Source organism: Azorhizobium sp. AG788 (genome assembly GCF_004364705.1).
GTDB lineage: Bacteria > Pseudomonadota > Alphaproteobacteria > Rhizobiales > Xanthobacteraceae > Azorhizobium > Azorhizobium caulinodans.
Genome location: NZ_SOBM01000003.1, coordinates 331673 through 559894 on the forward strand (window position 1 = coordinate 331673; position 228222 = coordinate 559894).

At 67.2% G+C, this 228222-nt stretch carries 200 protein-coding genes, 3 tRNA genes, 1 other RNA gene, 3 pseudogenes and 1 riboswitch (1 of these 208 running past the window's edge); of the genes and pseudogenes, 96 read left to right on the plus strand and 111 right to left on the minus strand.

Features of this window, described 5'->3' with window-relative positions:
* Positions 1-389, minus strand: the beginning of a protein-coding gene (locus DFO45_RS09350) for a DMT family transporter (RefSeq protein ID WP_133864626.1). The gene continues 472 nt to the left of window position 1, outside the view; only the first 389 of its 861 coding nucleotides appear in the window; it begins with the start codon at positions 387-389; its stop codon lies off the left edge, out of view.
* A gap of 153 nt (positions 390-542) precedes the next feature.
* Here DFO45_RS09350 and DFO45_RS09355 point away from each other — a divergent pair, with 153 nt between their 5' ends.
* Positions 543-1889, plus strand: a complete 1347-nt coding sequence (locus DFO45_RS09355; RefSeq protein WP_133864841.1) for a PLP-dependent aminotransferase family protein — start codon at positions 543-545, stop codon at positions 1887-1889.
* A 2-nt stretch (positions 1890-1891) separates the two neighbouring features.
* Here DFO45_RS09355 and DFO45_RS09360 read toward each other — a convergent pair whose 3' ends face one another.
* Positions 1892-2779 (minus strand): LysR family transcriptional regulator, encoded by an 888-nt coding sequence (locus DFO45_RS09360; protein ID WP_133864627.1) that lies wholly within the window; start codon positions 2777-2779, stop codon positions 1892-1894.
* An 83-nt stretch (positions 2780-2862) separates the two neighbouring features.
* On the opposite strand from DFO45_RS09360, the gene DFO45_RS09365 reads away from it, so the two are divergent.
* Positions 2863-3612, plus strand: a complete 750-nt coding sequence (locus DFO45_RS09365) for a sulfite exporter TauE/SafE family protein (protein WP_133864628.1) — start codon at positions 2863-2865, stop codon at positions 3610-3612.
* Positions 3613-3742: 130 nt separating this feature from the next.
* Here DFO45_RS09365 and DFO45_RS09370 read toward each other — a convergent pair whose 3' ends face one another.
* The 3 genes from DFO45_RS09370 to DFO45_RS09380 all read right to left on the minus strand — a co-directional run bounded on the left by DFO45_RS09370 (position 3743) and on the right by DFO45_RS09380 (position 6981).
* Positions 3743-4894, minus strand: coding sequence for a patatin-like phospholipase family protein (locus DFO45_RS09370; RefSeq protein WP_012168820.1), 1152 nt, complete (start codon positions 4892-4894; stop codon positions 3743-3745).
* Between the two features lie 183 nt (positions 4895-5077).
* The gene (locus DFO45_RS09375) at positions 5078-5824 is read right to left on the minus strand and encodes an acetoacetate decarboxylase (RefSeq protein WP_012168819.1); all 747 of its coding nucleotides are present in this window, start codon (positions 5822-5824) and stop codon (positions 5078-5080) included.
* Positions 5825-5985: 161 nt separating this feature from the next.
* Entirely contained in the window at positions 5986-6981 is a 996-nt protein-coding gene (locus DFO45_RS09380) for a hypothetical protein (protein ID WP_012168818.1), read from the minus strand.
* A 135-nt stretch (positions 6982-7116) separates the two neighbouring features.
* On the opposite strand from DFO45_RS09380, the gene hrpB reads away from it, so the two are divergent.
* Entirely contained in the window at positions 7117-9612 is a 2496-nt protein-coding gene (hrpB, locus tag DFO45_RS09385; protein ID WP_208299767.1) for an ATP-dependent helicase HrpB, read from the plus strand.
* Positions 9613-9837: 225 nt separating this feature from the next.
* The gene (locus tag DFO45_RS09390; RefSeq protein WP_133864629.1) at positions 9838-11337 is read left to right on the plus strand and encodes a phosphomannomutase/phosphoglucomutase; all 1500 of its coding nucleotides are present in this window, start codon (positions 9838-9840) and stop codon (positions 11335-11337) included.
* 78 nt (positions 11338-11415) lie between these two features.
* On the opposite strand, the gene DFO45_RS09395 is transcribed toward DFO45_RS09390, so the two are convergent.
* Positions 11416-12591 carry an MFS transporter gene (locus DFO45_RS09395; protein ID WP_133864630.1) on the minus strand — a complete coding sequence of 392 codons (1176 nt, stop codon included), beginning with the start codon at positions 12589-12591 and terminating at the stop codon, positions 11416-11418.
* A 150-nt stretch (positions 12592-12741) separates the two neighbouring features.
* Here DFO45_RS09395 and DFO45_RS09400 point away from each other — a divergent pair, with 150 nt between their 5' ends.
* The 5 genes from DFO45_RS09400 (at position 12742) to DFO45_RS09420 (ending at position 16893) form a co-directional block, all read left to right on the plus strand.
* Positions 12742-13701 (plus strand): LysR family transcriptional regulator, encoded by a 960-nt coding sequence (locus tag DFO45_RS09400; protein WP_012168814.1) that lies wholly within the window; start codon positions 12742-12744, stop codon positions 13699-13701.
* Between the two features lie 200 nt (positions 13702-13901).
* On the plus strand, positions 13902-14066 hold the full coding sequence (locus tag DFO45_RS09405) for a Flp family type IVb pilin (RefSeq protein ID WP_012168813.1): 165 nt from the start codon (positions 13902-13904) through the stop codon (positions 14064-14066).
* 11 nt (positions 14067-14077) lie between these two features.
* Positions 14078-14545: a prepilin peptidase gene (locus DFO45_RS09410; protein WP_133864631.1), complete on the plus strand. Its 468-nt coding sequence runs from the start codon at positions 14078-14080 to the stop codon at positions 14543-14545.
* 145 nt (positions 14546-14690) lie between these two features.
* A complete protein-coding gene (locus DFO45_RS09415) occupies positions 14691-16046 on the plus strand; it encodes a leucyl aminopeptidase family protein (protein WP_133864632.1) in 1356 nt (451 codons plus the stop codon).
* Complete coding sequence (locus DFO45_RS09420; protein WP_133864633.1) at positions 16039-16893, plus strand: NlpC/P60 family protein; 855 nt, start codon at positions 16039-16041, stop codon at positions 16891-16893. The genes DFO45_RS09415 and DFO45_RS09420 overlap by 8 nt, the downstream gene beginning before the upstream one ends.
* Positions 16894-16917: 24 nt before the next feature.
* On the opposite strand, the gene DFO45_RS09425 is transcribed toward DFO45_RS09420, so the two are convergent.
* Positions 16918-18522 carry a GGDEF domain-containing protein gene (locus DFO45_RS09425; protein ID WP_166657084.1) on the minus strand — a complete coding sequence of 535 codons (1605 nt, stop codon included), beginning with the start codon at positions 18520-18522 and terminating at the stop codon, positions 16918-16920.
* Between the two features lie 178 nt (positions 18523-18700).
* Between DFO45_RS09425 and DFO45_RS09430 the strand changes: the two genes are divergently transcribed.
* From DFO45_RS09430 to DFO45_RS09440, 3 genes are all read left to right on the plus strand, one after another.
* On the plus strand, positions 18701-19417 hold the full coding sequence (locus DFO45_RS09430; RefSeq protein ID WP_133864635.1) for a YggS family pyridoxal phosphate-dependent enzyme: 717 nt from the start codon (positions 18701-18703) through the stop codon (positions 19415-19417).
* 115 nt (positions 19418-19532) lie between these two features.
* Positions 19533-19608: transfer RNA gene (locus DFO45_RS09435), tRNA-Glu, on the plus strand.
* A gap of 67 nt (positions 19609-19675) precedes the next feature.
* Complete coding sequence (locus DFO45_RS09440) at positions 19676-21313, plus strand: tyrosine-type recombinase/integrase (protein WP_133864636.1); 1638 nt, start codon at positions 19676-19678, stop codon at positions 21311-21313.
* Positions 21314-22568: 1255 nt separating this feature from the next.
* Here the strand turns inward: DFO45_RS09440 and DFO45_RS09445 are convergent.
* On the minus strand, positions 22569-23420 hold the full coding sequence (locus DFO45_RS09445; RefSeq protein ID WP_133864637.1) for a hypothetical protein: 852 nt from the start codon (positions 23418-23420) through the stop codon (positions 22569-22571).
* Between the two features lie 72 nt (positions 23421-23492).
* Between DFO45_RS09445 and DFO45_RS09450 the strand changes: the two genes are divergently transcribed.
* The 5 genes and pseudogenes from DFO45_RS09450 to DFO45_RS09470 all read left to right on the plus strand — a co-directional run bounded on the left by DFO45_RS09450 (position 23493) and on the right by DFO45_RS09470 (position 27592).
* Positions 23493-24110, plus strand: coding sequence for a hypothetical protein (locus DFO45_RS09450; protein ID WP_133864638.1), 618 nt, complete (start codon positions 23493-23495; stop codon positions 24108-24110).
* A gap of 182 nt (positions 24111-24292) precedes the next feature.
* Positions 24293-24610: a hypothetical protein gene (locus DFO45_RS09455; RefSeq protein ID WP_133864639.1), complete on the plus strand. Its 318-nt coding sequence runs from the start codon at positions 24293-24295 to the stop codon at positions 24608-24610.
* A gap of 9 nt (positions 24611-24619) precedes the next feature.
* Positions 24620-25876, plus strand: a complete 1257-nt coding sequence (locus tag DFO45_RS09460; RefSeq protein WP_133864640.1) for a plasmid recombination protein — start codon at positions 24620-24622, stop codon at positions 25874-25876.
* Between the two features lie 788 nt (positions 25877-26664).
* Positions 26665-26829: pseudogene (locus DFO45_RS09465) on the plus strand (IS1595 family transposase); the annotation flags it as partial.
* Between the two features lie 52 nt (positions 26830-26881).
* Positions 26882-27592, plus strand: a complete 711-nt coding sequence (locus DFO45_RS09470; RefSeq protein ID WP_166657085.1) for a hypothetical protein — start codon at positions 26882-26884, stop codon at positions 27590-27592.
* On the opposite strand, the gene dcm is transcribed toward DFO45_RS09470, so the two are convergent.
* Positions 27534-28757 carry a DNA (cytosine-5-)-methyltransferase gene (gene dcm, locus DFO45_RS09475; protein WP_133864642.1) on the minus strand — a complete coding sequence of 408 codons (1224 nt, stop codon included), beginning with the start codon at positions 28755-28757 and terminating at the stop codon, positions 27534-27536. The genes DFO45_RS09470 and dcm overlap by 59 nt on opposite strands.
* A 1382-nt stretch (positions 28758-30139) precedes the next feature.
* On the opposite strand from dcm, the gene DFO45_RS09480 reads away from it, so the two are divergent.
* From DFO45_RS09480 to DFO45_RS09490, 3 genes are all read left to right on the plus strand, one after another.
* The gene (locus tag DFO45_RS09480) at positions 30140-31147 is read left to right on the plus strand and encodes a hypothetical protein (protein ID WP_133864643.1); all 1008 of its coding nucleotides are present in this window, start codon (positions 30140-30142) and stop codon (positions 31145-31147) included.
* A gap of 665 nt (positions 31148-31812) precedes the next feature.
* Positions 31813-32289: a type VI secretion system tube protein Hcp gene (locus DFO45_RS09485; RefSeq protein WP_133864644.1), complete on the plus strand. Its 477-nt coding sequence runs from the start codon at positions 31813-31815 to the stop codon at positions 32287-32289.
* 345 nt (positions 32290-32634) lie between these two features.
* The gene (locus DFO45_RS09490; protein ID WP_133864645.1) at positions 32635-34407 is read left to right on the plus strand and encodes a hypothetical protein; all 1773 of its coding nucleotides are present in this window, start codon (positions 32635-32637) and stop codon (positions 34405-34407) included.
* 192 nt (positions 34408-34599) lie between these two features.
* Here DFO45_RS09490 and DFO45_RS09495 read toward each other — a convergent pair whose 3' ends face one another.
* The 3 genes from DFO45_RS09495 to DFO45_RS09505 form a co-directional block, all read right to left on the minus strand.
* On the minus strand, positions 34600-35505 hold the full coding sequence (locus DFO45_RS09495) for an AEC family transporter (RefSeq protein ID WP_133864646.1): 906 nt from the start codon (positions 35503-35505) through the stop codon (positions 34600-34602).
* Between the two features lie 93 nt (positions 35506-35598).
* Positions 35599-36810 carry a lytic murein transglycosylase gene (locus tag DFO45_RS09500; protein ID WP_245518024.1) on the minus strand — a complete coding sequence of 404 codons (1212 nt, stop codon included), beginning with the start codon at positions 36808-36810 and terminating at the stop codon, positions 35599-35601.
* 89 nt (positions 36811-36899) lie between these two features.
* On the minus strand, positions 36900-37874 hold the full coding sequence (locus tag DFO45_RS09505; protein ID WP_012168802.1) for a LysR family transcriptional regulator: 975 nt from the start codon (positions 37872-37874) through the stop codon (positions 36900-36902).
* Between the two features lie 83 nt (positions 37875-37957).
* Here DFO45_RS09505 and DFO45_RS09510 point away from each other — a divergent pair, with 83 nt between their 5' ends.
* The 3 genes from DFO45_RS09510 (at position 37958) to DFO45_RS09520 (ending at position 39512) form a co-directional block, all read left to right on the plus strand.
* Positions 37958-38575, plus strand: a complete 618-nt coding sequence (locus tag DFO45_RS09510; RefSeq protein ID WP_133864648.1) for an NAD(P)-binding domain-containing protein — start codon at positions 37958-37960, stop codon at positions 38573-38575.
* A 128-nt stretch (positions 38576-38703) separates the two neighbouring features.
* On the plus strand, positions 38704-38985 hold the full coding sequence (locus tag DFO45_RS09515; protein WP_133864649.1) for a hypothetical protein: 282 nt from the start codon (positions 38704-38706) through the stop codon (positions 38983-38985).
* A gap of 224 nt (positions 38986-39209) precedes the next feature.
* Entirely contained in the window at positions 39210-39512 is a 303-nt protein-coding gene (locus DFO45_RS09520) for a hypothetical protein (protein ID WP_133864650.1), read from the plus strand.
* A 310-nt stretch (positions 39513-39822) separates the two neighbouring features.
* Here DFO45_RS09520 and DFO45_RS09525 read toward each other — a convergent pair whose 3' ends face one another.
* Complete coding sequence (locus DFO45_RS09525) at positions 39823-40839, minus strand: 1-aminocyclopropane-1-carboxylate deaminase (RefSeq protein WP_133864651.1); 1017 nt, start codon at positions 40837-40839, stop codon at positions 39823-39825.
* 159 nt (positions 40840-40998) lie between these two features.
* Between DFO45_RS09525 and DFO45_RS09530 the strand changes: the two genes are divergently transcribed.
* Complete coding sequence (locus tag DFO45_RS09530; protein WP_012168797.1) at positions 40999-41463, plus strand: Lrp/AsnC ligand binding domain-containing protein; 465 nt, start codon at positions 40999-41001, stop codon at positions 41461-41463.
* A gap of 57 nt (positions 41464-41520) precedes the next feature.
* On the opposite strand, the gene DFO45_RS09535 is transcribed toward DFO45_RS09530, so the two are convergent.
* On the minus strand, positions 41521-41934 hold the full coding sequence (locus DFO45_RS09535; protein WP_133864652.1) for an EVE domain-containing protein: 414 nt from the start codon (positions 41932-41934) through the stop codon (positions 41521-41523).
* A gap of 198 nt (positions 41935-42132) precedes the next feature.
* Here DFO45_RS09535 and DFO45_RS09540 point away from each other — a divergent pair, with 198 nt between their 5' ends.
* Positions 42133-42432 carry an antibiotic biosynthesis monooxygenase family protein gene (locus DFO45_RS09540; protein ID WP_012168795.1) on the plus strand — a complete coding sequence of 100 codons (300 nt, stop codon included), beginning with the start codon at positions 42133-42135 and terminating at the stop codon, positions 42430-42432.
* Between the two features lie 61 nt (positions 42433-42493).
* On the opposite strand, the gene DFO45_RS09545 is transcribed toward DFO45_RS09540, so the two are convergent.
* Together DFO45_RS09545 and tsaD are read right to left on the minus strand one after the other, a co-directional pair.
* Positions 42494-43480 carry an NAD(P)H-dependent glycerol-3-phosphate dehydrogenase gene (locus tag DFO45_RS09545; RefSeq protein ID WP_133864653.1) on the minus strand — a complete coding sequence of 329 codons (987 nt, stop codon included), beginning with the start codon at positions 43478-43480 and terminating at the stop codon, positions 42494-42496.
* A gap of 22 nt (positions 43481-43502) precedes the next feature.
* Positions 43503-44564 (minus strand): tRNA (adenosine(37)-N6)-threonylcarbamoyltransferase complex transferase subunit TsaD, encoded by a 1062-nt coding sequence (tsaD, locus tag DFO45_RS09550; protein WP_133864654.1) that lies wholly within the window; start codon positions 44562-44564, stop codon positions 43503-43505.
* Between the two features lie 244 nt (positions 44565-44808).
* Between tsaD and hemC the strand changes: the two genes are divergently transcribed.
* From hemC to DFO45_RS09580, 6 genes are all read left to right on the plus strand, one after another.
* Entirely contained in the window at positions 44809-45750 is a 942-nt protein-coding gene (gene hemC / locus DFO45_RS09555; protein ID WP_133864655.1) for a hydroxymethylbilane synthase, read from the plus strand.
* Between the two features lie 3 nt (positions 45751-45753).
* Positions 45754-46449 (plus strand): uroporphyrinogen-III synthase, encoded by a 696-nt coding sequence (locus DFO45_RS09560; RefSeq protein WP_133864656.1) that lies wholly within the window; start codon positions 45754-45756, stop codon positions 46447-46449.
* A gap of 143 nt (positions 46450-46592) precedes the next feature.
* Positions 46593-47861 (plus strand): hypothetical protein, encoded by a 1269-nt coding sequence (locus tag DFO45_RS09565; RefSeq protein ID WP_133864657.1) that lies wholly within the window; start codon positions 46593-46595, stop codon positions 47859-47861.
* Complete coding sequence (locus DFO45_RS09570) at positions 47858-49456, plus strand: heme biosynthesis HemY N-terminal domain-containing protein (RefSeq protein WP_133864658.1); 1599 nt, start codon at positions 47858-47860, stop codon at positions 49454-49456. The genes DFO45_RS09565 and DFO45_RS09570 overlap by 4 nt, the downstream gene beginning before the upstream one ends.
* A gap of 127 nt (positions 49457-49583) precedes the next feature.
* Complete coding sequence (gene lepA, locus DFO45_RS09575) at positions 49584-51389, plus strand: translation elongation factor 4 (RefSeq protein ID WP_043878746.1); 1806 nt, start codon at positions 49584-49586, stop codon at positions 51387-51389.
* A 165-nt stretch (positions 51390-51554) separates the two neighbouring features.
* Positions 51555-52268, plus strand: a complete 714-nt coding sequence (locus DFO45_RS09580) for a VIT family protein (protein WP_208299768.1) — start codon at positions 51555-51557, stop codon at positions 52266-52268.
* A gap of 57 nt (positions 52269-52325) precedes the next feature.
* Here the strand turns inward: DFO45_RS09580 and DFO45_RS09585 are convergent, their stop codons facing one another.
* The 3 genes from DFO45_RS09585 to DFO45_RS09595 form a co-directional block, all read right to left on the minus strand.
* Positions 52326-53831 (minus strand): DASS family sodium-coupled anion symporter, encoded by a 1506-nt coding sequence (locus tag DFO45_RS09585; RefSeq protein ID WP_043879901.1) that lies wholly within the window; start codon positions 53829-53831, stop codon positions 52326-52328.
* A gap of 187 nt (positions 53832-54018) precedes the next feature.
* Positions 54019-56211, minus strand: coding sequence for a methyl-accepting chemotaxis protein (locus DFO45_RS09590; RefSeq protein WP_133864659.1), 2193 nt, complete (start codon positions 56209-56211; stop codon positions 54019-54021).
* 365 nt (positions 56212-56576) lie between these two features.
* On the minus strand, positions 56577-57986 hold the full coding sequence (locus DFO45_RS09595) for an FAD-binding oxidoreductase (protein WP_133864660.1): 1410 nt from the start codon (positions 57984-57986) through the stop codon (positions 56577-56579).
* 164 nt (positions 57987-58150) lie between these two features.
* On the opposite strand from DFO45_RS09595, the gene DFO45_RS09600 reads away from it, so the two are divergent.
* Positions 58151-58561 (plus strand): hypothetical protein, encoded by a 411-nt coding sequence (locus DFO45_RS09600; protein WP_133864661.1) that lies wholly within the window; start codon positions 58151-58153, stop codon positions 58559-58561.
* 3 nt (positions 58562-58564) lie between these two features.
* Here DFO45_RS09600 and DFO45_RS09605 read toward each other — a convergent pair.
* From DFO45_RS09605 to ybaK, 4 genes and pseudogenes are all read right to left on the minus strand, one after another.
* Positions 58565-59146: pseudogene (locus DFO45_RS09605) on the minus strand (UdgX family uracil-DNA binding protein); the annotation flags it as partial.
* A gap of 8 nt (positions 59147-59154) precedes the next feature.
* The gene (locus DFO45_RS09610) at positions 59155-60102 is read right to left on the minus strand and encodes a DUF72 domain-containing protein (RefSeq protein WP_133864662.1); all 948 of its coding nucleotides are present in this window, start codon (positions 60100-60102) and stop codon (positions 59155-59157) included.
* A complete protein-coding gene (locus DFO45_RS09615) occupies positions 60102-60374 on the minus strand; it encodes a DUF2934 domain-containing protein (protein ID WP_133864663.1) in 273 nt (90 codons plus the stop codon). Before DFO45_RS09615 ends, DFO45_RS09610 begins: the two co-directional genes overlap by 1 nt.
* Before the next feature lie 54 nt (positions 60375-60428).
* Positions 60429-60902 carry a Cys-tRNA(Pro) deacylase gene (gene ybaK / locus DFO45_RS09620; protein ID WP_133864664.1) on the minus strand — a complete coding sequence of 158 codons (474 nt, stop codon included), beginning with the start codon at positions 60900-60902 and terminating at the stop codon, positions 60429-60431.
* A gap of 188 nt (positions 60903-61090) precedes the next feature.
* Here ybaK and DFO45_RS09625 point away from each other — a divergent pair, with 188 nt between their 5' ends.
* Positions 61091-61792, plus strand: a complete 702-nt coding sequence (locus DFO45_RS09625; RefSeq protein ID WP_133864665.1) for a glutathione binding-like protein — start codon at positions 61091-61093, stop codon at positions 61790-61792.
* A gap of 255 nt (positions 61793-62047) precedes the next feature.
* Here the strand turns inward: DFO45_RS09625 and DFO45_RS09630 are convergent, their stop codons facing one another.
* The 3 genes from DFO45_RS09630 to DFO45_RS09640 form a co-directional block, all read right to left on the minus strand.
* Positions 62048-63016: a LysR family transcriptional regulator gene (locus DFO45_RS09630; RefSeq protein WP_133864666.1), complete on the minus strand. Its 969-nt coding sequence runs from the start codon at positions 63014-63016 to the stop codon at positions 62048-62050.
* Positions 63017-63127: 111 nt separating this feature from the next.
* A complete protein-coding gene (locus tag DFO45_RS09635; protein ID WP_133864667.1) occupies positions 63128-63565 on the minus strand; it encodes a DoxX family protein in 438 nt (145 codons plus the stop codon).
* Between the two features lie 59 nt (positions 63566-63624).
* Positions 63625-63852 (minus strand): hypothetical protein, encoded by a 228-nt coding sequence (locus DFO45_RS09640; protein ID WP_133864668.1) that lies wholly within the window; start codon positions 63850-63852, stop codon positions 63625-63627.
* Here DFO45_RS09640 and DFO45_RS09645 point away from each other — a divergent pair.
* Both DFO45_RS09645 and DFO45_RS09650 read left to right on the plus strand, forming a co-directional pair.
* Complete coding sequence (locus tag DFO45_RS09645) at positions 63851-64780, plus strand: ring-cleaving dioxygenase (protein WP_133864669.1); 930 nt, start codon at positions 63851-63853, stop codon at positions 64778-64780. The two genes, DFO45_RS09640 and DFO45_RS09645, sit on opposite strands and share 2 nt — an antisense overlap.
* 56 nt (positions 64781-64836) lie before the next feature.
* Positions 64837-65454, plus strand: coding sequence for an alpha/beta hydrolase (locus tag DFO45_RS09650; RefSeq protein ID WP_133864670.1), 618 nt, complete (start codon positions 64837-64839; stop codon positions 65452-65454).
* Positions 65455-65505: 51 nt separating this feature from the next.
* Here DFO45_RS09650 and DFO45_RS09655 read toward each other — a convergent pair whose 3' ends face one another.
* Entirely contained in the window at positions 65506-66297 is a 792-nt protein-coding gene (locus tag DFO45_RS09655) for a transporter substrate-binding domain-containing protein (RefSeq protein ID WP_133864671.1), read from the minus strand.
* An 86-nt stretch (positions 66298-66383) separates the two neighbouring features.
* Positions 66384-66854 carry an Lrp/AsnC family transcriptional regulator gene (locus DFO45_RS09660; protein ID WP_012168772.1) on the minus strand — a complete coding sequence of 157 codons (471 nt, stop codon included), beginning with the start codon at positions 66852-66854 and terminating at the stop codon, positions 66384-66386.
* A 311-nt stretch (positions 66855-67165) separates the two neighbouring features.
* Between DFO45_RS09660 and DFO45_RS09665 the strand changes: the two genes are divergently transcribed.
* The 3 genes from DFO45_RS09665 (at position 67166) to DFO45_RS09675 (ending at position 69565) form a co-directional block, all read left to right on the plus strand.
* Positions 67166-68086 (plus strand): ABC transporter ATP-binding protein, encoded by a 921-nt coding sequence (locus DFO45_RS09665; protein WP_133864672.1) that lies wholly within the window; start codon positions 67166-67168, stop codon positions 68084-68086.
* 90 nt (positions 68087-68176) lie between these two features.
* On the plus strand, positions 68177-68938 hold the full coding sequence (locus DFO45_RS09670) for an ABC transporter permease (RefSeq protein ID WP_012168770.1): 762 nt from the start codon (positions 68177-68179) through the stop codon (positions 68936-68938).
* Between the two features lie 153 nt (positions 68939-69091).
* Positions 69092-69565, plus strand: coding sequence for a MucR family transcriptional regulator (locus tag DFO45_RS09675; RefSeq protein ID WP_133864673.1), 474 nt, complete (start codon positions 69092-69094; stop codon positions 69563-69565).
* Between the two features lie 139 nt (positions 69566-69704).
* On the opposite strand, the gene DFO45_RS09680 is transcribed toward DFO45_RS09675, so the two are convergent.
* Positions 69705-70187, minus strand: a complete 483-nt coding sequence (locus tag DFO45_RS09680; protein WP_245518025.1) for an SH3 domain-containing protein — start codon at positions 70185-70187, stop codon at positions 69705-69707.
* A 359-nt stretch (positions 70188-70546) separates the two neighbouring features.
* Between DFO45_RS09680 and DFO45_RS09685 the strand changes: the two genes are divergently transcribed.
* Positions 70547-71548 carry a D-glycerate dehydrogenase gene (locus DFO45_RS09685; RefSeq protein WP_043879897.1) on the plus strand — a complete coding sequence of 334 codons (1002 nt, stop codon included), beginning with the start codon at positions 70547-70549 and terminating at the stop codon, positions 71546-71548.
* A 25-nt stretch (positions 71549-71573) separates the two neighbouring features.
* Here DFO45_RS09685 and DFO45_RS09690 read toward each other — a convergent pair whose 3' ends face one another.
* Positions 71574-72386: a HesA/MoeB/ThiF family protein gene (locus DFO45_RS09690; RefSeq protein WP_133864675.1), complete on the minus strand. Its 813-nt coding sequence runs from the start codon at positions 72384-72386 to the stop codon at positions 71574-71576.
* A 68-nt stretch (positions 72387-72454) separates the two neighbouring features.
* A complete protein-coding gene (cysG, locus tag DFO45_RS09695) occupies positions 72455-73954 on the minus strand; it encodes a siroheme synthase CysG (protein ID WP_133864676.1) in 1500 nt (499 codons plus the stop codon).
* Positions 73955-74230: 276 nt separating this feature from the next.
* On the opposite strand from cysG, the gene DFO45_RS09700 reads away from it, so the two are divergent.
* Positions 74231-74638: a hypothetical protein gene (locus tag DFO45_RS09700; protein ID WP_133864677.1), complete on the plus strand. Its 408-nt coding sequence runs from the start codon at positions 74231-74233 to the stop codon at positions 74636-74638.
* A 67-nt stretch (positions 74639-74705) separates the two neighbouring features.
* On the opposite strand, the gene fdxA is transcribed toward DFO45_RS09700, so the two are convergent.
* The 3 genes from fdxA to DFO45_RS09715 all read right to left on the minus strand — a co-directional run bounded on the left by fdxA (position 74706) and on the right by DFO45_RS09715 (position 78688).
* The gene (gene fdxA, locus DFO45_RS09705) at positions 74706-75041 is read right to left on the minus strand and encodes a ferredoxin FdxA (RefSeq protein WP_012168763.1); all 336 of its coding nucleotides are present in this window, start codon (positions 75039-75041) and stop codon (positions 74706-74708) included.
* A gap of 77 nt (positions 75042-75118) precedes the next feature.
* Positions 75119-75400, minus strand: a complete 282-nt coding sequence (locus DFO45_RS09710; RefSeq protein ID WP_133864678.1) for a S4 domain-containing protein — start codon at positions 75398-75400, stop codon at positions 75119-75121.
* A 27-nt stretch (positions 75401-75427) separates the two neighbouring features.
* Complete coding sequence (locus DFO45_RS09715) at positions 75428-78688, minus strand: helicase-related protein (RefSeq protein WP_133864679.1); 3261 nt, start codon at positions 78686-78688, stop codon at positions 75428-75430.
* A 371-nt stretch (positions 78689-79059) separates the two neighbouring features.
* Here DFO45_RS09715 and DFO45_RS24910 point away from each other — a divergent pair, with 371 nt between their 5' ends.
* The 3 genes from DFO45_RS24910 to metW all read left to right on the plus strand — a co-directional run bounded on the left by DFO45_RS24910 (position 79060) and on the right by metW (position 81323).
* Positions 79060-79368: a hypothetical protein gene (locus DFO45_RS24910; protein ID WP_166657086.1), complete on the plus strand. Its 309-nt coding sequence runs from the start codon at positions 79060-79062 to the stop codon at positions 79366-79368.
* Between the two features lie 89 nt (positions 79369-79457).
* The gene (locus DFO45_RS09725) at positions 79458-80669 is read left to right on the plus strand and encodes a homoserine O-acetyltransferase (RefSeq protein ID WP_133864681.1); all 1212 of its coding nucleotides are present in this window, start codon (positions 79458-79460) and stop codon (positions 80667-80669) included.
* A 3-nt stretch (positions 80670-80672) separates the two neighbouring features.
* The gene (gene metW / locus DFO45_RS09730) at positions 80673-81323 is read left to right on the plus strand and encodes a methionine biosynthesis protein MetW (protein WP_012168759.1); all 651 of its coding nucleotides are present in this window, start codon (positions 80673-80675) and stop codon (positions 81321-81323) included.
* Positions 81324-81357: 34 nt separating this feature from the next.
* On the opposite strand, the gene DFO45_RS09735 is transcribed toward metW, so the two are convergent.
* The gene (locus tag DFO45_RS09735) at positions 81358-81756 is read right to left on the minus strand and encodes a RidA family protein (protein ID WP_133864682.1); all 399 of its coding nucleotides are present in this window, start codon (positions 81754-81756) and stop codon (positions 81358-81360) included.
* Between the two features lie 183 nt (positions 81757-81939).
* Between DFO45_RS09735 and DFO45_RS09740 the strand changes: the two genes are divergently transcribed.
* The gene (locus DFO45_RS09740; protein ID WP_133864683.1) at positions 81940-82548 is read left to right on the plus strand and encodes a TetR/AcrR family transcriptional regulator; all 609 of its coding nucleotides are present in this window, start codon (positions 81940-81942) and stop codon (positions 82546-82548) included.
* 7 nt (positions 82549-82555) lie between these two features.
* On the opposite strand, the gene DFO45_RS09745 is transcribed toward DFO45_RS09740, so the two are convergent.
* Positions 82556-83302, minus strand: a complete 747-nt coding sequence (locus DFO45_RS09745) for a methyltransferase domain-containing protein (RefSeq protein ID WP_012168756.1) — start codon at positions 83300-83302, stop codon at positions 82556-82558.
* Between the two features lie 155 nt (positions 83303-83457).
* Here DFO45_RS09745 and gloB point away from each other — a divergent pair, with 155 nt between their 5' ends.
* The 4 genes from gloB to hslU all read left to right on the plus strand — a co-directional run bounded on the left by gloB (position 83458) and on the right by hslU (position 86687).
* Positions 83458-84231 carry a hydroxyacylglutathione hydrolase gene (gene gloB, locus DFO45_RS09750; protein WP_012168755.1) on the plus strand — a complete coding sequence of 258 codons (774 nt, stop codon included), beginning with the start codon at positions 83458-83460 and terminating at the stop codon, positions 84229-84231.
* A complete protein-coding gene (locus tag DFO45_RS09755; protein WP_133864684.1) occupies positions 84232-84678 on the plus strand; it encodes a cupin domain-containing protein in 447 nt (148 codons plus the stop codon).
* A 69-nt stretch (positions 84679-84747) separates the two neighbouring features.
* Positions 84748-85290, plus strand: coding sequence for an ATP-dependent protease subunit HslV (gene hslV / locus DFO45_RS09760; protein WP_043878735.1), 543 nt, complete (start codon positions 84748-84750; stop codon positions 85288-85290).
* Positions 85291-85379: 89 nt separating this feature from the next.
* Positions 85380-86687 (plus strand): ATP-dependent protease ATPase subunit HslU, encoded by a 1308-nt coding sequence (gene hslU / locus DFO45_RS09765; RefSeq protein ID WP_133864685.1) that lies wholly within the window; start codon positions 85380-85382, stop codon positions 86685-86687.
* Positions 86688-86851: 164 nt separating this feature from the next.
* Here hslU and DFO45_RS09770 read toward each other — a convergent pair whose 3' ends face one another.
* The 3 genes from DFO45_RS09770 to DFO45_RS09780 form a co-directional block, all read right to left on the minus strand.
* Positions 86852-88663 carry a hypothetical protein gene (locus DFO45_RS09770; RefSeq protein WP_133864686.1) on the minus strand — a complete coding sequence of 604 codons (1812 nt, stop codon included), beginning with the start codon at positions 88661-88663 and terminating at the stop codon, positions 86852-86854.
* A 455-nt stretch (positions 88664-89118) separates the two neighbouring features.
* On the minus strand, positions 89119-89271 hold the full coding sequence (locus DFO45_RS09775) for a DUF3309 family protein (RefSeq protein WP_012168750.1): 153 nt from the start codon (positions 89269-89271) through the stop codon (positions 89119-89121).
* 107 nt (positions 89272-89378) lie between these two features.
* Complete coding sequence (locus DFO45_RS09780) at positions 89379-91247, minus strand: aminopeptidase P family protein (protein WP_133864687.1); 1869 nt, start codon at positions 91245-91247, stop codon at positions 89379-89381.
* Between the two features lie 324 nt (positions 91248-91571).
* On the opposite strand from DFO45_RS09780, the gene DFO45_RS09785 reads away from it, so the two are divergent.
* Positions 91572-91646, plus strand: a tRNA-Gly gene (locus DFO45_RS09785).
* Between the two features lie 278 nt (positions 91647-91924).
* On the opposite strand, the gene DFO45_RS09790 is transcribed toward DFO45_RS09785, so the two are convergent.
* The 4 genes from DFO45_RS09790 to DFO45_RS09805 form a co-directional block, all read right to left on the minus strand.
* Positions 91925-92014 (minus strand) — tRNA-Ser (locus DFO45_RS09790).
* Between the two features lie 302 nt (positions 92015-92316).
* The gene (gene dapD, locus DFO45_RS09795; protein WP_133864688.1) at positions 92317-93183 is read right to left on the minus strand and encodes a 2,3,4,5-tetrahydropyridine-2,6-dicarboxylate N-succinyltransferase; all 867 of its coding nucleotides are present in this window, start codon (positions 93181-93183) and stop codon (positions 92317-92319) included.
* Positions 93184-93273: 90 nt separating this feature from the next.
* Positions 93274-94884 carry a peptide chain release factor 3 gene (locus DFO45_RS09800; protein ID WP_133864689.1) on the minus strand — a complete coding sequence of 537 codons (1611 nt, stop codon included), beginning with the start codon at positions 94882-94884 and terminating at the stop codon, positions 93274-93276.
* A gap of 203 nt (positions 94885-95087) precedes the next feature.
* A complete protein-coding gene (locus tag DFO45_RS09805; protein ID WP_133864690.1) occupies positions 95088-96737 on the minus strand; it encodes an AAA family ATPase in 1650 nt (549 codons plus the stop codon).
* 273 nt (positions 96738-97010) lie between these two features.
* Between DFO45_RS09805 and DFO45_RS09810 the strand changes: the two genes are divergently transcribed.
* Complete coding sequence (locus DFO45_RS09810; RefSeq protein WP_133864691.1) at positions 97011-98108, plus strand: choloylglycine hydrolase family protein; 1098 nt, start codon at positions 97011-97013, stop codon at positions 98106-98108.
* A 9-nt stretch (positions 98109-98117) separates the two neighbouring features.
* On the opposite strand, the gene DFO45_RS09815 is transcribed toward DFO45_RS09810, so the two are convergent.
* The 3 genes from DFO45_RS09815 to DFO45_RS09825 form a co-directional block, all read right to left on the minus strand.
* Positions 98118-98327 (minus strand): hypothetical protein, encoded by a 210-nt coding sequence (locus DFO45_RS09815; protein WP_133864692.1) that lies wholly within the window; start codon positions 98325-98327, stop codon positions 98118-98120.
* 113 nt (positions 98328-98440) lie between these two features.
* Complete coding sequence (locus DFO45_RS09820; RefSeq protein ID WP_133864693.1) at positions 98441-99157, minus strand: isochorismatase family protein; 717 nt, start codon at positions 99155-99157, stop codon at positions 98441-98443.
* A gap of 214 nt (positions 99158-99371) precedes the next feature.
* Complete coding sequence (locus DFO45_RS09825) at positions 99372-100385, minus strand: zinc-binding alcohol dehydrogenase family protein (protein ID WP_133864694.1); 1014 nt, start codon at positions 100383-100385, stop codon at positions 99372-99374.
* Between the two features lie 119 nt (positions 100386-100504).
* On the opposite strand from DFO45_RS09825, the gene DFO45_RS09830 reads away from it, so the two are divergent.
* Positions 100505-100891 carry a helix-turn-helix domain-containing protein gene (locus DFO45_RS09830; RefSeq protein ID WP_133864695.1) on the plus strand — a complete coding sequence of 129 codons (387 nt, stop codon included), beginning with the start codon at positions 100505-100507 and terminating at the stop codon, positions 100889-100891.
* A 42-nt stretch (positions 100892-100933) separates the two neighbouring features.
* On the opposite strand, the gene DFO45_RS09835 is transcribed toward DFO45_RS09830, so the two are convergent.
* Positions 100934-101668, minus strand: a complete 735-nt coding sequence (locus tag DFO45_RS09835) for an SDR family oxidoreductase (protein WP_166657087.1) — start codon at positions 101666-101668, stop codon at positions 100934-100936.
* A gap of 84 nt (positions 101669-101752) precedes the next feature.
* Between DFO45_RS09835 and DFO45_RS09840 the strand changes: the two genes are divergently transcribed.
* Positions 101753-102178, plus strand: a complete 426-nt coding sequence (locus DFO45_RS09840; protein ID WP_245518012.1) for a helix-turn-helix domain-containing protein — start codon at positions 101753-101755, stop codon at positions 102176-102178.
* 23 nt (positions 102179-102201) lie between these two features.
* On the opposite strand, the gene DFO45_RS09845 is transcribed toward DFO45_RS09840, so the two are convergent.
* From DFO45_RS09845 to DFO45_RS09880, 8 genes are all read right to left on the minus strand, one after another.
* Positions 102202-103152, minus strand: a complete 951-nt coding sequence (locus DFO45_RS09845; RefSeq protein WP_012168735.1) for a LysR family transcriptional regulator — start codon at positions 103150-103152, stop codon at positions 102202-102204.
* A gap of 89 nt (positions 103153-103241) precedes the next feature.
* Positions 103242-103916 (minus strand): DUF1028 domain-containing protein, encoded by a 675-nt coding sequence (locus DFO45_RS09850; protein ID WP_012168734.1) that lies wholly within the window; start codon positions 103914-103916, stop codon positions 103242-103244.
* A gap of 10 nt (positions 103917-103926) precedes the next feature.
* A complete protein-coding gene (locus tag DFO45_RS09855; RefSeq protein ID WP_012168733.1) occupies positions 103927-104340 on the minus strand; it encodes a RidA family protein in 414 nt (137 codons plus the stop codon).
* A gap of 82 nt (positions 104341-104422) precedes the next feature.
* Positions 104423-105571, minus strand: coding sequence for an acetylornithine deacetylase (argE, locus tag DFO45_RS09860; protein WP_133864697.1), 1149 nt, complete (start codon positions 105569-105571; stop codon positions 104423-104425).
* Positions 105568-106266, minus strand: coding sequence for an ABC transporter ATP-binding protein (locus DFO45_RS09865; RefSeq protein ID WP_133864698.1), 699 nt, complete (start codon positions 106264-106266; stop codon positions 105568-105570). Before DFO45_RS09865 ends, argE begins: the two co-directional genes overlap by 4 nt.
* Positions 106253-107065, minus strand: coding sequence for an ABC transporter ATP-binding protein (locus DFO45_RS09870; protein ID WP_133864699.1), 813 nt, complete (start codon positions 107063-107065; stop codon positions 106253-106255). The genes DFO45_RS09865 and DFO45_RS09870 overlap by 14 nt, the downstream gene beginning before the upstream one ends.
* A gap of 3 nt (positions 107066-107068) precedes the next feature.
* Positions 107069-108244 (minus strand): branched-chain amino acid ABC transporter permease, encoded by a 1176-nt coding sequence (locus DFO45_RS09875; RefSeq protein WP_133864700.1) that lies wholly within the window; start codon positions 108242-108244, stop codon positions 107069-107071.
* Entirely contained in the window at positions 108244-109161 is a 918-nt protein-coding gene (locus DFO45_RS09880; protein WP_133864701.1) for a branched-chain amino acid ABC transporter permease, read from the minus strand. The genes DFO45_RS09875 and DFO45_RS09880 overlap by 1 nt, the downstream gene beginning before the upstream one ends.
* A 363-nt stretch (positions 109162-109524) precedes the next feature.
* Here DFO45_RS09880 and DFO45_RS09885 point away from each other — a divergent pair, with 363 nt between their 5' ends.
* Together DFO45_RS09885 and DFO45_RS09890 are read left to right on the plus strand one after the other, a co-directional pair.
* Entirely contained in the window at positions 109525-110673 is a 1149-nt protein-coding gene (locus DFO45_RS09885) for a branched-chain amino acid ABC transporter substrate-binding protein (RefSeq protein WP_133864702.1), read from the plus strand.
* A gap of 177 nt (positions 110674-110850) precedes the next feature.
* Positions 110851-112170, plus strand: a complete 1320-nt coding sequence (locus tag DFO45_RS09890) for an NAD(P)/FAD-dependent oxidoreductase (protein ID WP_133864703.1) — start codon at positions 110851-110853, stop codon at positions 112168-112170.
* A gap of 186 nt (positions 112171-112356) precedes the next feature.
* On the opposite strand, the gene DFO45_RS09895 is transcribed toward DFO45_RS09890, so the two are convergent.
* The 4 genes from DFO45_RS09895 to DFO45_RS09910 all read right to left on the minus strand — a co-directional run bounded on the left by DFO45_RS09895 (position 112357) and on the right by DFO45_RS09910 (position 117578).
* Complete coding sequence (locus DFO45_RS09895; RefSeq protein ID WP_133864704.1) at positions 112357-113001, minus strand: response regulator; 645 nt, start codon at positions 112999-113001, stop codon at positions 112357-112359.
* Complete coding sequence (locus DFO45_RS09900; RefSeq protein ID WP_208299770.1) at positions 112998-114074, minus strand: ATP-binding protein; 1077 nt, start codon at positions 114072-114074, stop codon at positions 112998-113000. Before DFO45_RS09900 ends, DFO45_RS09895 begins: the two co-directional genes overlap by 4 nt.
* Positions 114075-114274: 200 nt before the next feature.
* A complete protein-coding gene (gene mgtA / locus DFO45_RS09905; protein ID WP_133864705.1) occupies positions 114275-116989 on the minus strand; it encodes a magnesium-translocating P-type ATPase in 2715 nt (904 codons plus the stop codon).
* A 271-nt stretch (positions 116990-117260) separates the two neighbouring features.
* On the minus strand, positions 117261-117578 hold the full coding sequence (locus tag DFO45_RS09910; protein ID WP_133864706.1) for a hypothetical protein: 318 nt from the start codon (positions 117576-117578) through the stop codon (positions 117261-117263).
* A 490-nt stretch (positions 117579-118068) separates the two neighbouring features.
* Here DFO45_RS09910 and DFO45_RS25405 point away from each other — a divergent pair, with 490 nt between their 5' ends.
* The gene (locus tag DFO45_RS25405; RefSeq protein ID WP_280960280.1) at positions 118069-118200 is read left to right on the plus strand and encodes a hypothetical protein; all 132 of its coding nucleotides are present in this window, start codon (positions 118069-118071) and stop codon (positions 118198-118200) included.
* Between the two features lie 204 nt (positions 118201-118404).
* Here the strand turns inward: DFO45_RS25405 and DFO45_RS09915 are convergent, their stop codons facing one another.
* From DFO45_RS09915 to DFO45_RS09960, 9 genes are all read right to left on the minus strand, one after another.
* The gene (locus DFO45_RS09915; protein ID WP_133864707.1) at positions 118405-121005 is read right to left on the minus strand and encodes a plasma-membrane proton-efflux P-type ATPase; all 2601 of its coding nucleotides are present in this window, start codon (positions 121003-121005) and stop codon (positions 118405-118407) included.
* A gap of 122 nt (positions 121006-121127) precedes the next feature.
* Entirely contained in the window at positions 121128-122309 is a 1182-nt protein-coding gene (locus DFO45_RS09920; protein ID WP_166657088.1) for an acetate/propionate family kinase, read from the minus strand.
* A 39-nt stretch (positions 122310-122348) separates the two neighbouring features.
* Positions 122349-123710 (minus strand): bifunctional enoyl-CoA hydratase/phosphate acetyltransferase, encoded by a 1362-nt coding sequence (locus DFO45_RS09925; RefSeq protein ID WP_133864709.1) that lies wholly within the window; start codon positions 123708-123710, stop codon positions 122349-122351.
* A 137-nt stretch (positions 123711-123847) separates the two neighbouring features.
* Entirely contained in the window at positions 123848-126187 is a 2340-nt protein-coding gene (locus DFO45_RS09930) for a DUF3141 domain-containing protein (RefSeq protein ID WP_133864710.1), read from the minus strand.
* 915 nt (positions 126188-127102) lie between these two features.
* Entirely contained in the window at positions 127103-127993 is an 891-nt protein-coding gene (locus DFO45_RS09940; RefSeq protein ID WP_133864712.1) for a MurR/RpiR family transcriptional regulator, read from the minus strand.
* 96 nt (positions 127994-128089) lie between these two features.
* Positions 128090-129064, minus strand: coding sequence for an ABC transporter substrate-binding protein (locus tag DFO45_RS09945; RefSeq protein WP_133864713.1), 975 nt, complete (start codon positions 129062-129064; stop codon positions 128090-128092).
* 14 nt (positions 129065-129078) lie between these two features.
* Positions 129079-130122, minus strand: a complete 1044-nt coding sequence (locus DFO45_RS09950; RefSeq protein WP_133864714.1) for an iron ABC transporter permease — start codon at positions 130120-130122, stop codon at positions 129079-129081.
* Positions 130122-131174 carry an iron ABC transporter permease gene (locus tag DFO45_RS09955; RefSeq protein ID WP_208299771.1) on the minus strand — a complete coding sequence of 351 codons (1053 nt, stop codon included), beginning with the start codon at positions 131172-131174 and terminating at the stop codon, positions 130122-130124. Before DFO45_RS09955 ends, DFO45_RS09950 begins: the two co-directional genes overlap by 1 nt.
* Complete coding sequence (locus DFO45_RS09960; RefSeq protein WP_133864715.1) at positions 131171-132028, minus strand: ABC transporter ATP-binding protein; 858 nt, start codon at positions 132026-132028, stop codon at positions 131171-131173. The genes DFO45_RS09955 and DFO45_RS09960 overlap by 4 nt, the downstream gene beginning before the upstream one ends.
* 466 nt (positions 132029-132494) lie before the next feature.
* Between DFO45_RS09960 and DFO45_RS09965 the strand changes: the two genes are divergently transcribed.
* On the plus strand, positions 132495-134684 hold the full coding sequence (locus DFO45_RS09965; protein ID WP_133864716.1) for a TonB-dependent siderophore receptor: 2190 nt from the start codon (positions 132495-132497) through the stop codon (positions 134682-134684).
* A 9-nt stretch (positions 134685-134693) separates the two neighbouring features.
* Here DFO45_RS09965 and DFO45_RS09970 read toward each other — a convergent pair.
* Positions 134694-134972, minus strand: a pseudogene (locus DFO45_RS09970) (transposase); the annotation flags it as partial.
* A gap of 74 nt (positions 134973-135046) precedes the next feature.
* On the opposite strand from DFO45_RS09970, the gene DFO45_RS25205 reads away from it, so the two are divergent.
* Positions 135047-135223: a hypothetical protein gene (locus tag DFO45_RS25205; protein ID WP_245518013.1), complete on the plus strand. Its 177-nt coding sequence runs from the start codon at positions 135047-135049 to the stop codon at positions 135221-135223.
* Positions 135224-135469: 246 nt separating this feature from the next.
* Here DFO45_RS25205 and DFO45_RS09980 read toward each other — a convergent pair whose 3' ends face one another.
* The 11 genes from DFO45_RS09980 to DFO45_RS10030 form a co-directional block, all read right to left on the minus strand.
* Positions 135470-136447, minus strand: coding sequence for a hydroxyacid dehydrogenase (locus DFO45_RS09980; protein ID WP_133864717.1), 978 nt, complete (start codon positions 136445-136447; stop codon positions 135470-135472).
* Positions 136448-136470: 23 nt separating this feature from the next.
* Complete coding sequence (locus DFO45_RS09985; RefSeq protein ID WP_244421773.1) at positions 136471-137787, minus strand: MFS transporter; 1317 nt, start codon at positions 137785-137787, stop codon at positions 136471-136473.
* Positions 137788-137836: 49 nt separating this feature from the next.
* Positions 137837-138727 carry a dihydrodipicolinate synthase family protein gene (locus DFO45_RS09990; RefSeq protein WP_133864718.1) on the minus strand — a complete coding sequence of 297 codons (891 nt, stop codon included), beginning with the start codon at positions 138725-138727 and terminating at the stop codon, positions 137837-137839.
* A 35-nt stretch (positions 138728-138762) separates the two neighbouring features.
* Entirely contained in the window at positions 138763-139893 is a 1131-nt protein-coding gene (locus DFO45_RS09995; RefSeq protein WP_133864719.1) for an iron-containing alcohol dehydrogenase, read from the minus strand.
* A gap of 81 nt (positions 139894-139974) precedes the next feature.
* Positions 139975-141000 (minus strand): 4-hydroxythreonine-4-phosphate dehydrogenase PdxA, encoded by a 1026-nt coding sequence (pdxA, locus tag DFO45_RS10000; protein ID WP_133864720.1) that lies wholly within the window; start codon positions 140998-141000, stop codon positions 139975-139977.
* Positions 140997-142103, minus strand: coding sequence for a four-carbon acid sugar kinase family protein (locus DFO45_RS10005; protein ID WP_133864721.1), 1107 nt, complete (start codon positions 142101-142103; stop codon positions 140997-140999). The genes pdxA and DFO45_RS10005 overlap by 4 nt, the downstream gene beginning before the upstream one ends.
* 393 nt (positions 142104-142496) lie before the next feature.
* Positions 142497-142910: a hypothetical protein gene (locus tag DFO45_RS10010; RefSeq protein WP_133864722.1), complete on the minus strand. Its 414-nt coding sequence runs from the start codon at positions 142908-142910 to the stop codon at positions 142497-142499.
* Between the two features lie 162 nt (positions 142911-143072).
* Positions 143073-143642 carry a winged helix DNA-binding protein gene (locus DFO45_RS10015; protein WP_081433857.1) on the minus strand — a complete coding sequence of 190 codons (570 nt, stop codon included), beginning with the start codon at positions 143640-143642 and terminating at the stop codon, positions 143073-143075.
* A gap of 105 nt (positions 143643-143747) precedes the next feature.
* The gene (locus tag DFO45_RS10020) at positions 143748-144737 is read right to left on the minus strand and encodes a TRAP transporter substrate-binding protein (RefSeq protein ID WP_012168702.1); all 990 of its coding nucleotides are present in this window, start codon (positions 144735-144737) and stop codon (positions 143748-143750) included.
* Between the two features lie 33 nt (positions 144738-144770).
* Complete coding sequence (locus DFO45_RS10025) at positions 144771-146087, minus strand: TRAP transporter large permease subunit (protein ID WP_133864723.1); 1317 nt, start codon at positions 146085-146087, stop codon at positions 144771-144773.
* A gap of 2 nt (positions 146088-146089) precedes the next feature.
* Positions 146090-146638 (minus strand): TRAP transporter small permease, encoded by a 549-nt coding sequence (locus tag DFO45_RS10030; RefSeq protein WP_133864724.1) that lies wholly within the window; start codon positions 146636-146638, stop codon positions 146090-146092.
* Positions 146639-146923: 285 nt separating this feature from the next.
* On the opposite strand from DFO45_RS10030, the gene DFO45_RS10035 reads away from it, so the two are divergent.
* Together DFO45_RS10035 and DFO45_RS10040 are read left to right on the plus strand one after the other, a co-directional pair.
* On the plus strand, positions 146924-150568 hold the full coding sequence (locus tag DFO45_RS10035; protein WP_133864725.1) for a hydantoinase B/oxoprolinase family protein: 3645 nt from the start codon (positions 146924-146926) through the stop codon (positions 150566-150568).
* A 118-nt stretch (positions 150569-150686) separates the two neighbouring features.
* Positions 150687-151643, plus strand: a complete 957-nt coding sequence (locus tag DFO45_RS10040; RefSeq protein ID WP_133864726.1) for an FkbM family methyltransferase — start codon at positions 150687-150689, stop codon at positions 151641-151643.
* Positions 151644-151938: 295 nt separating this feature from the next.
* On the opposite strand, the gene DFO45_RS10045 is transcribed toward DFO45_RS10040, so the two are convergent.
* Complete coding sequence (locus DFO45_RS10045; RefSeq protein WP_166657090.1) at positions 151939-152220, minus strand: cysteine rich repeat-containing protein; 282 nt, start codon at positions 152218-152220, stop codon at positions 151939-151941.
* Between the two features lie 210 nt (positions 152221-152430).
* Between DFO45_RS10045 and DFO45_RS10050 the strand changes: the two genes are divergently transcribed.
* Positions 152431-153168: a response regulator gene (locus tag DFO45_RS10050; protein ID WP_133864728.1), complete on the plus strand. Its 738-nt coding sequence runs from the start codon at positions 152431-152433 to the stop codon at positions 153166-153168.
* Positions 153165-154517 (plus strand): ATP-binding protein, encoded by a 1353-nt coding sequence (locus tag DFO45_RS10055; protein ID WP_133864729.1) that lies wholly within the window; start codon positions 153165-153167, stop codon positions 154515-154517. Before DFO45_RS10050 ends, DFO45_RS10055 begins: the two co-directional genes overlap by 4 nt.
* A 12-nt stretch (positions 154518-154529) precedes the next feature.
* Here DFO45_RS10055 and DFO45_RS10060 read toward each other — a convergent pair whose 3' ends face one another.
* Both DFO45_RS10060 and galE read right to left on the minus strand, forming a co-directional pair.
* A complete protein-coding gene (locus DFO45_RS10060) occupies positions 154530-155888 on the minus strand; it encodes a lytic murein transglycosylase (RefSeq protein ID WP_133864730.1) in 1359 nt (452 codons plus the stop codon).
* Between the two features lie 176 nt (positions 155889-156064).
* Complete coding sequence (gene galE, locus DFO45_RS10065) at positions 156065-157057, minus strand: UDP-glucose 4-epimerase GalE (RefSeq protein ID WP_012168694.1); 993 nt, start codon at positions 157055-157057, stop codon at positions 156065-156067.
* Between the two features lie 197 nt (positions 157058-157254).
* Between galE and galU the strand changes: the two genes are divergently transcribed.
* The 7 genes from galU (at position 157255) to DFO45_RS10100 (ending at position 162538) form a co-directional block, all read left to right on the plus strand.
* On the plus strand, positions 157255-158142 hold the full coding sequence (gene galU, locus DFO45_RS10070; RefSeq protein WP_043878721.1) for a UTP--glucose-1-phosphate uridylyltransferase GalU: 888 nt from the start codon (positions 157255-157257) through the stop codon (positions 158140-158142).
* 115 nt (positions 158143-158257) lie between these two features.
* Entirely contained in the window at positions 158258-158866 is a 609-nt protein-coding gene (locus DFO45_RS10075) for an rRNA adenine N-6-methyltransferase family protein (protein WP_133864731.1), read from the plus strand.
* A 73-nt stretch (positions 158867-158939) separates the two neighbouring features.
* On the plus strand, positions 158940-159515 hold the full coding sequence (locus DFO45_RS10080; RefSeq protein ID WP_133864732.1) for a histidine phosphatase family protein: 576 nt from the start codon (positions 158940-158942) through the stop codon (positions 159513-159515).
* Entirely contained in the window at positions 159508-160227 is a 720-nt protein-coding gene (gene pyrF / locus DFO45_RS10085; protein WP_043879880.1) for an orotidine-5'-phosphate decarboxylase, read from the plus strand. Before DFO45_RS10080 ends, pyrF begins: the two co-directional genes overlap by 8 nt.
* A gap of 30 nt (positions 160228-160257) precedes the next feature.
* Positions 160258-160893 (plus strand): DUF1330 domain-containing protein, encoded by a 636-nt coding sequence (locus DFO45_RS25490; RefSeq protein WP_012168689.1) that lies wholly within the window; start codon positions 160258-160260, stop codon positions 160891-160893.
* An 81-nt stretch (positions 160894-160974) separates the two neighbouring features.
* Positions 160975-161787 (plus strand): 4-hydroxy-tetrahydrodipicolinate reductase, encoded by an 813-nt coding sequence (dapB, locus tag DFO45_RS10095; RefSeq protein ID WP_133864733.1) that lies wholly within the window; start codon positions 160975-160977, stop codon positions 161785-161787.
* 130 nt (positions 161788-161917) lie between these two features.
* Positions 161918-162538 (plus strand): 2,3-bisphosphoglycerate-dependent phosphoglycerate mutase, encoded by a 621-nt coding sequence (locus DFO45_RS10100; RefSeq protein WP_133864734.1) that lies wholly within the window; start codon positions 161918-161920, stop codon positions 162536-162538.
* Between the two features lie 62 nt (positions 162539-162600).
* On the opposite strand, the gene DFO45_RS10105 is transcribed toward DFO45_RS10100, so the two are convergent.
* Genes DFO45_RS10105 through DFO45_RS10120 form a run of 4 tightly spaced genes read right to left on the minus strand, consistent with a single transcriptional unit; the run spans position 162601 to position 165975 of the window.
* On the minus strand, positions 162601-163374 hold the full coding sequence (locus DFO45_RS10105) for an SGNH/GDSL hydrolase family protein (protein ID WP_166657091.1): 774 nt from the start codon (positions 163372-163374) through the stop codon (positions 162601-162603).
* Between the two features lie 13 nt (positions 163375-163387).
* Positions 163388-164173 carry an SGNH/GDSL hydrolase family protein gene (locus tag DFO45_RS10110; protein ID WP_133864736.1) on the minus strand — a complete coding sequence of 262 codons (786 nt, stop codon included), beginning with the start codon at positions 164171-164173 and terminating at the stop codon, positions 163388-163390.
* Positions 164170-165381, minus strand: coding sequence for an OpgC domain-containing protein (locus DFO45_RS10115; protein WP_012168684.1), 1212 nt, complete (start codon positions 165379-165381; stop codon positions 164170-164172). The genes DFO45_RS10110 and DFO45_RS10115 overlap by 4 nt, the downstream gene beginning before the upstream one ends.
* Positions 165382-165384: 3 nt before the next feature.
* Complete coding sequence (locus tag DFO45_RS10120; protein WP_043878719.1) at positions 165385-165975, minus strand: HdeD family acid-resistance protein; 591 nt, start codon at positions 165973-165975, stop codon at positions 165385-165387.
* Positions 165976-166101: 126 nt separating this feature from the next.
* Here DFO45_RS10120 and DFO45_RS10125 point away from each other — a divergent pair, with 126 nt between their 5' ends.
* Positions 166102-166779 (plus strand): DUF1345 domain-containing protein, encoded by a 678-nt coding sequence (locus tag DFO45_RS10125; protein WP_043879877.1) that lies wholly within the window; start codon positions 166102-166104, stop codon positions 166777-166779.
* Positions 166780-166803: 24 nt separating this feature from the next.
* Here DFO45_RS10125 and DFO45_RS10130 read toward each other — a convergent pair whose 3' ends face one another.
* Positions 166804-168753, minus strand: a complete 1950-nt coding sequence (locus DFO45_RS10130) for a cytochrome c (RefSeq protein ID WP_133864737.1) — start codon at positions 168751-168753, stop codon at positions 166804-166806.
* A gap of 113 nt (positions 168754-168866) precedes the next feature.
* Here DFO45_RS10130 and ligA point away from each other — a divergent pair, with 113 nt between their 5' ends.
* Positions 168867-171086, plus strand: a complete 2220-nt coding sequence (ligA, locus tag DFO45_RS10135; RefSeq protein WP_133864738.1) for an NAD-dependent DNA ligase LigA — start codon at positions 168867-168869, stop codon at positions 171084-171086.
* Positions 171087-171131: 45 nt separating this feature from the next.
* Positions 171132-171326: riboswitch (cobalamin riboswitch) on the plus strand.
* 121 nt (positions 171327-171447) lie between these two features.
* Positions 171448-172104 (plus strand): energy-coupling factor ABC transporter permease, encoded by a 657-nt coding sequence (locus tag DFO45_RS10140; RefSeq protein ID WP_133864739.1) that lies wholly within the window; start codon positions 171448-171450, stop codon positions 172102-172104.
* 60 nt (positions 172105-172164) lie between these two features.
* On the opposite strand, the gene recR is transcribed toward DFO45_RS10140, so the two are convergent.
* Positions 172165-172770: a recombination mediator RecR gene (gene recR / locus DFO45_RS10145; RefSeq protein ID WP_012168678.1), complete on the minus strand. Its 606-nt coding sequence runs from the start codon at positions 172768-172770 to the stop codon at positions 172165-172167.
* Positions 172771-172946: 176 nt separating this feature from the next.
* On the opposite strand from recR, the gene DFO45_RS10150 reads away from it, so the two are divergent.
* Positions 172947-174107 (plus strand): HPP family protein, encoded by a 1161-nt coding sequence (locus DFO45_RS10150; RefSeq protein ID WP_133864740.1) that lies wholly within the window; start codon positions 172947-172949, stop codon positions 174105-174107.
* Positions 174107-174481: a group III truncated hemoglobin gene (locus DFO45_RS10155; protein WP_133864741.1), complete on the plus strand. Its 375-nt coding sequence runs from the start codon at positions 174107-174109 to the stop codon at positions 174479-174481. The genes DFO45_RS10150 and DFO45_RS10155 overlap by 1 nt, the downstream gene beginning before the upstream one ends.
* A gap of 6 nt (positions 174482-174487) precedes the next feature.
* Here DFO45_RS10155 and DFO45_RS10160 read toward each other — a convergent pair whose 3' ends face one another.
* The 5 genes from DFO45_RS10160 to ffs all read right to left on the minus strand — a co-directional run bounded on the left by DFO45_RS10160 (position 174488) and on the right by ffs (position 178266).
* A complete protein-coding gene (locus tag DFO45_RS10160) occupies positions 174488-174808 on the minus strand; it encodes a YbaB/EbfC family nucleoid-associated protein (RefSeq protein ID WP_012168675.1) in 321 nt (106 codons plus the stop codon).
* 96 nt (positions 174809-174904) lie between these two features.
* Entirely contained in the window at positions 174905-175999 is a 1095-nt protein-coding gene (locus DFO45_RS10165) for a tetratricopeptide repeat protein (RefSeq protein ID WP_133864742.1), read from the minus strand.
* A 55-nt stretch (positions 176000-176054) separates the two neighbouring features.
* Positions 176055-177896 (minus strand): DNA polymerase III subunit gamma/tau, encoded by a 1842-nt coding sequence (locus tag DFO45_RS10170; protein ID WP_133864743.1) that lies wholly within the window; start codon positions 177894-177896, stop codon positions 176055-176057.
* 52 nt (positions 177897-177948) lie between these two features.
* A complete protein-coding gene (locus DFO45_RS10175; RefSeq protein ID WP_043878717.1) occupies positions 177949-178146 on the minus strand; it encodes a hypothetical protein in 198 nt (65 codons plus the stop codon).
* A 21-nt stretch (positions 178147-178167) separates the two neighbouring features.
* An RNA gene (gene ffs, locus DFO45_RS10180) (signal recognition particle sRNA small type) lies at positions 178168-178266 on the minus strand.
* Positions 178267-178343: 77 nt separating this feature from the next.
* On the opposite strand from ffs, the gene DFO45_RS10185 reads away from it, so the two are divergent.
* The 3 genes from DFO45_RS10185 (at position 178344) to DFO45_RS10195 (ending at position 181612) form a co-directional block, all read left to right on the plus strand.
* Positions 178344-178760, plus strand: coding sequence for an HIT family protein (locus DFO45_RS10185; protein WP_133864744.1), 417 nt, complete (start codon positions 178344-178346; stop codon positions 178758-178760).
* A 70-nt stretch (positions 178761-178830) separates the two neighbouring features.
* Positions 178831-179769 (plus strand): NAD(+) diphosphatase, encoded by a 939-nt coding sequence (nudC, locus tag DFO45_RS10190; protein WP_133864745.1) that lies wholly within the window; start codon positions 178831-178833, stop codon positions 179767-179769.
* Positions 179770-179809: 40 nt separating this feature from the next.
* Positions 179810-181612 carry a solute carrier family 23 protein gene (locus tag DFO45_RS10195; RefSeq protein WP_133864746.1) on the plus strand — a complete coding sequence of 601 codons (1803 nt, stop codon included), beginning with the start codon at positions 179810-179812 and terminating at the stop codon, positions 181610-181612.
* A gap of 15 nt (positions 181613-181627) precedes the next feature.
* On the opposite strand, the gene DFO45_RS10200 is transcribed toward DFO45_RS10195, so the two are convergent.
* The gene (locus DFO45_RS10200) at positions 181628-182485 is read right to left on the minus strand and encodes a prephenate dehydratase (RefSeq protein ID WP_012168669.1); all 858 of its coding nucleotides are present in this window, start codon (positions 182483-182485) and stop codon (positions 181628-181630) included.
* A gap of 10 nt (positions 182486-182495) precedes the next feature.
* Positions 182496-183248 carry a 3-deoxy-manno-octulosonate cytidylyltransferase gene (locus DFO45_RS10205; RefSeq protein WP_133864747.1) on the minus strand — a complete coding sequence of 251 codons (753 nt, stop codon included), beginning with the start codon at positions 183246-183248 and terminating at the stop codon, positions 182496-182498.
* A 190-nt stretch (positions 183249-183438) separates the two neighbouring features.
* Between DFO45_RS10205 and DFO45_RS10210 the strand changes: the two genes are divergently transcribed.
* The 9 genes from DFO45_RS10210 (at position 183439) to DFO45_RS10250 (ending at position 193367) form a co-directional block, all read left to right on the plus strand.
* Complete coding sequence (locus DFO45_RS10210) at positions 183439-184002, plus strand: cytochrome c family protein (RefSeq protein ID WP_133864748.1); 564 nt, start codon at positions 183439-183441, stop codon at positions 184000-184002.
* Between the two features lie 238 nt (positions 184003-184240).
* Positions 184241-186100 carry an extracellular solute-binding protein gene (locus tag DFO45_RS10215; RefSeq protein ID WP_133864749.1) on the plus strand — a complete coding sequence of 620 codons (1860 nt, stop codon included), beginning with the start codon at positions 184241-184243 and terminating at the stop codon, positions 186098-186100.
* Complete coding sequence (locus DFO45_RS10220) at positions 186097-188046, plus strand: extracellular solute-binding protein (RefSeq protein ID WP_245518014.1); 1950 nt, start codon at positions 186097-186099, stop codon at positions 188044-188046. Before DFO45_RS10215 ends, DFO45_RS10220 begins: the two co-directional genes overlap by 4 nt.
* Before the next feature lie 47 nt (positions 188047-188093).
* Positions 188094-189206 (plus strand): microcin C ABC transporter permease YejB, encoded by a 1113-nt coding sequence (locus DFO45_RS10225; protein WP_012168664.1) that lies wholly within the window; start codon positions 188094-188096, stop codon positions 189204-189206.
* Between the two features lie 5 nt (positions 189207-189211).
* Positions 189212-190369 carry an ABC transporter permease gene (locus DFO45_RS10230; RefSeq protein ID WP_133864750.1) on the plus strand — a complete coding sequence of 386 codons (1158 nt, stop codon included), beginning with the start codon at positions 189212-189214 and terminating at the stop codon, positions 190367-190369.
* A 31-nt stretch (positions 190370-190400) separates the two neighbouring features.
* Entirely contained in the window at positions 190401-190646 is a 246-nt protein-coding gene (locus DFO45_RS10235) for a hypothetical protein (protein ID WP_133864751.1), read from the plus strand.
* Positions 190643-191092, plus strand: coding sequence for a PIN domain-containing protein (locus DFO45_RS10240; protein ID WP_166657092.1), 450 nt, complete (start codon positions 190643-190645; stop codon positions 191090-191092). Before DFO45_RS10235 ends, DFO45_RS10240 begins: the two co-directional genes overlap by 4 nt.
* Entirely contained in the window at positions 191089-192726 is a 1638-nt protein-coding gene (locus tag DFO45_RS10245) for an ABC transporter ATP-binding protein (RefSeq protein ID WP_133864753.1), read from the plus strand. Before DFO45_RS10240 ends, DFO45_RS10245 begins: the two co-directional genes overlap by 4 nt.
* Positions 192723-193367, plus strand: coding sequence for an NUDIX hydrolase (locus DFO45_RS10250; RefSeq protein WP_133864754.1), 645 nt, complete (start codon positions 192723-192725; stop codon positions 193365-193367). Before DFO45_RS10245 ends, DFO45_RS10250 begins: the two co-directional genes overlap by 4 nt.
* A 21-nt stretch (positions 193368-193388) precedes the next feature.
* Here DFO45_RS10250 and DFO45_RS10255 read toward each other — a convergent pair whose 3' ends face one another.
* From DFO45_RS10255 to DFO45_RS10270, 4 genes are read right to left on the minus strand one after another with little or no spacing between them, the layout of a single operon-like run.
* On the minus strand, positions 193389-194285 hold the full coding sequence (locus DFO45_RS10255; RefSeq protein ID WP_133864755.1) for a LysR family transcriptional regulator: 897 nt from the start codon (positions 194283-194285) through the stop codon (positions 193389-193391).
* Between the two features lie 36 nt (positions 194286-194321).
* On the minus strand, positions 194322-195650 hold the full coding sequence (locus DFO45_RS10260) for a sigma-54 dependent transcriptional regulator (RefSeq protein ID WP_133864756.1): 1329 nt from the start codon (positions 195648-195650) through the stop codon (positions 194322-194324).
* Complete coding sequence (locus tag DFO45_RS10265; protein ID WP_166657093.1) at positions 195643-197604, minus strand: ATP-binding protein; 1962 nt, start codon at positions 197602-197604, stop codon at positions 195643-195645. The genes DFO45_RS10260 and DFO45_RS10265 overlap by 8 nt, the downstream gene beginning before the upstream one ends.
* A 58-nt stretch (positions 197605-197662) precedes the next feature.
* A complete protein-coding gene (locus DFO45_RS10270) occupies positions 197663-198604 on the minus strand; it encodes an AEC family transporter (protein WP_133864758.1) in 942 nt (313 codons plus the stop codon).
* Positions 198605-199029: 425 nt separating this feature from the next.
* Here DFO45_RS10270 and DFO45_RS10275 point away from each other — a divergent pair, with 425 nt between their 5' ends.
* The 3 genes from DFO45_RS10275 to DFO45_RS10285 are packed head-to-tail and all read left to right on the plus strand — an operon-like array spanning position 199030 to position 202566.
* Positions 199030-199689, plus strand: coding sequence for a 4Fe-4S dicluster domain-containing protein (locus DFO45_RS10275; RefSeq protein ID WP_043878711.1), 660 nt, complete (start codon positions 199030-199032; stop codon positions 199687-199689).
* Positions 199690-199693: 4 nt separating this feature from the next.
* Positions 199694-201316 carry an FAD-binding protein gene (locus tag DFO45_RS10280; protein WP_012168653.1) on the plus strand — a complete coding sequence of 541 codons (1623 nt, stop codon included), beginning with the start codon at positions 199694-199696 and terminating at the stop codon, positions 201314-201316.
* Positions 201313-202566 carry an NADH-ubiquinone oxidoreductase-F iron-sulfur binding region domain-containing protein gene (locus DFO45_RS10285; RefSeq protein ID WP_012168652.1) on the plus strand — a complete coding sequence of 418 codons (1254 nt, stop codon included), beginning with the start codon at positions 201313-201315 and terminating at the stop codon, positions 202564-202566. The genes DFO45_RS10280 and DFO45_RS10285 overlap by 4 nt, the downstream gene beginning before the upstream one ends.
* Before the next feature lie 409 nt (positions 202567-202975).
* Here DFO45_RS10285 and aspT read toward each other — a convergent pair whose 3' ends face one another.
* The 3 genes from aspT to DFO45_RS10300 all read right to left on the minus strand — a co-directional run bounded on the left by aspT (position 202976) and on the right by DFO45_RS10300 (position 207517).
* The gene (gene aspT, locus DFO45_RS10290) at positions 202976-204652 is read right to left on the minus strand and encodes an aspartate-alanine antiporter (protein ID WP_012168651.1); all 1677 of its coding nucleotides are present in this window, start codon (positions 204650-204652) and stop codon (positions 202976-202978) included.
* 100 nt (positions 204653-204752) lie between these two features.
* Positions 204753-206414: an NAD-dependent malic enzyme gene (locus DFO45_RS10295; RefSeq protein ID WP_133864759.1), complete on the minus strand. Its 1662-nt coding sequence runs from the start codon at positions 206412-206414 to the stop codon at positions 204753-204755.
* 722 nt (positions 206415-207136) lie between these two features.
* Complete coding sequence (locus DFO45_RS10300) at positions 207137-207517, minus strand: response regulator (protein WP_348633840.1); 381 nt, start codon at positions 207515-207517, stop codon at positions 207137-207139.
* Between the two features lie 334 nt (positions 207518-207851).
* Here DFO45_RS10300 and DFO45_RS10305 point away from each other — a divergent pair, with 334 nt between their 5' ends.
* A complete protein-coding gene (locus tag DFO45_RS10305) occupies positions 207852-211268 on the plus strand; it encodes an autotransporter domain-containing protein (protein ID WP_133864761.1) in 3417 nt (1138 codons plus the stop codon).
* A gap of 291 nt (positions 211269-211559) precedes the next feature.
* A complete protein-coding gene (locus tag DFO45_RS10310) occupies positions 211560-212051 on the plus strand; it encodes a MarR family winged helix-turn-helix transcriptional regulator (protein WP_133864762.1) in 492 nt (163 codons plus the stop codon).
* Positions 212052-212071: 20 nt separating this feature from the next.
* Here DFO45_RS10310 and pdeM read toward each other — a convergent pair whose 3' ends face one another.
* A complete protein-coding gene (gene pdeM, locus DFO45_RS10315; RefSeq protein WP_133864763.1) occupies positions 212072-212773 on the minus strand; it encodes a ligase-associated DNA damage response endonuclease PdeM in 702 nt (233 codons plus the stop codon).
* Between the two features lie 322 nt (positions 212774-213095).
* Positions 213096-214199 carry an NADH:flavin oxidoreductase/NADH oxidase gene (locus tag DFO45_RS10320; RefSeq protein WP_133864764.1) on the minus strand — a complete coding sequence of 368 codons (1104 nt, stop codon included), beginning with the start codon at positions 214197-214199 and terminating at the stop codon, positions 213096-213098.
* Positions 214200-214593: 394 nt separating this feature from the next.
* Between DFO45_RS10320 and DFO45_RS24915 the strand changes: the two genes are divergently transcribed.
* Together DFO45_RS24915 and DFO45_RS10325 are read left to right on the plus strand one after the other, a co-directional pair.
* Positions 214594-214770 (plus strand): hypothetical protein, encoded by a 177-nt coding sequence (locus DFO45_RS24915; RefSeq protein WP_166657095.1) that lies wholly within the window; start codon positions 214594-214596, stop codon positions 214768-214770.
* The gene (locus DFO45_RS10325; RefSeq protein ID WP_133864765.1) at positions 214771-215526 is read left to right on the plus strand and encodes a class I SAM-dependent methyltransferase; all 756 of its coding nucleotides are present in this window, start codon (positions 214771-214773) and stop codon (positions 215524-215526) included. It abuts the gene before it with no gap.
* A gap of 206 nt (positions 215527-215732) precedes the next feature.
* On the opposite strand, the gene DFO45_RS10330 is transcribed toward DFO45_RS10325, so the two are convergent.
* The 3 genes from DFO45_RS10330 to DFO45_RS10340 all read right to left on the minus strand — a co-directional run bounded on the left by DFO45_RS10330 (position 215733) and on the right by DFO45_RS10340 (position 219264).
* Complete coding sequence (locus DFO45_RS10330) at positions 215733-216047, minus strand: hypothetical protein (protein WP_133864766.1); 315 nt, start codon at positions 216045-216047, stop codon at positions 215733-215735.
* Between the two features lie 70 nt (positions 216048-216117).
* On the minus strand, positions 216118-218715 hold the full coding sequence (locus tag DFO45_RS10335) for a ligase-associated DNA damage response DEXH box helicase (protein ID WP_133864767.1): 2598 nt from the start codon (positions 218713-218715) through the stop codon (positions 216118-216120).
* A gap of 51 nt (positions 218716-218766) precedes the next feature.
* Entirely contained in the window at positions 218767-219264 is a 498-nt protein-coding gene (locus tag DFO45_RS10340) for a peptide deformylase (RefSeq protein WP_133864768.1), read from the minus strand.
* Positions 219265-219402: 138 nt separating this feature from the next.
* Here DFO45_RS10340 and DFO45_RS10345 point away from each other — a divergent pair, with 138 nt between their 5' ends.
* From DFO45_RS10345 to fghA, 4 genes are all read left to right on the plus strand, one after another.
* On the plus strand, positions 219403-220668 hold the full coding sequence (locus tag DFO45_RS10345; RefSeq protein ID WP_133864769.1) for an MFS transporter: 1266 nt from the start codon (positions 219403-219405) through the stop codon (positions 220666-220668).
* A 119-nt stretch (positions 220669-220787) separates the two neighbouring features.
* Entirely contained in the window at positions 220788-222314 is a 1527-nt protein-coding gene (locus DFO45_RS10350; RefSeq protein WP_133864770.1) for an ATP-binding protein, read from the plus strand.
* Positions 222315-222385: 71 nt separating this feature from the next.
* On the plus strand, positions 222386-223498 hold the full coding sequence (locus DFO45_RS10355) for an S-(hydroxymethyl)glutathione dehydrogenase/class III alcohol dehydrogenase (RefSeq protein WP_133864771.1): 1113 nt from the start codon (positions 222386-222388) through the stop codon (positions 223496-223498).
* Positions 223498-224334: an S-formylglutathione hydrolase gene (fghA, locus tag DFO45_RS10360; protein ID WP_133864772.1), complete on the plus strand. Its 837-nt coding sequence runs from the start codon at positions 223498-223500 to the stop codon at positions 224332-224334. The genes DFO45_RS10355 and fghA overlap by 1 nt, the downstream gene beginning before the upstream one ends.
* Positions 224335-224495: 161 nt before the next feature.
* On the opposite strand, the gene DFO45_RS10365 is transcribed toward fghA, so the two are convergent.
* The 3 genes from DFO45_RS10365 to DFO45_RS10375 all read right to left on the minus strand — a co-directional run bounded on the left by DFO45_RS10365 (position 224496) and on the right by DFO45_RS10375 (position 228135).
* The gene (locus DFO45_RS10365) at positions 224496-225194 is read right to left on the minus strand and encodes an aspartate/glutamate racemase family protein (RefSeq protein ID WP_133864773.1); all 699 of its coding nucleotides are present in this window, start codon (positions 225192-225194) and stop codon (positions 224496-224498) included.
* Between the two features lie 109 nt (positions 225195-225303).
* Positions 225304-225735 (minus strand): VOC family protein, encoded by a 432-nt coding sequence (locus DFO45_RS10370; RefSeq protein ID WP_133864774.1) that lies wholly within the window; start codon positions 225733-225735, stop codon positions 225304-225306.
* 54 nt (positions 225736-225789) lie between these two features.
* The gene (locus tag DFO45_RS10375) at positions 225790-228135 is read right to left on the minus strand and encodes a Tex family protein (protein WP_133864775.1); all 2346 of its coding nucleotides are present in this window, start codon (positions 228133-228135) and stop codon (positions 225790-225792) included.
* Between the last annotated feature and the right edge of the window lie 87 nt (positions 228136-228222).

Sequence of the window (228222 nt, forward strand, 5' to 3'; positions counted from 1 at the left end):
CCGAGCAAGGAGAACAGCCAGAAGGCGGGCTTCGGCCGCTCCCCGCCGCGCAGCACCGCGAAAAGAGCGGTCGCGAGCGGCAGAAGCCCGATGAACACGATGGAGCGGGCCGAGGTGATGTGCTGGAGGGCAAGCGCAGTGAGCAGCGGAAAGCCGACCACCACGCCGAGCGCCACCAGCACCAGCGGCCCGAGATCGGCGGCAGCCGGGCGCTTCTGCCGGAAGGCCATCAGCAGCAGCGCGCCAAGGCCCGCGGCGATGACCGCGCGGGCGCAAGTGAGAAAGAGCGGCGAGAAACCCTCCACCGCCACCCGCGTTGCCGGCAGCGAGCCGCTGAAGATGATGACGCCGATGAGGCCACTGCCCCACCCTTCCGTTCCGCGGTCCATGATGTGCGCTCCGTCCCCCGGTCTTCGAGATAGCGTGGACCGGGTTGCGCGCACAGGAACGGAGCCATACGGTTGAGCCGAACAGTATGGACATCCGGAACCACACAGTTGGCGGAAGCCGAGACCAGCAGTGCGCCCCGCACCGAGGCGGTGATGGCCGAGATCCGTCGGCGCATCACCGGCCGCGCCCTCACCGGCGGCGAGAAGTTGCCGTCCATCCGGCGCCTCGCCGGCGACCTCAAGGTGTCGCCGTCCACGGTGGTGGAAGCCTATGAGCGCTTGGTGGCGGAAGGGCTGGTGCGCGCCCGTCCCGGCTCTGGCTTCTATGTGGCGGGCAGCCTGCCGGTGGTGGCCCTGCGCGAAGTGGCCCCCAAGCTCGACCGGGCCATCGATCCGCTCTGGGTCTCCCGCCAGTCGCTGGATGCGGGCGCGGACATGCTGCGGCCCGGCTGCGGCTGGCTGCCGGCGGACTGGATGCCCAATGCCGCCATCCGGCGCAGCCTGCGGGCGCTGGCGCGGGCGGAGGACGGCATCCTGTCCGATTATGGCGGCACGCGCGGTTCGCTGGCGCTGCGGGGCCATCTCGCGCGCCAGTTCGCGGCGGAAGGCATCGAGGCCGGCGCCGACCAGATCCTGCTCACGCCCTCCGGCTCACGGGCCATGGACCTGCTCTGCCGCTTCCTGCTGAAGCCGGGCGATACGGTGCTGGTGGACGATCCCTGCTATTTCAATTTCCAGGCGCTGCTGCGCGCCCACCAGATCCGGATCGTCAGCGTGCCCTATACGCCCACCGGGCCGGACATCGACCTTTTCGGGCAGGTGCTCGCCGCCGAGCGGCCGCGCCTCTACATCACCAACGCGGCGCTCCATAACCCCACGGGCGCCACCCTCTCGCCCCGCACCGCCCATCAGGTGCTGACGCTGGCCGCCGCTCACGACCTCACCATCGTGGAGGACGAAATCTTCGCCGAATTCGAGCCCGAGCCCTCGCCACGGCTGGCGGCGCTGGACGGCCTTGCCCGCGTCATCCGGGTGGGAAGCTTCTCCAAGACCCTCTCGGCCTCCGCCCGCTGCGGCTATATCGTCGCCCGGCCGGAGTGGATCGAGGGACTGGTGGACCTGCAGGTGGCCACCAATTTCGGCGGCCCGAGCCCCATCGCCGCGGAACTCGTCTTCGGCACGCTGAGCGACGGCAGCTACCGCAAGCATCTGGCCGACCTGCGCACCCGCCTTGCCCGCCGCCGGCGCGAGATGCTGGCGGAGCTGGGCAAGCTCGGCATCACGCCTTGGACGCTGCCGCGCGGCGGCTTCTGCCTCTGGTGCCGCCTGCCGGACGGGCGCGATGCGGCCGCCGTCGCGCAGGCGGCCCTGCGCGAGCGGGTGGTGCTGGCGCCGGGCAATGTCTTCAGCGTCACCCAGTCGGCTGGCGACCTGATGCGCTTCAACGTGGCGCAGATGAACGGCGAGGTGCTGGGCGTGCTGGGGAACGCGCTGCGCTGAAATCAGCCCGCGCCCGCGAGCATGTCGAAGGCCTGACGGGCAAATTCCGGCAGCGCCTCGCGGTTGCGCACGGCCACCACCACCTTGCGGCGCGCCCAGGCATCGGGCAGCGGAAACAGCGACACCGCCATCCGCTCCGCCACCCGCCGGGCATCGGCGGTCGGAAGGACGGAGACGCCGACGCCCGCCTGCACCAGTTCACCCACCGCATCGATGCGGTTCACCCGCACCCGGTATTTCAGCGGCAGGCCGAGGCCAATGGCGGCATGCTCGATGAGATGCTGGATGGCGTTGCCGGGAGTGAGGCCCACATAGGGCTGGGCGGCCACGTCCGCGAAGGTCGGCCGCCCGCGACCGGCCAGCGGATGGTCCACGGGCAGAACCGCCATCAACACATCCTCACAATAGGGTCGCGTCTCGAACCCGGTGACATCGGCCGCATCGGCGAGAAGCCCGATATGGATGAGCCCCGCCCGCAGGGCCGGCGCGGTCTCCCGGCTCGGCCGCTCCTCAAGGTCCACGTCCACGTCAGGATGGCGAGCGAGGAAACGGGCGAGATCCCCGGGGAGTTGCGCGGAGAGGGCCGCCGTGCTGGTCCAGAGGCGCACATGCCCCTTCAGCCCCCGTCCGTAGCGCGAGAGCTCGCCGCGCATCCGCTCGGACTGCTGGAGGATGAGGCGGGCGTGATGGGCCAGGGCATCGCCGGCCGGCGTCGGCGTTGCGCCGCTGCGACCGCGCACGAGGAGCGGCGTGCCCGCCACCTCCTCCATCCCACGCACCCGCGCGCTCGCCGAGGGCAGGGCGAGGTTCGCCCGCTCGGCTCCGGCCGTGATGCTGCCGGTTTCCAATATGGCGAGGAAGAGCTTGAGATCGACGCTGTCGAAGCGCACGGATTGATCCTTCGGATTATGCGAAGGATATGGCCGGATAATCCACATTGCCGCAAGATGGGGCGTAGGCCAGCCTGCGGCGCATGACCGCACTGACCCTCACCCTCATCGCTCTCATCCTCATCCTCGCCGGCCTCGTGAAGGGCGTCACCGCCATGGGCCTGCCGACGCTGGGCATGGCCCTGCTGAGCCTCCTCATGCCGCCGGCGGAAGCTGCCGCGATCCTGCTGGCGCCGACCTTGCTCACCAATGTGCTGCAATTCGCCACCGGGCCGCGCCTCCTGCCGGTCCTCATCCGCTTCTGGCCCATGGGGCTCGCCACCTTCGGCGCCACGCTGGTGAGCGGATTTTGGCTTGAGGGGCTGGATTCCCATCTCGCCCCGGCGGTGCTCGGCGGCACGCTGCTGATCTACGGCCTCATGGGGCTCGGGCGCTTCCATTTCACCACGCCGGCCTGGATCGAGCCCTGGCTGTCCCCGCTCATGGGCTTTGCCTCCGGCCTGCTCACCGGCACCACGGGTGTCACGGTGATGCCGGCGGCCCCCTATCTGCAATCGCTGTCTCTCCATCGGGAGGACCTGGTGCAGGCCATGGGGCTCGCCTTCACCAGCGGCTCCATCGGCCTTGCAATCGCTCTGTCCGCCAAGGGGGCCCCGCTCGCCTCGCCGCACGCGCTGCTTGTGACGGGCGCGGCGCTCATTCCGGCCTTCGCGGGCATGGAGATCGGCCGGCGCATCCGCCTCGCCATCTCGCAGCAGGCCTTCCGCGCCTGCTTCTTCTCCGGCCTCGCCTTGCTGGGCGCCAACACCATGTTCCGAGCCCTGCCGCTGTGAGGGGAAGGTCTCTGGCTTCACCCGAAGGCGCACGGGATGGAAGGCGTTTCACCCCCCTCCCAACCCTCCCCCGCAAGGGGGGAGGGCTAATGGCCCTCGCCATTTGGGGCGGGAGAAGCGGTGACGCGGCCTATTCCGCCAGACGGTGCACGTCGTGAATGACGATACCATCGCTCTTGTCGGGCTTCTCCAGCCACTGACGATGGCGCAGGGTCTTCATCGTGTCTTCGATGCCCGACTGCCAGTGATCGCGCATGGACGAGCCGGAGAACTCGTAGTCCTTGAAGTCCCGCTCGTAGCTCTTCTCCTGATAGATCAGGTGGCAGATGTTGACCGGACCGGACTTTTCGTAGTCGGAGAGCACCTGGAGGTCGTCTTCCGTCCGCAATTGCTCGGGAATGCGCATGACCGCCTCCGCATGGGCGGTGCGCATGAGCTGGACGCGCCGGAAGAGGTCCGTCGTGTAGCGGGTGCGGCTCGAATAGCCGATGTCCTTCTGGCGCTCGATCACGCCGAACATGTCACGGGGAAGCTCGCCGCGGGCGGAGAACAGATCCACCTGGAAGACGAGGGCGGACGGGTGGTCGGGCTGGTCCAGCAGCCATTGCAGCGGCGTGTTCGAGACGACGCCGCCGTCCCAGTAATATTCGCCGTCGATGCGGATAGCCGGGAAGGCCGGCGGCAATGCGCCGGAGGCCATGATGTGCTCGGGCGCGATGTGATGCGTCGTATTGTCGAAATAGATGAAGTTGCCGGTGCGCACATTGGCGGCCCCGACCGAGAAACGGATGCTGCCGCTGTTGATGAGATCGAAGTCCACGAGCCGCAGAAGCGTCTCCCGCAGCGGCGAGGTGTCATAAAGGCTGGTGGCGTTGGACGCGCCGGTGGGCAGCAGCCAGGGGTTGGGGAAACGCGGCTTGAAGAAGCCCGGCTGCCCCATGTTCATGGTCGTCCAGGCACTCAGCTGGTTGCGCATGGTGCGGTAGACGTCGCCTTCGGGCGTGAAGGCCCAGATCTTGCGGCCCGACACCGTGTTCCAGAACTCGTGCAGGCGGGCGACCCGGTTTTCCGGCAGGTTGCCGGCGATGATGGCCGAGTTGATCGCGCCGATGGAGACGCCCGACACCCAGTTGGGCTCGAGGCCCGCCTTGTCCAGCGCCTCATAGACGCCCGCCTGATAGGCGCCAAGCGCCCCGCCGCCCTGGAAGACGAGGGCCACGCGATCGTACTCGGAAACGACATCCTTGATGTCGCAGGGCACTTCACTTCGCAGCGTGCTCATGTCTCACCCATGCACGGGAACCGCGCCGCGCGCGGAACCGAAGAACGACGGCCCGGTCATGAACGCCCGCCACGCCCGGACATGAAGCCGGGGCGGCACGGCGCCGCCCCGGCTGGTTCAGCATGACCGCAGCACGGCACGCGGGCAATCGGCCCGCGTGCCCGTTGACCGCGTATCAGCGGATCATTTCTGGTCCTTGAGATAGTCGAACACCACCTCGCCCATGCCGAGGGTGAGGTCGGCGCGCAGGTGGAGCGCCGAAACCACTTCCAGCACCGGAAGCTTGGCCACATCGGCGATGGCGTGGGGGAAGAGGCCGAGGGCGGCCGGGCCCGTCCAGCATTCCTTGAGGACGATGTCCTCCAGATAGTAGCGCACCAGTTCGCAGATGCGCGGCGTGGCGTCCACATGGGGAATGATCTTGATGAGGAAGCTCGGCGTCTTCAGCGCCGCGAGCACCGCATCCTTGTCCGCCGCCTTGTGCTTGTAGCCCATGGAGGCATCGACGCAGAGGGTCTTGCCATAGTGGAGGCGCCCGGTGAGGACGTCCTTCTCCACTTCCATCTTCGGGTGCGCGTACTTCTTGGGGAAGCCCCAGAGCTCGCGGCCGCCGGCGATGGGCGCCTCGTCATCGAGATACATGGAGTGGACATAGCCACCCTCCACGCCCTCATACTTCACCGGAATGACCTGTCCGGTTTCGGTATAGTCGCCGAAGCCGGTGGAATCGGGCATCCGGATGAATTCGTACTTCACCAGCGGCTCGTAAACCTCGAGCGGCTCGGGCACGACACGGCGGAGCGCCTCGATGTCGGTCCGGTAGGTGATGATCATGAACTCGCGATCGAAGAAGCGATACGGCCCCGGCGGATAGGCCGGGTTGGTCAGCGGCATCGAGTAGGCGGTACGGCGAACGTCTTCGATCTTCATGAGGCAGCTCCGACCGGACGACAGTGCTTCGCATTTGCGAAGCAACCGGAGGTTATCGGATAACCCGCCGCCGTGACAGGCCCGCGACGCGACCCGCGAGCCCCAAATGCAAGCCTCGCTTCAGCAATCGGGCTTGGCGGCCACGCTTCAACGGCCGAGCTTCAGAAGGTGACGATGCCGGCGCTGCCGTTTGCGGTGCCGAAGGCCACGGCCCCGCCATCCGCCCGCCAGCCGGTGGCGGTGACGGGCGAGCCGTCCGGCGCGCGCAGCAGGATCTCGGCGCCATCCGAGATGCGCGCCATCAGCACCATGCCGTCCTCATAGCCCACCGCCACCACCGGATCCTTGGGGTGGCAGGCGACCGAAGAGACGCGCGCGGTGGAGGAGGGTGCGATCATGGAGGGCTGCTTGCCCATAGGCCCCTCCTTGGACGCGAAGGGCCACAGGATGACTTCCGAGGAGCCGGAGGTGGCGAGCCACTTGCCATCGGCCGAGAAGTTGAACGATTTCACCCGCGCCGGATAGCCGGTCATGCGCATGTGGCCGCCGTCCGAGACGCGCCAGCCGTGCAGCGCCGCCTCCTGCATGGTGGTGACGAGGAAGCGCCCGTCAGGGCTGAAGGCGACGCCGAGATGCGATCCTTTCCAGCCGAAAAGATCGGGCTTGGCGTCCACGAGGTTGGGATACCAGAGCGTCACGCCGCCATAGTGCGCCACCGCGAGCCGCAGGCCTTTCGGTGCAAAGGAAAGTCCGCCTACCGTGGAGGCCACCTCAAGGCTGCGCGCCTCACCTTTCGCCGGCAAAACATAAGCCGTCTTGCCAGCGGAATAGGCGACCGCGCCATCAGGCCCGAGCGCAACGCGGTCGATCCAGCGGCCCTTGTGCTCGGCCCGCACCTGGACCTCGCCCTCGGCTGAGAGTTCCACCACCCGGCCATCGTCGCCGCCGGAGACGAGACGCTTGCCGTCACCCCGCACGTCGAGCACGCCGCCGTCATGAAGCGTGAACCGCGTCTCGGCCTCACCCTCTATGCGCAGCGCCTCGCCCATGCCGCCGATCAGGATGGCGGCCTTCTTCTGGAAGGCGACGGCGACGACGGCGCCCTCGACGCTGAAGGACTGGGCCTTGTCGGTGAGGCTGGACGGAACGCTGGACATGGAGACACGGCTCCTGAAACGGGAATCTGAACGTGCCGCTTACATAAGCCACGCCGGTCGGAATGTCCTCCCATGCCGCAAGCGGGGACGCCGGGATGGATTTCCGGCCCCCCGATGGCCTATGTGCTGGCACGCATGACGACCCAAGGTTCCATGTTCGACACCCGCCTGCCCATTGACGACGCCCTGCCGGCCCTGACCGCCACGCTGCGCGATCACGTCGCGGCCGTGCTGGTGGCGCCGCCCGGCGCCGGCAAGACCACGCGCGTGCCGCTGGCGCTGCTGAACGAGCCGTGGGTGAAGGGCGGCAAGATCCTCGTGCTGGAGCCCCGCCGCCTCGCCGCCCGCGCCGCCGCGCACCGCATGGCACAGACGCTGAAGGAAAAGGTGGGCGAGACGGTGGGCTATCGGGTGCGCTTGCGCTCGGAGGTCTCCCGCCGCACCCGCATCGAGGTCATCACCGAAGGCGTCTTCACTCGCATGGTGCTGGACGATCCGGAGCTCAGCGGCATCGCCGCCGTGCTGTTCGACGAATATCACGAGCGCTCGCTGGACGCCGACCTCGGCCTCGCGCTGGCGCTGGAAACCCAGCGCGGCCTGCGGGACGACCTGCGCCTGCTCGCCATGTCCGCGACCCTCGACGGTGCCCGCGTGGCGGCGCTGCTGGGCGAAGGCGCGCCCGTCCCGGTCGTGGAAAGCGAAGGCCGCGCCTTTCCCGTGGACACGCGCTATCTCGGCCGCGATCCGCGTGCGCCCATCGAGCGGCAGGTGGCGGATGCGGTGCTCAAGGCGCTTTCCGCCGAGCGCGGCTCGGTGCTCGCCTTTTTGCCCGGCGCCGCCGAAATCCGCCGCACGCAGACCCATCTCCTGGCCGATGTGCGCGACCGGGACACGGACATCGTGGCCCTTTTCGGCGCGCTCGATGCCGCCGAGCAGGACCGCGCGGTCCTCCCCGCCCCGCCCGGCAGGCGCAAGGTGGTGCTGGCCACCTCCATCGCGGAAACCTCGCTCACCATCGAGGGCGTGCGGGTGGTGGTGGATTGTGGTCTCGCCCGCGTGCCCCGCTTCGAGCCGGACGTGGGACTGACACGACTGGAAACCGTGCGCGTCTCCCGCGCCGCCGCCGACCAGCGGCGGGGCCGCGCCGGCCGCACCGAGCCGGGGGTGTGCTATCGCCTGTGGGGCGAGGGCGAGACGCAGAGCCTGCCCGCCTTCGCAACCCCGGAAATCCTCGCCGCCGACCTCTCCGGCCTCGTGCTTGATCTCGCGAGCGCCGGCGTGCGTGACCCCCGCGCCCTGCCCTTCCTCGATCCCCCGCCCCTGCCCGCCGTCACCGAGGCGAAGAACCTGCTGCGGGTGCTGGAGGCCATCGACGCGGACGGCGCGGTGACGCCGCTCGGCGCCCGCATGGCCCGCCTGCCTCTGCCGCCGCGCCTCGCCCATATGGTGGTGCGCGGCTCGGACCTCGGCGCGGGCGAGAGCGCGGCGGACATCGCGGCTTTGCTTACCGAGCGGGGGCTCGGCGGCGACAGTCCGGACCTTGCTCATCGGCTGGAAGACTTCCGCCGCGAGCGCTCCCGCCGGGCGGAGGATGCCCGCCGCCTTGCCGGCCGTTGGGCGGAACTGGCGCGCGAAGGCCATCCGCCCAAGGCGGGCGAGACGCCTTCTCCGGCGGCCCTGCTGGCGCTCGCCTATCCTGATCGTGTCGCCAAGGCGCGGGGGGATGGCACGCGCATTCTCCTCGCCAATGGTCGTGGCGCGGTGGTGGACCCGGCCTCCTCGCTCGCCCGCGCGCCCTATCTGGCGGTGGCGGAGATCAGCGGACGAGCCGATGCCGCCCGCGTGCAGCTCGCCTCAGCGCTCTCCGGCGAAGAGATCGAGCGCCTGTTCGCCGAGGCCATCACCTCCGGCCTCGAAGTCGCTTTCGATCCGGCCACCGCCTCGGTGCGGGCGCGCGAGACGCGGCGTCTGGGCGCGCTGACCCTCGCCGACCGGCCGCAGCCGGTGCCCAACACGCCGGAGACCGCCGCCGCGCTGGCGGAGGGGCTCGTGGGCCTCGGCATCGAGCGGCTGCCCTGGACACCCGCCCTCACCCAGTGGCGCGACCGGGTGCGCTTTCTCCATCAGGCGGAAGGCGCGCCGTGGCCGGACCTTTCCGACACCACCCTTGCCGCCACCGCCGCTGACTGGCTGGCGCCTTTCCTCACCGGGCGCACCTCGCTCGGTCAGGTGAGCGCGGGGGATCTGGGCAATGCGCTCCACGCCCTTCTGCCCTATGAGCTGACCCATCGGCTGGAAACGGAGGCCCCGAGCCACTTCACCGCACCGACGGGCTCCAACCTGCCCATCGACTATGCGGCCGAGGGCGGGCCGCTGCTGCCGGTGCGGGTGCAGGAACTGTTCGGCCTCACCCGCCATCCAGCCATCGCGGGGGGCAAGGTGCCGCTCACGCTGGCCCTGCTGTCCCCCGCCCATCGGCCCATTCAGGTGACGAAGGATCTGCCACAATTCTGGCAGGGCTCGTGGCGGGATGTGCGAGCCGAGATGCGCGGGCGCTACCCCAAGCACCCCTGGCCGGAAGATCCGGCGAACGCCCCGCCCACCAATCGGGCGAAGCCGCGCGGCACGTGAGGGACCGTGCAAGCCAAGCCGGCTCAAGGCTTCCGCTCGGAGAGGTGGCTTCGCCAAGGGGAACCACGGGCTTTGCCACGACGTTGATCCGTCCGGCGGCGCGCAGGCGTGGCCCGGCCAGATTTGGCCAGCGCCATACAGCTGCGCTTCAGATTAGACAGGTCACAATTTCGTGCTATCGGGCGTTCCTGCCCGGAATGCACTCCGCGCCGAGAGAGGCTTTTCATGTTCCCGACGCCGAAGCCCGCACTGACGCCGAACACCTACGCCTATGAATCCGAGCCCATGGTGAAGCCCACCGGGTTCCGCGAGTATGACGCCCGCTGGTTGTTCCAGAAGGAAATCAACCTCATGGGCATCCAGGCGCTGGGCATGGGCCTCGGCACGCTGATGCACGAAATGGGTATCAAGCCGGAAATCGTCACCGGCCATGATTTCCGCGGCTATTCCTCCTCCATCAAATATGCCCTGGTCTCCGGCCTGATGGCCGCCGGCATCAAGGTGCACGACATTGGCCTCGCCATGTCGCCCATGGCCTATTTCGCCCAGTTCGCGCTGGACGTGCCGGCGGTCGCCATGGTCACCGCCTCGCACAATGACAATGGCTGGACCGGCGTGAAGATGGGCGTCAACCGCCCGCTCACCTTCGGCCCCGACGAGATGACCCGCCTCAAGGAAATCGTCCTCGGCGCCAAGTTCGACCTGAAGGGTGGCGGCGCCTACCACTTCGTCGAGAATTTCCCCGAAATCTATATCAAGGACCTCACCGACCGGCCCAAGCTCAAGCACCCCATCAAGGCGGTGGTGGCCTGCGGCAACGGCACGGCCGGCGCCTTCGCCCCGCGCATCCTGGAGGCGCTGGGCGTCGAGGTCGTGCCGCTGGATACGGAGCTGGACCACTCCTTCCCCAAGTACAATCCCAACCCCGAAGACATGGAAATGCTCCATGCCATGCGCGACGCGGTGCTGGCCTCCGGCGCTGACGTGGCTTTGGGCTTCGACGGCGACGGCGACCGCTGCGGCGTGGTGGACAATGAGGGCGAGGAGATCTTCGCCGACAAGATGGGCGTGATGCTGGCCCGCGATCTGGCCAAGATCTACCCCAACCCAACCATCGTGGTGGACGTGAAGTCCACCGGCCTGTTCGCCACCGATCCCGAGCTGATCAAGCTCGGCGTGAAGGCGGATTATTGGAAGACCGGCCATTCCTACATGAAGCGCCGCGTCAACGAGACCGGCGCTCTGGTTGGCTTCGAGAAGTCCGGCCACTATTTCTTCAACAAGCCCATCGGCCGCGGCTATGACGACGGCCTCGTCTCGGCCATCGCCGTGCTGGACATGCTGGATCGCAATCCGGGCAAGAAGCTCTCCGAACTGCGCCTCGCGCTGCCCAAGACCTGGTCGTCGCCCACCATGTCGCCCCACTGCGCGGACGAGGCCAAGTACGGCATCGTCGAGCAGGTGGTGAAGCACTATCAGAAGCTTCAGGCCGAAGGCGCGAAGGTGACGGGTCAGGCGATCCGCGACCTCGTGACGGTCAACGGCGTGCGCGTCACCACCGAGGACGGCTCCTGGGGGCTGGTGCGCGCCTCCTCCAACAAGCCCGAGCTGGTGGTGGTGGTGGAAAGCCCCGTCTCCGAGGCCCGCATGCGCGAGATGTTCGCCGAAGTGGACAGCGTGCTGCGCACCCACCCGGAAGTGGGCGAGTACAACCAGAAGATCTGACGCGCGGACAATCCGCCTCATAAAGGAAAGCCCGCGCTCGGTGTCCCGTGCGCGGGCTTTCTGTTTTTGCGCTCCGTCCTATTCGGCGGCGACGGGGTTGAGCGCGCGACCGGCCTCCAGCCGCCCGGCCCACCAGGCCACGGGCACAGCGGCGAGGGGCACGAGGGCGGCCACCCACGGCACGGCACCGAGGCCGAGCCCGTGATCGATCACCACCCCACCCAGCCAGGCGCCGATGGCATTGCCCAGATTGAAGGCGGCGATGTTGAACGAGGATGCGAGGCTCTGGCCGGCGCCCTGCGCCTTCTCCAGCACCCACATCTGGAGCGGCGCCACGGTCGCGAAGGCCACCGCGCCGAGCAGGCCGACAAAGATCACCGCCGCAATGGCGTTTTGGAGAGCGAAGGTGAGCGCGCCCAGCACCACGGCGAGCACCACCAGCGAACCATAGACGGTCGGCACGAGCCAGCGGTCCGCGAGGCGACCGCCGGCAAGATTGCCCACCACGAGACCGGCGCCGAACACCAGAAGGATGGGCGACACCGCGCTCTCCGCAAAGCCGGTGATCTTGGTCAGCATGGGCGCGATGTAGGTGAAGGCCGCGAACACGCCGACCCAGCTCAGTACCGTGGTGAGAAGGCCGAGCAGCAGCGGGGCGCGGGTGAGCACCGCGAGGTCCTTCTTCAGATTGCTCGCCTCGGGCTTGGCGGCGTTTGCCGGCACCAGCAGCGCGATGACCGCGAAGGCCAGCACGCCCACCAGGGTCACCGCCCAGAAGGTGGAGCGCCAGCCATAATGCTGGCCGAGCCAGGTGCCGAACGGCACGCCGAGGATGTTCGCGACCGTGAGACCCGTGAACATGATGGCGATGGCGGAGGCCTTCTTGTTGGCCGGCACGAGCCCCGTCGCCACCACGGAGCCGACACCGAAGAAGGTCGCGTGGGCGAAGGCGGTGAGCACGCGGGCGGCCATCAGCAGTTCGTAGTCCGGCGCCAGCGCGCAGGCGAGGTTGCCGAGGGTGAAGACGGCCATCAGGCCGAGCAGCACCGCCTTGCGCGGCCAGCGGGCGGTGAGGATGGTGAGCACCGGCGCGCCGACTACGACGCCCAGCGCATAGCCGGAAATGAGCAGACCCGCCGCCGAGAGCGAGACGCCGAGATCGGCGCCCACATCGAGCAGCAGGCCCATGATGACAAATTCGGTGACGCCGATGCCGAAGGCACCGGCGGCAAGGGCATAGAGAGCAACAGGCATGGCGGACATCCTGAGGGGCCGGCCGAAGGCCGGAGAACGGGTTAAACCCGCATCAACGCGACAGCGCATGCGGCGTTGCAGCAAAATGGACGCACCGCCGCGGATGAACTAGAAGCAGTAAATTCAATTCATCTGTGATGTGATTTCCAAATGGCCCGGCTCGACGTCAACCGCACGGCGGAGATGGAGGTGTTCGTGCGCGTGGTGGATGCTGGTGGCTTCTCGGCCGCCGCCCGCGCCCTGCATCTCACGCCCTCCGCGGTCAGCAAGCTCATCACCCGGCTCGAACTGCGCCTCGGTGCGCGCCTCATCAACCGCAACACCCGGCGCCTCCAGCTCACAGCCGAGGGTGCCGCCTTCTATGAGCGCGCCGTCACGCTGCTGGCCGATCTCGAGGAGGCCGAGCGCAGTGTCGCCCGCAGCGAGGTGCCGAGCGGGCGCCTGCGGGTGAATGCCAATGTGCCCTTCGGCACCCTCTATCTCCTGCCCGCACTGCCGGAATTCCTCGCGCGCTATCCCGCGGTGACGCTGGATGTGGTGCTCACCGACAAGGTGGTGGACCTGATGGAGGAGCGCATGGATGTGGCCGTGCGCGCCGGGCCGCTGAAGAGCTCCCAGCTCGTCGCCCGCAAGCTGGGCGACACCCGCATGGTGATCGTCGCCTCGCCCGAGTATCTCGCGCGCCATGGCACGCCGCGCGGGCCCGCCGATCTCGATGCCCATCGCTGCATCGGCTTCTGCTATCTGCGGCAGGTGGAAGGCTGGCCGCTCAAGGCGGAGGAGGGTCGCGAGGCCACGGTGTTCCGCCCGCAGGGTCATGTCCTAGCCAGCGACGGCGAGACGCTGCGCCATATGGTGCTGGCGGGAACGGGCATCGCCCGTCTCGGCACCTTCCATGTGGCGGCGGACCTCCTGGCCGGTCGCCTCGTGCCCCTGCTGGAGGACTTCAACCCCGGTGATACCGACCCCATGCATGCGGTCTATCTCGGCCAGGGCGGCCACATGCCGGCGCGCGTGCGCGCCTATCTCGACTTCCTTGTGGAGGTGGTGGCGCCCCGCTTCCGCCGGGCCGCCGCGCTGGAGCCCGCCCGGCTGCTGCAAAACGCCTGAGCCGCTCCCAGCCTGAACGGAAAGGCGAAACAGGGTTAACGAAACCTTGCAGCCGATGAGAGCTTGTTAACCCTTTTGGCAAGCCGGACGGCGCGACGGTATCTCGTTCTGCCGCCTTTACCAGCCCGCAAGGGGTCGGGCCTAGCGTCCGGCAAGACGGCGGCCGGGGGGCCTGCCGCGCGAAGCTGCCGGGTGCGCGCATGAAGGTTCTGCTGCAGAGGTTCGTCAAGGAAGAGCACGGCTCGACGGCCCTTGAATACGGGCTGATCGCTGCCGGTCTCTCCATTGCCATTGTCACCGTGCTGACGCAGGTGGGCCTGACCCTGAGCCGCCTGAAGGCGGCCTCCGCCTCGGCCGGGAACTGACCGGCGCCGCCATGTCACCGGTCCTGCTCGCGGAAGCCTTCGCCTCCATTCTCGTGCCCGTAGCACTGGTGGCCGCGCTTGCCAGCGATCTCTCCCGCCGCACCATTCCCAACATCGTCGTGCTGGCCCTCCTGCTCGGTTTCGCCGCGCTCGCTTTCCTCGGCTATGTGGACGACCTGCCCCTGCGCCTCGTGCTGGCGGGAGCCGTGCTCTGTGTCGGCTTTGCGCTGTTCAGCGAGGACGTGATCGGTGCCGGGGACGCCAAGCTCGCCGCCGCCACCGCCTTGTGGCTCGATCCGACGCAATTCCCCCTCTACGTGCTGCTCTGCGGCGCCATGGGCGCGGTTCTGGTGGCCGCGGCAACGGTCGCCCGCCAGCAGGGCTGGGGCGGCCGCCTCGCCCGCGGCCTGCCCTATGGCGTAGCGCTCGCCACGGCCGGTCTCGCCCTCTTCCCCTATTCCAGTCTCGCCCTCGCCTGAGGCGCACACGGAACCCGAACCGTGCTACGGCAAGGCTGACGGTCGCCGGCCGCGGCCATGAATCAACCCGCTTTTGCGCGCTTTTCGGGGCGCACCGCCGGGCGCGATTCGTTGTGGCTGGCACCAGTTCGTTCGGAGTGAAGCAATGTCGTCCTGTTTCGCCGCGGCCGATGCGCCGAGCCTGCCCATCTGGTGCGTGACCCCCGACAGCTTCGCGGCCGCCGCCATTCCGGAGAGCGCGCGCCGTTTCGCCACCGGCACCGGCTTCACCGGCGAGGCGGGCAAGCTCGTGGCCGTGCCCGGCGCCGACGGGGCGCTCGCGGGCTATCTCTTCGGCTTCGGGCCGGACAGCGATCCCTTCGCCGCTGGCGGCCTGCCGGGCCAGCTCGCGGCCGGCACCTATCGCTTCGAGGGCGCCGTACCGGCCCTCGCGCCCCTCGCCTTCGGCCTCGGCACCTATCGCTTCGAGCGCTACCGCAGCCGCGCCGCCCGCGCCGTCTGCCTCGTGCCGCCTGCCGGCGTTGACGTCGCCGCGCTGACCCGCACGCTGGAGGCGGTGACGCTGGTGCGCGACCTCGTGAACACCCCGGCCAATGATCTTGGCCCGGCCGAAATCGAGGACGCCGCGCGTGCGCTGGCCGCCCGTTTCGACGCCGCGCTCAACGTGGTGGTGGGCGAGGCGCTGCTGGAAGAGAATTTCCCGATGATCCACGCGGTGGGCCGCGCCGCCACCCGTGCGCCGCGCCTCATCGACCTCACCTGGGGGCCGGAGGACGCGCCGAAGGTGACGCTGGTGGGCAAGGGCGTCGCCTTCGACACCGGCGGCCTCGACATCAAGACCTCCGCCGGCATGCTCCTGATGAAGAAGGACATGGGCGGCGCCGCCTCGGCGCTGGGCCTCGCCCAGATGATCATGGGGCGCGGCCTCAAGGTGCGCCTGCGCGTCCTCATCCCGGCGGTGGAAAATGCCATTGCCGGCAACGCCTTCCGCCCCGGCGACGTGCTGAAGAGCCGCAAGGGCCTCTCGGTGGAGATCGGCAATACGGACGCAGAAGGCCGCCTGGTGCTCGCCGACGCGCTGACACTGGCCGATGCGGAAGCGCCCGACCTCCTCATCGATTTCGCCACCCTCACCGGTGCCGCCCGCGTCGCCCTCGGCCCTCAACTGCCGCCGGCCTATACGGACGACGAGGGGCTCGCTGCCGATCTCGCCCGCCATGCGCAGGCCGAGCACGATCCGCTGTGGCGCATGCCGCTCTGGGCGCCGTACGCCGCCATGCTCGACAGCAAGATCGCGGACATCAACAACGCCGGCTCCGGCGGCTTTGCCGGCTCGATCACCGCGGCCCTGTTCCTGAAGCGCTTCGTGGGTGCGGCGAAATCCTGGCTGCACCTCGATATCTATGCCTGGAACCCCTCCACCCGCCCCGGCCGGCCGGAAGGCGGCGAGGCGCAGACCATCCGCGCCCTCGATGCGCTGCTGGCCGAACGCTATGGCTGAGCTGGACCGCCGCCTCACACCCGTGCGGCCGGACCTTGCCGCATCGAGCCTCAAGGGCGTGGTGGATGCCTCGCGCTTTGTGGAGGGCGAGGTGCGCCGGGTGTTCGCGGACGTGGCGCCCCTGCGCCGCGCCCCACGCCCGGACGCCATGCTCGATACCGAGGCCCTCTACGGTGAGACCGTTACGGCGTTCGAGGACGACATGGAGGGCTGGTCCTGGGTCCAACTCGGCCGCGACGGCTATGTGGGCTACATGCCCACCATCGCCATCGGCCCGCTCGGCCCCGCGCCCACGCATCGGGTGAGCGCGCCGCGCACCTTCCTGTTCCCCGGCCTCGACATCAAGCTGCCGCCGGTGGCGACGCTCGTCACCGGCGCCCTCCTCCATGTGCGGGACGTGCGCGGAAAATTTGCCGTGACCGATCGCGGTGCCGTGCCCGTGCGCCATATCCTGCCCCTTGATGCCGCAGAGCCGGATTTCGTAACCGTGGCCGCCAGCCTCCTCGGCACGCCCTATCTGTGGGGCGGCTGCTCCAGCCTCGGCATCGACTGTTCCGGCCTCGTCCAGACGGCGCTCGGCATCGCCGGGATCTCGGCCCCCCGCGACAGCGACATGCAGGAGGCCGCCCTCGGCGCCAGCGTCGACCTTTCCGGCCCGTTCCGGCGGGGCGACCTGCTGTTCTGGCCGGGGCATGTGGGCATTGTGGAGGACGCGGTGACCCTGCTCCACGCCAATGCCTTCCACATGGCGGTGGCCCGCGAGCCGCTTGGCCCGGCGCTTCTCCGCATCGCAGAAGCGGCCGGACCGCTGCGGACGGTGCGGCGGCTCGAGAACGGCGTCGGCTGAACGCCCTATAGGGCGCTTCCCGCCTCAGCGCTTGCGGGCGCCCTCCGAGACGGCGCTCGCCGCCATCACCACCCGGTTGCGGCCGGCGGCCTTGGCCTCATAGAGCGCCTGATCCGCCGCCGCCAGAAGGGCGTCCGGCGAATCCCCCTCCAGCGGCATGGCTACCGCCACACCCACGCTGACGGTGAGGCGGCGATAGGCGGCGGAAGGATGGACGATCTCCAGCGTCTCCACGAGGCGGCGGACATCCTGCGCGACGGCCTCGGCGGCATCCCGGCCGGCGCCGGGCATCAGCACCACGAATTCCTCGCCGCCATAGCGGGCGACCAGATAGGGCGTGCCGGCCACCGCCGCGATGAGCATGCGCGCCACCGCCCGCAGGGCTTCGTCGCCGGCAAGATGGCCGAGCGTGTCGTTATAGGGCTTGAAGTGGTCCACATCGATCATGAGCACGCCGAGCGGCTGGCCGGTCTCGCGGGTGCGGACCCAGTCCTCGGAGAGCTGCACGTCGAAGGTGCGGCGGTTGGCGAGCCCGGTGAGGCCATCCGTGCGGGCGAGTGCCGTGAGACGCCCATTGAGCATGCGCAGGGCTTCCGTGCGCTCGTTGAGGCGCCGGCCGAGATCGCCGAAGGCGCGCACCAGCGGCGCGAACTCCTGCACGCCCACATCGTGCAGCGCCTCCGGCTGGAGCGAGGCCTCCGGCCCGTCGCCGGCGCCAAGCGACGAGACCTGCTGCGCGAGACGGCGGATCGGCAGCACCACGAGCCGGTCGGCGGCGAACCACGAGATGACCAGCACCGCAAGCACCACGGAGAAGTGCAGGAGCACCGAGGAGAGGATCTCCCGATCGATGGGCGCGAGGATCGCCGCCTCGTCCATGCCGAGCACGATGCGCACATCGGTGCCGCCGAAGCGCGCGAAGGCCACATAGCGCCGCACGCCGTCGAGGCCTTCCACCCGCGCATGCCCTTCGTCGCGCCCCACCGTCGCCCGCACCAGCGGGGCATCGGCGAAATTCCGGCCCACGATGTCGGGGCTCGGCGGGTAGCGCACCAGGGAGGTGCCGGCCGAATCGATGACATCCACCGTCACGCCCGCCGACGCGCCCGTCTCGGCGGCGATGCGGGAGAGCCATTGCAGGTCGAGCCCTGCCGCCACCACGGCGATGACGCGCTGGTTGTCGTCGCGCTCGGCCTTGGACAGCACCAGCGAGGCGAGGAGGGAGCTGCCCCGGAAGAGGTCGCTCAGCACCGGCTGGCGGCTGGCGAGCGCCCGCTGGAAGTAAGGCCGCTCAGAGACGTTGCGGCCGACGGTGGCGCGGGAGCTGGCGCAGACCACCCGCCCGTCCGGCGCGGCCAGATAGAGCCCCTGCACGCCGCTCACCTCGCTGTTGAGGCGCTCCATGAGGCGCTGGCAGGCGGCCGGATCGGCCAGAAGCCAATCCGCCTGACGGCTCAGCACCTCCAGCATGGCGCTGGCCGAGACCAGCACTTCCTGCTGCGCCAGCGCCGCGCGCACGGCCATGTCGTGCAACATGGTTTGCGTATCCATGATACGCTCGGCCCGATCAGCCATGAGGCTCAGCACCCGCTCCACCGAAACGGGCACGGTAATGAGCAGAATCAGCAAGACGATGCGCAGCCGGATGCTGCCGCCCCGCGCCGGTTTTGCGGGCGGATCAACAGTGTTGTCCGCGAGGCCTGAGGGCCGATCGTTGCCACGCCAACGCAAAAGCTGCGGTTCTCCTTCCGTCCCGCCCGATCTCAGTGCAAAAGGGGGATCGATTGCAACGTATAAGGAGGCGGTGATGAACAGAAGCGGTGCGAACGCACAATCAGCTTCGATCACGCACAGCGAGGCGCCCGCCCGGCTCGCCGGCATACAGTCCGCCATTGAACAGGCCTGCCGCGACGCGAACCGCGCACGCGAGGCCGTCACTCTCATAGCGGTCTCCAAAACGTTTGGCGCCGAAGAAATCTGGCCCGTTATCGCCGCCGGCCAGCGGGTGTTCGGCGAGAACCGCGTGCAGGAGAGCCAGGCCAAATGGCCGGAGCTGCGCGCCCGGCAGGCCGGCCTCGAGCTCCATCTCATCGGGCCGCTGCAATCCAACAAGGCGGCGGACGCCGTGGCCCTGTTCGACGTTATCCACACCGTGGACCGGCCCAAGATCGCCTATGCCCTGGCCGAGGAAATGTCCCGCCAGGGCCGGCGCCTGCCGGTCTTCATCCAGGTGAACACGGGCGCCGAGCCGCAGAAGGCGGGTGTCCTGCCGGAAGCGGCCGACGCCTTCATCGCCGAATGCCGCGAGAAGGCGGGGCTCGATGTCCGCGGCCTCATGTGCATTCCGCCAGCGGAAGACGTGCCCGCGCCGCATTTCGCCCTGCTGGCGGAAATCGCCCGCCGCAACGACCTGCCCGGCCTTTCCATGGGAATGAGCGCGGATTTCGAGGTGGCCATCCACCAGGGCGCCACCCATGTGCGGGTGGGCAGCGCGCTGTTCGGCAGCCGCCCGCGCCCGGCCTGACGCCCGCCCCTGTGGCGCGCCCGGACAGGGCGTCATCCACAGGCTATACAAGATGTCACCCGACAGGGCTTGATGCGCCGCCGGGTTGCGGATATGTAGAGCGCCTTCCGCGCACGCTCCCATCGTCTAGCGGTCTAGGACGTCGCCCTCTCACGGCGAAAACAGGGGTTCGAGTCCCCTTGGGAGCGCCAGCGCTATCTCATTGAAATTAATGACAAATTCGGTGTGCAGCCCTGTGATCTACACAGAGGTCTACACATGCCCCGCTATCTCTGGTGCCGGCCATCGGGATGGGTCTTCCAGGTCAGTGTTCCGAAAGCCTCGCGCCATCTTGGCGTGTCCCCATTCCGAATCGGGCTTGGTCGCCTCACGGCAATCGAGGCTCGCTGGCGCGCCCGCATCCTGGCGGGATGGGCAGCCGTGGCGATGGAGAGAGAAGTGTCCCGGGAAGAGGTCTCACGCGGACTGATCGCCTTGGCAAGGGAGCTCGCGAACGTTCGGAGAGAGGCGTTCGGCGCAGGCATCCGGATGCTCAATGCACAGACGGTATGGTCGGAAGAAGCCGCCAACGGCGAAACGGCCGATCCGGATATCGTTCGTCATTTCCAGAAGGCCGAGGCAAAGCATCGGGAACGACGGGATGCCTTGCGCAGGATGCAGGTTCGGCTCGACCTGATCGGCTCGGAAATCAAGCGAGACGGAGAGGACTGGGCCATCGAGAGGGCGACTTACGAGCGAACGCTCGATCGCCTTTCCACCATGCGAGGACAATCGCAGCCGGACATTCCCCACCTGTCCATCATCGCCGAAGAGATCATAGGAGCGAAGGAGCAGGCGATCGGAGGGCGGTCGGGATACCCGGCGCGGCTGCGCCGCGCGGTCCGGTCTTTCATCCTTATCGTCGGTGACAAGACCGTGGATCAATACATGCCGCTCGATCTCCAGCGTTACGTCTCCATCATCGGCGCGCTGCCATCGACGTGGACGTCAGATAAACGCTTGCGCAATCTGACGCCGATCGAAGCCATCGAACGAGCCAAGACGATCAAGGGTCTGAAGCCAATCTCCAAGACAACCGTTGCAGAATACCTTGCTGAATTCCGCTCAGTCTGGATGGTGGTGCGGGCCACCTATCCCGACCACGCGCGTGCCCTCGGCCACGAGGACGTCCGTCTCACGCTTCCCCGTTCCGCCGCTCGCCCGGTTGAACGTGAAGGGTTGCCCATTAAGGCGATCAACACATGGCTCGCGAATGCCGCGCGGGAACGGCGTCCCGACGACAAGTACTTGCCCCTTCTCGGAGCACTCACCGGCGCTCGATTGGGCGAGCTCGTGGGGCTTCAGGTCGAAGACTTGCATCGATTTGAAGACCATTGGACGCTCTCTCTGGTGGAGGACGTTGAGGACGAGGACGGCGAGACGCACGAACGTCAGGTCAAGACAGAGCAGTCTCGTCGCGTCATAGCCCTACCCGATGCAATCGCTGACACCGGCTTTATCCAGTGGGCAGGAGGCCTCCGAATTGGCCCGCTTTGGCCTCAACTTCTCCGCAGCGTGCGGCCCCACGCAACGGCGTCGAAGCGGATGATGAGGGTGATGAAGCAACTTGGAATTCATGGCCCCGGGCAGACCTTTCATTCGCTCCGGCATGGATACAAGGATTACCTCAGAGTCATGAAGGTCGATAAGCGAACGATAAACCAGCAAGTGGGACACGCGCACGATAGCGTTGGCGAAGGGTATGGTGCCAAGACGCTGCGGCCCGACGAGATCCGGCTGATCGCCACTCTGGCATTGCCTGACGGCCTCGATTTGAAACCCTACTCCGAGGTTGGTGCAGCCCCAATACTTCGCCGAACCGGGCGCCCCCGTAAGGACGCAACCCGCGCTGGGTGAGCGTCGGCGTAGCCGGCGCGACTCGAGCGTACCGCGTCGCTCCCGCGAGAGGCGTGGGGGCCCCTACAGGGGGCGGAGTCCGGCCATGGCCCGGCGGATATGGCTTTCTCATTGCCATAATAGTGTTGTCGCTCCAATTTCGTGCGTCACGAAATTGGAGCGACAGATGGCCGACATCAGCACGATTCCCCCGAAGCGTGGGCGAGGCCGGCCCCCAAAGGGAAAGAAGGCCATGACTGCTGTTGAACGATCCCGCTTGCGGCGTGATCGGGCCGCAGCAATCCGCGCTCAATGCGACTTGGCCCGGCACCACGCGGAAGTTGGTTTAACCAGATTGGCGGCCATCACCGAGAGCACTGAAGCGGACAGAGATCGTTATGCCCTCATCTGGGCTGACCTTAGAGATGTAGCCCGAGAACTCCGGCAGATAGCCGGACTCCTTTCCGAGCGCGGCATAAAGGATTCGGTCCAGTGGCAACGCTACGCACGGGGAGAGACGAGGGGGTTTCATCCGGCGGACTGAAGCCTCGGAGGCTTGACGCCGGCGATCCCCTGCTCCCGGCCACGTAAGATCGGTCGCCTTCGGAAGGCATGAGCCTGCGTCGGCCGGCCCGGAGGGCTGACCGCGGACGGAGCGGGAGGGCCGTCAAGCGGAATTGCGCCGGGTGGTGCGGGCGCAGGATCGGAGTGCCGCGGCGCTCCGATCCGAGCCTCGGCCGGTGCCATTCCGCTTGATGGAACGGACGCGACCCCAACCTCCTGCGCCCGGGTGAGGACGTGACGAAGGGCCAAAGGCCCGAAGGCATGCCCTCACCCGGACTAGCCCCGCGGCAATGAGCGGGGGGTGAAGGGGGCAACGCCCCATGGGGTTGGGGCTGGGTTGGGCCAATCGAGATGGAGGCGTGTCGGCGTTTGACCTATGCACCGTCTGCCCACACCATGAAAAGGAAGGCCGCCCGGTCATCGTCCTGGCAGGGACTCGCGGGCGGCGTGTGAACGAGGTCATGATGATCGCCGGCATCGCGCATAGCAATCCTGCCCGCCACATCGGCGGGTGATCCCGGGGCTGGCATACCCTGCCAGCCGATCGACAGCCTCCCCTGCTCCAGAACGTCAACAGATTTTGCCTCACCGTCCGGTTCCGGGCGGCCTCGCCGCTCGGGCGCAGTCATGCGTCCAAGCACGTGGCTCGGCCCCCGGCACGGGGGCGGCGAAGGACGCCGCGGGGCGCCTGCGGATATTCGACGGCGCACCGTCACCATGCATCGCGATCGATCCCCATGTCGCGACGTCGTCGGCCGGCGCGAGGAGCGACGTCGCCAGCCTGGCCGGAAGGCCGGGCCTTGTCAGTAGAGGTGCTGCGTTTCTCCCTGTCCTCGACGACGAGGAAGCAGGGCATGGGCAGGGCGAGGAGGAAGCCGCCGAATGCCCGCTTACGACGACGAGAGGTCGGTACGATCTTCGCCATGGCATCGCTCGTCTTCTTCGTCCAGAAGACGGAACCCGAGGACCGGCAGTATGCGGATGCGGCCGGGCTGGGCATGAGGTTGACGATGTCGCCGTTCATCTTTCCGGCGAAGGCCGGGCCTACGCGACCGGCGTCTATCGGTGCGACTCTGCCGTCCTCTGTCCAACCTGCGTGCCAAGCCGAGCGTTCCAGATACAGCAGCGCCTCACCCGTGCCGTGAAGGCCTGCGTCGAGATGGGGGGATCGGTCTGGTTCGTGACGCCTACCGTTCGTCGTATCAAGGATGCCTCCTTGGCCGCAATGCGGCAGGGCTTCCAGGAAGCCTTCAGGGAAGCGCGGCAGGGGGCTGGCTGGGTGGGACCGTCCCGGCAAGCTGGCGTACTTGGCGTATCGGGAGTCATCGAGGCTCCCTGGAGTCCTGTTACCGGCTGGGGGCTTCACGGCCATTACCTGGTCTTCTTCGATCATCAGGATTCGCAAAGGGCCCAGGCTGCCTGCCAACTTCTCATCGGCCGTTTCCTCCGCCTGCTGCCGGATCACGGTCTCACCGGCACGTGGTCCGCGCAGGATGCAGAGGAATGCGTTGATGCCACGAAGGCTGCCCGATACTGCGGCAAGCTCGCATCCGAGTTGGCGCATGGATGGGTCAAGACCGGTAGGAAGAGGGGCTCCACCTCCGTCCACGCCTTTGCCCTCGCGGCGAAGGGGACAATGCAGGTCGACGTCGAAGGACTCGATCGTGTTTCCCGGAAGCGGTGCCGCGAGCTCTGGCAGGAATACGCTGGGGCCATGAAAGGCATCCGGCTTGGCGTCGTGTCCCATCATCTTGCGCGGAAGCTGGGCATCGTTGCCGAGGCCGACGACGAGCAGCCCGGTGTTCGCCAGCTCCTCGAGCTCGAACGGGTAGGCACGATCGAGGCACCGACGTGGGACGGGCTTGTCGGCCGGGGTCGGGTTGGCGAACTGCTTTCCCGAGTTGAGGGCTTCGTGCGGAGGATCGAGTTCGACGACGACGATGTCGAACCGGAATATGACGGCTGGCGGGATGTGCTGGCATGGGCGCTGGATGCAGGCCGAGAGGATAACGAGGGCGACGACGACTTCCTGCGCCGAGATGCAGGCCGCCCAGATCGACCATCGCCGTCGCCGGCGGAAGTGAAGGCGTCAGTCGACGCTGATCGCATGATGGCCCGCCGCCGGGTCCGGGCGAGCCTCAACGCGGCGACCGGAGCGGGCACGTTCGCCCGGCTACGGAGAGCCATCGCCGATGATGCCGCTGCGCATCCGGGTATCTTACTGACCGAGGCCGAGGTCCTGATGGCCGCGTGACGGAATGCCTGGTGGGGCGCTGGGCGTGACGGGTTCATCCCGATGGAGGCCGCGCATCCTGCGTGAACCCTCGGAGAGCCGACGGCTATGGAGCGCAGCGCAATAGCGGTAGTCGGTCACTACGACTTCCGCCGGCAGCGTTCTGGGCTCACGCTCTCTGTGACTCGCAGGAGAACATCCACATGACGAAACTCATTGACCATCCCGGCATCGGGCATCCAGACATCTACCCAAGGCTCACAGTGCTAACACGCTGTGGCGAGAGTCGGATGGAAATCGTCGCGGCGGGTACCGCGCTGAGACCGGACGGTACTCCGGTTCGTTTTTGGGTGCCTATCTTTTTTGGTTCGGAGAACGACAGCGCTCACTGCCCAGGCCTAGTCTGCACAGATGCTGCGCTCGGCGTGCGCGATGCGGTGGGCGAGGTCGAGCGGCAGATCGGAATAATCGCCCGCCAGGCCATCAGCCGCAGCGGCGACGAAGTTCCTCCTCTGGAGTGAATTGTCGTCATGGCCTACCAGTTCGTGCACCTCGAAGCTTACAGCCGGAAATCGGATTCGAAAGGCCGATCGGTTGGGTGGGTGATCTCTGAGGCCGCGCGCGAGCCGGGGGCGAGCCCGCATGTGCCGCAGCCCTTGCCACCGCAGGTCATCCATGGTGTCGATCTCGACGAGGTCCGTCGCCGGCACGATGCAGCGTGCGAGGGCGCGCGCACGACGCTCGCGAACGGCAAGAGCCGCGCCGTCCGCAAGGACCAGAAAAGCTTGTTGACAGTCGTTGCGTCGCACCCCGTGCCCATGGATCAGGCCCGTGCCAACACCGCCACGGCCGCCGACGTCGCGGCTTGGGAGGTTCGCACCGTGGCATGGCTCCGGCAGCAATACGGCGACGGCCTGCTGTCGGTTGTCAGGCACACCGATGAGAGCCATCCGCACGTCCATGCTTACGTCCTGCCCGACGATCTCCGCGCCGCTCGACTGCATCCCGGCACCGAGGCCAAGCGTCTCGTCGTCGCCGGGGGAGCGGCCGAGGGCGAGGATGCGAAGACGCTGAATAAGCGTGGTGACGTCGCCTACAAGCGGGCAATGAGGGAGTGGCAAGATTCCTATCATCGGCACGTCGGCATCCCCTCCGGTCTCGCTCGCCTCGGTCCCGGACGGCGGCGACTGAGCCGGGAAGAATGGCAGGTCGAAAAGACCGCGGCCTTGGCGGCGAAGACAGCCCTCGATCGTGCCTCCAGGATCGAGGGTCGCACCCGAGAACACGTCGCCTCCGTGAAGGCCAAGGCCGCTTCCGTGATTGCCAAGGCGCAGGAAAGGGCTGCCGCCACGGAGCAGCAAGCGGCGGCAGCGGCAGCCCTACAGGCGGCAGCCGAAACCAAGGAAAGGAAGGCCGCCGCGACGCTCGCTCGCGCCGGCAGCGTGGCCGAGCAGATCGTCGCCAAAGCGGAGCAACGGGCATCACGAATGAATTCGTGGGGTGGCCGTCTCCGGGCTCTTTGGGATGGCCTACGTCGGTCTTCGATCATGGCCGCGGCACGCCTCGACGCGGCTCGGGAGATCGCACGCGAGCGAGCCCGGGCGGACGATGCTGCTCGGCGCGCTCTCGACGAATCCACGCGGAGGCAAGAAGCGGAGCGGCGAGCCCGAGTGGCCACAGCCTCCGTACAGGTAACGGCGCGCGAAAGGGATCAGGCCCGTCAAGAACTGCTGGCGCTGCGGCCAGCGGCGTCAGCAATCAACGCAGGCAGGAGAATGGGAAGATGACGAAGCAAGAATTTCGTGCGTCACGAAAACGTAAGTCCTGCTCGGGGGTGGCCTCCGCCCGTGCCCGACATAGACGCGCACGCGCCGAGGGAACATCGCCTATGAAAGGGGAGATTCTGTTCGGCGTAACCTGGATCTCGTCATTCATGGCGGCGATGTCCGTGGCTCCCTTTGTTTGGACTGCGGCATGGCTGCGGCCGTGGATGCCGAAACGCGATGCTGAACCACCGCACGAGCCTCATCCGCGGGAGCTTGGAGTTCCCGGACCACTGCGACCGGGAACACGCGGTGTGATGCATGGCCGGTATCGGTCAGTGCCGTCGATGTCGTTGATCATGCGCGACCTGAAGCGCCCGGTCGCGCACGACGCCGCGCGGGCCGCTCTGATGGCCCGGCTCGGTAGCGATCCCGCTACTCGCAAGTGGGCAGCGGCTCAGATCGATGGCGACGAGATGCGGCGGCTGGCTCTGCATGTCCGTCCCGGGCGATCCGACGTCGACGTGATGGCAGCGTGGTGCGCCGAGGCGGCAGCCGAACGTGCTGCCTCCGAGGCTGAGGTAGCGGCGGCCATGCGTGCGAGGACCGGCGCAGCGAACGCGGTCGCCCAAGACGGTAGCGAGGGAGACCGCGGTGCGCCGGCGGCGCCTCGTATTCGATGATGGATCACCCACGACGCCTCGCTTTCATCGCTGCACGGCCTCGCAGCGCCCCTGCCTGATCGCTCTCATTCGCCAGGCGCTTCTGTCGGCCTGCGGTTGAACCGCCTTCTTGGTGGTTGATGCGATCACATCAGCGGCCCCTATCTTGAGGCTTATTCCGCTGAAATGGCGTGGCGTGAGGATCATCGCCGCGTTAGCAATGGGGAGCAGTACCTGATGACGGCCAGCGCGGCGTTGGCACCCCCAGATAGCCGGGTGTGGAAGAGCTATTGGCAGCGGGGCAACATAGCTTGATCTTCACGACTTGAGCCGATCAATATGCAGCCCACGCATTCGGGGGATGGTTATGGCGCGGTCAACGATTGTCGCTCAAGATGATGCTCGTGAGAACAGATTGGTAGATATTTTCAATCTTGTTCGTCCCGCCAATAGAGTCAGGCACGGAACTGACGCGATATTGCTGGTGGATGGGCATGAATTGGAGTTCGAGCTAAAATCAGTGACATCCGCTGGCGGAAGCGTAAGCACTGTGCGCGATCTTGGGCCGGATCATATCGCAAAGTGGCGAAATAAACATTGGATAATCGCTAAATTTGATGGATTAGACTTAGCCGAATGTAGATACGGAACCCCGGATGACATGGCTGCATGGATTTCTAAAATATGGGAGTATGTGCGCGTCGATTTCGAGGCTGCGGATCTTGTGCCGGGATTGGTTGACAATTCAACTATGCATCGACTTTTGGGAAAAAAGGAAAAATATTCATACGATGAAGCCAAGAGATTACAAAAAAATCAACTAAATTCAAAAGAATACAAGGCGATGATGGATGCTGGAGATGGATACTCGGAAGAGCGAATGCTCGAATTATTTAGAGGACGCGTAAAATATTTAATAAATCGAGGATCAACACTCAACAACCCTCATATCCCTGCGGAATATTTCAAAAGCTGGACTCTTATAGAGCGGGACCATGCCGCAATTTTAAGAGAGACAGCTAGGAACTGGCTTTCGACAAAGCCACCTGTATTGATGCCGCCAAATGATACGCCATAGGTGGTGCGACCGAGTTTCCGATTAGCCCAAGTGCCGCATAAACAGTTTGGCCAACAGGCCAGTCCGCAGGAAACCCTTGGAGCACCAAACAATCCGGGACCGACAACCGAAAATGACCGTTCTTGGTCACATATTGGCTCGCCCTATCCCTGTCGAGCGCGACGCCGTTAGGCCAAATTTGGAGCGCTTCCCACGCCCGCTGGGCAGAAACGGAGTTCAATACGCTGGTGGTGTGGCGAGGGCCAGTGAACCCGCTACGGATCGTTGGAGCCAGCCCGTCGATACCGATGTCTGCAAGCCCGAGAGCCTCTCTCGTCCCCATCGTTGGCTTAAGACCTGCTGGGGTGCCCCCACCATCAAGGTGGGCAGCGGAGTATGTCGGCTTTGGCGGATGGAATGACAACGCTGCATTTTTATTTCTGAATCCAACGAAAAACACACGACGGCGCTTCTGCGGAACGCCGAAATCCGCAGCTTCCAACGTAAACATCGATATTTCGTACGTACTCGACAGAGGTTCATATATATTTTTCTGTATATATTCAGAAAAACGCTTAGTTGCGAGTCCAGTTACATTTTCGCAGACGAAAACAGGAGGCTCAGACAATTTTACAGCGCGCACCAGTTCGGGGATGAGGTCACGCTCATCAGCGGCCCCGTTGCGCCGGCCAGCCTGACTGAATGGTTGGCAGGGAGGTCCGCCGTGCAAGACATCAACCTTTCCTCGGTATGCTCTCCAATCTACCTGCTTAACGTCGCCATCCGACCCACTGTGGACTGTCCATGACGGGCGCGCGCGCCGCAGGGTATCTCCAGCGACTGATAGGATTTCATAGCTCGCTATGTGCAAATAGCCGGCGCGATCGAAACCAAGATCCATGCCGCCTCCGCCGCTGAACAACGACAAGGTGCGCAACCCATTACCGCGTTTTTTGGGCATAAGCTTAAGAGGATCTAGACGCGGAACATTCACCGGGTGTTTAGGCTGGACGCATTCTCCGTTTTCCGCGCGGCGCTTCGCGTCCTGAGCCGCCAATGTCGTTAGGCGGAACGACTCGCGCTCGGCATCGGTCAGTTGCCGGGCGTGATACCAAGGCGCATCAGTTCCCCGTGCGGACCGGCGCTTTTGACTTCCAACCGAAGTGGTCCAGCCAGCGTCATTCATGGGATCTCTCGCGCCGGGAACGGATGAACGATCATAGATTCAGAGGGTACGCCAAGCGTCAAGTGAGTTGAAATGTACAAGGTGTCCCAGATCCCGAGAAATCCATTGATGTCATGGATTTAGCGAAAAACCACAGCACCCAAAATAGCTGTGAGGAGGCCACTCCGCGTGATTGTAACCAGGATTCGCCGTGCACCGCAGATTGGCCGGCGCAGCTCGAATACCCCTCTCACCGGCCGCGCTGGTCGCCAGTATGAAGCCGAGTGGTGCCCTCCACCCGGATCACGGCTCCTCCTTTGACGATCATGACCGTGATCGCGGGACCGGCGGCGGCGGTCGTCCCCGAGAGCCGCTGAGAACTTACCGAAGTCGTATCGAGTCTGCACGCGACCCCGTTCGCATCCATCCGATCGGCGACCACACGCTGAATGGCGTATCCTGAGCGACCGGGGGAGATGGCGATTCAGCATTCGACGTCTCGTCCGCACTCTCCGGCCCACTCCCCAACCCAACCCAACAATCCCGTACCGTCGCAGGCGTCGCTGCCAGCACGATATAGTTCATCACGAATCCTCCCCATTCAGCCGCGAAGATGCCTTGAGAAGGGGGAAGGCACAATTGTTGACACCCGCAGGATTCAAGCCTACACGGCCCTCAGCACAGGGTGCGCCGGATATGTGCCTTATTTCAGTGACTTAAGTAAAAATCGGCATCTCAGTCCCCTTGGGAGCGCCACCTTCCCTTATATTTCAATGCGTTGTGACCCGGTGATACACGGGGGTCATACACATTGGCGGGTTGGCCGCGGCGCTTCCCCCATATTGAAACCGCGAAGCACGGTGTTTTTCGCTATCGCAGACGCGCGCCCGGCCACCTGATCAGCACCGCCGACAAGCGCGCGGTGCTGACGATGGATGCCCGCCCAATATCTTCGCTGCACCCCCAAGCGACCGCGTTTGAACCCCTTGCCGCAACGGGGCGGATGTCTCGTGCCAAGTTGGCGCCGCACCCGACCCGGCGGGTGAGACCCAAGGTGCTGCCTCCGGGGACGATGGGCGCCCGTCCCAGAAGGCGGCGCGCCCGAGGCCCCACCCGATATTCCCGCGCCGGGAAACGCCGAGCAGTTATCGCGCCCCAACCCGACCCGGCCCGAAACGATCCGACTCAGCCGCGCGCCCGGCCGGAAAGGAAAGACGGTCCGACACGAGCATCCGGGGGTACGCACCTTGGAAACCGGGCCTTGATTTGTTAAGGTTCCCCTTAAGTCAGGGATCATTTCTGACTATTTTAATATTTATTCATGGACCGACATGATGTCGGCCTTTCGTGAACCCGCGCGCATATGACGTGATTGCGCGGCTTCTCTCCGTGGGGAGGGAAAGATGGTTTCGAGCATTGGTGCATCCTATAACGTGCTGTCCCTGTTTCGGAGCAGCACGAGCCCGCAGTCCTCCGCCAGCAGCGAGGCCGTTGAGTCAATCATAGAAAAAGCGCGGCAGATGCGCGCCGACGTGAAGCCCTCCTACATGCAGGGCGTGAGCCTCGGCACGGCGGCCTGGATGTCTCAGGCGGAGACGGCCGGGAACTATATCTACGTCAAGGATCTGGATCTCACGAAGCTTCGAGCCCAGTTCGGCAGCGACGACGAATTCAGTCGGTTTACGCAGAGATTGGCGGAGAACACGACGGGGTATTGGCCGACATACAATGATTTTAACGAGGCGGTCACCGTTTTCCGTGCCGATTACAAGATAATGCAGGAGTATCAGCAAAAAGAATCTGCCTACACCTCCCGCGTGGAGGCGACCGGGTCAGAAACCCTTAAAAAGATGCTCGAGATTCGGAGCAGTGAACCGCTCACCATGGCTTCTGCGATCCGCAGCTACAATGCGCAGCATCTGATCGCCCAGGACGGATATAAGTTTGTCGAGGAGCAGCAGAAAAGGCTCGAGACGGCGACGCAACCCGATGATATCGCAAAGATCAAAGACGGCATTATGCTGGCAAATGATTATATAGAGAGATACGAGAAGGTATCTGAAATATTTGATACCTATCTCGCATATTTCGACATGGAGTGGAATTCACGCGCTTATGAAGTCGTCGGCGAGCTCTATCACAAGAATGATGACGGGACCTATGCCATCGGGGCGTTCCAGATCCAGACAAAAGACGAAAATCTCGTCTACTGGTCTTCCGACGGCAGCGGCATAGCCAAGATGTATTATGCCATGGGCGGCTACGACGAGGTCGATCTCGCGTTCAGCTATATGCCGCCGAACCCCATTGATACGATGGCAAAGCGCATCGACCATCTCCAGAGCCTGCCCTACAGGGCGGTCACGGCGGATGGACAGATGGCGTTCTCCGCCAGGCCCCTTCCCTTCTGAACAAGGGAAAGCTCCGACGCCACAAGCCGGAGGGTAGAGCCGCATCCCATGACATAGACCGCCGCACGCGGGAGCGGCGCCCGGGCGACTGCGGCATGCCCACTGCGTCTTGTGTGCGGAGCGGCGCCCCGCTCAATCTGATCCCGCGCAGGCTGGCGGCGGCGGATATCGGCACCGCTGCCGTCTGCACATCGGGTCTTAAAACATCAGAGCAGGAAGACGCCGCCCCGGTGGTGGCGGTGCAGACGCAAGGCGGTGCGTTTCTCCCAAACGATGGATGCGACCGACAGCGCCCGGGAAGGAGTTTTCCCGACGCACAAATGGAGCCCCGACGGGGAAAGCCCCCGCCACCGTGCGGGGCTTTCGTCTGTCTGCCGCCCCCCCCTCCAAAAACCGACGCTTGGCACGCCGGACGCGCGACCGACACGCTCAAAACACCCGGCGCGTTCCCCGACATGCCGCAATGCAAAAAGGGAGGAAACAAGGTATCCGCGGGACCGGATATAAGGTTTCACGATATAGCGTATCGGGCGCGCGATGATCTTCTATATCTTCACATGCTTGTAAAGGCGATCACACAGTCGCCACAAACAAGTACACGGAACGCCAAAGACGGCCCCTACCACTCTACCCGGTTCGAAACCGAGAAAGTCTAGGGGATCATCATGGCTATCTATGTGAACTACGACGGTATCCAGGGCGAAGCCACGCAGCAGGACCACAAGAAGTGGATCGACGCTCTCTCGCTCACCTGGGGCGTGGGGCGCGGCATCTCGACGGTCGCCGGCTCGGGCAACAACCGCGAGGCCTCCGAGCCGTCCGTGAGTGAAGTCTCGATCGTGAAGGCCTTCGACGCCGCCTCTCCCAAGCTCTTCACCGAATCCTGCACCGGCAATGTCGGCAAGACGGTGAAGATCGACCTCGTGAGCACGGGCAACCCCGGCGTCACCTACTGCACCTATACGCTGACCAACGCGCTGATCTCGTCCTATTCGGTCTCCTCCGGTGGCGATCGCCCGACGGAGTCCGTCTCCATCAGCTTCACGAAGCTCGAATTCAAGTTCACGCCCTATGACGACAAAAACAAGGCTGGTACCCCGGTGACGGTGTCCTACGACCTCGCGACCACCAAGAGCTCGTGATACGCATAAAGCCAAGCTTATGATCTTACCGCGCGCCGCCCGGCGCGCGGTCGTTATCTGACACGTTAAGCGGCAGCCGCCCGCGCCGGAGGTTTGGGAATGGGACGATTGAATTCTACGCCCAATGAAAGACGGCTCGGACGGACTGGCCGCGCCGAAGCGATGTCATTCCGGCTCCCAGATCGATGGTTCCTGCGCCCTTCATTTCCGAATGACGATGGGCACGCTCACGTTTAGCGGCCTGCACTTACACCCGAGTTGGGCCACGATACCTTTTGAAAGCAGAGACCTTCCCCCTCTGATGTAAGCCGTCATCGATCATCACGACATACAAAGGAAATGAAAATGACGAGCACCGAGGAATTCACCAAACTTGTCGAAAAAGCGATGAATAAAAAGATCTTCAAACAGGTCTACGCCTCGAAGCCCTCGATGCAACTCATCGACCAATACGGCCCCCTTTGCGACAAGATCACAAAGAAGAGGTCAATTGAATCTGCAATATACTTATGGAACAAATATCGAAAAGATCCATCGTTTATCGAATCACTTAATCGTATCACAACAAAAATTGACGTACTGCCCGTATCCGTGACAACAAGCACCATCATATCCCAATCTTCGCTAGCTTCACTCATCCAACGTTTCGATTCCATCATGAATTCTGTTTTAGGCACCGTAAACGGAGATCGGGACAGGCTCGCGCCCATTATTGCGGCCACAATGGACTTACAGGTCGCGAACGCGCTTTCCAGCGTGCCAAAGATCGGTCCGGTCGCAGGCATGATGGTTCAAGGGATTACAATCGCACTCACCCGCTTTTTGTCTTCTGATCAGGACATAAGGGACGCCTCAGTGAAGGGGCTCCCGTCATTGTTTTTGGCACTCGCAGATCGAAACAGGAAGATTAAGGAAGAAGACATTGTTGCGCACGCCCAGGTAAATTCGTTTGGTAGACTTTTTCAATCTTCACTCCAATCGATAAATCAAGAAATATCCAGCATGCCACAGGATACGAGATATATAAGAATAAAATCTCAGGAATGCCTGCGCATTGTCAATGAATATGCAAATTATTCCATTAACGAGAAGCAGACTATAAATTCTTTTAAAAATAAAACATCGCGAATGTATAAAATGTGTACAGTTTTATTTGAAGATATAATAGGATCAGGCATAGAGTATGCATTTTCAGACGCGACCGAAAAACTTTTCGATCTTGAAAAAGATAATATGCTTGATGTAACACGAAGCCAGCGAATTGGCCTTATATTGATGGGATATTATTACAGCAAGGACTGGGAACGAGTCAAATTACCAAAAATTGAACGAGCTATGGCAATAGATAGTAAAAATGTTGAACTAAGAAAATCAATTCTAAACAATCAAGCAGAAAACCCTGAGGAAACTCAGAAGGAGATCGAAGAAAACGAAAATATCAGTAGAGCACTTATTTATGGTCACCCCTACCAGAAATTTTGGGGGCATGAAAATATCGAAAAATTTCCCACTGCTTACCGGCATTACCAAGCTGCAAAAATACTTTCGACCAAAAAGGGATTCTCCAATGATGAAAAAATGGCTCCCCCATTCTCTGCAATAGCCACGCGCGGCTTGGAATACCTGAGTATCCTTAAGGGCACGCTCGTGTCAGATATTACAAGCAGTATGGTTGATTTCGCTAAAAATGTTGATGATAAAGAACTAATACGGATGTGGAAACTTTACATTGGATCAAATCTAGTTGTAAATGAGGCCATTCGCAATTCAATTCTCGGAAAAAATTCAAGGAAAGGCATGGAGGTGAATAATGAATATGTGAAAATGATTGAAGATGCTGGTTTTATACATACACACAACAAGCTCACAATAAACAACGAAGAAAAAATCAAAATGGCAGAAGCGGGCAAAATGCGATGGAGAAAGTCGGCATTCGGCTCACCTAGCGCGAGCGAGAGAGCAATGCTGATCGCATTTTGTGCGGCTATCACATTCTCGCTCGATATCGGAAGGCTGTCCTTGGGCTTGGCAGATTGGAAAGACACTGAGGCATCGATCCATAAGCTGTGTCGCGACATTTCCCTCCTATTTGCCGATGATCAATTGGCGCTGAATTAACGCAAATGGAGGAGATATGGGAGTTCGCCATCGGTCTTAGCGTCCTTCCGAAACCGATTCTAAGCGCACGTAGGCCGCCAGATCCGAGCGAGCTTCGCGGATACATGCATCGATGGTGTTTAAAACCAGAAAAACGCGCCACCCGAAGCGCCCCAACGTCGCCCGCCCTCCGGCGGGCGACGCCCCTTCCGCTCAGAGCGCGGAGATCACCGTCCACCAGCCCCAGGCGGTGAGCATGGAGAGCGGCACGCCGATGCCGATGAGCGAGGCGATGAGGTCCGGCTCCAGATCATTGTCCATGGCGATGACGCTCGCCCCCAGCATGGGCGGCATGGCCATCTCCAGCATGGCGACCTTGGCCACCATGTCGCCGGTCTGGCCGAGCAGCGTGTAGAGCCCGATCAGAAGCAGCGGCGCGACGCCGAGCCGGTAGACGAGGCCGACGCCCAGCGGTGCGAGGCGGCTCGCCACCTGATCGAGCCGCAGCGCATAGCCCACAGCGGCCAGCGCCAGCGGGGTCAGCGTGCCAGCAAGCGCGGTGACGAGCTGGTCCAGCCATTCCGGCCGCGCCATGTGGTTGGTGGCAAACGCGATCAGGATGGCGATGAAGGGCGGGAAGGTGACGATGCGCTTGCCCACCGCCTTCAGATCGAGCCGCCCTTCGCTCGCCACCGCCGCAATGGCCAGGCCGAGGGTGGAGAGGGCGAGATAGGAGCCGAACAGATCGATGACGATGCCGAGCCCCAGCCACTGGCTGCCGGCGAAGGCGGCGATCATGGGCAGGCCCACGAAGGAGGTGTTGCCCCAGCCGGCGACAAGAATGAGCGCCCCGGCCCGCCCGCGCGACCAGCCGAGCGCCCGGCACAGCGGCACCATCACCAGCACGGAGACGACGACGCCGATCCAGGGCGTGGCGGCGGCGAACCACCAGTCCGGCCGCGTCTCAAGGCCGTGCATGCTCTCCAGCGCCGCCGCCGGCAGCGCGACATTGATGACCCAGCCGGAAAGCACCTTGGCCGCATTGTCCGGCAGCTTCCCGCTCCAGCGCAGCACGACGCCGATGACGAGGCAAAGAACGATCATCACGATCTGCTGCACGCACACACTCCCCGGCCCGCCCGCATGACGGCATCAGGGTAGGATGGCGGGACGAGCTATGGCTAGGCCGTTTCGATCATTTCTGTCGGCCCGTCAGCGTGCTGCGCCCATGGATTGCAGCACGCCCTCGCTCGGCCAGCAGTCCACCTTCAGCCCGGCGGACTTCTGATAGGCCCCCACCGCCGCGCGCGTGAGCATGCCCGCCTTGCCGTCGATCTTGTCGCCATAGAGGCCGAGCCGGGCGAGATGCTTCTGCATCGCCTCCACGGAGGCGGTGCGCAGTTGCGTCGAGGCGGCCCAGGGCGTGGCGAAGGGCTGCGGATTGGTCATCCGGTCTGAGAGATGGCCGACGAACAGCACGTAGAGATCGGAGAAATTGTATTCCTTGATCACGAAGTAGTTCTTCGTGGTGAGGAAGGACGGGCCGTAGATGCCCTCGGGCTGGAGCAGCGAGGCCGGCTGCGCCAGTTCCGCCGCCGACAGCCGGACGCCGATGGGCTGGAAGCCGGCGCGGACCCAGTCCCCGATGGGCCGCTGCACCTCGGGCACGCCCAGCGTGCAGTCCGCATTGGCCGGCGCGCGCACCTCATAGGCCCAGCGCAGGCCGGGCTGCCAGCCCTTGTCCGCCAGTTGCTTGGCGGCGGAGGCGAGCGCGTCCGGCACGGAGCGCCAGATGTCGGGATGGGCGTTGCCCTCCAGCGAAACGCCGTGGGCGAAGTAATCGGAGGGCAGGAACTGCGTCAGCCCCGTCGCCCCGGCCCAGGACGCGCGAAACGCCTTGCGGGGCACGACACCCTCATCGAGGATCCTGAGGGCCAGGATGAACTCGGTGCGATACTGCGCCTTGCGCCGGCCTGCGTAGGCCTGCGTCGCCATCACCCGCAGCGCATCGTGCGGCTCGGTATAGCGGCCGAAGTCCGTCTCCCGCCCCCAGATGGCCAGCACCACCGGCCCCGGCACGCCGAACTGCCGTTCGATCTGGGCGAGCACGGGCTGATACTTCTGCATCAGCCGCCGGCCCTCGGCGGCGAGGCGCTCGATGGTCGCCTCGCGCACGTAATCGGCGGGCACCTGCACGAATTCCGCCTGCTTTCCCGCGCCCGTCGCGGGCCGGCCCGGAAGGGCCAGGTCCGGCAGCTTGTAATCGGGCTCAAGGCCCCGCGTCTCGCGCTCGAACGTCTCCCGCGAGACGCCCGCAGCCTGCGCCTCCGGCCAGAGGGAGGCGATGAACTGGGTGAAGGCGGCATCGGCGCGGGCGGGCGCGGAGGCGAGCAGGAGCAGTAGCGTGCCCAGAAGGCCGCGCAGGAAGAGATGCAGCTTGCCGTTCACCGATCGAATCTCCCTGTCACGACGGCCGACGCTAGCACGCCGGACGCCGATAGAAGGGCGCTCCCTTAAACTGCGGCCGGCACCGGCTGGCGCGGCGGCCATTCGCCCCGCGCCTCGATCTCGTCGGCATACTCCGCAACCATGCGCCGGATCAGAGCCTCCAGCCACTCATAGCCGCCGTCGGGGACGCCCGCGCGGCGCACGCTCACGATGGGAAAACCGGGCACGGCGATGGGCATGGGCAGGCGGGCGAGGCCAAAGGTCTCGGCATGCCGTTCGCAGAGTGAATAGGGCACGGCCGCCACCGCATCGCTCTGCGCCACGGCATCGAACACGGAGAGGAACAGAGGGAAGGAGGCAACGACCCGGCGGGCAAGGCCAAGCGGTTGCAGCACCCGGTCCACCACGCCGGTGAAGCGGCCCGAGAAGGAGACGAGCACGTGGTCGGCGGCGAGATAGCCGGCAAGGTCCAGCGGCGGGAAGCGCGGATGTCCCTTGCGGGCGATGGCGACGAATTCCTCCTCCCAGAGGGTGGAAGCGGCAAATCCGCGCGGTACGCTGGGGAAATGGCCGATGGCCATGTCGATCTCGCCCCGCCGCAGCGCTTCAAGCGCCGCGGCCCCGACGATGAAGCCGAAGGAGAGGCGGGCGTTCGGCGCGTGCTGGGCAAAGCGGTGCGCCAGCGGCCCGGCCAGCACGGTGGAGACGATGTCCGGACCTGCGATGCGGAAGTGCCGCGTGGAGGCGGCAGGATCGAATTCGCCCGGCTCGCCCTTCAGCGCCTGAGAGAGCCGCAGCATCTCCACCACGATGGGCAGCAGCTCGTGGGCGCGGGGCGTCGGGGTCAGGCCGTCCGGCCGGCGCTGGAACAGCGGATCGCCGGTGAGGTCGCGCAGGCGGCGCAGCGCATGGCTCACCGTAGATTGCGTGAGGCCGAGGCGGCGCGCGGCGGCGGTGGTCTGGCCCGTCGCCATCAGCTCCCGGAAGACCAGCAGCAGCGCCCCGTCAAAGCGGCGGATATGGTTGAGATCGATATCCATTCAGCGAGTAATTTCATTAGCCCACATATCGGGGCTTGGCCATAGTCCGCCGCGACGGATCGCAACGGGCGCGGTGGGGCATCATGGACATCGCCATTCTGGGAGCAGGTCATCTGGCGCGGCTGGCCGGCGCGCGCTGGCTGCGCGCGGGGCACACCGTGCGCTTCGGCCTCGCGGACCCGGCCTCTGCCGACGTCCCGGCCGGCGAAGCACCCGCCCTTCCCTTCGCGGCCGCGGCGGCCGGGGCGCGCGTGCTGCTTCTGGCCCTGCCCTGGTGGGACGTGGAGGGAGCGCTTTCCGCCTGTGCGCCCCACGGTGGCCGGATCATCATCGATGCCACGCACCCGTTGCGCATCGGCGCTACGGGGCCTGAACTGGCCCTCGATGCCGCCACATCCGGGGCCGAGGTCGTTCAGGCGCTGGCGCCCGACGCGGTGGTCTTCAAGTCGCTTAACGCGCTCAGCGGGCCGGCGCTCGGCCGCATCTCCCACCTGCGGCCCGTGGTGCCGGTGGCCGGCCCGGAGACGCCGGAGCTCGAAACTTTGCGCGCGCTCATCATGGATCTCGGCGGCGACCCGCGCCATGCCGGCGATCTCTCGGTCGCCGCCCTGCTGGAAGCGCCCATGCTGGTGCGCCTGCGCCTCGTGCTGGCGGGCCAGCCGCCGGAGGAGGCGGCCCGGACGCTAGCAACCGCCGCCTGATTATCGACGTTTACGGGATAATCATTGCCGAAAAAGCTGCATTATCCCGCGAACGCTGCGGCGCTATCTCTCCTGCATCAAACGGGGCGCCACCAAGGACGCTCCGCCACAGATCAAGGAGACATCCCATGCGTACGATTTCTGCTACCGCCCTCGCCCTTGTTGCCGGCCTTGCCTTCGCTGGCGCCGCCTCGGCCGATGAATATCTCACCAACGCCAATCGCGAGAATTATGCGTCGAGCGCCCAGGGCTTCATCCCGAGCCTGACCGCCCAGCGCGCCGCCAACGAGGCCCTTCTGCCGGCCTCCGCCCAGGGCACGGTGCGCGTGCAGGCTCAGGCTGCCTCCGTCAGCCAGAGCCTGGATCCCCACTGGGGCCCGGCCCTCGAAGGCACGCCCTCCCAGCTCTGAGCGCTGTCCGCTGACCGCCCACTTCTGAGCTGACGGTCATCCATCAATGACGCGGTGCCGCCGTTGGCGCGGCACCGCCCGGCCTCCCGCCTCGCCGCGCCGGGAGCACCGGCCGCCCCGCGGAGCGACGACAGCTCCGTTCTTCTCTTCAGCGCGGCTTTCCTTCCGAACATCCGTTCCGGCCGCCGGCACCGCCGCCCGGACCCGACCATCAGGAGATCATCATGCGTTACGTCAACACGGCAGCCCTCGCCCTTCTCGCCAGCCTCACCTTCGCCGGCGCCGCCTCGGCCGATGAATATCTGACCCGCTCCGTCCGCGAGAATTATGCGGTGAGCGCGCAGGGCTTCATCCCCGGCGTGACCGCCCCGGCCGCCAACACCGCCCGCTCCGCAGAAGCCCTGCTGCCCGCCGCAGCCCAGGCGACCTCCGCTCCCAAGGCCGGCTTCCAGATCCTGAACATCCAGGGCCAGTTCAACAGTCCCGCGGCTGACCAGGATCCCCACTGGGGCCCGGCGCAGGCTTGAGGCGAGGCCGGAATTTCGCTCCCGCCTGTGAGGGCAGCGGGAAACCCGGCCTCACCCTGCGGTGAGGCCGGAACGCCCACGGCGGCGGAGCGGTCCTCTCCCCGCTCCGCCGCCGATGTCCGACAGGCAGAACGACAAAGGGCGCACGGCATCAGCCGTGCGCCCTTTCCGTTTGGGATCGCGGACACTGTCCCCCCGGACGATGCCGTCGTGCCGCCGGTCCGGCCGGAACCGGAACCGGAACCGGGCGGGAAGCACGAGCGCCAGCGCCGCAATCCCGAATGCCGGAAGAGACTTCCGGTTGAAGGCGTCAGCCGTTGCGGAAGGCGTAGGCGTAGCCGTTGAGGGCCGGGGCGCCGCCGAGGTGGGCGTAGAGCACCTTGGAGCCTTCCGGGAAGTAGCCCTTCTTCACGAGATCGATCATGCCCTGCATGGACTTGCCCTCGTAAACGGGGTCCGTGATCATGCCTTCGAGCTTGGCCGCGAGGCGGATCGCCTCCTTGGTCTCCTCGGAGGGGACGCCATAGGCCGGATAGGCATAGTCCTCGACCAGCACCACATCGTCGGAGGTCAGATCCTGGCCGAGTTCCACCAGATCAGCGGTGCGGCGGGCGATCTCCAGCACCTGCGCCTTGGTCTGGGCGGGAGTGAAGGAACCGTCGATGCCGATCACGTTGCGGGCGCGGCCGTCAGCGGCAAAGCCGACAAGCATGCCCGCATGGGTGGAGCCGGTGACGGTGCAGACCACGATATAGTCGAACTTGAAGCCGAGCTCGGCCTCCTGGGCGCGCACTTCCTCGGCGAAGCCCACGTAGCCGAGGCCGCCGAACTTGTGCACGGAGGCGCCCGCCGGGATCGGATAGGGCTTGCCGCCCTTGGCCTTCACGTCGGCGATGGCGTCTTCCCAGCTCTTGCGGATGCCGATGTCGAAGCCGTCGTCGCACATCTGCACGTCCGCGCCCATGATGCGCGAGAGCATGATGTTGCCCACCCGGTCATAGACCGCGTCCTCGTGCGGCACCCAGGCTTCCTGCACCAGACGGCACTTGAAGCCGATCTTCGCCGCCACTGCCGCGATCATGCGGGTGTGGTTGGACTGCACGCCGCCGATGGACACCAGCGTATCGGCATTGGAAGCAATCGCATCGGGAATGATGTATTCGAGCTTGCGCAGCTTGTTGCCGCCATAAGCGAGGCCGGAGTTGCAGTCCTCGCGCTTGGCATAGAGCTCCACCTTGCCGCCGAGATGGTCGGTGAGGCGCGAGAGCTTCTCGATGTGGGTCGGGCCGAAGGTGAGGGGATAGCGCTCGAATTTCTTGAGGTTCATGGCAGGTCGTCCGGAAGGAAATTTATGGCCGGAACTCTAGCCGAGACAGGCTGAGAGGTGCTTTCAAAGTTGATGGCGGAACTACCGCATCTGACTTGCCAGATCGGCCATCTCGTGGAATTTCTTCAGCTCTGACGCAATTTTCCGGAAGATCCTTCCATGGACGAAACGCTCGACCGGATCGACCTCAAGATCCTGCGCCTGCTGCAGGCGAACGGGCGCATGTCCAATGCGGATCTCGCCGAGGCCGTGGCCGTGAGCCCCGCCACCTGCCACCGCCGCACCCAGCGCCTGTTCGAGCAGGGCTATCTCTCCGGGGTGCGGGCGCAGGTGAACCCGCACAAGGTGGAACGCGGCACACTGGTGATGGTGGGCGTGGTGCTGGACCGCTCGACGCCCGAAAGCTTCGGCGAGTTCGAGCGCGCGGTGGCGAAGCTGAAATTCGTGCTCGACTGCCATCTGGTGGCGGGCGACTTCGACTATTTCCTCAAGATCCGGGTGGGCGACATGGCGGACTTCAACCGCATCCACGCCCAGCAGCTCATCGCTCTGCCCAGCGTGCGCCAGACCCGCACCTTCTTCGTCATGAAAGAGGTCGTGGACAATGCGCCGCTGGAGTTTTGAGCCGGCCCGCCCTCTTCGCCGCACAGGCCCAGAACACCGATGAAGCGGGAGGCCCGCTCACCCCTCCGCCAGTGACAGCACGATGTCCCATTCCTCGTCGGTCACCGGCTGGACCGAGAGGCGGGAGAACTTGATCAGTGCCATGTTCTCGAGGCGCGGCTCGGCCTTGATGGTGGCGAGCGTCACGGGCTTCTTCAGCGCCCGCACGGCTTTGAGATCCACCATGCCGAACTTGCCGGTGGCATCGGAGGGGTCGGGATAGAATTCGCGGATCACCTCCACGATGCCGACGATCTCCTTGCCCTCGTTCGAGTGGTAGAAGAAGCCCTGGTCGCCCAGCTTCATGGCCTGCAACTGCTGCTTGGCGAGATGGTTGCGCACGCCATCCCAGTGGGTGCCCTTGGCGCCCGCCTTCGCCTGCTGGTCCCAGGACCATTTGAAGGGTTCGGACTTGTAGAGCCAGTGGGCCATGGGCGATCTCCGGAGCGAACCTTTCCGCTCTAGCTGCGCCGGGGCGACCTTGGCAAGCGGGGGACACGATCGCGCACCGGCAGCTTTCGCGCCGCCCGCCGCCCCTCTATGGTCACGCCGTCCGCAGGGAGGGCGTATGGCCCGCCATCGCCGGCCGCCGCCGGCAAGGCCCGCCTTCCGCATGAAGGAGACGTTCCGATGGTTTATGAGTTGGCGGTCCTGCGCATCCACGAGGGCAAGCAGGCCGAGTTCGAGGCCGCCGCGCGGCAGGCGATCCCGCTGTTCCAGCGCGCCAAGGGCTGCTCCGGCATGGAAATCCGCCACTCGGTGGAAACGCCCACCGAATACCACCTCATCGTGAAGTGGGCGACGCTGGAGAACCACACGGTGGATTTCCGCGGCTCGGAGGACTTCCAGTCCTGGCGCGCGCTGGTCGGCCCCTTCTTCGCGCAGCCACCGGAAGTGCAGCATCTGGAAAGCACCTTCGTCGGCTTCTGAGGATCGCCGCCTTACGCTTTCAAGATCACGGCCCTCCCCGCCGCCGGGGAGGGCTCCCGCCTCAGGCTTCTGCGCGCTGGGGGCGGGCCATAAGGGCCTCGATGGCGCCGTCCACCGAGAGGCGTCCGGAGAGCACCGCATCCACCGCCGCGCAGATTGGCATCTCGACGCGCCGCCCAGCCGCCATGGCCACCAGCGCACTCGCCGTGAAGGCGCCTTCCGCCAGCTTGCCGCCCTGCGGCACCTCTCCCGTCTGGCCCAGCGCAAGGCCGAAGGCGAAGTTGCGCGATTGCGGGCCACCCGCCGTCAGAATCAGATCTCCGAGGCCGGAGAGCCCGGTGAGCGTATCGGGCTGCGCGCCGAAGGCCCGGCCGAAGCGCTGAAGCTCCGCAAAGCCCCGCGCCGTGAGCGCCGCGCCCGCGCTGGCCCCGAGCCGGCGGCCGGCGACAATGCCGGCAGCGATAGCGAGCACATTCTTCGCCGCGCCGCCGATCTCCACCCCACGCACGTCACTGGAATGATAGAGCCGGAAGGTGGAGGAGCCGAGCGCCGCCGCCAGCGTTTCCGCCAGCATCGCATCTTCCCCCGCCAGCGTCACGGCGGTGGGCAGGCCGCGGGCCACGTCGTCCGCGAAGCTCGGGCCAGAGAGCACCATGGGCCGGGCGGCGGGAGCGGCGGCGCGGATCACGTCGGTCATGAAGGCGGCGGTGCCGCGCTCGATGCCCTTGGCGCAGGAGACGAGCGGCGTGCCCGCCGCAAGCAGCGGCGCCAGTTCGCCGGACACCGCCCGGCACACCTGCGCCGGCACCACCAGCAGCACGGCTTCACAGGCGGCCGCCTCGCGCAGATCGGCGGTGGGCGTGACGCCCGCCTCCAGCGCAATGCCCGGCAGGCCGCGCGCATTCTCGCGCCGGGCCGCCATCTCGGCCACCTGCGCGGGATCGCGGCCCCACAGCCTCACTGCGCGGCCGGCGCGGGCCGCCACATTGGCGAGCGCCGTGCCCCAGGCGCCCGCGCCCACGACACCGATGCGGTCGAACGCACTCATGCTTCACTCGGGAGGTTCATCATCAGGCGCGGGGCGTGATGGGCGCAGGATCGAGCGGCCAGCGGGCGCGCGGACTCAGGTCCAGCGGATCGGTGAGGCCACGCGACAGGCGCTCGGCCCCGGCCCAGGCGATCATCGCCCCATTGTCCGTGCACAGGACGGGCGGCGGCACGGCGAGCCGGGTGCCGATGTCGGACGCGGTCTTGTTGAGGGCATTGCGGATGGCGCCATTGGCCGCGACGCCGCCCGCCACCACAAGCGCGGTGGGCCCGGAGCCGAGCCGCTCGCGGAAGAAGCGGGCGCCGGCCTTCACCCGGTCCATGATCACGTCCACCACCGCCGCCTGGAAGCTGGCGCAGAGATCGGCCACGTCCTGATCGGAGAGCGGGGCGAGGCGGTCCGCTTCCAGCCTTACAGCGGTCTTGAGGCCGGAGAGCGAGAAGTCCGGCTCGCGCCGGCCGGCCATCGGGCGGGGAAAAGCGAAGCGCTGCGGATCACCGAGGGCCGCCTGCCGCTCTACCTCCGGGCCGCCGGGATACGGCAGGCTCAGCATCTTCGCTACCTTGTCGAAGGCTTCGCCAATGGCGTCGTCCAGCGTGGTGCCGATGCGGCGATACTTGCCCACATCCTCCACCGCGAGGAGCTGGGTGTGGCCGCCGGAGACCAGCAGCAGCAGATAGGGAAAGGCCACGCCGTCCGTGAGGCGGGCGGTGAGTGCATGGGCTTCCAGATGGTTCACCGCCACCAGCGGACGGCGGGCGGCGAGCGAGATGGACTTGGCGGTGGTCAGACCGACGATGACGCCGCCGATGAGGCCAGGGCCGGCGGCCGCGGCGATGCCGGAAAGGTCGGAGAAGGCGACACCCGCGTCCGCCATGGCCTGGGCGATCACATGGTCCAGCACCTCCACATGGGCACGCGCGGCAATCTCGGGCACCACGCCGCCATAAGGCGAGTGGTCCTCGATCTGTGAGCGCACCACATTGGAGAGGATGTCGCCCGCGCCCGAGGGCGAGCGCGACACCACCGCCGCCGCGGTCTCGTCGCACGTGGTCTCGATGCCGAGCACCAGAAGATCAGCCACGCTCTCTCGCCTCCTTGCGGCCGGGACCACCGGCACATCTCTTGTCGTCTCGGGAGACAGGGCACTGCGGCATCGGCCGTTTACCCCCTCCGGCAGAACCCGGACTGGACCCGCCGCGCACCCGCCCTTACATGGACCCTGAACCTGCGCGTGCAAGCCAAACGCCGGACCGCCGCGCTATCCCGTTGCGATTCCGGCTATCATTGTACGCGCCCCCGACACAAGACGCGATGCCGCAAGCCTGATGCCCGATCCGAACGCCTCCTTCGCCCCCCGTCTCGCCATCGGCACGCGCGGCAGCCCGCTCGCGCTCTGGCAGGCCCATGCGGTGCGCGATGCCCTCGCCGCCGCGTTGGCGCGCCCCGTGGAGAGCATCTCCATCACGGTCATCCGCACCTCGGGCGACAGCATCCAGGACCGCGCCCTCTCGGAAGCTGGCGGCAAGGGCCTGTTCACCAAGGAGATCGAAGAACAGCTCCTCGACGGGCGCATCGACCTCGCGGTCCATTCCGCCAAGGACATGGCGACTGCTCTGCCGGACGGCCTGTTCCTCTCCGGCTTCCTGCCGCGCGCCGATGTGCGCGACGCTTTGATCCTGCGCGAGGGCAAGAGCCTCGCGGACCTGCCCGCCGGCGCGCGCATCGGCACCGCCTCGCTCCGGCGCGAAGCCCAGTTGCGGCGGCTGCGGCCCGACCTCGACGTGTCGCTGCTGCGGGGCAATGTCCACACGCGCCTCGCCAAGGTGCGCGAAGGCACGTTCGACGGCACGCTGCTGGCGCTCGCCGGCCTCACCCGCCTCGGCCTCGCCCATGAGGCGAGCGCAGTTCTGGACACGGACGCTTTCCTGCCCGCCGTGGGCCAGGGGGCGGTGGCCATCGAGAGCCGCGTGGGGGATGAGGCCACCAACGGCGCCATCGCCGCCATCGCCTGCCGCGCCACCGGCATCGCGCTCGCGGCCGAGCGGGCGCTGCTGACCGCGCTGGATGGCTCCTGCCGCACGCCCATCGGCGGGCTCGCCACCGTGGAGGGCGAAATGGTCCGCCTGCGCGGCCTCATCCTCTCGCCCGATGGGCGGGATGCCGCCGAGGCGGACGAGACGGCCCCGGTCTCCGACGCCGCCCGACTGGGCGCGGACATGGGCGCGCGGTTGCGCGCAACGGCTCCCGCCCGCGCGCTGGGGCTCTAGGGCGTGCGGCTGCTCGTGACCCGCCCGCAACCGGGCGCCGGCGACACCGCCCGGCGCCTCGCGGCGCTGGGTCACGATGCGATCGTGGACCCCATGCTGCGGGTGGCGCAAACCCACGCGCCTTTGCCCACCGGCGATTTCACCGCCATCGCCTTCACCAGCGTGAATGGCGTGAAGGCGCTTGACGGCCACGCGGAGAAGACCCGTGTACGGCATCTGCCCGCCTTCGCCGTGGGCACCCGCACCGCCCAGGCCGCCCGCGCAGCCGGCTTCGCGGACGTGACCGACTGCGCCGGCGATGTGATCGCGCTCGGTGTAGCGCTCAAGGCCCTGCCGCCGGGCAGCCGCGTGCTCCATGCGGCGGGCGCGGAGCGGGCGGGCGATCTGGAAGGCGACCTCGCGCCGGCCGGCATCAGCCTCGCCCTTGCGGTTCTCTACCGCACCCTCCCGGCTGATCAGCTCGCGCCGGAGACGATCACCGCCCTCAAGAGCGGCGCGGTCGCGGCCGCGCTCCATTATTCCGCCCGCACGGTGGAGAGCCTGCTGGAGGCCACCGCACGCGGGGACGTGACCGGACCCTTTCTTGCCCTGCGGCAGTTATGCCTGTCCCATGCGGTGGCGGCCCCGCTGCGGGCGCTGGGGGCGACAACAGAGGTCTCACAAACTCCCGATGAGGACGCGCTGCTGACTTTGCTATAAGGCTTCTAGGAAACGTGCCGTTCGCTCAGCGAAGGCGGATGAAACAAGGTGGTGAGCGGGCGCCGGCCGCCCCGAAGCCGCCTGAATCAGAGCGACGGATCAGCTTTCCGGCGGTCCGGACCCAACTGGCGGCGAGGAGGCCCATGGCGAGCAAGAACCCCACCTCCAAGGCAGCGGCGGAGGCTTCCTCCAAGGCGGACGATGCGCCGAAGGCGCCGCAGCCGGAGACCACGGCGCCCGAAACCGCAGCCGCCCCCGTTTCCACGCCGGAGCCCGTGACGCTGGAGGAAACCCCCGCGCCCGACACGCCCCCCAAAGTGGAAGCCGCGGCGTCCGCCGAAGCCGCTTCCTCCGCGAGCGCACCCGTCAGCCCCGCCGAGGCCGCAGCGCGCGACACGGTGGTCGAGCCCGACGCCTATGAGGAGGCCGACGCCGCCGAACCGCCGATCCCGGTTGTGCGCGCGCCCCGCCCCTCGCCCTTCGTACCCATTCTCTCGGGCGCGCTCGCCGGCGCCGTGGTTGCGGTAGCCGCCGCGTGGGTCTTTACCCATTACGTGCCTCCGCCCGCGCAGGGCGTCTCCGGCGGCCGGCTGGATGCGCTGGAAATCGACGTGGCGCGCGACCGCGCCGCGGCGACGCAGCGGATCGAGAAGATCGAAGCTGCGCTGCGCGCCCAGCCCCCGGCGCAGGATCTCCAGCCCATCGCCTCCGGCCTCGCCAAGGCCACCAGCGATATCGCCGCGCTCCGGGCCGAACAGCAGAAGCTCGCGACCGCCCTCCAGTCGGGCGTCGATGCGGCGAAGGCGCAGGCGGGCGATCTGCGCGCGGCTGTGGATGCCACGCAGAAGAAGCTTGAGACGCTCGCCACCACAACGCAGGCGCTCGACCGCGCGTCCGCCTCGGTGGCGGTGCTCGCCGTGCTGCGCGACGCCATCGTCTCCGGCCGTCCCTTCGCCACCGAGCTGGAGGCCGCACGTGCGGTCGCCGGACCGAAGGCGACAACGCTCGATCCCTTCGCGAATGCTGCCGGCCGGGGCTACGGCTCCACCGCCGCCCTCGCCAAGCGTCTCTCTGATGAGGGCGCGACCGCGCTCGCGGGCGAAGCCTCCACTGGCCCCACGGGCAGCGGTGTCGTGAACCGCCTGCTCTCGGGCGCGGAAAGCCTCGTGCGGGTCACGCCGCCCGGCGGCACCAGCGCTGCCCCTTCCGAGGAGACGCTCCAGAAGGCGGTGGTCGCTCTTCAGGCCGGCGATGCCGATGGTGCGCTCGCCACGCTCGCCACCCTGCCCGAAGGCGCGCGCCAGAAGCTCCAGCCGGTGGTGAGTGCCATCCAAGGCCGGCGGGATGCCGCCAATGCCGCTTCCGCCCTGTTCCAGCAGGCGCTCGCCGCCATTTCCGGGAAGACGCCGTGATTCGCCTCGTTCTCTTCCTCATCGTCCTTGCCGCCATCGCGTTTGGCGCCTCCTGGCTCGCGGACCGGCCGGGCGAGATGCTCGTGGTCTGGCAGGGCTGGCGCATCGAGACCACGGTGCCCGTGGCGCTGGCCGCGCTCGCCGCCTTCAGCGTGGCGCTGCTCATCGTCTGGCACCTCGGTGCCCTCCTGCTGCGTTCGCCGCGCATGATCGCGACATTCTCCCGCCGCCGCCGGCGCGAGAAGGGCTGGGCGGCCGTCTCGCGCGGGCTCGTCGCCATCGGCTCGGGTGATCTGGAGGCCGCCCGCCGCGCCCGCGCCGAGGCGCTGCGCTATCTGCCGAAGGAGCCGCTGACCCAGTTGCTCGCTGCCCAGTCGGCGCAGGCCACGGGCCATCAGGACGATGCGCTGCGCACCTTCCGCACCATGCTGGATACGCCGGACACCCGCCTGCTCGGCCTGCGTGGCCTGCACATGGAGGCCCGCCGCTCCGGCGATGTCGCCGCCGCCCGCATGCTGGCCGAGGAGGCCGCCAACCAGTCGCCCGCGCTCACCTGGGCGGCGGATGCGGTGATCGAGGCCCGCTGCGGCGAAGGCGATTATGCCGGCGCCCGCGAGGTGCTGGAAAAGCAGATGGCCCATCGGGGCATCGACAAGCTCCAGTATCGCCGCCGCCGCGCCGTGCTGCTGGCCGCAGAGGCGCTGGCGCTGGAACAGACCGACCCGCCGGTCGCCCGCGAGCGCGCGGTGGAGGCGGTGCGCCTCGCCCCGACGCTGGTGCCCGCCGCTGCCGTCGCCGGCCGCCTGCTGGGCGCCAATGGCGAGCTGCGCAAGGCCACCAAGATCGTCGAGACCGCTTATGCGTCAACGCCCCATCCGGAGCTGGCGCAGGTCGCCGCGCACCTGCGCCCCGGCGATGCCGCCCTCGACCGGCTGAAGCGCATCCGCACCTTGGCGGCCAAGGCGCCCGATCATGCGGAAAGCCTGATCGCGCTTGCGCACGCCACCATCGATGCCAACGAGTTCGCCGAGGCTCGCGCCCTGCTCCAGCGCCTTTCCGCCGAGCCGACCCAGCGGGTGTGCCTGCTGATGGCGGAGCTGGAAGCCTCCGAGCATGAGGACGTGGGCAAGGCCCGCGAATGGGCCGCCCGCGCCCTGCGCGCCCCGCGCGATCCGGCCTGGATTGCGGACGGGCGGGTGTTCGATGCCTGGGCGCCGGTCTCCCCCGTCACCGGCAAGCTCGACGCCTTCGTCTGGGCGGTGCCGCCGGGCGTCTCCGCAACGCCGGTTCTGGAGCACGAGGCCGAGCGTGTGCGTCTCGCCATTGCGGCCATCCGCGAGAAGGAGGAGGCCCGCCGGGAACTCGCCCGCGCCGCCGAGCTGGAGAAGCTCGCCGCCAGCGAGGCCGTGGCCGAGGCGGACGCCAAGCGGCGCATGGCGGAGACCGAAGCCGCCGCTGCCGAGCTCAAGACGCCGGAGAAGCCCGACGCCCCGCCGGTGATCGCACTGCCCCCGCTCCCCGACGACCCCGGCCCCACCGGCGAGCCGGACCCGGTGGCCGCTGCCCCGGTGCGCAAGCGCATGTTCGGGCTCTGACGGTTCCGGCGCGGCGGGCTCCGCCGCGCCACGCCCTGCGCCGGAATGGCACAGGTTTGACCGGCCGCGGGGCTGCAGCGCCGGTTGCAGCCTTGTGGCGCCTGACGCCCGATGCTATGCGGCGCCCATGACCGCGACCGCTCAGAAGAACATCCGCAACTTTTCCATCGTCGCCCATATCGACCATGGGAAATCGACCCTCGCCGACCGCCTGATCCAGCTCACGGGCGGGCTCTCCGAGCGCGAGATGTCGGACCAGGTGCTCGACAATATGGACATCGAGCGCGAGCGCGGCATCACCATCAAGGCCCAGACCGTGCGCCTCTCCTACAAGGCGCAGGACGGCGAGACCTATACGCTCAACCTCATCGACACCCCCGGGCACGTGGACTTCGCCTATGAGGTGAGCCGTTCGCTCGCCGCCGTGGAAGGCTCGCTGCTGGTGGTGGACGCCTCGCAGGGCGTGGAGGCGCAGACGCTCGCCAACGTCTATCAGGCCATCGACAACAATCACGACATCGTCCCGGTCCTCAACAAGATCGACCTGCCGGCGGCCGAGCCGGAGAAGGTGAAGAGCCAGATCGAGGACGTGATCGGCCTCGATGCCTCCAACGCCATCGGCATCTCGGCCAAGACCGGCCTCAACATCGACCAGGTGCTGGAAGCCATCGTCACCCGCCTGCCCGCCCCCGTGGGTGACCGCGAGGCGCCGCTGAAGGCGCTGCTGGTGGACTCCTGGTACGACACCTATCTCGGCGTCGTCGTGCTGGTGCGCATCATCGACGGCGTGCTGAAGAAGGGCATGCGCATCAAGATGATGGGCGCGGATGCCGTCTATGACGTGGACCGCGTCGGCGTGTTCACGCCCAAGATGGTGGCCATGGAGAGCCTCGGCCCCGGCGAGATCGGCTTCCTCAACGGCTCCATCAAGGAAGTGGCGGATACCCGCGTCGGCGACACCATCACCGACGACAAGCGCCCAACGAGCGAGGCGCTGCCGGGCTTCAAGCCCGCCCAGCCGGTGGTGTTCTGCGGCCTCTTCCCCGTGGACGCGGCGGACTTCGAGGACCTGCGCGCCGCCATGGGCAAGCTGCGCCTCAACGACGCCAGCTTCTCCTTCGAGATGGAAACCTCGGCGGCGCTGGGCTTCGGCTTCCGCTGCGGGTTCCTCGGACTGCTGCATCTGGAGATCATCCAGGAGCGCCTGTCGCGCGAGTTCAACCTCGACCTTATCGCCACCGCGCCGTCGGTCATCTACCAGATGGAGCTGACGGACGGCTCGACCATCGATCTGCACAACCCGGCCGACATGCCGGACGTGGTGAAGATCGAGGAAATCCGCGAGCCCTGGATCCGCGCCACCATCATGACGCCGGACGATTATCTCGGCGCGGTGCTGAAGCTCTGCCAGGACCGGCGCGGCAACCAGATCGAGCTGACCTATGTGGGCGCGCGCGCCATGGTCACCTACGACCTGCCGCTGAACGAAGTGGTGTTCGACTTCTACGACAAGCTGAAGTCAATCTCGAAGGGCTACGCCTCCTTCGACTACAACATCACCGACTATCGCCCCGGCGAACTGGTGAAGATGTCCATCCTCGTCAACGGCGAGCCGGTGGACGCGCTCTCCATGCTGGTCCACCGCACGCGGGCGGAGTTCCGTGGCCGGGCCATGTGCGAGAAGCTGAAGGACCTCATCCCGCAGCACCTGTTCAACATCCCGATCCAGGCTGCCATCGGCGCCAAGGTGATCGCGCGCGAGACCATCAAGGCCCTGCGCAAGGATGTGACCGCGAAGTGCTACGGTGGCGACGTCTCGCGCAAGCGCAAGCTTCTGGACAAGCAGAAGGAAGGCAAGAAGAAGATGCGCCAGTTCGGCAAGGTGGAGATTCCGCAGGAAGCCTTCATCGCCGCGCTGAAGATGGACGACTGAGGCTTGGTCTCGGTCAGCGGATCTCGCCCTTCGCGGTTCCGTCATCTGAGCTCGTTACCATCGGCGCGCTTGGTGCTGGGCCGGTTCGCGGCTTAAGCTCGGGCCTGCGGGCGGCGGGGGCGGCGGCCGACGCCGCGATGCGCCTTGCCGCCGGCCCGAGGCTCCATGCCCAGAACCCTGTCCCTGCGCGAGCTGCATGCGGAAACCCATCTCGTCTCGCGCATCGGCTGGCTGCGCGCCGCCGTGCTCGGCGCCAATGACGGCATCGTCTCCACCGCCAGCCTGATCGTCGGTGTCGCCGCCGCGTCTGCCGGGCGCAACGAGATTCTGCTGGCCGGCCTCGCGGGCCTCGTGGCGGGCGCCATGTCCATGGCGGCGGGCGAATATGTCTCCGTCTCCTCCCAGTCCGACACCGAGGCGGCTGAACTCGCCCGCGAGCGGCGGGAGCTGGCGGCCGATTTCCAGGGCGAGGTCGGGGAGCTGGCCAGCATCTATGAGGAGCGCGGCGTCGAATCCGCGCTGGCCCGGCAGGTGGCCGAGCAGCTCATGAAGAAGGACGCGCTCGTCGCCCATGCCCGCGACGAGCTGGGCATCTCGGAACTCACCACCGCCCGGCCCATCCAGGCGGCGGTCGCCTCGGCGGCCTGCTTCAGCATCGGCGCCGTGCTGCCGCTGCTGCTCGCCATGCTCGCCCCGGCTTCCGTGCGGGTGGCGCTGGTCTCGGGCGGCTCGCTGGTGTTCCTCGCCGTGCTCGGCGTGATCGCGGCGAAGGCCGGCGGCGCGCCGGTGCTGAAAGCCACCCTGCGCGTCACCGTCTGGGGGGCGCTGGCCATGGCGGCGACCGCCGGCATCGGCGTGCTGTTCGGCGTCGCCGCCTGAAATCGGTGCGATTGAAAGGTCACGGCGCAGCCGCGGCAGGCGGCTGTGCCGCGCTTCTCACCAGAGGCCCAGCACCTTCCACCAGAGATTGCCGACCACCGCATAGATCAGCAGCTCGATCACGCACATGACGAAACCGACCCGCCACCACAGGCCGAGGCCCACATAGCCCGAGCCGAAGATGATGGGCGAGGTGCCGGTGGCATAATGGGTGAGCGTCATCATGATGGCCGAGCCCGACGCCATCATCAGCAGGAAGGGGATGTGAAAGTCGGGCGGCACGATCTGCAGGCCCACCGTGAGGAAGGCCAGCATCATGGCGCTGATGTGCGCGGTCGTGCTGGCAAAGAAGTAGTGCGAGAAGACGAAGCACAGCACCAGCAGCGCAGCCGCCGGCTGCCAGCCCATGCCGGACGCCAGGATGCCGCTCTTCAGCAGGTTGGAGAACCAGGCGATGACGCCGGTCTTGTTGAGCTGCTCGGCCATCATCACCAGCGCGCCGAACCAGATCAGCGTGTCCCATGCGCTCTTCTCGGAGAGCACGTCGTCCCAGTCGATGGTGCCGGTGATGATGAGCGCGAACAGGCCGAGGAAGGCGACGGCGGTCGGGTCGAGCTCGAAGGCCTTGCCGAAGATCATGGCCGGCACGTTCGCCCACAGCACCAGCAGCAGCAGGAAGGTGCCGATCATCACCCACTCGCCGCCAGAGAGCGCGCCCATGCGCTTCAGCTCGCCGCGGGCATAATCCACCGCGTCGGGGGTCGCCTTCACCTCCGGCGGGGACAGGAGGGCGATGGCGAGCGGCATCAGCAGCAGGCAGACGAGACCCGGCAGCAGCATGTAGAGCGCCCAGGACGTCCAGGTGAGATGGAAGCTCTGGTTCGTGACCTTCGCCACATAGTCCACCACCAGCGGATTGGGCGCGGTGGCGGTGATGAACATGCCCGAGGTGATGGGATTGGCATGCATGTTCACCAGCGCCAGATAGGTGCCCATCTTGCGCTCGGTGCCCTTGGCCGGGTCGGAGCCGAAGGCGCCGGCGATGGACTTCATGATCGGGTGGACGATGCCGCCGCCGCGCGCCGTGTTGCTGGGCGTGAAGGGCGCAAGCACCAGTTCGCAGACCGCAAGGCCATACCCGATGCCGATGGTCCGCCGCCCCAGCAGCGCAATGAAAAGGAGGCCGATGCGGCTGCCCAGCCCCGTCTTCTTGAGCCCCCGCGAAATGAAGATGGCCACCACGATCAGCCAGATGAGCGGATTGGAGAGGCTCGCCAGCGCATCGGCGATGGCCGCCTTGGAGGAGGTGGCGGTGACCTGCGAGAGCGCCACGATGGTCATGGCCATCATCGCCATGACGCCGATGGGCATCACCTTGAGGATGATGGCGACGATGGTGGTGAGGAAGATGGCCACCAGCGCCCACGCCTTCGGCGTCAGGCCGGCCGGAACGGGCAGCAGCAGCAGGGTGAAGAGCACCAGCGTGGTGATGATGGCCGGCTTGATGCGGAAGGGCACCACCCTGGCAAAATAGGCAAACAGACCACGCACGCGTTCGATCATCTCAAAACCCCGGCACATCGCGCGCCGATGATCGGCAACGCTCGTTGCAGTCTCAGGTTTTCATCTCTCACGGCGGGGCGCCAAGGCCTGCGTCAATTTTCACAGCGCAAACCATGCAATTCATGCACGGCAGCCGCGCGCGGAGCCCGGAGGCCCTGCGCACGGCGGTTGGAAGGCGTCCGTCCGATCAGGCGGCGCGGACCGTGCCGAGGAATTCGGCCATCACCCGGCGCAGCGTCTGCGTCTGGGTGGCGAGGCTCGCGGCCGCATCCTGCACCTGAGCGGCGGCGGAGGAGGTGTCGGCGGCCGCGCCGTTGATGCCCGAGATGTTCACGGACACCTGCTGCGTGCCCTGCGAGGCGCGGGCCACATTGTGGGCGATCTCGCGGGTCGCGACGCCCTGCTGGTCCACGGCGGCTGCGATGGAGCCGGCAATGCGGTTGATCTCCTCGATGACGCCGGTGATGCCGACGATGGCCTGCGAGGAGGCGCGGGTGGAGCCCTGGATCTCCTCGATCTGCGCCTCGATCTCGGCGGTGGCCTTGGAGGTCTGGTCGGCCAGTTGCTTCACCTCGGCCGCCACCACCGCGAAGCCCTTGCCCGCGTCACCGGCCCGGGCCGCCTCGATGGTGGCGTTGAGGGCGAGCAGGTTGGTCTGTCCGGCAATGTTGCGGATGAGGTCCACTACCTTGCCGATCTTCTCGGCGGAGTTGGACAGTTCCTGCACCTGCGCCGCGGTGTTGCCGGCCTCGGCCACAGCGGCATTGGCGATGCGCGCGCTCTCGTCCACCTGCCGCTTGATCTCGATGATGGAGGACGCCAGTTCCTCCGCCGCCGAGGCGACCGTCTGCACATTGTTGGAGGCTTCTTCCGAGGCCCCGGCGGCGGTGTGGGATTCGTCCGCCACCTTGCGGGTGGCGGAGGTCATGGTGGACGCGGCACCTCCCAGCTTGTCGGAAGCGACGCCCACATTCTCGACCACCTGGCCCATGGCCTGCTCGAAGCCGTTGGCGAGGTTCTGCATGGTGGCGCGGCGCTCCTCTTCCTGGCGGACCCGATTGGCCTCGGCTTCCTTGGCCTTGCGCGCCGCCTCTTCCTCGACGCCGATACGGATCTGGTCCACGGCGCGGGAGATGTCGCCGATCTCGTCCTTGCGGTTGGCGCCCGCGATCTCCGCCACCTGCTCGCCCGCCGCGAGGCGCCGCAGGGCAAGGGTGAGGCGGGTGATGGGGTTGGAGATGCCGCGGGCGACCAGCGCCATGGCCACCAGGGCCGCCGCCGTCACCACCGCCGCAGCGACCATCTGCCAGAAGGTATCGGCGCGGCTCCGCTCGGCCAGGGAGGCGCCGAGCTTGTCGGCATCGGCCATGACGACTGCGCGCGGCACGGTGATGATGACCGACCATGCTCCGCCGGTCCGGCCGAGGGCCACGGGAGCGAAGACCTTGATGGCGTCCTTGGCGGTGTCCAGCTTCACCGCTTCCTCGCCCTTGCGCAGGGTGTCCATGTCCTGCTCGGCCTGCGGCTCGATGGCCTTGTAGGGCCCGCCAATGCTGCGGGGATCGGCGCTGGAGGCGACGACGAGGCCGGCATTGGTGACGATGGAAACCGTGCCCTGCCCCTTGTAGATGGAGCGGTCCACCTTCTCCGCGAGGCTCTGCACGAAGGAGAGGTCGAAGTCGGCGCCCGCGACGCCGGCGAACCTGCCGCCGACCATGATCGGAACCGACATGGTGGCGAGATAGACCGACTTGCCCTGCACCACATAAGGCAGGGGGGCGAGGATGCTCTCCTTGCCGGTGGTCTGCGGGCCGATAAACCAGCCGCCCTTCATGACGCCGTTCGGATGCAGGTCGCGGCTGTCGTACTCGACCAGCGGCTGAAGGGCGATGTTCCCCGCCGCGTCCCGCGTCCAGTAGGGCAGCGCGCGACCCGTGGCGTCCGAGCCGATGTCCTTGCGCCCGATGTTCAGCGGATCGGCGCCGTCGAGGGCGTCGGGCATCCAGGCGCTGTACGTGCCGTTGAAGCGGGCATTGTCCTTCAGCACGCTGAGCAGAAGCGCATTGAGCTGGCCCCGCCGCTGGTCGCGGGCGCTGCCGACGCCGTCATTCTCGGCCACGATCTCCAGCGCGCGCGCCATGACGCGGGCGGCATCGAACGCGGAATCGATCTCGGTGCGGATGGCCGCGGCCTGCACGGAGGCCAGGCGCTGGAGGGAGTCGCGGCTCGTACTGTCGAGCAGATCGCCGACGCTCTCCGTCACGTAGCGCGACGTCTGGGACGCCGCATAGAGCCCGTATCCGAGCAGCGCACCGGCCACCGTGACGACGCACAGTGCCGAGAGCGCGATGATCCTGATCTTGATCGAATGAATGTTCATGTCCGCCACCACCACAACCTAAGGTAAATACCGGGCTAGGTGCCGGAGCTTGCGCGGGGCTGGCGGATTTCACGCGTATTTTTTGATTTAGATCAAATGGCAGTTTCCCGAATACATCCGAAAACGGAGCAGTTTTCTAGGCCGGTGAGCAGCGGGAGGAAGTGCCAAGTCTAAGTCACTGGAATCCAATGCAAGCGATCTAAGCCCTTTGGCGGGGGCGACGGATCATTCGTCCAGCAACGGTCGTTACTACTTTGGCGCGCATAAAGTAGGGGTGCGGGGGTTGGCCGCAGGCGGCAGATGGCTGCAACAAGCGATGTCGCTCCACCACCGCACCACGTGGGCGCGCTCATCCGGCGGATGGGCTACCGCACCACCTTCCCCGGATTGAGGATGTTCTTCGGGTCCACCGCTGTCTTGATGGCCCGCATGAGGGCGATCTTGGCAGGATTGCCGTAGCGGTCCAGCAGATCGAGCTTCACCCGGCCGATCCCGTATTCGGCACCAAATGATCCGCCCATGGCCACGGCCAGATCATAGATGCGGGGCGAGACCTCGCGCTCGAACCATGCCTTGTAGGTGGCCGGCACGGCACCCACGGGCGCAACCACGTTGAAGTGCACATTGCCATCGCCCACGTGACCATAGATGGACAGGCGGCCGCCCTCCGAATGCGCCTCCACCAGCGCGGAGGCCTCTTTCACGAAGGCCGGCAGGCGGGAGGTGGTGACCGAGACATCGTGCTTCACCGAGCCGCCGTTCGCCACTTCCGCCTCGGGAATGTGCTCGCGCAGCACCCAGAGCGCATCGCGCTGCGCGCCGCCGGAGGCGAGCGTGCCGTCGGTGACGAGGCCGTCTTCCATGAGCTGCTCCAGAAGCCGGTTCACCGCTTCCTCCAGCGGGAAGACGGGCGAGGCGGTCTGGGCTTCCAGCAGCACATAATGGGGGTTGGGCGCCGTCAGCGGGTGGCGTAACTCGCTCCTGGCGGCCAGCAGCATCCGGAGCGAATGATCGGAGACATATTCGAACGAGGTGATGCACTCGCCGGTATAGGCCTGCGCCCGCGCCAGGATCTGCGTGAGGGCCTCGATCTCCGGAATGGCAAGGAAGGCCGTGACGGTCTGCACGCTCTTGCGCACCAGCTTCAGCGACACCGCCGTGATGATGCCCAGCGTGCCCTCCGCACCCAGCAGAAGCTGCTTCACATCATAGCCGGTGTTGTTCTTGCGCAGGGGCTGGAGCACGTCGAGCAGTTGTCCGTCCGGCAGCACCGCCTCGAGGCCCAGCACGAGATCGCGGGCCATGCCGTACTTCAGCACGGAGACGCCGCCGGCATTGGTGGAGAGATTGCCGCCGATCTGGCAGGACTGGCGGGAGCCGAGGTCCAGCGGCAGCATGAGGCCCGCGGCATCCGCCGTCTCCTGAAGGACGCTCAGCACGCAGCCAGCTTCGGCGGTGAGGGACAGGTTGGCGGCATCCACCTCGCGGATGGCGTTCAGCCGCTCCAGGCTCAGCACCAGTTCGTCTCCCGCAACGCCCGGGGTGGCGGCCGCGCAATAGGAGGTGTTGCCACCCTGGGGCACCAGCGGCACCCCATGCTCCGCGCACAGCGCCACGATGCGGCGCACCTCTCCGGTGGTCCGGGGGCGCAGCACGGCGCGGGAGGCGCCGGTCATGTATTTGCGGAAGTCCGTGAGATAGCGCGCCACCACGTCCTGATCGGTGGTGACGAGGTCCTCCGGCACAGCTTTGAGAACGGTGTCGATCCTGTCCATGCCTGCCTCCGCGCATCTGGAGGCTTCATAGCAAGCCGGCACGAAGAATGGTGCGGCATCAGCCAGATCCCGCGCAACTTTATGCCGGCTCGCCCACCGGCAGGGATTGCCTTCCGCAGCCGCCCGCCCTTTCCTGCCTCAGGACAGAGGCGAGGAGAGAAGCCATGGCGCGCGCGGCAGGAAGGTTCGGGAACACATCCCGTTCGGGCCCGCGCCTTGGCGCACTGCTGACCCTGCTTGTCCCGGCAGCCGCCGGCGCCGCCCCGCCCGCCGAGGCCCCAAACGTGGTCATCATCGCGGTGGCGGCTGTGCAGGAGCCGGACGGCGCAACCGACTGCACGGAGAAGGGGCAGGTGCGGCAGGTGGAAAAGGGCACGCGCCTCGCCATCGGCCAGAACGTCACCCTCACCGTGCCCTGCCGCCGGGCCGGCGCCAAGGCGCGCAGCGGCACGCCGGACAGCGCCACCCTCTCCGCCGCGCCTTACGGGCGCGTGCAACTCGACACCACCGGCACACTGCTGCGCGCGCCCTATGAGCCGCTGGCCGATGCCCCGCCCCCGCCGCCCTCGGAGTGAGGGTCAGGCCGCCTCCCGCGCCACCACGAGATCCGCCACCAAAGCATCGAAGGCCCTGGCCCGCGCTTCAGCGTCCGGCACACGCAGGATGGCGGAGGGATGGGTCGTCACCAGCAGGCGCACGTCGCCCGATGCCTCCATCACCCGGCCGCGCGTCCGCGAGATGGTGACCGCGCGGCCGAGCAGCGCATGGGCGGCGCTGGCGCCCAGCGCCACGACGAGCGACGGCCGCACGAGCGCCAGTTCCCGGTCCAGCCACCAGCGACAGGCGGCGATCTCGCCCGCATTCGGCCCCTTGTGCAGCCGGCGCTTGCCCCGCTGCTCGAACTTGAAGTGCTTCACCGCATTGGTGACATAGACCGCGCCGCGCGCGATGCCCGCCGCCTCCAGCGCCCGGTCCAGAACGCCACCGGCCGGGCCGACGAAGGGATGCCCCCTCCGGTCCTCCTGGTCGCCCGGCTGCTCGCCCACAAGCATCAGCGGCGCCTCGGCTGCCCCCTCTCCGAACACCGTCTGCGTGGCATCTCGATAGAGCGGACAGCGTGTGCAGTCCGCCGCATCTCGGGCGAGCGCCGCCAGCGCCTCCGGGCCGCTCACGGGTGCGCCTCCGCTGCCCCGATCTTCCGGCGGCGCCGCACCGGCACGTCCGGGCGGCCCGGCGCCTGGCCGAGGCGAGTCATGAGGGCGCGGGCATCGTCGGGGGCGTGCAGCTTGTCCGTATTGTCGAAATAGACGAACACGTCGCGCGGGCGCTTCGGCACGCTGCGGGCGTCGATGAAGGCGCCGTCGGTCATGGCCTTGCCCTCCCGCCAGCGGCCCACGCGCGCCGCCCAGCGGTCCAGCTCTTCCGGCGGATAGGCGCTGCGATAAAGTTCCTGCGAGCCGTGCAGGCGCACATAGATGAAGTCGGCGGTCGCATCCATGAGCAGTGGCCACTCGGCCGTATCGGCGCAGACGAGCGCGACGCCGTGATGCCGCAGCAGGTCCGTGAAGGCGTGCGTGCGATAACTGTCGTGGCGGATTTCCAGCGCATGGCGCAGTGGACCGTCCGTCTCGGCCTCCACCGCTGCCCGCCCTTCAAGGCGCGCATCGTGCCGCCGGGCCAACTCCGATGCCGTCGCCATGTTGCGGGGCAGGAGGGACAGGAAGGCGTCGAGCCGTGCCTCGTCGAAGGGAAAGGACGCCGGCAATTGCCACAGCACCGGCCCGAGCTTGCGGCCGAGCTTCAGGACGCCGGAGGCAAAGAAATTGGCGAGGGGCGCCTCCACCTCCTTCAGCCGCTTCATATGGGTGATGAAGCGCGGCCCTTTGACCGCGAAGAGGAAATCGTCGGGCGTTTCAGCCGCCCAGCGGGCAAAGACCTCCGGCTTCTGGAGGCCATAGAAGGTGCCGTTCACCTCCAGCGAGCGGAAGACTTGCGCCGCATAGGCCAGTTCCCGCTTCGCGCCGAGGCCCTCGGGATAGAAGGCGCCCCGCCACGGCGCATAGGTCCATCCCGAGACGCCGATGCGCACATCGGCTGGCGGATGGCGGGCCGCCATTATTCCTCCGGCACGGCCTTGCGGCTCGGAGGCACCTGCTCGCCCTGGTCGGTCAGGGTCGGGAATTCACCGAGATTGTTCTGGATATCGGCCGGCTCCTCGGGCGGACCGTCCTCCGTGGGCACGGGGCGCAAGGTGGCAGGATAATTCTCCGTCTGCGCCACGAGTTCGGTGGCCATGTCCCAATGGATCTCGGCGCGGCCTTCCGGCTGCCCTTCCTCGATCCAGATCTGATAGGCGAGTTCGCGGATCTTCTCGTCGTGAGCGTCCATGATGCGTCCTTCCGTCTTTGAGAGGAGAACGGCGGGACACGGACGCTGTTCCTGTCAGGCGATGAGCGGCGCCGCCTTCGCATTCAGCGCGGCACAGGCGGCTTTCGGGTCCACCTCCACCTGAAGCCCGCGCTGGCCGCCATTGAGGAACACGGCCGGAAAGGCGAGCGCGGTCTCCTCCATGGCGGTCGGCACCTGCCGCTTCTGGCCGAATGGGCTGATGCCGCCCACGTGGTAGCCGGTGAGGCGCTCGGCATCCGCCGGCTTCATCATGTGCGCCGACTTGCCGCCGAAGGCCGCCGCCAGCTTCTTCATGCTCACCTCGCGGTCGGAGGGGATGACCGCGCACACCGGCTTGCCGTCCACCTCGGCCATCAGCGTCTTCAGCACCCGGCCCGGCTCGGCGCCGATGGCCTCCGCCGCCTGAAGGCCGACGCGCGGCGCGTCCGGATCATAGTCATAGGAGACGGCGGTGAAGGCGATACCGGCCTTCTGGAGGGCCTGCGTGGCGCGGGTGGTCTTGGACATGGCAGGGGCCGGAGATCAAGAAAACGAGGCCCGATCTCTGGTCCCGCACGGGGCGCGGCGTCAAGCGCATGTCACGGCGGAGTGATCCGCTGCGAGGGTGGTTTCATGCCGCACGCGAATGGGCCAATCTGCCGCCACCGTTGCGTCGCCGGACCATTCCCGAGCGGCGCCCCACCCGGAGACCCGGCATGATCGACCTGCACTACTGGCCGACCCCCAACGGCCACAAGATCACCCTCTTCCTCGAAGAGACCGGCCTGCCCTACACCATCCACCCGGTGAACATTTCCGCCGGCGACCAGTTCAAGCCCGACTTCCTCAAGATCGCGCCGAACAACCGCATGCCGGCCATCGTGGACCATGATCCGCCGGGCGGCGGGGCGCCGGTCTCGGTGTTCGAATCGGGCGCCATCCTGCTCTATCTCGCCGAGAAGACCGGCCAGTTCCTGCCCAAGGATCTGCGCGGGCGCTATCAGGTGCTCCAGTGGCTATTCTGGCAGATGGGCGGCCTCGGCCCCATGGCCGGGCAAAACCACCATTTCGTGCAGTATGCGCCCGAGAAGATCCCCTACGCCATGGAGCGCTACGTGAAGGAGACGAACCGTCTCTACGGCGTGCTGAACCGGCGCCTCGAAGGCCGCGACTTCATCGACGACGAGGGCTACTCCATCGCCGATATGGCGGCCTATCCCTGGATCGTCCCCCACGAGCGCCAGCAGCAGAATCTGGACGACTTCCCGCACCTCAAGCGATGGTTCGAGGCCATCAAGGCCCGTCCCGCCACCGAGCGCGCCTATGAGAAGGGCAAGCAGGTGAACACGACCCCGACCGTGAACGAGAACAGCCGCTCGGTCCTGTTCGGCCAGACATCCGCCAACGTGAAGGCGTGAGGTGACGAGGCGCCGCGCGGCTCGGGCTGCGGGGCGCTTCTTTTTGAGGGCGCGTTAGGTAGACAGGGTCCGAATGCCCCCTCCCCTGCCCTCCCCCGCAAGCGGGAGAGGGAGCTATGGCGCACGTAATCGGGCGGTTCCGCTCACGGAATGCAGTGCAGGCTCCCCGCCCCCCGGAACGCAGTCCCCTCTCCCGCCTGCGGGGGAGGGATAGGGAGGGGGCAGAGGCGTGCCCTCAACAGGGGTCCAGCGGTCCTAACCCTCCCCCGCCTCCTCTGAGGCCAGCGCCTGTTCAGAACCGGCGTCGCCCCCCTCGGCCGCGCCTTCGAGAAACGCGCGGTATCTGGCGATCTCGCCGGCCATGAAATCGAGAAAAACGCGCACGCGGGCGGCGTGGCGCAGGTCGGGATGGGTCAGAAGCCAGAGATCGGCCGCATAGGCGGGCTCGGGCGGGGCGAGGCGCACGAGGGCCGGGCGCGGATCGGCGATGAAGCAAGGCGCATAGCCGATGCCGAGCCCCGCCTCGATGGCCTCCGCGAGGCCGAACACCGTGTTGACGCGATAGGCGATCCGCTCCGGGGGGATGCGCGCAAGGGTGTCCTTGACCACCTTCATGCCGCCGAAGCCATCGCCCAGCGACACCCAGTCCTCGGCCGCCGGGTCCATCTGCGCGACGGCGTCCGCGCTGGGAAACCGCCGTGCCAGTCCATAGAGCGCCCAACCGATGCGCGCCACGCGGCGGCCCACCAGATTGTCCGGCGGCGTGTCGCTGGCGCGGATCGCCACATCGGCATCGCGCTTGGAGAGATTGAGCGCCTGATTGCCCAGCACCACGTCCAGCCGCACGCTCGGGCAGGCTTCGCGGAAGCGGGCAAGCATGGGCATCAGCAGATGCACCAGCAGGCTGTCGTTGGTGGTGACGCGCAGTTCGCCCGCCGGCGCCAGCTCCCGCCCGGCGATCTTGCGGGTGACGGAGGTGATGTCCGCATCCACCCTTTCTGCCAGCGCCACCACTTCCTCGCCGGCGGGGGTGAGGGCATAGCCGGTGCGGTGGCGCACGAACAAGGCGACGCCGAGCGCCTCCTCGATCTGCTTCAGGCGGCGGAAGACGGTGGAGTGGTTTACCCCCATCTGCACCGCCGCCGCCGGCAGGCTGCGCGCATCGGCCACCGCCTTGATGAGCCGGAAATCATCCCACGCCAGATTATTGAAGGGCTCCGCCACCCGCATTCCTCCGCACCACACGCGCCGAAGAAACCACAAACCGGCGCCGGACGGAAACGGCAAAGGCCGCGCTCAAGGCGCGGCCCGGTGCCGATGACTGGCGGGAGGAGATCAGGCGGCGCGGGGCGTCGCCTTGGTGCCGATCAGCTCGGAGAGCGTCACAGACTTCAGGGCGAAGGCGCCGTCGCCGAGCAGGCCCTGCGCAAAGGCTGCCATGGCGAGGAAAGCGGGATATTCCCAGCCGCCGCCGGCCACATTGAACACCCATCCGTTCGGGGCATGGACCATGAGGGCGCCGACGAGCAGCGGGATCAGCGCCAGGGAGACGACGCGGCCGTAGAAGCCGACGAGGATGGCGGTGCCGCCGATGAACTCGCCGAGGATGATCGGCCAGGCGAGGAAGGTGGGAAGGCCCTGGGCGGCGAGATAGCCCTCGAAGCCGGGGACCGTGAAGATCGCGAACTTCAGATAGGCGTGGGAGATGAACATCAGGCCGAGCGTGATGCGCAGGGCGGTGGCGCCATAAGCGGCGGTGCGAAGGTCAAGCATGGGAAGTCTCCATCCGTGTGGACCCCGAGAGGCCCGGAAAGCTGCTGGAACGGCACGCCTCAGTGCGGTCCGCCCTTGAGCCGCTTCGGTTTGTGACCGCCACGGCTCAGGTGATGGACAGACAATCGGCCCATCATCGACGCAAGGCAATTCCAGATTTCGCAGAGTTTGAATTGCATCAATGCAATCGAAATGCCGTGGCGCCGGGGCCGATCAGCGCTATCTGTGGAGCCAAGCCAGCCGCTGATCCGGCGCTTCCAGACACCTTCCACGGAGGTCACGACCATGTCCCACGGTATTCACCACATCACCGCCATCGCCGGCCCCGCCCAGCGCAATCTCGACTTCTACACCCGCGTCCTCGGGCTGCGGCTGGTGAAGAAGACGGTCAATTTCGACGATCCCGGCACCTATCATTTCTATTTCGGCGATGAGGCCGGCGCGCCCGGCACCATCCTCACCTTCTTTCCCTGGGCCCATGTGGCGCCCGGCCGCCTCGGCCTCGGCGAGACGGAAGAGACCGTCTTCCGCATTCCCGAGGGCGCGGTCGGCTACTGGCTGCACCGGCTCATCGAGAATGGCATCGCCCATCAGCCGCCGGAGGAGCGCTTCGGCGACAAGGTGATCTCCTTCAAGGACGTGGACGGCATGCGCCTCGCCCTCGTCGGCGTACCCGGCATCGAGGCCGAACCGGCCTGGACCGGCAGCGACGTCCCGGCGGAGATGGCCATCCGCGGCTTCCATTCGGCGAAGCTCCTCATTGAGGACACCGCCCGCACCGGCGCCATCCTCACCGACGTGCTGGGCTTCAAGGAAGTGGCGCGCGCCGGCTCGCTGGTGCGCTATCAGGCGCCCGGCACCACCATCGGCGGCATCGTGGACCTGCACGGAGCCGGCGGCTTCCTGCCCGCCCGCCTCGGTGGCGGCTCCGTGCACCACATCGCCTTCCGCGCCAAGGATGACGCGGAAGAGATGGAGATGGTGAAGAAGCTGGCGGAGAACCACGGCATCCGCGCCACCGAGCAGAAGGACCGCAATTACTTCCGCTCAGTCTACTTCCGCGAGCCCGGCCACGTGCTGTTCGAGATCGCCACCGACATCCCCGGCTTCGCCGTGGACGAGCCGGCGGCGAGCCTCGGCCAGGCGCTGAAGCTGCCGTCCTTCCTCGAGCCGCGCCGCGCGGCCATCGAGGACGTGCTCCCGGTCCTCGCCTGAACCCACATCGCCGGCCCGCGCCTCTGCGCGGGCCGAGCCCCCAGAAGGAGGGTCCCATGACCCGGACTGACACGCTGTCCTTCGTCCATCGCTTCGAGCCGGCCACCGTGCCCGGCCGCGCGCCGCTGCTCCTGCTGCACGGCACCGGCGGCGATGAAAACGATCTGCTGCCTCTCGGCCGGGCGGTCGCGCCGGGTGCCGCCTTGCTCTCGCCGCGTGGCCAGGTGCTGGAAGGCGGCATGCCGCGCTTCTTCCGGCGTCTGGCAGAAGGCGTCTTCGATGAAGCCGACGTGCGCCGCCGCGCCGACGATCTCGCCGCCTTCATCACCGAGGCGCGAGCAGCTTACGGCCTGCCGGCGCCCATCGCGCTCGGCTTCTCCAATGGTGCCAACATCGCGGCTGCGGTGATGCAGCTCCATCCCGGCGTGCTCGCCGGCGGCGTGCTGCTGCGGGCCATGGTGCCATTGCAGGAGGCGTCTGTAGCGGACCTCTCCGGCACCCGCATCCTGATGGTCTCGGGCGCCATGGACCCCATCGTGCCGGAAGCCAATGCCCGCACGCTGGCGGCCACCTTCGCCGGCATGAAGGCGGATGTGCGCCATGAGGTTCTGCCCGTGGGCCATGGCCTCTCGCAGGCCGATCTCACCCTCGCCCAGCGCTGGCTGGGGCAATGAAAAACCCCGGCCCGCAGACGGGCCGGGGTTCTTTTTCCGGCGGAGGACGACTCAGAGCGGCAGGTCGCCAGCCTCGCGGCCGAGCCACTTCTTCGACATGGCGTCGATGGTGCCGTCCTTCTTCGCCTCGGCGATGATGGCGTTCACCTTGGCCTTCAGCGTGTCCTCGCCTTTGGCGATGCCGATGAAGCAGGGGGACTCCTTGATGAGGAACTTGAACTCGGTGTTGGTCTGCGGGTTCTTCATCATGATGGTGCCCGCCGCCGCCGAGGAAATGGCCACCAGTTCCGTCTGCCCGGCCACATAGGCGGCGGCGGTGGCGGCATTGTCCTCATAGCGCTTCACGGTGACGCCCGGCGGTGTCACCTTTTCCAGCTCCTGGTCCTCCATGGCGCCGCGGGTGACGGCCACCGAATGGCCGGCCATGTCACCAGGCGCCTTCACCGGCACCGACTTGCCGCCGAACACCGCCTGATAGAAGGGCGCGTAGGCGGAGCTGAAGTCGATGACCTTCTCGCGCTCGGCATTCTTGCCCAGCGTGGAGATGACGAGGTCCACCTTGCCGGTCTGGAGATAGGGAATGCGGTTGGCGCTGGAGACCGGCACCAGTTCCACCTTGACGCCCATCTTCTTGCCGATGAGCTCGGCCATGTCGATGTCGAGGCCCTGCGGCTTCAGGTCCGGACCGACGAAACCATAGGGCGGATAGTCGGTCGGCACCGCGATGCGCACGGCCTTGCGCGACTGGATGGCCTCGAGCGCATCTTCCGCATGGGCTGCGGGCGCGGCGAGGCCGAGCATGGCCGAGACGCACAGCAGGGACAGGATGGACCTGCGATCCATGAAACTCTCCTCGGGATCAGCCGGCCCGCCGATACGCGCCGGCCGGAACGGGACACGCCGAATGCACAAGCCGTGCCGGACGGCCGTCAGGATGCGGCTACCGGCAGGGCGATAGAATACTTCACCTGCCCCAGCGCGAAACTGGATTCGATGGAGGCGACGCCATCCAGCCGGGTGAGCTTGGTCTTGAGGAAGGTCTCGTAAGCGGCAAGGTCCGGCACCACCACCCGCAGGAGATAATCGCGCGGGCCGGTCATGAGGTAGCACTCCAGAACTTCCGGCCAGGTGGAGATGGACCGCGCGAAGCGGTCGAGATCCTCTTCCTTCTGCCGTTCCAGCTTGATGGAAATGAACACGCTCACCGGCAACCCCACCGCCGCCTGGTCCACGAGGGCCACATGCCGGGTGATGACGCCCCGCTCTTCCAGCAGGCGGACACGGCGATGACAGGGCGAGGCGGAAAGGCCCACCCGGTCCGCCAGTTCCTGCATGGTGATGCGGCAATCCTGCTGCAGGATCGAGAGGATCTTGCGGTCGATGGCGTCGAGCAGGGCCATGGGGTGCGGGGTCCGTCCGGATTCGATCGGCCCAGCCTAACCGAACCACGCCCGTTTTCGAGGCATCCGAGTCCAATTCATGGTCAGCGATGCGTGGGTCGGCCCCGGCACCCGCATGCCAGGGCCGACCCCGACGCCCGGGGGGTCGTGGCGCCGCGGCTCAAAGAGCCACCATGCGTGTTAGAGGTGGGAACTTGCATGAGGATGGCTTCCTTGTAGCTTCGGCGCCCGACGCAGATGGTCACCTTGCCGCATGCCCCCACACGCGCAGGGTGCCGCACAGTTCTTATGCACTCCAGAACAGGTCTCCCATGCAGCCGATCCTCTCGCTCCGAGGCGTATCGAAGACCTATGCCTCGGGCCACAGCGCGCTGAAGAACGTCTCTCTGGACATCCGCAAGGGCGAGATCTTCGCCCTCCTCGGCCCGAACGGCGCGGGCAAGACGACCCTCATCAGCATCATCTGCGGTCTGGTGCGGGCATCCTCCGGCAGCATCGAGGCCGCCGGGCACGACATCGTCAGCGGCTACCGCGCCGCCCGCAGCCTCATCGGCCTCGTGCCGCAGGAGCTGACCACCGACGCCTTCGAGACGGTGACGGCCACCGTGCGCCTGAGCCGGGGCCTGTTCGGCAAGAAGCCGGACCCGGCCCTCATCGAACGGCTGCTGAAGGACCTCTCCCTCTGGGACAAGCGCGACGCCAAGATCATGACGCTCTCCGGCGGCATGAAGCGGCGCGTGATGATCGCCAAGGCGCTTTCCCACGAACCGCAGATCCTCTTCCTCGACGAGCCGACCGCCGGCGTCGATGTGGAACTGCGGCGGGACATGTGGCGCCTCATCCGCGACCTCAGGGAAGCGGGGGTGACCATCATCCTCACCACCCATTACATCGAGGAAGCCGAGGAGATGGCCGATCGCATCGGGGTCATCCGGGCGGGCGAGCTCATTCTCGTCGAGCGCAAGGAAGACCTGATGCGCAAGCTCGGTCGGAAGGAGTTGACGCTGCATCTTCCGGCGCCGCTGGCGGCGGTCCCGCCGGCCCTTGCCGCCCATCCCGTGACGCTGGCACCCGACGGCCTCAGCCTCACCTATACCTATGACGCGGCCGCAGGCCCGGAAGCCATCGCCGCCTTCCTGAAGCAGGTGGCCGCCGCCGACGTGGCCTTCTCCGATCTCGAGACGCGGCAGACCTCGCTGGAAGAGATCTTCGTCAGCCTCGTCCATGCCTGAGCGGTCGCCGCACCGGCCGCCGCGCCCGATCCCCACGGGCATGCCCACACGTGACGCCTCGCCCCATGTTTGCCTACGAACGGATCCGCCATGAACCTCAATGCCATCCGCGCGATCTATGTCTTCGAGATGGCGCGCACACGTCGCACTCTGCTCCAGAGCATCGTGTCGCCCGTCCTGTCCACTTCGCTTTACTTTGTGGTTTTCGGCTCGGCCATCGGCGGCCACATGGGCGAGATCGGTGCGGTCAGCTACGGCTCCTTCATCGTTCCGGGGCTGATCATGCTGTCGATCCTGACGCAGAGCATCTCCAATGCGTCCTTCGCCATCTACTTCCCGCGATTCGTGGGCACGATATATGAAATACTGTCGGCACCGATTTCGGCAGTGGAGATCGTCGTCGGCTACGTCGGAGCGGCCGCAACCAAATCGGTCATACTCGGTCTGATCACGCTCGGCACGGCCGCTCTGTTTGTAGAGGTGCGGATCGAACATCCCTTCTGGATGCTCGGTTTCCTCGTGCTCACCGCGATCACCTTCAGCCTTTTCGGTTTCGTCATCGGCATCTGGGCGGACAGCTTTGAAAAGCTCCAGATGATACCACTTCTGATCGTGACACCTTTGACGTTTCTCGGCGGCAGCTTCTACTCCATCGACATGCTCCCGCCCTTCTGGCGCAACCTGAGCTTGTTCAATCCGGTAGTATATCTTGTGAGCTGCTTCCGCTGGAGCTTCTACGGGAATGCCGATGTGCATGTCGGGATCAGCGTAGCTATGACCTTCATGTTCCTCGGCTTTTGTCTTCTGGCCGTGGGCTGGATCTTCAAGACCGGCTATCGGTTGAAGACATGATTGTGCCACAAGTCTGGCCGCAACGTAGCGTCAAACGATCCGATTCTATTGTCGGTCGGTGCAAAATGTCCGATTTGGCACCTTTCGAGCGTGCCACCGCTTGAATTAAAGGTCGGCCTGCTGCAATAAACACTTACTCTCGGAGGATTCGCAGTGGACGATCAAGATTCGAACGACTTCCTGGCAGAGAACGCCGCGCAGATCGTCAGTGCGTTCGTCGCCCACAACAGCATCAGCGCGGCCGAACTGCCAAACCTCATCCAGACCGTGCATGCAACCCTTGCGGCGCTCACCGGTCAGAAGCCGGTTGAAGCCGCTCCGAAGCAGCTGGTGCCCGCGGTGAGCGTGAAGCGTTCCATCACGCCCGATTACATCATCTGCCTTGAGGACGGACTGAAGTTCAAATCGCTCAAGCGTCACCTGATGTCTAAGTATGGCCTGACGCCGGACGAGTATCGCAAGAAGTGGGACCTGCCCTACGACTATCCGATGGTTGCGCCGAACTATGCGCTGACCCGCTCGGCCATGGCGAAGGAAATCGGGCTCGGCCGCGCCAAGAGCGCGCCCGCCAAGGCGCCCGAGGCCAAGGACGCTCCGGCCCGCAAGCCTCGCGCCAAGAAGGCGTGATCCAGAAGGCCTGAGCGGCGCGCTTGCGCCAGCCGCGGCAGGACACATGAAAAAGGCCCGGTCGCCATGCGCGCCGGGCCTTTTTCATGTCCGTTGCCTCTCCGGAGGCGCGGGGGCAGCCTCGAGGCACCAAGGATCGTCAGTCCACCTTCTCGTTCGGATAGACGCCCCAGAGCTTGTTCTGCTCCACATAGCCGTCGAAGCCGTCGCCGAGGATACGGCACCACTTGCCGTCGCAGGACTTGATGGTGCCGAGCACATTGGCCTCCAGCCGCGCCACGGCCCGCGCATTGGCATCGGGCTTGTCGCGCAGGGTGATGGTCGTGTCCTTGCTCCAGGGCGCGACGAGGGCGGTGCGCCGCCCTGACAGCATGGAGTGATAGACCCAGCCTTCCGCACCGTCGGCGTCGCGGATGCGCCGCCACGTCTCGAACTCGGCGGTGATCTCCACCGGCAGGCCGGCGCGGGTGAAGATCCAGGCCACGTCCTGATCCCGGTTCGGACCGTTGCGCACGTTCACGCGGTCCGCCTTCAGCGAGACGAAGCGGGGCACGGGCAGACCGGTGCCGGCCGCCTTGTCGTCATCCGCCGCGAGCGCCATGCCCGGAAGCATCGTCACCATGAGCAGGGCCATGAGCGCCCGCCGCGCCTGGGAGAGATGCCGCCACGTGATCCGCATGTCTGCTCGTCCTTTCGCACGTCTGAGCCGGTCTGGACTGGATAGATGCCCCAGAACCATGAATGCGGCTCTAACGCCGGTGCATCATGGGAGCGGGGAGCCCCCCGCGTGCCGGGGGCCGGCACTTGCGACCGATCGTTGCGCCCCGGCTCGCGGACATTGCTGCACTTGCGAGCCGTTGCGGGTGTGAAGTGCGCCGGACGGCGCCGCCCGTCAAGGCCGCGATGCGCACGGCGCCTTGTCTTTCCGCGCCTGTCTGCTAGACCGAACGAAAGCTGGGGAAACGCAGAACGGGGATGGAAATGGCGCGTCGCAAGCCGCTCGTCGTCGTCACAAGGAAGCTGCCGGATGTCGTCGAGACCCGGATGCGCGAACTTTTTGACGCCGAATTGAACGTGGATGACGTGCCCATGGACCAGGCTGCCCTTGTGGAAGCCGTCAAGCGCGCCGACGTCCTCGTCCCGACCCTGACCGACCGCATCGACACGGCCGTGCTCTCGCAGGCCGGCGAGAACCTGCGCCTCATCGCCAGCTTCTCGAACGGCGTCGACCACATCGACGTCGCCACCGCGCTCGCCCGCGGCATCACCGTCACCAACACGCCCGGCGTCCTCACCGAGGACACCGCCGACTTCACCATGGCGCTGATCCTCGCCTTGCCCCGCCGCGTCACCGAAGGCGCGCAGGTGCTGACGGGCGATCAGGATGACTGGGCGGGCTGGTCGCCCACATGGATGCTTGGCCGGCGCATCTGGGGCAAGCGCCTCGGCATCATCGGCATGGGCCGCATCGGCCAGGCGGTGGCGCGCCGCGCCAAGGCGTTCGGCCTCCAGATCCACTATCACAACCGCCGCCGCCTGCCCGGCGCCATCGAGGATGCGCTGGAGGCAACCTACTGGGACAGCCTCGACCAGATGCTGGCCCGCATGGACATCGTGTCGGTGAACTGCCCGCACACCCCCGCCACCTTCCACCTGCTCTCCGCCCGCCGCCTCAAGCTGCTGAAGCGCGAGGCCTATGTGGTGAACACGGCGCGCGGCGAGATCATCGACGAGAATGCGCTCGCCCGCATGCTGGAGGCCGATGAGCTGGGCGGCGCGGGCCTCGACGTGTTCGAGCAGGAGCCGGCGGTGAACCCGAAGCTCGTGCGTCTCGCCCGTCAGGGCAAGGTGGTTCTGATGCCGCACATGGGCTCGGCGACGCTCGAAGGCCGCATCGACATGGGCGAGAAGGTGATCGTGAACATCCGCACCTTCATGGACGGGCACCGTCCACCGGACCGCGTCCTGCCCTCCATGCTCTGATCCAGATATTCCGAAAGGCCGCCGTTCAGGCGGCCTTTTCATGTGCGGAGAGGTCGGTGATCCGGGCACCCGTGCCGGTGAGCGGATTGTCTTCGTCCCAGCCGTAGCTCAGCGTCTCGAAGCGCATGGACCGGGCGTCCATCATCAGCAGCTTGCCCACCAGCCCCTCGCCGAAGCCGACAATGGCGCGGATGGCTTCCAGCGCCGCCATGGAGCCGGCGATGCCCGCGAGCGCCCCCAGCACGCCCGCTTCCGCGCAGGGCGCTACCGTGCCGGGCGGCGGCGGTTCGGGGAACAGGCAGCGATAGGTTGGGTTGGGTGTGCCGTCCGGCCCCGTCTCATGGGCGCGGATGGTGGTGAGCGTCGCATCGAAGGTGCCGAGTGCTGCCGTCACCAGCGTCTTCTTCGCCAGCACACAGGCATCCGAGACGAGATAGCGGGTAGCGAAATTGTCGGAGCCGTCCAGCACCACATCGGCCCTGGAGATGAGATCGAGCGCATTGGCGGGCGTCAGGCGCACGGCATGCGTCTCCACCTCCACATGCGGATTGAGGGCCTCGACGGCCTCTTTGGCGCTGTCCGTCTTGGGGCGGCCGATGTCGGCGGTGCGGTGGATGACCTGCCGCTGGAGATTGGAGAGCGACACGGCGTCGTCATCGACGACGATCAGCCGGCCGACGCCCGCCGCCGCAAGATAGAGCAGCGCCGGGGCGCCGAGCCCGCCGGCGCCGACCACCAGCACTTTCGCGGCCTTCAGCTTCTGCTGTCCCGGCCCGCCCACGTCATACAGCACGATGTGGCGGGCGTAGCGTTCGATCTCGTCGGCGGAAAAAGCCATGAAAGGGTGTCCTGGGGCCTGACGGTTCAGGCTCTGAGAGGCGCGACCCTGAGGGCGCGAGGGATCACTCAGATCTGGGCAGTCCGGGGCGCGGGGTCAAGCAGCGCCTCCGCCCCTTCGGCGGCGGACAGGGCATGGCCATAGAGGATGAGACAGGGGCCGGACGCGCCCTCGTCCACGGCGGCGGCGACGGCGGCCACAAGGCCGCCGAGCGGCGACCAGACCATCTGCTCGTCCGCCCGCGTCACGGAGAACACCGCGACCGCCGGGGTCGCGAGATCGACGCCGGCGGCGGTCAGCTCGGCCACGAGATCGGGCAGCGTCCGGCGGGGCATGTAGACGACGGTGGTCGCCGCCTTGTCGGAGAGGGCCTTGAAGTCGAGGTCGCGCGGCAGCTTGCCGTCGCGGGCATGGGCGGTGACGAACTGCAGCCGCCGCGCATGGTCGCGATGGGTGAGGGAAGCCACGAGCCGGCTCGCCGCGCCCTGCGGCGCCGAAATGCCGGGCACCACCTCCACCCGCACCCCGGCGGCGCGGCAGGCGGAAATCTCTTCGCCCGCGCGACCGAAGATCATCGGCTCGCCGCCCTTGAGACGCACCACCCGCCGGCCTTCGCGGGCGAGTTGCACCATCAAGGCGTTGATGTCGTCCTGCTTGCAGGACGGGCCATAGCCGGTCTTGCCCACCAGCATCTTCTTGGCTTCGCGCCGGGCAAAATCGAGCACCGCGTCGGAGACGAGATCGTCATAGAGTACGACATCGGCGCTCTGGAGCGCGCGCACGGCCTTCAGCGTCAGGAGTTCCGGGTCGCCCGGCCCCGCGCCCACAAGCACCACGGAGCCGACTTCGGGGAGCCCCTGCCCCGCCTCGGCCACGGCCACCAGGGCGTCGCGGTCAGCATCCTCCGGCGGGCGGTTGGGTTCGGCCATGGCACGGGCGGCGAAACTCTCCCAGAAGCGGCGGCGGCCCTGAAAGCTGAGGCCGAGGGCGGAGACCGCACCGCGCCAGCTCTGCGCCGCCTGCGCCCACGCCTTGAAGCCTTGCGGCAGCAGCGCCTCGATCTTAGCCCGGATGGCCTGCCCGAAGACGGGCGCCGCCCCATCGGTGGAAATACCCACCACGAGGGGCGAACGGTTGACGATGGCACCGAAGGCGAAATCGCAGAAAGCCGGCTTGTCGACCACGTTCACGGGCACGCCGACGGCGCGGGCGGCGGCGGCGAAGGCTTCCGCCTCGGCGTCGTCCTCGGCATCCGCAATGGCGATGGCGGCGCCCGGCAGGTCGTCCGGCGACCAGCGGCGCTTGTGAATGGCAATGGGACCACCCGGCGCGGCCGCCGCGAGGTGCCACATCTCCTCGCAAACGTCGGGGGCGATCACCTCCACCCGCGCACCTGCGGCAGAGAGCAGTTCGGCCTTCCACACCGCCGGCTCGCGTCCGCCCGCCACCAGAACCCGGCGCCCCTGAAGCGCGAAGAACACCGGCAGGCGCGCCAGTTTCTCCATGCGCCCGCCCTCGCGCTGGCGAGGGGCGCGGCCGGTCTCGGAAGGCGTGCGTTCGGCGCTCATGGGGTCGGCATCTCCTCGGTCGGCACCGCGCGATCTCAAATTGTCTTCCCCTACGCTCCTCTTGCCAAGAGTTGCATCGACGCCGGGGAGGGCACATCGCGCGGCCGAGCGCGTCATATGCCGCAGCATCGCGCCCCATTCAACGGAAATGATCCGCCTTTTGATGAAATCACACCATCAGGATGGATAATGTCCGGCGCGCCGATTTGCCTCCGCCCCTGCCCTTGCGCCGCCACGCTCACGCCCTTGAATGGGAGCGATACAGGGGAAGCCCGCATGAGCCGGACGTTCAGTCTCGCCGGAATGGTGAGCGCGGTGGTGGTAGCCGGTCTGGTCACGCCTGCCCAGGCGCTGTTGCCGCCGAAATATTACGATCAGGCCCGCCGGCAGGCGGCCAACATCATCGTGCTGGAGGTGGCCGCCGTCGCCGAGCCCGCCGAACCGTTCGGCACCTGCGCGGTGTCCGGCCACGTGCGCAAGGTGGAGCGCGGCAAGCTCTATGCGCCGGGAGCCGCCGTCACGGTGGGCGTGCCCTGTCGCAAGCCCGGCGCCCAGCCGCCGCTCGGCGGGACCATTTATGCGGACGTGGGCGCGTTGCGTGCGGCACCTTACGGGCGGGCCTATCTGGATGCGAAGGGCAATCTCCTGCTCTCGCAATACCAGATGCTCGCCACCGCGCCCTGACCGGCGCGGAAAAGACAAACGGCCCGGAGGGCGTCCAGGCCGTCTCATCTGCACACCGAAAGGCGGATCAGTCGCCGGTGCCGGGCTCGGCGGAGAACTTGTCTTCCTTGCCGGGCTTGCCATCCCATTCCTTGGCGTCCGGCAGGGCGTCGCGCTTCAGGGTGATGTTCGGCCAGGTCTTGGCATATTCGGCGTTCAGCGAGAGCCACTTCTCAAGGCCCGGCTCGGTGTCGGGCTTGATGGCTTCCGCCGGGCATTCGGGCTCGCACACGCCGCAGTCGATGCACTCGTCGGGATGGATGACGAGCATGTTCTCACCCTCGTAGAAACAGTCCACGGGGCACACCGCAACGCAGTCCGTGTACTTGCAGAGGATGCAGTTCTCGGTGACGACATAGGCCATGACAGATCCCTTTCGCGCGCCGCACTAGAACATGAGCCCGGAGGGCGCAAGAGGTTCCGGCCGGCTGCACGCGCTATTTACCGACTTTCGTCTGTGATATCATCCAATAAGTCGGCGACGGATGTAGCATCTCCCCGCCGCTCCGCAAAGCCGCGTACCCGCAGCACGCGCACCCCTGCATTGAGCGAAACGGTGAGCACCTGTCCAAGTTTCACCGGATGTGCCGCACCGGTGATCCGCTGGCCGTCGAGCCGCACATGGCCCGAACGCACGAGGTCAGCAGCCGCCGCGCGGGTGCGCACCACCCGCGCGTGCCAGAGCCAGCGGTCCAGCCGCTGACGATCCTCGTCAGCGGCCAAGGGACGCGAGCCTCAGGCGCGGGCGCCTCACTTGCCCTTCTTCTCCGCCTCCAGCCGCGCCTTCAGGGCGGCGAGGGCAGCGAACGGGCTGTCAGGATCGGCCTGCTTCTCGCGGCGGCGATCCTGCTGCTGCGGGGCACCGCCGCCATGGCGTTCGGGACGCGGCCCGCGGGGCGCGTCGCCCTGCGGCACGCGGAAGCGCTCGCTGCGCGGCGGGCGGTTGCCCTGCCGCTCGCCCTGCGCCGCCGCCTCGCCCTCGCCTTCCGGACGCGGCGGACGGTGGCCCTGGCCGGGGCGATCGCCGGGAGGCCCGTTGCGGCGCTGGCCACCGGGGCGACCGTCGCGGCGTTCACCGCCACGATTGTCCCCGCGACCCTCGCGCTTCTGGCCCGGCGCGCCTTCGCGGCGCGGCGCACCCGGCGGACGGCCCGGACGCCACACCTCGATGAGGGCCGGCTCTTCGGGGTTCGCCTCGCCGGCCACGGCTTCCGCCGCCTCGGCGGGGGTCGCGTCGCCAGCGGCAGGGGCTTCCACGGCGCCGACTTCCTCTGCGCTCTCGGCAGCGGTGGGATCGGCGCTCTCCGCGATCACCGCCTCGGTCTCGGCGGCTTCCGCCACCTCTTCGACCGGCGCGTCGTGCTCTTCGTGCGGGGCGTCCTCATGGGGCACATCTTCATGCGCCTCAACCGGAGCGGGCGCCTCGGAGGCCTCGAACAGCAGGTCCGCTTCGATGGCGCCTTCCGGCGCCGGCGTCAGCGGCTCGGCCGCTTCCGGCGCGGGCGCAGCCTCGGTCACAGCGGCGGTCTCGGCCTCCGGCGGCGGGGCCGCGCGGCGCTCCATGCGATAGCCGAGCGACTTCAGGATCGAGGCGAAATCCTCACCCGAGCAGCCGGCGAGCGAAGTCATGCCCACCGTCACGGTGAAGCCGCGACCGTCCACGGCACCCGGCGGCTTCGGGCCGGGGGAGTTCGGCCGCCAGGCCAGCGCCGGGCGGATGAGGTCGGCGAGACGCTCCAGGATGTCCACGCGCACCGCCCGCTCGCCGCAGACGCGGAAGCCGACGGCCCGGTAGAGGCCCTTCTGGATCTCGTGATCCACGGGAATGGAGGTGCGCCCGCTCGCCGCCAGATGCGGCAGCTCGTCGAGGCCCTTCTGCTGCAGGCCGCCGTGCTTCAGCGCATAGAGCTGCGCCGCCAGCGTGCGCGGGGCCGGCTTCAGGAGCGCGGGCAGATAGATGTGATGGGCACCGAACCGCACGCCATAGCCGCGCAGCGTGGCGCGGGCGGTCTGGTCGAGGGTCTTCATCTCCTCGGCCACCTTGGTGCGCTCCAGCACGCCGAGGGACTCGACGATCTGGAAGGCGATGCCGCGGGCGATGCCGGTGATGTCCTCGGCGGTGGCGAGCTTGTTCAGGGAGCCGAGCAGCTTCTCGATGTGGGCGTTCACCCACAGCGTGAGGCGCGCCTCCACCTGATCGCGGGCGGGGCCGGTCAGATGCTCGTCGGCGATGATCTTGAAGCGGGGCTTCAGCACCTCGTCGCCGGGGATGAGCTTGGCCACCGGCTCACCCGTCCAGCGGACGGTGCCGTCATGGCTGAGCACGAACGCCTCGTCCACCGCCTGCGACAGGCGGTTGGCGCGGGTCTCGATCTCCCCGGCCAGTGCCTTCTGCGCGGCGGCGCGCAGGGCCTTGGCCTCTTCCCCGCCGGCGGTGGGGTCTGGTGCGAACTGGAATCCCTGGAGATGGCCGATCACATGGCCTTCCACGGTAACATCGCCGGTCTTGCTGATCTCAGTCTCGAGCATCGTGTTCTCTCGCAGGCGTCGCATGAGCATGCTGGTCCGGCGGTCCACGAAACGTTGTGCCAATCGTTCGTGAAGCGCGTCGGACAGCTTGTCTTCGACCCCTCTTGTGACGCCTTGCCAGTGCTCCGGGTCCCCTAGCCAATCGGGCCGGTTGGCTACGAAGGTGAGGGTTCTCACCTGCGCGATCCGGCTCGACAGCGTGTCGATGTCTCCTTCCGCGCGATCGGTCAAGGCGATTTGACGCGCGAACCAGTCGTCGGGGATGCGACCACCGGTCCCGACATACTGAAAAAGCGTGGAAATCAGCTCCGCATGGGCGCCTGGGGAAACTTTCCGATAGTCGGGCACCTGGCAGACGTCCCACAGCCGCTCCACCACCGCAGGTGAGGTCACGCGGGCCGTCACGTCCGCGTCGCGGCTCATGATTTCCAGCACCTGCACGTCGTCGCCGGTGGGTGCGCGGGTCAGCCCCTCCTCCCGCGGCGGGAGCGCGAGGCTGTCCGTCAGCGTGCGGATGGTCCGGTAGTCCGGCACGGCGTTGCGCCACTGCAACACCCGTGCGTTCTCGAAATCGTGAGCCTCCAGCCGCTCCACCAATTCCTGGTCGAGGGGCGGACAGCGGCCCGTGGTGCCGAAGGTGCCATCGCGCATGGCCCGGCCGGCGCGGCCCGCGATCTGCGCCATCTCCATGGGGTTGAGGCGGCGGAACTGCCAGCCGTCGAACTTCCGGTCCGAGGCGAAGGCCACATGGTCCACGTCGAGATTGAGGCCCATGCCGATGGCATCGGTGGCGATGAGATAATCCACATCGCCGTTCTGGTAGAGTTCCACCTGCGCATTGCGGGTGCGGGGCGAGAGCGCCCCCATCACCACAGCCGCCCCGCCCCGCTGGCGGCGGATGAATTCGGCGATGGAATAGACCTCCTCCGCCGAGAAGGCGACGATGGCCGAGCGGCGCGGCAGGCGGGAAATCTTCTTCTCGCCGGCAAACATCAGGGTCGAGAGGCGGGGCCGCTCCACCATGGTGACGCCGGGCATGAGCTTCTGGATCAGCGGCCGCATGGTGGCCGAGCCCAGCAGCATGGTCTCGAAGCGGCCGCGCCGGTTCAGCAGCCGGTTGGTGAAGACATGGCCGCGATCGAGATCGGTGGCGAGTTGCACCTCGTCGATGGCAACGAAGGCCACATCCACGTCGCGCGGCATGGCCTCGACGGTGGCCACCCAGTAGCGCGGGTTCTTCGGCTTGATCTTCTCTTCACCGGTGATGAGCGCCACGTTTTTGGCGCCCACCCGCTCCACCACCCGCTGATAGACCTCGCGCGCCAGCAGCCGGAGCGGCAGGCCGATGAGGCCGCTCTCGTGTCCCAGCATGCGCTCGATGGCGAGGTGGGTCTTGCCGGTGTTGGTGGGGCCGAGCACGGCCGTGACGCCCCGCGCCCTGATGGACGGCGGCAGCACGGCAAGCTTGGTGACGTCATCCATTCGGTCGGCGGGGTCCGGCAGCTCGGGGGACAGCTCTGTACCATATCGGGACGCAAAGGCGACACGTCCAGTGCTGCCGCCCGAATGGCCGGAACAGGGGCGGGACGAAGGGCGCCCGAATCGGACGAGGGCGCCGGTGCCGGTTTCGTTCCCCTCCGCCCTGCCCGTCCCGAAACGGGACAGCCGGCGCAAGCCCCACGAACACGACGCGAACAAAGCCCGTCCGAATCGGAGCGCCGCCCCGGATCGCACTCTGTTCTGCGTTCCTCGCGGCCGGCTGCCGAACTTTGGCAGGAACAAGGCACGCCCGTCCCCGTTGGTCTGGCAGGGCGCGCCGTCGACCAGACGCGCCGGCGAGACGGGAGGACGACATGCGGCACGGAAGCATCCTGATCATCGGCCTCGTGGCCGGCGCGCTCGCGGCGGCGAGTGCGGGCCATTCCGCCAGCGCCCAGACAACGGGCGGCGTGACACAGACCAGTCCTTCCGGCGGGGCGGTGCGGACCTATTCCAACGGGGTGCGCGTGCCAGTGCCGCAGAACCCGTCGGCGGCGCAAGAACGCGAAGACGGCGACGTGACCGGCTCCGTCGCCAGCCGGGAGCGGCGCGTGCCAGATCCCAACACCACCCGCAACGCGCTGGGCTGTCCGCAGATCGATCCGCTCTGCCAGGGGCAGTGACGGTGCGCCGTTAAGGCTGCCGCGCGGACCGCTCCGTTCCGGAGGCGAGGCGGCTTGACAGGGGACCCTCCGCGTCGCTTGGTGGCGGCATGGGAGAAACGGTCAAAATCGAGACGGGACGCCAGACGGCGGAAGATGTGAAGGCACGCCGGGAAGCGGATGAGCCCCATTCGCCGCTCGTGCGCTTCGGAGCCGACAAGCCGCTGCGGCTGGACGCGGGCGTCGAACTGCGCGGGCTTCAGGTCGCCTATCAGACCTATGGCGAGCCGAACGCCGACCGCTCCAACGCCATTCTCGTCTGCCACGCCCTCACCGGCGACCAGCACGTGGCCAACATCAATCCGGTGACGGGCAAGCCCGGCTGGTGGGAGACCATGGTCGGCCCCGGCAAGCCCATCGATACCGAGCGCTTCTTCGTGATCTGCGCCAACGTGCTCGGCGGCTGCATGGGCACCACCGGGCCCTCCTCCACCAATCCGGCCACCGGGCGGGCCTACGGGCTGGAGATGCCCGTGGTGACCATCCGCGACATGGTGAATGCGCAGGCCATGCTGCTCGATCATCTGGGCATCGAGCGCCTGTTCTGCGTGGCCGGCGGTTCCATGGGCGGCATGCAGGTGCTGCAATGGGCGGCGAGCTATCCCGAGCGGGTCTTCTGTGCCCTGCCCATCGCCACCGCCGCGCGCCATTCGGCGCAGAACATCGCCTTTGGCGAGGTGGGCCGGCAGGCGGTGATGGCCGACCCCGACTGGCGTGGCGGCGACTATCTCAACCAGGGCGTCGCCCCCCATCGCGGGCTCTCGGTGGCGCGCATGGCCGCGCACATCACCTACATGTCCGATCAGGCGCTGCACCGGAAATTCGGCCGGCGGCTGCAGAACCGCATCCTGCCCACCTTCGGCTTCGATGCCGACTTCCAGGTGGAAAGCTATCTGCGCCATCAGGGCGAGAGTTTCGTGCAGCGTTTCGACGCCAATTCCTATCTCTACGTCACCCGCGCCATGGATTATTTCGACCTCGCGGCGGATTATGACGGCGTGCTCGCCAACGCCTTCCGCAGTTCCAAGACGCGCTTCTGCGTCGTCTCCTTCACCTCGGACTGGCTGTTCACCACGCAGGATTCCCGCGCCATCGTCCACGCCCTCAACGCCTCCGGCGCCAGCGTCTCCTATGCGGAGATCGAGAGCGACAAGGGCCATGACGCCTTCCTGCTGGAGGAGCCGGAGCTGTTCGACATCTCGCGCGGCTTCCTCGACAGCGCCGCCCGCGCGGCGGGCCTGCCTCCGGCGAGGACGCGCTAGACCATGGCCTATCGGGACCGGACGCTGGATGAGAGCGCGGTGCGCTCGCAGGGCGGGCGCGTCGATCTTGTGGTGGTGGCCGAGATGGTCGCCCCCGGCTCGCGCGTGCTCGATGTGGGCTCGGGTGACGGCGAACTGCTCGACCTTCTCGCCACCACGCGCGGCTGCGACGCGCGCGGCATCGAACTCTCGCGGGAGGGCGTGAATGCCGGCGTCGCCCGCGGTCTTGCCATCGTGCAGGGCGACGCGGACGTGGACCTCGCCCATTATCCGGACGACAGCTTCGATTACGTGATCCTGTCGCAGACCATCCAGGCCACCCGCCGTCCGCGCTGGGTGCTGGAGCAGATGCTGCGCATCGGCCGACACGCCATCGTCTCCTTCCCGAACTTCGGCCACTGGCGCTCGCGGTTCGACCTGCTCGTCTATGGGCGGATGCCGGTCACCGACAACATGCCCTATGCCTGGTACGAGACGCCGAACATCCATTTCTGCACCATCCGCGACTTCGTGGCCCTTGCGGAGACGCTGGACGCGCGGATGGAGCAGGCGGTGGCGCTCGATTCCTCCGGCCACCGGGTGCGGGTGAACATGCCCTGGTGGGTGTGGAACCTGCTCGGCGAACAGGCCGTGTTCCTGCTCTCCCGCAAGTGAGCTGCGCGGGGAGCCGCGCCGCCGCCTGACAGGATCAGGCTGCCTGCGGCACGCGGGCGATGACCTTGATCTCGAAATCGAAGCCGGCCAGCCAAGTCACGCCCACCGCCGTCCAGTTGGGATAGGGCGCCTGCGGGAAGGCCTTCGTCCTTACGGCCGTGACCGCCTCGAACTGCCGCTCCGGGTCGGTATGGAAGGTCGTGACATCCACGATGTCGTCGAAGGTGCAGCCTGCGACCTTGAGCACGGCATTGAGATTGTCGAAGGCGCGTTGGACCTGCGCCTCGAACTCCGGCTCGGGCGAGCCGTCGGAGCGGCTGCCCACCTGCCCCGAAACGAACAGGAGATCCCCGGAACGGATCGCCGCCGAATAGCGGTTGATCTCGTAGAGGGCCTGCCGGCCGGCAGGAAAGAGGGCTTCGGACGTGCGCATGGCGGGTCTCCAGGCATGGAAGGGCGTTCGCTCCGGTGGGAGCGTTGCGGAGTAACGGATAGGCATCCGGCGGCGGGGTGCGTGGCAGCACATTGAAATACGCGCCGTATGCGAACATATTCCGACATACGGTGCGCATGTCAAGTTCACATACGGTCCGTATGTATTTTGAGCGAGGGTGACATGGCTTCCGGCAAGCGCGCGCAGATGATGGAGGAGACCAGGGCCAAGCTCATCGGCGCGGCCCGCAAGGCCTTCGCTGAGAAGGGCTATGCCGCGGCATCCATGGACGAGCTGACCGCCGAGGTCGGCCTGACGCGGGGCGCGCTCTATCACAATTTCGGAGACAAGAAGGGTCTGCTGCAGGCGGTCATCGACCAGATGGACGCCGAGATGCTGGTGCGGATGCAGGCCGCGCAACAGAGCGCGCCGAGTCCGTGGCTGGCCTTCGAAGCCGAGGGCGTCGCCTATATCGAGATGTCGCTGGAGCCGGAGATTCAGCGCATCATGCTGCTCGACGGCCCGGCGGTGCTCGGCGATCCCTCGCAGTGGCCCAACCAGACGGCCTGCCTGCGGCGCACCACCGCGACGATCGAGACCCTGATCGCGGCGGGCACGATCCGCCCCATGGATGCCGAAGCAGCGGCCCGGCTCGTCAATGGCGCGGCGCTCAACGCGGCACTCTGGATCGCGGCGGCGGATGATCCGCACGCCGTGCTGAAGAAGGCGGTGGAGGCCTTCCGGTATCTGGTCTCGGGCCTGCGCAGGCCCGTTTCCGTCGGCGCATCGTGACCTCGCCCTACCCCGTCCGGCCGTAGCCTCCCGGCACCGCCACGGGCACAAGGCCGGGCTCCAGCGCCGGGGCGAGGCGCACGCGCTTCACCGGGGCGGGGCGGTAGAGCTGCTTCGTTGCCTCCACCACGTGCACGCCGGCGAACGGGAGCGACAGACGCCCACCCGCCCGTTCCCAGGCGATGGCGGTGCGCAGCAGCCATTTGCTGGAGACCGGCGGCACATAGAGCGCCTCGCCCCAGCCGACCGGCGTGAACAGCGCCTCCCGCAGCAGGCGCACCACCTGCCCGCGCGAGAAGGGGCTGCCGTTGCCAAAGGGGGTGGTGTCGAGCCGCGCCCAGACGCTGCGGCGGTTTGGCACGATAGCGAGCAGCCGCCCGCCGGGGGCCAGCACGCGCCACACCTCCCGCAGCACGTCCGCCGCATTGGGCGTCATCTCGAGGAGATGGACGGCGATCACCCGGTCCATGGAGGAGGTGGGCAATGGCAGTTCGAGCTCGTCGGAAAGGGCGGCGAGCGTCGGGGCGGTGGAGGGCCAGCGCACCACGCCTTGCGCGGCGGGCATGACGGCGATGCAGCGCTCCGCCTCCTCCCGGAATACGCCGAGGTAGGGCGTCGCGTAACCAAGCCCGAGGATGGACAGGCCGGTGACATCAGGAAAGCGGGCGCGGATGGAGCGCGCGATCAGCCGCCGGGTCACGAGGCCGAGCGGCTGGGCATAGAAGCTACGCAAATCCACAACGTCCAGGAACATCATCCGCCTCCTGCGAACGTCTTATAGCAGACCATGCCCGGACAGGCGGAAGCTCTGCGCCAGTTCCGCCATGTTCCGGTTGTCACGTGGAACGAGGTGGTTTGCGCGCGGCGGCGTGCTACTCAGGGACGCGCCGCAGCAGGAGGAGATGAAACATGCCGCTGGATATCCGCGTCATCCCGTGCCTGAGCGACAATTACGCCGTCCTCCTGCACGATCCCCTCACCGAGGCGACCGCCGTGGTGGACGCGCCCGAGCCCGGCCCGATCATGGACGCGCTGGAGCTGGAAGGCTGGGACCTCACCCACATCCTCATCACCCATCACCATGCCGACCATGTGGACGGCGTGCTGGCGCTGAAGGCGCAATATGGCGCCACCGTCGTCGGCCCGAAGGCCGAGGCCGCCACCATTCCGGCCCTCGATGTGGAGGTGGTGGATGCCGATCCCGTGGGTCTCGGCTCGGCCATCGGTCGGGTGATCGAGACCCCGGGCCACACGGCGGGCCACATCTCCTTCGTCTTCCCGGAAGAGAAGCTGCTGTTTGCCGGCGACACGCTGTTCGTCATGGGCTGCGGCCGGGCGCTGGAATGCGACCCGCCGGTGCTGTGGCACTCGCTCCAGCGCCTGCGCACCCTGCCCGATGATTTCTCGCTCTATTGCGGGCACGAATACACGGTGGCCAACGGCCGGTTCGCGCTCAGCGTGGATCCCGACAACGGCGCCCTGCGTGCCCGCGTCGCCGACGCCGAGGCGGCGCGGCGGGAGGGCAAGCCCACGATTCCGGCGCTGCTCGGCGACGAGCGTCTCACCAATCCCTTCCTGCGGGCGGACGATCCCGACATGGCCGAACGCCTCGGCCTTGCCGGCGCCGATCCCGCTGCCGTCTTCACCGAACTGCGTGCCCGCAAGAATGTGTTCCGGGGCTGAATGATGTCCGACCTCTCCCGCCTGTCCGCCGCCGAAATCATCGCAAAACTGGATCTCAAGCCGCATCCGGAAGGCGGCCATTATCGCGAGACCTTCCGCGACATGGCGCCGGAAGGCACCCGCGCCGCATCCACCGCCATCTATTTCCTGTTGCAGGCCGGCGAGCGCTCCCACTGGCACCGCGTGGATGCCAGCGAGACCTGGCACTATTACGCCGGCGCGCCGCTCAGCCTTCATCTCGCGCCCGAGGGCGAGGCGACCCGCACCCTCACGCTCGGCACGGATCTCGCAGCCGGACAGGAGCCGCAGGGCGTGGTGCCGCCCTTCGTCTGGCAGGCGGCGGAGAGCCTCGGTGCCTGGACGTTGGTGGGCTGCACGGTGGCCCCGGCCTTCCTGTTCTCCGGCTTCCAGCTCGCCCCGCCGGACTGGAAACCGGACTGGGCATGAGGCCGCAAGCGGCAGACATTGCACCGGCGGCGGAAGGTCTTAAGTAAGGCCCCGTCAGCGGAGCCTTACATGCATTCCCCAGATACCATTTACGGAACGACCATCGTCACGGTGCGCAAGGGCAATCGCGTCGCGATCGCCGGCGACGGGCAGGTGACCCTGGGCCAGACCGTCCTCAAGGCCAATGCGCGCAAGGTGCGCCGTCTGGGCAAGGGCGACGTGATCGGCGGCTTCGCCGGCGCCACCGCCGACGCCTTCACGCTGTTCGAGCGGCTGGAGGCGAAGCTGGAGCAGTATCCCGGCCAGCTCCAGCGCGCGGCGGTGGAACTCGCCAAGGACTGGCGCACGGACCGCTATCTGCGCCGGCTGGAAGCCATGATGATTGTGGCGGATGCCAACGTCTCCCTCGTGCTCACCGGCACCGGCGACGTGCTGGAGCCGGAGGCGGGCGTTGCAGGCATCGGCTCGGGCGGCATGTATGCGCTCGCCGCAGCACGCGCCCTGCTCGACCGCGAGGATGCACCGGAAGCCATCGTGCGCCGCTCGCTGGAGATCGCCGCCGACATCTGCGTCTATACCAATCGCAACATCATCGTTGAGACCATCGGCTGACCCTGAAGCCCGCGTGAGCGTTTCAGGCGGCCGGTGCCTCACCGCATCCCCCTGGGCTGATCCGCGCCGGGACACGAAAGACGAACGAGATGAGTGACTTTTCCCCCCGCGAGATCGTCTCCGAGCTCGACCGCCACATCGTCGGCCAGGGCAAGGCCAAGCGCGCCGTGGCCATCGCCTTGCGCAACCGCTGGCGGCGTCAGCAGCTTCAGGGCCACATGCGCGAGGAGGTTCTGCCCAAGAACATCCTGATGATCGGCCCGACCGGCGTCGGCAAGACCGAGATTTCCCGCCGCCTCGCGCGCCTCGCGGGCGCGCCGTTCCTGAAGGTGGAGGCCACCAAGTTCACCGAAGTCGGCTATGTGGGCCGCGACGTGGAGCAGATCATCCGCGATCTCGTGGAGGTGGGCATCGGCCTCGTGCGCGAGCAGAAGCGCAAGGATGTGCAGGCCCGCGCCCATCTCGCCGCCGAGGAGCGGGTCCTGGACGCGCTGGTGGGCGCCAACTCCTCTTCGACCACTCGCGATGCCTTCCGCAAGAAGCTGCGGGCCGGCGAGCTGGACGAGAAGGAAGTGGAGATCGAGGTGCAGCAGGGCGGACAGGGGATGCCCATGTTCGAGATCCCCGGCATGCCCGGCGCCCAGATGGGCGCGGTCTCGCTGGGCGACATGCTGGGCAAGGCGTTCGGCGGCCGCACCAAGGCCCGCCGCGTGCTGGTGAAGGATGCCCATCCCCTCCTCCTCACCGAGGAAGCCGACAAGCTCATCGACCAGGAGGCCACCACCCAGGAGGCCATCTATGCCGTGGAGAACAACGGCATCGTCTTCCTCGACGAGATCGACAAGATCGCCCAGCGCGAGGGCCGCTCCGGCGCCGACGTCTCCCGCGAGGGCGTGCAGCGCGACCTGCTGCCGCTGATCGAGGGTACCACCGTCTCCACCAAGCACGGCCCGGTGAAGACCGACCACATCCTGTTCATCGCCTCCGGCGCCTTCCACGTCTCCAAGCCCTCCGACCTGTTGCCGGAGCTTCAGGGCCGCCTGCCCATCCGCGTGGAGCTGGAAGCCCTCACCCGCGCCGATTTCGTGCGCATCCTCACCGAGACGGAGGCGAGCCTCGTCAAGCAGTCCGTCGCCCTCATGGGCACGGAGGGTGTGACGCTGGACATCACCCCCGACGCTGTCGAGGCCATTGCGGACGTGGCTGTGGAGGTGAATTCGACCGTGGAGAATATCGGCGCCCGCCGGCTCCAGACGGTGATGGAGCGCGTGCTGGACGAACTGTCCTTCACCGCCCCCGACCGCTCGGGCGAGACGGTGAGCATCGATGCCGCCTATGTCCGCGAGCGCGTGGCCGACCTCGCCAAGAACGCCGATCTCAGCCGCTTCATCCTGTGAGATCCGAGGGCGCGCCTCCGCCTCGCCTTCGGGCAGGCGGCGGCGTGCCGCTCAGAGTACGCGCCGATCGGATTGCATCGCCATCTGATCGGATCACGCGTTCTCTTTCTTGAGGTCAGCGGGCGATTCACCGAGCGGATTGATACAATCCGCTCGGATCGCGCTCAGCCCCGCGTGGAGCCGGCCGAGACCGCCCGCGGGCCGAGGCCCGCCTGCTCCAGCTCGGAGAGCACCGGCTCGGCCGTGTCCGCATAAGGCAGCATGGTGTGGACCACCCGGCGCACGCCGGCGGCGCCGTCCGGCGTCTCCCGCACCAGGGCCATCACCACCTCGTGCTCCTGCTCGGTCCGCCCCAGCGCCTTCAGCGCCAGCGCGAGGCCGATGCGCGTCTGCGGCGAAGGATGCAGTTGCAGCGGGGCGAGCACGCCGGCCGCCGCATGGGCGTCCTCCCGGAGGAAGGCGGAGATGGCGATGAAGGCGTCCTGCATGGGGGTGCGCAGCGCGCCATGGGCGCGGGCGAAATTCAGCAGCGCCTCGCCCTGCTCGGGCTGGCCGAGGCCGATACGTACCATGCCCACGTCCGCCGCTACGTCATAGTCGAGCGGATTGAGCGCCAGCGCCCGTTCGGCCGCCGCCAGCGCGGCATCCCGCTCGCCGCGCATATAGTCCACCTTGGCCAGGACCTTGGAGGCATAGGCGCTGGTGGGGGCGAGATCGGCGGCGAGCTCCGCATTGCGCAGCATCTGCGCCAGCATGTCCGGATCTGCGGGCGCGGCGGGATTGCGCCGGATCTCGTCCAGCGCGATCTGTGCCGTCACCGCATGGGCGAGCCCGAAGCCGGTGTGCTGCCGCGCCTCGCGGGCGAGACACTCGCGCACCCCTTGCGGGGTTTCCGCCTCCGAGCCGCGCGACAGGGAATAGACCTGCGCGATGCAGCCGAAGCCTGAGGGACTGGCATCCGCCCGCGCCTGCGACCGCGCCCGCGTCGGCAGCACGCCATAGGACTGCATGAGCGCGACGGCGATGTCGCGCACCACCCGCTGCTCGGTGGCCGGCATGTCGGAGCCCCGGCGCAGGCCCTCGAAATCGGCGGACCAGACGATCGTGCCCTCGCACCGGTCCGACAGGCGCACCAGCAAGGAGAAGGTGCCGTCCTCCCGGCCCTCTGCGAGCCCCGACAAGGCGAACACTGAGCGCGGCGGCGGATCGCGGCATTCCCGCACCGAGGCCTCCTGCCCCGGCTCCATCACGTCCACGAAATCGAAGCGGGCGAACGCATCCCGCAGGCGGGCCTCGATGGCGTGGGTCTCGGCCTGCGTGGGCGCACGGCTGCCCACCGTCTCGAAGGGGCGCACGTCGATGATCGGCATGCCGAGCCGGTCGGCAAGATCACGCGGCCCTTCGGCTTGCGCGAACAGGCTCGCGAACGGCCAGGCACCCGAGACGGCACGCACGCCCAGCGTGCCCAGCATCAGCAGGAGGACCAGCACCACCGCCGGAACGCCCCAGCGCCGCAGGCCGCTTCCGGCGACTTGCGGCGCAACGACGGGGATGGCGTCCTCGCCGGTCGGACGCTGCGCCTCTTCGGGCAGCACATCGGCAGCGGCACCGCGCGGCCGGAAATGCGGCACATAGCTGCCCTTGGGGATGACGATCTCCATTTCGTCATCCACACCCGCGCCGGAATAGTGCCGCTCCAGCGCGCGGCGCAGGCGGGTGGCCTCCACCCGCACGATGGGGTCGCTCTGCGGATCGAAGGAAGCCGGCCGCCCGAGCGCCTCGACGGCGATGGTATAGCCCTTGATCTCCTCCGCCCGCCCGCCGAGCTTGGCCTCCACCACAAAGCGCAGGAAGTCCGCGAGGCGGGGCGAGGACGAGAACTCATCCGAGGCGAGCACCCGTGCAAGCGCGGCGCGCACGCGGGCGGCTTCGCCGTCCTCTTCCCCCGGCGGGGGTGTATCGAGGATCGCGTCCATGTCAGCGCCGCAGGCCGAACGCGCGCGCCCGTCCGCGCCCGCTGGAACGCGGACCCGGCAGACGCACGGACGCTATGGACAACTGACGTACGGTCATAGCCCTCTTTTCGGCCAGCACGCGCCGGGGCGCAAGGGGGCGGCGCCACGCCGGCCGCCGCGCAGGCGTGGAAGATGGGGGCAGTGAACGTCCTGCGGCCATCCTGTTTCCTGCACGTGCGCTACCTCCTCATCCGTCAAGCTTATCCGGCCGCGGGACGGGCGCCACAACCTCGGCCTGCCCCAAGTGCGACCGGCGGATGCGGCGGATGTGAGGCCCAGCCACATCGCGGCGCCATCCGCATACGAAAAAGGCCGGGGAGCGGCGCTCCCCGGCCCGATGACACATCCCGTTTCCCGTCAGCGCCCACCGAGCGGATTGATCCAATCCCCTCGGTTCGCGCTCCAGGTGCGAGGGATCATATGCGGCCTGTCAAAGCCAGAACGATCACCACGATCAGCAGGACGCCGACGATGCCGCCGGGCCCATAACCCCAGCTGCTGCTGTATCCCCAAGTCGGAAGGGCGCCGACCAGAATAAGCACCAAGATGATGATCAGAATAGTTGACATGACGTCTCGTCCCTCTGTCGCCTCTGCTTCCCAAACGCAGGGTTGCGGCAAAGGTTCCGCAGTGCGACCGCCCGACCATCGCGAAGCCAGGCGGCGGAGACGTCACCTCAAGACTTGAGCGGAGCGGTAGCGGCCGCGAGCCAGGCCTGTTCGTCGCCATCGAGCGCCGGCCCCACCTCCCGCGCCACACGGGCGTGATAGGCGTCCATCCAGGCGGTCTCCTCGGCTGTCAGGAGGTCTGTGTCGATCAGCCGCCGGTCGATGGGGGCGAGGGTCAGCGTCTCGAAGCCGAAGAAGCTCTTCTCCGCCCCGGCGATCGCACGCGGCTCCACCAGGATAAGGTTCTCGATGCGGATGCCATAGGCGCCCGTGCGGTAATAGCCGGGCTCGTTGGAGAGGATCATCCCCTCCTCCAGCGCCACGTGGCCGAGCTTGGAGATGCGCGCCGGCCCTTCATGCACGGAGAGCCCCGCCCCGACCCCGTGTCCGGTGCCGTGCTCGAAATCGAGTCCCGCCGCCCACAGGAACTGACGCGCCAGCGTATCGAGCTGCGCCCCCGTGGTGCCCTTCGGGAAGAGGGCGCGGGAGAGGGCGATATGGCCCTTGAGCACAAGCGTGAAATGCGCGCGCATATCCGCCGTCGGCGTGCCCACCGCCAGCGTGCGCGTCACATCCGTCGTGCCGTCGGGATATTGCGCGCCGGAATCGAGCAGGAAGAGCTCGCCGGGCTGGAGCGTCCGATTGGTGGCGCGTGTAACGCGGTAATGAACGATGGCGCCGTTCGGCCCCGCCCCGGAAATGGTGGGGAAGGACACGTCCGTGAGCTGGCCGGTCTCGCGCCGGAAGGTCTCCAGTGCCTCCACGGCGTCGATCTCGGTGAGCGTGCCGGACGCCGCCGCGCCGTCGAACCAGTGGAGGAAGCGCGTCAGCGCCACGCCGTCGCGCAGATGGGCAGCCCGCATGCCGGCGATCTCCGCCGCATTCTTGCGCGCTTTCAGGGCCGAGACCGGATCTGCGCCCTTCGCCACCTTGCCGCCCGCCCGCTCCACCACCTCGGCGAGATGGACGGGTGCCGTCGCCTGATCGAGCCGCACGGTGCGGCCGGCGGCGAAATCGGTGAGCGCCGCCTCCAGATCGTCCTCATGGCGCACATCCGCCACGTCCGACAGGACCGCGCGGACCTCATGGGAGAGCTTGGCGGGGGAGAGGAAGAGCTGCGGCCGCCCCTCCGCCGGCACGAGAGACCAGGCGAGCGGCAGCGGCGTGTGGGCCACATCGCCGCCGCGCACATTGAAGAGCCACGCCGTGGCATGGGGATCGGAGATGAGCGCGCCGTCGAGCCGGTCCTTGCCCAGCGCCTCGCGTACGCGGGCAAGCTTGGACGGCGTCTCCTCGCCCGCCAGAGCGGCATCGAGCAGCCGCAGCGGGGCGCGGGGCGCTTCCGGCCGGTCCGTCCACAGCCGGGCGACGGGATCCTCCGCCACGCTCACCAGCACGCCCTTCGCATTGGCCACCGCGCGGGCGAAGCGATCGCGCCCGTCGAGCGTGGTGCGCCAGGGATCGAAGCCGAGCGAGAGCCCCACCGGAAGGTTGGCCTCCAGCCAGCGTTCCGGGCTCGTTTCGGCCAGCGGCACGACGGTGAAGGCGCCGGTGTCCACCTGCGCCGCCGCCTGAAGCGTGTAGCGGCCATCCACAAACAGCGCCGCGACCTCCGGCAGCACGATAAGAAGGCCGGCCGAGCCGGTGAAGCCCGTGAGCCAGGCGAGACGCTCCTCTCCCGGCGCCACATATTCATTCTGGTGCGCATCGGCCCGAGGCACCACATAGCCGCCGATGCCGCGCCGGGCGAGCTCCGCCCGCAACGCGGCGAGCCGGCCGGGCCCGGCACTGCCGTCGGCGGTCTCCTCGAAGGACTGGAAGCGGGCGTGAAAGCGCGGCGCATGGGCCGACGAAGCAGGGAAGGCAGGATCGGACATGGCGCGAGCTTAGCGCAGCTTGTCCGGCATCCGCATCCCCCTTGCGGCGAGCAAGCAAGAGCGCGCCGCCCGGACGGAGCCCCTCGCGACCACCGCATGCCCCATCGCCCCCTGCCCTGAAGCAACCGGGCGCGCTCTCCGGCGCGCGCCCCATGGCCCGCCGCTTACTCCGCCGTCGTCTTGCGCTGGCCGCCGGATGCCGCGACCCGTGGCGCCGCCCCCCCTTGCCCTCCAACGCTGCTACCGGCCGCTCCCATCCTGCCGGGGACAGCCCGCCTTCGCCCTTGCGAGCGAGCCCCCGCCACGTCTATGGTGCCACCCGCTGCGGGCGTAGTTCAGTGGTAGAACGACAGCTTCCCAAGCTGTATGTCGTGGGTTCGATTCCCATCGCCCGCTCCAATTTCGCGAGCTTCGACAAGGGCTTGTCGGCCTACCGTTGGACTACGCGTTCCTCGCCACGCTCCTCGGTTAAACGGGTTGTTAGTCGCCGTCTGGCTGCGACGCTCGCGTGGCGCACTCTCAGGATCGCTTTGACTGACGTTTAACAGCCCGATCCGGCACCGCGCGCGGGTGACATCCGATCCTGCGCGCTACAACATCATGGGATTGAATCCCGGCTGCTTCAGGCGCCGACATCGGGCGATGGCGTAAACGCAATGCCCACTCAGGGACTGAAATGGCGGAGAGAGAGGGATTCGAACCCTCGATACGGTTTCCCGTATACACGCGTTCCAGGCGTGCGCCTTCAACCACTCGGCCACCTCTCCGCGACACCCGGAGGGGTGCGGAACTCCTGGATGGCATGGGAATGCCGGCCAGACCCGACGCGGGGATTCGGATGGAATCCGATGGCGCCGGTTGGTGCGTCGCCCGCTGTCGAGGTGGCGGAATATAGCGGCTCGGATCGCGCATGCAAGCCGCTTTCCACTGGCAAATGATGCCGGCCCCCAACTGGCTGCAAGGCTCGCGAAAGATGCACCTTTCGCCCGCCGCACCGGCCGGGGCGGAGGGCGTCGTCCGGGGCAGAGCGCCAGCCGGCCCACTGGGGGCCGGCCGCCGAAACTCCCCCTCAGTCGCGCAGGAGGTCGTTGATGGAGGTCTTGGCGCGGGTCTTCTCGTCCACGCGCTTCACGATCACGGCGCAATAGAGCGAGGGGCCGGGCGTGCCGTCCGGCAGCGGCTTGCCGGGCATGGCGCCGGGCACCACCACGGAATAGGCCGGCACCTCGCCGATGAAGACCTCGCCCGTGGTGCGGTCGATGATCTTGGTGGAAGCGGAGATGAAGACGCCCATGGACAGCACGGAGCCCTTGCGCACCACCACGCCCTCGACCACCTCGGAGCGGGCGCCGATGAAGCAGTCGTCCTCGATGATGACCGGGCCGGCCTGAAGCGGCTCCAGCACGCCGCCGATGCCGACGCCGCCGGACAGGTGCACCCGCTTGCCGATCTGCGCGCAGGAGCCCACCGTCGCCCAGGTGTCCACCATGGTGCCCTCGCCCACATGGGCGCCGAGGTTCACGAAGGAGGGCATCAGCACCACGTTGGGCGCGATGTAGGCGGACTGGCGCACGATGGCGCCGGGCACGGCGCGGAAGCCGGCGGCGCGGAATTCGGAAGCGCCCCACTTGGCGAACTTGGAGGGCACCTTGTCCCACCAGGCCGCCCCGCCGGGGCCGCCGGGGATGAGGTCCATGTCGTTAAGGCGGAAGGAGAGCAGCACCGCCTTCTTCAGCCACTGGTTCACCTGCCAGGAGCCGTCGGCGGCGGGCTCGGCCACGCGGGCGGCGCCGGAATCGAGCAGCGCCAGCGCCTCGTTCACCGCCTCGCGGATCTGGCCGGCGGTGGAGAAGCCGATCTCGGCCCGCGCCTCGAAAGCGTCCGTGATGATCTTCTGGAGCGCCGGATCCTGCGCGCGGCCAAGCTCGATCGACATGAAATTCCCCTTCTCAAGACCGTGCGGGCAAGGCCGCCGGATATTCCTCCCCCCCGGGCGCGCTGGCACCGGAGGTTCCATTCTAGACGCTCAGCCGCGTTCCTTCACTGCGACGAACTTGAGCTTCGGCCATTCCTCGATGGCGCGGTCGAGCACCCACTGGCTGCGGGCGAGATAGACCGGCTGGTCGTCGCGGTCGAGGGCGATGGACGAGCGCGAGGTCTCCGCGAAGCGGTCCACCTCGGCCCGGTCGCCGGTGATCCAGCGGGCGGTGACGAAGGACACGCTCTCATAGCGGATGGGCACGCCATATTCCTTGTCGAGCCGCGAGGACAGCACATCGAGCTGCAGCGTGCCCACCACGCCCACGATGGGCGCGGGATCGGTGAGGGGGCGCAGCACCTGCACCACCCCCTCTTCCGCCAGATCATGCAGCGCCTTCTGGAGCTGCTTGCTCTTCATGGGGTCGGCCAGCAGCACCCGCCGCAGGATTTCGGGCGCGAAGTCGGGAATGCCCTCGAAGCGGATGGTCTCGCCTTCCGAGAGGGTGTCGCCCACCCGCAACATGCCGTGGTTGGGAATGCCGATGATGTCGCCGGCCACCGCCTCGTCCACCGTCTCGCGCTCCTGGGCGAAGAAGAAGATGGGGTTGGCGATGGCCATGTGCCGCTTCTCGCGGGCATTGAACAGCTTCATGCCGCGCTTGAACACGCCGGAGCACAGGCGCACGAAGGCCACGCGGTCGCGGTGGTTCGGGTCCATGTTGGCCTGCACCTTGAACACGAAGCCGGAGACGTTCGCCTCCGCCGGCTCCACGGTGCGGCCGTTGGCATTGCGCGGCAGGGGGCTGGGGCCGAAGCCGCCGAGCCCGGCCAGAAGCTGCGCCACCCCGGCCTCCTTGATGGCCGAGCCGTAGAAGACCGGCGAGAGGTGCCCCTCGCGGAAGCTTTCCAGATCGAAGGGCGACAGCACGCCCAGCGCCAGCGACAGGCTCTCCACCGCCTCCTCGACGATGCGCTCTTCCACGCCCTCGAGCCCCAGCAGGTCGATGGGGTCCTCATAGGGCACGATGCGGGTGAGCGGGCCGCCGCGCTCCTCGGCCAGCAAAGCGCGCTTGCCGGGCACGTCGATGAGGCCGCGGAAATCGGTGCCGAGGCCAATGGGCCAGGTGAAGGGGGTGAGGTCGAGCGCCAGCGTCGCGGCGATGTCGTCCATCAGGCCGAGCGGGTCCTGCCCCTCGCGGTCCACCTTGTTGATGAAGGTGAAGATGGGGATGTCGCGCAGGCGGCACACCTCGAACAGCTTGCGCGTCTGGCTCTCGATGCCCTTGGCGACGTCGATGACCATGACGGCCGCGTCCACCGCCGAGAGGGTGCGGTAGGTGTCCTCGGAGAAGTCCGAGTGGCCGGGGGTGTCCAGCAGGTTGAAGACGATGCCGTCGCGCTCGAAGGTCATCACCGAGGAGGTGACGGAGATGCCGCGCTGCTGCTCGATCTCCATCCAGTCGGAGCGGGTGCGGCGGCGCTCGCCGCGCGCCTTCACCTGCCCCGCCTGCCGGATGGCGCCGGAGGCCAGCAGCAGCTTCTCCGTCAGCGTGGTCTTGCCCGCGTCAGGATGCGAGATGATGGCGAAGGTGCGCCGGCGCGTGAAATCGGGCTGGCCGCCGGCGGATGCCGGAGCCTCGGGGGTCTGGTCGAGCATGGCGCGGCTTATAGCGGGAAAGCGCGCGCGGGGGGAGAGGGGGGCAAATGAATGGATCGAGGTAGGGCCCGGTTTATGTCAGCCCCGTACTCTACTCCCTCCGCAACCGACATCGAGCAAGTGTTGCTCAGGTCAACCAAGATGTAGTGAATCGTACAAATCATTGATCCGACAAAGAAAATAGGCTTCAACAGCAGCAAAATCTAAGCCAGCAGGTCCTGCAGGTTAGCTTTCAGGCTCGCTGCGCGCTCGGGGTATCCGGTGTGATTGATGACCGCTTCGTACGAAAAGGCATTTGCTGGAACTGTGTTCTTAAGCTGATTGAAAACGAACTTCCCCTTCGCCCCCTTCAACGGAAGCGCCTGCAATGTATCCCAAACGGCATCGCTAAGCGGGCTGCCCCCGCCCGTCTTGTGAAGCTCTTCATTATGAGCGCCGCGTTGCTTAAGAAATTGCTCTTTTATAGAAGCTCGATTATTCGCTTGTATATCCGCCAACCAAGTCTCGCACTCATGGATTGGGTGCCCAGTCAGTGATGACAGGAAAGTAGGGTCGCAAAATTCCGCCTCGATGTCCGACTGGTCGGTAAGCCAAAGCCTCACGCCATCGGCATCATAAAAGTCCTTCAACATCTGGATCTCTATGTCAGTCAACGCGTCCCGGTCGCGATGTACGAGTATCTTGAACTTGCCGCCAAGCGCCTCCCTCAACTCAATAGCTTCGTCCCTTTTTAGGAGATGCTTATACCCACGACCCGGCAGTACGGTGACCGCCTGATCAATTTCAGGCCATTGGCGGATAAGTTTCTTAAGCAGATCATTCTTGGCGTCTTCGCTGACGACGATGACTTTCTTGCCGAACGCCCCCCAGCCAAGAGCCAACTCGACAAGATTCCTGTCTTCCGACTGCTTTCGGCCTTCAGCCAGCCATACGACATTCGTGCCCACGGGGGCCCCCCTGACGATGAACGGCGAGTGAGAGGTCATTATGATCTTGATGCCCTGCGCGCGGGCAATCTGCAGGAGGTTTTCTGCTAGCCTCTCCTGCACGCTAGGATGCAGGTGAATGTCGGGCTCGTCCACCAAAAGGATCTTTGGTTTAAAGAGCAGAATATAGCAGAAAATCTGAATGAGCTGGAGATAGCCCGTCCCCAGCAGCTCTAACGGCATAGCAAGGCCACCGATTTCGGCCTCTGCATGGATCTGAAAATCGATAGATTCTTCAAATTTTACTTTCAACTTTATATTTCCGAGTAATGGCTGCAGCCAAGTCTCGATTTGATGCAAATCCGTAGCAGAAAGAAGATTAAGTGCATTTCGAAGATAGACGTTGGAGTCGCCGAACGAACAGGCTTTGAGAACTACTCGCCTCGAATTCTTCTGTTCGACGTTTGGAATACCCGAGATGCCGGGGATGAACCCACTGAAAAACGTATCGTCCCCCCTAAACTGGAGGCGTATCTGCTCAGGCAATTCACCCTGAACCGAAATCCCTGCATTTCGCGCAGATCGCATTTCACATACCGCGGTGAGTTCCGCGCCAGCGCTGTCCCGGAAGTTGAATCTCACGATTGAGGAAGGACTCGTTGCTTTGTTTCCCCAATCCGCCCCATGGCCCAAGCGCCAATATTCGTCAGAGGGGAGATAATCAAGGTCGCTAACACGCACCATTGCTGTCGAATTTGCTCTGATTCGGTCGGCTTGGCGCATGAGGCAAGATGCTAGATGCAACGCTTGGAGAATGGACGATTTGCCGCTTCCGTTCGAGCCGACGAGAATATTTAAGTCAGCAAGAGGCAAGTCTATAATGTCGATTCGCTTGAATTTTTCGACCCTTATGGATTCGAGCTGCACCTACACGCCCCCCCAGTTTCGCCCGTTTATTCCTTCATATATCGCAGATGGCAAGCTGCCCCATTCCAAATCAAAACACCAGCTATACAAGAATGACGGAGCCATCGATCCACGACACGGTCAAGGCGATATGGCTCTGAGCAGACAGGGGAGTATCAACAAACGGACGCATACGCACCTGACGCCCTCCCCACATTTCTTGCGCTGTACTACAATCCCGCCGTCCGCCCAGACCGGGAGCAACCCGGCCGTCACGGACGCGGAGGAAACCCCATGCTGCGCACCCTCACCACCGCCCTCTCCCTCGCCGCCATGATGAATGCGGCGCTGGCCTGCACCGCCGTCGATATCGTCGCCGCCGACAGGACCGTCATCGCCGGGCGCACCATGGAATGGGCGTTCGATATGAAATGGACGCTGGTGAGCCGCCCCAAGGGCTTTCCGGTGAAGCTCACCGCGCCGAAGGCCCTCAATCTGCCGGAGCGCACGGTGGAGGCGAAATATGCGCTGGTGGGTGTGAGCGCCAACATCATCCCCGGTGGGGCGCTGGTGGAGGGGCAGAATGCCGCCGGCCTCGGCCTGAGCGGCAATTTCCTGCCCGGCTTCACCACCTACCAGACGGTGACCCCGCAGGATAAGAACTATGTGGAGGTGCTCTCCTTCGGCGCCTGGGCGCTCGGCAATTTCGCCACGATTGCCGAGGTGAAGGAGGCGCTGAAGACCACCAAGGTCTGGTCCGATCCCTCCGCCGCCAGCGGCCCCACCGCGCCGCTCATGCACTTCGTGTTCACGGATCGCGCGGGCGCCAGCATCATCGTGGAATATGTGGAGGGGGAGCTGCACATCCACGACAACGTGGCCCATGTGCTCACCAACGCCCCCACCTATGACTGGCACCTCACCAACCTGCGCAACTATCTCAACCTCTCCACGGTGGGCGTGGAGCAGCGGCAGATCGGGAATGTGGATGTGACGGCGCTCGGCCAGGGCGGCGGCCTCGTGGGCCTGCCGGGGGACTATACGCCCCCCTCCCGCTTCGTGCGCGCCAGCGCCCTGCGCCACGGCATGACCCCGCCCAAGGATGGCGCCGAAGCCGTGCAGGCGGTGGTGCATGTGCTGAACACGGTGGACATTCCGGTGGGCGTCGCCCAGTCGCGCCTGCCGAACGGGCAGCTTGTGTCCGATTACACCCAGTGGGTCTCCATCAAGGATCTGACGAACAACCGGCTCCAGATCGCCGATTATGCCCATCGCACCAGCTATCTCACCATCGACCTCGCGCCCCTCTTCGCGCTCGACAGGCCGGCCGAGCGGCTCATCACCGATCTGCCCTATCCGGCGGGCGTCGGGGCCGATGTGCTGAAGCCGTGAGCGTGGAGGTCAGCCGCGCTTGAGGCGGCGGGCGGCGGCCATGAGGGTCGCGCGGTGGGTGCCGTGCCGGCGCACGAGACCCATCGCTTCCTCCCGCGAGATGCCGGCCGCCTGCGCAAGGCAGGCCGCCTCATAGGCCTCGCCCGCGCCGAGCGTCGCGGCGGACCAGGTTGCCGCCTGCGAAACGGGGGGCTGCTCGCCTGCGAAGTGAACGGTCATGGGTCCAATCTCCGTGTCCTGCGCCAGCAACTCGGGTATCAGAGGAAGGTTCCGCCAGACTTGCGTGATGGAGGTAGGTGGTGTCGGGCGCGGGCGCCCGGCCGGTTTCACGTTCAGGCCGCAGGCGTGAGCCGCGCCACCGTCTCCTGCGTGGTCCAGAGGCCGTTGGCCATGAAGCGGTAGTTGATGAGCGCGGCGAGATAGCCGTCCCCGTCCGGCAGCTTCGGCGCCGCCACGGCATCGCGCACGACGGCCACCTCGTAGCCCGCTTCCAGCAGGTCGCGCATGTGGGATTCCACGCACATGTTGGCCAGCATGCCGGCGACGATCACCTGCCGGATGCCCTGCTTGCCAAGCTGGAGCTTGAGGTCGTTGGTCTGCGGGCCATAGAGCTTGTGCGGCGCGCAGATGATGGTCTTGCCGTCCTCGATATAGGGCTTGAACTCCTCCATGAAGTCCGCCCCGGAGGCGCGGAAGCCGTCCAGCGTGTACGGCCCCTTGCGGTCGAAGGCGCCCACGTCGTGCTGGAACTTCTCCAGCGGCGACTGCCAGCGCCAATGGTGATCCCAGCAATAGTAATAGTGCGGCGAGACGGCGACGGTGATGCCCGCTGCCTTGGCGGCGCGGAACAGCGTGACGAGGTTCGCCACGATGTTGGTTTCGGTGACGCTCTCACCCACCGCCGGCCATGCAAGACCCTTGGGGCTCATCACATCGATCTGCGGATCGATCACCACCAGCGCCGTGCGCGCAAGGTCGAGGGTCATCTCCGTCCGGGGCAGGACGGGTGTCGCCGTGTCGGCATAGGGGCCGGTGAAGGTGGGTTCCATGGACGTTCCTTGAAGTGGCGGATCGAAACGCGCTCGCCGTGTGAGGCGCACGCGGCCCGGCCGCCCTTCAAGGCGCCGCCCGCCGCCGCTGCCGGCTCCCGCGGGCCCGGGGGGAGACCCTCCGAGCCGTTGGCAGTGTGGGCAGCGGACGGCCGGCGGACCATTATGCGGGAGCGCTACCCCGCCATACGTCCGTATGCGGCGGAATGGAGCTTCAGAAGCCTTCCACCACGATCTTGCCCCGCGCCTTGCCGCTATCGAGGATGGCGTGGGCGGTCTTCAGCGTGGCGGCGCTGATCGGGCGTAGCGTCTGCGTGAGCGTGGTGCGCACCTTGCCGGCCTCCACGAGCCGCGCCACCTCGTCCAGCAGCCGGCCCTGTGCGTCCATGTCCGCCGTCTCGAACATGGAACGGGTGAACATGAACTCCCAATGGGTCGAGACCGACTTGCGCTTGAAGACCGAGACATCGAGCCCGTCCGGATCATCGATCAGCCCAAAGCGGCCCTGCGGGGCGATCAACTCGGCGATCTCCGCCAGATGCCGGTGGGTCTCGGTGGTCGAGAAGACGAAAGCCGGTGCGCCGAGCCCGAGGGCCGCCACCTGCGCCGCGATGGGCGCGCCGTGGTCCACCACGTGATGGGCGCCGAGCGTCCGCACCCAGTCCTGCGTCTCCGGGCGCGAGGCGGTGGCGATGACGGTGAGATCGGTGAACGCCCGCACCAGCTGGATGGCGATGGAGCCCACCCCGCCGGCACCGCCGACGATGAGGATGGCGTTGGCCGCGCCCGGCACGCTCTTCACGATGTCGAGCCGGTCGAACAGCATCTCCCAGGCGGTGATGGCAGTCAGCGGCAGGGCTGCCGCCTCCGGGTTGGACAGGCTCGCCGGCTTGCGGCCGACGATGCGCTCGTCCACCAGATGGAAGGCGCTGTTGGCGCCGGGACGGGTGAGGGAGCCGGCATAATAGACCTCATCACCCGGCCGGAAGCGGGTGACACCCTCGCCCACCTCGACGACACGTCCCACCGCATCCCAGCCGAGGATCTTCCACTCCCCCTCGGGCGGTGCCGCCCGCTTGCGCACCTTGGTGTCCACGGGATTGACGGAGATGGCCGCCACCTCGACCAGGAGATCGCGCCCGCGTGCCGCCGGGCGGTCGATCTCGATGTCCACCAAGGCGTCGTCCCGGTCGATGGGGCCGGACTGCCGGTATCCGATCGCCTTCATGCTCAAGCTCCATAGCCACGTTGATATGGCGAGGATGTTGCCCTACGCTCCTTCAAAGGCAATACGTACAAGGAAAGCACATAGTATCCTCTTTGATACTGTGAGCTGAGGAGCCGGCCATGGCCAAGGTCCGTCATTCCCGCTTCGACTGCAGCCCCGGATGCGCCGTAGAGGCAGCGGTGGGGCTCATCGAAGGCAAGTGGAAGTCGGTCATCCTGTTCCATCTGCTGGCGGGCACGCTGCGCTTCAACGAGATCCGCCGTCATGTGCAGAACGTGACGCCGCGGACGCTCACCAACCAGTTGCGGGAACTGGAGGAGGACGGCCTCATCACCCGCAAGGTCTATGCGCAGGTGCCGCCCAAGGTGGAGTATAGCCTCTCTCCCCTCGGCCGCAGCATGGAGCCGGTGCTGCTCGCCCTGAAAACCTGGGGTGATGCCAACATCGGCCTCTATGGCAAGCCGCTGGCGGCAGAGGGCGCGCCGCTGTCGCCTCCGACCTCCTGAGGGGGCTCCGCTCCGGAGAGTGGAGCCCCGTGGCGTCAAGCCTCAGACCTGGGCGAAGCCGCCGTCGACGAACACCTCTCCACCGGTCATGAAGCTGCTGTCGGAGGAGGCGAGGAAGGCCGCCACCGCGCCTGTCTCGGAGGGATCGCCGATGCGGCCGAGCGGGGTCGTGGCGCCGAGGGCTTCGAACGCCTCCTTGCCCACCACCTCGAGGGCGAGATCCGTGAGGGTCGGTCCGGGCGAGAGGACGTTGACCCGGATGCCGGTGCCCCGCAGATCCTCGGCCCAGCTGCGCGCGAAGTTCCGCACCGCAGCCTTGCTGGCGCTGTAGATGCTGAATTGCGGCGTGCCCATCGTGCCGGTCGTGGAGCCGGTCAGGATGATCGAGCCGCCGGTCCGCATCAGCGGCAGGGCCTTCTGCACGGTGAAGAGAACACCCTTCACGTTGACGTCGAAGGTCTGCTCGTACTGGTCCGGCGTGATCGCCCCGAGCGCGGCGAAATTGCCGGTGCCGGCGTTGGCGAACACGATGTCGAGTCCGCCGCGTTCGCTTTTCACCGCCGCATAGAGCCGGTCGAGGTCGGCGAGATCCGTCACCGAGCCCGGCACGGCGCGTGCGGAGGAGCCGAGTTCCTTCGCGGCGGCTTCCAGAACGTCGGCGCGCCGGCCGAACAGATAGACGAACGCGCCTTCCTCCACGAACCGTCGCGCGGCGCCCAGTCCGATGCCGCTCCCGCCGCCGGTCACTACGGCGGTCTTACCCTTAAGCCTGTCCATGACGTGCTCCTTCAATGAGGTGGCTCTCAGTTGGCTGGGCACGCACAAATTGACAAGTATGCACCTTTTGGTAAGTACCCGTGCATGATGACAGACAGGCCAGAGACGGACGAGCCGCTGGTCGGCACCTGCACGCCCACGCTACCGGGCTTCACCTGCGGCCTTGATGCGACGCTTCGGGTGATCGCGGGCAAGTGGAAGCCGCTGATCCTCTATTTCCTCGCCCAAGGTGGACCCACCCGCTATGGCGAGCTGCGCCGGGCGGTGCGGGATGTCAGCGACAAGATGCTGATCCAGCAGCTCAAGGAGCTGGAGGCCGACCAACTCGTGAAGCGCACCGATTACAAGGAAGTCCCGCCGCGCGTGGACTATGCCCTCACGCCGCTGGGCCAGAGCCTGGCTCAGGCGCTCGTGCCCCTGTGCCAGTGGGGCACGGAGAATATGGAAGACGTAACGCGGGTCTATGCGGAGCGCGCGAGCTGGGGCGCGAGGACGAGCCGGGCGACCTGAGGCGTCTCAGGCAAACCGCGGGTTCAGGTTCTGCGCGTCCGGCGGTCAATGGCCGGAGCGACCATGCCGGGAATGTAGGCGTCCGAGATGAAGGACCGGCAGTGGGCCTCGAAGCTCTGCAGCAGGCGGGATTTCTTGAACTGCGAGACGGTGGCGGTCCCGACCACCATGGGCCGGTGCTCGCCGGCGATGCGCACCCGCACCACTCGCCTCCCGTCCAGCGCGATGTCGGAGCGCGGCCGGACGTTGGCCAGCGTGTAGCCATAGCCGTTCGCCACCATGGTCCGCACCACCTCCTGATAGGCGGAGCGGGAATGGATGCGCGGCTGGATGCCTTCCTGCAGAAACAGCGCGAGGAAATATTCGGAGCTGATGGGCAGATCGAGGAGGATCAGCGGCTCGTCCGCCAGATCCTTCAGGCTCACCGCGGACAGGCGGGCGAAAGGGTGGGCCTCGCTCACCACCACATGGGGCGGCAGGCTGGCCAGCGGCGTGAAGGTGACGCCGTCGGGGATCTGGAGATCGTAGGTGACGGCGATGTCGATCTCGGCGCGGCGCAGGCCGTCCAGAAGGCGTTCCTGATTGGCCTCCACATGGCGGATCTGCGCGCCGGGATAGGCGGTAGTGAAGCCGTGGGAGAGTTCAGGCAGGATCATGGGCGCCAGCGTCACCATGCAGCCCACGGACAATTGCCCGCGCACCTGGTCGGTCGCTTCCGAGGCGACGGCATAGAGCCCTTCCGCCTGCTCGATGAGGTGCTTGGCCTCGGCGAGAAGCTTGCGGCCCACGGGGGTCAGCGAGAGGCCCTGCGCGTGATGGCGCACGAAGAGCTGCACGCCCAGTTCCTGCTCCAGATGGCTGATGGCCGTGGAGATGGACGGCTGGGAAATGCTGATGCGCTCGGAGGCGAGGGTGATCGATCCCGTCTCACCCGCCGCGATGAAATATTCGAGCTGCCGCAACGTGTAGCGCATGCCGATCCATACCCCGTCCGGCGGCGCCTTGCGAGAGCGTCGCCGGAGAATGTCGGAGGGTCCGTCGCACGCGGAGCGGCACGTCGGCCTCAGGCGTCGCCGGGGACGCCGAAGCTCGGGGCGGCGTCCGGCACCAGCGCACGCTGCACATAGGCCTCCATCTGCGGCTTCCAGAGCTGCCAGAGATCCGCCAGCGCGGCGATGGGGCGGGTCTCGTCCCAGTCCACGCGCAGGTCTGCGACCGGCCAGGCTTCCTCGCCCGCCATCAGCAGGCCGGCGGAATGCACCGGGCCCGCCTCGCCGCCCTCACGCAGACCGGCGGTGAGCGCCGCGATGAGGCGGTCGCCCAGATCCCCCGGCGCCGCCTCGAAGGCCGCGACCATGGCGGCCGGCACGCGGTCGGTGGCGAGCAGGTTGCCTGCCGCCACGCAATCCGTCCCCTCGGCCACGGCCACCGTGCCCAGCGCCTTGTCACCGGAGAACACCGCGACGCGGCCCTTGGCATCGACCGCCGTCACCTGCCGGAAGGCCATGTAGGGGCGTGAGCCGGCGAGCGCCTCCACGGCTCCCGTGGCGGAGGCTCCGAGCGCCATCAGGTCGAGCGCCGCCGGGCCGAGGCGCGGATCGGTGACGTTCTGGGAGCAGACCGCCCCCACCCCCGCCCGCACATGGGCGCAGCGGGCGGCGACCGCCGGAGAGGACGAGGAGATGGCAACGCCGAAGCGCCCCGTCCGCGCACAGCGCGCGGCGATGGAGAAGGTCATGGCGCCGGCCTCAGTCGGGAATGACGGCGGTGGCGTCGATCTCCACCAGCCAGCTGGGGCGGGCCAGCGCCACCACGACGAGGCCGGTACAGACGGGATGCACGCCGCGGATATACTCGCCCATGGTGCGGTAGACCGCCTCGCGGTGACGCACGTCGGTCAGATAGACCACGAGCTTGCACACGTGCTCCATGGTACCGCCGGACTCCTCCACCAACTGGCGGATGTTCTGCATCACCTTGTGGGTCTGGGCCACCGGATCACCGATGCCGACATCCTCGGCGGTGTCGAGGTCCTGCGGGCACTGCCCACGCAGGAAGATGGTGGTGCCGCGCGCGACCACGGCCTGCGCGAGGTCGTTGTCGAGACGCTGCTCGGGATAGGTCTTGGCGGTGTTGAAGGGGCGGATGCGGCGGTGGATCATGGGCGTGCCTCACGTCTTCGGTCGATAAAGGTGCCGGCCGGAGCCGCCCGGCGGCGATGCGGAAAGCGGGTCTGCTCCGGCCTCAGGCCGCGAGCCGATGGAGAAGCCGGTCCATCATCCGGTCGCAGGCCTCCAACTGGTCAAGGGCGATGAATTCGTCCGGCTTATGGCCCTGGTCCATGGAGCCGGGGCCGCAGATGACGGTGGGAATGGACAGGCGGGCATCGAACAGCCCGCCTTCCGTGCCGAACGCCACCTTGAAGGTGGAGGCGTCGTCTACCAGCGCCTGCACGAAGGCCACCACTTCGGCCTCCTTGGGCGTGGCAAGTCCGGGATAGTCGTTCACCACCTCCACCGCGATATCCGCAGCGGGAAAGGCCGCGCGCCGTTCGGAGACCAGTTGCGCGGCGTCGTCCAGCAGGCGGGTGAGCACCTCCGAGGCGTCGTCCTGCGCGATGTTGCGGATCTCGAAATCCACCGTACAGCGGTTCGGCACGATGTTGAGCGCCGTGCCACCGGCGATGATACCCGCGTGCAGCGTCGTGTAGGGGATGTCGTAATGCGCGTCCCGTGCGCCGCTCTCGGCGATGCGGTCCTGATGGGTGCGCAGGAGGCCCACGAAATCGCACGCCAGATGGATGGCGTTGAGCGCCTTCGGCGCCAGAGCGGAGTGGCCTTCCACGCCGCAGCAGGTGGCGCGCGCCGCGAGCTTGCCCTTGTGGCCGGTGGCGACACGCAGCGAGGTCGGCTCGCCGATGATGCACAGGCGCGGGCGCACGGAAGCCGTGGACAGGCGTTCGATGAGCGAACGCACACCGACGCAGCCCACCTCCTCGTCATGACTGAGGGCGAGGTGCAGCGGCGTTTCGAGCGGCCGTGTCGCTGCCCGTGCCGCGACGGCGAGCGCTGCGGCGAGGAAGCCCTTCATGTCCGCCGCCCCGCGCCCGTAGGCGCGTCCGTCCGCGACGCGCAGGCGGAACGGGTCAGCCGTCCAGGCCTGCCCCTCTACTGGCACCACGTCCGTGTGGCCGGAGAGCATGATGCCGGGCCGGTCGGTGGGGCCGATGGTGGCGAAGAGATTCGCCTTCCTTCCGTCCGGCGTTGCAATGATCTCGCTGGCGATGCCGTGCTGGCCGAGGAAGGCCTGCACGAAGGCGATCAGCTCGCGGTTGGGATCGCGGCTCACCGTCGGAAAGGCGATCAGCCGTTCGAGGAGATCGAGCGTGCTCATAGGTAGAGGTGGCGCACGGCGTCGTTGGAGAGGAGCGTTGCCGCGTCCCCGGAGGCGACGACCCGCCCCTTCACCAGCATGATGCCCCGGTGCGCGATGGAGAGCGCCGTCTCGGCATTCTGCTCGATCAACAGAACGGTGGTGCCGCGCTTGTTGATCTCCGCCACCGTGTCGAAATATTCGTCGATCAGCTTCGGCGAGAGGCCGAGCGAGGGCTCGTCCATCACCACCAGCTTCGGAGCGCCGATGAGGGCACGGGCCAGCGCTACCATGGCCTGCTCACCGCCCGACAGCGTGCCGGCGCGCTGGTTGATCCGCTCGCGGACGCGGGGGAAGAGATCGAGCATCTGCTCCAGCCGGTCGGCGAAGCGGCCTTGTCCCTTCTGCGCCTCGAAGCCGAGGCGAATGTTGTCGCGCACGCTGATCTCCGCGAACAGGCGTCGGCCTTCCGGCACGAAGCCGATGCCGAGCGCGCTCAACGCCTCCGTGCGCAGGGTGGCAAGGTCCTGCCCCATGATGCGGACCCGGCCGGCACTCAGCGGAAGCAGGCCGGAGATGGCGCGGAATGTGGTGGTCTTGCCGGCGCCGTTGGGGCCGAGGATGCAGACAAGTTCACCGGCCTTCACGGAGAAGGACACGTCCCGCAGCATGGCGACGACGCCATAATTGGTGTCGACCTTCTCAAGCTCCAGCATGCTGCCCCGCCTTGCGTCCGAGATAGGCTTCCTGGACCCGCGGGATCTTGCGGATCTCCTCATACGGTCCGTCGGCCAGCTTCTGACCGTAGTCCAGCACCATGACGCGATGGGGCAGGCTCGCCACGAGGCGCATGTCGTGCTCGATGATCATCAGTGCCAGGTCCGGCTGCTCGGCGCAGACACTGCGGATGTCGTCCATCAGCGCATCGGTGTCGGCGTCGTCCATGCCGGAGGACGGCTCGTCGAGCAGCAGCACCTTCGGCTCCGTGGCGAGGGCGCGGGCGATCTCCAGCCGGCGCCGGTCGGCCTGCGCCAGTTCACCGGCCGGGCGGTGGCGTTGGTCATAAAGGCTGCGCGAGACGCTCTTCAGCAGCCGTTCGGCATGGGCGGCGGAGGTCGCCAGCTCCGCCTTCGCCTTGCCACGCCGGAAGATGGCGTCGAACACGCCGCTCTTCGTGTGGGTGTGGCGGCCGATGATGACGTTGTCCAGAACGCTCAGATCACCGAACAGCCGGCTCGACTGGAAGGTGCGGGCAATGCCGCGCGCGACGATGCGGTGCGCCGGCACGCCGTTGAGCTTCTGGCCCTCCAGCCGCACCTCGCCCGAGGAGGGGATGTAGATGCCGGTGATGATGTTGAGCAGCGTGGATTTGCCCGCGCCGTTGGGGCCGATGATCCCGAGGATCTCGCCCCGCCGCAGGCTGAACTCCACCTGCGCCATGGCGACGATGCCGCCGAAGCACATGGTGAGGTTCTCGCCCTCGAGAACGACGGGAGAAGAAGCTTCGAAGCCCATCGGTCAGTCTCCGTAGCGCCGCAGGCGCTGGGGAAAGAGCCCCTGGGGGCGGATCATGAGGAAGGCGATGACGGTGACGCCGAAGAACAGGATGCGGTAGTCCGCGAAGGCCCGCAGCTTTTCCGGCAGCAGCGTGAGCAGGAAGGCGCCGACGATCACGCCGAGGATGTTGTCCATGCCGCCTGCGATCACCATGGTCATGATCGTCACCGAGACGAGGAAGGTGAAATTGTCCGGCGAGATGAAGCCCACATAGAAGGCGTAGATGGTGCCTGCAAAGCCGGCGAGGAAGGCATCCACCGCGAAGGCCAGCACCTTGTACCAGGTGACGTTGATGCCCTGACAGCGGGCGGCGAGTTCATCCGCCCGCAGCGCGTTCCAGGCAAGGCCCACGCGGGAATCGTGCAGGCGCTCGGCGAACAGGATGGAGACCAGCACCAGCAGCGCGGAGAGGTAGTAGAAATTCGCCTGCGGCGGCAGCTCGGCCCCGAGGATCACGAGCGGCGAGGCGAAGGAGTGGCCGAACAGCTCGGGCACCGGAATGCCCACGAGGCCGTTCGGGCCGCCGGTGAAATCCAGATTGTTGAGAAGCTGGTTGACCACGACCCCGAACGCGATGGTCACCAGCGCCAGATAACTGTCTCGGGTGCGCATGGACGGGATGCCGAGCAGGAAGCCGAACACGGTGGCCACAACGGCGGCGGCCGGCAGCGCCAGCCAGAAGCTGACGCCGAAATTCAGCGCCAGCAGGGCCGAGGCATAGGCTCCGATGCCATAGGACGCGCCGGTGGCGAAGTTCGGGATATTGGCGCTGCCGAGCTGGAAATTGAGCGCCAGCGCCAGCACGGCATAGAGCATGGAGATGACGCACAGATGCAGCGCATAGGTGTTGCCTTCCAGCACGAAGGGGAAGGCCAGCACGATGGCGATGCCGAGCAGCATGGCGAGGCGCGGCTGGGCCGCGAACGCCCCTTCTATCCGCGCCTCCAGCGCCGGCTGCCGCTCCATCAGCACGAGCGCGCCCGCGAAGGCCGCCAGCAGGGCGATGACGAGGCGCCAGTCATCGGTGAGCAGGAACTGGCGCAGATAGAGCGCGCCGACCAGTTCCACCGCGACGACGGTGAGTGCGTCGCCCACGCGGGCGGAGGCGGAGCGTCGCACGGCGAGGCTGTCCGTCATCACACTTTCTCCACGAGGGTGCGGCCCATGAGGCCGGACGGCCGGAACACCAGCACGGCGATGACAAGCAGGAAGACGAAGACGAGGCGGTAGGACGCCCCGTTCGGCACCACCGCCTGCACCAGCGTGTCGAGCCCGGCGATCAGCAGGCTGCCGATGATGGCGCCGGGCATGGAGCCGAGACCGCCCACCACAGCGGCGGAGAAGCCGATGAGGCCCACGTCCACGCTGAAATCGAAGCGCGCCATGCCCGCATAGCTGGAGAAGAACAGGCCGCCCACGGCACCGATGGCCGACGCGACGAAGAAGGTGGCGCGGAAGATGCGGCCGGGATCGATGGCCATTAGCCGGGCGGCGTCACGGTCCTGCGAGACGGCCTTGATGTGCAGACCGAGGCGCGTGCCGTTCAGCATCAGGAACAGCGCGCACACGCAGGCGACCGACACCGCGACCACCATCAGGCTGAAGACCGGCACGTTGAAGCGGCCAAGCGCGATGTCGCCCGAGACGAGGCGCGGAAAGGCGTGCGGGTTGCTGCCATTGGGAAACAGGTGACGGATCAGCTCGCGCAGGACGATGCCCAGCGCCACGGTCGCAACCAGCGCCATCATCGCCGGCGCTTTCCGGAAGCGCTGGATGACGACGATATCCAGCAGCACGCCGATGACGCCGGTGAGGCCGATGGCAATGGCGAGCGCCAGCAGGAAGACGGCTGGGGAGGCGGCATCTCCCAGCGCTGACCCCACGGCCGATACCGCCGCGAGCGCGAGGAAGGGCGCCAGCAGCGACACGTCGCCGTGGGAGAAATGGATGATGTTCAGAACGCCGAACAGCAGGCTGAAGCCGAGCGCGATAAGGGCGTAGATGCTGCCAAGGGTGATCCAGTTGACGATCTGCTGGAAGACGATGTCATCCATGGCCCCTCCCTTGGGCGATGCGGCGCGCGGCATGCCTGCGTCTTGTCCGGAAAAGCACGAGGAGCGGGGGATGTGCGAGGCGCGTCCCCGTCAATGCGCTGGATCAAATCTGCCCTAAAGCAACGCTAGGGCAGAATAGTTTTTTCCAAACCAATGGGTCTGATGTTTTGAAGTTGGGGGCCGGCGGCCCCGCGCCGACCGGCATGCCGTACCGACTGGTTCGGGAAAACTGATGCCAAGGCTTCAAAAGTTCCGATTTTTCTTCCGCACCGGCTGAGGCCACACTTCACGGGTCAGGGAGAGGCCATACCATCCGCCCCGTGCCAAGGCCCCCGCGATTTGCTTCCAGAGGAAAAGAAGACCATGGCCCCCATTTCCGGCGCGCCGCGTGCGCTTTCCCGCCGTCGCCTGTCCCTCGGAGCTGTCGCGCTCGCGGCGACCGCGCTCCTCGGCTTCGGCGCCCCCGCCAAGGCGCAGGAGACGGTGAAGCTCGGCTTCATCGGCCCGCTCAGCGGCGGCAACGCGCAGCAGGGCCTTGCGGCCCGCAACGGCTTCCAGCTCGCGGTGGATCAGGCCAATGCTGCCGGCCTGCCCTTCAAGATCGAGCCGGTCATCCTCGACGATGCCGCCAACCCGCAGACCGGCGTTTCCGCAGCGCTGAAGCTCACCAATGATCCGAAGGTCGTGGCGGCCACCGGCCACTGGAACAGCGGCGTCGCCCTCGCCACCATTCCCGTCTTCAGCCGCGCCGGCGTGCCCTTCGTGATCTGGGGCGCCATCAGCCCGAAGATCACGGAGAAGAACAATCCCATGGTGTCGCGCGTGGTGACCACGCTGGTGAACACCAATGCGCCGCTCGCCAAGTGGGCGGCCGCCAATATCGGCAAGCGCATCGCCATCGTCTCCGACACCAGCGACTACGGCGCGGCCAATCTCGACAACTTCAAGAAGTTCTTCGAGGCCGACGGGGGCACCATCATCGCCGCCGAGAGCGCGCCCGTGGGCACCACCGATTTCCGCGCCCTGCTCACCAAGATCAAGGCTGCCAATCCCGACGCCATCTATTTCGGCGGCGTGGTAGCGGAAGCCGGCCTCGTGCGCCAGCAGATGGCGCAGCTCGGCATGACCCAGCCGATGATCGGCGTGGACGGCTTCTATGATCAGGAGTTCATCAAGATCGCCGGTCCGGCCGCCACGGGCACCATCGTCGGCATCGCGAAGGAAGTCGGCAACCCGAAGCTCGATGCCATGACGGAAGCCTACAAGGGCGCCAGCTTCGCCGAGCCGGTCGGCTCCTACACGAAGAACGCCTATGACGCGACCAACATCATCATCGAGGCGCTGAAGACCGCCGGCACCAAGGACAAGGCGGCCATCGCCAAGGCCATCCGCGCCATCGACTATGACGGCGCCATGGGCCGCACGAGCTTCGACGAGAACGGCCAGACCAAGCGTGCCGTCGTCCTCGAGCTGCGCGAAGTCAAGGACGGCGCCTGGGTCACCCGTCCCTGAGGTCACCCATGATGGCGTGCTCTCGTGCACGCCATCTCCATCCCGATCCCGCAACCAGAACGATGCAGGCGATCTCCATCGGCTGCCTCCGCACGACCGTCAATGATCTGGCTCGTTCGACGAGATCGCTCCTGAAACGTCTGCCGATGGCATCTCGCAACGCCGGAGAGGACTGAAATGTCAGTGGAAAAGATCGACACGCTGGTCATCGGCGCCGGACAGGCCGGGCTCGCCATGAGCGCCCATCTCAACAGGGCCGGCGTGCCTCATCTGGTGCTGGAACGCGCCCGCATCGCCGAGCGCTGGCGTTCGGAACGCTGGGACTCGCTGGTGGCGAACGGCCCGGCCTGGCACGACCGCTTTCCCGATCTCCAGTTCTCCGACGTGGACACGGCTGTCCGCCCCGACGACTTCCCGCACAAGGAAACCGTCGCGGACTATTTCGTCGCCTTCGCCCAGAAGATCGCAGCCCCCGTGCGGTGCGGGGTGGACGTGCTGAAGGTCGAGCGCCTCGAGGGACGCACTGGTTTCCGGGTGGAGACCTCGCTCGGCACCATCGAGGCCCAGCGCGTGGTGGCGGCCACCGGCCCGTTCCAGCGCCCCAGCATTCCCGCGCTGGTGCCGGAGGACGCGCCGCTCCGGCAGATGCATTCCACGGCCTATCGCAACCCCGACCAACTGCCGGACGGCGCCGTTCTGGTGGTGGGCGCGGGTTCCTCCGGCGTACAGATCGCCGAGGAACTGATGCGGGCCGGCCGCACCGTCTATCTCTCCGTCGGGCCCCACGACCGCCCGCCGCGCGCGTATCGCAGCCGCGATTTCTGCTGGTGGCTCGGTGTTCTCGGCAAATGGGACGCCGCCGCGCAGGAGCCCGGCAAGGAGCACGTGACGATTGCGGTCAGCGGCGCACGCGGCGGCCACACCATCGATTTCCGCCGCCTCGCGAGCGAGGGCATGGTGCTCGTGGGTCGCACGGAGTCCTTCAAGGACGGAGTGCTCTCCTTCGCCCCGGATCTGGCCGAGAACCTCGATAATGGTGATGCCAACTACCGAGCCCTGCTGGATGAGGCGGACGCCTATGTGGCGCGCAACGGCCTCGACCTCCCCGAGGAGCCCGAGGCCCGCATCCGCGTGCCCGATGCCGCCTGCATCACCGATCCGCTCGCCACGCTGGATCTGAAGGCAGCCGGCGTCGGGACCATCATCTGGGCCACCGGCTTCGTCTCGGACTACAGCTGGATGAAGGTAAACGCCTTCGACGCCAACGGGCGCCCACGCCACCAGCGCGGCGTCTCGACCGAGGCGGGCGTCTATTTCCTCGGCCTGCCCTGGCAGTCCCGGCGCGGCTCCAGCTTCATCTGGGGCGTGTGGCACGATGCCAAGTACATCGCCGACCAGATCGTGATCCAGCGCTCCTACATGGCCTATCACGCCGCAGCGGGTGCAGCCCCGGACGCGACCGCTCCCCACGCGATCGCCGAAGTCGCCTCGGCCTGACGGCAGACATCGAAACGCGCCCCATCAATGCGGCCGGACCGCTCCGTCTTTCAGGCGGAAGCGGCTCCGGCCGCATCGCGTTTTCGGGCGCACTGGGCGATCGCCCCGCGCGACGACTGTCTCGCGTTGCCGGTGAGCAGAACGGAGGACGACCAACGCCCGACGGTGCGGCTTGTTCGGCTCGCATCAGGAATTCCGACGCGTCTCAGCACCGAGCTCAAGTTGATCGGCCATGCGGACGAGAGCGGCAAACGACGCGGCCTGCATCTTCTGCATGACGCGGGCCCGCCGGACCTTGACCGTGATCTCCTTGACGGAAAGTTCGGCCGCGATCTGCTTGTTCAGGAGCCCTCTGACGACTAGGCGGAGAACATCGCGCTCGCCCATATTGAGGCTTTCCCATCGGTGCTGAAGCTCCGAGTGGATCTCCTCCTGATGGAGCCTCTGCTGATCGCGCGCGATGGCGGTGTGTACTGCGTCGAGCAGGTCGTGGTCGCGGAACGGCTTCGTCAGAAAATCGACGGCGCCGTCCTTGATGGCCCTCACGCCCATCGCGATATCGCCATGGCCCGTGATGAAGATGACGGGCATGCGAAGGCCCAGGCTGTCCATCTGCAGGTAGAAATCCATCCCGCTTTGGGCGGGCATCCTGACATCGAGCACGAGACAGGCCGCACCCGCCGTGCGCGGGTGTTCCAGGAATTCACGGATCGACGAAAAGGCCATGGCATCGAGTGTTACCGAGGCGAACAGATCCTGTAGCGCCGCTCGCACCGAGTGATCGTCGTCAACGATATAGACGACCGGCTTTGGATCGTTCGACGAGGTCACGCCGCTGAACCCGCTGTCGGAAGATTGAAGACGAACGTTGCGCCCGCCTCTGGCGGGGCCGGACGCATCCAGATGCGCCCGCCGTTCGCCTCTACGATCGTCTGGCAGATGGTCAGGCCGAGGCCAAAGCCTTGCTCCTTTGTCGTCCAGAAGGCATCGAACAGATGCTGCGCGGTGTCGGGGGACACCCCGGGGCCATTGTCGGAGATCGAGAAGCTGATCATCCCCGCCGGTTCAAGCGCGGTCGAAATGGTCAATCGGGGCAGCCGGTTGGGAAGCGCCGACACGGCCTCCATGGCGTTCAGAACCAGATTGCCGATGACCTGCTGGATCTGGACGCGATCCGCGAAGGCTGCCGGCAGATTCTCGGCCAGTGACAGGGAGACTTGCGCCCCCGTGCGAAGCATATCCCCGCCAGCGAGATCCAGAATCTCGCGAACAGCCTCGTTGAAATCAAACGAGACCTTGCTCGTCGCCTCCCTCCGGGCCATGCCGCGCACGCGAGCGAGGACATCGTTCGCGCGGCAGGCGTCGCTTGCGACCCGTTCGATCGCAGCGAGGGCTCTTTCCACGTTCGGGGGCTGCTGGGTCAGCCAGCGGCGCGAGGCGCTGGCGCTGGTGGCGATCCCGGCAAGCGGCTGGCTGACCTCATGTGCGATGGAGGTGGTCAATTGGCTGAGGGTCATCAGGCGCGCCATTCGCAACAGCCGCTCCCGCGTTTCATCCGCCGACTGTTGTGCGGATTTGAGCTTCAGGCCCAGATAGGCGGTCACGCCGATGACGACCACGCTGATGGCGGTGTTGACGACGCCGACTTCATAGGCGCCGGAGCGGGTGAGTTCGAAACTGAGGAGGGTCAGAACGATGCTGGCGCCCGTCAGGATAATGACCGTTCGGACCGAAAGGAAACGCGTGGCGATGAGTTGGACTGCCGTATAGAGGACGGCCGCCGCGACGGCGTAATTGGTCACCGTGTCGACCACGAAGATGGCGGTCATCAGCGCGATCAGCATTGCGAGCACGACCCAGGACCGGGAAACAGAAACGGTCCGTGATATCGTCGCACCCAGCATGGTCCCTCCTTTTCATGCGTCCGCCCAGACGCCTGTCCGCGCCAGCTTTACCTTCACCACTACGTTCGGCGAACTGCGCCGAATGGTAGCCGTTCCTCGCTCCCTTCAGGGGGGCATGGCCGCCCGGCATGCAGGCTGGTCGTGGAATGGGTCGGCGGGCGACATTCTCGCCCGCCGTTATGCCCTTTTCGCTCAGCCGGTCACAGCCACTGGTGAAAGCGGCGGATGTAGAACGTCTTCATGCCCTGGGCGAGAAGACAGTAGCTCAGCAGCGTTGCGGCCAGCCAGGGGAAATACTGCCAGGGCAACGGCTGCAGCCCAACCATGGCGCCGAGCGGCGAGAACGGAATGTAGATGCCAAGGGCGCAGACAAGCCCCGTCATGAGCATTACCGGCAACGCCGCACGGGTCTGGATGAACGGGATCTTCTGCGTGCGCAGCATGTGCACCACCAGCGTTTGAGACAGCAAGCCCTCGATGAACCAGCCCGACTGGAACAGCGACTGCTGCTCCGGCGTGTTGGCTGCAAAGACGAACCACATGAGCGCGAAGGTCGTGATGTCAAAAATCGACGACGTCGGTCCCATCCAGATCATGAAGCGCCCGATGTTCCTGGCGTCCCATTTGCGGGGCTTGCGGAGGAATTCCTCGTCCATCCGATCCCAAGGCAACGACAGCTGCGAGATATCGTACATCAGATTCTGAATCAGGAGATGGATCGCGAGCATCGGCAGGAAGGGAAGGAAGGCGCTCGCCACCAGCACCGAGAATACATTGCCGAAGTTCGAGCTGGCCGTCATGTTCAGATATTTGATGATATTTCCGAAGGTCTCACGCCCCCTGACGACGCCTTCCTCCAGGACCATGAGGCTTTTCTCGAGAAGGATGATATCAGCGGATTCCTTGGCGATGTCCGTGCCGCTGTCGACCGAGATGCCGACATCGGCGTCGCGCAATGCAGGCGCGTCGTTGATGCCGTCGCCCAGGAATCCCACCGTATGGCCGTTGGCCTGCAGCGCGGTCAGGACGCGCGATTTCTGCAACGGGGTCAGCTTCGCGAAGATCGTCCGCTGCTCGACCGCAAGGCGCAGCGCCGCGTCGTCGAGCTGCTCGATCTCCCGCCCCAGAAGCGGGAGACCGGGATCCAGCCCGACCTCGCGGCAGATCTTTGCGGTGACGACCTCATTGTCGCCGGTCAGCACCTTGACCGTCACGCCATGGGCGGCGAGGGCGGCGAGGGCCGGCCCGGCCGTCTCCTTCGGCGGATCGAGGAAGGTGAGGAAGCCCTGGACGACGAGATCCCTCTCATCGTCGATGGTGTAATGGGATTTGGATGCGCCGTCCGGAATCTCGCGCGTGGCGACGACAAGAACGCGAAAGCCGTCTGCGTTGTGGGCCCGGGCGAGGGCCAGCAGGCGATCGCGTTCGGGCTCTGCGAGAACCCGTGTCGTCTCGCCGTCCCGGACGCGTGTCGAGATCGCCAGCATCTCCTCGACGGAACCCTTGCAGATCAGCAGCTGGCGTCCCCACCGGTCCTCAAGGATGACCGACAGCCGCCGCCGAACGAAATCGAAGGGCAGTTCTTCGACCTTGCCGTAGGACATCACCGAGTGCAGGACTTCTGGCGCACGCTCGGCAAAATGGACGACGGCCTGGTCCATCAGATTCCTGACGCCGCTTTGGTGGTGGCTGTTCAGCCACGCGAAGCGAAGCACGTCGTCGTCCGGCTTGCCCTCGATGTCGACGTGGTGCTCCATGATGATTTTATCTTGTGTCAGCGTGCCGGTCTTGTCGGTGCACAGCACGTCCATCGCGCCGAAATTCTGGATGGCGTTGAGTCGCTTCACCACCACCTTGTGCCGCGCCATCGCGACGGCACCCTTGGCGAGGTTGGACGAGACGATCATCGGCAGCATTTCCGGCGTCAGACCGACTGCGACGGCCAGGGCGAAAAGAAACGCCTCCATCCAGTCGCCCTTGGTCAGGCCGTTGATCAGAAAGACGACGGGCGCCATCACCAGCATGAAGCGGATCAACAGCCAGCTGACGCTGTTGACGCCGCGGTCGAACGCCGTCTCCGCCCGCGATCCGACGATCGCCTTCGCGAGCGAACCGAAATAGGTGTGCGTACCGGTCGCCACGACGACGGCGGTGGCCGTTCCCGAGACCACGTTCGTGCCCATGAAGCAGATGCTCGGCAGATCGAGCAGCCCGCTCTGTTCGCCGGCGGCGGCCCCGGCTGATTTCTTGGCGACGGCGCCCAGCGTGTCGTACTTCTCGACGGGCAGCGCCTCGCCGGTCAACGCCGCCTGGCTGACGAACAGGTCTCGCGACTCGACGAGCCGGATGTCGGCCGGGATCATGTCGCCAGCCGACAGCCGAATGATGTCGCCCGTGACGATCTGCGCCATCGGGATCTCGCGGATTTCTGGCCCCGACGTGGGAGTCGCGCGGCGTATCACGGTCGCCGTGGTCCGCACCATCGCCTTCAGCGCATCGGCGGCCTTGCCGGACCGGTATTCCTGCCAGAAGCGAAGGATTGCACTCAGCATCACCATGGTGAGGATGATCGTCACCGTGGTGTAATCCGGATCTTCGCCCTTGCGGACCGGCAAGATGATGTCGGTCACCGAATTGATCGCGGCCAGCAGGATCAAAACCACGATGAAAGGGTTCTTGAACGTCAGCAGGAACTGGATGACCGCGGGCGGCCGCCGATCACGCGCCACCTCGTTCGGTCCGGACGCGGCCAGCCGTCGCTCTGCCTCGGCAAAGGTCAGGCCGTCGAGGCGTGCGTTCATATTGGCCAGCGTCATGTCGACGTCGTTCCGGGCCTCGACGACCGCCCGCATCGACAGCTTGCGGCTGTCCAGCCTCTCGGCCTTCAGCGAGGCGGGCTTCACGACAGTATTCATCTGCTCAGTCTCCTGTCGCGTATCATGGCTGCGATGCCGCCTCCGACCGGAAGACGGAAGCGCAGCCATGATGCGCTGGGGCGTCATGGAGGGTTTCCTGGAGGAAGGGGGGCCGCCTCGGCAGGCCATCGCTGCTGGGGCGGCGCTGCTGGAGCCCGGTCACGCAGCTTCAGCAACGGCTCGACGCCCGCGCCCGAACCGGAAGGCGGCGCAGGGGGCCGAGGCAGGCTTCAGCGGGACGATCGAGGTGGCCGCGAGGACCCGGCGAAGGTCATCTGAATGACCCCGTCCCGAGCGAAGGCTGAGTGGCAGCAAGGATCAGGCCTGCCCGTTCGATCAAGGGCCGACAGAGCCATTCGGCGATCTCGTCGCCGTCGGTGGTCCACCTGCATTCTATGCGCCCGGTGCCCGCATTGACGGACCACACGGCGTGCGGCCGCCGCCGCTCAGACGGCACGTTGGCGTGGACGGGCGAGAAAAAGGGTGCTGCGACCGCGACCGGGATTTGAGGCGTGTAGGCGCCCGCACAGAAAAGGCGAGCAAAGAGGCGCGCGAAGGTGCCGCGCGAAGCGAAGAAGACTCGGTTCATGTCTCACTCCTGGACGCGCCGCGCGGGCCGTCAGGGCGAGACCGATTTCTCAGACCCGACCGGATAGGCCGCGCGGCACATTTCTTCGACTACTGTCGCTGGACATTTCAAGGTTCCGATCTGGGCATCCGGAGCACAATGTCATCGAATGCATGCGTCACATACCAACCTGACCAGACATGGTCCACGCCGAAATCAGATTTGCTAATTATAAATAGAATATCAAGCATATACGAACGTATATCCTGATATGGCTCGCAGATGCGCAGCCCCCGTGATGGAGAGGAGTTAAGAGTGCAAAATTGACGAGAAAGAATCGGCTTTGTAATGGCTTAAGCGTTCTGGTGGCACGCCTCAAGCTTCACGGCTATCGAGCTTTTGCGCGATATTGACTCCGGAATAGCGCGCCCATTAGTAATTTTCGCGTGAGGTCCACGTAGAAATCGCGATCAGGCAGGTTGCGTGGGGCCTCCTTTCAGGAGGGATCATCATGAAGAAGTTCACGGCATCTCTGTTTGCTGCGGCTCTGCTCGTTTCCTCGCCGATTTTTGCCGTCAGTGCTCATGCGGGCTGCGGCCAGGGCAATTGTTGTGGGTGCGTACACCTCAAGGGCTGCTGCTGATAATCGCGTGCAGGAGCTGCGCATAGCGGCCTATGGCTCGCGACTGCGCATGCTAGCCCCCCGCGTACGCGATTGAAGAGCAGGGTAAGAGAGCAGGTCGGCCGCCTTTGCCCCGGCCTGCTCTCTCCATGACAAGCTGCTCAACATTGCTTTGAAGAAGTTATTGTTGGAAAACTCCGGTCTGCCGGCATGGGCGGGTGTGGCTCAATGCGGCATGGCCGGGCCGATCGAGCTGTCGATGATGCTGCGTTGCCGGTCGCGCCGGTCGACCATGTGGAAATAAAGCAGCTTCACCAGATCCATGATGAGCGTCCACACCAGGCAGTAGACCCAAACGACGCCGATCAGCAGCCACGGCAGCGCCGGCATGAACCAGCCGAACGCGCACATGAAGATGGCGAACACCTGTGTGCCCATCACCGCGCCCATCACCGGCAGGCTCGGATAGGGCGGCTTGAACAGCGTGCCCTGCACCCGCGAGACGAAGAACAGGAGGTGGCCGCCCGCTGCCAACTGAAGGAACAGCATGGTCTGCACATGCGCCTGGTCCATGGGCAGGATGGCGGCCAGTCCCGGGCTCTTCATCCAGAACATGCCGAGCATGACGATGCCGAAGCTCTGCACCAGAGCCATGATGCCCATGACAGTGGAGAAAGAGATGATCCGGTGCATGTTCCAGCGCACCGGCCGATCCTGAACCTTCACGTTGTCATAGGCGATCGTCATGATCGGGATGTCGTCCAGCAACGCCATGACGACGATCATGATCGCGGTAAGCGGCATGAAATTGTAGACGAGATAGGTCAGCACCACGACGAGCATGATGTTGAGCGTCATCGCGATGCGGTAATAAATGTAGCTGGTGATGCGCTCGAAGATGGCGCGCGCCTCCATGATCGCCGCTATGATGGTCGACAGGCCCGGCGCCGTAAGGATCAGCGCAGCCGCGCTGCGTGCCGCATCCGTGGCGCCCGATACCGCCACGCCGCAATCGGCCTGCTTCAGTGCCGGTGCGTCGTTGACGCCGTCGCCCGTCATGGCGACGATGTGGCCACCCTCCTGCAGCGCCTTCACGATCTCGAACTTGTGCGCCGGGAAGACGCGGCCGAAGCCATCCGCCACTTCCACCGCCCGGACCGCGTCGATGGCGATGTGCTCGGGATTGGCGTCTTCTCCAAACACTTCGCCGGCGACCAGCAAGTGGTCGCCGAGGCCGAGCTGGCGGGAAATCTCGCTGCCGATGGCCACATCGTCCCCGGTCACCATCTTCACGGCGATTCCGAGTTTCTGTGCATGTGCAATGGTCGCCGCAGCATCGGGGCGCGGCGGATCGAGCATCGGCAGCAGGCCGAGCAGGGTCCAGTGCGTGCCGTCGTCTGAGCGCGCCACGCCGAGCGCGCGCGTGCCATCCTGCGCCAACTTCGCGACCGCATCGAAATAGGCGTTTCCGCCATCGGGGTCGAGCCCGCACAGCGCCGCCATGACCTGCGGCGCCCCCTTGGCATAATGCACGGTCTTCCCGTCCGGTCCGGCCACGGCGGCAGCCGTCTTCTTGCTGACGGGGTCGAAGGGCGTGAAGTCGACCTGTCGATATTGGTCGAGCACCTTCGGGTCCTTGAGGCCCGCCAGCACCGCCTTGTCGATGGCATCGGCGCTCTGCTTCTGCGAGGCGAGAGCCGCGCCCAGGATCAGTTCGTCCGGTGCCGCCGCCCCCCAGGGGATCGGGGGCTGGAGCGTGAGCTGGTTCATGGTCAGCGTGCCGGTCTTGTCCGAGCACAGCACGTCGACACCGGCCAGTTCCTCGATCGCGGATAGGCGGGAGACGATGGCCTGCTGCTTCGACAGGGCCAGCGCACCCAGCGCCATGGTGACGGACATTACCGCCGGCGTCGCCACCGGCACCGAGGCGACCAGCAGGACGAGAACGAGCTGGACGATGGCGCCCGCATGGGCCCATTCCCAGTGCCCTTCGGCGACGATGTCGCGGTGGACCTGCGCGACGACGAGCAGCAGCGCCAGCGCTGCCGAGAGGATGATCAGGAAGTCACCCATCTGGACGACCGCCTTCTCCGCATGCGACTTGGCGCCGGCGGAGGCGACGAGCTTCGCAGTGCGGCCGAAGAAGGTGGCGTTGCCGGTCGCGGTGATGAGCGCGGTCATCGCGCCTTGACGCACGATGGAGCCGGAATAGCCGCTATCGCCGACCGACTTGGACACCGGCAGCGATTCGCCCGTCAGCGCGGCCTGATCGACGGAGAGATACTTGCCTTCGGTCAAGATCAGATCGGCCGGCAGCGTCTCGCCGCCGGAGATGCTCACCACATCGCCGGGCACCAGATCGCTGGTGTCGACCGTGATCCAGTTGCCATCCCGCAGCACGCGGGCCTTCAGCGCGAGGCCCTTCTTCAGCGCTGCAAGCGCACTTGCGGCCTTGCTGTCCTGCCAGAAGCCGACGACGGCATTGTAGAGCAACAGGCCCATCACGACGATAAAGTCGGGCCAGTCGAGCCGGATCAGCGAGAGCAGCGCCGCCGCTTCGATCATCCAGGGAATGGGACCCCAGAAATAGCCGAGCAGCTTGCTCCAGCGGCTCTCCTCATGCGCGGCGATGGTGTTGGGGCCGTATGTTTGATGCAGTCGGGCAGCGTCGGCGGAACTCAGTCCCTGCGGCGAGGAACTGAGTTCTGCGAATTTGGCGGCGATGGCATCGGCATCGAGCCGCGAAGATCCGCCGTCCGCGGGCTTCGCTTTTGCCGGTGGGGTGCGTCCCGAGATGGCGGGTGCGGCGGCAACGCTCTGTGACATGGCCAATCCCCCTGCACCGGTCTCGCCGCTCCGGCGGCGCACGCGGCGCGTCATCGTGAAGAGTGTCACCCGCCCTCGAATTGATTTGCGGCAATTCGCGCAGGCGGGCAGCGCGGCCTGGTTCAGGCGGTCTGCACCAGAGCCAGCGTGTGTTGCGCGATCATCAGCTCCTCATTCGTGGGGATGACGAAAACCCCCACACGGCTGTCGGCCGCCGAGATGCGCGGCCCGTTCGCGGTGTTGGCTGCCGGGTCGAGCTTCACGCCCAGCCACTCCAGCCGGGCGCACAGAGCGGCGCGCACGATGGGTGAGTTCTCTCCGATGCCCGCGGTGAAGACGAAGGCGTCGAGGCCGCCCAGCGCGGCCGCATAGGCGCCCGCGAATTTGGTCATGGCATAGACGAAGGCATCCACCGCCAGCACGGCTCCGGGATCCTTGCTGTCCTGGAGCAGGCGCATGTCGCCGCTGACGCCGGACAGGCCGAGCAGGCCGGATTTGCCGTACAGCAGCTTCTCGAGGCTTGCGGCGTCATGGCCCTGCGTCTTGAGAAGGTAAAAGAGGACGTCGGCAGGCACGTCACCGGAGCGCGTGGCCATCGGCAGGCCGGTGAGACCGGCGAAGGCCATGGAGGTCTCCATGCTGCGACCATCGAGCATGGCGCACATGGAGGCTCCGCCGCCGAGATGGGCGACGATCACCCGCCGTGCGTCCGGCGCGTATTGGGGAATCTGCCGGCTGATATAGTCGTACGAAATACCGTGATAGCCCCAATGGCGCACGCCGGTATCGCGCAGCTCGGCGGGCAAGGCATAGACCTGCGCCACCTCCGGCATGGAACGGTGGAACGATGTATCGAACATCGCCACCTGCGGCAGGCCGGGGAAGTCCTGCGACAGTTCGCGCGCACCCCGCACGTTATAGGCTTGGTGGGACGGCTCCATGGCGGAAAGCCCATCCAGATAGTCAAGCACCTCCGGGGTGATGCGCACCGGCTCCTCGAAGCGGGTGCCGCCCAGCACCACCCGGTGCCCGGCCGCCACCACCTTGATGTTGGCCTCGTGCTGCTCCAGCCATTGGATGATGAAGGACAGCGCCCGACCATGGCCGAGGTTTTGGCCTTCGCCCCATTCATGGGCGTCGATCGGTGTGCCGTCCGGCGCCTTGGCGATGAAGTGGGGATCGCTCGTCATGCTGTCCACCACGCCGCGGCAGAGCAGCGGCGGCACAGCGTCGGCGCCCGCCGCATAAGCCGCGAACTTGAGGCTTGTCGAGCCAGAATTCACCACCAGGACAGCATCGGTCATGAGCTTGTTCCTCATCGGGGGCAGGACGGGCCGCGGCGTTCAGTCTGCGGTTGCCGGCAGGATGGCCTCCGGCTCGCGGGCCAAAGCGTCGGCATAGAGAGCGGCGGTGGCGGCCGAGAACAGGCGCGCAGCGGCCGTGTCGGCGCGGCTGGTCAGCATCACCGGCACCCTGGCACCCACCACCAGGCCGGCGGTCTGCGCGTCCGCCATGAAGGAGAGGTTCTTGTAGACCATGTTGCCAGCCTCGATGTTAGGCGCCAGCAGCACATCCGCCGCGCCGGCCACCGGCGAGACGATGTGCTTTACGCGGGCCGCCTCGGCGTCCACGGCGGCGTCGAGATCGAGGGGGCCATCGACGATGCCGCCCACGATCTGGCGGCGATCGGCCATCTTGGCGAGGATGGCGCCGTCCAGCGTGGCCGTCATCTTGGTGCGGACCATCTCCACGGCGGCGAGCACCGCCACCTTCGGGACCGCCACGCCGAGCGCCCGGGCGAAACCGATGGCGTTCTGGCAGATGTCGCGCTTCTGGTCAGTGTCGGGCGCGATGTTGAGCGCCGCATCGGTCACCACCACCCGCCGCGCATAAGTGGGCATGGCGATGAGGGCGCAATGGCTCAGCAGCCGCCCCGTGCGCAGCCCCGCCTCCTTCTGCATCACCGCATGGAGCAGAACGTCGGTATGCAGGCTGCCTTTCATGAGTGCCTGCACCTCGCCGGCGCCGGCCGCTGCGGCGGCCCTCGCGGCCGAGTCCTCCTCGCCGCCGGTGGCGATGATGCGGCAACCGGAGAGGTCGAGCTTGCCGGTCTCGGCAAGGCTGCGGATGCCGCTTTCGGGTCCATACAGCACCGGTACGATCAGCCCGGCGGCTGCCGCATCGATGGCCCCTGCGAGGGCATCAAGGCTCAGAGGATGCACGACGGCGGTGGGCATGGGCTCGAGGGTCCGGCACTGGTCCAGCAGGCGGTCCAGGCGGTGCTCCGGAATCTCGACCCGCACGGATGCTTGGGGCGCCGCCACTTCGAGCACCCCGGTGGCGATCGCCACGCCATCGCGGTCGGCGAGCCGGGCGTCGAGGATCAGAACCTTGTCGGCGGCGCGGGCCTCGCGCACCGTGAGGCCGACGTTCAAGGGATGGTCGGCGGGCAGCGGCCCATGCACCGTCACTGCCGCCGACCGGATGATCGCACCCGGCCCGGGCAGGGCCGAGCCGGCCAGCGCGGCGAAAAGGGATGAGGCGATGCCCGTTGCCGCCTGTCCGGAACCGATGCCTGCGACCAAACCGGCATCGCCGAAGGCGGTTGCCCAGGCCCTGAGATCGCCGGGGGTGAGTGTGCGCGACACGGAGGCGGCGTCACCGGGACGGATGTCTTCGAACGCTCGGTTCGTGATGATCGGCATGGACGTGCCTCCTCGGGACGAACAGGACGCGCTGGCGGGCGGACGGCGGAGGCCGACCTCAATCAGGCGCGGGACTGGACAGCCGGTGGCGGGTGCGGGCGGTGGCGCCTCCGGAGAAGACGGTTCGGGCCTGCGTTTCAGGCGCTGGCGGGCGCGAGCTGAAGCGTCGAGGAGGCGGACCGGTGCGTGTCGGCCGGCAGCACCGGCGCGGGGGAGTGTGGCGCGGCAACGCCCAGCACCTCGGCCAGCTTCTCGATGTTCTGTTGCTCGCCGATGGTGAGCGTGCCGTTGGCCCCCGCCACTGCGGCAGCGTCGTTCAGGAGGCTCTGTCGCGCGGCGCTGTCGGGCACGAGGGTCGCGATGGCTTCGACCGCAGCCATGCGCTCGAGCAGCAGGATGTAGAACTGCCGGCGCACCAGGCTCTTGAAATCCGAGATGGAAAGCTGCGTCAGCCGCAGGCACGTTTCTTTCAGCGCCGTGGCACAGCGTTCGTCCAACTGCCGGTCGGCGGCGATGACGAACAGGACGGACCGCACCAGGGCTTCGTTGAACCCGCCCTCGTCCACGCGGTCGCGGAACTCGGCCATCTTCTGCGTGAGGAAGGCGCGCTTCTGCGGGCTGGTCGGCGGCAGCTCGCGCACCTTCTCGTCAAGGTTCAAGCCCAGCATGCCCTGAAGCACCGGCGAGCCGTAAATGCCGAAGAAGGCCTGCTCGACAGCGCGGTCGCGCAAGTCCCGGAAAGCATCCAGCCCGGCACTGATCTGGTCGGACCACAGCTTCTGGACGGCGAGAAAGGGATTGTCCGGCGGCACCGGCTTGCGCGCCACCGTCACCTCGGCCGCGGCCTTGGCAACCGGCTTCATGAACGGGTTCGAGTCCGCAAATAGGCTGTAGCTGAGGCGCAGCGGATTGGTGGCGAACAGCAGTTCGGCCATGTGCGGATTGGCCAGCGCCCGCACCGCCGGCTGGAGGAAGGTGCGATAAAGGGACAGGTTGATCTCCGAGACCCGCCGCACCGCCGCGAAGGCCCGGTCGTCTTCCACGCTGTTGCGGCCGAAGGCACGGATGTCCTCAAGGCTGCGCGCCTCGAAGCGGCTGTGCCAGGGATGGCCGCCAGCCTTCACCTCCTCTTCGGAGGCAGGCGAGATGACAAGTTCATAGAGGCCCGGAGGCAGGCAGTCGATGAGGTCCATCAGCCGGACCATTTCCTCGTCCTCCTTCGCCCCCACCTTGGCAGACACGAAGATGGCGAGATGGCCGACCGTCTGGTTCAGGCAATAAACGATGGTGCGCCCCTCGGCGTGGATGGCGTCCACGTCCTTGTAGAGGTCGAGGATCCAGCCCAGCGTCTGGGGCGGCGGGCTGATATTGTCGCCGAGGGACGTGAACACGATCAGCGGCGAGGCGATGTTGCGCAGGTCGAACACCGTGCCGTCGCTGGAGCGCATCTCGTTGCGCGTGAGTCTGTCGCCGATGAACAGTTCGTCCACCAGGAACTGGATCTCGTCGCCGTTGAGGGTGATGAAGTCGCCCCACCACTTTTCGAAGCCCAGATAGCGCTGTGCCTCGGTATCGACCGCCGCATAGAGATCGTATTGCTTGCCCCACAGCCAGTTGGCCGGGTTGAGGCTGTCGAAGTTGAGGATCAGCCAGGTGCCGTCGAACTTGCCGCGTCCAAGATCGCTCACCAGCGCGGTGAGCCACGAACCGCCCAGCAGGCCGCCGGAATAGCGCATGGGGTTCTTGCCGTGGACGCCCTGCCAATAGGACATGGGCGAGCCGGCCACCATGCAGGGGCCGAACAGGTCGGGCCGCAGCATGGCCACCATGAGTGTCTGGTAGCCGGCCTGACAGTTGCCGATGGCAAACGGCCTGGGGGCATCGGGGTGCATGGCCACGATGCGCTCGAAGAAGGAGACCTGCCCCTCCACCACGTCGAGGAAGGTCTGGCCGGGCTCCGGCTGGGCCGCGAAACCGATGAAATAGACGGGATGGCCGTTGGCCAGCGCCTCGCCGATTTCGCTCTGGGTCTTGAACCCGCCAATGCCCGGCCCCTGGCCGGCGCGGGGATCCACCACGACCACCGGACGCTTGTCGGGATCCACCTTCACGCCGGGCGGCGGCACGATGCGGGACAGGAAATAGTTGATGGGCCGCGGCAGCGCCCGCCCGCTCACCAGCACGTCATGATCGAAGGAGAGCACCGTCGCCATGGGGCGCGAGGTGATGTCCTGCTGCTCATTGCCGCGCCGGCGCATCAGGTCGATGAACAGGACCGAGCGCTGCGCGGCGTCCAGGAGATAGTCCCCGAGCGGCCCCGCGGGCAGCGTCCCGATCCCCGGCGGCAGCAGCGCCGTGCCGGTGAAAGCACGGCGCCATGCCTCGGCGAAGACGCCGCTCCACGGTGCGGCCTGATGTCCTGGCAGGCCCCACGTTCCGGCCTGGAGCGGAGCAGGTGTTGCGGATTCGCCGGCCATGGGAAACTCCCGGATGTTTGCAGGCCATCACGGACGCATCGGCGCTACGCCAATCCAACACAGCGACCCGATTTACTCCACGTCTCACGTGCCAGACTGCAGTCGCTCCAGATTTCCTAGTCGGGGTGCCGTGCTACTGCCTTGCTCCAGATCAAGGAGAAGTGCTGCATGCGTTCTGCGTCAATTATTGAACGTAGCTTCGCTGATCTCGGCCTTGCGCTAACCTTGCGGAATTGGCGTTCCATCCTTCAGCCAGCTTTCGGGATGAAGGCCACCTGCGCTTTCGTCACATTCGACTTTTTCATGCCGTAAAAATCACTCTCTGCCCAAGCTATTGAACTGGAGTTTTCCATCGGTAGCCGGTCTGGAAACACCGGAACCAGCTCAGATACCTGTGCCTCACCTGGTGGGACATCTCCGACACCATGACCGTCGAGAAGGAGACGACGAAAGTGCGCTGTGGCCGTCATGGCATTGGACGAAGATGTGCTTCCCGATCCTGTGAGGCTCAGTGAAGTGGGAGATTTGGTGGATCTTGAAGCCGTACAGGAAACGGAGCGCCATTTGCTTTACGTCGCCGCCACGCGCGCCCGCGATCAGCTGATGCTCTCCGGTGTGTCGCCAGGATCCGAACTTCGCGATGACGTGCGAGGGGCAACTGGCTAAAACACTGCATCCCGATCGCGATCTGTAATGTGGTTTGGAAGTGACGCTGGCCATAAGCCGCCAACTTCCGCTGCGCCCGCATACCTCCCGGCTCTTTTGGCGCCTGCACATTTTCAGCATGGCTGCCGCATCGGCACCAACGAACAAGCGCATTTCATATCGCTGACAATTGTTATCGTGGCGATAGACACCTCTTCACACAGCCAACTCATCATGAGCCGCAAGCCTGGGCCGGATACCCGGCCGGGGTCACCCCCGCGGCGGCTTGCGGATATCCTCATAGAGCGTGTGCAGACGCTCCAGCGACTGCGTGGAGCGCTCGGGCTCCACGGCGGCAAGGCCGATCACCAGCATCTCCAGCGCCATCAGCACGAGCCCGTGCAGGGGCACCAGCTCGGAGCGGCCGCGCGGCACGCGGATGATCACGTCCGCCTGCTTGCCGAAGGCCGGCGCGGCGGCCCCCGTCAGCAGGATCATGCGCACGCCGAGGCGCCGCGCCTCTTCCAGCGCCGCCGTACCCTCCCGGTGGGCGCTCGACTGACCCATCATGATGAGCACGTCCCCCCGGCGCATGGCGAGGAGTTGCTCGCCAAGGCCGATGCCGGTGCGGTTCAGTGCATAAGCATGGCGGCCGTTGCGGATCAGCAGACGCGCGGCGTAATCGGCGAGAATGGCCGAGGCGCCGATGCCGAACAGTCCGATGCCCTGCGCCCCGCGCAGCAGTTCGACGGCGGCTGCCATGGCCGCCCGGTTCTCGGGCGCGGTGATCTTCTCGATGCCCGCGAGATGCCCGTCCCGCACGAAGTCGATGGAGGTATCGACGCTACGCTGAAGCTGCTCCGTGGTGGAGGACATCTTGTCCACCGAAGGGATCACCCCGCCCAGATGGGCGGAGAGCGTGCGCTTCAGTTCCCGCAGGCCAGAAAATCCCAGCGCCTGAATGGCACGTATGACGGTCGCGTCCGACGTCCCGGTTTCAGCCGCAATGTCCAAGGCGGACTTGCTGAGGACGAGGCGGCGGTTCTCATCGATATAGTCGGCTACCGCTTTGAGGCTGGGCGAGAGGGAGGCCCCCCGCGTGCGCAGGCGCTCCCCGAGGCGGTCCACCTTCACCTTGCGATTTCCCGACGGCGTCGACATGCGCCCCTTCTGCTCCTGCCCCGGAGGGCTGTTCAGGCGCTCGGCCGCCGGCGCGCCTCGCGGTTATGCTGGCACAGGCACCTGCCGCCTCCAACTTCAGCGCCAGGCTGGCCGCAGTCGCAGGGCCTGCGCCTGCACCACCGGCACCAGAAGGCTGAGCGCCGCATAGGTGTTGGAGATGGTCTCATCCCGCGGCAACAACAGGAAGCGCCCGCCCCGGCAGGCCTGGAGCACGTCGCAGAAGCCGGGGAAGACGGTCTCCATCGCCGCCCACTCCTCCGCCGGGCCGCCGCCGCGATCGGAGCGGAAGGTATCGAAGACGAGATCGGCATCGAGATCCGGTAGGCGCTCGGCGCTCACGTCGAGACGCCCGCCCTCCGGTATGGAATTGAGGAGCGCCGGAAAGCGGAAGCCGGCATCCCGCAGCACGCGCCCCAGCGCCCGGTCGGTGTGGAAGACGGTGATCTTGCCCTGGTTCGCCTGAAGCGTCGCCACCGTAACCTTGCCGGTATCAACCACCGCCCGAAGCTGGGCGATCTGGGCCCGGTAGCGGGCTTCGAGCTGCGCCAGCCGGGGCTTGGTGCCGGTCAGTTCGGCGAGCTTGCCATAGAGCCCCTCGGGTCCGCCCTTGAGATGATCGAGGCTCACCGTGGGGGCGATCCGCTCCAGCTGCGCCACCGGCGTGTCGCGGGTGCTCAGCGTGATGATGAGATCGGGCTTGGCGGCCGCCACCGCCTCAAGGTCGATGGCATTGGCGCCGATGAAGGCGATGCCACCGCTGTCGAAGTCCACCCCAGTCAGAAGCTTGCCCGCCCGCAGGAAGCGGCTGCCGTCGGGCGCGACGCGGCCGTGGCTCGCCACCGGGGGCGCCCCGAGTTCGATCAGCGGCAATGTGATGTCGAGGTCGTGCAGCGACACGATCCGCAAGGGGTGTATGGGCACCTGCACCGTGCGCCCGAGGTCATCGCTGAAGGCCCGCGTCTGGGCGCCCGCACCGGCGATGGCGCCGGTCAGCATCAGCGCCGCCAGAACACAGGGCGCCAGGGCACGGCGGAGAAAGATCGCAAGCATCGGGCACACATCCTTCAGAGCCGGTCTCGGCGCAGCCAGAGCATGAAGAGGAAGACGGGCACGCCGCACACCGCCATGACGATGCCGGCGGGGATCTGGAGCGGCGCGAAGGCGAGCCGCCCGAGCGTGTCAGCGGCCAGCACCATGAGCGCGCCCACGAGCGCGCTTCCGGCCAGCAGCCCCGCCTGCCCGCCGCCGAGCAAGAGGCGGGCCGCATGGGGCGCCATCAGGCCGACAAAGCCGAGGTTGCCGACGGCGGAGACGGCGGCGGCAGTCATCAGGACCGCGGCGGCCAGCCGCACGGCGTCGAGCATCCCCGGCCGAACCCCGAGCCCGATGGCCGCCCCGCGCCCCAGCAGCAAAGCGTCGGCGCCACGGGCGGTGGCCGCGAGCACCGCAAGGCCGCCCCCACCCCAAAGGGCCGCGCCAGGCAGCGTCGGCCAGGCGGCACCGTGCAGGCTGCCGGCAAGCCAGACCAACGCCGTCTCCACGTCGTTCACGTCCGCAGTGGTGAGAAAGACCAGAAGCCCCGCCGAGAGCAGCCAGGACATGCCGATGCCGAGCAGAATGAAGCGCAGCCCGGAGAGATCGCGCGCCAGGGCACAGACGATCAAAGCCGTGACAAGCCCTCCCGCGAGGCCCGCCAGCGGCCGCAAGGCGGGATCAACGTGGGGCGCGAGGAACAGCACCGCCAGGACACCGATGCTCGCCCCCTCCTTGACGCCGATCAGGCCGGGATCGGCAAGTCCGTTGCGCGTCAGGGACTGCATGGTGGCGCCCGCCAGCCCCAGCATGCCGCCCGCCAGCAGCGCCAACAGCACACGCGGCAGGCGGACATCGGCGACGATGTGCAGGGCCGCCTTGGGGGCGTCCTGCCCCAGCAGCACGGCGATCACCTCTCTGGTGGGCAGAACGAGGCTGCCCCGCGCCAGAGCGAAGGCCGCCGTGGCCAGCAGGAGCAGCAGAAGCCCGAGGCCGACGCCCACCGCGCGCGGCCGCACCCGCACCGCCAGCGGCCCGAGCCGGACATGCCGATAGCCGGCGGCGAGCCCGGCCATCACCGGCTCCGCGCCGCAAGCAGGAGAAACACCGGCACGCCGATCAGCGCGGTGACGACGCCGGTGGCGAATTCGCGCGGCGCCGCCAGCGCCCGCGCAGCCAGGTCGGCGGCCAGAAGCAGGCTCGCCCCAAGCATCGCGCACAGCGGCAGCAGCAGGCGGTGATCGCGCGAGAACAGGGTGCGCGCCACGTGCGGGACGAGGAGACCGACGAAGCCCACGGGACCGGCCAGCGAAACCGCCGCCCCGCAGAGCACGCCGGCCGTCACCAGCGCCACCCCGCGCGTGCGGGTGAGGTTCACCCCGAGCCCACGCGCCACGTCGTCGCCGAGCCCAAGCACGTTCAGCCGTCCGGACAAAGCGAAGGCGAGGCCGAGACCGGCCGCGAACCAGGGCAGTACGCCCCAGACTGCGGTGCGCGACACGCCGGAGAGATCGCCCGCCAGCCAGAGCCGGAGCGTCGCCAGCGTCTGATCGTCGAGGATCAGCTGGGCCGAGGTGAGCGCCGCCGCAAAGCCGGACAGGGCCACCCCGCACAGGGTCATCTTGAGCGGCGTCGCACCGAGGCGCCCAGCCGCGCCGATCGCCATGACCGCGGCGAACATGACCCCCGCCCCCAGCGCCGCCACCAGCGGACGGGCGGCGAGCAGCGTCGCCGGCGCCGGCACGGGCACACCGGCGCGCCCCAGCCAGGGGCCGAGCGTGAGGGTGGTGACGACCGCAAACGTCGCCCCGGCATTAAGCCCGAGCACGTGCGGTTCGCCCAAAGGATTGCGGGTCACGGCCTGCAACAGCGCGCCGCACACGCCGAGGGCCGCTCCCACCATGAGGCCGGCGCACAGGCGCGGCAGGCGCAGATCCCGCACCACCCTGTGGTCGAAGCTTGCCGGATCGAATGCAAGGAACGCCTCAAGCACCACACGCGGCGCGATGGGCCGCGCGCCGAAGCCGAGATGCAACAGCGACACCACAAACAGCAAGGCGACGACGCCCGCCAGACCGGCGAGCCGCAGTGGTTTCGCCAGCCGGGGCGCGGAAAGCACCAGCGTCACGGGGCGCCTCCCACCGTAGAGGGCAGCGGCAGAAACACCGGCGCGCCGGTGATCGGGTGCGAGACACGCGTGACGGCAAGACCATAGACCTCGCGCACGGTCTCGCTGGTGAGCGGCTCCCCCTCCTGCGCTACCGCATGGATGCGGCCTTCCTTTAGGCAGACCACGCAATCGGCATAAGCGAGCGCCAGATTGAGGTCGTGCAGGACCGCGACGACCGTACGTCCATGCGCATGGGCGAGCGTGCGCAACAGCTCGAGCACCTCCACCTGATAACGCAGATCGAGGAAGGTGGTGGGCTCGTCGAGCAGGATCACCGGCGTTTCCTGCGCCATGGTCATGGCGATCCAGCAGCGCTGGCGCTGGCCGCCCGAGAGACGATCGACCGGCACATCGGCGAAATCCAGCGTGCCGGTGAGGCGCATCGCCCGCACGACCGCCTGCTCGTCAGATTCGCTCCAGCGCTTCAGTGCCCCCTGATGGGGATAGCGCCCGCGCGAGACCAGCTCGTAAGCCGTCAGGCTTTCCGGCACGACAGGGCTCTGGGGCAGGATGCCCAGCGCGCGGGCGAGGGCGCGCGTCGGCATGTGATGTACGCTGCGGCCGTCGAGCAGGACCGTGCCGGCGCGCGGGGCCAGCAGGCGGGCCATGGCGCCGAGCAAGGTGGACTTGCCCGAACCGTTGGGGCCGATGAGAGCCGTGAGGCGGCCTGAGGGGACCGACAGCGAGACGCCGTCGATCACCAGCCGGCGGCCATAGGCGACCTGAAGGCATCGGGTGCGCAGGCCATCATCGCCCGGCTCCCCCTCCGCCCCCGCCGCACCCACCGCCGTTTCCACGCCCACACTCCTCATGCCCGCGGCGCCGCCGCTCCCGGCCTTCCGCGCGCTGCGGCGGCGGATCGGCCGCAACGGCCAATCGCTCAAGCGGCATCACGCTCAAGCTGTCCGGTAGCCGATTGTAGTAGTCAATTGCAGCGGGGACTTCACCCTGAAAACAGGGCCCGGACGGGACAATCGTGATGCAAAAATGCACCGGCGCGGCATGGGATACCGAAGTCTTTTTCGATTTATTCCAAACAAAAAGTCCGGAGCTAACCGCGCCAAGAACAGTGCTTTTGGGCGCGCGTGGCGTAGAAATGCGTCCAGCGCGCCGCGGGTAGCGTCGCGCCCGACGCCAAAGCGGCAAGCATGTTGGATTGTTTCCAGATTTTACTACTACATCCGCGTTTGAAAGACCTGCCTCTCACGGGGTGCGTTCCGTCGCTTCCGCGCGGCCTTGCCGCCGTGAGCAGCGGGACGCGAGTTTGAGGCATTGGCAATGATCCGTTCCGCGACTGCACGCGGCCTGCTGCGACAGGCTTCCCTTCCCGCCTTCCTTCTGGCTCAGGCGGCGCTTGCGAGCAGTGTCCATGCGCAAACGTCGGGTGGTCCGGCTCCCTCCGCGTCCACACAGACCATCGTCAATGGCGACACGGAAATCCTGCTGACCACGCTGACCGTGCAGGCCGAGGATCAGGGCGGGCAGACGCACGGCTACCAGCCGCTCTCCAGTTCCAGCGCCACGCTGACGGAGATGCCGATCCTCGACATTCCGCAGGCGGTGAATGTCGTCACCAATGAGGTGATCGTCGATCAGGCTGCCCATTCGCTGGACGACGTGCTCGCCAATGTGAGCAACGTCACCATCGCCAACACGCTGGGTGCCACGCAGGATGCCGTCACCCGGCGGGGCTTCGGCGACAATCGCGACGGCTCCATCCTCACCAACGGCATGCGCACGGTGCTGCCGCGCAGCTTCAATCTGACCACGGACCGGGTGGAGGTGTTGAAGGGGCCCGCTTCCACGCTCTATGGCATTCAGGAGCCCGGCGGCGTGATCAATCTCATCACCAAGACGCCGCAACAGACCTTCGGCGGTTCGCTGTCCGCCACCGCCTCGAGCTTCGGCGGCGGCTATACGGATCTCGACATCACCGGCCCCATCGCCGGCACCAACCTCGCTTACCGTTTCATGGCGGAATATCAGGATGAGGACTACTGGCGCAGCTATGGCACCACGCGCCAGACCATTCTCGCCCCTTCCCTTGCCTGGTATGGCGACAAGACCACCGTCACCCTGGCCTATACCCACCGCGACTATACAGTGCCCTTCGACCGCGGCACCATCTTCAACCTGACCACGGGCCAGGCGGTGAACGTCCCCCGCCGCACGCGGTTCGACGAACCCTACAACATCACCCAGGGCGCCTCGGACCTGTTCCAGGCCAATGCCGTTCACCAGCTCAACGACAGCTGGAAGCTGAAGCTCAACTACAGCTACAGCCGCGACGTCTATTCGGACAATCAGGCCCGTGTGGTCTCCTACAATGCCTCGACCGGCGCACTGACCCGCCGGTCGGATGCGACACAGGATTCCACCCAATATGACCATAACCTGCGGGCGGATCTGTCGGGCACGGTGAACCTCGCCGGCTTCAAGAACGAGGTGCTGTTCGGCGCGTCCTACAATTATTACGACGTGCTGCGCACCGACATGATGCGCTGCGCCAACAGGACCGGCTTCAACATCTACAATCCGGTCTATGGCCAGCTCGCCTCCTGCACCACGGTCTCGGCGGCCGACAGCGACCAGAGCGCCCAGCAGAGCGTCTATAATGCCTATGCGCAGGATGCCTTCTATCTGACCGACCAGTGGATCCTCGTCGCCGGTGCCAGCCTGCAATATTACGAGCAGACCGCCGGCAAGGGCCGTCCCTTCAATCTGAACACCAGCGCCGACGGCGGTGAGTTCATGCCCCGCGCCGGCCTCGTCTATAAGGCCACCGATTGGCTGTCCTTCTATGTGAACTACGCCACCGGCTTCGTGCCACAGGTGTCCATCGCCAGCTACATCGGCACGCTGCCGCCCGAGACCAGCGTCTCCTACGAAGGCGGTCTCAAGTTCGAGATCATGAAGGGGCTGACGGGCACGGCGGCGGTGTTCGACATCGAGAAGAAAAACGTTCTCTATTCGGAACTGGTCGATGGCGAGAGCGTCGCGCGCACCGCCGGCAAGGTGCGCTCGCGGGGCTTCGAGTTCGATGTGGCGGGTGCATTGACCGATCGGATCAACATCATCGCCAGCTACGGCTATGCCGACGTGACGGTGCTGCAGGATCCCCAATATGCCGGCAACACCCTCGCCAATTCGGCAGCCACCACCTATTCGCTCTTCGCCACCTATGACTTCGGCCGGATATGGGGCGACAACAGCCTGAAGGTGGGCGGCGGCCTCAATGGCCGCAGCCGGGCGGCGGGCGATGCCGCCAACAGCTTCTGGCTGCCCGGCTATACTGTGTTCGATGCCTTTGCCGCTTATACCATCGGCAGCGCCAAGCCTATTACCGTCCAGCTCAATGTGAAAAACCTCTTTAATACCACCTATTACACGTCCACCCAGGGCAGCAATCTCGGTGTGGCAGTGGGTGACCCCCTCCAGGCACTGCTCTCGGCCCGCCTTGCCTTCTAGAGTTGAGCCTCATAACCAGTAGCTGACTGTCGCGGCGATGCAGACGGCCGCGAGGAAGTTGACGGCGTTGCGGTCGTATCGGGTGGCGACGCGCGGAAAGTCCTTGAGGCGGCAGAACATGCGCTCTATGGCGTTTCGGTCGCGGTAGAGCACGGGTGAGAAACAGTTCTTCCAGCGCCGGTTGGCCTTTGGTGGGATGTTGGGCATTGTCCCGTTCTCCTCGACCTGCCTGCGGATGGCGTCGCTGTCGTAGCCTTTGTCGCCATGGAGGATGCGGGCGGCGGGCATCGGAAGCGGTGAATCACAATGAGCCGGGAGGGCCAACCATTTTATGGGTCCCAACCCTAGAGCGAGACGGGCTGGTGATCCGCCACGATTTTGAAGAGACCGTTCCGCACGTCGAATATGCGCTGTCCGAGACGGGCTTGGAGTTGCTCGTCCGAATGGTGCCTCTGTGGACGTGGATCGTCGAGAACGCGGATAGCTTCCGCGCGGCGCGCGCGGCGTTCGACCGAACGCACGGAACCGACAAGACGTGAGCAAGCAGAAGCGAGGCAGAAGACGTGTCGAAACGCGGTCAGTTTGGGAGCGAGAGCCGGTCGGCACGTGTTGGCTCCCGTCCTTCTCACCCGCACCGAACTGCTGCATCTCCTCAATCCAGGCCCTTTCGATCACTTGCCACTCAGGCGGCAGAAGGGGGCTGGCCTTGCGATTGAAGAGGAGCGCTTGACCGCGCGCCCCCTTCCGATCAGCCCCCGAGACGGCAACCCGAGGGATGACGTCGTTCAGGCCTTTAGCTTGGGCTTGACGTAGAAGTGGGGGGAGATGGTCTGCCCCGTCAGGAGGGCCGCCACATTGGTGGCCGTCATGGTGGAGACCTGCCGGCGCGCATCCTCGGTCACGCCGCCGATGTGGGGCGAGAGGATCACATTGGGCAGCGACCACAGGGGATGGGTCGGCGAGGGCGGCTCGTGGGCGAAGCTGTCGAGGCCGGCACCCGCAAGCGGGCCGTTCTTGAGCGCGGCCACAAGAGCCTCCTCGTCCACCACCTCGCCGCGTGCGGTGTTGATGAGCAGGCTGCCCGGCTTCATGAGGCCGAGCGCGCGGGCGTTGATGAGCCCTTCCGTCTGCGGCGTCAGCGGGCAGTGCAGGCTGATGACATCGCAGCGCGCCAGCATGTCGTCGAGATCAGTGATGCGCTCCACATGCGGCCCGAAAGCCTCCGGCGCCGCGAAGGGATCGTAGCCGAACACGGTCATGCCGAGCGGCTGCACCATGGCGGCGAAGCTGCGGCCGATCATGCCGAGGCCCACGAGGCCGAGCGTGCGGCCGCGCAGCTCGAAGCCCTTGTAGACCCGCTTTTCCCAGCCGCCACCGCGCACGAAGGCGTCCTGCGTGCGGATATCCTTGGCGAGCGCCAGCAGGAGCGCCAGAGCGTGCTCGGCAACGGAATGGGCATTGGCGCCCACCGCCGCGATCACCGGCAGGCCGAGGGCGGCGGCCGCTTCCACGTCGATGTCATTGGTGCCGGCGCCATGCTTGGCGATCAGCTTCAGGCGCGGCGAGGCGCGCATCACGTCGGCGTCGATCTTCTCGACCACGCGCACCACGATGGCGTCGGGCTGCTCGCTCGCCAGCAGGGCGATGAGGTCGGCGCGGGCCGGATAGGGGGCGGTGGAAACCACACGCCCCCCGGCCTTGACGATGAGCGCCTCGCCCTCGGGCGCCAGCGGGCCGCCCACGGATACAACGGTGAAACTCATGGAACCCTCAGGGGTGGGACCGGTCAGGACCGGCTCTCGATGGGCACGACCTTGCCGAGCAGGAAGGCGTAGTTGAGGATGCCCAGCAGGCCGAGGCCGGCGGAAAACAGGAGCGCCATGGCGAAGGAGCCGGTGGCGGCGACGATGAAGCCGGTGACGATGGGGCCGACCACGCCGCCGAAGTTCGACACCATGTTCTGGAGCCCGGCGACCGTGCCCGCCATGTTCTTGGGCGCCACGTCACCCGGCAGCGCCCAGACCTGCGAGGCGGAGATGGTGGTGCCGGACTTGGCGATGCACAGGAGCAGGATGGTGAGCACCACCGACTCGGTGAAGGCGGCAAGGCCGATGCACAGCGCCATCGTGAGGCCGATGATGAGGAACAGCTTGCGGGTGGCGGTGAGCGAAAGCAGCTTCTTCTTCACGATGTGGTCGGAGAGCCAGCCCGCGAAGATCTCGAACACGAGACCGCTGATCAGCGGCAGCGCGGCGACGAAACCCACCGCCAGCATCCCCATGCCCTTCTCCTTCACCAGATAGGTCGGCAGCCAGGTGATGAAGAAGTAGGAGATGTAGTTGATGGTGAAGAAGCCGAGGCACATGGCCCAGATGTTGCGATAGCGCAGCAGCTGATACCACTTCATGCCCAAGGTGGCGTCCTTGCCGTGCTGGCGGGTCTGGCCCTCACGGATATAGGCCACCTCGCTCGGGCTGATGCGCGGGTGCTGCTCCGGCGTCTCGGTGTAGAACCACCACCAGACGACGCTCCACACCACGCCCACAAGGCCGATGATGCCAAAGGTCCAGCGCCAGTCCACCATCGCGATCATCCAGATGATCAGCGGCATGGCAACCGCGCCGCCGAACTTGGAGGCGCTGTCGAACAGACCGGAGACGGTGGCCCGCTCCTTGTCAGGGAACCACTTGGAGGCGATGCCGGCATTGGCCGGATAAGCGCCCGCCTCACCCACGCCGAGCGCGACGCGCATGGCGAACAGCGAGTTGAAGCCGCTGGCGAGTCCCGTCGCCGCCGTGGCGATGGACCACCAGGCCACCGAGGCGCCAAGACCGATCTTCTGGCCGAAGCGGTCCGAGAACCAGCCGGCGGGGATCTGCAACAGGGCGTAGGACCAGAAGAAGGCCGAGAGGATCAGCCCCATCTGGTCCGGGGGGATGTTGAACTCCTTGCTCAGGTGCGGCGCCGCCGCCGAGAGCACGGTGCGGTCGATATAGTTGATGGCGATCGCCAGCCACATGAGGGCGACGACGAACCAGCGAATGCGGGTGGCGGGCTTCGCTGTTGCACCGCTCAACGCGGCGGGGTGAGGCTGTTGGTTCACGGGCGTTTTCCCTGCATTCACTGTTCGCGTGCGGCTGGTGGGCTCGAGGTCAGCCCACAGCCTCCGCATAGGCCTTCGAGATGGGGAGGATGGCGTCGTTGGCGGCATCGGAGACGAGCGCCGGGCCACGGCTCGCGCCCACTTCCGGCATGGCGAGGCGCAGGGCGCGCTTGACCATGGAGGGCGGGAAGCCGTGCGCATACAGTTCCTTGCGCAGCGCGCTGTAGCGCTCCTGCGCCGCCTCGGCGTCGGCCAGATCGCCCTTGGAGAAGGAGGTCCAGATGCGGTTCAGCGTCTGGGGGGCGATGTTGCCGAGACCGGAGATGGAGCCCTGCGCGCCGTTCTTCAGACCGTGCAGCACGAGGGAGTCCGGGCCGACGAGCACGTCGAAATCATCCCGCTCGCGGGCGATGGCGAGGAAGCCGTCGATGCTCGCCTGCGTGCCCTCGCTGTCCTTGATGCCGATGATGGAGGGGTGGGAGGCGAGCGTACGCACGGTCTCGGGCTGCAGCGTGTTCCCGGTGCGGGCAGGGATGTTGTAGAGGTAGAGACGAACGTCGAGCGCGTCGGCCACGCGACGGTAATGGGCGATCAGCTCGTCCTGCGAGCAGGCGATGAAGGACGGCGTGATGGCCGAGACAGCCGCGACGCCGAGCTTCTGGATTTCCTTGCCCAGCGCGATGGTCTGGTGCGTGGAGATTTCGCCGATATGGGCGAGCACGGGCACGCGGCCCGCCGCCTGCTCGACGCAGATCTCGGCCACGCGCACCTTCTCGGCGAAGGACAGGGTGTAGAACTCGCCATTGGTGCCGGCGCAGAACACGCCGTTGCCGCAGGAGACCTGACGCTCCACCTGGCGGCGCAGCGCCTGCTCGTTGAGGTTCTCGTTCTCATCGAACGGCGTGACGATGGCGACGAAGCAGCCGGAGATCTTGCTCATGATGCGTGGCCTTTGTGCGGGATCGAGGGAAGAGATCAGAGAGCGGCCTGATAGATGGCCAGAATGTCCTCGCGGCTCATGTCGCGCGGGTTGTTGTCGAGCAGGCGCCGGATGGCATGGGCCTCGGTGGCCATGATCGGCAGATCATCAGCCGGCACCTGGTAGGCGGACAGGCGCATCTCGCAGCCCAGCGCCGCGCACCACTCGCGGGTGGCTTTCAGCACCACGGCCGGATCGCTCGAGGCGGGCAAGCCGAGGGCGGCGAGCACCTGCGCAGTCTTCTCCGGCACAGCGGGGGCATTGAAGGCCAGCACGTGCGGGAAGATCAGGGCATTGGCCGCGCCATGGGCGATGTGATGGCGCGTGCCGAGCGGATAGGCCACCGCATGCCCAGCGGTCGTGTTGACCGGACCGAGGCAGAAGCCGCCATAGAGCGAGGCCAGCGCGAGGCCGGCGCGGGCCTCGCGGTCGCTGCCGTCCTTGATGGCCCGGGGCAGGAAACGGCCGACCAGTCGCGCGCCTTCCAGCGCATAGAGATCGATGGTCGGGTGCGCCTTGCGGCTGGTGAAGGCCTCGACGCAATGGGCCATGGCATCGACGCCGGTGGCGGCGGTGACGGCGGGCGGCACGGTGAGCGTGAGATCAGGATCGACCACCGCGAGGTCCGCCAGCATGTGCAGGCTCTGCACGGCGAGCTTGTTCTGCGTCACGGGATCGGTGACGAGCGCGCGTGTGCCCGCCTCGCTGCCGGTGCCGGCGGTGGTGGGCACCTGAATGAGGGCGGCGCGCTTGCCGGCCACCTTCTCCGGCCCCACCACATCATGCAGCGACTGGCCGGAGCCGGGCAGCACGGCGGCGAGCTTGGCGAGATCCATGGCGCTGCCGCCGCCGAAGCCGATCACCACGTCCGGTCCGAAGCTCTCCGCCTTGGCGAGCAGGGCTTCGAGGTTGGGCAGGTCCGGCTCGGGCTTCACCTCGCCGAACACCTCCACGGCGCCCTCAAGGCCGAGCAGTTTAATGCGGCCGGCGTTGAACCCATCCGCCACCACGAGGGCGCGCTTCAGCCCCTTCGCCGCCAGCCATTCGCGCACGGCGGAGAGGGTGCCGGAGCCGAACGCGATGCGCGGCGGCCGGACGAGGTCAATGGGAGAAAACGCGAGGGTCATGTGTACGGTATCCTTCGGAGACGGGCCCGGCGGGACGCGCGAACCCGTCTCTTTTCAATGAATTGGCCGACGGATCGCGACCTAGGCGCCGCGGCTGGCGGCGAGCTTTTCGGCGTATTCGATCGCTTCGATGAGGCTCAGCTCATTGGCGATGCCCTTGCCGGCGATGTCGAAGGCGGTGCCATGGTCCACGGAGGTGCGGATGATGGGCAGGCCGAGGGTAATGTTGACGCCGGAGAGCGCGTCCCACTTGCCCGTCTCGGGGTTCACGTTGAAGCCCAGCAGCTTCACCGGGATGTGGCCCTGATCGTGATACATGGCGATCACCGCATCGAACTGGCCGCCGCGCAGCTTCACGAACACCGTGTCGCCCGGCACCGGGCCCACCACGTCAAAGCCGTCGGCCACCGCCTTGGCGATCGTCGGCTCGCTGACATCCATGTCTTCCGTGCCGAAGAGGCCGCCTTCGCCCGCATGAGGATTGAGGGCGGCCACCGCGATCCGCCGGCGCTCAAGGCCGAGGCCGCGCAGGGCTTCGTCCGTGCGCTCGATCACATAGCGCAGGCGCTCGGGGGTCAGGCGCTTGGGCACGTCCTTCAGCGCCACATGGGTGGTGACATGGCTGACGCGCATGTTGCCGTGGGCGAGCAGCATCACCGAGCCGCGCGCGCCGGTCAGCTCCGCCAGCATCTCGGTGTGGCCGGCATAATGGAAGCCGGCGCGGTTCAGCGTTTCCTTGTTGAGCGGGCCGGTGACGATGCCCTGGATGCGCCCGGCCTGCGCGAGGCGCACGCCGCGCTCCACCGCATGATAGGCAAAGCGCCCGCCATCCACCGAGGCCACGCCGGGCAGGATGGGCTCGCCTTCCGGGCAGGCCTGAAGGCAGGCGAGCGCAGGCCATTCCGCGTCATCCGCCGAGACTTCGGGAATGGCGACCGTAGAACCCAGCGCCTTCTGCGCGCCGTGCAGCGCCGCGTTGCTGCCGATCACCAGCAGCCGCAGATGGCCGGCGGCGAGGCGATCCTTCAGGCGCTCGCAGGCCTTGGCGATGATCTCCGGGCCGATGCCGGCGGGATCGCCCATGGTGATGGCCAGATGGGGTGTCATGCGTCATCTCCCTCGGAGGTCTCGGTCAGCCGCCGCAGCAGCGATGGGGCGCCGAAGGCACCCGATTTGGATATGATGTGAACGCCGTCGAAGCGGCCACCTCGCAGGATCGAGCACGGCACGCCGGATTCGATCTGGCCGTAGAGGTCGAGCCGTTCCGCCTCAAGCGCGGCACAGAGGCTGCGCAAGGTCTCGCCACCCGAAACGATGAGCGTGCCCGGCGGATCAAGCTGCGCCACGAGGCTCGAGAAAGCCTCTGCGATGCGCGCCGCCGCGACAGGGCGCGGCGTGCCTTCCGGCAGGGCGAGGCGGGCGAGCGCCACGCCATCCGCTGCGAGCTTGTTCCCGAGCGCGGCAGCGTTGTCTCGGCCATCGGCGGAAAGGGCCAGAACCGCGTCTCCACAAGCGGCGAGCTGCGCCATGGTGACGGGATGATCGGTCCCGAATAGGCCGAGGATCGGACGGGGGAGCGTGCGGGGCGCCACGTCGATGCCGGAGGGGTGCCCCGTCAGAGCCGCGGCGAGCCCTCCGCTCCCGCACCACAGGGTCGTCCCATCGGCCGGCCGGCCCGCGGCGACGATCTGTGCGAGATCGGTATCGGTCTCGCTGTCCCAGAGGCTGACGCCGTCGGGCATGGCTTCGCCGGGCCGGCGCAGGTGCACCGGGTGACCTTCTGCCTCAAGCGTCGCACGCAGGTCAGCGCCCACCGGCCGTTCCGCGCCATCCCGGCACAGATACTGGATGCCGCCGCGCGTCACCCGCCCCTGTCTGGGGAAAGCCGGGGCGATGATGCACCGGCGGGGCTGGAGCGCCTCCATCCAGGCCGCGATCTCCGCTGCCGCCTGCCCGCGCAGCAGACTGTCGAGCTTGGCAAAGAAGAGCGTATCGGCGTCAGGCGTGATGTTCCTCAGAAGCGCGGCGACTCGGGCGCGGGCGGACGCAGCGTCGGTCTCGCGGGTGCCGCTGTCGATGGCCAGCCGGGAGGGGGCGGCGGACGGCGGCGCGTTCCAATAGACGGGCACGTGCTGGCCGGGCGTGACGAAGGCGATGGCGGCGTCGAGGGCACCGGTCAGATCGTCGGCAACGAGGCGCAGACCCGTCATGGGCGGCGTCCCGCGATCGAGAGCTGACGTGTGATCCTGAGGCCGGCCGACAACGTTGTCCTCCACACCCTGCGGCTTCAGGCGCCGCTTGTTTGAGGAGTGGAATAGGTTCCGGCTGCGATGATGTCAACATGTTGTAATATTCGGCATCGCAGCAAATCGAAGGTCCAACGCGGCGCCGGCACAGCGGCGTCCATGCGCTGGATCGCGCGGAGCCGCTATTCTTCTTTTGTTGTTAGAAGGTTGTCAGATCAGGCCGGGATAGGACACGTGTGCGCGGCTGTACTCTCCACGCCGCGAAGACGCTCGCCTCGTATGCGACCAAGTGTCCGGCGCTCACGCTTCAGCAGAACGGTCGAAAGGCCTGACATCTGGACAAATTCCAGACAAGTCTCAGCGCTTGTCCTCGCAGCGGAATTCCACCTGCGTCCAGTCCGGTCGCCCCTGCGCATTCACCGTGTAACGGACCTCGGCGGAGAAGGGCACGATCCGCTCGCCGGAAGCCGAGGCGACCCTGACCGCATCCCGCAGGAAGAACATGTTCTTTTCCGGCTGATGGACCAGAACGCCCGTGCGGCTTGGACACAGTTGCACGGCCTTCACGACCTTCACCCCCCGGGCGGCGAGGCCGCGTTCGATGACCGGCTCCAGCACCTGACAGGCAGTCTCGATGGTGACGTCGACATACGATCCGGTATCGCCGGCCTGCTGGGCCAGCGCAGGCGCCCCCGCGGTCGCCACAGCGCCCGTCAGGGCGAGAATGACGGCGGAAACATACGGGCGCGGAAGCAGAACCAACTTTGCCATCTGGCGACGAACCTCGGAAGGCGACAATCCTCCGGTTGTGCGATTGCGTATGCTTAATTGCAAGCCATCGACCGCTCCACTTTGGAGAGAGCAACGACACCGCAGACGACAATCCCTCCGGAATGGGGGATCCGCGCGGAGGTAAAGGCCCGAAAGGCCGCGCTACAGACTGGCGGCGGAGCGTGCGGCCTGGTCGTAATGACCTGAGAGCGCGCGCAGGACGGCAGCGATTTCCGAGAGCTTTTCCGGAGCGATGCCGGTCGCCGCCACGGCCGAGGAGAGGAGCGCCTCGCGCACCTCCCGATAGCGGGCGCAGGCCCTCTTGCCGGCGGGGGTGGCGGTCAGCGTCTTCTCCTTGCCGCGCCGGCCGCCGGAGACCAGCCCCAGCGCCTGGAGCTTCTTGGCAGCATAGGTGACGAGGTGGGTGTCTTCCACGTCGAGCACAAGGCAGAGGTCGGCAATGGTCTTAGGCCGGTCGCGATGCACCACATGGTGCAGCACCTGCACGTCGAGGGCGGACAGGTCCGGAACGCCGGCCGCCGACATGCAGCGCACCATCCAGCGCGAATAGGCGTGGGAGATCATGTTGAGGCCGAATTCGACCTCGGACAGGGCCGGAAGGGCACCGCCCTCGGCCAGATGCGCGGAAGAGACGATCGAGCCCACGGCGGGCGTCGCAAGCGGTCCACCGGAGGGTGCGGACGGGCTGTCATCAGCCGGGCGCCGGGTCATGGTCTCTCCTCTCCGTCCGGGAGCCCCGGCCGAGGCCGGGGCCGCCCGCTTCATTGCACAGGGCGGAAGGGGCCGGAAGCCATGGCCTCCGCCCCGCGCCACCGCTCACTTGGCGGCTTCATACGCCTTGATGATGGCGACGCCATTCTCGCCCGCCTTCTTCTCCCAGTCGGCGGTGAGATCCTTGCCCACCTTCTCGAAGCCGGCCTTCAGTTCCGGGCTCGGCGGGGCGACGGTCATGCCCTTGGCCGCCAGTTCCTTGAGGAACCAGGTACTCTTTTCCTCCGAGGTCTTCCAGCCGCGCGCCTCGGCGGCAGCCGCAGCCTTGAGCACGGCCTCCTGCGTCGGCTTGTCGAGCGCCTCGAAGGCTGCCTTGTTCACGAACACCATGTTCTTCGGCAGCCAGGCCTGGATGTCGTAGAAATAGGGCACGCTTTCCCAGATCTTCACGTCATAGCCGGTGGCGCCGGAGGTGATGAGCGCAGCGACAACGCCGGTGGCCAGCGCCTGGGCCAGTTCGGCCTGTTGCACCGTGACCGGCTGGGCGCCGACGAGGGCGGCGATGCGCGAGGTGCCGGGATTGTAGGCGCGCCACTTCACGCCCTTCAGGTCCTCGACCTTGGTGACGGCAGTCTTGGAAAACAGGCCCTGAGGCGGCCACGGCACGGCGAAGAGAAGCTTCAAGCCCTGGCTGTCGAGCTTCTTCTCCACTGCGGGACGGGAGGCGTCCCACAGCTTCTTGGCCGCCGGATAAGAGGTGGCGAGGAAGGGCACCGTGTCGATGCCGAAGATCGGGTCCTCATTCTCATGCACGGACATGAGAACCTCACCCGCCTGCGCCTGCCCGGTCATGACCGCGCGCTTGATCTCCGGCACCTTGAACAGCGAGGCGCCGGGATGGACGGTGATGAGCAGCTTCCCGCCGGAGGCGCTGTCCACCTCCTTGGCGAACTGCGCGATGTTCTCGGTGTGGAAATTGTCCTGCGGATAGCCGGTCGGCAGGTTCCACTTGGTCTGCGCCGATGCGGTGCCCGCCGAGAGGGCCGCAAGACCGCCGGCAATGAGCGCGGCGGCAATCGTACGAAGTCGCGTCATGTCATCCTCTCTAGACTTGAAACAGGTGGGGCATCAGCCCGGAAAGACCCAGCGCGGGACCACCAGGACGATCTCTGGAAACGCGGTGATGATGAGAACGGCGATGTTGAGAAGAATGAAGAAGGGGAACGCGGCCTTGGCCACGGCCCAGGTGTCCCGCCCGCTCATGTTCTGAAGCACGAACAGGTTGAAGCCCACCGGCGGCGTGATCTGCGCCATCTCCACATGGATCACGAGATAGACGCCGAACCACACGAGATCGAACCCCGCCTGCTTGATCATGGGCAGCACGATGACCGCCGTGAGCACGATCATGGAGATGCCATCGATGAGGCATCCCAGGATGATGTACATGACGGTCAGCGCGAGGGCGAGCTTGCCGGGTGTCAGGTTGAGCCCCTGCACCCATTCCGCCAGCGCCACCGGAATGCCCGTATAGGCCATGGCGGCGGTGGTGAAGGCCGCACCGGCGATGATGAGCATGATCATGCAGGTGAGACGCGTGGCGCCCATGAGGCTTTCGAGGAACAGCCGCCAGGTGAGCGTGCGGCTCCAGAATGCCAGCGCGAGCGCCCCCAGCACACCCCAGGCGGCGCATTCGGTGGCCGTCGCAAGGCCGGTGACCAGCGACAGGAAGACCCCGAGGATCAGCAGCAGGCAGGGGATCAGCTTCGCCGATTCCTGCATCTTGCGACGGAACGACATGGGCGGATCGCGCGGCGGCGTCTTGCCGGGATTGAGCAGCGACCAGAGGATGACGTAGCCGCTGTAAAGCCCCATCACCAGCAGGCCGGGCAGGAAGCCGGCGAGGAAGACCTGCAGCACGGAGACGTTGGCCGTCACCGCATAGACCACCATGGGAATGGAGGGCGGGATGAGCAGGCCCAGCGTGCCGGAGCCGGCCAGCGTGCCGAGCGCCATCTGCTGGTCGTAGCCGCGCTTTTCCAGTTCCGGCAAAGCGATCTTTCCCACCGTCGCGCAGGTGGCGGCGGAAGAGCCGGAAACGGCGGCGAAGATGCCACAGCCGACGATGTTCACGTGCAGCAGGCGCCCCGGCAGCCATTGCAGCCACGGGGCAAGGCCGCGGAACATTTCCTCCGACAGGCGGGTACGGAACAGGATCTCGCCCATCCAGATGAACAGCGGCAGGGCCGCCAGCGTCCAGGAGGCGGAAGAAGCCCACACCGTGGTGGCAAGCACCTGTCCGATGGGGATGTCGGTGGTGAGCACCATCGCCGCATAGCCGACGATGGCGAGGCCGATGGCGATCCAGACGCCGCTCGCCAGAACGGCGACCAGCAGCATGAGCAGGATGATGGAGAGGGGCACCAGCCCGAGATGTTCGACCATGCTCACACGCCCCCGCCGGACGCCACGCGCTCGATGAGTTCTTCGGGCGTCTTGGGAGGTTCTTTCTCGTAGCGGGGGTGATGGCCGCTGGCGACGTGGACGAACTCGTCGATCATCGCAATGAGCAGGATGGTGATGCCCAGCGCGTAGCCCGTCTGCGGGATCCAGAGCGGCACCGCGATCACGCCCTGGGACATGTCGTCGAAGCGATAGGAATCATAGGTGAGCTGGATCGCATTCTTGGTGAAATAGGCCAGGAAGACGATGCCGACGGTGAGGGCGAATAGCTCCATCATCTGGCGCTTGCGGCCCGTCAGACGCTCCAGCAGCAGACCGACGCGGATCATCTCGCCCTTCTTGAAGGTGTGGGCCAGCCCGAGGAAGGACATGGCGACCATGGACCAGGACGCGAAATCGTCACCGGCGGGAATGTCGAAACCGATATCGCGGCCGGATGAGAGGCCGATCATCAGGAGGAAGATGACGAGGAGGAAGATGGCGGCGAGCACGCCGGAGAGCAGATAGAGGCCGTCGAGAAGGCGGCGGATCATGCCCCTGCTCCCCGGCCAAAAGATGCGGAAGGCACAGGGCGCCCCGGTACCAGTGCCCTGAGGCACGGGGGCCATTGATGTTCGTCCGCCGTCATGAAGCTCCCCTGCGGAAGAGAAAAAGGCACAAACCGCGCCATTTTGTGTTCTTTTTATGTCATGTCAACAAATCGTTGACGTGTCTTTCCCGCCATGTCTTTGCTCGTCGGCGAAGCGTCGCTGCTGTCCTCCGCTCGCCCTGGCGGGCTCCGATGCGCAGCAAATTGCATGCCATACAAGGAGCAGCATATGTCGAGCCCCGCGTCGCAGACCCCGGCCACATGGGAATTCTGGATCGATCGCGGCGGCACATTCACCGATATCGTGGGCAAGAAGCCTGACGGCACGCTGGTCGCCCACAAGGTGCTCTCCGAGAATCCCGAGGCCTACAAGGACGCCGCCGTTCACGGCATCCGCGAGTTGCTCGGCCTGCCGGCCGGCGCCCCGATTCCCCAACGTCTGGTGTCTGCCGTCAAGATGGGCACGACGGTCGCCACCAATGCCCTTCTGGAACGCAAGGGCGACCGCACGCTGCTGGTCACCACCTCCGGCTTCAAGGATGCGCTGAAGATCGGCTATCAGGCCCGGCCGAAGATCTTCGCCAAGAAGATCGTCAAGCCGGACATGCTGTTCGAGCGCGTGCTGGAAGTTGATGAGCGCGTGCGCGCCGACGGCACGGTGGAGCAGGCGCCCGACCTCGGCGCGGTGCGCGCCGGTCTCGAGGCGGCGAAGGCGAACGGCATCGAGGCCGTGGCCATCGTCTTCATGCACGGCTACCGCTTCCCGGCCCATGAGGCGCAGGTGGCGGCGCTGGCCCGCGAGATCGGCTTCCCGCAGGTGTCCGTCTCCCATGAGGTCTCGCCCCTCATCAAGCTGGTGGGCCGCGGCGACACCACCGTGGTGGATGCCTATCTCTCGCCCATCCTGCGCCGCTACGTGCGCCAGGTGGCGGATGAGTTGGGCGCGGACAACCAGGCCGCCGACGCCGCCATCCGCCTCATGTTCATGATGTCCTCAGGCGGTCTCACGGCGGCGGACCTGTTCCAGGGCAAGGACGCGCTGCTCTCGGGCCCCGCCGGCGGCGTGGTGGGCGCGGCGAAGACCGGCGAGATCGCCGGCCTTAACCGCATCATCGGCTTCGACATGGGCGGCACCTCCACCGACGTGTGCCATTTCGACGGGGAGCTGGAGCGGGCCTTCGACACCGAAGTGGCCGGCGTGCGCATCCGCGCACCCATGATGCAGATTCACACGGTGGCGGCCGGCGGCGGCTCCATCCTGCATTATGACGGTGCGCGCTTCCGCGTCGGTCCGGACAGCGCCGGCGCCAATCCCGGCCCCGCCTGCTATCGGCGCGGCGGCCCGCTGGCCGTCACCGACGCCAATGTGATGCTGGGCAAGCTGATCCCCGACTTCTTCCCGAAGATTTTCGGCCCCGCCCAGAACGAGCCCCTCGATGCCGGTGCCGTGCGCAAGAAGTTCGAGGCCATGGCCGCCGAGATCGGCGACGGACGCGCGCCTGAGGCGGTGGCGGACGGCTTCGTCACCATAGCCGTCGAGAACATGGCCAATGCCATCAAGAAAATCTCGGTGGAGCGCGGTTACGACGTGACGCGCTATGCGCTCAACTGTTTCGGCGGCGCCGGCGGCCAGCACGCCTGCCTGGTGGCTGATGCCCTCGGCATGACGCGCGTGCTCATCCATCCCTTCTCCGGCCTGCTCTCGGCCTATGGCATGGGCCTTGCCGACATCCGTGCCCTGCGCACCAAGGCGGTCGGCGCCCGGCTGGAATCCGCGGCGCTCGCCGCCGTCGAGACCCTGCGCGACACGCTCACCGCCGAGACGGTGGCCGAGCTCGCCGGACAGGGCGTCACCGGCACGGCCGTCACTAACGAGGCCAAGCTTCATCTGCGTTACGAAGGCACGGACACCGCCTTGCCCGTCACGCTCGCCGACATCGCCACCATGACGACGGAGTTCGAGGAGCGCCACCGCTCGCAGTTCGGCTTCATCTCGCCGGAGAAGCCCATCGTGGTCGAGGCCATCGAGGTGCAGTCCTTCGGCGGCGGCGCCGGCATCGCCGAGCCCGACCGGCCGCTCGACACCTCCGCCCCCCGCGAGGCCCGCCGCACCCGCTTCTTCTCGCGCGGCGCCTGGCACGATGCGCCGGTGGTGCTGCGTGCCGACTTCCGGCCCGGCATGGCGGTTCAGGGCCCGGCCATCGTCATCGAGCCCAACCAGACCGTGGTGGTGGAGCCCGGCTGGCGCGCCGAAGTGACGGCCAAGGACCACCTGCTGCTCGCCCGCACCGAGGTGCTGAAGCGGGCCGAGGCGGTGGGCACCCATGCCGATCCGGTAATGCTGGAGGTGTTCAACAATCTCTTCATGTCCATCGCCGAGCAGATGGGCGTGACGCTCCAGAACACCGCTTATTCGGTGAACATCAAGGAGCGGCTGGACTTCTCCTGCGCCGTCTTCTCCGGCTCCGGCGAACTGGTGGCGAACGCGCCGCACATGCCTGTCCACCTCGGCTCCATGGACCGCTCGGTGGAGACGGTGATCCGCGAGAATGCGGGCGCCGTGAAGCCCGGCGACGTGTTCGCCCTCAACGCCCCCTATAATGGCGGCACCCATCTGCCCGACATCACGGTTGTGACGCCGGTCTTCAATGCGGACGGCTCCGAGCTGCTGTTCTGGGTGGCCTCGCGCGGCCATCATGCGGACGTGGGCGGCGTTGCCCCCGGCTCCATGAGCCCGCTCGCCACGAACATCGAGGAAGAAGGCGTCTATATCGACAATTTCAAGCTCGTCGATCAGGGCCGCTTCCGCGAGACGGAGCTGGTGGCGCTGCTCTCGGGCGCGAAATATCCCGCCCGCAATCCGGTGCAGAATGTCGCCGACCTCAAGGCGCAGATCGCCGCCAACGAGAAGGGTGTGCGCGAACTCAACAAGATGATTGCGACCTTCGGTCTCGACGTGGTGAAGGCCTATATGGGCCACGTGCAGGACAATGCCGCCGAGAGCGTGCGCCGCGTGCTGGACCGCCTCTCGGACTCCGAATTCACCTATGAGATGGACCAGGGCACGGTCATCAAGGTGAAGATCAGCGTCGACAAGCAGAAGCGCGAGGCGACCGTCGACTTCACCGGCACCTCGCCGCAGCAGCCGAACAATTTCAACGCCCCGGAGCCCGTCACCCGCGCGGCGGTGCTCTATGTCTTCCGCGTCATGGTGGAGGACGAGATCCCCATGAATGCCGGCTGCCTCAGGCCCATCCGCATCGTGGTGCCGGAGGCCTCGATGCTCTCGCCGCGCTATCCCGCCGCCGTGGTGGCCGGCAATGTGGAGACCTCGCAGGCCGTCACCAACTGCCTGTTCGGCGCCATGAAGGCCATGGGCGCCTCGCAGGGCACGATGAACAACCTCACTTTCGGCAATGCCACCTATCAGTATTACGAGACCATCTGCTCCGGCTCGCCCGCCGGCCCCGGCTTCGACGGCACCGACGGCGTGCACGTGCACATGACCAACTCCCGCCTCACCGATCCGGAAGTGCTGGAAACGCGCTTCCCAGTGCTGCTGGAGGATTTCCACGTGCGCGAGGGTTCCGGCGGCAAGGGGCAGTGGAATGCAGGCGGCGGCACCTATCGCCGCATCCGCTTCCTGGAGCCCATGGAATGCGCGCTCCTCTCCTCGCACCGTCGCGTGCGCCCCTTCGGCATCGCCAGCGGCGAGCCCGGCGCCGTGGGCGAGGGCTATGTCCGCCGCACCGACGGCACGATGGAAAAGCTGGAGGGCTGCGCGCAGACCGAGCTTGCGGCAGGCGAAGCCGTCATCATCGTGACGCCCACGGGCGGCGGCTACGGCGACCCCGCCTTGCGCGGGAAAGCCTGAGCCCAAACGCGAAAAGGCGGCCCGATGTCTCGGGCCGCCACGCCACCGGGCGGGCCTTTCAACGCTGCAGGTCCTGGGGCATAAAGCCTCGGGATGGTGAAAGGCTGGGGCGGTTCTCGTGATGAAGCTCTTCCAAAAGCGACAAATCATGCCGGAGGCTGTTCCGGTCCCTCCACCGGAGCCTGCGCCCGTCGCGCCTCCCCCGCCGCGCCCACCGATGACGGCACTGGGCAGGACGCTGATGGGCTTCCGGTGCGCGGATTGTGATGACATCCCGAAGGTCGCGGACGCGGGCACCATTGTCGACCGCAACGGCGCTTCCTTCCAGATCATGCACAATGGCCTGGAGGTCGTCGCCGGCGGTTACCATGGCGACTGGATGGCCCATCTCATTCGCGGTCTGAAGGGTCACCACGAGCCTCAGGAAGAGGCGGCGTTCCAAGAGATTGTCCGCCGCTCCCGCCACAACACGTTGATCGTCGAACTCGGGGCTTTCTGGTCCTATTATTCTCTCTGGTATCTGAAGCAGGTGCCTGGCTCGTCTGCAGTCGCCATCGAGCCGGACGAGGGCAACCTTGACATCGGCAGACGGAATGCGACCCACAACGGCCTCGTCGGAGCGATGACCTTCCACCGCGCAACCATCGGCGGTGAGGCTCAGGCGGAAGTGTCCTTCCTGCAGGAATCCACCAACACGTCAGTGGTCGTTCCGATGGTGGATTTCGCGGCTGTGCACGCCTTGGCCGGTTTCCGGCATATCGAGGTGCTTCACCTCGACACGCAGGGCGCCGAGACCCCCTTCCTGCGCTCGTTGCCGGAGAATGCGGGCGATCTCATCCGCTTTGTCGTGGCCTCGACGCATCATCGCGTGATCTCAGGGAGCCCGAGCACCCACGAAGACTGCCTTGATGCCCTGCGTAGCCGTGGCGCGACGATCCTCACGGAGCACAACGTCCAGGAGTCTTTCAGCGGCGACGGCCTGATCGTGGCGAGCTTCGCGGCTGAAGACCTCGACCTGCCATTTCCGCAAGTCTCGCGGAACGCGCCCGAGCTTTCGCTATTTCCCAATCCCTGAGAGCGCGGCGCGTACATCCCTCAAGGCCTGAGCCCAAACGCGAAAAGGCGGCCCGATGTCTCGGGCCGCCACGCCACCGGACCGCCGGGTACCACAGGACGGCCGGGGCTTTCCGGGGCGGTTGGAGGTCACCCCGGTTCTGAAGCGCCGGCCGGACAAGGGCGGCCGACACCGGGGCGTGCTTCGGAGGCCGCGCCATCCGGACTGGTTCAAACCGGATGGTCGCTCGGCCTCCAAAACCCATGCAGAGAATGCGGTGCCGGGCAGCCTTTGAGGGCGGGTGACCGGAAGCGGCCTATCGGCCCGACTGCGCCTTGATCTGCACGAGCGCGCTCTTGCAGGTGTCCGAGAGGCTCGCCTCATTGGCCTTGATGCACTGAATGATACGGCCGCCGCCGGGCTGAACATCGGAACAGTATTTCTTGACGTCGCTGCCGCAGGCCTTCTGGAACATCTGCTGGGCCTGCGCATTCTGGGCTGCCGCGGGCGCCGAAAGGGAAGAGACGGCAACGGGCACCAGCAGCACGGCCGGCAGCAACAGGTCGCGCAGACGCAGCGCACGGGTGTTGGAACGCATCTTCATCCTCCACATGGACGAGGGCCGGGCCGGAGCGAAGGGGGCGGTTCCGCCCGGCCCGACCGAAAGCGGAGAAACGTGCCGCCTTCAGAAAAGACCATCGCTGCGTCGCTTCGCAGCAAGATTGCAGGCCAACGCCGTTTCGTAACGATTTGTAACGCGTGCTCCAGCGCCGCTTGCGGGCGGCAGGCGGCCGAATAGAGTTGCGCCATGTCGCAGGGCGCTTCCGCTACCACCCTTCTCATCGTCGAAGACGACCGGGAGATCCGTTCCCTGCTGGCGGATTTCCTCGGCCGCGAAGGCTATGACACCCGCCTCGCCGCCGACGGCCGCGCCATGGATGCGATCCTTGCCGGCATCCGTCCCGATCTCGTCATCCTCGACATCATGTTGCCGGGCGAGGACGGCCTTTCCCTCTGCCGCCGCCTGCGGGCGCAGGGGGATGTGCCGGTGCTCATGCTCACCGCCAAAGGCGACGAGGTGGACCGGATCGTGGGGCTGGAGGTCGGAGCCGACGACTATCTGGTCAAGCCCTTCAATCCACGGGAGCTGCTGGCCCGCATCCGCGCGATATTGCGGCGGGCGAAGACGGCGGCACGGATGGGCGAGGACCCGCGGCGGCAGGACATCGCCTTCGGCGGGCTGATCGCCGATCTTGATGCGCGCAGCGTCCGGACCCCGGACGGGATCGCGCTCGATCTCACCTCCGCGGAGTTTGACCTCCTCGCCTGCTTCCTTGAGCGGCCGCGCCGCGTGCTGTCGCGCGACCAGTTGCTCGACTGGACGCGCGGGCGCAGCGCGGACCCGTTCGACCGCACCATCGATGTGGCCGTCAGCCGCCTGCGCCGCCGCCTGTCCCTGGTCGCGCCGGAGGCTGCACAGCTCATCAAGACCGTGCGCAACGGCGGCTATATCTTCGCCCTTCCTCCCGGAGGCAAAGGCAATTGACGCGCTTCAAGCTGCCGCTGCGGCTCGCGCTCATCATCGCGGGCGGCCTCGTCATCGCCCAGATGCTCATGACGGCGGCCTATTTCACGGATCGGCGGCTGAACGGTGAAGGTGTCGCCGGCTCCATGGCGACGCAGGTGGGAGCCCTCGCGCAACTGCTGGACCGGCTGCCGGAGCCGGACCGCGAGCTTGCGCTCGATGCCGTCAGCGGCCCCGGCTTTCGCGCCCGCATCGCGCCGCAGCCCGAGACGGGGGAGACGAAGCGCCCGCCGCTGCTGGAGCGTGTGCCCTTGCTCGAGCGCCTCATCCGGGCGCAACTGGGGAAGAACGATCCGCGCGAGGTCACCGTCGTCCTCGACACGGCCTTCGGCGGCCGCTGGATTCCGATGATGCTGTCCTGGCCCGCGCGGGAATTGCGCATGACCGTGGGGCTGGCCGATGGCCGCTTCCTGCTGGTGCGCGCCCGGGGGGAACTGACCGCGCGGCTTTTCGGCGTTCCCGTCGGCCTCGTGGCCGGGCTGTTGGGCATCGCGGTGGCGCTCGCCACAGTCCTCGCGGTGCGGCGGGAGACCCGGCCGATTTCCGAGCTTTCGGCCGCGCTGGACCGCTTTGGCACCAGCCTTGAGCCCCAGCGTGTGGAGCCCCGCGGCGCGCCGGACGTGCGGCGGCTGGCGGAGACCTTCGACGCCATGCAGCGGCGCATCGTCGAACTGGTGCGCAACCGTAGCCTCGTGCTCGGGGCCATGAGCCATGACCTCGCCACCTATGTCACGCGCCTGCGCCTGCGCATCGCGCTCCTGCCGGAGGGTCCGCAGACGGCCCGCGCCCAGCGCGACCTCGAGGAGATGCAGGCGCTGCTGGCCGACACGCTCGATTTCGCGCGCGGCAGCTTCACGGGGCGCGACGGCGCGAGCATCGACTTCGCGGCGCTGGTGGCGGAGGAATGCGCGGCGCGGGCGGCGGAAGGGGCCCCTATCCATTTCAGCGCGCCGTCCGTTCCCTGCCGCGTCGCGGCGGCGCCCTCGGCTCTGAAGCGTCTGGCGGCGAACCTCATCGGTAATGCCATCGCCTATGGCGGGCGGGCGGACGTCTCCCTCATGAGGGACGGGGATGCGGTGGATCTGGTGGTGGAGGATCGTGGGCCCGGCGTCCCCGAGGCCGAGCGTGAGCGGGTGTTCGAGCCCTTCTACCGGCTCGATGCCTCCCGCAGCCGCGAGACCGGCGGCGCGGGGCTGGGGCTCACCATCGTGCGGCAGATCACCGACAGCATCGGCGGCACCGTCGGGATCGCGGACCGTCCCGGCGGCGGCGCGCGCGTGACGGCGCGCCTGCCTCTGGTGGCGGATTGACCCCGCGGGGGATCACTGGCGCATGCGCGCCAGCACGTCGAGGTTCGGGTAGCCGTCCGGGATCATGCCCGCGCGGGTCTGGAAATCCTGCACGGCCACGCGGGTCTTCTGCCCGAGGATGCCGTCGATATTGCCGATGTCGTAGCCCATCTGCGACAGGCGGGTCTGGAGTTCGAGGCGCTCGGTGCGCGAAAGCGCCCGCTCCTCCTTCGGCCAGGCCTGCACGAAGTCGCCGCCGCCGCGCAGCCGGTCCGCGAGGTGGCCGATGGCCAGGGCGTAGGCGTCCGCAGGATTGTAACGCAGGATGGCACCGAAATTCGGAAGCATGATGAAGGCCGGGCCCTTGGCACCGGAGGGCAGCAGAAGGAAGCCGGTGTCGCTGGGACGCGGGAAGGCCTGCCCGTTGGCCCGGCGGATGCCGAGCGAGGCCCACTGGGCCATGGAGTAGCGCTTGGTCCGATCCACGTAGCGGTAGTCGAAGTTCTGCGGCAGCACCACCTCATAGCCCCAAGTCTGGCCGAACTGCCAGCCGTCGAGCTTGAGGTTGTTGGCGGTGGAGGCGATCACGTCCGGGATGGAATCCACCACGTTGCGGTGGCCGTCGCCGTCGAAGTCCACCGCATAGCGCAGGAACGAGGTGGGCATGAACTGGGTGGGGCCGAAGGCGCCCGCCCACGATCCCTTCATGTGATCCGCCGGCACGTCGCCCCGGTCGATGATCTGGAGCGTGGCGATGAATTCGTCGCGGAAATAATCCTGCCGCCGGCCGATGCAGGCGAGCGTCGCCGTGGAGCGCAGAACCGAGCGCGTGCCGATGCCCTTGGGATCGCCATAGCTGGTCTCGATGCCCCAGATGGCCGCCACCACATAGCGGTCGACGCCGTAAGCCTTCTCCACTTTCTCGAAGATGGGCTTGTACTTCTCCAGCATCTCGCGACCCTTGGTGATCCGGGTCTGGCTCACCAGCATGGTCACGTAGTCGCCGAGCGTCTTGGAGAACTCCGGCTGGCTGTCGAGATAGTCCATGATCTTCATGTCGGGCTCGAGCCCGGCGGTCAGACGCTGGAAGCTCGCCGGCGAGACGCCCTTGGACTGCGCCAGGGGCTGCAGCGCGGCGATGCAGTTGGGGAAATTGGCCTGCGCCTGCGCGATGGCCTCGGGCTGCATCAGCGGATGGCCGGCGCGCTCGGGAGCCGGCGGCTGCTGCGGCTGGAAGCCCGAGAAGATGGAGCCCGTCACCTGCGCCTGCGCGCCGGCGGGCGCCACCGCCACCAGCGAGACGGCGGCCGCGAAGGCCGCCGCGAGGCCGCGCGCGCCGGTCCTGCCGGTCCGCGCCGCCATCCGGGTCGATCGGGTCGTCTTCACCGCCATCACTCCGCCTCTCCGCCACGCAGCCGGCGCGGCCCTGAACCTCGAGGGACACGCGGCAGGCCGAGCGTCCCATGAGAGCTAATGGGCAGCGAATATGGTTGCGCCACGGTTAACGAAGGGCAAGTTTATGCCCGCGCCATGGCGTCTTCCGGCTCACAAGGGCGTGGGACGGGGCCTCAGGCGGCGGATTTGCGGGCTTCCAGGCTCCGTTCCCAGTCGAGCGCATGGCGCACGATGGTCTCCAGATCGTCGAGGCGCGGAGTCCAGCCGATGGCGGCCCGGATCCGGTCCGCCTTGGCGACGATGGCCGCAGGGTCGCCCGGACGGCGGGGGGCGTAGTTCACGGTGAAATCGACGCCGGAGACCGCCTTCACGGTCTCGATCACCTCCAGCACCGAATAGCCCCGGCCATAGCCGCAATTGTAGACGCCGCTCGCCCCGCCCCGCCGCAGGTGGTTGAGCGCGTCGAGATGGGCGGCGACGAGGTCGCTCACATGGATATAGTCACGCAGACAGGTGCCGTCCGGCGTCGGATAGTCGGTACCGAAGACGGACATGGCGGCGCGCTTGCCGAGCGCCGTCTCGCAGGCGACCTTGATGAGATGGGTCGCCCCCGCCGTGGATTGACCCGATCGGCCGGCCGGATCGGCGCCCGCCACGTTGAAATAGCGCAGCGCCACGTATCGCAGCGGGGTCGCCACCGCCGTGTCCTCCAGCATCCACTCGCTCATGAGCTTGGAGCGGCCATAGGGCGAGATGGGCGAGAGCAGCGCGTCTTCCGCCACCGGATCGTTGCCCACCATGCCGTACACGGCGGCGGTGGAGGAGAAGATCATGTGCGGCACGTCGGCCTTCACCAGCGCGTCGAGGAGCGCGCGGGTCTTCACCGTGTTGGCGAGATAGTAGCCGAGCGGATCGGCGACCGATTCCGGCACCACGATGCGCGCGGCGAAATGCACCACCGCGCTGATGTCATGCTCGGCGACGATGCGGGCGACAAGGTCGGCATCGGCCACGTCGCCCTCGATGAAGGTGGCGCTCGGGTGGACGGCCCAGCGGAAGCCGGTGGAGAGATTGTCCAGCACCACCACAGGCTCGCCGGCATCCACGAGGGCGAGAACCATGTGGCTGCCGATATAGCCCGCACCACCGGTGACCAGAACCGCCATGCCGTCCTCCTTGCATGTTCAAGGTGAAGGTGATGCAGCGCTCCTTCTGCGTCAATTAAAAGGAGTAGTCGCTGTTCGGCCGCAAAATGCTCAAGTTTTGCAACCAATTCCGGGCCATAGCGTTGCTTTGCGAACACCCAGTTTCCTGTGTTAGGAAGCCGGGCTTTTCCATTTTGGGAAATAAGGAACGGGGCGTCATGCCAAAGCCACTTCGCAAAGCCATCCTGCCGGTCGCGGGTCTGGGAACGCGCTTCCTTCCGGCCACCAAGGCGGTGCCGAAGGAGATGCTGACGGTGGTGGACCGTCCCGTGGTGCAGCACGTCGTGGACGAGGCGGTCGCCGCTGGCATCGAGCACATCGTCTTCGTCACCGGCCGCAACAAGGCGGTGATTGAGGACCATTTCGATCGCCAGTTCGAGCTCGAGAAGACCCTTGCCGACCGCGGCAAGACCAAGGAACTCGCGCAGCTCGACCGCGACACGCCGAAGGCCGGCACCACCTCCTTCACCCGCCAGCAGCTGCCCCTCGGCCTTGGCCATGCGGTCTGGTGCGCCCGGGACCTGATCGGCGACGAACCCTTCGCGCTTCTCCTGCCCGACATGCTCCACCTGCCCAATGGCAACGGCAAGGGCTGCCTCACCGAGATGGTGGAGACCTACAACAAGACCGGCGGCAACGTGATCTCTGTCTATGAGGTTCCCGACGACCAGACGAACCAGTACGGCATCGTCGGCCTCGGCAAGGAAACCAGCGCCAAGGCGCACGAGATCACCCAGATGGTCGAGAAGCCGGCGGCCGGCACGGCGCCGAGCAACCTCGCCATCTCCGGCCGCTACATCCTCCAGCCCACCATCTTCGACCTGCTGGCGAAGCAGGAGCAGGGCGCGGGCAACGAGATCCAGCTCACCGACTCGATGCTGAAGCTGATGGAGCGCGAGCGCTTCTTCTCCGTCCGCTTCGACGGCTCGGTCTATGACTGCGGCTCGAAGATCGGCTTCCTCATGGCGAACGTCGCCTATGCCCTGTCGCGGCCCGACATCGCGCCGGAATTCCGGACGGAACTCGGTCACTTCCTCGGCAATTGACACAGCGTCAGCGTCAAGGTGCCTGTGCCAAGCATGGCTCGGGCGCCTTGACCCGGTGTGCTTTCCCGTCTAATCGCCAGAGAATTCTGCGCTCGTTCCTGCCGGAGCCGACCGAATGCTCCATACTCCGCCGCGTCGCGAAGTGTCCGTGAAGCCCCGTCTCAACGATGAGATGCGCTTCCTCCAGTCCTGGTTCCAGAACCCGCTCAAGACCGGCGCCGTGTCCCCGTCCGGACGGGCGCTCGCCAAGATGATGGCGAGCTATCTCGATCCTGCCATCGATGGCCCTGTCATCGAGCTCGGGCCGGGCACCGGTCCCGTGACCCGCGCGCTCATTGCCCGCGGATTCGCGCCGGAACGGTTGTTCCTGATCGAATACAATCCCGAATTCTGCGCCCTGTTGCGCAAGCGCCACCCCGGCGTCACGGTCATCCAGGGCGATGCGTACGCCATGTACGACATCCTGAAGGACCGGCTCGATGCCCCGGCGGTCGGCACCATCTCGTCCCTGCCGCTGTTCACCAAGCCGCCGCAGGAGCGCGACCGCATGGTGAACGAGGCCTTCGACCTCTCCCGTCCCGGCGCACCCTTCGTGCAGTTCACCTATGCGGTAGTCTCGCCGGTGCCGCTGAAGCCGGGCGAGATCCACGGCGAGCGCTCCCCGCGCGTATGGCGCAACCTGCCGCCGGCGCGCGTGTGGGCCTACCGCCGCCCGAGCGCCTGACCCAGGGCCCCAGCCTCAGGTCCGAAGCCTGCCGCGCGGGGAACCTCCCCGCGCCTGCATTTCCGGGGCGGCCATGACCTCCTTCCTGTATGTGAGCCATCCGCAGGTCGAGGTGAACCCCGCCGTTCCGGTGCCGGACTGGGGCCTGTCCGCGGTCGGCCGCGCCCGCGCCGCCGCCTTCGCCGCAAGCCCGGTCCTGACCGGCTTCCGCCGCATCATCTCCTCCACCGAGACCAAGGCCCGCGAGACCGCGGCCATCCTCGCCGACGCCCTCGGGCTGACGGTCGAGGTGCGCGACGCCATGCACGAGAACGACCGCTCGGCCACGGGCTATCTGCCGGAAGCGGAATTCCAGCAGGTGGCCAACGCCTTTTTCGCGGCGCCGGACGAGAGCATCCGCGGCTGGGAGCGGGCCATCGACGCGCAAAGCCGCATCGTCGCGGCCGTCGCTTCGGCGCTGGCGGAGGCCCCTGACGTACCCGCCGTCTTCGTTGGCCATGGCGGCGTCGGCACGCTTTTGTTGTGCCACCACGCCAGCTATGCGATTTCCCGTTCCCACGACCAGCCACCGGTGGGGGGTGGGTGCTGGTTCCGCTCTACGCACACCACGGCGCCCGACCGGTGGCGCCCGATCGAAGAGGCTGCCTGACTTGACCGACGTCTCCCCGGACATCCGCGACCGTCTCATCGTCGCTCTCGATTATCCCAACGTGGGTGCTGCCGAAGCGCTCGTCTGGCAACTCGGCGATGCGGTGAGTTTCTACAAGGTCGGCCTGGAGCTTACCGTGGGCGGCGGCCTCGACCTGGCGGCGGACCTCATCGACGCCGGTAAGAAGGTCTTCCTGGACCTCAAGATGCACGACATCGGCAACACGGTGGAAAAGGCGACCGCCGCCGCCGCCGAACGGGGCGTTTCGCTGCTGACCGTGCACGCCTACCCGCAGACCATGGCCGCCGCCGCCCGCGGCGCGAAGGGCAGCGCCCTGCAAGTTTTAGGTGTTACGGTGCTGACGTCCTATGATGAGGCGGATCTCGCTGCGGCAGGCTATGCTCAGGGTGTGACGGAAACCGTGCGGCGCCGGGCCATCCAGGCCCAGGAGGCGGGCATTGCAGGCGTGATCTGCGCGCCCACCGACGCGGCCATGGTCCGCGCGGCGACCAGCCCGGATTTCCAGATCGTGACCCCGGGCGTTCGCCCCGCTGGCAGCGCGGCCGGCGACCAGAAGCGGTTTGCCACGCCCGCCGATGCCATGGCGGCGGGGGCGAACCGCATCGTCGTGGGACGACCGATCACCGGCGCGGCGGACCCGTCCGCAGCAGCCCGGAGCATCCTGGAGGAACTGGCAAAAGCGGCCGGGTGATCCCGCGCCGCGCAATGGGGCGAGGCGCACATGAGCGAGTTGGGGACGCCGAAGGGTTACTGGGTCGCGCGGGTCGATGTCCACGATCCCGAAGGCTACCATCCTTATACCTTGGCCAACGGACCGGTGATCGCCGCCCACGGCGGGCGCTTCCTGGTCCGGGCCGGCAACTTCAAGACGATGGAGGGCGATTCCCGCGCCCGCAACGTCGTCGTCGAGTTTCCGAGCTTCGACGCCGCCCAGGCCGCCTATTACGATCCGGCCTATCAGGCCGCCATCGATCTGCGCCGCCCCTATTCCCAGGCCGACCTCGTCATCCTTGAAGGCGTGAGCGAAGACCTCCCCCCGCTCGAGCCGCCGGGCGTTCCCGGCTACTGGATCATGCGCATCTCGCTGCGCAACCCGCAGGGCTACCGTGCCCATGCGGAGATGGTGGGTGACCGGGTGGCGGCCTTCGGCGGTGTGCCGGTGGCCCGCGGCGGGCGCATCGCCATCGTCGAGGGCACGGCGCGCGGGCGCAATGTCATCATCCGCTTCCCGGACGTCCATGCGGCGGTGGAATGCTATCACTCGCCCGCCTACCAGCAGGCGATCCCGCTGCGGCAGGCCGTGGCGGAAACGGACTTCATCATCATTTCGGGCTATGACGGTCCCCAGCCCGGCTGAGTCGTGCCGGCGGGTCGCCTGCCACGGCTGACCCGCCGCCCTTCGGACCGGGCACGTATCCGTTTCAGGGAGCGAAGCGACGTGTCCGATCTGCGGGTGGTGATCAACGGGGCCGGCGGCCGCATGGGCCAGGAATTGCTGCGCGCGGTCCTCAATGGCGAGGGACTGGCGCTTGCCGGCGCGCTGGAGCACAGCACCAGCGGCCATCTGGGCGAGGACGCCGGCGTGCTCGCCGGCCTGAAGCCGGCCGGCGTGACCATCGAGAGCGACGCCGCCGCCACCCTCAACGGCACCGATGTGGTGATCGATTTCTCCACCCCGGCATCGTCCGTGCGTCTCGCCGAACGCCTCGCCGAGGCCGGCATCGCCGTCGTCATCGGCACCACCGGCTTCTCGGCGGCGGAGAATGCAGCCATCGAGGCGGCCGCCCGCCGCACCGTCGTGGTGAAGTCCGGCAACATGAGCCTCGGCGTCAACATGCTGGCCGCCCTCACCCGCCAGGCCGCCGCCGCCCTCGGCATCGAATTCGACATCGAGATCGTCGAGATGCACCACGCCCGCAAGGTCGACGCGCCCTCGGGCACGGCCCTGCTGCTGGGCGAGGCTGCGGCCGAGGGTCGCGGTATCCACCTGCCGGACTGGACCGCCAAGGCCCGCGATGGCGTTACCGGCCCCCGCCGCCCCGGCGACATCGGCTTTGCCAGCCTGCGCGGCGGCTCCGTGGTGGGCGAGCATGCGGTGATCTTCGCTGGCCCCTCCGAACGCGTCGAACTGGTGCACAAGGCCGAGAGCCGCACCATCTTCGCCAATGGCGCCCTCACGGCCGCCCGCTGGGCCAAGGGCCGCGAGCCCGGCCTCTATTCCATGGTCGATGTGCTGGGCCTCGCCGGCTGACCCGCGCGCGGGGTGGAAGGTGAGCCGTCTTTGAGTTTTCCGGCGGCGTCCTATATGTCTCGCGTGCATTCCGATCGCGGCCCGGCGGCCTCAGCCGCCGAGGACCCGCCAGCCACGCAAGGACATTCCTATGGACCGGCTTCTCGTCCTCGTCCGTCATGGACAGAGCGAGTGGAATCTCAAGAACCTCTTCACCGGCTGGCGTGACCCGAACCTGACCGATCAGGGCGTCAACGAAGCCCGCCGCGCCGGCGCGCTGCTCGCCGCCGAGGGCCTGAGCTTCGACGTGGCCTATACCTCGGCCCTCACCCGCGCCCAGCGCACCTGCCAGCTGGTGCTGGAGGAAATGGGCCTCACCGGCCTCAGGACCATCGCCGACCAGGCGCTGAACGAGCGCGACTACGGCGATCTCTCCGGCCTCAACAAGGACGATGCCCGCGCCAAGTTCGGCGAGGAGCAGGTGCATGTGTGGCGCCGCTCCTATGACATCTCCCCGCCCGGCGGCGAGAGCCTGCGCGACACGGTCGCCCGCGTGCTCCCCTATTTCGTGCAGGAGATCCTGCCGAGCGTGCTGCGCGGCGAGCGCACTCTGGTGGCGGCGCACGGCAATTCCCTGCGCGCGCTGGTGATGGTGCTGGAACGTCTATCGCCGGAAGGCATCATGAAGCGCGAGCTCGCCACCGGCGCGCCCATCCTCTACCGCCTCGGCGCCGATGCGACCGTGAGCGAGAAGCGGGACATCCTGATCTGAGCGTTTCCGACGATCGGTCGGAGCATGGAACGGGGCCGGTGCGACCGGCCCCTTTTTTTGCCTCAGCGCGGGCGCGGCACGGCGGTGGAGGCCACCGCCGGCTGGGCCGGGGCCTTGAGGCCCATCGCCACGCTGTAGGCCAGCGAGCGGCCGAGGCAGTCATAGGCAAAGTCGTTGCCGTGCAGGCCGTCGAAGGCGCTCATCTGCGGGAAGCTGATCTTGTCGCGGTCATGCCACACCTGCATCATCGCGAAGCGATGAAAGACCGGCACGTTCATCTCGCGCCCCACGTCGTCGATCAGCTTCACCATCGGCTTGGAATCCGGGTCCGCCACCACCCAGGGGGCGTACTGCGGGTCCATCAGCACCACTTCCGCGCCATAGCCCCGAAGCTGGGTGATGCCGGTCCGGATGGTTTCGCCGATGTTGCCAAGGCCGAACTGCCGCAGAAGGGCGTTCGTGCCCACCTGCCAGATCACCACATCCGGCTGCGCCGGAGCGACGTCCCGGTCCATGCGGCGCACGTTCTCGGGCGCGTCCTCGCCGTTCACGCCGCGGTTGAGCACGGTGATGGTGGTGCCGGGAAAGCGCGCCGCCAGTTCCTGCTGGAGGCGCGCCGGATAGGTGCGGTCCGGACCGGAGGCGCCGACGCCTGCCGTGGAGGACGAGCCGAGCACCACGATGGTGAGCTGCTTGGTCTTCGCCAGCTTGTCAGCGGCCCGCGGCAACCGGAGTGCCGGCTGGCTGGTGACAGTCGAGCACACCGGGGTTTCGGCGTGGGCGACGGCGGGAAGGGTGAGCGGCAGCGCGAGGACACCGAGACGGAAAAGGGACATCAGACGCATTGGATCACTGGGTCTCCGGCGCAGCCATGCCGTTGGTGATGAAGCGGGCGAGCAGATCACCGACACACCGGTGAACATCCTCGAACATGCTGGCGCCGGGCTGGAGATCGGAAAGGTCGAACGTCCCCTCCTCCGCCCAGTAGCGCATGATGTCGTAGCGGTTGAACAGCGCCGCGCCCTCAGACTTCACGGTCCAGCGCAGCGCCTGAAGATATGGCCCGGCGTCGAACATGAAGTCGGTGCGGGGACTATATTGCATGGTGATGACGATGGCGTCCGCCTGCCGCGCATGGATGGCCTGCACGCCGGACGAGAGCTTGGTGCCGAAGGCCGACATGTCGGTGCCCTTCAGCACGTCGGTGGACCCGAGCTGCCAGATCACGAGGTCGTAGCCGGACGGGGCGACAGGCGCGGAGAGGGCCGCATTCAGCAGCGGCAGGCTCTCGCCCGCGCCGGCCCGCGGCTCCATGCGGTTCGTCACCGTGACGTCGACGCCCGGCAGGCGCTGGGATAGAGCGGCGGCAAGGCTCGCGGGATAGCGCTTGGCCTCCACCGTCTCGGTGACGGCCGGCATGCGCACGGCGGCGAAGACCAGCACCCGCAGCCGCTTGCCCTTGCGCACCGCCTCCGCCGCCCGGCGCAGCGGCACCTTGGGCGTGAGATAGCGGTCAGGCGCGGGGCAGGCCCGGACGGCGGACGCCGCGGGCGCCGCCGGCTGAGCCGCCAGCGTTCCCGGCGTGATGCACGCCAGGGCCAGTGCGATCATCCATGGCCCGACCCTGCGGATCATGCCGGTCCTCCGGGAGGCCGCTCGGGCCCCCGCCGTTTCTCATTCTCATGATACCACGACATCACGGCGGCGAGCGCAACCATGATTGCGATTCCTGCCAAGCTGACAGCCATATGGACCCACAGTCGGCCGCTCACTTCCACCAGCACCAGATGGGCGCCGAAGGAGAGGAAGACGCCAAGGCAGAAGATCTCCAGCGAATGCTGTCCGCACAGCACCAGGGGCCGGGCGAGCGGCGAGGTCAGCCCCCGCCAGTCCCGCGGCACGAAATGCACCACCACCAGCGCCAATGCGAGGAAGTGGAAGAAGCGCAGCAGAGACATGTCGGTCTTGGAAATGGGATAGATCAGTTCGCCCAGTTCCTCCGGCACGACACCATCAAGCGCGGGGACGCTCCAGCTCAGCACCACGACGGCCGAGACCACCAGGAAGAGGCCGGCGGCCACCACCGCCACCCGTGAGCGCAGCACGGGCTCCAGCCGCTCCGATCCGCCGATGGCGCACCAGCCGGCGAAGACGAAGAGCAGTTGCCAGGCGAGCGGGTTGAACAGCCAGACATGCTCCTCCGGCCAGCCGGGCAGGTTCCAGCCCATGGCGCGCGTCACCGCATAAAGCGCGACGGACAGGCCAAGGGTGAGATTGGGCCGCCGCAGCAGGCCCGCAAGCACCAGCGGAAGGGCGGCCATCAGCAGGATGTAAAGTGGCAGGATGTCCGTGTTGGCCGGCTTGAAGCGCAGCAGCAGCGCCTGGATGAGCGTCACGTCCGGCTCGTCGAGGAAGCGCAGGACGTTGGTCTCCTCCGCATAGAGCGGATTGTTGAACCGACCCGCCACGTAGGAGATCTGGGCGAGGAAGACCACGAACAGGAAGACGAAGGCCACGTAGAGCTGCCACGCCCGCTTCAGCGCGCGGGCGGAGGCGATGACGAAGCCGCGCTCATGCATCACCCGGCCATAGACCATCGCGGCCGTGTAGCCGGAGATGAAGACGAAGATTTCGGACGCGTCGCTGAAGCCGAAATTCCGCAACGTCACCATGTTGAGGACGTTCGTCGGAACGTGGTCGAGGAAGATCAGCCACAGCGCCAGGCCGCGGAAGAAATCGAGCCTCAGGTCGCGCGGTGCGGGCGCGGGACGCGCACGCACCGGCAGGCGCACCACGGTCCCGGTGCGCGCCCCTTCCCCCCTCGCCCGGCGCGGTTCCGCCACGGGTCAGACGCCCTTGCCCCGCAGGGCAAGGCCGAACACCAGCGTGGCCACCCCGTTCACGATCAGCTCCACCCCCAGGAGCAGACCGAGAATGGTGAGGCTGCTCACCGGCCAGTGGGCGATGATGACCGCCCCGAGGAGCAGCGTCACGACGCCGGACAGAACGATGAAGATCCAGCCGTCGGTGCCCCGCGCGCCGAGGCCGGCGGCGATGCGGAACACGCCGCTCACCACGAAGGCGACGCCGAGCATCAGCGTGATGACGCCGGCCGCCAGCAGCGGCTCGGACATGATGAGCCCGCCGGCCACCACATAAAGCAGGCCGCAGACGAGCCACACCGCGAACCGGCTCCATTCCCGCACCCGGAAAGCGTGCAGCACCTGCACGACGCCGGCCACGAGGATCATCGCGCCCACATAGAGCGCGGTGGCGAAGGTGGAGGCGACGAGATGCGCCAGCGCCACGAACCCGAGCAGGATGAAGACGGCGCCGAGGGCGACGAACCAGCCCCAGGAATGCCGCATCTGGGACAGTCCCGGCAGCAGAGGCCCGCCGGGAGCGATGCCGCCCCGCGCATCGTTGGGAATCGTCATGGAAGCCTCCATCCGCAACCTGGAGCGCAATCATAGGCGACCTTGGCGGCCGATGCTAAGACATCGCCGCGTCCACACGCGGGAATGATGCCGCACGAACACGCCATCCGCACCACAAAGGCTCCCATGTCCCGCTCCACCCCTCCCGTTCCGACCCTGGGTGCGGCCTTGCGGCGAGGCGTGCGCCTGCACCGCCGGCTCGCCATCGCCGTGGGGGTCGCCATCGTGATCGTGCTTTTCGCGCCCATGCTGAGCTTCCGCACCCGCCTGCTGGTGGGCTGGGACGCGGGCATCGCGCTGTGGCTCATCCTCACCCTGCATATGGTCAACGGCTCCAATGCGGCGAAGATCCGGGCCCGCGCCGCCGAGGAGGACGAAGGCGCCGCCGCCATCCTCATCGGCTGCCTGCTCGCCAGCTTCAGCAGCCTCGTGGCGGTGGTGATGGAGGCGGGAGCGACCGCCCATGCCAGCGGCGCGGCGGCAGCGCACATCCTGCTCGCCATCGGCACGCTGGCGCTGTCCTGGTGCTTCATCCACGGCATCTACGCGCTGCACTATGCCCGCGAATATTATGCGCCCGACGTCGACTGCCATCCCATGCTCGGCTTTCCGGGCTCTCAGGAGCCGGATGCCTGGGACTTCATGTATTTCTCCTTCACCATCGGCACCTCGGCGCAGACGGCGGACGTGAGCGTGAACTCGGCGCGGATGCGCCGCTTCGTGCTCGGCCACCAGCTCGTGGCCTATGCCTTCAACGCCTCCGTGCTGGCGCTGGGCGTCAACGTCGCGGCGGGACTGGTCTGACCCACCGCGACGGTTGTTTGCCGACTATTTCGCCGCGACCGTCGGCGTCGGCAGCAGTTGCAGCGTGCCGATGACCTGCTGGCCGAAGCTGTTCAGCAGGTTGTTCTGCTCCGCGATCGACGTGCCGGGCAGCGCCGCAACCGCCGGGCAATAGGCGAGGATCAGGGCGTTCGCCACATCCGCCCGCCGCGCCTTCGGGTTCTGCTGCACCAGCGTCGTCGCATAGGTCTTGGCGGCATCTCCGCTGACCGGCGGCTTCGGCGTGCCCAGCAGCGCGACCGCCGCATCCCCGAGCGCCTTGGGCACCTGCTTGCCGTCATTCGCCGGGCAGGCCAGCTTGGCGGCAAGGCTCGCCGGCTCACGGCCGATGAGGCCCGTGCCCGCCGGCACCGCCCAGATCACCGGCACGTCCGGAATGGTGCCGGAGGCGAGGCGAGACGAAATGGCGGCGGCCACCTGCAGCGTCCAGCGGCGCAGGTCGCCATATTTCTGCCAGTCGGGCGCCTGGCTCGCCGCCACCACCGGGCAGTAAGCGGCGGTGAGCGCATCCACCACGCCATTGGGCGAGCTGTCGCCGGAGGCCGAGGTGTAAGCATCCGCGAGCTTGTCGATGGCGCGCGAACCGCCCTGGATCATTTGGGTGAGCGAGGCGACCACCTTGGCTTCCGGCCCGCTGTTGCCCGGCGCGCCGCCGACTTTCGGGCAGTCGAAGGAGGAGGCGACCTGCGTGCCATAGTCGGGCACATGGGCGGTGGCGCGCCATGCGGCCACCATGCCGGCGGTGGCATTGGCGGTGCCGCCGTTGCCCCACGAGGTGCGCACGTAATTCACGAGGTCCGCCACCTGGCTGTCGGACAGGCGGCCGGCGAAGGAGGGCATGGCGCCATAGGTGCCGCCCGCCGGCAGGCCGCCCAGCACCGCCATGATGACGTTATAGGGCTCGGCCGCCGTGACCGCCGGATTGCCCGCGAGCGGCGGCACCGCGACGCCCGCGCCGACCCCGCCGTCGCGATGACAGGGAGCGCAATTGTCGATGTAGCTCTTGGCCGCGCGCACATAGACATCATGCGGCAAGGGGGAAGCCGCCTCGGGGGCGGGCTTGTCCTTGGGCGGCGGGCTGTCGAGCAGATAGGTCACCATTGCGTCGATGTCGCCGGGGGTGAGATAGGCAAGGCTCTCGTGCACCACCTCGGCCATGGGGCCGAACACGGAGGTCTTGCCCGGTGCCGATCCGGTGCGCAGGAACTGGGAGAGCGTATCCTTGGTCCAGGTCTTGGCCAGCGCGGCGGAGGCGATGTCCGGCGCATAGAAGCCGTCCACCTCGGAGCCGGTGAAGATGTCCTTCGACTTCACCGCGCCCATGATGTTGCGCGGCGAATGGCAGTCCGAGCAGTGGCCCAGCGCCTCCACCAGATAGGCGCCGCGGTTCCAGCTGTCGCTCTTGCCAGCGGTGGGCTTGAAGGTGGCGGGCGTGAAGAAGAGTTCGCGCCACGCCAGAAGGCCGAGGCGGACGTTGAAGGGGAACTTCAGCTCGTTTTCCCGATCGGGCTGCGCCACCGGCTGGATGCGGCGCACAAAGGCCCAGAGCGCCTTCAGATCATCGTCCGTGATGCCCGTGTAGGCGTCGAACGGCATGGCCGGATAGAGATAGGCACCGTCCTTGCGGATGCCGTTGTGCAGGGCCGCCTTGAAGTCGTCGAAGGTCCAGCTGCCGATGCCATATTGCGGGTCGGACGTGATGTTGACCGAATACATTACGCCGAAGGGCGTCTTGAAGGGCAGGCCGCCCGCATAGGGCTTCGACTTGTCGCCCGTGTGGCAGGGCATGCAGTCGGCCGCGCGGGCGAGATAGGCGCCGCGATCCACAAGAGCCGCATCGTCACTCGCCGCCTGCGCAGCGGCGGAGCCGATGCCCCCGAAGCCCGCCAAGCCCAGACAGGCCGCCCCCAGAATGGTGTTCCTCATCCCCGCCATGGCCGTTTCCCCGTTTGCCTTGGGAGGTACATTGGACGGGTTACAAAAAAGAGACAATCGCCAGTTGCAGGCGCCCATTGCTGAACCGGGCGGCTTCCAGCAAAAAGACGTCCATGACCGCGAACCGCCCCGCCCTTCCGACCCGCGACAAGGCCGTCTCCGACCTCTCGGCGACCGAGGCCTCCGACGAGCATGCCGCCCTCTCGCAGGAGATCGCGTCCCATGACGCGCGCTACTATCAGGAGGACGCGCCGGTCATTTCGGATGCCGATTACGACCGGCTACGGCGGCGCTATGAGGACATCGAGGCGCGCTTCCCAGCGCTCAAGAATGACGACAGCCTCTCGCGCAAGGTGGGCGCGGCGCCTTCGGCGAAATTCGCCAAGGTGGTCCATCAGGTGCCTATGCTCTCGCTCCAGAACGCCTTCTCCGACGAGGAGGTGGAGGAGTTCGTGGCCCGCGTGCGGCGCTTCCTCAATTTGGCCGAGAGCGCGGAACTCGCCTTCACGGCCGAGCCGAAGATCGACGGTTTGTCCTGCTCCCTGCGCTACGAGGGCGGCGTTCTGGTGCGGGCGGCCACGCGCGGCGACGGGACGCAGGGCGAGGACGTGACCGCCAACGTGCGGACCATTGCGGAAATCCCCCATCGCCTGACGGGCGCGGGCGTGCCGGACGTCATCGACATCCGGGGCGAGGTCTATATGGGCAAGGCGGACTTCCTCGCCCTCAATGCCCGGCAGGCGGAGGCCGGCAAGCCGGTGTTCGCCAATCCGCGCAATGCGGCGGCGGGCTCGCTGCGCCAGCTCGATCCCGAAATCACCCGGTCGCGCCCCTTGCGCTTCTTCGCTTATGCCTGGGGGCAGGCCGAGCCCGGTCCGCCCGGTGCCAGCCAGCATGAGGTGGTGGACGCCTTCCGGCGCTTCGGCCTGCCCACGAATCCGCTCACCATCCGCGTCACCGATGCGGCGGGGCTGCTGGCCCATTACCGGAAGATCGGGGCGGAGCGCGCGAGCCTCGGCTATGACATCGACGGCGTGGTCTACAAGGTGGACAGCCTCGCGCTTCAGGAGCGCCTCGGCTTCGTCTCCCGCTCGCCGCGCTGGGCCATCGCCCACAAGTTCGCCGCCGAGCAGGCGACCACGGTCATCGAGGCCATCGAGATCCAGGTCGGCCGCACCGGGGCGCTCACGCCGGTGGCGAAGCTCACGCCCGTCACCGTGGGCGGCGTCGTCGTCTCCAACGCGACGCTGCACAATGAGGATTACATCCGCGCCATCGGCGGCAATGGCGAAGAGATCCGCGAGGGCATCGACATCCGCGTCGGCGACACCGTGGTGGTCCAGCGCGCCGGCGATGTGATCCCGCAGGTGGTCTCCGTGGTGCTGGACAAGCGCCCGGCCGGGGCCACGGCCTATCAGTTCCCGCACCACTGCCCCGTCTGCAACAGCCAGGCGGTGCGCGAGGTGGACCCCAAGACCGGCAAGCAGGATGCGGTGCGCCGCTGCACCGGCGGCCTCATCTGCCCGGCGCAGGCGGTGGAGCGGCTGCGCCACTTCGTCTCCCGCAACGCCTTCGACATCGAGGGTCTGGGGGAGAAACAGGCCCACGCTTTCTATGAGTGGAAGCTGATCGCGGAGCCGGCCGACATCTTCCGCCTCCAGGCCCGCAACGAACAGTCGCTCTCGAAGCTGGAAAACCGCGAGGGCTGGGGCAAGACCTCGGCGCAGAACCTCTTCGCCGCCATCGAGGCCCGGCGCACCATCGCGCTCGACCGCTTCATCTTCGCCCTCGGCATCCGCCATGTGGGCGAGACCAATGCCAAGCGGCTCGCCCGCCATTACGGCTCGGTGGAGGCCCTGCGCGATGCCGCCATCGGCGCCGAGATGCCCACCGAGATGGAGGAGGCCTCCGAGGAGACCCCGCCCACCCGCCGCCGCAAGCCGCAGGGCAATGAGGTGTGGCAGGAGATGACGGACATCGACGGCATCGGCGCCGTGGTGGCCGAGGCGGTGGTGGAGTTCTTCCGCGAGCCGCACAACCGGCAGGTCGTGGAAGAGCTGCTGAAGGAAGTCACCCCCCAGCCGCTGGAGGCCGTCGCCTCAACGTCGCCCGTCTCGGGCAAGACCGTGGTCTTCACCGGATCCTTGGAGCGCATGACCCGCGACGAGGCCAAAGCCATGGCCGAGCGCCTCGGCGCCAAGGTCGCCGGCTCGGTCTCCGGCAAGACCGACCTTCTGGTCGCTGGCCCCGGCGCGGGCTCCAAGCTGGAGAAGGCCCGCAGCCTCGGGGTGAAGACCATCACCGAGGACGAGTGGTTCGATCTGGTGGGCTGAGCCTGCCGCAGCTGACGTAAAGGTGGCGGCGCGGCATCGGCTTGGCTAAGGTGTCATCGGGAAGGTGCGGCCCTTAGGGACCGTGAAAAGGGAATCCGGTGCGGCCACAAGGCCCAGGCCGGAGCTGCCCCCGCAACTGTAAGCGGCCGAAGACGCGATCCTCATGCCACGGGCACGCCCCGGAAGGCGATCGCGGACAGGACGCGAGCCAGGAGACCTGCCTTCCCGCAACTGAACTCGAAGCCGTCGGCGGGACGGATGGGGGTGGACATGACGACCGACAGCGCCTGAGCCGCCGCGCGTGCGTGCCGCGCCAAAGCGCGCGCCCCCTGACCCGTTCTCTTTCATCCGGAATTTTCCCATGCATATCGAACCCGGCATCCTGTCGGCCGCCAAGGTCGTCGCCGCCAACGCCGCCGCGCTCGCGACCCTGGGTGTCTACGCCCCCAGGCTCGTGCGGGCGCCCACCGAACTGGTGAAGACGGTGCTCGCCGCCGGCTTTTTCTCGGTTTTCATGGAGCTCTACCACCTGCCCGTGGGTGCCTCGGAGCTGCATTTCGTCGGCGCCTCGGCCGTCTACTTCATCTTCGGCTTCGTGCCGACGCTGTTCGGCTTCGCCCTCGGCCTGCTGCTTCAGGGCGCGCTGTTCGAGCCGCAGGACCTCGTCCATCTCGGCGTGAACAGCCTCTCGCTCATGGTGCCGCTGATCGCCGTGCACGAGACCTTCGGCAAGCGCTTCTTCGCCCGCGACGAGAGCAAGCTCCCCGTCTCCTGGGCGCAGATCCTGAAGTTCGATGCGGCCTATTATGCGGGCGTGGTCAGCATGGTCGGCTTCTGGCTGGCCTTCGGCGAGGAAGCGACCCCGGTTCATGACTGGGCGCTGTTCGCCGCCTCCTACCTGCCGCTGGTGCTGTGCGAGCCCATCTTCACCTTCGTGGCGCTGAAGCTGCTCGGCCGCATCGAGAACACCCGCGCCGTGCGCCGCTTCACCGTGGTGGGCGAACTCGCCACCCGCTGACGCGACCAGTCATCGCGTGACCAGCCGGCCGGGGAAACCCGGCCGGTTCTGTTTTGAGGGTCAGAGCGCCGTGCGGGCGCGGATGGCGGCGGAGAGCGTGCCTTCATCCAGATGATCCAGCTCCCCGCCCACCGGCACGCCATGGGCAAGGCGCGTGACCTTCACGCCGGTCTCCCGCAGCAGATCGGTGACATAATGGGCGGTGGTCTGAGCATCCACGGTGGCGCCGAGCGCGAGGATCACCTCGTTGACGCCGCCCGCCCCCACGCGCTCAACGAGCTTTGTCAGATTGAGGTCATCCGGGCCTACGCCGTCGAGCGGCGAGAGCACGCCGCCGAGCACATGATACTTGGCGTTGATGGCGTTGGCCCGCTCCAGCGCCCAGAGGTCCGCTACCTCCGCCACCACCACGAGCACGCTCGAATCGCGATGGATGTCCGTGCACACGGTGCAAGGGTCGCGCACGTCCACGTTCCCACACACCTGACACTCGACGATCTTGCCGAGCACGTCCTGCAAGGCGAGGCCGAGGGGGGCCATCAGCGTCTCGCGCTTCTTGATGAGATGCAGCGTCGCCCGGCGGGCCGAGCGCGGGCCGAGACCCGGCAGGCGGCCCAGAAGCTGGATGAGGCGTTCGATCTCGGGACCGGCCACGGCACGGGACATCAGCGGCACACTTTCACAAATCGGCTTCCCGTCATGTAGCGCGCCACCCGCCGGAGCGCCAATCCGGGACCAGCCAGCCGCACCAAGGCATTGGCATTACGTATGCCAATGTTGCCCACGGATCAGGCTTCCTGCTAATTCATTGGGCAACAAACAAGCCGAACGGGAGGCGCCCCATGCTCGAAACCCTGAAGCGGCTCATTCCGCCCATCGGGCCGGTGAGCCCGTCCGAGCAGGTCCGCGCCGCCTGCGGGGCGCTGCTCGGCATCTTCCTGACCGGCTTCATCACCCGTCTCGCGCTCGGCTCGGGCTCCGCCGTGCCGCTGCTCATCGCCCCCATGGGCGCGTCCGCCGTGCTGCTGTTCGCCGTGCCGTCGAGCCCGCTCGCGCAGCCCTGGTCGATCCTCGGCGGGAATCTGGTGGCCTCCACCGTCGGCGTCACCGCCACCATGTGGATCCCCGATCCCTTCCTCGCCGGAGGCGTCGGCGTGGGCGGGGCCATTGCGCTCATGCTGGCGCTGCGCTGCGTGCATCCGCCCAGCGGGGCGGTGGCGCTCACCGCGGTGGTGGGCGGCCCGGCGGTGACCAAGCTCGGCTATGCGTTCGTCTTGTGGCCGGTGATGGTGAATTCGCTGGTCATCCTCTCGGTCGCCATCGCCTACAACAACCTCACGCGCCGGCGCTATCCGCACCTCGCCCCGCTCAAGACGCCGGCCCCGGCGGCGCAGGAGGCCCGCGCGGCCACCTTCGCCCATCAGGACATCATCGCCGCCCTGCGGGAGGCGGACGAACTGATCGACGTGGACCCGTCCGACCTCGAGGACATCCTGCACCGCGCCCAGCTCCGCGCGTTCGATCGGCGCTCGGACGGGCTCACCTGCGGAGACATCATGACGCGGCACGTGCTCGCGGTCTCTCCCGCCACCCCCATTCTGGAGGCCATGGAACTGTTGCGGTCCGGCCGGACCAAGGTGCTGCCGGTCACCAGCGACAAGGCGGAGGTGATCGGCGTCCTCACCCAGACCGACTTGCTGGACAAGGTGGACTGGGACCATAAAGGCCCGCGCCTCGGCTTCGGCAGGCGCGTCAGCGCGGCTCTCCGCGCCGGGCGGGCGCCGGATGGAACGGTGGAGGAGATCATGAGCACGCCGGTCACCGCCGTCACCGCCGAGATGCGCGTCGCCGCCCTCGTGCCGCTCATGTCGCAGAGCGGGATGCACCACATTCCGGTGGTGGACGACAAAGGCCAGCTCGCCGGCGTGGTCAGCCAGGGCGATCTCATCGCCGCGCTGATCCAGGGCCGCGGCGAGGCTCCCCCCGCCCAAGTGGCCTCCTGATGCACGATCACGTCACGCCGCAGACCATCGCGGACCTGCTGGACCGCTTCTATGCGAAGGCGCGAGCGCACGAACGGCTCGGCCTGGTCTTCAACGCGGCGGTGGACGACTGGCCCGAGCACATGGCGACGCTCAACGCATTCTGGGGCTCCATCATGCTGGCGAGCCGCCAGTACAAGGGCAATCCGCTCGCCATGCACCGCGCCCTGCCGCTGACGCCGGACCTGTTCGGCGACTGGCTGGCGCTGTGGCGGCAGACCACGGGCGAGATGTTCACGCCCGAACTGGCCGTCCTTTTCGTGGACAAGGCGGAGCGCATCGCCGAGAGCCTCAAGGCGGGGCTCTTCTTCGACCCCGCCGCATTCCGGCGCTGAAAGCGATCAGAACAGCTTGAGGCCGGGAGGCAGCGGCAGGCCGCCGGTCAGTTCCTGCATCTTCTCGGCCATCACCTTCTCGGCCTTGGCGCGGGCGTCCGCCAGCGCGGCGACGATGAGGTCTTCGAGGATCTCCACCTCTTCCGGCTTCATGAGGCTCGGGTCGATGCGCACGGACTTGGTGGCGCCCTTGGCGCTCACCCGCACGGTGACGAGCCCGCCGCCGGAGGCACCGTCCACCTCGGTATTCTCCAGTTCCTCCTGTACCTGCTGCATCCGGCCCTGAAGTTCCTTGGCCTGCTTCATCATGCCCATGAGGTCGCGCATCGTCAGGGTCTCCCGGTTCCGGTCACGGTGTGGCCGGCCGCGCGGAGCGCACCGGCATGTTCAGGACAAAGGCCATAGGTCGGCGGCGGGGCGCATTCAAGGCCGGGCTGTGTGCGAGCCCCGGCCGGGCAGCGCGGCGATGAGCCGCTTGAGCAGTCCCTTGCGGGCCTGTTGCGCCCGGACCCGATCGAGTTCCGCCACATGGGCGATGGCCTCGGGAAAGCGGTGCACGATCGCTTCCTGCACGGCCAGCGCCTCGGCGTGGCGGCCTGCGCGTTCCAGAAAGCGCCGGTACACATAGAGCAGGCTCGGATCGTCCGGCGACAGCGCAAGCGCCTTGCGGAAGCGGGCATCCGCCTTGTCCCAGTCCCGATGGGAGGCCAGCACCCAGCCATAGGTGAGCGAAACCCACGGATCGTCGGGGGCCAGCGCCAGCGCCCTGTCCAGCAGGCGCACACGGCGCCCACGCAAGACCCGCGGCAGGGCCAGCGCCTTGTGCATGAGATAGCGCGGCGACCGATCGCTGCGTTCGCGCACCTCCGCCTCCAGAGCCTGCGGATCGAACGTCCCCCGGACCACCGCCTCCACCGTGGGCCCCAGCAGCCCCATTTCCCGCAGCAGCGGCAGGCAGGGATGGCCCGCATGGGGCAGACGGACATGGCACACCGGCATCTCCCGCCCGATCAGACGGGCATGGCGACGGTCGGCCGTGCGGGGATCATAGAATAGATAAGCCATCGCCTCCCGCCGCACCGGCTCGGCATCGAACGGAAAGCGCAAGCCTTCGGCAGCCCGCTTCCAGCGCTTCTCCCATGGCACCCTTGCGGGATCGACGGAATATTGCGGCGAACAGGCCAGCACTACGTCCGCCCGGAGGCGGCCCGAGAAACGATAGGCGGCATAGCCGCCCATGCTGCTGCCATAGGTGGCGAGACGACGTCCCTCGCCCACCGCCGCCCGTATCACCGCGAGCGCTGCCGGCATGTCCGCATCTTGATACCAGTCATTGCGCGCCGGGATGACATGGAAGGCCTCGATGCCCTGCTGCGCGAAGAAGGCCGCACCAAATCCCGCGCGGTCCAGCGACGGGAAATCCGCATAGGGTTCAAAGGTGACCACGACCGGGCCGGAACGGTCCCCGGCGCCCCGCACGACGCGGAGCGTCAGGGAAGCAAAGATCTCTTCACGCACCAATCTGGCACCCCACCGGAGCCGGATTTACAAGCGACGGCGGCGTCCTCCGCCGTCAGTCGAAGGGTGAAAGCCCGTCCTCGTCGGCATCGGGGCCCGAGTCGACTTCCTCCACCGGTGCCAGGGTGGCTTCCGGCACCTCTTCCTTGATGCGCACGTCCACGATCTGCGCACCGGGGAATTGGGAGAGCACGGCCGCCACCAGAGGCTCGGCCCGGATGCCGTCCTCCCGCTCCTCGCGGGCGGCACGGGCGATTTCCGCAATCGTCGCCTCGCCCTGTTTGGAGGAGAGCGACACCAGCCACCGGCGGCCGGTCCATTCGGCAAGCTTGCGGGAGAGATCCTGAACGAGGTTCGGATCGCCGCCCGGCGCCATGGAGATCTCGATGCGCCCTTCCTCGAAATGCACGAGGCGGGCATGACTTTCCACCGCATGCTTGAGCATGAGGTCTCGCTTCTGGGTGGCGAGCGCCACCACATCCGCGAGGCTCGCAAGCTGCGGGCCGGCCACGGCGACGGGCTCCGCCGCCACCCGCTGGGGCGCGGGCTCCGAGCGGGCCGCCACCGAGAGGCGGGCGCCACCGCCGGCGGCCATGGCGGTCATCGCCCCGCCGCCCATTCCACCGCCGCCACCCGAAGGCGGAGACGGGGGCGCGGAGGCCTCCGGCGCCGGCATGTCCCTGAGCTTGCGCAACGCCTCGTCGGGCGTCGGCAGATCGGCGGCATAGGCGAGGCGCACCAGCACCATTTCGGCGGCCTGCGCGGGCTTGGCCGCCTGCTGCACTTCGGCGATGCCCTTGGTCAGCATCTGCCAGGTGCGCGAGAGCACGCGCATGGACAGGGCCTCCGCCATCTCCACGCCGCGGATGCGCTCGGCCTCCACCAGCGAGGCGTCGGCGGCGCTGTCCGGCACGATCTTGAGGCGGGTCACCAGATGGGTGAATTCGGCGAGGTCCGTGAGGATCACCGCCGGATCGGCGCCCGAATCATACTGATCGCGGAATTCGGCCAGCGCACGGGGCATGTCGCCCTTCATCAGCGCCTCGAACAGATCGATGACGCGCGCCTTGTCCGCAAGGCCCAGCAGGCGGCGGACCTCCTCGCCCGTCACCGCGCCGCCGCCATGGGCAATGGCCTGATCGAGCAGCGAGAGCGAATCGCGCACCGAGCCTTCGGCCGCGCGGGACACGATTGAGAGCGCCTCGGCATCCACCGAGACGTTTTCCTTCGCGCAGATGCGCGACAGGTGCGCCGCCAGGACGCCCGCCTCCACGCGCCGCAGATCGAAGCGCTGGCAGCGGGAGAGCACGGTGACGGGCACCTTGCGGATTTCGGTGGTGGCGAAGATGAATTTCACATGCTCTGGCGGCTCTTCCAGCGTCTTCAGCAGCCCGTTGAAGGCCGCCGTGGAGAGCATGTGCACCTCGTCGATGATGTAGACCTTGTAGCGGGCCATCACCGGGCGGTAGCGCGAGCCTTCGATGATCTCGCGGATGTCGTTGATGGAGGTGTTGGACGCGGCGTCCATCTCCATCACGTCCACATGGCGCGATTCGATGATGTCCTTGCAGTGCTTGCCGAACACAGAGAGGTCGAGCGAGGGGCCGCCGGGGCTGCCGTCCATGGGCTCGTAATTGAGGGCGCGGGCGAGGATGCGGGCGGTGGTCGTCTTGCCGACGCCGCGAACGCCCGTGAGGATATAGGCCTGCGCGATGCGGCCGGATGCGAACGCATTGGAGAGCGTCCGCACCATGGCTTCCTGGCCGATCAGGTCGTCGAAATTCTGCGGCCGGTATTTGCGCGCCAGCACGCGATAGGGCGTGGCCTGCGGCGCCGGAGCGGGCGTCGCGGCGGGCAGGTCGAAGGCGGGCATATCTTCGGGGGTGTCGGCGCTCATGGCGCCTTCATATCATTCCGGCGCGGGCCATGCCCATCCGCCGCACGGATATTCACGCCCCGTCCCGCGACCGACCGAACCGCAGCAGCGCCCACGCGCCACCGATCCCGAGCGCAAGGGCGATCGCGCAGAACGCCAGATCGGTTGTCGTGTCATGGGGGAAGCGCACGGCTGCCGTCACCGAGGTGACGATGAGCACGATGGCCGCGCTCTGTTCGGGCCGGCGGGCCCGCGTCATCCACTGGAACATGAGACGCCCATGCGTGGAGAAGGTGGGAGGCTGGACAGAGACCCGAGACCGGGCTCGTTGGGGCTGCTTCCTTCCGGACCTGACCCGGTTGGCGAGTGGCTCGTCCACCGCCAACCTCCCGGCCCCTATATCGTCGCCCGCGCGCCGAATGGCAAGCCCGCCTTGCGCCGGCTTTCGATTCTTCCTCAAGTGCGGCCATGACCGATTCGTTCACGCTCGATCCCCGCCTTGCCGCCGATGGCCCCGCGCTGGGCGACCTGCCGCTCTGCCACCTGCGCCTCGTGGAGGACGCGCGCTTTCCATGGGTGGTGATGATCCCCCGCCGGCCCGCGCGGGTGGAGATCATCGACCTCGATCCACAGGACCGCGCGGTGCTGATGGAGGAGATCGCCACGGTGAGCGCCACGCTGAAGGCGGTGAGCGGCGCCCGGAAGCTGAACGTGGCCGCGCTCGGCAACATGGTGCCGCAGCTCCATGTGCATATCGTCGGCCGCACGGCGGGCGATGCGGCCTGGCCCGGCCCGGTGTTCGGGGCCGGCACGCGAATGCCCTATGGAGAGGATGCCCGGAGCGTGTTCGTGAGCCGGCTCAAGGCCAGTCTCCGCCTGCCCTGAGGTGCTTGCCTCCATCCGGCCGGCGTGCCACGGTCCGGCGCAGGCCTCCCGCCCTCAGTTCTCAGGCTCCATGCTCGCGTCCTCGTCTTCCCCTCTCGGCCCGTGGCCGGCTCTCGGCTATGTGGGCAATCCCCTCGATCGTGCGGCCCAGCGTCGGGGCGAGGCGGACGCCCTCGCCCGGCGGTCCGATGCCCAGGCCTATCTCCTTGGTGGGGAACTCGTGGCGCTGAAAGCGGGAAAGGGCGAGGTCCACGGCCCCCTGTTTTCCCTTCCCGAGGCGCAGGACTGGGGCGGCAGCGAGCCGCTCTTCCTCGGCCTTGAGGACGGCGCCCCCCGCTTCGGCCTCTTCTTCCCTGTCGAGAATCGCGAGCGCATGGAGGCCGCCGGCCTCATCGTCACAGATCTGCGCAGCGTCGCCGTGGGCGGCCTCGTGGAAGCGCGCCATCTCGGCCCCATCGCCTGCGCCAAGGCGCTGGGCGCCTGGCACCAGCGTCACCGCTTCTGCTCCAATTGCGGCGCCCCCACCCGCGTGGTGGAGGCGGGCTGGCGGCGCGACTGCCCCTCCTGCGGCGGCCAGCATTTTCCGCGCACGGACCCGGTGGCGATCATGCTCACCTATTCCGGCGACAAGTGCCTGCTCGGCCGCCAGCCGCGCTTTGCCCCCAACATGTGGTCGTGTCTTGCCGGCTTCGTGGAGCCGGGCGAGACCTTCGAGGAGGCGGTGCGGCGCGAGACCTTCGAGGAAGCCGGCATCACCACGGGCAAGGTCGCCTATCATTCCGCCCAGCCCTGGCCCTTCCCCATGTCGCTCATGATCGGCTGTCTCGCCGAGGCGACGTCCACGGACATCGTGATCGATCCGCTGGAACTGGAGGCCGCCCGCTGGTTCGACCGCGCCGAGGCTGCGGCCATGCTGACGCGCACCCACCCGGACGGCCTGTTCGCCCCGCCGCCCGTGGCCATCGCCCACCATCTCATCCGCGCCTTCGTGGAAGGCGCCACCGCCTGATCGGTGCGGATCAGAGCCGGCCAGTGAGGGAGCCTGTCGCATGACGCCTGTTCCGGGCGCCTCGCCAGCCAAGCGACCGCAGGGGCTCCTCAACCGTCTCCGCCGCATCGTGATGCTGGAGCATGGCACGCCCCACCGGCCACGCCGCCGGCCGCCGGCTCTGGTGTTCGGGCTTGAGGACAAGGTTCCCGCCGGGGCGCTAATCGCCCTCTCGGGCCAGCACGCCATGCTGGCGCTCACCTTCCTGATCTATCCGCTGGTGGCGGCCAGCCAGGTGGGGCTGTCGCAGCCCGAGACCAATGCGGTGCTCACGGCCTGCACGCTGTGCATCGGCATCGCCACCATGCTCCAGTGCGCGCGCTCCCGGGTCGGCAGCGGCTATCTCATCGTCCATGTGCCCTCGCCCGGCGCCTTGCCGCTGGCCATCCAGGCGCTGACCCTGGGCGGCGTCGGACTCATGGCGGCCATGACGCTGCTGGTGGGCGTGTCGCAACTGTTCATCGCCCGCATCGTTCGCCCGCTTCGGGTGCTGCTGCCGCCGGAGGTCTGCGGCGTCGCGGTGACCACGCTCGGCATCTCGCTGGCGGAACCGGCGCTCCGGCGCGCGCTCGGGCTCGACCGGGGCAGCAGCGTGGTGGACGACAATGCGCTGATCGTCAGCCTCGTCACCGTGGCGCTCATCGTCGGCATCGCCATTTTCACGCCCCGGCGCATCAAGATCTTCGCCGTCCTGATCGGGGCCTCCTCGGGCTGGGCGCTCGCCGCCTGGCTCGGCATCGAGCAGCCGGGCGGCGCGGCGCTGCTTGCCTCGGCGCCGCTCGTGGCACTGCCTTCGCTGCACCTGCCCGCCTTCGAGATCGCCCCTTCCTTGCTGCCGCTGGCGGCACTGAGCGTGATGCTGAACATCGTGGACGTGCTCAGCATCACCGTCTCGCTGGAAAAGATGAACGATGCGGAATGGCGGCGGGCGGACATGCGGGCGGCGAGCCGCGCCGTCACCACGTCCGGCATCGGCAATGTGCTGAACGGCCTCGTCTCCGGCTTCCAGTCGGGCCTGTCCTCATCCGCCGTGGGCCTCGCCTTCGCCACAGGGGCGACCGCGCGCATCATAGGCTTCGTCGCCGGCGCGCTCATCTTCGCCACCGCCTTCTTCCCGAAGGCCATCGTGGCGCTCACCCTCATTCCCGCCCCGGTGGTGGGTGGCATCCTCATCTACACCACCGCTTACCTGCTGGTGGCGGGCATGGAGCTGATCCTTTCGCGCCGTCTCAGCGAGCGGCGGGTGTTTCTCGTGGGCCTGTCGATCCTCGCGGCGCTGTCCGTGGCGCTGCTGCCCATCAAGGGGCAGTTTCCGGGCTGGATCCAGCCTCTGGTCTCCACCCCCATGAGCGTCGGCGCCTTCTGCGCCATCGTGCTCAACCTCATCTTCCGGATCGGCATCTCGCAGGAATCCGGCTTTACCGCCGGTCTCGGCACCGATCCCTACCCGACCATGCGCGACTTCCTCGAGCGCCAAGGGGATCTCTGGGGTGCGCGGCGCGACGTGATCGCCGCCGCCATTCCGGTGGGCGCGCAGGCGCTGGAGCTGCTTCTGGAGAACAGCATCGCCACCGGCGAGGTGGAGGTGCGCGCCCGCTTCGACGAGACGCACCTCGACGTTTTCCTGCTCTATGATGGCGCCGTTCTGGAGCCACCGAAGTCCCGCCCCTCGCCCGAGGCCCTTCTGGGCGATGACGCGGAGGTGGCGGCCTTCTGCGCCTACATGATCCAGAAGCTCTCCGACCACGTCACTTTCGGCCAGAGCGGCGGGCGGGCCCGCATTGCGCTCCGCTTTGACCACTGAGGGGCGCGGCGCGCCTCACGCCTCCGGCTTGGGCGAGCGGGTGGTGCGGAAGGGATGCGCGGGATAGACGCCCAGAATGCGCATCTCGCGCGAGAAGAAGGCCAGTTCCTCCAGGGCGAGCTTCAGGTTCCGGTCGTCCGGATGGCCGTCCACGTCCGCATAGAACTGGGTGGCGGTGAACTCGCCGTCGAGCTGATAGCTCTCCAGCTTGGTCATGTTCACGCCATTGGTGGCAAAGCCGCCCAGCGCCTTGTAAAGCGCCGCCGGCACGTTGCGCACGCGGAACACGAAGGTCGTCATCACCGGGCCATTGCCCGCCGGCGCCCAGTCCGCCTCGCGCTTCAGGATGATGAAGCGCGTCGTGTTGTGGGCCTCGTCCTCGATGTTCTCGGCGAGGATGTCGAGCCCATAGATCTCCGCCGCGAGGCGGGGGGCGATGGCGGCGCGGGTGATGTCCTTGGCGTCCGCAATCTCGCGGGCGGAGCCGGCGGTGTCGCCGCCCACCACGGCGGTGAGATTGAGCGTGCGGATGGCCTTGCGGCACTGGCCGAGCGCCATCACGTGGCTCTGCACGGTCTTGATGGTGGAGAGGCTCGCACCCTTCACCGCCATGAGTTGGTGGGAGAGCGGCAGGAAGAACTCAGCCGTGATCTGGAGCGAGGAGCGCGGCATCAGGTGGTGGATGTCCGCCACGCGCCCCGCCACCGTATTCTCGATGGGGATCATGGCGAGCTCAGCCGATCCGTTGTCCACGGCGATGAAGGCGTCCTCGAAGGTCGGGCACGGCACCGCTTCGTAGTCCGGAAACACCTCCCGGCAGGCGATGTGGGAATTGGCCCCCGGTTCGCCCTGGAACACGATGCGGCGGTTCATGCCTTGCTCCTCAGTTATCGTTGCTTGCGAGCAGGGCGCGCGCCCGCTCGAGATGCTCGGGCGTATCGACCCCCAGCGGCACCGCGTCAACCACCGCGACATCGATGCGCATGCCGGCCTCCAGCGCCCGCAACTGCTCCAGCCGCTCGCGCTTCTCCAGCGGCGAGGGTGGCAGCGACACGAAGCGCTCCAGCGCGGCGCGGCGATAGGCATAGAGCCCGATGTGGTGATAGAGCGGCCCCTCACCGGTGGGCGCCGTGGCGCGGGTGAAATAGAGCGCGCGCAGGCGATTCTCCCCGATCGGCGTACCCACCACCTTGACCACGTTCGGGTCCGTGCGCTCGCCCTCTTCCGTGATGACGGCGGTCAGGGTGGCGATATCCGCCGGCCCCTCCTCCAGCGGCGCGAGCGCCGCGCGGATGGTCTCGGGCGCGATGGTGGGCAGGTCGCCCTGCACATTCACCACCACCTGAACGGCACCGTCCGGGTCCAGCACGCCGAGCGCCTCGAAGATGCGGTCGGAGCCGGAAGGGTGGTCGGCGCGGGTCATCACCGCCTCGAACCCGGCGGCGCGCACCGCGTCCGCGATCTCCACCGCGTCGGTGGCCACCGCCACGCGACCTATGCCGGCTGCGACCGCACGTCGCGCAACCTCGACGATCATGGGCCGTCCGCCCACGTCAGCGAGCGGTTTTCCCGGCAGCCGGGAGGCCGCGAGACGCGCAGGAATGAGCACCAGGACGTCTGAGGCGGAGAAGGCCATGTTCCAGCTCAAGGAATTTTGCTGCGGCGCACCCGCCACACGCGGCATTGGGGCGCGCCTTATACGAGTTGCACGGCATCTTTCAAAGTGATTAGTTCCAAGCTGCCGCCGCGTAAAACCGTGCGGCAAAGCCTGTTTGCACGCCCCGATCTCAGGCGAGGAATTAGGGCTCCGGGGGAGCGAAGCGTCGATGGATAGTTTTGAATTAAACAAGATCGCAGGCGCGGTGCTCGGCACGCTGACGTTGACGCTCGGCCTCGGCATCGTGTCCGAAATCCTTTTCACGCCCGAGGCTCCGGCCAAGCCCGGCTACGAGATCGCGGTGCCGGAAGGCGGCGCGACCGGCCAGGCGGCCCCCAAGGCGGCGGCCGAGGTGCCGATCGCCCAGTTGCTGCCCACCGCCTCCGTGGAGAAGGGCGCCAACGTCGCCAAGCGTTGCGCCTCCTGCCACAATTTCGCGGAAGGTGCCGGCGCCAAGGTCGGCCCCGACCTCTATGGGGTGGTCGGCCGCAAGAAAGCGGGCGTCGCGGGCTTTGCCTATTCCTCGGCCCTCCAGGGCAAGGGTGGCGACTGGTCCTTCGACGATCTCAACGCCTTCCTGACCAACCCGAAGGCCTATGTGCCCGGAACCGCCATGGCGTTCGCCGGCATTCCGAAGGAGAGCGAGCGGGCGGACCTCATCGCCTATCTCAACACCCTCTCCCACAGCCCGCTGCCGCTGCCCAAGGCCGCCGACGCCGCACCGGCGAAGTGAGAGCCCGGCGGGGCTGCTCTCCGGCACCGACCCGCCGCCTCACGCAAATGTCACAGCAGGCCGGCTCCGCGAGGAGACCGGCCTTTTTCCTGTTCGCGTGCGGGGAAAATGCGTGCGGCAACGGATCTTCCGCTATCATTTCCCGCTGATCACGCCATGTTTCTGCCGTCGCGTCAGGCGTGATATGCGGTCTGTCCTCGCGGGCCGCCGCCCGGCGGCCAGCAGCCCGGAGTCGTCGATGCTCGTGAAGATCCGCCGGATCGCCCTCGCCACCGCCATCCTCGCCTGCACCGCGCCGGCGTTCGCGCAAGCCCAGCAGGCCGCAGCCCCGGCGCCGTTCCGCTTCGCGACCTCGCTGATGGGCGAGCCCAAGTACAAGCCGGACTTCAAGCATTTCGACTATGTGAACCCGGATGCACCCAAGGGCGGCGTCGTCCGTTTCGCCGAGGACGGCACGTTCGACAGCTTCAATTTCGTGGTGCCGCGCGGCACCGTGGGCGCGGGCATCGGCAACATCTACGACACGCTCACCACCCAGTCGCGGGACGAGGTGGCGACCGCCTATGGCCTCATCGCCGAGGGCCTGAGCTATCCCGCGGACTTCTCGTCCGTCACCTACCGGCTGCGCGCGGAGGCGAAGTGGCAGGATGGAACGCCGATCACGCCCGATGACGTGGTGTGGTCCTTCCAGGTGCTCACCAAGAACAACCCCGGTCAGGCCTTCTACTATCGGCACGTGAAGAGCGTCGAGAAGACCGGCGAGCGGAAGGTGACCTTCACCTTCGATCAGGGCGGCAATCGCGAACTGCCGCAGATCGTCGGCGAACTGCTGGTGCTGCCCAAGCACTGGTGGACCGGCACCGACGCCAACGGCAAGGCCCGCGACATCACGCAGGGCACGCTGGAAGCCCCGCTCGGCTCCGGCCCTTACAAGATCAAGTCCTTCGTTCCCGGCCGCACCATCGTCTACGAGCGGGTGAAGGACTATTGGGGCAAGGACCTGCCGGTGAACGTCGGGCGGAACAATTTCGACGAGCTGCGCTACGAATATTATCGCGACGACACCGTCGCGCTCGAAGCCTTCAAGGCCGACCAGTACGACTGGCGCGTCGAGCCTTCGGCCAAGAACTGGGCGACCTCCTACGATTTCCCGGCCAAGCAGCAGGGCAAGGTCGTGCTGGAGATGTTCGAGAACCGCGCCTCCGGCGTGATGCAGGCCTTTATCCCGAACCTGCGCCGGGCGAAGTTCCAGGATCCGCGCGTGCGCCGCGCGCTGAACTATGCCCTCGACTTCGACGGCATGAACCACACCCTCTTCTTCGACCAGTACAAGCGCATCGGCAGCTTCTTCTCCGGTACGGAACTGGCCTCCTCGGGCCTGCCCACGGGGGCGGAGCTCGACATCCTGAACGGCGTCAAGGACAAGGTGCCGCCCGGCGTGTTCACGACGCCCTACACCAATCCGGACAACCCCTCCGAACAGGACCGACGCGCCAACCTGCGCAAGGCGGCGGACCTGCTGAAAGAGGCAGGCTGGCAGGTGAAGGGCAAGCAGCTCGTCAACGCCAAGGGCGAAGCCTTCACCCTGGAAATCCTCATCGCCAGCCCGGCCTTCGAGCGCGTAGCCCTGTTCTACAAGCCGGCGCTGGAGCGCCTCGGCATCCAGACCTCCGTACGCCTCGTGGACAGCTCGCAATATGTGAACCGCGTGCGGGCGCGTGACTTCGACATGATCATCTCCGGCTGGGGCCAGTCGCTCTCGCCGGGCAATGAGCAGCGCGATTATTGGGGCTCGGACTCGGCGGACCGCGAAGGCTCGCGCAACTATGCCGGTATCAAAGATCCGGCGGTGGACGCGCTGATCGAGAAGATCATCTACGCCACCGACCGCCAGCAACTGGTCGCCGCCACTCACGCCCTCGACCGGGTGCTCCTGTGGAACGACTATGTGATCCCGGCCTGGACGCTCGGCTTCACCCGTACCGCCCGCTGGGACCGTTTCGCCCACCCGCCGGCGCTGCCGCAATATTCCTTCGAGTTCCCCGACATCTGGTGGTGGGACGCGGCCAAGGCCGCGAAGATCGGAGGCGGCAATTGAGCGCCGGTACCGACCGTCGCACCCTCCTGCGCCTCGCCGCCGCCGGCGGGGCGGCGGCCTTCCTGCCCGGCCTCGGCGCCGGACGGGCACTGGCGCAGACCCCGCCGCCGGCACCGGCCAGCGAGGGCGGCGCCGCCGCCCCGGCGGTGGAGCGGCACGGCCTCTCGTCCTTCGGCGAACTGAAATATCCGAAGGACTTCAAGAATTTCGACTATGTGTTTCCGGGCGCGCCAAAGGGCGGCACCTTCTCGCAGATCGGGCCGACCGCCGCCTATAACCAGTCGTTCCAGACCTTCAATTCGCTGAACGGCTACATCCTGCGGGGCGACGGCGCACAGGGTATCGCGCTCATCTTCGACAGCCTGATGGTCCGCGCCTCGGACGAACCGGATGCGGTCTACGGGCTTGTCGCCTCGTCGGTGAGCATCTCGGACGACGGGCGCACCTATCGCTTCCGGCTGCGCCCCGAGGCGCGCTTCCACGACGGCACGCCGCTCACCGCCGAAGATGTGGCCTTCTCGCTCAACACCCTGAAGGCGCAGGGCCATCCGCTGATCCGGCAGGCGCTGCGGGAATTCACCGGCGCCGAGGCCGAGGACAAGGGCACCGTGGTGCTCTCCTTCACCGCCCAGCGCCCTCGCGATGTGCCGAGCTATGCGGCCACCCTGCCCATCTTCTCCAAGGCCTATTACGGCAAGCACAAGTTCGAGGAGACCACCCTCGACCCGCCGCTTGGCTCCGGGCCCTACAAGGTGGGGCGGTTCGAGGTGGGGCGCTTCGTCGAATATCTGCGGGTGGCGGACTATTGGGCGGCCGATCTGCCCGTGAACCGGGGCCGGCACAATTTCGATGTGCTGCGCTTTGAATATTTCCGCGACCGGGAGGTAGGCTTCGAGGCCTTCAAGGCCCGCGCCTATCTCTTCCGCGAGGAATTCACCTCCCGCGCCTGGGCCACACAGTATGACTTCCCCGCCCTCAAGACGGGCCGGGTGAAGCGCGAGGTGCTGCCCGACGAGACGCCCTCGGGCGCGCAGGGGTGGTTCTTCAACACACGGCGGGCCAAATTCCTCGATCCGCGCGTGCGCGAAGCCATCGCGCTGGCCTTCGATTTCGAGTGGACCAACAAAAACCTGATGTTCGGCCAGTACGAACGCACGTGGTCCTTCTTCCAGAATTCCGACCTGATGGCGAAGGGGCTCCCCTCCCCCGCCGAGGAGAAGCTGCTCGCGCCTTTCCGCGATGCGCTCCCGGCCGAGGTGTTCGGCGAACCCTATGTGCCGCCCGTCAGCGACGGCTCGGGGCAGGACCGGGCGCTGCTGAGGCGGGCGGCGGCGCTCCTGAAGGACGCCGGCTACACCATCCAGCAGGGCCGGCTGGTGGACGGCAAGGGGACCGCGCTCACCATCGAGTTCCTGGACGATGACGGCGCCTTCGAGCGGCATACCTCGCGCTTCATCGCCAATCTCAAGCTGCTCGGCATCGAGGCCAGCTTCCGCATCGTCGATCCGGCGCAATATCAGGCGCGCCTGAAGGATTTCGACTTCGACATGGTGGTGCGCCGCTATTCGGTCTCGCTCAATCCGGGCGACGAGCTGCGCGCCTACTTCGGCTCGGAGGCCGCGCGCCTGCCCGGCTCCAACAATCTGTCGGGCATTTCGGACAAGGTGGTGGACGCCCTCATCGCCGATGCCATCGCCGCCCAGACCCGTGCGGACCTCGTGACCGCCTGCCGGGCGCTCGATCGCGTGCTGCGGGCGGGCCGCTACTGGGTGCCGCAATGGAACAAGGCGTCCTTCTGGATCGCCTATTGGGACGTGTTCGACCGCCCTGCGGTGAAGCCGAAATATGACCGCGGCACGCCCGACACATGGTGGTGGCGCAAAGGCATTGCCGATCCGCCACCCGTGGTGGAGCCCGGCCCGGCGTCTCCGCAAAAGGACGGTTGACGCCGCGCCGTCGGATACCGCACGGTCCATCCAGTTCCGGAGACCCGATGCTCGCTTATATCGTCCGCCGTCTCGCGCTCATGGTGCCGACCATCCTCGGCATCATGCTGGTGTCCTTCGTCGTCGTGCAGTTCGCCCCCGGCGGCCCCGTCGAGCGCGTGATCGCGCAGCTGACAGGCGATGACGTCTCCGCCACCGCCCGCGTCTCCGGCGGCGGCGGCGATTTCGCGGGCGGCGCGCAGGCGCCCGGTGCGGGCGGCGGCGGGGCGGACGCCTCGAAATATCGCGGCGCGCAGGGCCTCGACCCGAATTTCATCAAGGAGCTGGAAAAGCAGTTCGGCTTCGACAAGCCCCCCGCCGAGCGCTTCGCTTTGATGATCTGGAACTATGTGCGGTTCGACTTCGGCCGCTCCTATTTCCGCGACATCTCGGTGCTGGACCTCATCGCGGAGAAGCTGCCGGTCTCCATCTCCCTCGGGCTCTGGATGACGCTGCTCACCTACGCCATCTCCATTCCGCTCGGCATCTCCAAGGCCATGCGGGACGGCTCGCGCTTCGATGTGTGGACCTCGGCGGTCATCATCGTCGGCTATGCCATCCCCTCCTTCCTCTTCGCCATCCTGCTCATCATCCTGTTCGCGGGCGGATCGTTCCTCGACTGGTTCCCGCTGCGGGGCCTCACCTCCGACAACTGGGCCCAGATGAGCTGGCCCCAGCGCATCGGCGATTATGCCTGGCATCTCGTGCTGCCGCTCACCTCCATGGTGCTCGGGGCGTTCGCCACCATGACGCTGCTGACGAAGAATTCCTTCCTTGAGGAAATCCGCAAGCAGTACGTCATCACCGCGCGCATGAAGGGCCTGCCGGAACGCGCCGTGCTCTACCGGCACGTGTTCCGCAATGCCATGCTCATCGTCATCGCCGGCTTTCCGAGCGCCTTCATCTCAGCCTTCTTCACCGGCTCGCTGCTGATCGAGACCATCTTCTCCCTCGACGGCCTCGGCCTGCTCGGCTTCGAGAGCGTGCTGAACCGCGACTATCCGGTGGTGTTCGCCACCCTCTACATCTTCTCGCTGGCCGGCCTTCTCATCGGCCTCGTCTCAGACCTCACCTACATGCTGGTCGATCCGCGCATCGACTTCGAGACGCGGGACGTGTGAGCGCCATGGACACCACCGCCAACGCCGCGCCCGTCGCCCCCCCTTCCGAAGCGCCGCGCAAGCGGCCCTTCTTCTCGCCGCTGAACCAGCGCCGCATCACCAACTTCCGCCACAACCGGCGGGGCTGGTGGTCCTTCGTGCTGTTCATGGTGCTGTTCGTCCTCAGCCTGTTCGCGGAATTCATCGCCAACAACAAGCCCATCCTCATCCGCTATGACGGCGCTTATTACGCGCCCGTGCTGCGTGCCTATCCGGAGACCGCCTTCGGCGGCGACTTCGAGACCGAGGCGGACTATCGCGACCCCTATCTCCAGAAGCTGATCGCAGAGAAGGGCGGCTGGATGATCTGGCCGCCGATCCACTTCTCCTATTCCACCCACAATCTCGATCTGCCGACCCCCGCCCCCTCCCCGCCCACCTGGATGCTCACCGAGCAGCAGTGTGCGGCGGTGGCCGAGAAGAAGGGCGTGAAGGGCTGCGCGGGGCTCGAATACAACTGGCTCGGCACGGACGATCAGGGCCGCGACGTGCTCGCCCGCCTCATCTACGGCTTCCGCATCTCCGTGCTGTTCGGCCTCGCCCTCACCCTCATCTCCTCCGTGGTCGGCGTCGCTGCCGGCGCGGTGCAGGGCTATTTCGGCGGCTGGGTGGACCTGCTCTTCCAGCGTTTCATCGAGATCTGGACCTCCATCCCCTCCCTCTACCTGCTGCTCATCATCTCGTCCGTGCTGGTGCCCGGCTTCTGGGTGCTCCTGGGCATCCTGCTGCTGTTCTCCTGGGTGAGCCTCGTCGGCCTCGTGCGGGCGGAATTCCTCAGGGCCCGCAACTTCGAATATGTGCAGGCAGCGCGGGCGCTGGGCGTGGGCAACTTCACCATCATGATGCGGCACCTCCTGCCCAACGCCATGGTGGCCACCCTCACGTTCCTGCCCTTCATCCTCTCCTCTTCGGTGATGACGCTCACCGCCCTCGACTTCCTCGGCTTCGGCCTGCCCCCCGGCTCGCCCTCGCTGGGCGAACTGCTCTCGCAGGGCAAGGCCAACATCCAGGCTCCCTGGCTCGGCCTCACCGGCTTCTTCACGGTCGCCATCATGCTGAGCTTGCTCATCTTCATCGGCGAAGCCGTCCGCGACGCCTTCGACCCGCGCAAGACGTTCGCGTGAGTGTGCTAGACTGGTGCCCGGAGGCCGAGCAATGAACCGGATCGTGCGTGAGCATTACCCCGTCGAGAAATTGCCGGACGATCTGCGGGCCGCGGTCGAGGACGAAAGCTCCGTCCGTGTCGTGCTGGAACGGGAAACGGCTGCGCCGCCCGCCGGAGAAATGGCCCGCGAAGGTCATTTCAGCCGCTGGGGGCACCTGCGTCAGACACGGTTCGAAACGCCGGAGGGCGTTGTCGCCCACGTCCGCGCCTTGCGGGACGAATGGGATCGCCGATGAGCGTTCCGAGGGTCTATCTCGATACCAATGTTTTCATTGCGGCGTTCGAGATGACCGGTGCCCATTCGGACCACGCATGGTGGATATTGAAAGGTATCGAGGCCGGTACGATCATTGGCGTCACCAGCGAGATCACACTGGCAGAAGTCCTCGTGAAGCCCATGGAGCGGGATGATGAGGCTCTTGCGGATGCCTACGAGGGTATGATCGCACCGACTCCGTATTTCGAGACCGTCAGTGTCGGCCGTGATGTCCTGACCACTGCTGCGCGCCTGCGGGCGGGGCGGCGCTCGCTGCGCCTGCCGGACGCCATCCACGTCGTCTCGGCGCAGATCGCGCAATGCAGCGTCTTCATCCCGCAGGACGAGCGCATCGCGCTTCCGGACGATCTACGTCGGCTCGGCGTCACTCCATTCACGCTCGACGATATTTTGGGGCAACCATGACAGAGACCTCCGCCCCCCTCCTCTCCGTGCAGGACCTCTCCGTCGCCTTCCGCCGCGAGGGACGGGAGCAGATCGCGGTCAATCGCGTGTCGTTCGATGTGAAGCCGGGCGAGACGGTAGCGCTGGTGGGCGAGTCGGGCTCGGGCAAGTCGGTGACGGCGCTCTCGGTGCTGAAGCTGCTGCCGTATCCCTCCGCCAGCCATCCTTCCGGGCGCATCCTGTTCAAGGGGCGCGATCTTCTCACCGCCTCCGACCGGGAGCTTCGGGCGGTGCGCGGCAATGACGTGACCATGGTGTTCCAGGAGCCCATGACCTCGCTCAACCCGCTCCACACCATCGATCGCCAGATCGGCGAGATGCTGATCCTCCACCGCGGCCTTTCGGGCGCGGCGGTGCGCACGCGGACGCTGGAGTTGCTGCACGAGGTGGGCATTCCCGATCCCGAAAGCCGGCTCGGGGCCTATCCGCACCAGCTCTCCGGCGGCCAGCGCCAGCGCGTCATGATCGCCATGGCGCTCGCCAACGAGCCGGACCTGCTGATCGCCGACGAGCCCACCACCGCGCTCGACGTCACCGTGCAGGCGCAGATCCTGAAGCTGCTGAAGGATCTTCAGGCGCGGCTCGGCATGGCCATGCTGTTCATCACCCATGACCTCGGGATCGTGCGCAAGATCGCCGACCGGGTGTGCGTGATGCAGAAAGGCGAGATCGTCGAGCAGGGCGGCGCGGAAGAGACCTTCCTCCACCCCAAGCACCCCTATACGCAGGCGCTGCTGAAGGCGGAGCCGAAGCCCGATCCCGCCCCCGCCGCGCCGGAGGCGAAGGTGGTGGTCTCGGCGCAGGACCTGAAGGTCCATTTCCCCATCAAGCGCGGCATCCTGCGGCGCACCGTCGGCCATGTGAAGGCGGTGGACGGCGTGAGCGTGGAAATCCACGAGGGCGAGACGCTAGGGGTGGTGGGCGAGAGCGGTTCGGGCAAGACGACGCTGGGCCTCGCCTTGCTGCGGCTCATCTCCTCCAAGGGGCCCATCGCCTTCCTCGGCCAGCGGGTGGACGGGCTCTCGTTCGCCGGCATGCGGCCCCTGCGGGCGCATATGCAGATCGTCTTCCAGGACCCGTTCGGTGCGCTGTCGCCCCGCATGTCGGTGGCCGACATCGTGGAAGAGGGCCTCCTCATCCACCAGCGCAAGCTCTCGCAGGACGAGCGGGAGGCGCGGGTGATCGCGGCGCTTCAGGACGTGGGGCTCGATCCGGAGAGCCGCTTCCGCTATCCGCATGAATTCTCCGGCGGGCAGCGCCAGCGCATCTCCATCGCCCGCGCCATGGCGCTCGAGCCCTCCTTCGTGGTGCTGGACGAGCCCACCTCCGCACTCGACATGCTGGTGCAGGCGCAGATCGTGGACCTGCTGCGCGCGCTCCAGCGCAAGCGCTCCCTCACCTACATGTTCATCTCCCACGATCTGCGCGTCGTCTCGGCGCTGGCGAGCCGCATCCTCGTGATGCGCAACGGCAAGGTGGTGGAGGAAGGTCCGGCGCGGGAGGTGTTCGAGCATCCCCGCGAGGCCTATACGCAGGCGCTGTTCGCCGCCGCCTTCAACATCGAGACCGCCCATGCGGGAGTGACCGCCCAGTGACGAAGCCGCCCTTTCAGGACGAACCGGCCCGTATCGACATTCTCGACGAAACGCTGATCTACAAGGGCTTCCGCCGTTTCGAGCGCTATGACCTCCGCCTGCACACGCCGGGCGCCGAGCCTGTGGTACAGACCCGCGAAATCCTGCGGGTCGGCGGGGCGGTCGGCATCCTCGCCATTGATCCGGTCCGCGATGCCATTGTGCTGCTGCGCCAGTTCCGCCTCACGGCGCACATGGCAACCGGACGGGGCGAGCTCATCGAAATCCCGGCGGGGCTGATCGAGCCCGGCGAAGACCCCGCGCTCACAGCCCGGCGGGAATGCATCGAGGAAACCGGGCTTGATCCGGTCGAGGTGGACTTCCTCTTCTCCTGCCTCGTCTCGCCGGGCGCCGTGGATGAGATGGCGTGGTTCTACCTCGCCTTCGTCGATGCCTTGAACCTGCCGGAGACCACCGGCGCAGCGAACGAGACAGAAGTCATCCGCCCCTTCCTCGTGCCGCTCGATCGGGCCATCGCGGCACTCGACGACGGATCTTCCCTCGCCAACGGCTATCTGCGCCTCGCGCTCATGTGGATCGCCCTGCACCGCGCCGACGTCGCCGCCCGCGGCAAGGCCTGGCTGGCCCGCCGAGCAGCCTGAGGGTTCACGTCCCTCCCATGCTCAGGCGGCCGCCGCATTGGCGGCGAGGACTTCGCGGCTGAGGTCCAGCCACGCGAGGGCGGCGCGGGAGAGGTAGCCGCCTTTGCGCCAGACGAGGGCCATGTGCCAGTCGGTGCCCGGCTCATCCAGCAGCACGCGGGCGACGCCGGGGCGGGGGCGCTGGTCCGCGATCATGCGCGGAAGAAACGTCACGCCCACCTCCGCGGCGACCAGTTCGACCAGAAAATCGGCCTGGGCGCTGCGCACGGCCACCTGCGGCTTCAGGCCCCGCCGCTCGCAGGCCGCCTGCAGCACCGTATCGATGGCAAAGCCCTCCTGAAACAGCAGGAAGGGATCGGATGAGAGGTCGCCCAGATCCACGCGCGCCGCGCCGGCGAGGCGGTGCGAGGCCGGCAGCAGCGCTACGATCGGCTCCTGATGGATGGACTGCCACGCGAAGTCGGGCGCCACCGGCAGGAGCGAGCCTGCGAGGTCCATTTCGCCCGCCAGAACCATCTCCTCCAGCCGCCGGCTGCCATGCTGGTGAAGCTTGATCTCGATGCCGGGAAAGCGCTGGCGATAGAGCGCAAACAGGGGCGCGAACAGGATGTTGCTGCCGAGCGGCGGCAGGCCGAGCCGCAGCACGCCGCGCGTGAGGCCCCGCAGCTCGTCGAGCTCGCTCACCAGATCCTCCCGCTCGGCCAGCATGACCGCCGCCCGCCGGTAGACGATCTCGCCCGCCGCCGTCAGCCGGCTGCTGTGGCCGAGACGATCGAGCAGCGGCAGCCCCAGCTCGTCCTCGAGCTGGCGGACGGCCTTGCTGACCGTGCTCTGCGTGGCGAGGATGGCTTTCGCGGCATTGGAGAAGCCACCCTGGCGCACGACCTCGACGAACGCGCGTAATGTCCTGATTTCCATCGCCCTTTCCTTTCCGGATGGCGCGGGGGTGAGCGATCAGACCAGTGGTGCGGTCTCGATGCCGTATTTGCGGATCTTGTCGAACAGGGTGGTCTTGGCGATGCGCAGCGCTTCAGCCGCCCGCGAGATGTTGCCGTGCTGGCGCCGCAGCTCTTCGGCGATGATCCCTCGCTCAAAGACTTCCACCGTCTGGCTGAGCGGTGCCGGCGTATCGGACGCGCCCTGACCGATGCTCGACTTCAGCCCGAGCACATAGCGCTCCGCCTCATTGCGCAGTTCGCGGACATTGCCGCGCCATTTATGCGCCATGAGCTCGCGGATATGACTGTCGCGGATCTCCGGCACAGGGCGGTCCAGGCGCAGCGCGGCCTGGCTGACAAAGTACTGGAATAGAAGCGGAATATCCTCCCGCCGGTCGCGCAGCGGTGGCAGGTCGATGGTCGCCACGTTGAGGCGGAAATGGAGATCGGCGCGGAACTTTCCCTCTTCCGAGAGCGCGCCGAGATCGGCCTTTGTCGCTGCAATGACCCGGAAATCAACAGGAATGAGACGGTTGGATCCGAGACGCTCCACCACGCGCTCCTGCAGCACGCGCAGAAACTTGACCTGCATGGCCATGGGCATGCTCTCGATCTCGTCGAGAAACAGCGTGCCGCGCTGGGCATGCTCGACCTTGCCGATGCGCTGCTTGGCGGCGCCGGAGAAGGCGCCGGCCTCATGGCCGAAGATCTCGCTCTCGAACAGCGTCTCCGGCAGGCCGCCGCAATTGAGCGCCACGAACGGCCCGGTCCGCCCGGAGAGGTCGTGCAGGCAGCGGGCGATCAGCTCCTTTCCGCAGCCGGTCTCGCCCAGGATCATCACGTCGGTGGGCGTCGCGGCGAGGTCCTGCACCAGGGCGCGCAGCTCCACCACCGCCGCCGAACGCCCGACGATGCGGCTTTCGAGGCCGCCGATGGCCGCCACCTGGCGGCGGAGGGCCCGCACCTCCATGGTCAGCCGCCGCTTCTCCAGCGCCCTCTGCACCACGCCCACCAGTTGCTCCGGCGAGAAGGGCTTCTGAATGAAGTCATAGGCCCCGTCGCGCATGGCCTGCACCGCCGTCGCCACATCGCCATGGCCGGTGATGAGGATGACGGGAAGGTCGGCGTCCGCCTCCACGAGCTGGCGCAGATAGGCCATGCCATCCATGCCGGGCATGCGGATGTCCGTCACCACGACGCCGGGAAAATCCTGCGGCGCCATGCGCGGAACCTGCTCCACGCACTTCGCGCCGATGACCGTGAGGCCTTCCAGCTCAAGCGCCTGAAGACAGCCGAGGCGGACGTCCTCGTCGTCCTCGACGATGAGAACCTTGAGGTCAGGCATCGCAGGTCTCCTTCTGCTCGGCGAGGGGCAGGCTGATGGTGAAGGTGGCTCCGCCATCAGGATTGTTGTCGGCCGTCAGCGCGCCGCCGAAGCCGCGGATGATGTCGGCGGAAATGGCGAGCCCGAGCCCGAGGCCGCTGGTCTTCTTGGTGGTGAAGAAGGGTTCGAAGAGATGCGCCTTCACCGCGTCCGTCAGCCCGATGCCGTTGTCGCGCACGCGGATGATCCCGCTCTCACCCTCCGCCCCCCAGCTCACCTGGATGTGCGGCACCCGCAGGTCGCTGCTGGCATCCACCGCATTGCTGATGAGGTTGACCAGCACCTGCTCGAGGCGCACCGGATCGCACAGCACCGTGAGCACGCCGCCGGGCGGCAGCAGCTCGACCACCACACCGTCCTTGGTGAGGCGATGGGCCAGCAGGGCCACAGCGCCATCCACGCGCAACCCGACGGCGGTCGCGCCGATCTCGCCGGTCGAGCGGCGGGCGAAGGAGCGCAGTTGTCCGGTGAGCGCGCCCATGCGCGCCACCAGATCGGAGATCCGCCCGAGGTTGAGGCGCACGGTCGCGAGATCGTTGCGCTCCAGGAAGCGCACCGCATTGGCCGAGAGCGTGCTGAGAGCCGCGAGCGGCTGGTTGATCTCATGGGCGATCCCGGCGGAAAGCTGGCCGATCACGGCGAGGTTTTCGGTGCGGATCAGTTCCTCCTGAAAGGACTGGAGCTGCTTCACGGCCTGGATGCGCTCGCTCACCTCCCGGCGCAGGCCCTCATTGGCGCGGCGCAATTCCGCACTGCGGGCCTCGACGAGCATTTCCAGCCGGTCGTGGGAGGCCTGGAGTGCCTCGCGCATGGCAAGGCGCTCGCGGATGCTGAGCCGCCGCATGTTCAGCACGTGCAGCAAGGCGCAGGCGAGAGCGGCGAGGGCCGCGCAGGCGATGGACCATCCCCAGGCGACCCGATAGACCTCGCGCGGCTCGGAGAGGACGATCATGTGCATGTGCAGATCCGGCACGGGGCGGCCGGCGGCAAGATAGGTCGCGGTGCCGGCCGGGGTGCCCGCCCGCACGAGGAAGGACCCGTTCCGGAAGGTGGTCAGCACCTTCCAGTCCAGCGCCCTGATCTCCCGGTGATTATATTGCTGCGAAGCTTCCAGATGGGCGAGGGTCGCCGCGGGCAGCGGGCGCAGGGCGCTGAACTTCCAGTCCGGTACGGAGGAGATGACGACGATGCCGTTGTCATCGACCATGAGGGCCGGCTCGGGCTGGCCGAGCCACAGCCGCTCCAGCTGGTCGAGCCCGAGCTTCACGGCGACCACGCCGAGCCTGCGGCCTCCGTCCTCCACCGCGCTGGCGAGGAAATAGCCCGGGGCATCGCCCGTCGTGCCCACCGCGTAATAACCAGTGGTCCGCCCCGGCTGGGCGTTCTGGAAATAGGGCCGGTAGGAGATATCCCGGCCGATGAAGCTGTCTTTCTCCGACCAGTTGCTGGAGGCGACGATGCGGCCCGATGGATCGACCAGATAGGTCTGGAGCGTGCCGGCGCTGTCATTGAGCGTGCGCAGCTGGCGGTTGATCTCGGCCACGCCCTCGGCTGTCGCGGGCCGGCTGAGGAAGTCGATCACGTTCGGGCTGACGGCGGCGGTGCGCGGCAGGAGGCCGTACTTCTCGATTTCCCGTTCCAGCGTCTCGTTGGCGATGTCCATGCGCCGCTCGGCGAGCGCGTGCTGCTCGTTGATGCCACCGGCGCAGACCATCTTATAGCCGGCCCAGCCCGCCACCACGGCGCACAGCGCCGCGAGGGCGAGGGAGATCAGAAAGTCACGGCGCCGGAAGGTCATCACGCATTCAAGATGGGTCAGGTGCACGGGATCGAGGCCGGCAGGCACCTTGCCTCCACACCGCGCGCCGCAGCGATGGCGATAGCGGCACGGCACCTGCCCCGCCCAGGTCGGCATGCGCGCTTGTTTCGCATTGACAGCTAGCGCATCCATAGTTTGCAACCCTTGTCGCAGGTCAAAGGACAACGGCAATGAGGAAGGCCTCGGTGAACACGGCGAGCACCGTCCCGATGACCACGGAATCGGAGGCCGGCATCGCATAGGTGCGGTTGCGCACGGCGAACATGGAGGCGGCGATGGCGGTGGGCACCGCCCCGACGATGAGCGCCTGGCGGGCGAACTCCGCATCCACGCCGAAGAGGAAGATGCCGAGCGCCATCAGCGCCGGCTGGAGGACGTTCTTCATCCCGACGTTCACAGTCACGTCGAGGTTCACGCTCGGGCGCTCGCCGAAGAACATGAGCCCCAGCGCCAGCAGCGAGACCCCGCCCGCCGTCGTCGCGACGAGCTCCACGGAATGCTTCAGGGCGGCCGGCAGTGTGACGCCGGAGAAGCTCAGGATCACGCCGAGGATGGGCAGCCACACCATCTGGTTGGTCACAGTGCGCCAGAGGCTGCTCTTCAGGATGTCGGCGACGCCGCTTTCGTCCGGTCCGCTGGCCATCTCGCCCCAGCGGCTCAGCACGATGGTGAGCGGCAGGATGATGAAGCTGGTGATGAGATTGCCCACGAGCACCGCGAGGAAGCCGGACGGACCGCAGACGGCAAGGAGGATGGGCGCGCCGAAATAGGCCATGTCCGGGAAGGTACAGACCAGCGCCTGGATGGCCGAGGTCTTGAGGTCATGGCGGAAGGCGAAGCGGGCGATGACGAGCGCGACGATGTAGGTGCCGACGAAGCCGAAGGCCATGCACAGGATGAAGGGCAGGTTCTGGAGCTTCTCCGGCGGCGTGTTCAGGGCGCCCAGGAACAGCGAAAACGGCAGCGCGAAGCGCATGACCAGCGCGGCGAAGACGTTCACGTCCTCGCGCCTGAAATAGCCTTTCCTGCCGCCGAGCCAGCCGAGGAACATGAGGAAGACGACGGGCAGGAGCGCCCCGGTCATGACGGCGAACATGCTGAACCCCTGAACTGGGCCGCAAGCGACGCGCGGCCTATGAGGTTCCGTTAGCAACGCCCGTGCCAGCGCCGGATAGGCCACAGTCCTCTGTAAACACTCGCCAATTTACTTCGACACGGGGCGCGCATTCGGATTTCCGAACGCGGGCCCGTTCCCGCGTTCGGGTTTCGGAACGCGCTTGCGCCCACACCACGCCCGCGCGGGGATGGCGGACGCGCGGCGCAGGGGCGAAAATCCTCTGATGCCAGCTCCTTCCAGCCGTCTTGCGCGGCGTGGGTGCGGCAAGATCGCGGTCCGGCCTTTACTGGCATGCGCCTTGCTGCCCGAAGAGGGTCATCGCGGCGCGGGCCATCCCTCGACGGGGCGCCCCATGCCGGCCGCAGCACGCCGGCCCGCCGCGCGATCCGCGAAGGAAATTCACCGTGCGCGAAACTGTTCATTTGACCATCGACGGGTGCGAGGTCGCGGCCGACCCCACGCAGTCGATCCTCCAGGCCTATGCCCGGAGCGGGGCCGAGCTGACGGCGAACGTCGGCTGCCTCGGCCAGGGCGTATGCGGTTCCTGCCGCTGTCTCATCCGCAAGGATCAGGAGCGGCAGGTATCGACGGCGCTCGCCTGCGAGACGCGGGTGGAAGCCGGAATGCAGGTCAGCTTCATCGACCATTTCCTGCCGGCCCATGTGCATCGCTATGACCTCTCCGACATCAGGGACAGCTGGGGACTGCTCGGCCAGATCCGCGCCGTGTTTCCGGAAGCCGCGTATTGCCGGCATTGCAGCGGCTGTGATCGGGCCTGTCCTAAGGGCCTTCCGGTGCAGTCGGGCGTCGCCAGCGCCGTCGCGGGAGATCTTGCCGCCGCAGCCGCGGTCTTCGATCCCTGCGTCATGTGCAATCTCTGCACGCTGGCCTGCCCCGAGAACATTCGGCCCAACCATCTCGGCCTGTTCGTGCGGCGGGCCATCGCCGCCCTCACCCTGCGCCCGGTCGATCTCATGCGGCGCCTGCGGGACATCGAGACCGGCGCCATGACCGTCGAAGGCCCGCAGCCGGCCACCGCATCCGGCGAACCGGCGGAAGGATGAGCCCATGACGATCCAGATTCCCTATGCCGCGGCGCTCGCCGCCATCGCGTCCGGTTCGGCTCCGCCGGTCCGCAGCGACGACCTTCCGGTCGAGACGCTCCTGGCCCGCTTCCATCCCGACCACGGGCCGCGGGCGCGGGTGCCGCTGCGCATCGGCGCCAACGCCGGTGACGCCTGCCACCCGGAACTCGCCCGGCTGCTGGAGAGCAATGCGCTGATCGACGATCTCGACCTCGCGCGCGCGACGCCTCTTGCGACGGACGTGCTGGTCATCGGCGGCGGCGGCGCGGGCGCGGCGGCGGCCGTCACGGCGGCGCGGCAGGGCGCGCGCGTCATCATCGCCGGCAAGCTGCGCATCGGCGACAGCAATACGGTGATGGCGGAGGGCGGCATCCAGGCCGCGGTCGGCGCGGAGGACAGCTTGCAGCGCCATTTCGACGACACCGTGCGCGGCGGGCACGGCCGGGGCGAGCACATGCTCATCGCGCAGATGGTGCGCGATGCGCCGGATGTGATCCGCTGGCTCATCGACCTCGGCATGGCTTTCGATCTCTCGCAGGACAAGGCCCTCGGCCAGACGCTGGTGCGGAAGCGGGCCGGCGGCACCACGGCGGCGCGTATCCTGTGCCACCGCGACTTCACCGGGCTCGAGATGATGCGCGTGTTGCGCGAGGCGGTGGAACTACAAGGCGGCATCGAGCAGTTCATGCGATGCCCCGCCGTGGAGCTGCTGTCGCACGAGGACGGCAGTTGCGCCGGTGCGGTCCTGTACGATCTGGAGCGGCGCAGCTTCCTGCTGGTGCGCGCCAACGCCGTCGTGCTGGCGACCGGCGGAAGCGGCCGGCTGCACCTCCAGGGCTTCCCGACCTCCAACCATTACGGCGCGACGGCAGACGGCCTCGTGCTGGCCTATCGGCTGGGCGCGCGGATGCGGGATCTGGATTCCTTCCAGTATCACCCGACCGGCGTCGCCTGGCCGCGCCATCTGGCGGGCGGCCTGATCTCGGAGGCCGCACGCTCGGCCGGCGCCGTGTTGCTCAACGGCCTCGGAGAGCGCTTCGTGGACGAGCTCCAGCCCCGCGACGTGGTGGCCGCCGCGATCCTGCGCGAATGCGCGGAGCAGCGCGGCATCATGCGGGACGGGGAGACGGGCGTCTTCCTCGACGTGCGCGGTGCGCTCGCCGCGCGGCCGGACCTGCTGGAGCGCGATCTCGTTTCGCTCGGGCATCTGGCCGCAAAGTGCGGTCTCGACCCGAGGACCGAGCCTTTCCTCATCTATCCGACGCTCCACTATCAGAATGGCGGCATCGAGATCGACGGCGACGGGGCAACCGCCGTGCCCGGCCTGTTCTGCGCCGGCGAAGTCACCGGCGGCATCCACGGCCGCAACCGTCTGATGGGCAACGCCCTGCTCGACATCATCAGCTTCGGCCGGCGGGCCGGCGCGCGCGCCGCCGAAGCGAGGCCGCCCCACGCGCCGGGGCGCGGCGGCCTCTCCCATGTCCACCGCTGGCGGCGGGAACTGGCGCGGGCGGGGCTGCCGGCGGATCTGCGCGCCCCGCAGCTCTATCCCACCTACGGCAATTTCGCTCTGCGCCGGGGCACCACAGACAGGGGGAACCCATGACCTCGCTCAATCAGATCCTGCTGAATCCCGCCATCCAGCTCGGGGCGGACCTCGACGGATGGTTCGCCGCCGGCGGCGGGCTGGGCCTCGACGCCGCCCTTGCCGATCCCGGCGCCATCATCCCGGCGCTGGAGGCCGCAGGCCTGCGCGGCATGGGCGGCGCCGGCTTTCCCACCCACCGCAAGTGGGCCGCCGCCGCGGCGGCGCAGAACACCGACCGGACCGTGGTCTGCAACGGCAATGAGGACGAGCCCGGCACCTTCAAGGATCGCCATCTGCTGCGCTGGACGCCCCATCAGGTGATCGAGGGCGCGCTGATCGCGGCACTGGCCATCGGCGCCCGGCGCGTCTTCCTCTATATCAACCCCCAGCAGATCGAGGCGTTGGCGGAGATGCGCCGCGCCGTCGCGCAATGGGCGGATACCGATCGCCTGCGCGCGGTGGAGCGGCGGATCGGAGCGACCCTCGAACTCACCGTCTTCCCCACATCGGGCCGCTATATCGGCGGCGAGGAGACGGCGGTCATCTCGAGCCTCGAAGGCGGCTTTCCCTTTCCGCGCCGCAAGCCGCCCTTTCCGGCGGAAAGCGGCTATCGCGGCACCCCTACGCTCATCAACAACACCGAGACGCTCGCCAACGTACCCCACATCCTGCGCCACGGTGCAGCGTGGTATCGGCGGCTCGGCCTCGGGGAGGCGGTGGGCACGAAGCTCTATTCCCTCTCGGGCGACGTGCTTCGCCCGGGGCTCTACGAGCTGCCCATGGGCACGCCGCTCCAGGACCTGATCTTCGTCCACGGGGGCGGCATGCTGGAGGGCAAGGCCTTCAAGGCGGTGTTCACCGGCGGCCCCTCCAACACGCTGCTCACCGCCCGCGACCTGGACGTCGCCCTCGACTTCGATTCCGTGCGGGCGCGCCGCTCCCGTCTCGGCACCGGGGCGATGATCGTCATTTCGGAAGGCACCAGCATCGTGCGCAAGGTGGCGGAATATATCGACTTCTTCGCCAAGGGCTCGTGCGGACAGTGCCCACCCTGCAAGGCGGGGACGTTCCAGATGGCGCGGCTGCTGGACCGGGTGGACAGCGGGCGTGCCGTGCCGGCGGATCTCGCCGCCCTCTACAACCTCTGCCAGATCCTTCCGGGCAGCGGCCGCTGCGGGCTGATCGACGGGGCCGTGACGGTGGTGGAGAGCTCGCTCCATACGTTCCCGGCCGAATACCGGATCGGCGAGCCGTCACCCGTGCCCTGAGCATGCGGTCCGCTCCGGCGGTCTTCTTCACCAAAGCAAGCGGCGCCCCGGAGGCGCCGCTTTTCGTTTGAGCCAGACATGTTGGCGCGTAAAAGGCGGAGACGGGAAGACGCGCCGGATGTTCCATGCGACCCCACCCGTCCGCCGAACCTTGCCGAAACAAAAGGGCTGCGCCCGGGAGAGGCGCAGCCCTTGAAGCGGATCGGAGGTCATGGCCGGCACGCCATGGCGCGGACGCATCGCACCCGCGCGATCCTCGCACGATCCGCCGTGTGGCGGTGGAGGTGGCGCGGCGGCTGGAAGAAGCCGTGTCGCGCCCCATCCCGGAAAGGCCCGTGCCGGACCGTCGGTCCCGGCCGCCCGGACGCCGCCACCTCCCGCAAGGGCGGACAGCGGCGCCCGGACTGGCTCAGAAGACGTTGACGACGACGATGGTCAGCACGGCCATGACGAGGCGGGAGACCGCATAGCCGATGGTGTAGCCGAGCGCCGGCACCTTGCTGCGCCCGGCATCCTGGAGAGCACCCAGCGCCGCCGTGGTGGAACGGGCGCCGGCGCAGGCGCCGAGCATGATCGCCGGGTTGAACTTGAACACGTAGTGGCCAAGGAAGAGCCCGACGAAGAGGGGCACCATGGTCACCACCGTTCCGGCGAGGAACAGCGTCACACCGTAAGTCTGGAGACCCGAGACAAAGCCGGGCGCGGCATTGAGGCCGATCACCGCGATGAAGCCGTTGAGGCCCACATTGTTGAACACCCAGAGCGCCGGGCCGGGGATACGGCCGAAGGTGCGCTTGGTTGAGCGCAGATAGCCGCAAAAGATGCCGGCGACGATGGCGCCCACCGACGTGCCGAAGCTGAGCGGAATGCCCGCCACATGCACGGTGATAGCCCCGAGCAGGCTGCCCACCACGATGCCGAAGCCCATGAAGGCCATATCCGAATTCTCGAGCGGACGGTCGGCATAGCCGAGCTCCTTCGCGATCTTGGCCACGTCCTCCTTGGCACCAAGGATGGTAAGCACGTCGCCCCGCTGGATGGTGATCTCGCTGTTGAGCGGCATCGCCAGATCCGACCGCACGAACTTGGTGAGGAACACGCCGCGGCCGGGCTTGCCGAACAGCGTACGCAGGATCTCGCCGAGGGTCTTGTTGGCATAGGCGCGGTTGGTCACCACGAGGTCCAGCAGCTCGGTGGAGAAGTCCAGCAGGGGCACGTCCTTCACCTCGACGCCGAAGCGGTCCTGATAGGCGATGAGCGCGCTCAGGCTGCCGGAGAAGGCCACCACGTCATTCTCGTGGATGACCGTGCAATCGTCGCAATCCACGATGCGATTGCCGTTGCGCACCCGGCGCACGAAGATCTCGTGGTTGAACAGCCGCTCGATCTCCCGCACGCTCTTGCCGATCAGTTCCGGATTGTTGACCCGGAAGGCGCGGGCGGAGAATTCGCGATAGGCAGTGGTGCCGTTGCCGACGCCGGTGCCATGGGCCTTCTCATAGGCCTCGCATTCCGCCGCCAGATCGAACTTCAGCATCTTCGGGGCAAGGGTGGCGAGGATCCAGGCGGACCCCGCCGTGCCGAAGGGATAGGTCACCGCATAGGCGACCGGCATGAGCGACAGCGCCATCTTCAGTTGCTGCGGGTCGAGACCTGACTGGGAGATGAGGTCGGTCGCGACGCCGAGGACGGTGGAATTGGTGTAGCCGCCCGACAGGAGGCCGGCGGTGAGCGCGGCATTGTAGCCCAGGAGCTTGCCAAGAATGACCGCCGTCACAAGACCGGAGATGCACACGAGAACCGCGAACACAACTTGCGGCAGGCCATCGCTGCGGAGCGCGCGGACGAACTGCGGGCCCACCGCATAGCCGACGGCGAACAGGAACATGGCGAAGAAGGTGGACTGAAGCACCGGCGGCAGCGAGATGTTGGCCTGACCGATCAGCAGGCCCGCCAGCAGGGTGCTGGTGACGGTTCCGAGGCTGAAATTGCCGATCTTCAGATTCCCGACCCAGAAGCCGATGGCGATCGTGAGATAGATCGCGATCTCCGGATACTTCTGGATGGTTGCGATAACGGAGGACATGACACGTCTCCAAGCGACATGGTCGACCGGGCCGGCATCCGCCGGCCCGGTACCCAGGAACTCGGGAACCCGCAGGTTCCGGATCAGGATGGGAAAGTGCTCAATAGCGGGGCTTGTAGAGCTGCCCCTCGATCCAGGCGCGGATGTCGCGGGGACGCTCCACCTGCGCGAGGCCGGCGTCGAACATGTATTCGACGATGCGGGTCGCGGTGGTGACTTCCGTCTCCAGGATCTGGTCCTGGCTCGGATACAGCATCCCCTTGGCGCAGAGCGCGGGACCGACCTGATCGGCCGTGGCATGGGCCGCCACGATGAAGCACTCGTCCGTGAGGCGCTTGGGACGCGCCACATAGGTGGCAAGGCCGATCGCCGGGTAGATGTAGAAGTTGTTGGCCTGGCCCGGACGGTAGATCTTGCCCTCGAACTCCACATCGTCGAACTGCACGCCGGCGGCGAAGAGCGCCTTGCCCTTGGACCAGGTGTAGGCCTGTTCCGCCGTGCACTCGGCCTTCGTGGTGGGGTTGGACAGCGCGAAGATCACCGGGCGCTCGTTCAACTGGCTCATGGCTTCCACCACCTGCTGGTTGAAGGCCCCCGCCTTGGTGCTCACGCCGATCAGGACGGTCGGCTTGAATTCCTTGATGAACTTCACGAAATCCTTGGTCGGCGGACCCTTGTGGGCATAGAGCTTCTGCGCCTCGGTGAGGTCGGTGCGCGAGGCTTCCACGAGGCCGTTGACGTCGAAGAGGGCGATGCGGGCGCGCGCCTCCTCGGCGGTGAGACCCTTGGTCTGCATTTCGGCGGCGATGAGCTTGGAAATGCCGATGCCCGCGGAGCCGGCGCCGAGGAACAGCACCCGCTGCTCGGTGAGCTTGCCGCCGGTGATGTTCATCGCCGCGGCGATGCCCGCCAGCGCCACGCTGGCCGTGCCCTGGATGTCGTCATTGTAGGTCAGGATGCGGTCGCGGTAGCGGTCGAGCATGCGGATGGCGTCCGTGCCCTTCCAGTCCTCGAAATGCACGCAGCAGTCGGGGAACACCTCCTGCACCGCGGTGATGAATTCCTCGGTCAGTTCGTCGAGCTCAGCCTCGGCCAGCGGGGGCTCGCGGGTGCCGAGATAGAAGGGATCGGCCCTGAGGCTCTCGTTGGTGGTACCGATGTCGAAGAGCACCGGCAGCAGGCAGTCCGGCGGCACTGCGGCGCAGGCCGTGTAGAGCTGGAGCTTGCCGATCGGGATGCCCATGCCATTGGCGCCGATATCGCCAAGGCCGAGGATGCGGCCGCCGGTGGAGACGCAGATGAAGCGCACGTCCTTGCGCGGCCAGTTGCGCAGCACCTCAGCAATGCGACCCTTCATGTGGCGGGTGATGTACATGCCTCGGGCGCGGCGATAGAGATTGCCGAAGGTCAGGCAGGCATCGGCGACGGTGGGATCATAGAGGATCGGGATGAAACGCTTGGGGTCGGACATGATCGTCTTGTAGAAGACGGTCTCGTTCCGGTCTTCGAGGCCGATCAGATAGATATAGCGCTCCAGATCATCCATCTTGGTGTCGAGATGGGACAAAACGCGCTCCACCTGCCGGTCGAGGGATTCCACCGCGTGCGGCAGCAGGCCTTCGAGGCCCAGAGCCTGGCGTTCGTCGCGGGAGAAGGCCGTGCCCTTGTTCTGGTTGGGTTCGTGCAGCAGCGCCAGGCCGGAAGACGCGAGCGCGTGCAGGGGAGCCTTGGTGCTTTCGACGTGCTTGAGCTGAGAAGCCATTTTCGTGTCCGCCATACTCTGTTCTGTCTTGAGGGGCAGCGCGCCGGAGATCGGCGGAGGCTGGCCTCGCAAAACAGATTGGCAAGGGCCGTGCCAGCTTCTGTGAAAATGAAATCTCTTTGATTCTGAACGTCTTTTTTCAGCCCAGCCCGGATTGTGCAAATGATCCGCATCCGGTTTCCCGACGATCATCCGGATGCGGCGATCGGGAATTCGAATGCCGCTGCCTCACCCTGACCGCCGGCATCCAACCGGCCGGGCGCGTCGGCGCCCGGCCCCGTTCCTGATGGAATGGAACGCACCACTGACGCTTGAGAATTCAAGCGTTCCTTCCGTCGATGAGCAGAACGTTCAATACTGCCCGCTGATCCTGCGGCATGTAGTCCGGATACGGCGAAGGCCGGATCCCGCTCTAGGCAAACGACCTACCGCGGCAGGCGCCAGCCGATCCGAGATGGCAGAGACCTGTTGAAGGACCTCACCGTGGACAGCGCGCGCGACTTCGATAACGACAAGCCCGTGCACCCGCGCGGCATGGATGTCGCGTCCTTCGACGGTCTCATCCTCACGCCCGAAGGGACGCGGGAGAGCATCGAGGCCGGCACGCGTCGTCTCGAAGCCGCGACATCCCTGGAAGACGGAGGCGCACTCCACGCTCGGGGCGGGCGGCGTCTTCCCGTTCCGGCTGCCGGCGCCTGGGGCTTAGCCGGGAGGCGCCCGGTTCAGGCCGGACGCCCGGCCCCGCGTGCTTCGAGCGCGCGATCGATGCAGTCGATCATGGCGCTGCCTTCGAAGGGCTTGGCCAGAAAACCGAAGGCGCCGGCCGCGTCCACCTGCCGGCGCACCTTCTCCTCGGGATATCCGGTGATGAAGATGAGGGGCACCGTGTCGCCCTCGGCCCGCAGCCGGCTCTGGAGGTCCACGCCGCTCATGCCCGCCATGTGAATGTCGGTGATGACGCAGTCGGCCTGATCGCGCTCGGCAGACTTCAGGAAGTCCTCTGCGGACGCGAAGGAGCGCGTGCCAAACCCGAGGGAGCGGATGAGACTTTCGGTCGCCCGGCGGACGGCTTCGTCATCGTCGATGATCGCGATGGTCGGCACTGGGGACACTTCGGGGGACACCTCGACATGCAGGACCTCGGGTCCGTCTCCGCGCACCCGCATCGCGCCACCTTACCCGCGGCCCGCGCCCGCCGATATTATACACAGGTTTGGCCGCCGGCCGATTTGCGCGTCCGGCATCGACGACGCGACCCCGGAACCGCGCGAAGCGCAACCCCGGATTGCCGAAGCCGCCCTACCACGTGTGACCGGAACGGCACGCCTCCCGCCCGTCAGGAGAGGCGGCGTCATTGAAAATGGCAGGCGCGCTGATTGTCACCTGTCCGTCATGGAACGCCCGTAGGGGCAGCGTGATCTGCGGGGGTTACATTCCATGCGCTGCCTTTCCTCGTCCGTTTCGCGGACGGCCATTGCCTGCGCTCTGGCCTTTGCGCCGGCGCCCGTTCTTGCTGCCAGCTTCACCGTGCCGACGGGCAGCACCAATACGACGGCGCAAACGCTGACGGGTACGCAGACCGGCGCCGTTTCGGTCGGCGGCGCACTTTCCACCACCGCCAGCAGCGTGACGCTCGGCATCGCCACCGGCACCGGAGTCGTGCTCAACAATGCCGGCACCATCTCGTCCGGCAACCGCGCCATCGACACCACGTCCACCGTCACCGGCCTGCTCACGGTGAACAACGGCGGCGCCATCACGGCGACGGACGACGGCTTCCGCATCAACGGCACGCTGGCGGGCGGGACGCTCCTACTCAGCAATTCCGGCACCATCGTCTCGTCGACGGGCCAGGCGCTGGATTTCGACAAGGCCACGGCCACGAACGCCATCGTGACGATCACCAATTCCGGTTCCATCCAGTCCAGCGGTTCGGACGCCGTGCGCCTCGGCGGCGGCACCATCAGCCTGAGCAATTCCGGCACCATCTCCACGACCTCGGCGGGCAAGCGGGCGATCAAGTTCGACACCGCCTCGAACGTCGACACGCTGGTGTCCCTCTCCCTCAACAACGGGATCGGCGGGCTGATTTCCGGCACGGACGATGCCATCAAGATCGCAGGTAATGCCGGCAGCACCTCGGCGGCGGTGATCGCCATCAACAATGCCGGTACCATCCGCTCGACGGCGGGCGGCCAGGGCATCGATCTGGGTGACCTGACCTCCACCAGTCTGAAGATCACCATCACCAACCAGTCCACCGGCCTCATCACCGCATCCGACAATGACGGCATCAAGGCCGGCATGAACACGGTGGTCAGCAATTACGGCACCATCAGCTCGAACTACACGACCACCTCTGCGGACGTGCAGAACTACTCGGCCGTCAAGTTCGATGGCGCTTCGGGCGCCGTGCACAATTACGCTGGCGGCGTGATCTCGGGCGCCTATCACGGCATCAAGGCCTCGGGCCTCACCGACAATATCGACGTCATCAACGATGCCGGCGGCACCATCACCGGGCGCAACGGCTCGGGCGTGAATTCCAACGGCACCGGCTCTGTGCTGAACTACGGCATCATCACCGGCAGCTTCGATCCCGCCGCGAGCTTCGGCGATGGCGACGGCGTGGACATCGACCACATCGGCACCATCGTCAATTACGGCACCATCCAGGCGCTGGGCTCCAAGGGCACCAAGCCGGGCGAGACCAAGCCCTCCACCAGCGAGGGCATCGCCATCGGCGGCGGCTCCATCACCAACGGCTCCGCCACGGTGCGCACCGCGCTCATCTCCGGCGCCAACAACGGCATCCTCGCCGACGACAGCAACAGCGGCAGCATCTACGGCGCGCTGACCGTGACCAATTACGGCACCATCCAGGGCCTCAACGGCTACGGCATCCAGGTGGTCAACAATGCCGGCTTTGCCACCACCATCACCAATTATGGCACCATCTCCGGCACCACCTATGCGGTGGCCATGGGCAATGGCAACGACCTCTTTGTCTATGAGGCCGGCTCAAGCGTGAACGGCGCGGTGAAGGGCGAAGGCGGCACGGACACGCTTCGGCTCGGCGAGGTGGCCGGCACCTTCAACCTGTCGCTCCTCGGCGACAGCGCCACCTATCAAGGCTTCGAGATCCTCGATCTCGCCATTGGCTCCGGCTGGACCGTCACCGGCTCCAGCAGCTTCTCCGGCGCCACCAATGTCACCGGCGCCAGCCTGACCCTCAACAACGCCTCGCTCGCGTCCTCCGTGGTCACGGTGGGCGGCACCAATGCGGTGCTGGCGGGCACCGGCACCGTCGGCGGGCTCGTCGCCAATTCCGGCGCGACCATTTCCCCCGGCCTCACGGCGGGCAGCATCGGCACGCTTTCCGTGAACGGGGCCGCGCGCTTCGGCAGCGGCTCCACCTATGCGGTGACGGTGACCAATTCCGGCGCCAGCGACCGCATCGCCGTCTCGGGGGCCACCACCCTCTCCACCGGCGCCAGCGTGAGCGTGCAGGCCATCGCCGGCCTCTACAACTTCCGCCAGACCTATACGATCCTGACCTCCGCCGGCGGCATCTCCGGCACCTTCGGTCCGGTCTCCTCAAACTTCGCCTTCCTCACGCCCTCCCTCAGCTATGACGCCAACACCGTCTATCTGGCACTGAACCGCAACGACACGACCTTCGCCAGCGTCGCCACCACACGCAACGGCCGCCAGGCCGCCGCCGCGGTGGAAGCGGGCGGGCCGAACACCGCGCTCTACAATGCGGTGGCGACCGGCAGCATCACCGCCTCCCAGTCCGCGTTCCAAATGCTCTCGGGCGAGGCGCAGGCCTCCTTCGGCACCACCGCCTTCAACCAGAACCAGATGGTCGGCGATGTGATCGACGCCCGCCTGCGGCAGTCGAACTATGCGGGTGCGACGGGTGCCGCCGCCGGTCTGGGCGCCGGCGGACCGACCGCTTATGCCAATGAGCGCGCCGTAAAGGCCGGCCCCTTCTCCAGCGCCGTTGCGCCCGCACCGGCGCCGCAGGCCTGGACCGGCTGGGTGCAGGGCTATGGCCAGTGGAACCACCTGAGCGGCAACGGCAATGCCTCGACGCTGGACAGCACCGTGGGCGGCGTGCTCGCCGGCCTCGACACGAGCGTCAACAACTGGACCCTGGGCTTCGCCGCCGGCTATGGCTGGTCCAATTCCTCCGTCGCCAATCTCGGCTCGCAGGTGAACAGCGACACCGCCCAGTTCGCCTTCTATGCCGGCACCGCCTTCGGCGCGCTCAAGCTGCGGGCCGGCGCGACGCTCGCCTACTCCAACGTGGACAGCAACCGCGTGGTGGTGGTCGGATCGCTCAGGGAACGGCCTACCGCGTCCTATGACGGCTGGTCCGGCGGCTTCTTCGGGGAGGCGGGCTATGCCCTGCCTGTCGGCCCGGTGGCTTTCGAGCCCTTCGCCCAGCTTGCCTGGAGCGGGGTGAACATGGGCAGCTTCGCGGAGACGGGCGCGCCGGTGACCGGCCTCTCCTCCTCGGGCCTGAGCTTCGACACCTGGTACACGACGCTCGGCCTGCGGGCGGCGGGAGCCGTCTCCTTCGCCGGTTACAACATCGTGCCGCACGCCTCGGTGGGCTGGCGCCATGCCTATGGCGATGTCACGCCGGCTCTCGCGGTCACCTATCTCAACACGGGCACCGGCTTCACCGTGCAGGGCCTGCCCATTGCCGAGGACAGCGCGGTGCTCGGCGCCGGGCTCGACCTTGCGCTGGGCAAAGGCTTCACGGTGGGGGTCAGCTATGACGGCGCCTTCGCCTCGTCCAGCCAGAGCAATGCGGTGCGCGGCACCGTCGGCTTCACCTTCTGACGTCGGCGCGGGCCACCCGGCCCGCGTCACTTTGCCTTTTTTGCGCCGAACGCAGCCGAACGGCCCCTCTGTTGTAAAATTGTAAGCCGGCGTGAGGATAAGAAGGCGCCGCGCCGATTCTGGCCGGGTTCCGTCCACCGGGGCCACCCAGCCCCTTTGCAGGGGGACAGGCAGATGCCCTGGGAGGCGGTGGTTTTCCGTGGGGGCGCTGAGCGCCGGGCAGGACCCTCGCGGCCCCGCCCGGATCCGCAGCAGGCTGACATCGCCGGTGTGCCGGCACGAGGGGGCGGGATGAAGGATCCGATTGCGAAGTCCATCGGCTACCGGCTCAACCACACGGCCCGGCTCCAGCGTGCGCTCTCCGCGCGCCTGCTGGCCGACCTCGGCCTGTTTCCGGGCCAGGAATCGGTGCTGAAGATGCTGGTGGAGCAGGACGGCCGCACCATGGGCGAACTGGCCACCGCCCTGCGCGTGCGCCCGCCCACCGCCTCCAAGACCATTGCCCGCCTGACCACACAGGGCCTTGTGGAGCGCCGCGCCACCGATGGCGACGGCCGCCTCGTGCGCGTCTTCCTCACCGGCACCGGACGCGAGCGCGGCCTCGCGGTCGACGGCATCTGGGAAGCGCTCGAGACCGAGATCGTGGACGGGCTCGACAACAAGGAGCGCAAGCGCCTGCGCAAGCTGTTGCGCAAGGTGGAGAAGAATCTTGCCGCCCGCCTCGGGGCCGACCATGGCGCCGACGACGAGCCGGAGGGCGCCGAGGAAGACGAGGAGGCCTGACCGACCGGGGCCCGACCCGGTCAGTCCATCAGGCAGGCGGTGGAGGCGATCCGATAGGTGCGCCCCTCGCCCAGCATGTGCGCCTCGAACGGGCCGGCGAACAGACCGGCCAGCGCGCCGTGGCGCACATTGAGCCCACCCGCATAGGCGCCCAGCGCCGGCAGCACGACGCGTCGTCCGTCGGTGGCAAAGCAGCGCCGGCGGATGGACCGCCCGCGGACTGATAGACGCGCCACGGGATGGAGATGGCCCGCCACCTCGCCGGGCGTGTGGTGCTCTGACGGCTCGTGGCGGAAGACCAGCGGGCCGAGGGAAAGTTCGCGCACCCACTCGCCCTCGAGCCCCGCCTGCGGCTCGGGATCGTGGTTGCCGGCCACCCAGATGAAGCTGCGGCCGGCCTGAAGGGTCGCTAGGCGACGGCGCGCCTCGTCGTCGAGCCGTTCGGCGCCCCAGCGGTCATGGAAGCTGTCGCCCAGCGAGACGATCGTGCGCGGCTGGTGCGCGTGGACGAGCGCCTCCAGCCGGGCGAGGGTCTCGACCGTGTCATAGGGCGGCAGCATCTGGCCGCGGCGGGCGAAGGCGGAGCCTTTCTCCAGATGCAGATCCGCCACCACCAGCAGCCGCTCGTCCGGCCACACGAGGGCGCCCCTGGGATCGAGCCAGACCGCGCAGCCGTGAAGGGCTGTCAGCGGTTGATAGGCGGAATCGACGCGGGCGAGCATGGCCCTTCTTCGCCCATCCGCCGCCCCTCGGCAAGACCGATGTTCGCGGGATGTTCCCGGTGCCTGGGTGTGGTGGGCGGAACGGCAACCGGCCGGGCGGAGCGGCGGCCGGCCGTCGCAGCGCGTCTCGCACGGCTTCGGCGCAGCGCTCGCCACCCCTCCCCTTTCCATCACGGCCGCACTTGCTCAGGCCATCCACGGGCCGGGGCCAGGAAAGGCCTCAAAGGTCGCGCCAACGACCCGGCGTGGATGCCCGGGACAAGCCCGGGCATGACGAATGGGAAGGCGATGCCCAACAAGCGGCGGGCGGCGTCGCGCCCCATCAGCGAAAGAGGTGGCGCAGGCCGGAGGGCTGGCAGCGCAGATATTGCGGCGGGGCGGTGACGCTGGCCCCGAGGTCGGCCGCCGCATGCCAGCCCCAGCGCGGGTCATAAAGCGCCCCGCGCGCGATGCCGATGGCATCCGCCTCGCCGGCCGCGAGGATGGCCTCCGCTTGCTTCGGCTCGGTGATGAGGCCGACGGCGATGGTCGGCAGGCCGGTCGCATGCTTTACGGCCTTGGCGAGCGGCACCTGATAGCCAGGCTCCACCGGAATCTGCTGCAAGGGCGAGAGGCCGCCGGAGGAGACATGGATGGCGTCGGCCCCCTTCGCCTTCAACGCTTGCGCGAACGCGATCGTGCCCTCGATGTCCCAGCCGCCGTCCACCCAGTCAGTGCCCGAGACGCGCACGATCACCGGCACGCTATCCGGCAAAGCGGCGCGCACCGCCTCGAACACCTCCAGTGGGAAGCGCATGCGGTTTTCCAGCGACCCGCCATAGGCATCCGTGCGGGCGTTGGAGAGGGGCGAGAGGAACTGATGCAGCAGATAGCCGTGGGCGGCATGGATCTCCACCGCCTCGAAGCCGATGCGCGCGGCGCGCCGGGCGGCCTCCGCAAAGGCCGTGCGCAGGCGGTCGAGGCCCGCGTCATCCAGCGCCACGGGCGGGGCGTCGGCATTGCGGAAGGGGAGCGCGGAGGGCGCCACCGTCTGCCAGCCGCCTTCGGCCTCGGGCACCTGCCCGCCACCCTTCCACGGCTGGGCGCTGGAGGCCTTGCGCCCCGCATGGCCGAGCTGGATGGCGAATTTCGGCATGCCCTCCGCCGGGATCTGCGCCTTCACCCGCGCGATGACGCCGGCCAGCGCCGCCTCCGTCTCATCGGACCACAGGCCGAGATCGAAGGGCGAGATGCGCCCCTCGGGCGTGACGCCCGTCGCCTCGATGATGAGCAGTCCCGCCCCGGACATGGCGAGCGTGCCGAGATGGATGAGGTGCCAGTCGGTCGCCGCCCCCTCCTTCGCCGAATACTGGCACATGGGGGCGATGACGATACGATTGTCGAGCGCGAGGCCGCGCAGGGTCAGCGGTTCAAACAGCAGGGGCATGGGAAATTCCGGGAGGAATGGGAAGATGCCGTCAATATGGGACGGCGGCGCACATTCGGCGAGTGCCGATTGGGCCCGGCTTGCGCCTTCGCCCGCCGTAACACATGGCCCGCGCACCCCAGTCTCACGCCGGCCCGCAGACACCGCCGGCCGGACGATCGAACGGAAAGCGAACCGGCTTTTCCACAGGCCAGGCGCCTATCGATCAATCAGCCGCCAACCGACGCGGCGAAGGTTCAACAAGGTCTCCTTGGGGTTGATCTCATGGGCGCCAGATGCGACGCATAAGGTTGAGTGCGGCAATGCGCAGGGGACCTTGAACGGATGTTCGGGCGCCTCGAAACGCGGGCCACACGAAATGGCTAACTCCAGATGACGGCGGCGCGGGCTGAACATGGCGACGATAAAGACGGCCGAGATTGAACAGTTCGTGCAGATGGTTGACAGCAATTATGCTGGAAATCTCGCCCATCCCGAACTGGCGGCAGCCTATTATCCGCTGTCCCTCTCGTTCGAGACGGAAGTAAATCAGGAGATCGATCCGTTCTCGGAGGAATATTTCCAGCAGTAGTTGGCGCTGTACAAGGAAATTTCCGGTCGCGAGCTGAACCAGTGGGATGGCGAGCTGCATCCCGTGGATGTGCCCTCGCTGGTGAACGCCAGCAACCCGCTGGGCCTGGCCCATGCGCCGTTCATTGCCGAGCACGTGCGGGCGCTGACGACGATGTTCACGCTTTCGAGCCTCGATGTCCGGCCGAACATTCTGGACATGGGTGCCGGGCACGGCGTGAGTTCCGAGATTTTCGCTTTCTGCGGCGCCCTTGTGCATGCGGTCGATATCGACCCCCAGCTCAGCCTGCTGAGCAAGGTCCGGGCCGCTGCGCGCGGCTATGACATCCGGCGCAGCACCCTGAATTTCGATGATCTGTCCAGCGTGCCGGACAATCATTACTCCGCGGCCTTCTTCTTCCAGTCCCTTCACCATTGCCTGCGCCCCTGGGTCCTGATCGAGACACTGAAGGGCAAGATCGTGGCCGACGGCGTGATCGCATTCACCGGCGAGCCGGTTCAGGCCGGCTGGAAGAACTGGGGTATCCGCATGGATCAGGAATCCATCTACGTGGCCCGGAAGTTCGGCTGGTTCGAATCCGGCTGGTCGCACGATTTCATCCGCGAGTGCTTCGCGCGCAACGGCTTTACGCTCAAGTTCTTCAGCGGCGGCCACGGCGGCGGCGAAATCGGGGTGGCCACGGCCGATCCGGGCAAGTTGGCACGCTGCGTCGCCGCCGCGGCTCACCACGGCTTTGCGGAAAGATACCCCGGGTGAGGAATAATGAGGGAGGCAGGGGGCGGGACACTCGAACGCGTCTGGCTCGACGGTACACCGCAAACCATCGCCTCCCTCATGAGCTCTTGCTCTAACGCGAAACGCAGCAGGGTAGCGGTTCCGGAAGCAGGAACACGGAAGATCGCGAGAGAAACGGAAAGAGTAAACTCGGCTTTGAAAACCTCCCGCCCTCTCGCGGGAGGCGCTCAACTCCCGTTTCGCTCCTTCACCTTCTTGACTGCTTCAAGCTGGAAACGAAGAGCAGTCAAAGCGTCCTGCTCCTTCGGCGCGAGCTTGCTCACGTCCACCTGGGCCATGAGCACCTCCAACGCATCACCGATGCGCCCGAGCTGCCGTCCATAACTCCCCACGTCATCCAGGATTGCCTCTTCGGCGGCGGGATTGCCGGAGCTGCCGAAATTGAGCGTAAAGAAGCTGAGTTGCGATTTCTCAAAGAAACGCCAGGGATTGATGGATTGCCAGAGTTCATCGGGTGCCCACCCGAACATCCGCTTCGGCATGATCACCTCCAGTGCTGAAAGCCCAAGCTTAAGCAGGCCGGAACCGGTTGCATAGAAGCGAAAAACAACCTCACCCCATCGCCTCGCGCACCAGTTCCTCCTCGGCTTCCGCCAGAAGCGCCTCGTGGGTCTCGGGCCCGCCCACGCTCTCGCGGCCGATTTCGAGGAGGACGGGCACCGAGAGCGGCGAGACGCGCTCCAGCGGCTGGTGGACGATGTGGCCGCGGATGCGCATGAGCATGTCGGAGAGGCGGCGCACGTCGAGGAGACCGGTGGCGGCGTCGGCGCGGGCCGCGCGCAGCAGGATGTGGCCGGGCTCGTGCCGACGCAGCACGTCATAGATGAGATCGGTGGAGATGGTGACCTGCCGGCCGGTCTTCTCCTTGCCCGGAAAGCGCCGCTCGATGAGGCCGGCGATCACGGCGCAATAGCGGAAGGTGCGCTTCATCAAGGCCGATTCCGCCAGCCACGCCTCCAGATCGTCGCCCAGCATGTCCGCGTCGAACAGGGCATCCAGCGAGAGGCGGCCGTCTTTCGCCGCCGCGCCCATGTCGCCCGCCGCATAGACGGCGAGGGCATAATCGTTCGCCACGAAGCCGAGCGGCTTCAGCCGCGCCCGCTCCAGACGGCGGGTCAGCAGCATGCCGAGCGTCTGGTGGGCAAGGCGCCCCTCGAAGGAATAAGCAACGAGATAATAGCGGCCGGAGCGGGCGAAAGTCTCCACCAGCAGTTCCTTGCGGCCCGGCAGGCGGGAGCGCTTCTTCTGCAGTTCCAGCCACTCGCGCACCTGCGCGGGCAGCGCCGCCCAGCGTGACGGGGAGGCGAGCAGCGCCCGCACGCCGGCGGCGAGGAAGGTGGAGAGCGGGAACTTGCCGCCCGCATAAGAGGGCACGCGCGGCTCGGTGGCGGTGGTGCGCGAGACATAGACCTCGTCCTCCACCATGGTCTCATAGCGCAGGATCTCGCCCGCGAAGACGAAGGTGTCGCCGGGCACGAGTGTCTCGATGAAATACTCCTCCACCTCGCCCAGCATCCGCCCGCCGAAGCGCGGCCGACCGGCCGGGCCGGTCTTCGGCGCGCCGCGCGCGGAGACGAGGCGCACCTTCAGCATGGTGGCCTCGACGATGGTGCCCACATTCATGCGGTAGGTCTGGGCCACCTGCGGATTGGCCACCCGCCAGAGCCCGTCCTTGGTGCGGCGGATCTTGGCGAACCGCTCATAAGCGCGCAGCGCATATCCGCCGGTGGCGACGAAATCGAGCACCGCATCGAAATCCTCCCGCGACAGGGCGCGGTAGGGCGCGGCGGAGCGCACCTCCTCATAGAGCGCATCCGCCGAGAAGGGGGCGGCGCAGGCGCTGCCGAGCACGTGCTGGGCCAGCACGTCCAGCGCGCCCTCGCGCTCGGGGGGCGTATCCTGCGCGCCCGCCGCCACCGCCTCCAGCGCCGCCCGGCATTCCAGCACCTCGAAGCGGTTGGCGGGCACGAGCACGGCGCGGGAGCTTTCATCCAGCCGGTGATTGGCGCGGCCGATGCGCTGCATGAGGCGGGAGGAGCCCTTGGGGGCGCCCACATTGATCACCTGATCCACATCGCCCCAGTCGATGCCGAGATCGAGCGATGAGGTGCACACCACGCCCTTGAGCCGTCCGGCCGACATGGCGGCCTCCACCTTGCGGCGCTGCTCCACATCCAGCGAGCCATGGTGCAAGGCGATGGGCAGATTGTCGTCATTGATGCGCCAGAGCTCCTGGAACAGCATCTCCGCCTGCCAGCGGGTGTTCACGAAGACGAGGCTGGTGCGGTGGGCGCCGATGAGGGCATAGATCTCCTCCAGTGCGTGCAGCGCCGTGTGGCTGGCCCAGGGCATGCGCGCCTTGCTCTCCAGCATGGAGAGGTCCGGCGCCGCCCCGCCTGCCGCCACAACGAGGTCGGCCAGCGTCTCCTTCTTCAGCAGGCCGTCCGCCTGCCGCACCAGATAGCGCCTGAGATCGTCCGGCTCGGCGACGGTGGCGGAGAGGCCCACCGCCTGAAGGCCGGGCGCAATGGTGCGCAGGCGGGCGAGCGCCAGCGCCAGAAGGTCGCCGCGCTTGGAGGTGACGAGGGCGTGCAGTTCGTCCAGCACCACGCGCTTCAGGCCCGAGAACAGGAATTCGGCATCCTTCGAGGCCAGCAGCAGAGCAATCTGCTCGGGCGTGGTGAGGAGAATGTCCGGCGGGTCGCGGCGCTGGCGCTGGCGGCGGGAGGACGGCGTATCGCCGGTGCGGGTCTCCACGCGGATGGGCAGGCCCATCTCGCTGATGGGCGCTTCCAGATTGCGGGCGATATCCACCGCCAGCGCCTTCAGCGGGGAGATATAGAGCGTGTGCAGCGGCGAGGTGCGGGGCGGCGGGGTCCGGCCCACCGGCTGGCCTTCCGCCTTTTTCGCCTTGGCCTGCGCCTTGCGGGCTTCCGGGCTGCGGGCCTCGGTCAGTTCCACCAGCGTGGGCAGGAAGCCCGCCAGCGTCTTGCCCGCGCCGGTCGGGGCGATGAGCAGCACGGAGCGGCCGGCCCGCGCCGAGGCGAGCAGATCCAGCTGGTGCCGGCGGGGCGCCCAGCCGCGCGCGGCGAACCAGCGCTGGAACACATCGGGAAGGGCGCCGTCGCGCCTTTGCTTGAGCGTGGACACGCCCACAAGATAGGCACGCGGCCCGTCGGGCGCGAGACGCGGCGGAAACGATCAGCCCGCCTTCAGCAGCTTCTCGTATTTCTTCACCACCCGCTCGCGCTTGAGCCGGGAGAGACGGTGGATCCAGAAGATGCCGTCGAGCTGGTCGATCTCGTGCTGGAGGCAGACCGAGAGCAGCCCGTCCGCCTCCACCTCCTGCGCCGCGCCGTCGAGCCCCTGATAGGCGACGCGCACCCGCGCCGGGCGCTCCACCTCCTCCACCACGCCCGGCATGGAGACGCTGCCCTCGGGGTGGCGGCCCATCTCCGGCGAAGCCCAGAGCACGCGCGGGTTCACATAGAAAGCGGGCGCGGTCTCCGGCAGTTCCAGCACCACGAGGCAGATCATGAGGCCGGCATGCGGGCCGGTGATGCCGATGCCCGGCGCGGCGCGCATGGTGTCGAGCAGATCCTGCACCTGCTCCGCCAGCGCACCGTCGAACACCGTCACCGGCTCTGCCGGCTGGCGCAGGCGCGGATCAGGAAAGCGCACGAGGTCGAGGACGGCCATGGATCAGGGCTCCGGGGGATGAGGCGGCGGCACACAAGCATGCCGTCCGCCGCGGGTCCATGGCTGGCGCCCGCAACGTGCGACTGTTGCGCGCACGCCGGCCGTCCTATGGTGGCGCCCTGCGTAGGGGAGCGTTCGATGGCGCCGACAAGATACCGCTGGTTCGTGATCTTCCTGCTCTTCGCCATCACGGTGGTGAACTATATCGACCGCGCCGCCATCGCTTATGCCATCACCGCCATGGAGCGCGATCTCGGCCTCTCGCCTGCCGCCGCCGGCAGCATCCTCGGCGCGTTCGGCGTCGGCTATGCGATCACCACCCTGCTCGGCGGCTTCGCGGTCGATCGCTACGGCGCCCGCCTCGTGCTCACCATCTCTGCCGTGCTGTGGAGCCTGTCCATCGGCGGCACCGCCATGGCCACCGGCTTTGCCAGCCTCTATGCGGCCCGCGTGCTGCTCGGCGTGTCCGAGGGGCCGAACTTCCCGGCGCTGACCGGGGCGGTGAGCCGCTGGCTCGCGCCCAGCGAGCGGGCCACCGCGCTCGGCAACGCGCTGGTGGCGGTGCCGGTGGCCCTCGCCATCGGCGGACCCATCGTCACGCAGCTTCTGGCCCATCTGGACTGGCGCACGGCCTTCGGCGTCCTGTTCGCGCTCTCCATCATGTGGGTGCCGCTCTGGCTGGTCTTCTTCCGCAACCGGCCGGAAGACTCCCGCTTCGTGAACGCTGCGGAACTCGCCCACATCCGCACGCCCGATGCGACTGGGCCCGCCAAGCCTGCGGCGGGACACGGCCCCGGCCTCGCGCGGCTGCTGCTGACCAATCCCACGCTGGTGTCCAATTACTGGGCCTTCTTCGTCTTCGGCTATTTCCTGTTCTTCTTCATGACCTGGCTGCCCAGCTATCTGGAGCAGGCCTATCATCTCAACCTGAAGCAGGTCGGCCTGTTCACCGTGCTGCCCTGGCTGGCAGCGGCGGTCGCCCTGTGGTCCATGGGCCGCTGGTCGGACCATCTGCTGCGCACCACGGGTCGCCTGCGGGTGGCGCGCTCCTATCTCATCGCCGGCTCGCAACTGGTGGCGGCGCTCGCCATCGTGCCGGTCGCGCTCACGGACAATCTCGCGGTCGCCATCACCGGCATCACGGTGGCGGTGGCCGCCTCCATGGGATCTAACGCCGCTTATTATGCGGTGAATGTGGATGTGGTCCCTGAACGGGCGGCCTCGGCGCTCGGCATCATGGACTTCGCCTTCGCGCTTGCCGGCTTCCTCGCCCCCGCCATCACCGGCTGGGTGCTGGCGCTGCGGGGCTCCTTCACCGACGGCTTCGCGCTCATGGCGGTGCTGGCGCTGTCCTCGGTCGTGGTCGTGCTGCTCTTCCACCATCCCGACCGCCACCGGGCCTGAGGCATCAGGCCGGGCGGCCATGCGGAGGGGTGAGTTGAATCGCGGGGGCGAATCGCTATGACTGGTCCCTCGCATTCGATGGTCAAGGCAAAGCGCAGGCGCGTGGGGATCAAGAGCCGATGAAGGTTTCGATCGAGCTCGGTCTTTCCAGCCAGGGTGCCCCCGCGCCCGTTCCGATGGACCTTGAGGAGCTTCTGGCCACCCGCCTGCTGGTGCAGGGCAATTCCGGCTCCGGCAAGTCGCATCTGCTGCGCCGCCTGCTGGAACAGAGCGCGCCCTGGGTGCAGCAGGCGGTGATCGACCCGGAAGGCGACTTCGTCTCCCTGGCCGAGAAGTACGGCCATGTGGTCGTGGATGCCTCCCGCAACGAGAGCGACCTCCACCGCATCGCCAGCCGCGTGCGCCAGCATCGCGTTTCCGTCGTGCTGGACATGGAGGGCCTCGACAGCGAGCAGCAGATGCGCGCCGCCGCCGCCTTCCTCGGCGGCCTGTTCGACGCCGAGCGCGACCACTGGTATCCCATGCTGGTGGTGGTGGACGAGGCGCAGCTCTTCGCTCCGGCCGCCGGCGGCGAGGTTTCGGACGAGACCCGCAAGGCTTCGCTGGGCGCCATGACCAACCTCATGTGCCGGGGCCGCAAGCGCGGCCTTGCCGGGGTCATCGCCACCCAGCGCCTCGCCAAGCTCGCCAAGAACGTGGCGGCGGAAGCCTCCAACTTCCTCATGGGCCGCACCTTCCTCGACATCGACATGGCCCGCGCCGCCGACCTGCTGGGCATGGAGCGCCGGCAGGCGGAGATGTTCCGCGATCTCATGGCGGGGCACTTCGTGGCGCTCGGCCCGGCCCTCTCCCGCCGGCCGCTGCCGGTGAAGATCGGTTCGGTGGAGACCGGTGCCCGCTCGGTGACGCCCAAGCTCCTGCCCCTGCCGGATGCTCCGGCCGAGAACATGCAGGAGCTCATATTCACCGCCGCGCCGGACGAGGACGAGCGCCTGCCGCCCCCGCCCCGCCGCGCGCCGGCCCCGGTGCCCACCGAGAACATCCTCTCCCAGCTCGCCCGCGCCACCCGCGAGGCCCCGGCGCAGGCGGGCCCCGCCGCGCCCACCATGAGCCCGGAGGAGCGGCAGGCGGCCATCGACCAGGCGCTGAAGGAAATCCTCTCCGATCCGGAAGCCGGCTTCCGCACGGCGGCGGTGCTCTATCAGGACTTTCTGGTCCGCTGCCGCATCCGCAAGGTGGCGGGCGAGGCCCTGAGCCTGCGCGCCTTTCGACGCCGGCTCGCCATCGCCCATGCGGGCATCGACAGCGGTGAGTTGGAGAAGGAAGATTCGCCCTGGGGTGAGGTCATCTCCATGGCCGGCCAGTTGCCGGAGGACATGCAGAGCGTGTTCCTCGTGCTCGCCCGCGCCGCCCACGACGGCAAGCCCTGCCCCTCGGACGCCGGTGTCGCCCACGCCTATGGCACGCGCTCGCTGGGCCGCGCGCGGCGGCTCTTGGCCTATATGGAAGAACAGGGCGCCATCGTCTGCCGCACAGACGGGCGGGGCCAGCGCATCATCGCCATTCCCGGCCTTGCCTGGGAGACGGCGCCCGGCGATCCCAACGCCCCGCATGAGACAGTTTCCCGTAGCGAAGCTGCGGAGTAGAACCACCCGAGCCGCCCCAAGAATCGACGAATCGTGGCGCCCTGCGTCGCGATCAACGCCAGAGGTCTGTCATGAAGTCGCGCGCCGCTGTCGCCTGGGAAGCCAAGAAGCCGCTCACCATCGAAACCATCGAGATCGGCGGGCCGAAGGCCGGCGAGGTGCTGGTGGAGATCATGGCCACGGGTGTCTGCCACACCGACGCCTATACGCTCGACGGTCTCGACAGCGAGGGCAAGTTCCCCGCCATCCTCGGCCATGAGGGCGCGGGCGTCGTGCGCGAGGTGGGCGCGGGCGTCACCACGCTGAAGGTGGGCGACCATGTGATCCCGCTCTACACGCCCGAGTGCCGGCAGTGCAAAACCTGCCTCTCCCAGCGCTCGAACCTGTGCACCTCCATCCGCGCCACGCAGGGCCAGGGCCTGATGCCCGACCGCACCTCGCGCTTCTCCTGCGATGGCGGCGAGATCTTCCATTACATGGGCTGCTCGACCTTCTCGAACTTCACCGTTCTGCCGGAGATCGCGCTGGCGAAGGTGCGGGAGGACGCCCCCTTCGACAAGATCTGTTACATCGGCTGCGGCGTCACCACCGGCATCGGCGCGGTGGTCTACACCGGCAAGGTATGGCCCGGCGCCAATGTTGCGGTGTTCGGTCTCGGCGGCATCGGCCTCAACGTGATCCAGGGCGCGCGCATGGTGGGCGCCGACAAGATCATCGGCATCGACATCAACCCGGCCAAGGTGGAGATGGCGAAGAAGTTCGGCATGACCGACTTCATCAACCCGCTGGAAGTGGGCTCCGACAAGGTGGTCTCGGCCATCCAGGACCTGACCGACGGCGGCGCCGACTTCACCTTCGACTGCACCGGCAATGTCACCGTGATGCGTCAGGCGCTCGAAGCCTGCCATCGCGGCTGGGGCACCTCCATCGTCATCGGCGTGGCGCCGGCGGGGGCGGAAATCTCCACCCGCCCGTTCCAGCTCGTCACCGGCCGCAACTGGCGCGGCTCCGCCTTCGGCGGCGCGCGGGGGCGCACGGACGTGCCGAAGATCGTCGACTGGTACATGGAGGGGAAGATCAACATTGATGATCTCATCACCCACACCATGCCGCTCGACGAGATCAACACCGCCTTCGACCTGATGCACGAGGGCAAGTCCATCCGCTCGGTGGTGATCTACTGATGGAGACCCTCTCCACGGCGAAGTCCCACGGCGGCGTGCAGGGGGTCTACCGGCACGTCTCCGAGGCCACCGGAACCGAGATGACCTTCGCCGTCTTCGTGCCGCCACAGGCGGCGCGTGGACCGGTGCCGGTGCTCTGGTATCTCTCCGGCCTCACCTGCACCCATGCCAATGTCATGGAGAAGGGCGAGTACCGGGCTGCCGCCGCCGCACACGGTCTGATGATCGTGTGCCCGGACACCTCCCCGCGCGGCCCCGGCGTGCCGGACGAGCCGGACAACTCGCAGTTCGGCTGCGGCGCCGGCTTCTATGTGGATGCCACGCAGGCGCCCTACGCCGCCAACTACCGCATGGCCTCCTATGTGCGGGACGAACTGCCCGCGCTCGTGGCCAGACACTTCCCGGCAGACATGGCGCGGCAGGGCATCTTCGGCCATTCCATGGGCGGCCACGGCGCGCTCACGCTGGCGCTGAAGAACCCTGACCGATACCGGAGCTGCTCGGCCTTCGCCCCCATCGTCCAGCCCTCGACGGCGGGCTGGTCGAAGCCGGCGTTCGAGAAATATCTCGGGGCCGATCCCGCCGCCTGGCGGGCCTATGACGCCACCGCCTTGATCGCGGACGGGGCGCGCTTCCCTGGCTTCCTCGTGGATCAGGGTTCGGCCGACCCCTTCCTCACCACCGGGCTGCGGCCCGGCCTGCTGGAAGTGGCCTGCCAGGAGGCTGGCATCCCGCTCACGCTCCACATGCGCGAAGGCTATGACCACTCCTATTACTTCATCTCCACCTTCATGCCCGACCACATCGCCTGGCATGCGGAGCGGCTGAAGGGGTGAGGGTCAATGGAGGGGGCGCTTTTGCGGAGGCCGCGTGTACCCCCTCCCCATCCCTCCCCCACAAGGGGGGAGGGGGTTAACGGACGGACCCCAGAGCCCTCCCCCCTTGTGGGGGAGGGTTGGGAGGGGGGTAGAACGGCCGGGGTCGCAGAGCCCGCACCTCACCCCAGCGCAAACGCCACCGCCGCCTCCGCGTGAAGAGCGGTCGTATCGAACAGCGGCACGGTGCTGTCTTCCGGCTTCACCAGCAGCATGATCTCCGTGCAGCCGAGGATCACCGCCTCCGCACCCCGAGCGACGAGGCGGGCAATGACGGCCCGGTAGGCATCTCGCGAAGCCGCCTCGATGCGACCCTGCACCAGCTCCTCATAGATGATGCGGTGGACCACCGCCCGGTCCTCCGCCTCCGGCACCAGCACGTCGAGCCCGTGGCGGGTGGCGAGGCGGCCCTTGTAGAAGTCCTGTTCCATGGTGAAGGCGGTGCCCAGTAGGCCGACGCGGGTCAGGCCGGCGGCCTTGACGCGCGCGGCGGTGGGATCGGCAATATGGAGCAGAGGCACGCGCACCGCGCCCGCCACCTCGTCCGCCATGCGGTGCATGGTATTGCTGCAGATGAGGAGGACTTCGGCCCCACCCCGTTCCAGCCGGCCGGCGGCATCCACCATGAGCGCCGTTGCCGCGTCCCAATCGCCGGCGGCCTGAAGCGCTTCCACTTCCGCGAAGTCGAAGGACCACATCAAGCAGCGCGCGGAGGCAACCCCGCCGAGGCGCGCCCGCACCGCCTCATTGATGAGCCGATAATATTCTGCCGAGCTCTCCCAGCTCAGCCCGCCGATGAGGCCGATCACCTTCTGCGCCATGCGCGCCCTCCCCTTTCGCCACGAGCAGAATTCTGGTGACCGAGTATCAGGTGACCCAAAGCCTCTGAGTGGCGTTGCGGTCTCAACTCGGCGGCATCCAGCAGTGAGACTATCCTGACGAGACGGGACGTGATCCGAGGTCTGTAAAGAACCGGAGAAGGTATCCGTCCGGGTCGCCGACCACGAACTGCTCATTGCCCTGCTCGCTTAAGCCGACGCGATACCACCGCGTCTCCAGTGGGATAAGCACCGGGCTTTCACTCTTGACCACGCGGGCATAGAGCCCGCGGGCGTTCTCCACCTCAATCTGGAAGTTCACGCCCCTGCCGAAGGGTCGTTCCAAGCGGGCTGTCGTGAAGCGGCGGCCGGGTCCGGCCGCCTCCTCCAGCATGAGGCGGGCCCCGTCCAGATCGATCATGGCGAAGCGCTCCTCCGGTCGGTCATACAGCACGCGAAACCCAAGCACCGACGTGTAGAACTCCAGCGACAGCGAAAGGCTCGTGACGTCGAGCTCCGGGATGATGCGAGGGGAATTGGTCATCGCCGGATGCTAGCGCAGCATGATCGAATTCGCGTCCATCGACCCTCGCCCCCGTCAGTTCCCCTTGCGCTTCATGGCTTCCGCCAGCGCGGCGGCGAGCGCGCCGTCAGCGGGCGGAGCGTTGCGGCGGCCGTCATTGCCGGGCTTGGGGCCGGCGGTGAACTTGCCGCCGGGCAGCGGGCGGCCCTGCGGCGGCCCGCCCTGCGGACGGGCAGCGCGCACCTCGCCGCCATCCTTGCGCATGGACAAGGCGATGCGCTTCCTCGCCACATCCACCTCCACCACGCGCACCTTCACGATGTCGCCGGCTTTCACCACCTCGTGCGGGTCCTTCACGAAGCGGTCCGCCAGCGCCGAGACATGCACCAGCCCGTCCTGATGGACACCGATGTCCACGAAGGCGCCGAAGGCGGCAACGTTCGTCACCGTGCCTTCCAGCAGCATGCCGGGCTTCAGGTCGGACATCGTGTTCACGCCCTCCATGAAGGTGGCGGTCCTGAACTCCGGGCGCGGATCGCGGGCGGGCTTCTCCAGCTCGGAGAGGATGTCGCGCACGGTGGGCAGGCCGAAGCGCTCGTCCACGAAGACGGCCGGATCGAGCCGCTTCAGCGTCGCGCTGTCGCCCATGAGGCTGCGGATGTCACGGCCGCAGGCGGAGATGATCTTCTTCGCGAGCCCATAGGCTTCCGGATGCACGCTTGAGGCGTCCAGCGGCTCGGTGCCGCCGGTGATGCGCAGGAAGCCGGCGCACAGTTCGAAGGTGCGCGGGCCGAGGCGGGCGACCTTCAGCAGTTCCTTGCGGTTGGCGAACGCCCCCACCTGATTGCGATGGGAGACGATGGCCTCCGCCAGCGACGCACCGAGGCCCGAGATGCGCGAGAGCAAGGGCGCGGAAGCGGTGTTGAGATCGACGCCCACCGCATTCACCGCGTCTTCCACCACCGCATCGAGGCTTTTGGCGAGGCGGTTCTGGTCCACGTCGTGCTGGTACTGGCCGACGCCGATGGATTTGGGCTCGATCTTCACCAGCTCCGCCAGCGGGTCTTGCAGCCGGCGGGCAATGGAGACGGCGCCGCGCAGCGACACGTCGAGATCCGGCATTTCGGCCGCCGCCAGCGCGGAAGCGGAATAGACCGAGGCGCCCGCCTCGCTCACCACCACGGTGCGCGGCTTGGTGCCGGGAAGCTTGGCGATCACATCGGCGGCGAACTTCTCCGTCTCGCGGCTCGCGGTGCCGTTGCCGATGGCGATCAGCTCCACCTGATGCTTGACGATGAGGTGCGCCAGTTCCGCGCTCGCCCCCGCGATGTCGTTGCGCGGCTGGAAGGGATAGAGCGTCGAGGTGCCGAGCAGCTTGCCGGTGCCGTCCACCACCGCCACTTTCACGCCCGTGCGGATGCCAGGATCAAGCCCGATGGTGGTGCGCGAGCCGGCAGGGGCCGCCAGCAGCAGATCCTTGAGATTGCGGGCGAAGACGCGGATCGCCTCCTCTTCCGCCTTCTCGGTCATGGCGGTCATGAGGTCGATGGAGAGGTGGAGCGAGAGCTTCACCCGCCAGGCCCAGCGCGCCACATCCCGCAGGAAGGCATCGCCCGGCCCGCCGCCCACGGGGCCGACGTTGACGGAAGCGGCGATCATCCGCTCCACCGGCTTCACCGGAGAGGCGTCGTCCCAGTCCACCTCGATGTCGAGAGTGAGGAACTCCTCATTGCGCCCGCGCAGCATGGCGAGCGCGCGGTGGCTGGGCACGGTCGCCCACTTCTCCCAATGGTCGAAGTAGTCGCGGAACTTGGCGCCGGCCTCCTCCTTGCCCGCCACCACCTTCGAGACGATGCGGGCATTGGCCTGAAGGTGCCCGCGCAGGCGGCCGACGAGATCCGCATTCTCGGCGAACATCTCCACCAGAATGTCGCGGGCGCCGTCGAGGGCCGTCTTCACGTCCGGCACCTCCTCTTTCAGGAAGCCCTGCGCGAGGACGGACGGCTCCTTGGTGCGGTCCGCGAGGATCGCCTCAGCCAGCCCGCCGAGCCCGCGCTCGCGGGCGATCTCCGCCTTGGTGCGGCGCTTGGGCTTGTAGGGGAGGTAGAGGTCTTCCAGCTCCGCCTTGGTGCCGGCGGCGCGGATCTTCGCGGCCAGCTCGTCGGTTAGCTTGCCCTGCGTCTCGATGGACTGGAGCACGCTGGCGCGCCGCGCCTCCAGCTCGCGCAGATAGGAGAGGCGCTCTTCCAGCGTGCGCAGCTGGGTGTCGTCGAGGCCGCCGGTCACTTCCTTTCGGTAGCGGGCGATGAAGGGAACCGTCGCGCCTTCATCGAGCAACCCCACCGCCGCCACCACCTGCGCGGGCTTTGCGGCGATCTCGCCGGCGATGATGCGGGCGATGTCGGCGGACGGTGCGGCCATGAAGAAGTCCTTGAGCTTATGTGTCGCGGCAAAGGGAAATGCCGCGATTCTGCTGTGCCTGCCAAATGCGGCGCCGCTCGGGTCGGC

Excerpts from the sequence above, each read along its gene's own strand:
- DFO45_RS09355 (WP_133864841.1), top strand. The coding sequence starts at position 543 with ATGGCCGAGATCCGTCGGCGCATCACCGGCCGCGCCCTCACCGGCGGC.
- DFO45_RS09365 (WP_133864628.1), top strand. The coding sequence starts at position 2,863 with ATGACCGCACTGACCCTCACCCTCATCGCTCTCATCCTCATCCTCGCC.
- DFO45_RS09370 (WP_012168820.1), bottom strand. The coding sequence starts at position 4,894 with ATGAGCACGCTGCGAAGTGAAGTGCCCTGCGACATCAAGGATGTCGTT.
- DFO45_RS09375 (WP_012168819.1), bottom strand. The coding sequence starts at position 5,824 with ATGAAGATCGAAGACGTTCGCCGTACCGCCTACTCGATGCCGCTGACC.
- DFO45_RS09380 (WP_012168818.1), bottom strand. The coding sequence starts at position 6,981 with ATGTCCAGCGTTCCGTCCAGCCTCACCGACAAGGCCCAGTCCTTCAGC.
- hrpB (WP_208299767.1), top strand. The coding sequence starts at position 7,117 with ATGACGACCCAAGGTTCCATGTTCGACACCCGCCTGCCCATTGACGAC.
- DFO45_RS09390 (WP_133864629.1), top strand. The coding sequence starts at position 9,838 with ATGTTCCCGACGCCGAAGCCCGCACTGACGCCGAACACCTACGCCTAT.
- DFO45_RS09395 (WP_133864630.1), bottom strand. The coding sequence starts at position 12,591 with ATGCCTGTTGCTCTCTATGCCCTTGCCGCCGGTGCCTTCGGCATCGGC.
- DFO45_RS09400 (WP_012168814.1), top strand. The coding sequence starts at position 12,742 with ATGGCCCGGCTCGACGTCAACCGCACGGCGGAGATGGAGGTGTTCGTG.
- DFO45_RS09405 (WP_012168813.1), top strand. The coding sequence starts at position 13,902 with ATGAAGGTTCTGCTGCAGAGGTTCGTCAAGGAAGAGCACGGCTCGACG.
- DFO45_RS09410 (WP_133864631.1), top strand. The coding sequence starts at position 14,078 with ATGTCACCGGTCCTGCTCGCGGAAGCCTTCGCCTCCATTCTCGTGCCC.
- DFO45_RS09415 (WP_133864632.1), top strand. The coding sequence starts at position 14,691 with ATGTCGTCCTGTTTCGCCGCGGCCGATGCGCCGAGCCTGCCCATCTGG.
- DFO45_RS09420 (WP_133864633.1), top strand. The coding sequence starts at position 16,039 with ATGGCTGAGCTGGACCGCCGCCTCACACCCGTGCGGCCGGACCTTGCC.
- DFO45_RS09430 (WP_133864635.1), top strand. The coding sequence starts at position 18,701 with ATGAACAGAAGCGGTGCGAACGCACAATCAGCTTCGATCACGCACAGC.
- DFO45_RS09440 (WP_133864636.1), top strand. The coding sequence starts at position 19,676 with ATGCCCCGCTATCTCTGGTGCCGGCCATCGGGATGGGTCTTCCAGGTC.
- DFO45_RS09445 (WP_133864637.1), bottom strand. The coding sequence starts at position 23,420 with ATGCGCCAACTCGGATGCGAGCTTGCCGCAGTATCGGGCAGCCTTCGT.
- DFO45_RS09450 (WP_133864638.1), top strand. The coding sequence starts at position 23,493 with ATGCAGGTCGACGTCGAAGGACTCGATCGTGTTTCCCGGAAGCGGTGC.
- DFO45_RS09455 (WP_133864639.1), top strand. The coding sequence starts at position 24,293 with ATGACGAAACTCATTGACCATCCCGGCATCGGGCATCCAGACATCTAC.
- DFO45_RS09460 (WP_133864640.1), top strand. The coding sequence starts at position 24,620 with ATGGCCTACCAGTTCGTGCACCTCGAAGCTTACAGCCGGAAATCGGAT.
- DFO45_RS09470 (WP_166657085.1), top strand. The coding sequence starts at position 26,882 with ATGGCGCGGTCAACGATTGTCGCTCAAGATGATGCTCGTGAGAACAGA.
- dcm (WP_133864642.1), bottom strand. The coding sequence starts at position 28,757 with ATGAATGACGCTGGCTGGACCACTTCGGTTGGAAGTCAAAAGCGCCGG.
- DFO45_RS09480 (WP_133864643.1), top strand. The coding sequence starts at position 30,140 with ATGGTTTCGAGCATTGGTGCATCCTATAACGTGCTGTCCCTGTTTCGG.
- DFO45_RS09485 (WP_133864644.1), top strand. The coding sequence starts at position 31,813 with ATGGCTATCTATGTGAACTACGACGGTATCCAGGGCGAAGCCACGCAG.
- DFO45_RS09490 (WP_133864645.1), top strand. The coding sequence starts at position 32,635 with ATGACGAGCACCGAGGAATTCACCAAACTTGTCGAAAAAGCGATGAAT.
- DFO45_RS09505 (WP_012168802.1), bottom strand. The coding sequence starts at position 37,874 with ATGGATATCGATCTCAACCATATCCGCCGCTTTGACGGGGCGCTGCTG.
- DFO45_RS09510 (WP_133864648.1), top strand. The coding sequence starts at position 37,958 with ATGGACATCGCCATTCTGGGAGCAGGTCATCTGGCGCGGCTGGCCGGC.
- DFO45_RS09515 (WP_133864649.1), top strand. The coding sequence starts at position 38,704 with ATGCGTACGATTTCTGCTACCGCCCTCGCCCTTGTTGCCGGCCTTGCC.
- DFO45_RS09520 (WP_133864650.1), top strand. The coding sequence starts at position 39,210 with ATGCGTTACGTCAACACGGCAGCCCTCGCCCTTCTCGCCAGCCTCACC.
- DFO45_RS09525 (WP_133864651.1), bottom strand. The coding sequence starts at position 40,839 with ATGAACCTCAAGAAATTCGAGCGCTATCCCCTCACCTTCGGCCCGACC.
- DFO45_RS09530 (WP_012168797.1), top strand. The coding sequence starts at position 40,999 with ATGGACGAAACGCTCGACCGGATCGACCTCAAGATCCTGCGCCTGCTG.
- DFO45_RS09535 (WP_133864652.1), bottom strand. The coding sequence starts at position 41,934 with ATGGCCCACTGGCTCTACAAGTCCGAACCCTTCAAATGGTCCTGGGAC.
- DFO45_RS09540 (WP_012168795.1), top strand. The coding sequence starts at position 42,133 with ATGGTTTATGAGTTGGCGGTCCTGCGCATCCACGAGGGCAAGCAGGCC.
- DFO45_RS09545 (WP_133864653.1), bottom strand. The coding sequence starts at position 43,480 with ATGAGTGCGTTCGACCGCATCGGTGTCGTGGGCGCGGGCGCCTGGGGC.
- hemC (WP_133864655.1), top strand. The coding sequence starts at position 44,809 with ATGCCCGATCCGAACGCCTCCTTCGCCCCCCGTCTCGCCATCGGCACG.
- DFO45_RS09565 (WP_133864657.1), top strand. The coding sequence starts at position 46,593 with ATGGCGAGCAAGAACCCCACCTCCAAGGCAGCGGCGGAGGCTTCCTCC.
- lepA (WP_043878746.1), top strand. The coding sequence starts at position 49,584 with ATGACCGCGACCGCTCAGAAGAACATCCGCAACTTTTCCATCGTCGCC.
- DFO45_RS09580 (WP_208299768.1), top strand. The coding sequence starts at position 51,555 with ATGCCCAGAACCCTGTCCCTGCGCGAGCTGCATGCGGAAACCCATCTC.
- DFO45_RS09585 (WP_043879901.1), bottom strand. The coding sequence starts at position 53,831 with ATGATCGAACGCGTGCGTGGTCTGTTTGCCTATTTTGCCAGGGTGGTG.
- DFO45_RS09590 (WP_133864659.1), bottom strand. The coding sequence starts at position 56,211 with ATGAACATTCATTCGATCAAGATCAGGATCATCGCGCTCTCGGCACTG.
- DFO45_RS09595 (WP_133864660.1), bottom strand. The coding sequence starts at position 57,986 with ATGGACAGGATCGACACCGTTCTCAAAGCTGTGCCGGAGGACCTCGTC.
- DFO45_RS09600 (WP_133864661.1), top strand. The coding sequence starts at position 58,151 with ATGGCGCGCGCGGCAGGAAGGTTCGGGAACACATCCCGTTCGGGCCCG.
- DFO45_RS09610 (WP_133864662.1), bottom strand. The coding sequence starts at position 60,102 with ATGGCGGCCCGCCATCCGCCAGCCGATGTGCGCATCGGCGTCTCGGGA.
- DFO45_RS09615 (WP_133864663.1), bottom strand. The coding sequence starts at position 60,374 with ATGGACGCTCACGACGAGAAGATCCGCGAACTCGCCTATCAGATCTGG.
- ybaK (WP_133864664.1), bottom strand. The coding sequence starts at position 60,902 with ATGTCCAAGACCACCCGCGCCACGCAGGCCCTCCAGAAGGCCGGTATC.
- DFO45_RS09625 (WP_133864665.1), top strand. The coding sequence starts at position 61,091 with ATGATCGACCTGCACTACTGGCCGACCCCCAACGGCCACAAGATCACC.
- DFO45_RS09635 (WP_133864667.1), bottom strand. The coding sequence starts at position 63,565 with ATGCTTGACCTTCGCACCGCCGCTTATGGCGCCACCGCCCTGCGCATC.
- DFO45_RS09645 (WP_133864669.1), top strand. The coding sequence starts at position 63,851 with ATGTCCCACGGTATTCACCACATCACCGCCATCGCCGGCCCCGCCCAG.
- DFO45_RS09640 (WP_133864668.1), bottom strand. The coding sequence starts at position 63,852 with ATGGTCGTGACCTCCGTGGAAGGTGTCTGGAAGCGCCGGATCAGCGGC.
- DFO45_RS09650 (WP_133864670.1), top strand. The coding sequence starts at position 64,837 with ATGACCCGGACTGACACGCTGTCCTTCGTCCATCGCTTCGAGCCGGCC.
- DFO45_RS09655 (WP_133864671.1), bottom strand. The coding sequence starts at position 66,297 with ATGGATCGCAGGTCCATCCTGTCCCTGCTGTGCGTCTCGGCCATGCTC.
- DFO45_RS09660 (WP_012168772.1), bottom strand. The coding sequence starts at position 66,854 with ATGGCCCTGCTCGACGCCATCGACCGCAAGATCCTCTCGATCCTGCAG.
- DFO45_RS09665 (WP_133864672.1), top strand. The coding sequence starts at position 67,166 with ATGCAGCCGATCCTCTCGCTCCGAGGCGTATCGAAGACCTATGCCTCG.
- DFO45_RS09670 (WP_012168770.1), top strand. The coding sequence starts at position 68,177 with ATGAACCTCAATGCCATCCGCGCGATCTATGTCTTCGAGATGGCGCGC.
- DFO45_RS09680 (WP_245518025.1), bottom strand. The coding sequence starts at position 70,187 with ATGGTGACGATGCTTCCGGGCATGGCGCTCGCGGCGGATGACGACAAG.
- DFO45_RS09685 (WP_043879897.1), top strand. The coding sequence starts at position 70,547 with ATGGCGCGTCGCAAGCCGCTCGTCGTCGTCACAAGGAAGCTGCCGGAT.
- DFO45_RS09690 (WP_133864675.1), bottom strand. The coding sequence starts at position 72,386 with ATGGCTTTTTCCGCCGACGAGATCGAACGCTACGCCCGCCACATCGTG.
- cysG (WP_133864676.1), bottom strand. The coding sequence starts at position 73,954 with ATGAGCGCCGAACGCACGCCTTCCGAGACCGGCCGCGCCCCTCGCCAG.
- DFO45_RS09700 (WP_133864677.1), top strand. The coding sequence starts at position 74,231 with ATGAGCCGGACGTTCAGTCTCGCCGGAATGGTGAGCGCGGTGGTGGTA.
- fdxA (WP_012168763.1), bottom strand. The coding sequence starts at position 75,041 with ATGGCCTATGTCGTCACCGAGAACTGCATCCTCTGCAAGTACACGGAC.
- DFO45_RS09715 (WP_133864679.1), bottom strand. The coding sequence starts at position 78,688 with ATGGATGACGTCACCAAGCTTGCCGTGCTGCCGCCGTCCATCAGGGCG.
- DFO45_RS24910 (WP_166657086.1), top strand. The coding sequence starts at position 79,060 with ATGCGGCACGGAAGCATCCTGATCATCGGCCTCGTGGCCGGCGCGCTC.
- DFO45_RS09725 (WP_133864681.1), top strand. The coding sequence starts at position 79,458 with ATGGGAGAAACGGTCAAAATCGAGACGGGACGCCAGACGGCGGAAGAT.
- metW (WP_012168759.1), top strand. The coding sequence starts at position 80,673 with ATGGCCTATCGGGACCGGACGCTGGATGAGAGCGCGGTGCGCTCGCAG.
- DFO45_RS09735 (WP_133864682.1), bottom strand. The coding sequence starts at position 81,756 with ATGCGCACGTCCGAAGCCCTCTTTCCTGCCGGCCGGCAGGCCCTCTAC.
- DFO45_RS09740 (WP_133864683.1), top strand. The coding sequence starts at position 81,940 with ATGGCTTCCGGCAAGCGCGCGCAGATGATGGAGGAGACCAGGGCCAAG.
- DFO45_RS09745 (WP_012168756.1), bottom strand. The coding sequence starts at position 83,302 with ATGTTCCTGGACGTTGTGGATTTGCGTAGCTTCTATGCCCAGCCGCTC.
- gloB (WP_012168755.1), top strand. The coding sequence starts at position 83,458 with ATGCCGCTGGATATCCGCGTCATCCCGTGCCTGAGCGACAATTACGCC.
- DFO45_RS09755 (WP_133864684.1), top strand. The coding sequence starts at position 84,232 with ATGATGTCCGACCTCTCCCGCCTGTCCGCCGCCGAAATCATCGCAAAA.
- hslV (WP_043878735.1), top strand. The coding sequence starts at position 84,748 with ATGCATTCCCCAGATACCATTTACGGAACGACCATCGTCACGGTGCGC.
- hslU (WP_133864685.1), top strand. The coding sequence starts at position 85,380 with ATGAGTGACTTTTCCCCCCGCGAGATCGTCTCCGAGCTCGACCGCCAC.
- DFO45_RS09770 (WP_133864686.1), bottom strand. The coding sequence starts at position 88,663 with ATGGACGCGATCCTCGATACACCCCCGCCGGGGGAAGAGGACGGCGAA.
- DFO45_RS09775 (WP_012168750.1), bottom strand. The coding sequence starts at position 89,271 with ATGTCAACTATTCTGATCATCATCTTGGTGCTTATTCTGGTCGGCGCC.
- DFO45_RS09780 (WP_133864687.1), bottom strand. The coding sequence starts at position 91,247 with ATGTCCGATCCTGCCTTCCCTGCTTCGTCGGCCCATGCGCCGCGCTTT.
- dapD (WP_133864688.1), bottom strand. The coding sequence starts at position 93,183 with ATGTCGATCGAGCTTGGCCGCGCGCAGGATCCGGCGCTCCAGAAGATC.
- DFO45_RS09800 (WP_133864689.1), bottom strand. The coding sequence starts at position 94,884 with ATGCTCGACCAGACCCCCGAGGCTCCGGCATCCGCCGGCGGCCAGCCC.
- DFO45_RS09810 (WP_133864691.1), top strand. The coding sequence starts at position 97,011 with ATGCTGCGCACCCTCACCACCGCCCTCTCCCTCGCCGCCATGATGAAT.
- DFO45_RS09815 (WP_133864692.1), bottom strand. The coding sequence starts at position 98,327 with ATGACCGTTCACTTCGCAGGCGAGCAGCCCCCCGTTTCGCAGGCGGCA.
- DFO45_RS09820 (WP_133864693.1), bottom strand. The coding sequence starts at position 99,157 with ATGGAACCCACCTTCACCGGCCCCTATGCCGACACGGCGACACCCGTC.
- DFO45_RS09825 (WP_133864694.1), bottom strand. The coding sequence starts at position 100,385 with ATGAAGGCGATCGGATACCGGCAGTCCGGCCCCATCGACCGGGACGAC.
- DFO45_RS09830 (WP_133864695.1), top strand. The coding sequence starts at position 100,505 with ATGGCCAAGGTCCGTCATTCCCGCTTCGACTGCAGCCCCGGATGCGCC.
- DFO45_RS09835 (WP_166657087.1), bottom strand. The coding sequence starts at position 101,668 with ATGGACAGGCTTAAGGGTAAGACCGCCGTAGTGACCGGCGGCGGGAGC.
- DFO45_RS09840 (WP_245518012.1), top strand. The coding sequence starts at position 101,753 with ATGATGACAGACAGGCCAGAGACGGACGAGCCGCTGGTCGGCACCTGC.
- DFO45_RS09845 (WP_012168735.1), bottom strand. The coding sequence starts at position 103,152 with ATGCGCTACACGTTGCGGCAGCTCGAATATTTCATCGCGGCGGGTGAG.
- DFO45_RS09850 (WP_012168734.1), bottom strand. The coding sequence starts at position 103,916 with ATGACCTTCTCCATCGCCGCGCGCTGTGCGCGGACGGGGCGCTTCGGC.
- DFO45_RS09855 (WP_012168733.1), bottom strand. The coding sequence starts at position 104,340 with ATGATCCACCGCCGCATCCGCCCCTTCAACACCGCCAAGACCTATCCC.
- argE (WP_133864697.1), bottom strand. The coding sequence starts at position 105,571 with ATGAGCACGCTCGATCTCCTCGAACGGCTGATCGCCTTTCCGACGGTG.
- DFO45_RS09865 (WP_133864698.1), bottom strand. The coding sequence starts at position 106,266 with ATGCTGGAGCTTGAGAAGGTCGACACCAATTATGGCGTCGTCGCCATG.
- DFO45_RS09870 (WP_133864699.1), bottom strand. The coding sequence starts at position 107,065 with ATGGGCTTCGAAGCTTCTTCTCCCGTCGTTCTCGAGGGCGAGAACCTC.
- DFO45_RS09875 (WP_133864700.1), bottom strand. The coding sequence starts at position 108,244 with ATGACGGACAGCCTCGCCGTGCGACGCTCCGCCTCCGCCCGCGTGGGC.
- DFO45_RS09880 (WP_133864701.1), bottom strand. The coding sequence starts at position 109,161 with ATGGATGACATCGTCTTCCAGCAGATCGTCAACTGGATCACCCTTGGC.
- DFO45_RS09885 (WP_133864702.1), top strand. The coding sequence starts at position 109,525 with ATGGCCCCCATTTCCGGCGCGCCGCGTGCGCTTTCCCGCCGTCGCCTG.
- DFO45_RS09890 (WP_133864703.1), top strand. The coding sequence starts at position 110,851 with ATGTCAGTGGAAAAGATCGACACGCTGGTCATCGGCGCCGGACAGGCC.
- DFO45_RS09900 (WP_208299770.1), bottom strand. The coding sequence starts at position 114,074 with ATGCTGGGTGCGACGATATCACGGACCGTTTCTGTTTCCCGGTCCTGG.
- mgtA (WP_133864705.1), bottom strand. The coding sequence starts at position 116,989 with ATGAATACTGTCGTGAAGCCCGCCTCGCTGAAGGCCGAGAGGCTGGAC.
- DFO45_RS09910 (WP_133864706.1), bottom strand. The coding sequence starts at position 117,578 with ATGAACCGAGTCTTCTTCGCTTCGCGCGGCACCTTCGCGCGCCTCTTT.
- DFO45_RS25405 (WP_280960280.1), top strand. The coding sequence starts at position 118,069 with ATGAAGAAGTTCACGGCATCTCTGTTTGCTGCGGCTCTGCTCGTTTCC.
- DFO45_RS09915 (WP_133864707.1), bottom strand. The coding sequence starts at position 121,005 with ATGTCACAGAGCGTTGCCGCCGCACCCGCCATCTCGGGACGCACCCCA.
- DFO45_RS09920 (WP_166657088.1), bottom strand. The coding sequence starts at position 122,309 with ATGACCGATGCTGTCCTGGTGGTGAATTCTGGCTCGACAAGCCTCAAG.
- DFO45_RS09925 (WP_133864709.1), bottom strand. The coding sequence starts at position 123,710 with ATGCCGATCATCACGAACCGAGCGTTCGAAGACATCCGTCCCGGTGAC.
- DFO45_RS09930 (WP_133864710.1), bottom strand. The coding sequence starts at position 126,187 with ATGGCCGGCGAATCCGCAACACCTGCTCCGCTCCAGGCCGGAACGTGG.
- DFO45_RS09940 (WP_133864712.1), bottom strand. The coding sequence starts at position 127,993 with ATGTCGACGCCGTCGGGAAATCGCAAGGTGAAGGTGGACCGCCTCGGG.
- DFO45_RS09945 (WP_133864713.1), bottom strand. The coding sequence starts at position 129,064 with ATGCTTGCGATCTTTCTCCGCCGTGCCCTGGCGCCCTGTGTTCTGGCG.
- DFO45_RS09950 (WP_133864714.1), bottom strand. The coding sequence starts at position 130,122 with ATGGCCGGGCTCGCCGCCGGCTATCGGCATGTCCGGCTCGGGCCGCTG.
- DFO45_RS09960 (WP_133864715.1), bottom strand. The coding sequence starts at position 132,028 with ATGAGGAGTGTGGGCGTGGAAACGGCGGTGGGTGCGGCGGGGGCGGAG.
- DFO45_RS09965 (WP_133864716.1), top strand. The coding sequence starts at position 132,495 with ATGATCCGTTCCGCGACTGCACGCGGCCTGCTGCGACAGGCTTCCCTT.
- DFO45_RS09980 (WP_133864717.1), bottom strand. The coding sequence starts at position 136,447 with ATGAGTTTCACCGTTGTATCCGTGGGCGGCCCGCTGGCGCCCGAGGGC.
- DFO45_RS09990 (WP_133864718.1), bottom strand. The coding sequence starts at position 138,727 with ATGAGCAAGATCTCCGGCTGCTTCGTCGCCATCGTCACGCCGTTCGAT.
- DFO45_RS09995 (WP_133864719.1), bottom strand. The coding sequence starts at position 139,893 with ATGACCCTCGCGTTTTCTCCCATTGACCTCGTCCGGCCGCCGCGCATC.
- pdxA (WP_133864720.1), bottom strand. The coding sequence starts at position 141,000 with ATGACACCCCATCTGGCCATCACCATGGGCGATCCCGCCGGCATCGGC.
- DFO45_RS10005 (WP_133864721.1), bottom strand. The coding sequence starts at position 142,103 with ATGACGGGTCTGCGCCTCGTTGCCGACGATCTGACCGGTGCCCTCGAC.
- DFO45_RS10010 (WP_133864722.1), bottom strand. The coding sequence starts at position 142,910 with ATGGCAAAGTTGGTTCTGCTTCCGCGCCCGTATGTTTCCGCCGTCATT.
- DFO45_RS10015 (WP_081433857.1), bottom strand. The coding sequence starts at position 143,642 with ATGACCCGGCGCCCGGCTGATGACAGCCCGTCCGCACCCTCCGGTGGA.
- DFO45_RS10020 (WP_012168702.1), bottom strand. The coding sequence starts at position 144,737 with ATGACGCGACTTCGTACGATTGCCGCCGCGCTCATTGCCGGCGGTCTT.
- DFO45_RS10025 (WP_133864723.1), bottom strand. The coding sequence starts at position 146,087 with ATGGTCGAACATCTCGGGCTGGTGCCCCTCTCCATCATCCTGCTCATG.
- DFO45_RS10030 (WP_133864724.1), bottom strand. The coding sequence starts at position 146,638 with ATGATCCGCCGCCTTCTCGACGGCCTCTATCTGCTCTCCGGCGTGCTC.
- DFO45_RS10035 (WP_133864725.1), top strand. The coding sequence starts at position 146,924 with ATGTCGAGCCCCGCGTCGCAGACCCCGGCCACATGGGAATTCTGGATC.
- DFO45_RS10045 (WP_166657090.1), bottom strand. The coding sequence starts at position 152,220 with ATGCGTTCCAACACCCGTGCGCTGCGTCTGCGCGACCTGTTGCTGCCG.
- DFO45_RS10050 (WP_133864728.1), top strand. The coding sequence starts at position 152,431 with ATGTCGCAGGGCGCTTCCGCTACCACCCTTCTCATCGTCGAAGACGAC.
- DFO45_RS10060 (WP_133864730.1), bottom strand. The coding sequence starts at position 155,888 with ATGGCGGTGAAGACGACCCGATCGACCCGGATGGCGGCGCGGACCGGC.
- galE (WP_012168694.1), bottom strand. The coding sequence starts at position 157,057 with ATGGCGGTTCTGGTCACCGGTGGTGCGGGCTATATCGGCAGCCACATG.
- galU (WP_043878721.1), top strand. The coding sequence starts at position 157,255 with ATGCCAAAGCCACTTCGCAAAGCCATCCTGCCGGTCGCGGGTCTGGGA.
- DFO45_RS10075 (WP_133864731.1), top strand. The coding sequence starts at position 158,258 with ATGCTCCATACTCCGCCGCGTCGCGAAGTGTCCGTGAAGCCCCGTCTC.
- DFO45_RS10080 (WP_133864732.1), top strand. The coding sequence starts at position 158,940 with ATGACCTCCTTCCTGTATGTGAGCCATCCGCAGGTCGAGGTGAACCCC.
- DFO45_RS25490 (WP_012168689.1), top strand. The coding sequence starts at position 160,258 with ATGAGCGAGTTGGGGACGCCGAAGGGTTACTGGGTCGCGCGGGTCGAT.
- DFO45_RS10100 (WP_133864734.1), top strand. The coding sequence starts at position 161,918 with ATGGACCGGCTTCTCGTCCTCGTCCGTCATGGACAGAGCGAGTGGAAT.
- DFO45_RS10105 (WP_166657091.1), bottom strand. The coding sequence starts at position 163,374 with ATGTCCCTTTTCCGTCTCGGTGTCCTCGCGCTGCCGCTCACCCTTCCC.
- DFO45_RS10110 (WP_133864736.1), bottom strand. The coding sequence starts at position 164,173 with ATGATCCGCAGGGTCGGGCCATGGATGATCGCACTGGCCCTGGCGTGC.
- DFO45_RS10120 (WP_043878719.1), bottom strand. The coding sequence starts at position 165,975 with ATGACGATTCCCAACGATGCGCGGGGCGGCATCGCTCCCGGCGGGCCT.
- DFO45_RS10125 (WP_043879877.1), top strand. The coding sequence starts at position 166,102 with ATGTCCCGCTCCACCCCTCCCGTTCCGACCCTGGGTGCGGCCTTGCGG.
- DFO45_RS10130 (WP_133864737.1), bottom strand. The coding sequence starts at position 168,753 with ATGGCGGGGATGAGGAACACCATTCTGGGGGCGGCCTGTCTGGGCTTG.
- ligA (WP_133864738.1), top strand. The coding sequence starts at position 168,867 with ATGACCGCGAACCGCCCCGCCCTTCCGACCCGCGACAAGGCCGTCTCC.
- DFO45_RS10140 (WP_133864739.1), top strand. The coding sequence starts at position 171,448 with ATGCATATCGAACCCGGCATCCTGTCGGCCGCCAAGGTCGTCGCCGCC.
- recR (WP_012168678.1), bottom strand. The coding sequence starts at position 172,770 with ATGTCCCGTGCCGTGGCCGGTCCCGAGATCGAACGCCTCATCCAGCTT.
- DFO45_RS10150 (WP_133864740.1), top strand. The coding sequence starts at position 172,947 with ATGCTCGAAACCCTGAAGCGGCTCATTCCGCCCATCGGGCCGGTGAGC.
- DFO45_RS10155 (WP_133864741.1), top strand. The coding sequence starts at position 174,107 with ATGCACGATCACGTCACGCCGCAGACCATCGCGGACCTGCTGGACCGC.
- DFO45_RS10160 (WP_012168675.1), bottom strand. The coding sequence starts at position 174,808 with ATGCGCGACCTCATGGGCATGATGAAGCAGGCCAAGGAACTTCAGGGC.
- DFO45_RS10170 (WP_133864743.1), bottom strand. The coding sequence starts at position 177,896 with ATGAGCGCCGACACCCCCGAAGATATGCCCGCCTTCGACCTGCCCGCC.
- DFO45_RS10175 (WP_043878717.1), bottom strand. The coding sequence starts at position 178,146 with ATGTTCCAGTGGATGACGCGGGCCCGCCGGCCCGAACAGAGCGCGGCC.
- DFO45_RS10185 (WP_133864744.1), top strand. The coding sequence starts at position 178,344 with ATGACCGATTCGTTCACGCTCGATCCCCGCCTTGCCGCCGATGGCCCC.
- nudC (WP_133864745.1), top strand. The coding sequence starts at position 178,831 with ATGCTCGCGTCCTCGTCTTCCCCTCTCGGCCCGTGGCCGGCTCTCGGC.
- DFO45_RS10195 (WP_133864746.1), top strand. The coding sequence starts at position 179,810 with ATGACGCCTGTTCCGGGCGCCTCGCCAGCCAAGCGACCGCAGGGGCTC.
- DFO45_RS10200 (WP_012168669.1), bottom strand. The coding sequence starts at position 182,485 with ATGAACCGCCGCATCGTGTTCCAGGGCGAACCGGGGGCCAATTCCCAC.
- DFO45_RS10205 (WP_133864747.1), bottom strand. The coding sequence starts at position 183,248 with ATGGCCTTCTCCGCCTCAGACGTCCTGGTGCTCATTCCTGCGCGTCTC.
- DFO45_RS10210 (WP_133864748.1), top strand. The coding sequence starts at position 183,439 with ATGGATAGTTTTGAATTAAACAAGATCGCAGGCGCGGTGCTCGGCACG.
- DFO45_RS10215 (WP_133864749.1), top strand. The coding sequence starts at position 184,241 with ATGCTCGTGAAGATCCGCCGGATCGCCCTCGCCACCGCCATCCTCGCC.
- DFO45_RS10225 (WP_012168664.1), top strand. The coding sequence starts at position 188,094 with ATGCTCGCTTATATCGTCCGCCGTCTCGCGCTCATGGTGCCGACCATC.
- DFO45_RS10230 (WP_133864750.1), top strand. The coding sequence starts at position 189,212 with ATGGACACCACCGCCAACGCCGCGCCCGTCGCCCCCCCTTCCGAAGCG.
- DFO45_RS10235 (WP_133864751.1), top strand. The coding sequence starts at position 190,401 with ATGAACCGGATCGTGCGTGAGCATTACCCCGTCGAGAAATTGCCGGAC.
- DFO45_RS10240 (WP_166657092.1), top strand. The coding sequence starts at position 190,643 with ATGAGCGTTCCGAGGGTCTATCTCGATACCAATGTTTTCATTGCGGCG.
- DFO45_RS10245 (WP_133864753.1), top strand. The coding sequence starts at position 191,089 with ATGACAGAGACCTCCGCCCCCCTCCTCTCCGTGCAGGACCTCTCCGTC.
- DFO45_RS10255 (WP_133864755.1), bottom strand. The coding sequence starts at position 194,285 with ATGGAAATCAGGACATTACGCGCGTTCGTCGAGGTCGTGCGCCAGGGT.
- DFO45_RS10260 (WP_133864756.1), bottom strand. The coding sequence starts at position 195,650 with ATGCCTGACCTCAAGGTTCTCATCGTCGAGGACGACGAGGACGTCCGC.
- DFO45_RS10265 (WP_166657093.1), bottom strand. The coding sequence starts at position 197,604 with ATGCCGACCTGGGCGGGGCAGGTGCCGTGCCGCTATCGCCATCGCTGC.
- DFO45_RS10270 (WP_133864758.1), bottom strand. The coding sequence starts at position 198,604 with ATGTTCGCCGTCATGACCGGGGCGCTCCTGCCCGTCGTCTTCCTCATG.
- DFO45_RS10280 (WP_012168653.1), top strand. The coding sequence starts at position 199,694 with ATGACGATCCAGATTCCCTATGCCGCGGCGCTCGCCGCCATCGCGTCC.
- DFO45_RS10285 (WP_012168652.1), top strand. The coding sequence starts at position 201,313 with ATGACCTCGCTCAATCAGATCCTGCTGAATCCCGCCATCCAGCTCGGG.
- aspT (WP_012168651.1), bottom strand. The coding sequence starts at position 204,652 with ATGTCCTCCGTTATCGCAACCATCCAGAAGTATCCGGAGATCGCGATC.
- DFO45_RS10295 (WP_133864759.1), bottom strand. The coding sequence starts at position 206,414 with ATGGCTTCTCAGCTCAAGCACGTCGAAAGCACCAAGGCTCCCCTGCAC.
- DFO45_RS10305 (WP_133864761.1), top strand. The coding sequence starts at position 207,852 with ATGCGCTGCCTTTCCTCGTCCGTTTCGCGGACGGCCATTGCCTGCGCT.
- DFO45_RS10310 (WP_133864762.1), top strand. The coding sequence starts at position 211,560 with ATGAAGGATCCGATTGCGAAGTCCATCGGCTACCGGCTCAACCACACG.
- pdeM (WP_133864763.1), bottom strand. The coding sequence starts at position 212,773 with ATGCTCGCCCGCGTCGATTCCGCCTATCAACCGCTGACAGCCCTTCAC.
- DFO45_RS10320 (WP_133864764.1), bottom strand. The coding sequence starts at position 214,199 with ATGCCCCTGCTGTTTGAACCGCTGACCCTGCGCGGCCTCGCGCTCGAC.
- DFO45_RS24915 (WP_166657095.1), top strand. The coding sequence starts at position 214,594 with ATGGCGACGATAAAGACGGCCGAGATTGAACAGTTCGTGCAGATGGTT.
- DFO45_RS10330 (WP_133864766.1), bottom strand. The coding sequence starts at position 216,047 with ATGCCGAAGCGGATGTTCGGGTGGGCACCCGATGAACTCTGGCAATCC.
- DFO45_RS10340 (WP_133864768.1), bottom strand. The coding sequence starts at position 219,264 with ATGGCCGTCCTCGACCTCGTGCGCTTTCCTGATCCGCGCCTGCGCCAG.
- DFO45_RS10345 (WP_133864769.1), top strand. The coding sequence starts at position 219,403 with ATGGCGCCGACAAGATACCGCTGGTTCGTGATCTTCCTGCTCTTCGCC.
- DFO45_RS10350 (WP_133864770.1), top strand. The coding sequence starts at position 220,788 with ATGAAGGTTTCGATCGAGCTCGGTCTTTCCAGCCAGGGTGCCCCCGCG.
- DFO45_RS10355 (WP_133864771.1), top strand. The coding sequence starts at position 222,386 with ATGAAGTCGCGCGCCGCTGTCGCCTGGGAAGCCAAGAAGCCGCTCACC.
- fghA (WP_133864772.1), top strand. The coding sequence starts at position 223,498 with ATGGAGACCCTCTCCACGGCGAAGTCCCACGGCGGCGTGCAGGGGGTC.
- DFO45_RS10365 (WP_133864773.1), bottom strand. The coding sequence starts at position 225,194 with ATGGCGCAGAAGGTGATCGGCCTCATCGGCGGGCTGAGCTGGGAGAGC.
- DFO45_RS10370 (WP_133864774.1), bottom strand. The coding sequence starts at position 225,735 with ATGACCAATTCCCCTCGCATCATCCCGGAGCTCGACGTCACGAGCCTT.
- DFO45_RS10375 (WP_133864775.1), bottom strand. The coding sequence starts at position 228,135 with ATGGCCGCACCGTCCGCCGACATCGCCCGCATCATCGCCGGCGAGATC.